The following is a 230686-nucleotide window of genomic DNA, read 5'->3' as shown; positions in this document are numbered from 1 at the left end:
CTTAAAGCGATTACCAGCACTGTTGAACTCAGTTATAACAAACTATTTTTTCCATTGAATGATGCGATTAAAAGCAAAGGGATCGACACAATTGAGTTAGTTAATGGCGTTGCGATAGCCTATGGCTTAAATGGTGATCCACGCTTATTAGATATCGCCCAACAGCAAAACAACATCTTACTTACAGGTGATGGGCTCAAGGTAGCCCAAGGCTTAGATAACCATCTGCAGCAACCCTTTCCATTTACATCGGCGTTATTTCGCGATGGTCAACATGGTGACGACGGTGCATTAGTGGTCATGCGTCAAGGCGAAGCCAACGACCAAGCCATTGTCTTTAAAGCAACTGCACAGGGTTTAGGTCACGGTCATTTTGATAAATTAACGTGGCAATTTTACGATGCGGGTAATGAAATTGTTTCAGATTACGGTGCGGCGCGTTTTCTAAATGTTGAAGCTAAATTTGGCGGACGTTATTTACCGGAAAATAAATCTTGGGCCAAACAAACCATTGCCCATAACACCTTAGTGGTTGATGAAAAAAGTCACTTTAACGGTGACGTTAAGCTCGCTAACAAACATCATCCCAAGCTAGCATTTTATGATGCTAAACAAGATTTAACTATCTCATCAGCATCAATTGACACGGCTTATGATGATATAGCCTTTAAACGCACACTTGCTTTAGTCAACATTAAGCAACGTGATGCGGTTATTGGTATTGATATTATGCGAGTCACTGCTGACAAACCGCATCAATATGACCTTCCGGTACATTATCAAGGACAATTGATCGACACTAACTTTGACAGACAGGCCTCGTTGGCACAGTTATCGACGCTAGGTAACAAAAATGGTTATCAACACTTATGGTCGTTAGCAACCGCTAACTTAACCAAAGAGAAAGCCGCTAACGAGTTAGCTAAAGTGACTTGGTTAAATGACAATGGCCATTTCTATACCCTTAGCACGTTAGTCAATACTAACTTCAACAACGCCACTGACGAGCAAATATTGTTCACTCAATTGGGCGCCAACGATCCCAATATGAACTTACGCCAACAGCAGTCGTTCATTCACCGAGTGAATGCAACTAATCACACTTATCTCAGCGTGATAGAGCCTCACGGTGAGTACAACCCATCAAAAGAATACACCTTAGCAGCCACCAGCAGCGTAGCTGGGCTAATCTATCATCAACAAGATGAGCTAGAAGCGGTGCAAATACACTTTACCGATGGACAGCAATATTTGCTGGCAATAAACCAAACAGATAAAGCGGTAACTCAAGGTACCCAAAGCGTCATTAGCATTAATGGTGTGCAATATCCGTTTAGCGGACGCGCCCAATTATTAAGCATTAAATAATTCAATTAAGACAAAAATTAAAATAAAAATGGGGAGTAAGAGCATGCAACAGAGTGAACATTTTTCGTTTGGGGATAGCACCGAAATTGAAGATATCGGTGGCGGACTGAAACGCCAAATGCTGGGGTTTAATAATGAACTCATGGCCGTGAAAATTTGGTTTGATAAAGGTGCTGAAGGTTATGTGCATGCCCATCGCCATTCACAAGTATCGTATGTGGTAGAAGGCGAGTTTCATGTCAATGTGGATGGCGTCATTAAGGTGCTGAACGCTGGAGACAGCTTCTTTGTGCCCCCTCATGTTGATCATGGTGCGGTTTGCCCAACTGGCGGCATTTTAATTGATACTTTTAGCCCTGCGCGCGAAGACTTTGTTGAGGGGTTAACATGAAAAACAGTCCATTCAAACTAAAACACTTACGTTGGCTAGTGGTTACTTTAGTGGCACTTGCTACCGTCATTAATTACATTGACCGCTCCGCCCTTGCCATTATGTGGCCAGGCATAGCCGAAGACTTAGGCTTAGATAAAAGCGATTATGCCAACATTATTACCGTGTTCATGATCTCATACGCTATTGGTCAGTCTTTATTTGGTAAAATATTTGATGCTATCGGTACTCGCTTAGGTTTTTTATTGTCAATTGTTGTGTGGTCGGTTTCAATCGCCTTGCACGCGGTTGCAGCAAGCGTAACCTCATTTGCTATTTTCAGAGCCATGCTCGGGTTAGGTGAAGCGGGTAACTGGCCTGGTGCAACCAAAGCTAATGCCGAATGGTTTCCGATTAAAGAGCGTGCATTAGCACAAGGTATTTTTAACTCTGGAGCGTCTTTAGGTTCAATTATTGCCCCACCACTTATCGCCTTTTTATATGCGTTTTTAGGTTGGCAAGCGACTTTTATTGTTGTTGGTTCGTTAGGTCTTATCTGGATTGTTCCATGGATGATTATCTATAAATCTGCACCAGATGCACATCCATGGATCACCGAAGAAGAACGCCAACATATTTTAACAGGCCAACAATGTTCAACAGAACAACATGAAGCCAAAGAATATGTACCCACCATGGGACAATTACTGCGTCACCGTCAAGCATGGGGCGTTATAGCCGCGCGCTTTTTCATCGACCCAATCTGGTGGTTATTTGTTGCTTGGCTACCACTATATTTAAATGAAAAATTTGGTTTTGATGTTAAACAAATTGGCGCATTTGCTTGGTTACCTTATGTCGGTGCTGCAATTGGTGCGTTATTTGGTGGCTGGTTTAGTGGTCATTTAATGCATCGCGGTTGGTCTGTAAATAAAGCTCGCCGTGGTGTCATAGTATTAGGCTGTATGGTGATGTTGCCATCATTACTATTAACGTCACTAGCTGCTACACCTTGGATGGCAATGGGGCTTATCGCACTTATCTTATTTGGTTTTCAAACTGCCATTGGTAACGTACAAACCTTACCGAGTGATTACTTTTCGGGTAAAACAGTGGGTACGCTAGCTGGTATTAGCGGAACCTCAGCGGTATTAAGTGTGATTATCACCATTCAATTGGTACCCATGATGACCAAAGGCGGTGACTATGGGCCATTCTTTATTTTAGGTGCTGCACTGGTCCCATTAGCGTTAATTTCACTGTGGTTAGGCGGTAAAATTCAACAAGTAAAAAGGAAATCATAACTGTGAAAAGTGTGTTTTTATTTGGTGAGTGCATGGTCGAATTGCAGCGGGTCACGGCCACCAGCTTGCGGCAATCATTTGCAGGTGATGTGTATAACACTGGGGTTTATTTGAAACGAACCTTTAGTGATATTAATACCCACCTAGTCACGGCTATTGGCCAAGACAGCTTTAGCCAGGCGATGCTACAGAGCTTTGCTGATGAGGCCATTAATACCGACATGGTATTTAAGAGCCCTGACAAAATTGCTGGGCTGTATGCTATTCAAACCGATAGTCGAGGTGAGCGTAGTTTCACATACTGGCGCAGCGATTCTGCAGCAAGACAAGTGATGCAATTTATTGACGATGCTGCCATCAGTAAGATAACTCAAGCAGATATGGTATTTTTCTCGGGCATTTCGTTAGCGGTAATCAAGCCAGAAGATAGAGATACCTTTTGGCAGTTGATCAAACAATGCAAACAAGCGGGTGTCAGTATTGTGTTTGATCCTAATTACCGCGCGAGAATGTGGCAAAATCCACAACAAGCCAAAGTCCAGTTTGATATAGCCTTTGGCTTGGCCGATGTGGCGTTACCTGGCGTTGATGACTTTGATCAGCTTTATGGCATCAACACAGTTGACGAGATTATTGCGTTTTGCCAGCCTTACGCCATTAATGAGCTCGTCATCAAGAATGGTGAAAACGGCATTAACTACGTGATTAATGATCAGCAACAACATTTTTCAATCACACCCGTGACTAACGTAGTTGACACGACATCAGCAGGTGACTCGTTTAACGGGGTATATTTAGGGGCTCGATTATCTGGTTTAGATATCAACACAGCGATTAAATTAGCCTCACATGCGGCTGGATTTGTTATTCAACATAAAGGGGCTATTGCACCAAAAATTGAATTTAATCAGTTTATTGAACGTCAAAAATCAATGATAAAATAGCGGCTAAATCGTCATACTTCATCGCTTTAAAAAAGGCTTGATAACGTTTTGTTATCAAGCCTTTTTTATTTTTGTCTTCATGGCGAGCTTGATGAGATGTTGGTATTTTAACGTCCAGCCAAGTAATATAATTAAGTCATTAACCATACCAAAACAATAAGAAAACATTGCAAATGGACTATTTAGCCATCAATAAACACGCATGGAATGAGCGAACCAAAATCCATCTCGATTCAACATTTTACGACTTAGACCCATTTATCCAAGGTCAGTCATCGTTAAACCCTATTGAACTTGAACAAGTCGGCGATGTGCACAATAAAAGCCTACTCCATTTACAATGTCACTTTGGGCAAGACAGCTTATCGTGGGCAAGGCTTGGCGCCAACGTCACGGGAGTCGACTTATCAAGCGAGTCGATTGCAACGGCAAAAAATCTGGCGGCTCAATTACATTTACCTGCCACATTCATTAATAACGACATTTATCAATTTTGTGACGACAACACCAAGCAATATGACATCGTATTCACCTCTTATGGGGTATTAGCTTGGTTACCAGACTTAAGTCGCTGGGCACAAACCATTGCAGGTGCATTACGTCCTGGCGGTGAATTTCATTTGGTTGAGTTCCACCCTTTTAATGATGTGTTGTGTGGTTATGGCTACTTCCCACAGTCACAACCCGATATAGAGGCAGAAGTCACCTACACCGAAAACCACAACGACCAAATCGAAACGGTAGTCACTTGGCCGCATCCGATAAGCGAAGTAATTAGCGCACTCATTAACGCAGGACTTAACATCGAAGCTTTTAACGAGCACCCTTACAGTCCCTATAATTGTATCGAGGGTTTGGAGTTTATAGCGGGCAAAGGTTTCCAGCTAAAATATCAAGACCACCTCATCCCACTTGTTTACTCTATTAAAGCAAGAAAATCGCGATAAATATCAGCGGTGGTCGGTTTAAGTTTGCTTAAGCATCCGTTTTAGTGGATGACTGCTGATGCGTTGAAGGTGGTACAAATAAGATCCGCAATCGCTGCCAAAGTGATAATTGTGATTTGCTCACATCACGCCACATGTCGCGCCACTCGCTAAATGTCACCACTAACGGGTTAAAACTGTTTACAGGCTTAGTAATACCGTATACCACGGTTTCATTTTCAGGCTCAAACGTACCAAACATTTTGTCCCATATAATCAACACGCCAGCATAGTTTTTGTCGATATATTGCGGATTGCGACCATGATGAACACGATGATGAGATGGAGTGTTAAAAATCCATTCCAGTGGACCTAACGACTTAATAGCTTGAGTATGTACAAAAAACTGCAACCCAAGGTTAAGTAATACGGCAAACACCACCCAATTAGGGTCAAAGCCAATTACCACCAAAGGTAACCAAAACAGCCACATTCCAGCCAGTGGATACATTAAGCTTTGTCTGAAGGCTGTGCTGAAATTCATGTTTTCAGAGCTGTGATGCACTACATGTGCCGCCCACATCCAACGAATACGATGGCTAGCGCGATGAAACCAGTAATAACAAAAGTCTTGAGCAATGAGCAATAAACCAAAAGTGAATAATGTCATTTCGATATCAAATAAACGCCAGCCAAAAAAGTGTAAATAGATCTTCGCAATAAATAAACCCGCGATAATATCCGCAACTTGATGCATGCCAGCCAATACAAAATTGCACAACACTTCAGCGGGACGATATTGCGCATTGCAGGGCAAGCGCTGAGCGCGAACACCAAACCACCATTCCAATAAAATGCAGCCGAAAAATATCGGCGCTAACACCAGTAATAACCACTCAGGATGAGCAATCAATAAATCCATGTCCATATTGTTATCCATTTCTATTTATTATTATTTTCAGCTACGGGTTTGACTCAGTGAATGCCATATCCCCTAATAAAGCCTACGTTTAACAGAACATATTTTTAATATTTATTACCACTTAGCAAAATGGTCCTCAGTTAACCCTAATTGGTTTGTTAAGCGATATTGATTGCCATTGTTATCACAAATCACCCCGCTGAAATGGCCAATATATTGTCTAAAATTGTTTTTTAACCAGATTAAATTGAGCTTTTCGCTGCGTTGATTTAACGGTCTAAAATGCAAATCAACTTGACCATCATTGGTAGTGATATGCCATACATCCTGCTGTGAGCATCGATTAAAATCAAATTGCGCAGCGCCCAATAAGTGGCGCCCACCATTTATCCACATTACATTTTCAGTTTGACCCGTTTCGTTAACGCCGGCGGCTAAATTCAGCCCAATAACACCATCGTCGGTTTGGGCATTAATTGAAGCCCAACGCCAACTGGTTTCGCGACGCATAAACCCGGCCGAAAAGTCATAACCTGCCAGCGCATGATTTAAGGGCTGTGGTTCATGACGAATGGTTAGTTGCCCTGTTACGGCTAAACCATTGTGCTTTTGAGTATAAGTCCAACCGTTATAACCTGTGGGCGTACACAAACTTATAGGTAAACTCAGCGGTGCAGGTTGAATGCGTAAATTGGCTTGTATATCGGCAAGGTTGATATCGACCTGCCATTGTCCATCGACAATATCGATAACAATACCTTTGTGTTTACGGCCGATTTCAGCGCGCCCATGCTTAGGAGAGTCGCTTAACTTACAACCAAGCCCTAATGGGGTTAACCATTGTGTCTGGGTCAGCTTATTGGCTTTGATGTCATAAAGATAACAAAAGCCATTAGCGACATAACGAATATCGGCAATCGCGACTGCCACAATATAATGAGGGGTAATAATGCTAACAAACTGGAACTGTTTAAAATTAAAATACTTAGCCAGTTTCGATGCGGGTTTATCCATTACCGTAGAATAAGCAAATTGATCCACATTGAGTGAATCAATAATCCCATCAAATAGGCCAAACACTGGTTGGCCATTGGCATTGATCAATTTATCTGGAGCCAGTTGTGGCTGTTTATGTTGCATGACATTACCTACATCACATTGTTTATTTGACTTAAGTTGTATCGCACTAACCTGAATTGATCCGACATTAATGTCAATAACCAACACACATTGTTGCTATATTGCTCAATTGAGAGCAGTACCTTTAATGAGATATTAATGATTTTGCCACCCTTCGCCATTGAGAGGCGCATAACTCAAGTTATGTTTTAGCAACATAACTTTAGGGATGCTGGAAACCCAGACAAATTCTGTTATTATTTATCCACCTATTGCTCGTTATTGTTGTCTCATGAAGTTATTGATCCCTATTTTACTGTCTACATTATTGCTTACGGCTTGTGCGAGTTATGAGCCGACTCATATTGGTCTCAACCCTGCACTGGGCCCTGTTCAGTTACAAACTGAAACCAATTTCCCTGTAATGGTCGAGACCATTGATACCCGCGAAGCAAGCTTTGTAGTGCGTTTTAATGAAGAAGGCAAAGCGCCTAAACTAGTCAGTGCCAGCGAACCTATTCGTCAACAACTGGACACACTGTTCCGTAATGGGATGAGCAAAGCGGGTTATGTAATAGACCCTGCTGCACCTAATTCAGTACAGTTTCAGTTACATTATTTGTTGGCCGACGTAACAGATTCGACATTCAGTTTTGAATCAAAAACACGTTTAGTTATCAATGTATTGGCTAAAAACTCACAGCAAGAGTTTACTAAAACATATAATGCTAACGGCTATTTAAAAGGCCCATTAAGCCCAGATTTTGCCACGCTTGAATTAGATATCACCAAGTTGGTTGATAAACTCACCACCGAAATTATTAACGATGAAGAGTTACACCAATTTATTCAGCGTTAAGCCCAACTGACGTTATTAGGTATTGGCATCAAACGATGCCAATAAAGAAGGACTGCATATTATGTTGAAAAGGTTCGCCACCTGCCTATTGTTATTGACCAGCTTGGGCACCAATGCCGCGGTCGATATTCAAGAAGACACCTTGTATCCACAAGTAGAGTTTGACACCTCAATGGGGAAAATTGTGGTTGAGTTAGATCGCACTCGTGCACCCCTTACCGTAGATAACTTTTTAACTTATGTGGTTAAAGGTGAATATGACAACACCATTTTCCATCGTGTGATTGCCGAGTTTGTGGTCCAAGGTGGTGGGTTAACCTCTAAACTAGAAGAGCGCCCGTCACTTGCTCCCATAGTGAATGAATCCGGAAATGGTTTATCTAACTCTCTGGGAACAATTGCAATGGCTCGAGATAATGCTCCCCATTCAGCAACACGTCAGTTTTTCTTTAATGTTGGTGACAATAAGAAATTAGATCCTTCTAAACGACGTTGGGGCTATGCCGTTTTTGGTGAAGTCACTCAAGGTATGGAGGTATTAGAAGCAATTTCATTGGTACCGACTGAACATAACGAAACCTTAAACTGGCCCGATTTTCCGGTTAATACCGTCATGCTGAAAAAAGCCACTTTATTGCCTCGCTAATCTCACATTATTTGTCTATGACTACCGATGACCATCACATCGGTAGTCATGCCATCAGTCTTCATTTCTGATCAATGTCCATCAGCAGAGATCGTCTTCCTTATCGTTAACCGATACGTTTTTTTCAATCATTAACAACAGCAATTAATTGTTACCCTATACATACTTACTAGCTAACAAATCAACTAAGTAGTACTTTAGGTTGACAAAATAACTGTTTTTTTTCACGCTTACCGCTTCAAGTGTGTAATTAACGTCTATACTCTATTTTACATACCCACTTAGTTAGCTGCGCAATTCTTGGCAACCACATTTCAAATACTCAGGACGCACTTATGATCTCGGCTAATGATTTTATTGAAACTAAAGCCCCACAACTTGCCTATTTCGGTAAAGCTTTTTTAGAAAATCAATTAGATTACAAAGAAATACAGCTGTATATGTGGGATGTATTAGAAGAATGGCAATTTATATCAAACAACCCTAATCAACTAACAGAACAACTTAGCGATACAGAAAAAGTGTTTTGGCACTTATTGTACTGTTTTGATCATTGGTCTGGTTGGACAATTAAAGGCAATCAATACTTACGTCAACAAGTTCATGATTGCTGCGATTACATTAATATTGGCGGTAATGTGCCACAAAGCTGTATAGGTATCAGACCTTAAAACTATCAGCTGAATTTAGGTCTAATTGCTATTTAACCTCAAACTGACTGAATAATCTTTTAGAATGGCTTGAACCAAAACCCCTTGCAACATAAGCTAGAGCCATTCTCCATTATCCAGTTGTCTTATGTCGGTTTTTTTATCTCGAACCCGTGAAGCCTTATCGGTTTACTACCATAAACGAGTATTCATTCTACTCTTACTAGGCTTTTCTGCCGGTTTACCATTAATGCTGGTTTTTTCTACCCTCAGCTTTTGGTTGCGTGAAGCCGGTGTCGACCGAGCCGCTATTGGTTATTTTAGCTGGATAGCACTGACTTATGCTTTTAAATGGGCATGGTCTCCCCTCGTCGACCGTATGTCACTCCCTTTGTTCACCCGTTTTTTAGGCCGACGACGCGGCTGGATGCTGTTTGCACAACTATGCTTAGTCGGCGCAATACTCGGTATGTCAGTAAGTGATCCTGTGGTTAATCTTGAGCGTTTAGCAGTATGCGCATTATTGTTAGCCTTTGCATCTGCCACTCAAGATATTGTTATTGATGCTTTCAGGATTGAATCCGCCCCAGAAAAAATGCAAGCAGCCCTTGCCGCTGCTTACCAAGTCGGTTATCGCAGTGCGATGATCATTGCCACTGCGGGTGCGTTAACCATCGCAGCTTGGGTATCTCCAGGTGATGATGCTTACAATTTAGAAGCTTGGCAGACCGCCTACTTTGCTATGGCCATGCTAATGGGTGTCGGTATTATTACCACGTTATGCAGTAAAGAACCCCAAGTAGATACCAAATATGCTGACGATAAAGAACGCCTATTAAGAGCCGAGTTTGCAGCCAAATACCCAGTTAAAGTCGCGGGGGCATTAGCCTGGTTATACAGCGCTAGTGTATTACCTTTTATTGACTTTTTTAGGCGCCATGGCAAAAGTGCGATTCTCATTTTGTTGTTAATATCGTGCTATCGTATCTCTGATATTGTCATGGGCATTATGGCGAATGTGTTTTACGTCGACATCGGTTTTAGTAAAGAGGAAATCGCTTTTATCAGTAAAGTCTATGGTTTGATCATGACCTTAGTCGGTGCCGCTTTTGGTGGGGTATTAATCATGCGCTATGGCACCATGAAGATTCTGTTCTTGGGAGCATTGTTAGTTGCAGTCACTAACTTGCTGTTCGCTTGGCAAGCGTATATTGGTTATAACGTGCCGTTTTTAACCTTAGCTATATCAGTGGACAATTTTAGTGCAGGCATTGCGACTGCGGCGTTTATTGCTTATTTGTCCAGCTTAACCAGTAGTGGTTACAGCGCCACACAATATGCGTTATTGTCGTCGATTATGTTGTTGTTCCCTAAGTTTATTGCTGGATTTTCAGGCTTGTACGTAGATGCTTTTGGTTATATCAACTTCTTTATTGCTGCCAGTTTGATTGGCTTTCCGGTGTTGTTATTAGTGGTGCTGGTGAATCGATCTCAAAATCAAGTGATTGCTGCCGATGCGGCTTCAACAGAGCGATCGATTGATGTGTCGACTGATGTAGGTAAACCACCGCTTTAGTTGTTTATGTTCCAAACTCCGTTTGGATTTCACCGACACCAACATGTTATCTTCGTTTTTCTATAGTGATAACAGTAGTAATATTGACAATATCAAAGGTACATTACCGATTAAAAGTGGCCAGAGGAATAACAGTAGCATAGCCATAAACGGCTGCAAAACTAATGTCAGAAGGTTAAATACTTCTATATTTTTCTTGTCGCGATCCATGACGTGTTTGCCTTTTAACACCCGTAATAATCACCTGCTATCGATATTAATTGCTTTACTGCGCATTAGATGATTTTCGGTTGAAAGCTAACATTAAAATAAATTGAATAACATTAAGTAGAATTATTCCATGAGCCCAGAACGTTTTGCCCGTATAAATCAGATGCTTGATAACCGCCAAGTCGACTTAACGGTTTGCCTTGATAAAGTGCATATGACCAATAATATTGCAGCGGTTATTCGCTCGGCAGATTGCGTGGGCATTCATGAAATTCATGCAGTGTGGCCCGATATCGATATGAGGGTATCTGGTAATACGGCGTCAGGGAGCCAGCAATGGGTTAATACTGTTAAGCACTACACGTTTGAAGAAGCTCACCAAGCCTTTAAAAAACAAAAAATGCAGATATTAACCACAACCTTTTCAGACTCTGCGGTCGATTTTCGCGAGATTGATTACACTCAACCCACCGCCATAGTAATGGGCAATGAACGTGACGGAGTTAGCGCAGAAGCAATAGCGGCTGCTGATCAACATATCATCATCCCTATGCGAGGTATGGTGCAATCACTCAATGTATCCGTAGCGGCTGCGTTAGTCATGTATGAGGCTCAACGCCAACGCGAAATGGCCAATATGTACGGAACGCGTAAACTTGATAGCGCCTACTGCCAAACAATGCTATTTGAACATGGGCACCCCATATACGCCAAAGCTTGCCGCCGCAAACAAATCCCTTACCCTGCAATAGATGATCAAGGGCAAATAGTTGCCGACAAGCAATGGTGGGATCGAATGCGAGCACCAGATCCACAAACGTCAATGGCCTAGCATCTCAACCACAAACCGAATAAAGTGTTCCGTAGTGCATTAAAGTAACTGATAAACAACACCTTGTAATCAATACTTATGTTAACAACTATTATGCCAGTCGATATCTACCCCATGGACAATTTTTGGGAGTACCTACGGGTATTTAAAGCACTATGAAACATTTATCTTTTTGCCAAATCCCTTTGTCATAAAGCGTGCACTGCTTTTAACCATCAGTTTGCCTTGCACATACAGCTCCCCCGAAACCTTATATAAAGGGGGGCGAGCAGATGTTATCTCACCTTTAATTAAAATCTCACTATTTACCGGTACTTCATGCAAATAGCGAATACTCATATCCGCAGTAACCGCTTCAATTTTTTGTTGAAACAGCGCCTGACACATTCCGCTATCCAGTAACGCAGATAAAAATCCACCGTGCAAAATACCTTGATAACCTTGATGGTGAATAGTGCCTTTGGCTCTGGCCCACACGAGTTGATCGGTACCGCTATAAAAATGCAAATGCAACCCCAATAAGGGTTGTGTACCACATAACATACAATGTTGATGACTTGATTGCTTCTCAACCGCTTGCAAAGAGTCGAGGGTTATATTGGGGTAAAAAAACGTTAAGTCTTCAAATAGTAATGTTTTTTCAGGTTTATCTTGGTGATTCATATTTATTCTCAACGATATAAAACGCAAACACTTATTGGCATATGCTAATAAGTGTTTTAGAGTATCACATCAATATCGATTTGAGTATTTAATGAGTCTAAAAATAAATCATCTTATTTATACTCACTAGGTCTGCAACCATTCAAGATGAACTGTGCCAGTTGAGCGTTGCGACTTTTGATCAATATGCGGGGGTTTATCTCAACAAGGTACTGCTAAAAAGTTAGACGTCTATAACAGTATGATTTTTCAGCGATAGCAATTTAACGCTAAAGAAACCTCACATGCTTATCAAAGTAAACACCGAAACATCAAGGGTATCAAAAGGGGAAAATAATGACTTTTATTATCACATTTTTAATATTTATCGTGTTTTTTGCCGCGATGGCAATTGGGTTGTTTTTGGGTAGAAAGCCCATTCAAGGCAGTTGTGCCGGATTGGCGAATATAGGAATAGAGAAAAGCTGTGATTGTGAAGTCACCTGTGAAGAGCATAGAATAATATATCAAATACAAGAACCAGCTAAAAAATGAATCCATCTCAGTTGTCATTCATTAAGCCTCACGCCATAAGCCCATAAAATGATAAACGATTCCTGATACATTAGGTGTTTATACACTATCGAATATAATGACTATTTACAGTTGACGACGATAACGAGTTAGAAACGATAATGGGTCATTACTTACCAAATCCTTTAACGATTTATTGAGTAAGAAATGACCCAACGCGATGCTTTTAAAGTGAAACTAAGGTTGGTAAATAACCTTTCGTTGATCTGTTACTTCTGCTGAATCAACATAACCGATAACAGCAGTATTTGCTGTTATTTCAGCGATAACAGCAGCTGCAGAGCCAACTTCTTTAGGTGGATTGCCTTTTCCTCGAAAAACTAATTGAGACCAGTAAGCTTGTAGTTGAGAGCTGGTTTTTCCGGTAACTTTACTGTGAAACGCATCTCGAATAGCTGAACCATCTGGATATTCAACCACAATCGGTTTAGTACCATTTGATAACTTTTTTAGTTTACCTAAAAATAATTTCTTAGTATCAGTTGTCGACACCCAATAAACATCTGTTCTTCCCCTAAATCTATCAGCCAACTTGTTTTATCACCAACAAAAAAGCCGATAAGGAAACTTATCGGTTTTGTTATATCTGCAGGACTTATTCAGTGCAATATTCGTTACTTCAGGATTAGTCTCTGAAGTTGTTGAACTGGAATGGTTGACCAAGTTCTGACTCTTTGGCTAAACGCATGACTGCTTGTAGGTCATCGCGTTTTTTACCCGTAATACGTACTGAGTCACCTTGAATTGCAGCTTGTACTTTAAGCTTGCTGTCTTTGATGGCCTTGACTAGCTTTTTGGCAATCAGTGATTCAATGCCTTGCTTGAAGTTAACTTTTAAACTAAAAGTTTTACCGCTGTGAACCGCTTTGTCATCTACTTCCATTGATGATGGATCAACGTTACGCTTACTCAGCTGTATTCGCAAAATATCGACCAGCTGCTTACAAATGAAATCATCTTCAGATTTTAAGGTGACGACATTGTCTTTCAAATCAATCTCGATCTCTTTGCCACGAAAATCAAAACGTCCAGCAACTTCACGACGAGAGTTTTCTACCGCGTTACGTAATTCTTCTTCATCAACTTCTGACACTATATCCATAGAAGGCATGTTGCTTTCCTCTTTGATTCATCGCACATTTATATCAGGCTATTTTACACTAGCAACCATTATCGGGATAGTGGAGTACAACTTAGGTTTCTGCGGTAATTGTTTTTTATAACAAATATCGTATTTATTAACAAAAAATCATTAATGAGCTATTTTTAATCATTTTAGCGCTAAAAAGCTCATTTATATTGAGTTTAATGGTTAAGAATTTCTCATTAATAACAGTAAAAATAGCCTTTGTTAGACAATAATGACTTTCAATAGCGGTTTATTAGTGACAATTTTGAACAGGTTTCTTATTATTAGCACTATTCCCGTTTCAAAAGGCTAATGTAACGCTCGTGATCACTTATAAAAATATTTTTAAACTTGCGTTGGTTGTTGCCGTCATTGTGACTAGCTATTTGGTTTTTTCTAAACCAAGTTATCCACAAACTTTCGCTAACATGGATAAAGTTGGCCATTTAGGCAGTTTTTTTGCCCTTTCATTTCTGGCACATTATGCCTTTAAACCACGTTGGTATTTTTTATGTACCTCTTTAGCGGCCTACGCAGTATTAATTGAATTGATTCAATCTCGTTTACCTTACCGTAGCGCATCAGTTGCCGATGTAGCTGCCGACTTTGCGGGGATTGCACTGTTTTATTTACTGCATTTTTCAATTCAAAAATACCGTAAATTAAAAGCAAGCAGCTAATAAACAACTTTCAATAAGGCCTGCACCGATGGCAATGACATCAATAGTCCAATCGTTAAAGCAAACCAATATCGCACCTATTGCAATATTAGGCGCGGGTGCCATTGGCCAGTTGATGTATCACAAACTCAGTATTAACACCCAAGAGCCTCACACAAACGATGTGGTATTTATTGGTCGAGACAAGCAAACCGCTCTACAACAGTTGTCTTTTATTGACCTTAAGCAGCAACCCCATGAAACACTCGCAACTATATTGGGTACTGATGATAAACGCTTAGCACAAGTTGAGCTGTTGTTAGTGTGTGTTAAAGCCTATCAAGTCGAGCAAGCACTTATCCCTTTATTAGCAAAACTATCTCCTCAATGTCATATCGTATTACTCCATAACGGTTTAGGGCCGCACTTGCCTGTTGCTGCTGCATTAGCAAAATACCCCGAAAAAGGATTAAGCTTAGGCACTACTTCACAAGCAGCGTTGAAGCTAAATCAGTGGCAAGTAAAACACAGCGGGGTTGGCGTGACTCAACTAGGGCATTTCTGTGGTTCTATTATGTCGAAAGAATTAACTGCACGCCTAACTGCGCTTCAAAGTGACAATCAAACCATTGAGTGGCATCAACCAGTACTACCAGTGCTATGGCAAAAGCTGGCCATTAATGCAGTGGTAAACCCGTTAACCGCGTTAAATCAATGTGCCAATGGCCAATTAGCAGCAACAGAATATCAATCACAGATCAGTGCCATTATCGATGAACTTGTACAAGTGGCCAAATGTGATGGCATAACATTAGATAAGGCTGTAATCAGCGCGAGGGTTTATCAGGTTATTGAATTAACATCGGCAAACTTTTCATCTATGTATCAAGATGTGGCCCAAAACAGACTGACTGAAATTAATGAGATAAATGGCTATATTTGCCAGCAAGCCAAAGCACATCACCTTAAAGTGCCCAATAATCAGGAGCTCGTCGACAAGGTTCTACAACTGAGTCAATCTTAAATGCGATGCTGCCATTTGCATCAATTCGACTTATCTCTACTATCGTGAATTAGCTCCACATCACTAAAACAGCTGCTATGGCAATTAACACTAAGCCGGCTACATCATTAATTTTCACTTTATCTTTAAGCCAAAATACTGCAATCATTAGTGTGAAAAATATTTCGATCTGGCCTAATGTTTTGACATAAGGCACAGCTTGCAACGACATAGCACTGAACCAACCGATTGAACCGATACAACTGGTGACACTGATCGCCAATGTTAATTTAGGTCGTTGCCACAAGGCTGTTAACGTCGATTTATCTTTAGCCAATAGGTAGCCAATTAGCACTATCGTTTGTAATCCTATCACCCAAAGCAATACCCATGCTGCACGATGTGTAAATGGCCCTTGCAGGGTTAAACTGGCTTCGCGCACCCATAGCGATGTCAACGCAAAGGAACTGCCACATGCAAGGCCTAACAATACCGTTTTAAGGGACAAATGTTTAAAGCCTTGTTTACTGCTGAGCAACATCACTGCTATACCACCCACAGTAACGCCAATCCAACCAAGTACGGATAATTGAGTGCCGAAAAATAACACGCCAAGAATGGCAGCGACTAACGCTTCGCTTTTGGCAAGCCCTGCACCTATGGCGTAGTTTTGCATTTTAAACAGTTTAACCATTAAACCTGTTGCCAGAATTTGCATTGATGCAGCGCCAATAACAAATCCCAAAAAAGCGCCGCTAAAATTTGGCAATGCAGTGGGTTGAAACTGATGAAGTCCATATAGATAACAAGCAGCAATTGGTCCCGCCCAAATAAATCGAGCTAAGGTAACGCCTGCAACACTAACTTCTTTACTGAGTTTGCTTTGAAATGCATTGCGCCACGCCTGCATAAATGCGGCGAGAAAGGTAAATAGAATCCACATCGTTTAATCCCAACTACTAAAAAGCCCTGAAACTTTGTAAAAAGTCAGGGCTTATACAAGGACAATTAGCTTATATTGTCAGCTAGATGAAAGACACAAATAATGGCTAAATTGATTAGAACTCACTGTGCACTAATTGGTACTAATAAGCACTAAGTGCACTCCAGCTAATTACTTGCTGGTATCGATAAACTCAAATGACTTAACCAAATCATCAACTGCTTTCATCTGCGTTAGGTATTTCTCTAATAAATGCAGCGGTAGTGCGCATGGACCGTCACATTTTGCATTGTCAGGATCTGGATGAGCTTCAATAAACAAGCCCGCTAACCCTAATGCCATACCACTTCTTGCTAGTTCAGTTGCCTGCGCACGACGTCCGCCAGCAGAATCTGCACGTCCACCAGGGCGTTGCAGTGCATGAGTCGCATCAAAGATCACTGGATAACCTGTTTGCTTCATTTCATCCATGCCTAACATGTCAACAACTAGGTTGTTATAACCAAAGCTACTGCCGCGTTCACATAAAATAATGTTGTCATTACCGGCTTCGTTAAACTTGGTAATAATGTGGCGCATTTCGTGCGGCGCTAAAAACTGTGGTTTTTTCACGTTAATAACTGCGCCAGTTTTTGCCATAGCGACAACAAGATCAGTTTGACGAGCTAAGAATGCAGGTAATTGAATAATATCGACTACTTCAGCAACAGGTGCACACTGTTCGATCTCGTGTACATCGGTAATCATAGGCACATTAAAGGTTGATTTTATTTCTTCAAAAATACGTAAACCTTCTTCCATACCTGGACCTCGGTATGAATTAATCGATGAACGATTGGCTTTATCAAAAGAGGCTTTGAATACATAGGGGATACCCAATTTTTGGGTCACTTCTACATAATGTTCTGCAATTGACATAGCCAAATCACGCGACTCAAGTACGTTCATACCACCAAATAACACAAACGGTTTATCGTTGCCTACTTGAACATTATTAGATAACTGAATAATTTTTTGATCCATTTGATCCTCTTAGCGCATTACGCTGCGACAACTTGTAATAACTGACCACATAGCCAAGCCATGTAAGTACCTAATGCATAACCGAATACTGCTAATAACACCCCGACAGGTGCTAATGCGGGGTGGAATGCTGCGGCCACAACAGGGGCCGATGCGGCTCCGCCAACGTTTGCCTGACTGCCAACTGCCATATAAAACAATGGCGCTTTAATGAGTTTAGCAACCAATAGCATTAATCCTGCGTGAATTAACATCCACACAATGCCTATTAGGAAATAAATGGGTGTATCCATTATTTTAGACACGTCCATATGTAAGCCAATGGTCGCGACTAAAATATATAAAAATGCTGAAGCAACTTTAGAAGCGCCTGCCGCTTCTAAATGGCGAACAGGGCTAAACGATAGGCCTAAACCAACGGTAGTAACAATCACCACTAACCAAAAGAACTTTGAGGTTAAACTGTAATCTTCAGTCCATGGATAATTAGCTTCAAAGAAAGGGCCCAAGAAATCTGCGGCAAAATGCGCAAAACCTGTCACCCCAAAACCAATGGCCACAATCATCATGATGTCGCGAAGTGAAGGAATACGTGAATTTTCAGCGTGATATTTTTCCACTTTCTTTTTTAACGCTTCAATCGCGGTCGTGTCAGCGCCAGTTCTCGCATCAATCTCTTTGGCTTTCGAGGCCATAAATAGCAGTACCGCCATCCAGATATTGGCCACGATAACGTCAACAGTCACCATCACCGAGAATATTTCGCCGCCGACAGAATAAATCTCTTTCATTGCGGCTTGGTTGGCACCACCACCAATCCAACTACCTGCTAAGGTTGTCATTCCGCGCCAAACAGCATCGGGACCATTACCGCCTAGTAGTGATGGATCAATTATCGACACGGCCAATAATGCAATCGGTCCACCAATGACAATCCCTAAGGTACCCGTTAAAAACATAATGACGGCCTTAGGGCCTAAGGCAAGGATCGCTTTTAAATCAACACTAAGGATCAGTAAAACTAAACACGCTGGCAGTAAATAACGCGATGCGACAAAATACAATTTGGATGTATTACCATCAACTATGCCAAAGGTATTTAATAATGAAGGTAGAAAATAACAGAGTAATAATGCTGGAATATATTTATAGAATTTTTGCCAAAAAGGATGAGCCGATGAATTAGTGTAAAAAACGAAACCTAGAATAACGGCGAGTATACCCAGTGCGGTAGCATCATTGGTCACCATTGCTGATGTTGTCATGCAGTGTTCTCCCTTACAGTTACATTATATTTTTAGTTATTATTGTTAATGCGAAAATCAAGTATTGCTCAATTCGCATAGTGCTGCAGTTAAATGCTGTCAAAATGAGCTGACTAATGCCCTATTTGCGAATAAAGCTGCTTTGAATTATCAAAGCAGCCTAAGCCACTGACTCATCAAAAGATTAATGATAAACCTGCGTATGTTGACTGAGTTCCTTTAATTGAATCTTAACCAGCTCAATCACCGGATCATGCGGACTCAAATCGATGAAGTGTTGCAAATCAGACATGGCCACCTTAATACAACCTAATTGTTGAGCAATAAATGCCCGTTCACGATTAAGATGCACGTCGTCAGGATGCCATTGTAATAATAAATTACAGCATTCCATTGCTTGTTCAAATTTATGACTGACAATACAACCTGCTTTTAGCTCATGTATCATGCGACTAATTAAACGCTTTAGCGTAGCCGTTTTAAGATGGCTGGGTTTTAATTTTGCAGCGTTACCCAACTCACCGCGTACTAATGCATGCAGTTGATGGCGGTTAAGCTCTTGACCAGTTAATGGATCATGGTATTTAACCACATCACTTATTTGGCTTTTAAGAACCGTGTTGCCGGGTAATAAAACCGCCTCAAGCGATAAATCGAGTTGCTTTGCCAGTAGAATCAATAATATTGATAAGGTGGTGCTATTACCTTGACGCTTTAACACGCAATAGCTTAGATCTGCCGCCTCAACACTAAAATAGTCATCTCGAGCACAAAAGCCTAAATCTTTATAAAACCAGTTAAACAGACCCTCAAGCCTTGCTTGCTGGTCAACTACGTAGTGACTCAATACTGAACCGGCCATTTCATACCACGCCCACATAGCAGGTTTGGATACTGAAAAGCCTAGGTGTTCAGTGAGTTCGAATGCAGTTTCTGGAATAGAAACTGCATCATTAAGAAGATATTTTGCCATTAAAACCAATTAACCCATCAATACGACTTGTTTAAAATAAGCCAGTTTGGCCGCTAACACTACCCAACCAATTGCGCCGATAAAAGCAAAAAACTTAAATAATTTATTACGGTTAGATTTAAGCGCCATAATGCCTAAAGCAATATATGCCACCACACAGATGATTTTTTCGGTCAACCATGGGTCCACAAAAGGAAACTGCTGGATCATAAAACAAAGGGTAAATCCTGACAGTAATAAAAAAGTATCCACAACATGCGGCGCCACTTTAAGAAACTTTTTTTCCATAACCGGAGACTGACGCAAATGCAAAACAAAACGGGTGATAAAAAATATCACACTCAATAAAACTAACGTCATATGAGTATGTTTTACCGCAGGATATAAACTGTAAAATGTTTCCATTAATTAAGTCTCATTTAAAAAAGGTAAAATAAAAGGCGGCTAGTTTACTCTATCAACCAGCCGTATACCAATATCGTGATTATTGCTAATTAGTTACTATTTATTTAGAAGGGTTAATGTGTCTGGTGATTGCAGGATTATTCATTTATCCATTCACCCAAGGTACAGCGATCGTTACTACCAAAATCGCGTACCGTAGCGACATTTTGATAGCCGAGCTCAATGAGTTTTTCACGTACTTTTATGGCTTGTTCGTAACCATGTTCAAGCAGTAAATAGCCACCAGGAAGTAAACGCTCTCGCGCTTGTTCGGCAATATAATACAGATCAGCATAACCTTCATTGCTTGCGGTCAATGCACTTTGCGGTTCAAAGCGCACATCGCCTAAGTGAAGATGCTCATCGGCTTCATCAATGTAAGGAGGATTAGACACAATTAAGTCAAAGTCGCGATGCTCAACAGCTGAAAACCAATCGGACTGAATAATTTCAACTTGGGTTAAGTGTAAATTTTCACGATTAGCTTTGGCGAGTTCAACAGCGCCAATAACATTATCAATAGCAGTGATACGCCATTTAGGTCGCTCCGATGCTAAAGCCAATGCAATGGCCCCAGTTCCTGTGCCTAAATCCAATACTCTTGCATTGTGACGCACAGATAAGTTCAGTGCCGTCTCAACTAAAATCTCGGTATCAGGTCTTGGAATAAGGGTTGATTCATTAACAATAAAAGGTAATGACCAAAACTCGCGTTCACCCAAAATATGTGCAACCGGAGTACCATTCTGACGTTTAGCAATCATCTGGCTATAGGCCTTAAATTGCTCACTAGTAAGTTGTCGCTCAGGCCAAGTATATAAAAAACTGCGATTTTTATTCAGGCAATGTAATAGCAATGCCTCTGCATCTATATGTGCTGAGTCAGAGGTTGCCGCTAATTGTGAATAAGCCCATTGAAGGGCTTCAGCAATTGTTGAATACGAAGATTGAGGCAAGAGCACTCCTTAATCGTCAGCTAACGCTGCAAGCATATCTGCTTGATGTTCTTGCATGATAGGATCAAGTAAGGCATCTAAGTCGCCTTCCATGACTTCATTCAAGCGATAAAGCGTTAAGTTAATGCGATGATCACTTACTCGCCCTTGTGGGTAATTATACGTTCTAATGCGTTCTGAACGATCACCACTGGCCACTAAGCTACGACGCGTTGTTTCTTCAGCACTACGTCTTTTTTCATCTTCAACAGCTTGAATACGCGCAGCCAATACACTCATAGCTTGGGCACGATTTTTATGCTGTGAACGTTGATCTTGGCACTCAACAATAATACCCGATGGGATATGCGTAATACGAATAGCAGAATCGGTTTTGTTAACATGCTGACCACCAGCACCTGACGCGCGGAAAGTATCCACTTTTAAATCTGCAGCATTAATTGAAATCGCTTCAGCTTCAGGTACTTCATGCAATACCACTACGGTACAAGCAGAAGTATGCACACGGCCTTGAGATTCGGTTTCGGGCACGCGTTGTACGCGATGTCCGCCAGACTCAAACTTTAACTTACCGTAGGCACCGTCACCACTGACTTTAACAATAATTTCTTTAAAGCCGCCATGCTCGCCTTCGTTAACGTTCATGACTTCCATTTGCCAGCGGTTGGCTTCACAGTAACGTGAATACATACGGTATAAATCGCCAGCAAAAATAGCCGCTTCATCACCACCAGCACCGGCACGAATTTCAAGAAACGCGTTGGTGTCATCATTAGGATCAGTGGGTAAGAGTAAAACTTGTAATTCATCTTCAAGTTTTTCTAATACTTGCTTTGATTGTTTATACTCATCTTGCGCCATTTCGCGCATTTCAGCATCGTCTTCTTCTTCAAGCATCTCTTTGGCGTAATCAAAATCTTTTTGAGCTTGTTGAAACGCCTTAAAACTACTTACAACATCTTCAAGTTGAGAATATTCTTTTGATAATCCACGAAAACGGTCTTGATCCGCAATCACGGTCGCATCACTCAGTAATGCTAATACTTCTTCATTTCGCTCGAGCAAGCCTTCAAGCTTGCGGATAACGGATTCTTTCATTTAGCTCGCTAACCTTAGTTTTTATCTAAACCAAGCGCAGATCTTAATTGGCCTAACGTATTCAAATCGCCTTGACGGCTTGCTGAAGTAAGCGCTTGTGTCGGTGAGTGTATCAAACGATTGGTTAACCTATTAGCTAACTCAAGTATCACTTGCTCACTATTACTGCCATGAGACAATTTGCTCAAGGCACGCTCAACTAATTCATCTTTAATCGCCAAGCTCTGGCTACGATATTCGCGAATACTGTCGACTGACTCTAAAGAACGAATCCACTCCATAAATAGGTGAGATTGCTCTTCAGTAATTATTTCTGCTTGCTCGGCGGCTTCTTTACGTGAAGCCATGTTCTGTTCAATTATGCTATGCAGATCGTCTACAGTATAAAGGAATGCGTCGTCTAACTCACCGACTTCTGCTTCAATATCTCTAGGAACGGCAATATCCACCAATAACATAGGTTGATGACGGCGCTGTTTTAGCGCTTTTTCGACCATACCTTTACCCAAAATAGGTAACGGGCTGGCGGTAGAGGATATCACGATATCGGCTTTAGCGAGAAAGTCTGGTATTTGCTCCAAGGTTATCGCTGTCGCATTAAACTCTGCACACATGGCTTGAGCACGTTCGATAGTGCGATTGGCCACCACCATAGAAGCAACGCCATTGTCTTTAAGATGCTTGGCGACTAACTCAATGGTTTCTCCGGCACCAATAAGTAGCACCTTAGTTGTACTTAATGATGAGAAAATGTGTTTCGCCATACTAACAGCGGCAAAGGCGACAGAAACGGCGGCGGCACCGATTTCAGTTTCTGTGCGGACTTTTTTAGCCACTGAGAAGGTATTTTGAAATAAGCGATCAATCGTTAATGCGATAGTACCCGCTTCTTTAGCTTTGACAAAGGCTTGTTTGACTTGCCCTAAAATTTGCGGCTCACCCAATACCAGTGAATCTAAACCCGATGCGACTCGCATTAAATGCTGGACGGCAACTTGTTCTTCATAAGCATAAATACACGGCATTAAATCGCTGCGTTCTAGGTCATGATAATCCTGCAACCATTCAATAATGTCTTCTTTTTCGGCATTATTGCAATATAGCTCAGTACGGTTACAGGTAGACACAATAACGGCCTCACCCGTTCGGGTGCGACTAGCCAAGCTTTTCATGGCGTCATGAATGCGGTCTGGAGAGAAAGCGACTTTTTCACGCAAATCTACCGTGGCGGTTTTATGGTTTATCCCGATTATTACTAGGCTCATTTGATAATATCAAGTTCTTTTCGGTGACGTTAATTAGGCTATTCTACTGAATTGAACCAACGAAAAACACAATTGGCTTAACAAAACCGAATAAATGTTTAAATATTTATGGATTGTTCAGATAAGTATTATATAAACCATAACATTAATGTCGCATTAATTTTGGCAAAAGCATTTTTACATAACGCCTTAACCCCAGTATCATAAGAACATCTTAAGCAACTGCTAGGCAAATCCATTGCGCTTATCTACATCTTTATTTTATATCACCTTTATTTCCGTGGCGCTTTTATTAGCAGGTTGTAGTGTAACCCCATCTGAAGATTTTACGCCTATCAATGTCACGAATGCGAATCAAGCTAAAGCATGGGAGCTTCAAGGTAAAATTGCTGTTAAGACATCTCAGGACAAATTCAGCACTAATTTGTATTGGTTACATCAACCAGCGGCCAATGATTTACGCTTAACAACCGTATTAGGCACAACGGTATTAACTCTTAAGACAGATCAAGGCATGGCAACACTTGATGTTGACGGCAAAACATATCGAGACAGTAACGCTCAGGATTTACTGACAGGCATCAGTGGATGGTCAATCCCCTTAGAAAGCCTGCCATTATGGATCACGGGCCAAGTCGGCAGTAATGATAACATCATCAGCTATAATCCTGACGGCACCATTAAACAATTAATTAGCCATGACCCCGAAGCAAATTGGTTGGTCAGCTTTCTCAGTTGGCAACAACAAAACGGTGCTATTGTGCCTAAATTATTGAAAATTGAACGCGAAGATGTGCAAATAAAAATTCAAACTAATCAATGGACAGCCGTCGCAGCCAAAACAAAATAGCGTAAAATATTAAGTGCTGGCGAATCAATAAGGTAGTTAAACGAACATGACCTCAACTAACTCACATAACTTCTATAACTCAGCTAACTCAGATATATCCAAACATTGGCCTGCGCCAGCAAAACTGAATTTATTTTTACATGTTACGGGTCAGCGCGCCGATGGTTATCATGAATTACAAACACTATTTCAATTTATTGATCATTGTGATTACCTTGATTTTCAAATCACCGACTCGCCAGAGCTCATTCTCCACTCTACCATTTCAGATTCTGTTGCTGACAGCGATAACTTAATTCTTAAAGCCGCAAAGTCACTCAAAAAACACACCCAATATAATGGTGGTGCGCATATTTGGTTAGACAAATTATTGCCTATGGGTGGCGGTTTAGGTGGTGGTTCGTCTGATGCAGCAACCACATTAGTGGCACTAAATGCACTATGGAAAACTAACGTTTCGCCACAAAAACTAGCCGAAATAGGCCTTGTTCTTGGTGCTGATGTCCCTGTTTTTATTAATGGTTTTTCAGCTTTTGCAGAAGGCGTTGGCGAGCGATTGATTAGCGTCGAACCTGCCGAGCTATGGTACTTAGTTGTTGTTCCAGATGTGCATGTGTCAACACAAGACATATTTCAAGATCCAAGCTTACCTCGCGACACCCCAAAACTTGAAATTGTCAGCTTAATGGGACAGCAGTGGACAAATGATTGTCAGAAATTGGTCACAACTAGGCACCCTCAAGTTGCCAATGCCTTAAGCTGGCTGGTAGAATATGCGCCGTCGAGAATGACCGGAACAGGTGCATGCGTGTTCGGGGAATTTACACATTCGCAACAAGCCCTTGATGCTTTAGCCGAACTACCAGCTGATATGCAAGGTTTTGTCGCAAAAGGGATGAACAAGTCGCCATTACAAATACGACTTGAGCAACTCTAACAACATAATTTCTTCTGGGTCAGTTTTGAGTGACAACACATAAAATTGATCTAGCCTTTAATCGTAAAGCAAACACCTGAGGTTCATAAAGTGCCCGACATCAAGCTCTTTGCTGGTAACGCTACCCCAAATCTAGCCGCTAAGATTGCCGACCGTTTATTTTGCAAACTTGGCGATGCAGTTGTAGGCCGTTTCAGCGACGGTGAAATCAGTGTTCAAATAAACGAGAATGTACGTGGTGCGGATGTATTTATCATCCAATCTACTTGCGCACCAACTAACGATAATCTCATGGAGCTTATTGTAATGGTTGACGCGTTACGCCGTGCATCAGCGGGTCGTATTACTGCCGTTATTCCGTACTTTGGTTATGCTCGTCAAGACCGCCGTGTACGTAGTGCACGTGTACCTATTACAGCGAAAGTAGTTGCAGATTTCTTGTCTAGCGTGGGTGTTGACCGCGTATTGACTTGTGACCTACACGCTGAGCAAATTCAAGGTTTCTTTGATGTTCCTGTTGATAACGTATTCGGTAGCCCAGTGTTACTTGAAGACATGCTCGCCAGAAAATTAGATAACCCTGTTGTTGTGTCTCCTGATATTGGCGGTGTAGTTCGCGCTCGCGCAGTAGCCAAGCTATTAGATGATACCGATCTTGCTATTATCGATAAGCGTCGTCCAATGGCAAACGTTGCTCAGGTGATGCATATCATCGGTGATGTTCAAGGCCGCGATTGTATTATTGTCGATGACATGATCGACACTGGTGGCACCTTATGTAAAGCAGCTGAAGCATTAAAAGAACATGGCGCTAATCGCGTGTTTGCTTATGCTACTCACCCGGTATTTTCAGGTAATGCTGCTGAAAATATTGCTAACTCTGTCATTGATGAAGTTATCGTAACTGACACAGTACCCTTGAGCGCTGAAATGCTGAAAGTGACTAAGGTTACCCAACTGACTATGTCAGCAGTATTAGCAGAAGCAATCCGTCGTGTAAGTAACGAAGAGTCAATCTCTGCGATGTTCCGTCACTAATTATTATTCAGTGAATGAAATAACAAAGCGCACTCATATGAGTGCGTTTTTTGTTTGCTATGCCAAAACTTAGCAATGGCGTGGCTTTGACGACAAACTCATTACCAGTCCATCAGCAACCTAATCATATTGCACAGTTCAAGCGGTACCTTCTAGGGATATTGATAATGGTATGTAAATATTAAGGATAGTAGTTTTAATCCGTAGCAAGTCTCATATCGCCCCTTAAAACCAATAAAACTCTATTAAGCGCTCAATGCGTGGCTAACAGCAAATGATGGCTGCTTATCTATCTTATGTAATGTATCAGTTGCATAAAATGCTTGCTGGGTCTGCAAAAAAGTATTTCCAGCAGCAATACCCGTACGATAGTCATGACGTAAATCCACATCAGAACTGCCTAATAGTTTGCTTTCAAGATTGTTACCAGCAAAAATTTGAATGATTTCGACATCTTCAGGAGGATTAGCCAAAAAAGCGAGCTCTTGCTCATAAGCTTGTTCATGCTGGACTAAGTAATCGATAGTTTTTGGGCAGTATCCTGACACACAAATCCATGATGTTAACTTATGTACCCAAGCTGATTGCGCCTGAAAGTCCGCATTAACAGTGCGAATAACCACAATTTTTTTAGCGCCACGACGATACGCTTCACGCACAGGTAATGGTGCGGCTAAACCACCGTCTAGGTAGAAATCTTCCAAAGGGGAATCGTTACTGTCATGGGCTTGATTAGCAGCATCAGTTGTTAACCAGGGTGTAAGTTTAACACCTTGTTTATATAAGAAAGGTAATGCACTTGATGCTTTGAGTAATTCGTTCCATTGATGACTATCACCATTTGGACGTAAAAAGTAACCTTGACGATCGCGAGAGTTAGTTGCGGTTATCAGTAACTCACGTTCACCTAATGATTTCATGGCAGTAGTAAAGTCTAAAGTAAAATAACCTTGAGTCGTTTTATCAAAATACCAATCTAAATCGACGACATCCCCCCCGATTAAGCCTCGGCCTAACTGGTAAAAACGCTTATGACGTGACAGCCCGCGAATTAGCCGTTTGGCATAGCCTTTTTGACGAGACAAAAAACTAGTCAAATTTTGAGAACCAGCAGACGTGCCTATAAATAAATCAAAGGGATCAAAATTATTCTCTAACCACGCATCTAGCACACCAGCAGTGAATATTCCCCGCTGACCACCACCCTCTGCAATAAGCGCCATTTTAGGGCTAGATGCTTCATTAGGATTTCTTGGTGATGTCGATGCTGAAGTTTTCATGGTGAGCCTTTGTCACTATATTTACTGAATAAGGTAAGTTTAAACAACAGCCAGTAAAATAGATAACGGATAGAATCAATCATGTTAATAGAGAAATACTATTGATAATCAGCTTGCACAACAATAATGGGGATAACAGTAAAGTTTGTTCTTGTTTTGAACTAACCCTCATAGCAAAAGACTTCAAAAAATACACAGCAAAAAGCCCGTCTTAATAGACGGGCTTTTTAAATATGGCTGGGGTACCAGGATTCGAACCTGGGGATGCTGAGATCAAAACCCAGTGCCTTACCGCTTGGCGATACCCCAATTGTAACTATTTATTGTAAAGCAGATAAACCATTCACATGGTTAAAATTTGATGGTACGGAAAGAGAGACTTGAACTCTCACACCTCGCGGCACCAGAACCTAAATCTGGCGTGTCTACCAATTCCACCATTCCCGCATCAAATTTTAACTTACAGTATACTCTTTTTATTTCAGAGTAAACTTTGGCTTTATTAGCTAGTGTAAGCAACTCTCACTCTACCTAATAAATATGGTAGCAATAGCGGGACTTGAACCTGCGACCCCAGCATTATGAGTGCTGTGCTCTAACCAGCTGAGCTATATTGCCAAAGATGGCTGGGATACAAGGATTCGAACCTTGGAATGCTGAGATCAAAACCCAGTGCCTTACCGCTTGGCGATATCCCAATAATCTTGTCTAACGTTTAAAATGGCTGGGATACAAGGATTCGAACCTTGGAATGCTGAGATCAAAACCCAGTGCCTTACCGCTTGGCGATATCCCAATAAAGCTTTTTGAAACATTCGCCGAAGCAAACATCTCGAATAAATGGTACGGAAGGAGAGACTTGAACTCTCACACCTTGCGGCACCAGAACCTAAATCTGGCGTGTCTACCAATTCCACCACTCCCGCACAACACTCTAGTTTTACATCTTGAGCAGATGGGTAAGAAATAGATGGTAGCAATAGCGGGACTTGAACCTGCGACCCCAGCATTATGAGTGCTGTGCTCTAACCAGCTGAGCTATATTGCCACTATTTCTTGCTATCCCTCTTGCGAGGAACGGGGCGTATTATGCTTATTCAGGTTATCGAGGTCAACTGGTTTTTTTCGCTATTTTCATCAATTCGGCTTGTTCGGCTATAACTTCACCAAACTGAATGCCTAATCGACAAAATAAACACCATTAACTTACGAAAAATCCCCTTACGCCCCATTTTAATTTCTAAATAACGTAAATAGCACTTATACGTTAAATAAGAAATGCATTACATCGCCATCTTTAACGACATAAGTTTTACCTTCAACACGTAATTTACCAGCATCTTTGGCGCCAGCTTCACCTTTGTAGGTAATAAAATCTTGATACGCCATTACCTGTGCACGAATAAAACCACGCTCGAAGTCGGTATGGATAACACCCGCAGCTTGCGGAGCAGATGCACCGACAGGAACCGTCCATGCACGCACTTCTTTTACACCCGCAGTAAAGTAAGTTTGCAGATTCAATAGTTCGTAACCGGCACGAATAACCCGATCTAAACCTGATTCTTCTATACCAAGATCGGTCATAAACTCTGCACGGTCATCGGCTTCCATTTCTGCTAATTCAGATTCAATAGCAGCACACACAGGCACAACTATGGCATTTTCTGTTGCTGCAATAGCACGAACAACATCTAAATGAGGGTTGTTTTCAAAGCCATCGTCAGCAACGTTAGCAATGTACATCGTAGGTTTAATCGTTAAGAAATTAAGGTAAGCAACGGCTGCCAACTCTTCTTTAGTTAATTCCAACGAACGTAACATTTGGCCTTCATTTAACAGTGGACGCATTTTTTCAAGTACAGCGACTTCAAATTTCGCATCACCGTCACCACCTTTAGCACGCTTGGCTTGACGAAAAATAGCACGCTCACATGCATCTAAATCGGCTAGCGCTAATTCGGTATTGATCACTTCAATATCGCCAGCAGGATCGATTTTGTTCGCCACGTGAACAATATTCGGATCTTCAAAACAACGTACAACGTGACCAATTGCATCGGTTTCACGAATGTTAGCTAAAAACTTATTACCTAAACCTTCACCTTTAGAAGCGCCAGCCACTAAACCAGCAATGTCCACAAACTCCATTGTAGTCGGTAATATGCGTTGTGGTTTTACAATTTCCGCTAACGCGTCAAGGCGTGCATCTGGTACAGGTACTACCCCAGTATTTGGCTCAATAGTACAAAACGGAAAGTTTGCCGCTTCAATACCCGCTTGTGTTAACGCATTAAACAACGTTGACTTACCTACGTTTGGAAGACCAACAATGCCGCATTTAAAACCCATATGCTTACCTTTATATATGTAGAATTATCCCATCGGATAATGATGTCGAAAAGGGTGTTAAAACAAAATTCGCATGGCTTATTCTGCTTTGAACGAATGTAATCTGTGCATAGCTTTCGCCATGTCTTGGTTAAATAATATCTCGGTGGAACGAACCGCTTCATCAATCGCAGCACTTATTCGTTCTTGTTCTACTGCTGGTGCTCTACCCAGTACATAGCCACTGACTTTATTTTTATCACCAGGATGACCAATACCAATGCGCAAGCGATAAAAGTTTTTGTCATTACCTAAACAGGCAATAATGTCTTTTAAACCGTTATGACCACCATGACCGCCACCTAATTTAAATTTGGCGACACCGGGCTCCATGTCGAGCTCATCATGGGCGACCAAGATTTCTTCGGGCAGTATCCGGAAAAAGTTGGCTAACGCTGCAACCGACTTTCCGCTTAAGTTCATGTACGTTGTTGGGATCAACAAACGCACATCTCTTCCGTGCAAAGTAGCACGAGCAGTAACCCCAAAATATTTGCTGTCTGGTGTTAATTGAACATTGCAAATACGCGCTAATTCTTGCACGTACCATGCACCAGCATTATGGCGAGTTTGTGCGTATTCAGCACCTGGGTTTGCCAACCCGACAATCAGTTTAATGTTACTCATCACGACCTAGTCAGTTTATTAGCACAAGTTATTATCTGCGTAAGTTATTCGCAATAAGTGCAGCTAAACGCCTTTCATGGGGTACATCAAAATACACATGATGCAAAACGCGGCATTTTAGCACTCAAATGGCTTGTCAACAAACCACAAGTTAACCCGCTTATTAGGTTTAACTAAGTCCAAGTGCATACTTCAAGACTTTTCGCTTAATTGGAGAATCAATATTGGCGAGTTTTAACGCACCATTTCGCAGTAATTTTAATGGCAAAATATTATTACTAAAGCCCGCATAAAATACATCCATTGCGGTCATCATTAATTGATTATCAAGGTAACGTGATTGTTGATAGCGTTTTAATACTGGCGTTTGCCACCATGTTTCACCGCAGCCAAGGGCATTAGCCACTTGAGCCACCAGCAAATCAACATCTTTAAAACCAATATTAACCCCCTGCCCAGCTAATGGATTAATGGTATGGGCTGCGTCACCAATGATCACCACATTATTTTGGTAATAGCCTTGTGCATGTCGACGCGTTAACGGGAAGCTCCCGCGACTTTCTACAGTAAAACGAGGATCTAACCGTGACGGGAAATGTAGTCGTATTTGTTCAGCAAGTTGAAGATTATTGAGTTGTGATAATTGTTTAATACGATTGGCATCGTCATACCATACTAATGAAGCGTGATGACCAGGCAAAGGTAACAAACTACGGGGACCGGCTGGCGTAAACTGCTGCCAAGTGACCGTTTGTTGTGGTGTTTCAGTATTGATATTAATTAACATCGCCGATTGGGCATAATCCCAGCCTGTCACACCAATCCCAGCCCATTGACGCACTTGCGAATTAGCACCATCGGCACCAATGAGCAACTTAGTCGTCAGTGTATCGCCATTATCAAGCTTTATACTCACTTGCTGACGGTCTGCTAAACGTTCAAATTGGGCCACACGATGGGGACACAATAAGGTGATATTGTCCATTTGTTCAATTTGCTGCCATAGATTCAATTGAATCAACCGATTTTCAAAAAAATAGCCTAAGTGTGCCTGACCGACTTGCTCGGCACTAAATGCAGTGACACAACCGTCGAGTTCCCACGTTTCTAAACCGTTATAAGGTGCGTGACGCATCGCAAGCAAACTATCCATCACACCTAAACGAGTTAACAGCTGCTCAGATGCCACACTAATAGCCGACACCCTTACATCTAGCGGTTGCTCAGGTTCATAAGATTGTGGTTGGCGTGATTCGATCACCGCAACGCTTAGCCCTAACTGGCCTAACCCAATTGCTGCTGCAGCGCCAACCATTCCGCCGCCGACAACGACAACATCATAATCAATGGTATTGGAGTAATGAGTTGCAGTAAGAGAAGCATCTTGCATGGTGTTTACATCCATAATAGTGAGATGACGTGATGTTTAATATGACCGTCGATGAAACGAGGTAAAGCCTGCCTAAAAACAGTATAACCCCATGGTGCTATAACGTCTTTATCTACATTATTGCAATGAATAACCAACGCGACAAGCGTTAGTATTATTGAAATGATGACAGCCACATATCGTAATGGATTTAATTATGCCCTATAACAACATGCCACGGAAATGTTGCAATCCAATAATGTTGGCTTAAGCCATCAATGTTCAGCGCCAGAATCATAATATGGCTGTAAAATTCATTTTTTCAGTCCCTCAATCACACTAATTTTACTCAAACAATAAGCCATTACAGTTTATAAGGGTACTCACCAGTTTATATTCAAATGAGCGAAACGTGCACTAATGCTAGCCAGAGCGTCCGACAACAGGTAAAATGTCGCGCTATTTTTACTGTGGATTTACTGGCGAGCACTGATGAGTAAAAAACTTCATATTAAGACCTGGGGCTGTCAAATGAATGAGTATGACTCATCAAAGATGGCTGATTTATTAGACGACTATCAAGGATATACCTTGACCGAAGATGCGAGCGAAGCAGACGTACTGCTGCTTAATACTTGCTCTATTCGTGAAAAAGCACAGGAGAAAGTTTTCCATCAGCTAGGGCGTTGGAAATCTTTAAAAGATAAAAATCCTAATTTAATTATTGGTGTCGGCGGCTGCGTTGCCTCACAAGAAGGTAAAGCGATTAAAGATCGCGCTCAATGCGTTGATATTATCTTTGGCCCACAAACACTGCATCGCTTACCTGAGATGATTGAACAAATTCAACGCGGCGAAAAAGCTGTAATTGATATCAGCTTCCCAGAAATTGAAAAATTCGATCGCCTTCCTGAGCCTCGCGCTGATGGCCCAACGGCATTTGTGTCTATTATGGAAGGTTGCAGTAAATACTGTTCTTTCTGCGTAGTGCCTTACACTCGCGGCGAAGAAGTCAGCCGTCCATTAGATGACGTCATTCTTGAAGTAGCTCAATTGGCTGCTCAAGGTGTGCGTGAAGTGAATTTATTAGGTCAAAACGTTAACGCATACCGTGGCGCAACGCACGACGATGAAATTTGTACCTTTGCAGAATTGCTACGCTTAATTGCATCAATCGACGGTATCGATCGTTTACGCTTTACTACCAGCCACCCAATTGAGTTTACTCAAGACATTATCGATGTGTACGAAGACACGCCTGAATTGGTGAGTTTCCTGCATTTACCGGTGCAATCGGGTTCTGATCGTATTTTAACCCAAATGAAACGCGGTCACATGGCGATTGAATACAAGTCGATTATTCGTCGTCTGCGTAAAGCTCGTCCTGATATTCAAATCAGCTCAGACTTTATTATTGGTTTTCCAGGTGAATCTAAAGAAGATTTCGCTGATACCATGAAACTGATTGAAGATGTCGCGTTTGATCACAGCTTTAGTTTTATCTATAGCGCTCGCCCAGGTACACCTGCGGCAGACTTGCCTGACAATGTCAGCGATGAGGAAAAGAAACAGCGTTTAGCTATTTTACAAGAACGTATTACTCAACAAGCAATGCGTTATAGCCGTCAAATGTTGGGCACTGTTCAACGCATTTTAGTTGAAGGTCCTTCGGTAAAGAATCCAATGGAACTTCGCGGTCGTACTGAAAACAGTCGTGTGGTTAACTTTGAAGCTGCCCACACCCATATCGGCAGTTTCGTTGATGTGAAAATTGTTGATGTTTATACCAACTCATTACGCGGTGAATTTGTTCGAGGTGAAGATGAAATGGATTTACGTCGCAGCTTACATCCGTCAGATATTATGGCTAAACACAAGCAAGATGATGCTTTAGGTGTAACCCACTTTAAGCCGTAATTGATGTTTGTAGTTTAAAAATAATTAAAGGCGGCTTGTCCGCCTTTAATTTTGCTTAAAATTAGTCATATCATGGTAATTCTATCCGGAGACTCGTAAACTGTTATCATGAAGAAATAGCATTATATCGCTATTGTTTTGTTGTCCAATACCAAAACCTGGAGCCTTATTTGAGTACTAAAGTTACCACCATGAATTTGTATCTAGAACCTTCAGATACTCGTCGCCTCGCCTCCTTATGTGGCCCATTTGATGACAACATCAAACAACTTGAACGCCGCTTAGGTGTTGAGATTATCCATAAAAATAATCATTTCACTATTGTCGGTTTGCCACGTAACGCACTCAATGCCAATAACTTGTTACGTCAGTTATACATTGAAACTCAAACCGTAAAAGGCAGTACGCCAGACTTAGAACCCGAAATGGTTCATTTAGCCATTCAAGAAGCGATTAACCTTGAAGCGCAACAAGATAATGACGACAGCGACATTCATATAAAAACCAAGCGTGGCGTCATTAAACCTCGTACACCCAATCAAAGTGTGTACATGCATAATATTACTCGTCATGACATTAGCTTTGGTATTGGCCCTGCTGGTACGGGTAAAACGTACCTTGCTGTTGCGGCGGCGGTTGATGCCTATGAACGTCAAGAAGTACGTCGTATTCTATTAACTCGTCCAGCAGTTGAGGCGGGTGAAAAACTCGGGTTCTTACCCGGCGATTTAAGCCAAAAAGTAGACCCTTACCTACGCCCACTCTATGATGCATTGTTTGAAATGATGGGTTTTGAGAAAGTTGAAAAACTGATTGAACGCGGTGTAATTGAAGTCGCCCCACTCGCTTATATGCGCGGTCGAACACTCAATGATGCTTTTATTATTTTAGATGAAGCCCAAAATACCACCGTTGAACAAATGAAAATGTTTTTAACCCGTATTGGCTTTAATTCGCGAGCAGTGATCACGGGTGACATTACCCAGATCGATTTACCTCGTAGCCAAAAGTCTGGTTTGCGTCACGCCATAGAAGTATTGAGTGAGGTGCCAGAAATCAGTTTTAATTTCTTTATTGCACAAGACGTGGTTCGTCATCCTGTTGTGGCTAGAATTGTTGAAGCTTATGAAGCGTTTGAGCAACAAGAGCAAATTGAAAAAGCCATCAAAGAAAAAGCATATCAAGAGCGTGAGCAAAAACGTCAACAACAAAAAGAGGGCCTAGTTTAATGAGTCAACGAGGGATAAAACTAGATCTTGACCTGCAAATTGCAGTTGATGATAAGCTCAACTTACCTTCTAAAACTGAATTTGAAACTTGGGTACGTACTGCTATTGGTCAGACAATGCCTGAAGTTGAGTTAACCATTCGTCTTGTTGATATTACAGAAAGCCAGCAGCTTAACAGTACTTATCGCGGTAAAGACAAACCCACCAATGTATTGTCTTTCCCGTTTGAAGCGCCACCAGAAGTTGAACTACCATTATTGGGCGATTTAGTTATTTGCGTTGAGGTTGTCGAACAAGAAGCCATTGAGCAAAATAAACCCCTAAATGCGCATTGGGCGCACATGGTCATACACGGCTGCTTGCATTTGCTAGGTTATGACCATATTATCGACCAAGAAGCCGATGAGATGGAGTCATTAGAGACCCAACTTGTTGAAGGCTTAGGCTTTACCGACCCCTATAAGGAAGCATAAATAAACTATTTATATCAAATAGATATACTTGTTTAAGTAAATATTATGAGTGACGATATCCCCCCGAGTACAAACGCCCACAAGAAGAGCTGGTTCGATAAGATTAACCAATTATTTCAGGGCGAACCTCAAAATCGCGAAGATTTAGTCGACGTAATCGCAGGTGCAGAAATGCGCGACCTCATTACAGAAGACACTCGCGAAATGATTAAAGGTGTATTAGAGGTTTCGGACCTTCGAGTGCGCGACATCATGATCCCAAGAGCGCAAATTGTTACCATTCAAATAGACTCGACTGTTGATGAATTTTTAGAAATCGTCATGGATTCAGGTCACTCTCGCTTCCCTGTTGTTAATGAAGATAAAGATCATATTGAAGGCATTTTACTGGCCAAAGATTTGATTAAATTCGGTTTTAAACAGTCAGATGAACCATTAACGCTTGCCCAAGTCATTCGACCTGCTGTTGTTGTACCAGAAAGCAAACGCGTCGATGTGCTACTTAAAGAATTTCGCTCGCAACGTTATCATATGGCGATTGTTGTCGATGAATATGGCGGCGTATCAGGCTTAGTGACCATCGAAGATATTCTCGAAGAAATTGTCGGTGAGATTGAAGATGAATTTGACCATAATTCTGTTGAAGACACTGAAATAAAAAAACTCAGTAACACTGTATTTATGGTGAAAGCACTCACTGAAATCGACGATTTCAATGAAGCTTGTGGTACCAACTTTAGTGATGAAGAATTCGATACTGTGGGTGGCATGGTGTCGCATGCATTTGGTCATCTACCTGAACGGAATGAAATTATTGTCATTAACAATATCGAGTTCAAAGTCATTAATGCAGATAACCGCCGATTAGTACAACTTCGTGTTAAACTTCCCGACCCTAATACCAGTGAAGAATTCGACGACTAAATCGTGCTAAAAACTCAATCTATATACTCACCTTTGAGTATTGCTCGTCTGGTGACAGCATTTATTGCTGGCGCCAGTACCGCATTATCATTTGCGCCTTATGAAATTTGGGCGATATTTCCTTTAGCATTGGGCTTTGCTTTATGGCAAAGCCAAGCATTAACCGCCAAACAAAATTTGTATTACTGGTTCAGTTTTGGCTTTGGTTGTTTTGCTATCGGCATTAGTTGGGTTCATGTCAGTATTGACACCTTTGGTGGTATGCCCATTGCGGTATCAATAAGCCTAATGGCACTGCTGGCACTCTATCTGGCTATTTACCCTGCTATTTGTGGGTATTTAGTCAGTAAACTATCACGTACATCTAAACACACCTTAAATCCTTACTTAACCTATCTGGGGATATTCCCTGCATTATGGGTACTCACCGAATGGTTACGAGGCTGGGTGCTAACTGGTTTCCCTTGGATTTGGGCAGGCTATAGCCAAACATTGGGCCCACTTAGTGAGTTAGCCAGCTTTATTGGCGCCTTGGGTTTGAGCTTCGTGGTGGCATTAGTTGCAGGCTCATTAATGCTGTTAACCCAAAAACGCCTATTACCTGTATTAATTATATTGCCCGTCTTAACACTAAGTGCTTGGATTGCACCACAACTCAATCCAATTACTGCCTCAGGTAAATCGGTCAAGGTTGCATTAGTACAAGGTAATATTGCCCAAAGCATGAAATGGGAACCCGATGCACTGTGGCCAACCATGCTCAAGTACATGGATCTAACCCGCGAACAATTCGATGAAGCCTCTAGCGTCGATATTGTTATTTGGCCTGAAGCCGCGATCCCAGCACCGGAAGCCATGGTTGAAGACTTCCTAATGAATGCTAATCAAGTTGCCAATATCAACAATATGGCGATTATCAGCGGTATTATTAGCCACCAGCAAAATGATTTTTATAATTCACTCATCGTGTTAGGTAATTACCAACAGAAGCACCAGACGAGTGCTGATTATGTTGGTGATGGCAGTAATCAATTTAAAAAGCATCATTTATTGCCCATTGGTGAGTTTGTCCCGTTAGGCGATTTACTTCGCCCTATTGCACCATTTTTTAATTTGCCAATGTCATCATTCCAACAGGGTGACTACACACAGCCTAATTTAACTGCCTTGGGTTACCATATTGCCCCCGCTATTTGTTACGAGATAGCCTTTCCTGAACAAGTCAGGGCAAGTGTCACAAACGAAACAGATTTACTTCTCACAGTTTCTAACGACGCTTGGTTTGGTGCCTCAAATGGGCCATTGCAGCATATGGAAATAGCCCAAATGCGTGCGATTGAAATGGGAAAACCATTACTCAGAGGAACCAATAACGGCATCACAGCAGTAGTTGACCCTCATGGGCGCATAACTGATGCGATCCCTCAATTTGAAACAGGAGTGCTTGTAACCAATATTCCGCTTTACCAAGGACAAACTTGGTTTAGGAAATTTGGCCAATCCCCCTTACTGATACTCTGTGGTTTACTCACACTTTTAGGCGTTAGAAACTACTTTCGTCGCTAAAGGAATTGTAATATGACGCAATCAACTCTACTTACTAGGCATTCACTTTCGCAAGGATTTACGTTAATTGAGTTGGTTGTGGTGATCATCATTTTAGCTATTCTAGCAGTTGTTGCTGCACCTAAGTTTATAGGCCTCAGTACTGAAGCAAGAGAAAGCACGCTATCTGGCGTGATGGCCAGTGTAAAAACAGCCAATAACCTAGTGTATGCCCGTTCACAAATGACCAGTTTTCAAGTGCAGCCTGTAACTAACCGAGACGATTTAATCGATGTTGATCTCGACAATGATGGTGTCTATGAAACGCGGTTAAAATGGGGCTATTTAGATAACACTGACATCGAAGAATGGATAAATCTTGATGATGTTTTTACCATTCAGTATCAAGGGATTGCGTTTACGTACATTGGCTATGATAAAGACGGTAATGGCCAAGTGGCTAACGATAATTGCTATTTTTTATACACTCAAGCCGCAAACGCTACTACCCCCCCCAAATATCAAACAGTGTTGAGTGGCTGTTAATCGAAAAGTACTTTAGCGGATTTTAACTGAGTATTTAAAAATCAATTCTACTAATTTTTCTGTAAAATTAACGCTCCCCCCTGTAGAAAGTGGCATATAACAAAATAATCGGTAACAGAAGCGTTAGCTGCTATTACCGAAAATATGATTGTTACCCTAAATATATTTACCAAGTAACATGTTAATGAATTATGGTGTTAATGGCTCCCGTGTAAATTCATTAAAATCACACTTAGGACAATTTGGTATCACTCCAGGAAAATTAATTTCCATTTGATGACCACATTTATTACACGTCAACTTACCTTGGTTAATAATTTCTCCCGATTTATAGACGCCATTATTTTTGAAATCTTGTAATATCTCGTGCCACTCCACTTGGCTACGATCCGTTATCTCGCTCAACCACTGCCATAATGTGTTTTCAATCCCAATGACCATAGGGCTATAACTCAAATCATCGGCATGTTCATCATTTAAGTAGGCTTCAATGTCACGCTTTAAAAATTCTTCTACTAATGCGAGCTCTTCATCATCGGCATGCGATTTAAGTTTTATGAACTCCTTCCCTTTAGTCACCGCTTTAAATAAATCCTTAGCAGTTAATGAGTTATCTTCTTCAAACATGGCCTTAACCTGTTCGAATAGTGACTTATATAAGGCTAATAGTGCTGAACTTTTTCCACTCATAGGTAATACTCCTTAATACGCACCTTTTTAATACATCACTTCTAGTTTATTCTATGCAGTTATAAATCTCGCTGTTGAGCGTTAGATCAAACAATAGGCGGCATAGCCGGAAATAGATTGATGCAAGAACAATATAATCCATCAGAAATTGAAGCCTTAGTGCAAAAGCACTGGCATGAACATAAAACCTTTGAAGTCACTGAAGATGAAAGCAAAGAGAAATTCTATTGTCTTTCAATGTTTCCGTATCCTTCAGGTCGTCTCCACATGGGCCACGTTCGTAACTACACAATAGGCGATGTAGTGGCACGATATCAACGTTTGCAAGGTAAAAATGTTTTGCAACCGATTGGTTGGGACTCATTTGGCCTGCCAGCAGAAAATGCGGCAATCAATAACAAGACGTCTCCAGCACCTTGGACATACGAAAACATCGATTACATGAAGAACCAACTTAAGTTATTAGGATTTGGTTATGACTGGAGTCGTGAAATCGCTACCTGCACCCCTGAGTACTACCGTTGGGAACAATGGTTCTTTACTCAGTTGTATGCCAAAGGTTTAGTGTACAAAAAAACTTCATCTGTAAACTGGTGTCCAAACGATGAAACTGTACTCGCAAACGAGCAAGTACAAGATGGTTGTTGCTGGCGCTGTGATACTCCAGTTATTCAAAAAGAAATTCCTCAGTGGTTTATTAAAATCACCGATTACGCTGAAGAATTACTTAACGACATCGACACGTTAGATGGCTGGCCTGAACAGGTTAAAGCCATGCAACGTAACTGGATTGGACGCAGTGAAGGCATTGAAATGACCTTTACTGTTGCAGACAGTGATGCCTCGTTTGATATCTACACCACTCGTCCGGATACCTTAATGGGTGTTACTTATGTTGCTATTGCAGCTGGTCACCCATTAGCTGAACAGTCTGCGCTGAACAATCCTGAATTAGCAGCATTTTTAGAAGAATGTAAAAATGCTGACACCACTGAAGCCGCCATGGCTTCTATGGAGAAAAAAGGCGTCGCAACTGGCTTACAGGCTATTCATCCTATTTCGGGCAAACTGGTACCTATTTGGGTCGCTAACTTTGTATTGATGAATTACGGCACTGGCGCGGTAATGTCAGTTCCAGCTCATGACCAACGTGATTATGAATTTGCGACTAAGTACAACCTTGCCATTGAAGCTGTCATTAAGCCGCTAGATAGCGAAGTAGATGTCAGCAAAGAAGCCTACACCGAAAAAGGTGTGGTGTTTAATTCGGGCGAAGCATTCCCAGAGTTAGATGGTTTAGATTTTCAAGCAGCTTTTGAAGCTATTGATGCTAGATTAACCGCAGAAGGTAAAGGCAAACGCCAAGTCAATTATCGTTTACGCGACTGGGGTGTGTCTCGTCAGCGTTATTGGGGCGCACCAATTCCAATGGTTACCCTTGCTGATGGTACTGTTGTACCTACGCCAGAAGATCAGCTGCCAGTTATTTTGCCAGAAGATGTGGTAATGGACGGTATCCAAAGCCCAATTAAAGCCGATAAGGCTTGGGCCGAAACCACAGTCAATGGCCAGCCAGCAACTCGCGAAACAGATACCTTTGATACCTTTATGGAATCGTCTTGGTACTATGCGCGTTACTGTAGCCCTCATGCAGACGAAATGTTAGATCCAGCTAAAGCGAACTACTGGTTACCAGTAGATCAGTACATTGGCGGTATCGAACATGCTTGTATGCATTTGTTGTATTTCCGCTTCTTCCATAAGTTGCTGCGTGATGCTGGCTTGGTCAACAGTGATGAGCCTGCAAAGCAATTGCTGACTCAAGGCATGGTATTAGCAGACGCTTACTACTACACCAACGAAAAAGGCGCCCGTGTTTGGGTATCTCCTTTAGAAGTGACTGTGGTAGAAAAAGACGACAAAGGTCGTGTGATTAAAGCAGAAGATAATCAAGGTCATGAACTGGTTTATACCGGCATGAGCAAGATGTCTAAATCGAAAAATAACGGTATAGACCCGCAAGTCATGGTTGAAAAATACGGTGCTGACACCGTACGTTTATTCATGATGTTTGCCTCGCCACCAGAATTAACCTTGGAATGGCAAGAGTCTGGCGTTGAAGGAGCACATCGCTTCATTAAGCGCTTCTGGAAATTGGCTAGCGATCATGTTGCTGCAGGTAAAACTGAAGCATTGGATATCAGCAAACTAAACGCCAATCAAAAAGCTTTACGCCGTGAATTACATAAGACAATCGCAAAAGTCAGTGATGATATTGCGCGACGTCAAATGTTTAACACCGCAGTTGCTTCAGTAATGGAACTCATGAACCATTTGCTAAAAGCACCACAAGAAACCGCTCAAGACCGTGCATTACTTGACGAAGCTTTGTCTGCCGTGACACGTTTGCTTTACCCTATTGTTCCACACATGACATTTACGTTATGGCATGAATTGGGTAACGAAGGCAATATCGAAGACAGTCGTTGGCCAGAGGTTGATGAATCTGCTTTAGTTGAAGACAGCAAACTGATTGTGGTTCAAGTTAACGGTAAAGTACGTGCAAAAATCACTGTTGCTGCCGATGCATCAAAAGAAGATGTGGAAGCATTAGGCATGAGTGATGAACATGTACAAAAACACACTGAAGGGTTAACGATTCGTAAAGTAATTTACGTACCCGGTAAACTCCTCAGTATTGTGGCCAACTAAGTCAAACTTAAGTGCGATATAAAACAAGTTAGCTTTATATCGCATTAAGCCTTAACATTTAGCAATGACATAACTTACCGCGGATGACAAACTCTTCGGTAAGTTATTTATTTTTATCGATGCGAACCAACAAGGATGCCTACCCTCACTATGCTAGCCAAAAAGATTTGCTTGGCAATAATGACATTGGTAATACTCACCAGTGCTGGTTGCGGCTTTAAACTTCAACGTAGTTACTCCATTCCCGCTGAGTTAAATGAGTTACATCTAAGCAGCAACGATGAATACAGCGAATTAACTCGCCTAGTGCGTGACAGACTGCGCATCAACCGTATTAGCCTTGTCGATGCCACGGATAAAACACCAACTTTACGATTAATCAATGACTCGCTTGAGCGCGCTACGCTGTCATTGTATCCAACTGGAAATGTCGCAGAATATGAACTTATCTACTTAGTGCATTATTCAGTTACATTACCTGAAGAAGAACCGCAAGAATTTGATACTGAAATTCGCCGCGACTATCAAGACGATCCACGTACCGCATTAGCAAAAAGTCGTGAAATGGAATTGTTACTTAAAGAAATGCGCATTCAAGCAGCCGATTACATTATCCAAACTCTGGCGTCAATCGGGGCAGAGTAATGCGGGTTTATCCGGATCAGCTCAAACAGCATCTTAAACAGCTCCCTCAATGTGTTCTATTGTTTGGCGATGACCCTTGGTTAATCGAAAACAGCAAACAGCTCATTCTCAATGCTGCTAAAAAACAAGGGTTTGAAGAACGGGTACAATTAAATCAAGAAACAGGATTTAATTGGGGCGATTTGATCCAAGAATGGCAAGCGATGAGCTTATTTTCCAGTCGACGCATTATTGAATTAACCCTGCCACAAGCTAAACCAGCAATGGAAGGAGCCTCAGCATTTCAAACTCTGTTGCAACATCCTAATCCAGATATGCTATTGATTGTTCAAGGACCAAAAGTCAGTGCAGAACAAACCAATAGCAAATGGTTTAAATCTCTTGATGCCAAAGGCATATATTTACCTTGTACCACCCCAGAAGGCAGCCAGTTTGAACGCTGGTTAAACAGCCGAATAACACATTATGAGCTCACGGTTCATCATGATGCTAAAGCCATGTTATTTACGTTATTTGAAGGTAATTTACTGGCAGCCGAACAAGCGATGCAATTATTACAATTACTCAGTCCTAAACAACATATTACGACTGAACAACTGAGTGAATATTTCGAAGACCAATCTCGGTTCAGCGTTTTTCAACTCTGTGATGCCATTTTAAGTAATCACCAAAAGCAAGCACAACACATGCTAGCGCAATTACAGGCCGAAGGCACCGCAATGCCAATTGTCATGTGGGCATTATTCAAAGAGATTAACTTACTACTCAGCCTAAAACTGGCTGTTCACAATGGTGAGCAACTCAGTAAATTATGGAGCCAACATCGAATTTGGGATAAACGTAAACCACTCTATCAGGCGGCAATAACACGATTGGATTTAGAACATATCGAACATATGCTCGCGTTTGCCTCTACGTTAGAATTAAATCTCAAACAAAAAGGGATTGATGATTGGGTTGGCATGAGCCATTTGTGCATTTTGTTTGATCCTCGAGCCCATAGCCGTTTAGCCCATATTGAATTATCTGACTAACGACCAAAATAAGGACAGCAAATGCGTATTGGTATTTTAGGCGGTACTTTCGATCCGATCCATTTAGGCCATATCAATCCCGCATTAGATGTAAAACAACAACTTAATTTAGACCAAGTTTGGTTAATGCCTAATCACATTCCACCTCATAAGAATACCACTGTGGTAAGTAGTCATCATCGGCTTGAAATGGTGAAATTAGTTTGCCAGCAATACCCACAATTTAAACTGTGCGATATTGAAATCAATCGCAATACCCCGTCTTACAGCGTTACAACACTCACTTTATTGGCACAACAGTATCCAAATGATGAATTCTTTTTCATTATGGGAATGGACTCATTTATTCAATTACCACTCTGGCATCAATGGCAATCCTTGTTTGCTCTGTGTCATATAGCTTTGTGTCAACGTCCAGGTTGGAGTATGGATACTCATTCAGAAATGACCAAACAGCTATTATTAAGACAGGCTACGCCCGACTACCTTAACTCACCGACGCATACGAAATATGGAAAAATATTTTGCATCAACAGTAAGTTAACAGATATATCATCTAGTGAAATACGCGAAATGTTAGCACAAGGTCTCGACACTAGTTCAGTATTAACGCCAGCCACCATAAATTATATTCACCAACATAAGCTCTACTGTTAATACTCAAATAAATCCAATCGTTAATCCAACCATTCATATTTTTGCTTAAGTCAGCACCAATGCCAAAATTAATTCTACTTTTGTTTAGCAGAGCTTAATTGCGCATCAACAGTGAATTTGAGTATAATACTCCGTTAATTTTTACTTATGGGGTACTTCGAGTGCAAGGCACCGAACTAAAAGATTTTGTTATCGACAAAATCGAAGATTTAAAAGCAAAAAACATTACTGTTTTAGATGTATCTAAGCAGTCAACCATCACCGATACTATGATCATTTGTACTGGTACATCAAAAACACACGTTCGTTCTATTGGTGAACACGTCATCGTGTCTGCAAAAGACGCCGGAGTACAACCTCTTGGGGTTGAAGGCCGTGACAGCAGTGAATGGGTATTAGTTGATTTAGGTTCAGTTATTTTGCATGTAATGCAAGAACAAACTCGTGAGTACTACGAGCTTGAAAAACTGTGGTCTGAACACAGCGCATAATGAAGCTACAGCTCATTGCCGTTGGCACCAAAATGCCCGATTGGGTAACCCGAGGCTTCGAAGAATACCAACGCCGTTTCCCTAGAGATATGGCTTTGGAACTCATCGAAATCCCAGCAGGGAAGCGCGGAAAAAATGCCGATATCGCCCGAATTTTACATAAGGAAGGCGAGTTAATGCTAGCGGCAGTAGCCAAAGGTAACCACATTGTCAGCTTAGACTTACCCGGCAAAAACTGGATAACTCCAGAACTTGCTGAGCAAATGACAAAGTGGCAACTCGATGGTAGAGATGTCAGCTTACTGATTGGTGGCCCAGAAGGACTTTCACCTGCTTGTAAAGAGGCTGCCAACCAAAGCTGGTGTTTATCAGCTCTCACCTTACCCCATCCTTTGGTTAGGGTTATTGTGGCAGAAAGTCTATACCGAGCTTGGAGTATCAACAATAACCATCCATATCACAGAGAATAAACTCAGTCGCATGAATAGCTAAACTTACCGATAATGATTATCATGCAACTCTTTTTTTCATATTCATCAGCTGATACAGTGACTTTTTATAATCCAACCTTTAATTGGGCAACGACGGGGATAGCATAAGTGCCGCCAAGAAAGCGCATTACCATGCATGATCACGCCGCAGAGGCAGCGTTATTTAAACGCCGTGCATTGTTCACTTTTGTCTGCGTATTCTTACTACTGTGTATATTATTTTCGAATCTTTATCACCTGCAAATTGTCTCTTATAAAGACTATGAAACTCGTTCGAATGACAACCGTATTCGTGTCGTCCCTACTGCGCCCAGCCGTGGCTTGATTTATGACCGCAATGGGGTGTTATTAGCCGAAAATCAGCCTTATTATTCTTTAGAACTTATTCCCGAAAGAGTCAGTGATATTACCGCTACCCTCGATGAGCTTAATACCCTCATTGAACTCTCTGAAGATGAGCGTGAAAGTATCACTGAAACCTTAAAGTTTCATCGTCGGTTTAAGCCATTAACCATTAAAAGTAAATTAACCGAAGAACAAGTGGCTATTTTTAGTGTTAATCAATATAAATTCCCAGGGATTTATGTTGAAGCGGGTCTTAAACGTCGCTATCCCTATAATGATTTAATGACCCATGTGTTGGGATATGTCGGTAAAATTAATAGCCGAGATAAAGGCTTGCTTGAAAAAAGCGGCAACTGGAAAAACTATGCTGCAACCAAAGACATTGGCAAGCTCGGGATCGAAAAGTTTTATGAAAGCCTGCTCCACGGTATGCCTGGTCATCTCGAAGAAGAGGTCAATAACCGTGGCAGAGTGATCCGTACCCTCAAAGTTACCCTACCGACACCGGGACAAGATATATATCTCACACTGGATCTGAAATTACAGCAAAAAGCCATGGAACTACTTGATGGTCGGCGCGGATCTGTTGTAGCTATCGACCCTAGAGATGGTGGCGTATTAGCGATGGTGTCAAGTCCAACATATGACCCAAATCCGTTTGTCCACGGCATTAGCTCAAAAGCTTATAATGAACTATTAAATGATAAATCACGGCCATTAATCAATCGTGCAACCCAAGGGCAATACTCCCCAGCATCCACTATCAAGCCTCACGTAGCGTTACTTGGTTTAGAAGAAAAAATCATTGACGAACGCACCCGAATTTGGGACCCGGGTTATTGGCAAATGCCAGGAGTAGATCGCAAATGGGGCGATTGGAAAAAATGGGGCCATGGTTGGGTTGATATTTATCATGCCATTGTCGATTCCTGTGACATTTTCTTTTATGACCTCGTCTATAAAGTTGGCATTGATAGAATGGCAATCTTTATGGACCGTTTTGGTTTTGGCAAAAGTACTGGTATTGATATTTTTGAAGAATCAGATGGCGTTATGCCATCTCGAGACTGGAAAAGAATGCGTTACAACCAACCTTGGTATAACGGTGATACTATTTCGGTAGGTATTGGCCAAGGTTACTGGACAACTACACCATTACAACTTACTAACGCGGTTACGATTATGGCAAACAAGGGCAAACGCTTTACGCCTCATCTATTAAAATCATTCAAAAATAATACCGTCAAAATTGATGTACCCATTGATGAGCAGCCACCAATAGAGCTCAAAGACCCTCACAACTGGGACATCATTAATGAAGCGATGCGTCAAACAGCTGATAAATCGCGCTTTACCGATGCCACTTATACCGCTGCAATGAAAACCGGTACGGCACAAGTATTTAGCGTCGGCAAAGATGAAAAGTATAATGCCAATACCATTGCAGAACACTTACGAGACAATGCACTCGTTGTTGCTTACGCACCTTATGAAAACCCTCGTATTGTATTAGCTGTTGTATTAGAAAATGCAGGCTGGGGTGGTAAAAATGCAGGTCCGCTAGCAAGAGCATTGCTCGATGAATATATTTTACGAGACGAATGGGCGGTAAAACCGTGAATCATCATCCATATCAAAAATCGTTTTGGCAAAAATTACACATAGACTTGCCATTACTGACGGGCATCTTATTGCTAATGGGATTTGGTCTTTTTGTGATCTATTCTGCCAGTGGTGAAGACCCCGCGATGATGGAACGCCAACTCGTGCGTATGACACTGTCACTGGGTGTCATGTTTTGTTTTGCCCAAATCAACCCCGAAATACTCAGACGCTGGGCATTTCCAATCTACCTAGCCGGAATTGCGTTACTCGTAGGTGTCGAACTATTTGGCACCATTAATAAAGGCGCACAACGTTGGCTAAATATCGGCTTTATGGAGTTTCAACCATCGGAACTCATTAAACTGGCTTTCCCTATCACCATGGCATGGTATATCAGTAAATTCCCACTGCCTCCCAAAAAGCGTTATCTAGCGGGTGGGGTCATTATCCTACTGATCCCAACATTACTGATAGCTAAGCAACCCGACCTAGGTACCTCTATTTTAGTGGCAGCGTCTGGTGTATTCGTGCTATTTCTCTCTGGCATGAGTTGGCTCATTGTGGGCGGCTTTGTTACTGCCATTTTAATCTTTCTACCCGTATTATGGTTTTTCTTGATGCACGATTATCAGCGCACTCGGGTATTAACACTGTTCAATCCTGAACAAGATCCTTTAGGCGCGGGTTATCATATTATCCAATCTAAAATTGCCATTGGCTCTGGTGGGTTATGGGGGAAAGGGTGGCTTGACGGCACTCAATCACAACTAGAGTTTTTACCAGAGCGCCATACCGACTTTATTTTTGCGGTAATCGGTGAAGAATTTGGTTTAATAGGTAGTTTAGTGTTACTGGCAATGTACTTATTTGTGATTGGCAGAGGGTTGATTATTGCATCTCGAGCACAAACCAGTTTTGCACGCTTATTAGCCGGTAGTATTACCCTAACATTTTTCGTCTATATTTTTGTCAATATTGGCATGGTATCAGGCATTTTGCCCGTAGTAGGTGTACCTTTGCCACTGATAAGTTATGGTGGAACCTCGATGCTGACCTTAATGACAGGCTTTGGTATCTTAATGAGCATTCACACCCACAGACGCTTTGTCGACAGATAGGACTAAGAATAACAATGACTAAAATAACCATTAAAATTCTCAGTTTTGCATTATTCATCAGTGCCTTTTTTGACGCCAATGCAATGACCGAAATAGACACTCAGGCCGCGAAAAAAGCATTTGTGGCTGCGCAAGTAAAACAAGGATTTAATCAACAACAAGTTGAACAATTCTTAGCATCATCTAATTTCGACCAAACGATTATTGACGCAATATCAAAACCTTGGGAAGCGAAACCTTGGTATCAATACTATCCGATTTTTTTAACCAATAAACGTCTGCAAAAAGGACTCGAGTTCTGGCAGGAAAATGAGCAGGCAATTACTGACGCGGCTGAAAAGTTTAATGTTGACCCGCAAATTATTGTGGCCATTATTGGTATTGAAACATTTTATGGTAGCTATCTAGGTAATTATCGCGTTAAAGATGCCTTGTACACCTTGGGCTTTTATTACCCACCGCGATCAACCTTCTTTCGCAGTGAATATGCCAACTTAATGTCTTTAATTACAGAAGAGAAACTCGATGCAAACACCTTAAAAGGTTCATATGCCGGCGCAATGGGTTACGGCCAATTTATTCCATCAAGTTACCGCCATTATGCGGTCGATTTTGATGGCGACGGTCGACGAGATTTGTTAACCAGTAAAGTCGATGCTATTGGCAGTGTCGCCAATTACTTTCATCAACATGGTTGGCAAAAAGGTCAGCCTGTCGCATTATTGCTTAATCACACATCAACCCAGGCGCCCAAAGCAAAAGTGTGGACTAAAGAAAAATTGCATTACAAGGTTTCTGACATTTTGAGTCCAAGCTTAAGCTTGGCCAATAACCAAGATATTGATGCATCACAAGCAGCTATGTTAATTAAACTCGACCAAGCAGAAAATGCTGAATATTGGCTAGGACTTAAAAACTTTTATGTGATCACTCGCTATAATCGTAGTCCATTGTACGCAATGGCGGTTTATCAGTTCAGTCAACAACTTAACGCTCATCATAAATCGGTAAATCAATATGGCCATTAATTACCGTTTCATCTTGTTAATCATTTTCAGCAGCATATTCCTTATAAGCTGTTCGTCTAATGACGCAAAGACATCTCCTTCTGGGAAAAAAAGTCGCTATCAAATGGCTAATGACCGCTATCCTGATGATGCGCCAGATGTCAGTTTGGTTAAAAATGCTCAACCCAAATATGAGCCTTATAGCAGACAAGGTAATCGTGATTACACGGTATTAGGTAAAAGCTATAAAGTGCTAGACAGTGGCAAGGGATTCAAAGAGCAAGGTAATGCATCATGGTATGGATCAAAGTTTCATGGTCATTTAACATCAAGTGGCGAAACTTACGACATGTACACTATGTCTGCGGCACATAAAAACTTACCGATACCAAGCTATGTCAAAGTCACCAATTTAGACAATAATAAGCAAATTATTGTCCGGGTAAATGACCGTGGACCGTTTCATCATGGCCGAGTGATAGACCTCTCTTATGCAGCGGCTTATCATTTAGGCATGCTCGCAAAAGGAACCGCAAAAGTAGCACTTGAGACCATTTATATTCCCTCTGCAGAAGCGCGAGCGATAAGCGACTTAACAGATAATGAGAATCACTTTATTCAAGTTGCTGCATCTCAAAACATATTAAGTATCAATATGCTGGCAAAGCAACTAGAAACTCAATATGCGGTGACCTCTCGCGTCACCTCGATAAATGGTATGCACAGATTGCAATTGGGTCCTATTCGACAAATCCATCTAACTAATGAATTGCTAGATCGTATTCAATCAAATGGCTATCCGCAGAGTTTTATCGTACCGTAAACAATAATATTACCCCTAAAGGGTTTCATTAAGGTTCATTTACATTGTATGAATGAACCTTAATGCGAAATGACTGCCTACTAATGTATAATCAAAAGATTGTATAATCGATAAAATTATACCGCTTAATTTTTGTCTTTTCTTCGACTAACAAGAGACGTGCTAACTTCATGATGACTTCCAAAACCGCTCAATTAACAACAATGCTGATAGCATCAGTTGTCTGTTTTTCTTCACTCGCAGCAACGCCACAACCAGATATACGTCCAACGCCAAATCGCGCCCCTATGGTGACACCAGATGCACCAAGTGTTGCAGCCAAAGCATACGTGCTCATGGATTATAATTCTGGCAGAATCATTGCCGAAGAAAATGCTTATGAGAGTTTAAACCCTGCAAGTCTAACCAAAATGATGACCAGTTATGTGATTGGTCATGAACTCCGTGTCGGTAATATTACGTTAGATGACGATGTCACCATTAGTAAAAATGCTTGGGCAAAAAATTTCCCTGATTCATCAAAAATGTTCATCGAAGTGGGTAAAACAGTCAAAGTTCACGATTTAAACCGCGGTATTATCATTCAATCAGGTAATGATGCTTGTGTAGCTATGGCTGAACATATTGCTGGAACAGAAGGTGCATTCGTTGATTTAATGAATTCATGGGCCAAGCAATTGGGCATGGAAGACAGCTACTTTGAAAACTCTCATGGTTTAGACTCAGAAAATCATAAAACCACCGCTTATGATATGGCGATACTCGCGGCAGCATTAATCCGAGATGTGCCTAACGAATACAAAGTTTATTCCGAAAAGTCATTTACTTATAACGGCATTAAGCAATATAACCGTAATGGATTATTATGGGATAAAAGCCTCAATGTTGATGGTATTAAAACTGGCCATACATCTGGCGCAGGTTACAACTTAGTCTCATCTGGTACTAGCGATGGCATGCGTCTTATTACAGTCGTCATGGGCACAGCAAGTGAATCAGCACGTAAGGCAGAAAGTAAAAAATTACTCAATTATGGTTTCCGTTTCTTTGAAACCATCACACCATACAAAGCTGGCGATACCTTTGTCACTCAAAAAATTTGGTATGGCGATAGAGAAACCGTTGATCTTGGTGTCATGACCGATACTCCTATTACCCTTAGTCGTGGTAAAGCAAAAGATTTACAAGCCAATTTTGAATTAACTAAACCATTAGCTGCTCCGCTAGCGAAAGGCGAAACTGTAGGCCGAGTATTTTTCCAACTTGATGGAAAAGACATCGCTCAGTTTCCACTCGTCACCTTGAATGAAGTTCAAGAAGGCGGTTGGTTCAGTAAGTTAATGGATTATTTCAAACAAATGTTCGCAAGTTGGTTTGAATAATTAAATAGATTTACTTGATTCACTAATTAATTTATTAGTGAATCAACTAATTAAAGCCGCCTAATCTGCGGCTTTAATTTTTTAAGATCTGTCAGACTTGAATCCGTTATAATAGCCACCATATTAGTAATATCAAACACAGAATCGAGTAAGCTAATGTTAAATACAACGTTTGACCAAGTAATGGAATTCCCTAGTGCATGCCTTTTTAAAGTGATTGGCGAAGCAGATGATACCTTAGCAGATCGTGTTGTTGCTGTTGCACAACAAATTACCCCGGGTGATTATGCTCCAACAGTTAAAGCATCGAGTAAAGGTCATTACAATTCAATCACAATCCGTATTACTGTGACCAGTAAAGAGCATATTGAAAAAGCGTATATAGATCTTGCCGCCATCGAAGGTGTAAAACGCGTACTGTAAGCGCCAAAAAGGGTCATCATTACTCATAAACTTGAGTATAATGCTCAACAATTAATTTATTAAGTGGATACACACCATTCATCTGGTGGGAGGCGTTGCCCTTGCAAGCACAAACACTGCACATTCGCCACCTTGGTATGCAGGACTATGAATCAACATGGCATGCAATGCAGCAATATACCGATACTCGCGATAGCGACAGCCAAGATGAACTTTGGATAGTTGAGCACCCACCAGTATTTACCCAAGGCCAGGCTGGCAAAAGCGAGCATATACTCAATCCAGGTGATATTCCGGTTATTCAAGTCGACCGAGGTGGTCAAGTTACCTATCACGGACCGGGACAATTAGTGGTTTATCCACTTATTGACATCAAACGTAATAAAATAGGTGTTCGTCAATTAGTGAACAATATTGAGCAAAGTATTGTTGATATGCTCGCCTATTTCGATATCAATGCGTATGCAAAAGCTGATGCTCCAGGTGTTTATGTTACAGAGCGAAAAATTGCTTCTTTAGGATTACGTATCCGCAAAGGTTGCTCTTTTCATGGCTTAGCATTAAATGTCGACATGGATTTAGCCCCGTTTCAACGTATCAATCCTTGCGGATATGCGGGTTTAGAAATGGTGCAATGTAAAGCATTAGGTGGACCCAAAACCGTGCTTGAAGCTGGCGATAAATTAATCCAAACCTTTAGCCAAATTATGGGCTATCAACAACTTGTACATCATCAAGGATTAGCAGAATAATGAATAGGCCTGAAAGATTACAACCAGGTGTCAAATTACGTGATGCCGAGAAAGTCGCCCGAATTCCTATAAAAGTCGTGCCATCAGAGCGCGCAACTATGCTGCGTAAACCAGATTGGTTGCGAGTTAAATTGCCTGCATCAAACCAACGCATTCTCGATATAAAAGCAGCATTACGTAAAAATGGATTACATTCGGTTTGTGAAGAGGCATCTTGCCCAAACTTAGCAGAATGTTTTAACCACGGCACGGCGACCTTTATGATCCTTGGAGCAATTTGCACCCGTCGCTGCCCATTCTGCGATGTAGCCCATGGCCGTCCACTAAAACCTGATGCTCAAGAGCCACAAAAGCTCGCACAAACCATTAGAGACATGAAACTAAAGTATGTTGTTATTACTTCAGTCGACCGTGATGATTTACGTGATGGTGGCGCACAACATTTTGCTGATTGTATTCGCGAAATACGTTTATTAAACCCAGAAATTAAGATTGAAACTCTGGTTCCTGATTTCCGTGGCCGTATCGATGCCGCTTTAGATATTTTAGCCACCGAGCCTCCTGATGTGTTTAACCACAACTTAGAGACAGCGCCAGCTCATTATCGTAAAGCACGTCCAGGCGCAAACTATCAATGGTCATTAGATTTGCTTAAACGCTTTAAAGAGCGTCACCCAACTATCCCGACTAAGTCTGGTTTAATGATGGGCTTAGGTGAAACTAACGAAGAGATCGCCGACGTACTACGAGATCTTCGCGCCCACAACGTAGAAATGCTAACACTGGGTCAATACTTACAACCGTCTAAATTCCACCTACCTGTTGAACGTTATGTTCCACCAGCTGAATTTGATGAATTGAAAGCATTAGCCGATGAACTTGGCTTTACCCATGCTGCCTGTGGTCCATTGGTTCGTTCAAGCTATCATGCAGATTTACAAGCACAGGGCAAAGAAGTTAAATAACTATCTTTACCTGCATAAAAAAACAGCGCAAATATAGCGCTGTTTTTTTATGCCTATAAATCTATCTTCTGCTAAATCAAACCAAAGACAAATCCATTAAAATGGCATCTTCATTACCACCTTCAGTAGCATAATAATTTTTACGTCGACCAGACTCAATAAAACCAACTTTCTCATACAATCCTTTCGCCACAATATTTGACTGTCGCACTTCTAACATCACCACCACGGCATCGGCTTGTTTAGCATCATCAAAAACCTGTCTTATAAGCAACAAACCAAGCCCTAACCCTTGGTGTGCAGGATCAATGCAGATATCAAGTAATGTCGCTTCATCGATAATTTGCTGCACCACTGCAAAACCCAATAACTGACTTTGTTGCTTCAAACCAATAATCCGATACAAGGGGCCAAAACAATCAGCTAAGCCCGCTTTAGACCAAGGGTGAGTGTGTGCCTTAGCTTCTATATTCGCCATATCAGGAACATCATCAAGCGTAAGATTGCCAATAGTGTACGATTCAGTGTTGTGCACGGGCACCCTCCGCATCGACATCAGATTTATTGATATGCAGTATTATCTGTTGCCACAGTTGACGTTTCTCATCCGGATGAGAGGATAAGTCACTGATAGGCGCACTAACAATCCAAGCGACACGAGGGCGAGTTTTAACTTTACGCATATCCCAAACAACCTGTGGACCTTTGATCATTTCACATTCAAACTCGCACTGATCAATGTCAATGTTCAATAAGCCCAGTACATCATTTAACAATGTTTGATCCGATAAATCAGCATCAAGATCATGCAGCACTAAATAAGGCTTTAACGGTTTATCGGCACAACGCCAGCGAGTAATATTCATCGCATCTAAAAAAACAGATTTATCCATCGCACTCTCAAAACAAGGACTCAGAGTAAGCATAACAGTTAAGTAAATAAGGTTGTGCTGTTATTTATCATGACGTAGTACAAAAATTAGATAATAAATGCATAGTAAAGACAATATTGTTAGGAATACATGGAGAGGAGTCTCTTAAAAATTGAATTACTGTCCATTCCAAATGATTTTTCCGCTTTCACCAAATTGATAACCTGTTAGCATATTGGCCAATTGTGCTGTTTGAGGTTGTTTTAACAACTCTAATAATGCTTGTAACTGACGCCTAAAAAAAATACTTTGCGACATAACAAAGTCAAATGACTCGGTGAGTTTGGGAATAAAATGCAAACCACTTTCAACAGCAACAGCTTGACAACCGAAGCCAATATCAGCATTTTTACGTGCTATATAACCCGCTAATTCGCGTTCTGACTGAGCCGTTGCACTAAACAATAACTCATCGGGATTAACATCTTGTTGCATCAACCAATGTTCTAAATGCCGCTGACTCCCGGCCCCTTTTTGGCGAGAAACCCAACGTAATGGTTGTTGCGATAGTTTGGCTTCGTCATCAAAAAATGATGCCATTTCTTGACGAACCATTAAGCCTTGTTGACGTTCAAAGCCGCTCACTAAAACCCACTGAGGGTGATTAGGAAAACTTTTAAGCAAAGAATACAAACTGTCTCTGTTACCTTGTTGATTTTCCCAGTGGATACTACAAACATCGGCATACCCCCGAGAGAGCAACTCCAAACCTAACGTCGATCCAGTGGCACTATAACTAATAATTTCTTGATGATTTCCTTTAGACATTAGCTGTGCAACCAACATAGAAATGAGTGGGTCATCACTACCAGTAATATGCATTCTGTCAGAAAGCATCCCACTATGGCATGAGTCCATCAACCATCTATCGATTAATACTTTAGGAAATAACCATTTACCCGTTACCTTAGTTGCAGGCAAAATTCGATGGTTTGCCATTGCATAAACTTTTTTCTCGTTTAAATCTAAATATTCAGCAACTTGTTTAGTGCTCATATAAACGATATTTGAATCAATTGGCATAGTATCCCTACAAGTAATTAGACCCAAAGTAATTCTGTTATTCTAAATTTTTTCGCTCTCTGCTACAAATAACCAATAAAATAATTTTACAGTTCTGTGGTCAATGTTCGATTTATGGAGCTTGTATTTAAAATCAGCTTTAGACATCATACTCATGTTCAATTTATGATTAAATATCAACAAAATATTAACGAATGAAGCAAATGGTAAATATCAATGAACAATAACAAATCACCTAGCTGTATTGCTGATGCTGCGGTATTAGTTATTGAACCCGACCTCAATGCTTGGCAAAAACTTGAACCCATTTTAAGGCTATACTTTGGTTTTGTTCAGCATACCAGCACAGCTGAACTGGCCAAGGTGAGCTTTCGACGATTTAATTTCAATTTAATCATTATCGACTCGACATTATTAAAAGATTTTCGGCAGGCTTTAGCAGATATCAAACAAATAAATACTCCCCATACCGTGCATAAAAATACTAGAGATGAGATTGCTGAATTGTGTTTTCCACTTAGCTTTATACTCACAAGTCGATCTAACGAACCAGAGTTAATTATTAAGGCTATGCGTATGGGGGCATGCGACTTTATAGCTAAACCATTGTTTAACAGTGATGTTGAGCGAGCCATTAGGCAATGGCAATTTCGTCTATCCCATCAAAAATTTCCAAATATTACTAACAATAAACAACATTCATTATTTATAGGAGAAAGCGGAATAATCCAAAACATAAGAAAAAACTTATATGAGATTAGCCTTAATAACCTTCCTTTACTTATTGAAGGAGAAGCTGGAACGGGGAAAAAACTCGCAATTAAACAGTTACAACTCTTTTCGACATCCAAAAGTCAGATGATTAATATTGATTGTCGTGATGCATCCCAGGTAGATTGGCATATACTTACAAGCCGCTGCACACAAGCCAAACTACACACCTTTTTAGTCATAACACATATTAATTTGCTTTCAATTACGGAGCAAATTCAATTATTACACCTTTTAAATAGTCCTGTATTGAAAAATAACTCTCTTATACGCCTTATTAGCTTAAGCCAATCATTATTATTAAATCAGGTAAAAAATCAGACATTTTTAGGTGATCTTTATTATCGAATTGCAGTGGTTAATATTAGTTTACCCCCGCTGTCTCAACACCCAGAAGATATTGTTACATTAGTAAAATTTTTCACTAATAAATTACTGATGGCTATGGGAGAAAACTATGGTCAAATTCTGTCTCGATTTCAAACTTGGCAAGCATCAGACTTTTTAAGCCTTACTGAACATAACTGGCTAAATAACACGCAAGAACTTAAAAATACTATAGAAAAATGTCTGCTACAGAACATAACCCCCCAACATTATTTTATGCAAACTCAGCTAAAAGAACTTGAACGAAAGCATAATGAACATGACTTCCCTATTGAATGGAGCCTCAAAGAAATTGAAAAAGCCCATATCCTTCGAGTCATGAATATTTACCAAGGTAATAGAATATTAACCGCAGAACACTTAGGCGTAGCTCGTAAAACCATCGATAGGAAAATAAAAGAATGGGGTCAGGATTAACCTTATAAATACCTATATATGCCAACTCGACTATCTTAATTTCATTTTTAACAATTTCATTTCCCCAAAGGACAATTTGTCCTTTTTTTTATTTTTCTTTTCCATTTACTGATATTTTGTTGCGTTGATTGTAATTCTTATTTGTCCATATTGAGTTCTGCTTGGCTCGTAGTAACAATGCACACATTTATATAGGTCTTAATCAAGACGTTGCTTATATCACTAGTAAGTTGCTTATATCACTAGTAAAGGGTTATTTACATCCTTTCTTCCTAAGTTAAAAACCATATAAAAATACCACGGATGGTGAGAATAGAATATGGAAGTCATAAATTTACGGGCTGATGTTAATCAATATTGAAGAGATGGAATCTATGATGACTAAAGTAAAAAAAACCAAAATTGCTATCGCAGTTTGCAGCTTGTTGACATGCCAAATAGCAATCGCCAGTGATGAAAGTGATGTATTTTCCTTAGGTGAAATTGTTGTATCCGGACAGACTGGTGTTAAAGATATTGCAATTAATAACACAATGACAGAAGACCAAATTGAATTGGTTGGTGCAAAAACGGTAGCTGATGCACTAGATTATATTCCTGGCGTTCATACGGCTCAGTCTAGTAAGGGCGAAAAATTTATAACAATTCAAGGGTTTGAGCAAGACAAAATATTAATCCTTCTGGATGGTGTGCCATATTATGAAACCAATTACGGTCAGTTAGATTTAAACCAAATCCCAGCAAGCATTATCGCAAAAATTGAAGTTACTAAAGGCGCGTCATCAGTACTGTATGGTCCAAATGGTATGGGTGGCGTAGTTAATATTATTACTAAAAAAGGTCAAGATGGAATAAGTGGCGACCTTGAAGCCTCACTAGGCCAAATGGGCCAAAATAATGAATCAGCATCAATTAGTCTGGGTAAAAATGGTTTTAGTTTATTTGCAACGGTAAACCACCGTGGCCGTGACTCCATGAGAATGTCTAATGACTATGAACCTGTACTTTCTGATGTAAAAGATAAGTATGGCGACTTACCGAAACAGATGATTGTAGAAGATGGCGATAAACGCGAAAACTCATCTTATGACTCCACTAACTTCTGGGTTCGTGGAGGATTCGCTAATGAAAATAGTGAGATTTTTGCCAGTGTGTTTAATCTTGATACCGAACGAGATCTTCCTTATAACACCCGCAACAACAAAGTTTTCAGCGACTTCAGTAGTTTTGCAAAAATTTCTGAATATAAAGACACTGGGGTTGATTTAAGTGGTCTGCACCGTATTAATGATTCACTCACTCTACGAGCATTAGCTTATTATCATATCCACGATGATAGTTATGATTCTTACGATACTCCTGAGCAATACGTAAAATTGGCTGTGAGTAGCTATAGTGATTATACCGGTGGTGGAGCTATTTTTGCCGATATGGACTTTACCGATTGGAATCGTTTAAGTGTATCTGTTAACTATAAAAATGATGTCCATAAGAAAAAAAATGTCGCTTATGTTGATCCTGATGAATCTCACGATTACGAACGTTCTCAATTAGATACGATTAGTTTTGCAGCTGAAGATACCATGACATTTGGCGCGCTCAATGTTGTTGCAGGCCTGGCCTGGCATAAACAAACTGTTGGTGAAGACCGCGGCATTGATGCAGACACAGATGAAGAAGATTCAGATACGTTTGACCCTAGCTTAGGTATGAGTTACACCTTTGATAATGCTGGGCTTGTTTATGGTTCAATTGCACAAAAAACTCGTTTTGCTACTTTTTCGGAAATGTTTGATGATACCGGTGCTCGTCATGACCTTAAACCTGAACGCAATACCAGTTATACATTAGGTTGGAAAAATGATCTTACCTATACTTGGTTAAACAATATTGATATTGGTCTATTTTATCATGATATTAGCGATAAAATTGTGGCTGTTTACCTCCCAGACCCAACAGATCCAGACTGGGATCTTGAGGTTAATCAAAATGTGGGAACATCTAAATTTTACGGTATAGAATTCAGCACGCTAAGCCAGTTATCAGAAAATATCAATTTATCACTCGATTACAGTTACACCCACGCACGCAATGAAAGTGAAGATCGTGAATCTGACTACTTCCGTGATATCCCTAAAAACTCATTGACTGCGATGTTAAATTGGCATCAACCCACGTTAGACATTGATAGTAATTTACGTGTTCGTTACCGTACGGATATTTTAATTGATGTTGATTCAGACGAATGGGAAAGCGATACATTAACTATTGATATGGGTGTTAAGAAAGCCTTTACACCGCAATTTTCTGCCTATGTAAATCTAAACAACATACTAGACGAATCGCACTACGAAGGATATGGCCAACCTAATGAAGGTCGCTCTTACGAAGTCGGCGTTAAATATCGTTTTTAAGGATAATGAATGCCTAACATGCTATTAAGTATTGTAGCCATTCTACTTTGTGGTCTTTCAAGTGTATCGGCAGCGCCGATACACTTGATTGATCAACAAGGCCGTGAAGTGGTATTACAAAAGCCTGCTGAGCGAATAGTCTCAACCTTTACCCCAGCTAATTTATTTTCCTTAAGCTTAGGACTTGCAGATAAATTAGTAGGAATTGGTGGCATGACTAAAAACTCACCGTTTATCAATAAGCAAGTAGGCAATCGTGAACCTTCGGTTGTTGGTAGTCGTTCAGCTGGCACCAGTTTAGAAACCATCATTGCGTTAAATCCAGACTTAGTTTTAGTCTTTGGCAAAAAAGACGGTTATCGATTAGCAGACCGATTAACCTCATTAGGTGTCGCTAGCTTAATCATTCAACCTGAAACATTTTCAGAGGCTCAACAAGTACTTGATTTGCTAGCTAAAGCGACTGGCACACAAGATAAAGCTGCAAGAATTGCGGCAGAAAACCAAAGGTTAAAAAACATTATAAACACAGGATTAGCAGAATTAACGCCATCACAGCGCCTACGTGCTTATTATGTTAATAGCTCAGATTTATATCGCACCGCAAGTGAAAAAATGTTTCAACACCAATTAATGACTATAGCTGGTGTAGATAATGTCGCTAAAAATATTCCAGGGTTTTACCCTAAAGTGAATGTAGAACAGTTATTACTTTGGCAGCCCCAAATATTAATTAGAGAAGCTAGTGATTCAACCAAGGTCGATGACCAACTGGCGCAATCACTGGTAACACCACTCATTAAATTACCACAAATCATGCTACCTAATGGCAGCTTTTGGAATATGCCATCGCCAATGGCAATGGCTGGTGCGCTTTACATTGCCGTAAACGCATATCCAGAACAATTTAAAAATGTAGATGTCGACACCGAGATAGCCCGTTTTTATCACGTTGCTTTTGGTGATGAATGCTTATCACCTTTACAAAGTCAGCCTAAATGTCAGTAACCCAAAAACATAAATTATTACCCATTCAATGGGTAATAATTTCAATCATAATCCTATTGATTGGGTTATATGCAGGCCGTTTTGCCATTAATCCTAGTGATTTACTGGGAGCCATGCAAAAGCTGCCATCTATATTGAGTGATTTAATCATGACAGGGCAAATTTCTGAAGAGTTAACCCAACAAGAACGCATCATTTTACTTATTCGCTTCCCACGATTACTCACCGCATTAATTGTAGGTGCCGGCCTTGCTGTTTCTGGAGCAGTCTACCAAGGAGTATTTCGTAATCCGTTAGTTTCGCCTGATATTCTAGGAGTCGCTTCTGGCTGTATGTTCGGTGCGGCAATGGGCCTTATTATGCCTGGCAGTAGTTGGATTACAGTTCAAGTACTCGCTTTTGTATGTGGGTTATCAGCCGCTTGTGTTGCTATGTTTATGGCCAAAAAGTTTGGCAGTAATAGCATATTATTGATGTTAATGACCGGCATTATTATAGGTTCGATATTCGGTTCTGGTTTAACCATGCTAAAAGCACTGGCCGACCCCTACGGGGAATTACCGGCTATTGTCTTTTGGTTAATGGGATCCTTGTCTGCAAGTAGCTGGAGTACAGTCGCTCAACTGGCTATTCCTGTCGTGCTTGGCTATGGCCTAATTCACTCTTTACGTTATCGTTTGAATGTACTGTGTTTAGGTGATCAACAAAGCCGAAGTTTAGGCATTGAACCTGAAAAACTACGTTTGGTATTGATTGTTATTAGTTCTTTCATCGTGGCATCTTGCGTTGCAACCGTTGGCCAAGTTGCATGGATTGGGTTAGTTGTTCCGCACATGGTTCGCACTTTTACTGGTGCTAATAATATGCGCGTAATCCCTCTGTCCACCGCTATTGGCGCTATTTTTCTACTGTTAGCCGACAGTGTAGCAAGATCAAGTTTCACCATGGAGATCCCCATTGGGATTGTAACCTCCTTAGTCGGCGCCCCTTTATTTGCTTTCTTACTATTCCGTTTTCGCCAAGGAGGGACTTACTAATGCTAAAAGCATCAGGTATTAGTTTCGCTATTGGAGATAAGCTTTTATTAGACAATGTCAGTTTTGAGCTCAAACCCGGTGAGTTTTTAGCCATTTTGGGCGCTAACGGTGCAGGTAAAACCACATTAATGAATTGTTTATGCGGGTTAACTCATCCAAGTAATGGCTGCATATCGTTAAATCAACGTCCATTAAGTGAAATGTCTCGTGCAGACATAGCCATGCAAATGGCACTGGTTCCTCAACAACAAGAAACTGCTTTTGCGTTTACCGCATTAGAAATGGTGGTGATGGGGCGAACACCATTTATTTCTACTTTTGAGTCGCCATCAGATCAAGATGTTATTGATGCAAAAAACATCATGCAATTATTAGATGTAGAAGGATTGGCTAAAAGTGATTACAACCGCCTGTCTGGTGGTGAGCGCCAGTTGGTTTTATTAGCAAGAGCATTATTCCAAAGTAATCGTTTATTGTTGCTTGACGAACCGACAAACCACCTTGATTTCCGCCATCGTTACCAAATTTTGACTCAAGTTAAGCGCAGTTGTATTGAATTTAACACTGCTGTTATTGCCATTTTACACGACCCAAATCTTGCCCAACTTTATGCAGATAAAGTGCTGCTGCTAGAAGATGGCAAGGTACTCAATTATGGCGAACGAGATATTGTCATGACGAGTCAAAATATTAGCCGCCTTTATGGCGTTGCCGCGACTAGCTATCAAGTTGCGGATAAAGAGTTTTTTATTCCACAAAATGTATTGGGTCAACATCCCAGCAAGGTTTTGATTATTACCGGTGAAAGTGGCAGTGGCAAAACAACGGCACTAACCGAATTGATTCAACAATGTCATATAAACCACATCCCTCTAGCAGGAATACTCTGCCCAGGAGTGATGAAAGAAGGACAAAGATTCAGCAGCGATATTATTGATATTGCAACCAATGAACGTTGCTTGTTCGGTCACCGTACAGGTGTGCTTGATAATAAAACCAACACTCGATTTTCTTTTACCGAGCAAGGGATGGCATTAGGGATAAAAGCATTAACACCAAAAAGTATCCACAAAAAATCGATCTGTATCATAGATGAGATTGGTCCAATGGAACTAAATGGACAAGGATTCGGCCACCAAATAGCCCCATTATTAGCCATGAATCAAAGTCGACACATTTGGGTGGTTCGGCCTAATTTAGTCGATCAGGTTTGCCGACATTGGTCCTTAAATAAGCCTCAAATCGTCAATATTAAAGATACTGATGTACTGAACAAATTAATGCGATTTGTGAATAATAATGAGCACTATACCAAGGCCTAATGACGACCGTTAACAAGAGAATGAATAATATGAGTGAAACAAGTCTAAGGTCTATTGGTACCGCTAGCAAAATGAGATTATCGGTACGATTAGCTAATGTGGCTTTACTTGGTTTAGCTGTATTTATATTAATCTTAATTAATAACAACAGCTTACTATTCCCCGCTAGCAGTGAAATTATTTATTTGGTCGCAACAGCCTTGATATGTATGTTGTCGGTTGTTTTTTTGAATCTACAAACTCGCGCCCAAATAAATTATGTTTTTTTCTTATGTGCGACGGCACTTGCAATGTTGTTATACAGCCAAATGCTTATCCCGCCTAAAGAGAGTAGCGCCATGCTGACCTCGGTTTGGGCTCAGTTATTTTTTTTATCACGACCATTAGCGCTAGGCTTAGCCATCGCAGGATGTTTGGGCTACCTAATACAAGCTTTACGCAGTGATGCCAATTTAGAAAGCCATAGTCACTTGTTAGGTTTATTTGCTGGAACAGCCTATTTAGGCGGTGAAATCGCCGGCAGTTATTGGGCATTTATCGGTTGGGGACGCAGTTGGAGTTGGAGCGGTCACTTTTTCTTATCGGCATTAACTTACCTGCTATTTATATTGGTATTTCATATACCTAAAGCGTGGTTTTCAAATGCTAGCGCACTCTGCATGGGAAAGGCCGTTGTATTGGGCTTTATTAGCCTGTTGATGTTGGGATACCGATTATTATGAAGATGAATTGGTTATATTCAATGCGCTTAGCATTTGTCTTATTAGTCCTTGTCTCTTTGTGGTTTGCTGCAGGCATGGCTGTTAGTGAACAAGAGTCATCGAGGCAAGTGTTTAAATTATTGAATGATTTACCCATGTCTCAATGGTTACAACCGTTAACAACAGCCCCAATTGTAGCCGTATGGCTCATTGGCTTAGTCGCATTAATGGTTATGTTGGGTGTTAACACAGCTTTGTGTTCTTGGCGCGATTTATGGCCGACTTGGCGCCGTAAACGTTGGCATAGCCCACGCATTATGATGCTGCCCATACATGTACTTACTCTATTGGTATTTTTATTTCATGGTATCGATTTGGTGTTCATTCATGGGCACGATAGCGCGGTGTTACATCAAGGCCAACGTTTCTCCAGTGGCAATTATCAAATACAACTCACAAATGTAGACTATCAAGATGATGTTTCACTCATTAAAGAAGATGAAACAGGTAAAAGCCCTGCAGGTAGAATTACTCGCCGCAGCGTAGAGCAATTTGATCCTCGTAAAAATAGTGCACATTTTATTGTTGATGATGGGCACAAAAAAGTCAGTGGTGATGCCGGATTTATGCGCCAATTCAGAGTGGATGATTTATACCTCACAGTAACTGATTTTAGCATTCCTTATCAAAAGGATAATCTTGGGGTGCAGGTCACAGTTGTTGCCGTGCATAACCCATTAGTAAACTACTTTTTTGCTTGTTATGGATTATTGTTATTAAGCCTATTCATTCAAGGATTTGTATTTTGGCGTCGCTCGTATAAAAAAGGAACTCGATGATGACAAGTCGAATCAAATTAAATGGTTTATTAACCTGTTGTTTGTTGTTGACTAGCAACATAGTAACGGCGAACGACAATAAACAGGTTAACGAAAAACCTGTCGTTGATAATTTAGCCGAACAATGGACTGATAAAATAAAACAACCCATTCAGCAATCAGTTCAATTAGGGCAAGAAGCAGCTGATTGGCAACAACAGAAAATGCATTCTTTATCTCAACAGCAGCAAAGTTTAGGCGAATTATATTGGACAGAATACCAATTACAGAAAAAACAAAAAAATTTACAGTCACTACAAATGGAAATAAATCAGTTACAACAAGACATTGGTACGATTAATGTTCTAAAGCAACAACTTGAACCCCAACTTGAGGTTTGGTATGCCATGTTAGAACAACAAGTGTTCTCTGATTTACCGTTTGACTTTGATGAGCGTAAACGACGTTTAGCGTTTTTACGTAGTGCGATGGATAAAAGTGAATTGCCATTGGCTGAACGTTTTAGACGTTTATTGGATGTGGTAAGCATTGAAGTTGCCTACGGATATGGTCAGCAAGTAAACCAAGATGTGATCGTAATCGATGAAAAACCAATGCAAGTTAATTTACTACGTTTAGGTCGCCTAGCTTGGTTTTACATGACACCAGATGAACAACAATTTGGTTGGTTTGATCGTCAAACTCGCCAATGGAATACCATACCACTCAATGAACAAGGCGATTTAAGGTTGGCAATGGCGATTACAATGAATAAGAAAATTGCCGAAATCGTCAATATACCATTAGGAGTGCAAAGATAATGAAAGCAATATTTATCATTTTATTCCTATGTGCATCAACGTTAATGAATATGCAAAATGCTATTGCTTTGGAAAAAGATAAAGTCACACAACAGAGTGACAAGTACAAAATAATTGATCAAGCAGTAAACACCCATGCAAACAATCTCAACCAACAAAACCTACAGTGGCGCGCTCGCCTGAAACAAGAAATATCTGAAGTAAAAAATAATCAACAAAACTTAGATAAGCGCTTGGATGATAAAAAACAAAAGCTTGCTGTTATTAATCAAAAACTAGCAACGTTAAGCAAACAAAAAAATACATTAACCGATGATTATCAAAGCATTGTTGATGATATGAAACTAGTCCAAGGTGCATACCAAAAAACAATACGCAGCTTATCGCAACAATGGCAACTAAGTCCGACCCAGCTAATTGAGCCGCAAAGACGTCAATCACTGGAAAAAGCGCAATCTCATCCTGGCTTTCCTGACATGGCCCGCTTAAATGCGTTAATAACCTATGCTGTTGACGATATGAAGATGACCGCTAAAGTATCAAAATCTCATACAGCTATTAGCTTTGAAGACGGCCACGTAAGTGAAGAAAACCTTAGCATTATTGGTGGATTAATGGCAGTTAGTGAAAGCAAGAAGCCACAATTAATTATGTTTACCGATAAATTACCAACGGCAATTACCCCCAATAATTCGACAATCAGTAACAACATCAACCAGTGGTTAACTAATCAAACTCAATTACTGCCGCTTGATTTAAGCCAAGGGCGGATGCTGCCAAGTTTGGCTGATAAACAAACCTTTATTGATTGGGTAAAAAAAGGAGGAGAAGTGCTCTGGCCTATCCTTATTTTAGCCTTGATCGGTGTAATCATTGCCCTATGGCGAGCAATTGTGTTGTTTAGCTGGCGACCGTTAGCCCATTTAATCGACGAAGATAACCTAGCAAGTACTGACTTAACTTTGATTAAACAGCAATTGTTAAAGGCTTCCCGTATACCTGCTGCATTGGTATTAGCAAACTCAATGGTAATCAATTCAAGTGTTGAATCTATGGACCTCAGACTTAAACAACTTATGCTAAAGCAAATGTCCAAGTTTGAACGAGGTTTAGGTTTTATAGCATTACTGGCTGCGATGGCGCCTATGTTAGGCCTGCTAGGTACGGTATCGGGGATGATTGAAACCTTCCAGTCGCTCACCGAATTTGGTAACAGCGATCCTAAATTATTATCACAAGGTATCAGTAAAGCATTAATAACCACTCAAGCAGGCTTACTGGTTGCACTACCGTTACTATTACTTCATTACCCATTGAAACGCCGTGCACAAGCTCTTAGCTTGAATATGGAACAACAAGCGGCTTTGTTGCTAGCACTGTATATTGAATCGGGTGATAAACATGACAATCAATAACATTATTTATTCCATTAGTCAGTTTGAGCATTCCGTCCTCGCGTTTATAGACGTGGGCGGAATAGTCATGTGGCCACTTTTTGCTTGTTGTTTATGGATGTTATGGTTGGCAAGCCAGATCATATTTAAATCATATGATTTATCTTATATCCGCACGACAACGCAAACTTGTCCAGACTGGCTTAATCATCGGCTTGATTCAATTGCATTAAGAAAAGCTTATCAACAACAATACTTTGATCTTCAAGGCGTAAAACTTTTATCCATGGTTGCACCGCTCTTAGGGTTACTCGGAACCGTTAGCGGAATGATCGCCATGTTTACTGCTGGTGCAGACTACGGTTTTCATGACCCAGCGGTGATCTCTGCGGGAATATCCATGGCAATGGTCACCACTCAAACAGGACTTTTTATTGGGTTAAGTGGAGCGTTATTAGCATTTTTCTGGCAAAGAAAATTGAATAAAATCCAAAGAATTGATCTTGTAAGAGGCTACCATGCTGAGTGATCGTTTTAGGCAAGATAAAGATCCAGAAATCAACATGACTCCCATGCTTGATGTGGTATTCATTCTACTTATTTTCTTTATTGTATCGACCAATTTTGTTCAACAATCTGCAGTTGAAATACACCGTCCATACGCCAGCACCGCGACTCGAGTTGACGGTAGCCCTATCATAGTGACATTAGATACCACCGGAAGGGTTTACTTTGAATCTAAAGAAATTGATATCTATTATTTGCCCGGTAAGTTACAGCAAATCGTCACCCAAACACCCAAAATAAAATTATTGATTGTTGCTGATACCAACTGTCCAACTGGGGTGACCATAAAAGTACTCGATATAGCAAAAAAAGCGGGTATCAGCTTTAGTTCTGTTGCATCTGAGAGTGACTAATGAAACAACAGTCGCATTATAAAATAGCAATTATGAGTATCCGATTATTATTATCAATTGGATTAACTATTTTGCTTTGTTTTTATCTGCCCAACTATTTAAACAATAAGCCGCCTCAACGATTGATAAATAACAAGCCTGCCACTTTGGAAATGGCTTTACCTGAGATCGAAAAACAAAAATTATCGAAAATAGAAACCGTTGAAGTAAAACATACTGCAGCAAAAGTCGCTCCACCACTCACCATGAACTTACCAATTATGGCGGGAGTTGCAGATACGCCGGTACATCAACCTATTTTTGTCGCACCATCAATTGATAGCACTCCCCTACCCAGTCTAGGCCCAATGACGATGGGGATTAAAGATGTCGACCAACCGCCTGAATTACTTAAATATATTCAACCCCAAATGCCTATTGCAGGACGAAAATACAAAGACGGTGGCAAAGTACTATTACGATTGATAGTTGAGGCGAATGGATTGGTAAGCCAAGTAAACATATTAGAATCTAATCCTGAAAAAGTATTTGATGATTCAGCAACCCAAGCCGCGCGAAAATGGCGCTTTAAACCCGCAATATTGTCTGGCGAGGCCGTTAAGGTTTTTGTTGATGTACCCATTAACTTTAAGGTCAATTAATTTAGATGAATTATCTTACTGCTTCTATATTGATATTCTTTTTATTGGTTGGTGTTAACGCTCAATCTCGCGAGCTCAGTCATTTTGAGTCGAACCAACTTTATAAAATGAATCAATTACTTGAAAACAAAAATTATGATGCCGCATCAAACATAATTAAGCCGCTATTTGAACAAGAAAAACCTCATGCAACCGTATTTAAGTATGGATGCAAACTCTTAACTGACACCGGAAAGTTAACTGAAGCATTAAACTGCTGGACTAAAGGATACAAGCTTTACCCTAATGACATTAATTTAGCCATAAACTTAGCAGATTCGCTTTTAAAATCTAATCAATATCAAATGGTTATTAATCTATTAAAACCATTACTGGCATCAAGTAGCGATCAAGCTCTACTTGTGCAAACTCGTTATATAATGGGTTATTCTTATTATCAATTGACACAATATCAAGCGGTTATCGACATACTATTAATATCGCCAGTAAAGCAACATTGGTGGCCTTTGATTAGTTATAGTCAATTAGCTTTAGAAGATTGGCAAGGGGCTAAAAATAGTGCGCAGCAGTGGCTAAAGAGCTCACCAGATAATCTAAGCGCTTGGCAAATTTTAGCTAGAAGTGAAATGGGATTATATAATCCCATAGCGGCAGCTGTCGCGACGGATGTTTCTAGTGTAATTGATGGTAAAAAAACAAACGTAAACGTTAATCTATTAGGTAACCTAAAAGCATATAACTTTGCCGTTGAATGTATATCGCAGCAGCAAGGCCAAGTGTTTACCTCGCAACATTTTACTTGTGCGCAGTATGCTTGGCTTTCTGGCCAATATCAGCAGGCGTTAGATTTTATGCAATCATTTGTCATTAATTCCAAACTTAATACAGCCTTATACGACGACTATTATTTACTTCAAGGGCAATTATTTGCCGTATTAAAACAAAATGACCATGCAATAAACTCATGGAAAAAGGTAGGACAACAACCACTCACACTTGGCACGGCTAAAGAAATTAAATATGCCCGACAAAAGCGCAATCAGCAACAAGGACAGGCATTATTACTAATGGGGCAAAATTATTGGTTAGCCCAACAATGGCCAGAAGCCAAAGCATGCTATCGCAAGCTAGCACAAACACCAGGATTTGAATCCATCGCGAAAGCTTTCGAGCAAAACTTAGCAGGATTTGAACTATTTACCCCCTGATTACAATTCTAATGAACCGATAATAATCAGTTGCAGTCACTAACTATCCAACATGTTTCATTCTACGTCTTCAAATCTTACTTGTCCTACTATACGAAGAACACACTTTATTAGGAGTTAACATAATTAATCTCACGTAATTTATTCCTTTATTTTTGTGTAACGTGAAACATTACATAAGAATAAAAAGTCAAAAGCCACTACAGGATGAGTGACTTTTGATTAATCTCGATACGCCATTGATGAATAGCATTGTAACGTAAAGGCGACAATATAATAGGTGAAGACTAATCGTTCAACGCCATACTCTATTCTCGCACTTACTCACCAATGTCGCTAAACAACATACTATTTTAATGGCATACCATAAAGCTTTGCGGCATACATTGCGGCTCCAACAGCAGGGCAGTGTAAAGGTGCATGTAATCGGTACTTCGAAGTATAGTTACCCAAGGCATTACTAAAAGGCTTCATGATGAGTTCACCCGCCCTAAATACGCCACCAGAATAGGATACATCTACGCATTCATTTTCGGTATAGCCTAGCGAATGCCTCACACTCTCAACCATGCAAGCTAGCTCTTCAGCTGCTTCATTAAAGATATCTTGTGCATATTGGTCACCAACAGAAGCGGCTTCGCAGACAAGTTCTGAAACAGTTGCTATTTTGCTGCGCTCAGCTTGCCATTCGCTTAATACAATAGCGGTAATATCTAAATCATGTTCCAGTTCAAAATATGATTTTAACAGCTGATAAAGTGGCCCTTTTTCATAACGACCATCACTCATTTTAGTGAATAATTGTAGCCCCTTGCATCCAATCCAATACGCAGAGCCTTCATCGCTAAAAATCTCTCCCCAGCCACCACAACGCATGGTTATCTTATCTCTTGCCCCAAAAGCAATCGAACCTGTACCAGCGACAATATTAATACCGTCATTACCACCAAATGCAGCTGCCCAACCGTTAACCATATCATTGTCGCAATAATATTTCTCGGGGGCCATAAACCCTGAAGGTAAGGCCTTCATCTCACTTAATAGCTTGCTGTCTTCACCAAAAGCGGGTAACCCGAAGAAGGCAAAGGTAATGTCCTCTACCGATGAATTTACTTTTTTAAGTAATGCTCTGACCCCGCTTTCGAGTATGGCTTTGGCACCGTCCATACCCACTTCGATATAATAACAAGTACCGGTTTCATGGGTCGCAAGCACATTAAGCTGCAGATCAAGCAGTACAAATGCGGTTTTAGTTCCGCCGCCATCAACACCTAAATAATACAAAATATATATCCCCTGTTGTGCAACGTGCCTACAACGCGTGTATGTTAACACCCTGTACTACACGGTTTATCGTACCTGATGAGCTGGGATTATCTGGCGTATTGCCTATGGCTAATGCATGCTCAAAACCGTAAATTTGCGCACACGCTATATATGGGAAAAGTAAAAATACATCATCAACAGTTTCAATTCCCTGTAACGCCAAACAATCTGACGCAGGTAAATCATCACCAACCTGAGCGTTAATGACCACGATTTCACCCACTTCAGAATCCGCTTTAAGTTCATTAAGTAACTCAATATCATACTTTCTCGTTAAGGGATGATTTGAGATAAACAACATCACTAAGGTCTTGTCATTCACAATCGCTTTAGGACCATGACGAAAGCCTAACGGCGAATCAAAACTTGATACAGCCACACCGTCGGTAAGTTCAAGCAGCTTTAATGCACCTTCTCGAGCTAAACCTTTAAAAATCCCGCTGCCTAGGTAAATAACCCGTTCAAACTTTTTATTGGCGATATTTTTTAATGCTTGGTGATGAGTTGATATCAATGATTCAGTGGCAACAATACTCTTTTGAAACTGTTCTTTAAAATCAGCTACTGGATAAAACAGATATAACGCACTGAGCATCATTGAACTAAAACTTGATGTCATCGCAAAACTCATGTCATTAGTTTCTGGAGGCATCAACAAAGCCAGTTTATTTTTACCTGTGCAGCGCTTAAATAACTCACCTTCTGCATTACAGGTAATGGCAAGTTGATAGCACTCTTTAATTGATGCATCAGCATAATCAACAGAAGCAACACTTTCCGGGCTATTACCAGAACGAGCAAAAGAGACCAATAATGTTGGTACATCTACTTGAAAGTAATCATGTGGATTTGAAACTAAGTCGGTTGTAGCAATAGCTTCAACGCGTTTACCTAATTTTGCCGATATTGCAGGTGCAATACTTTCACCAACAAAAGCAGATGTACCAGCCCCTGTGAAAATGATGCGTAGATTAGGTTTGGCTAAAATGGGATCTAAAAAACGATCAATTTCTGTTTTCTTTTCAACTAAGCTCGCTAAAGCGCATCTCCAAGACATAGGCTGTTGCTGGATCTCTTTTGCTGTCCAGTAGCCATCTTTTTCTTTTAAGACGTCCGAGGAATAGTTCAAGTATGTCATGGTTTATATATCCTTATTTACAGCTTCAACTGTCTTATTACACGCAATAGAATATTGCTCTAATACTTGCGAGATTTTGTGAAAAATTAACTCACGCACATTCATACTCAATGTATTATCCATAACAGCTTGATACTGTGCAGGCATATACTGGCTGAGTAAAGTCAAAGGTGGTGGAGTACAATTCAAATTATCAATTAGGATGTTCAACGCAGTGTCTACTGCGGGTACAGGCCAGTAATAACGAATTCTATCGCTCAGGCTGTATTGGCAATCTAAAGCTTGTTGTTTTGGCTCGGTTGAATAGTACTTTTTCCAATAAACAGGATTATCATTCATCGCCTGCAACAGAATAGCTTTAACATTTGATCGCTGCTCTGCTGTAATCCATTCTTGCTCTATTGCATCTAACGCCCAAATGGCTTCGCGTAAAGCAAAGGTCAACCACGGCCCTACTTTCAAAATAGCAAAATGCCCATCGACCAAAGCACTTAAATGCGCAGTAGATTGGTAATCAGTAGAGTGTGCTTCAAAAACCATATGTGTGTTTGATTCAATATACTGACTTAAGGCTTGAGCCTTAGCTGGTTGAAATGGAATAATTTTATGATGATCAAACTCGACCCCAGGTTGCACAACCAAACCAATAATACGCTGCCAAGCATTTTTTAAGCCTTTCCCCATAAAGGCGTCATAATGCACCTGAATAGTTTCACTTGCAGCCTCAACGGATGTCACCTCAAGGCTATCTAACCCTTCTTGGGCACCACCAGGTACAGGGACTTCAGTTCCAATCACGTAAACAGGTGGCTCACCACCCACTTCACTCCAAGTATTCTCGGCAATCGCGCATAACCGCGCTGCTCGTTCAGCGACGATGGCATCCCCTAATGGAACAGGATCATCCGCACACGACATAGAGCAATCTAAATGAATTTTTCTAAAGCCAGCTCTTACATAGCAGGCAATAAGTTCATCCGACTTGACCATTGCCTCTTCAGCGGGCAAATCTTGCCAACAATTGGGACCTAAGTGATCACCGCCCAAAATAACTTTATCCAATGGTAAGCCAACCTCACCCGCAAGCATATGAATCATAGCGTAAAAGTCAGCAGGAGTTTTTCCTGTATAACCGCCTTCCTGATTAACCTGATTTGATGTGGCCTCAATAATGACATGCTCACCTTTGCTAAGCGCATGCTTCATGGCAGCTTCTAACACTAAAGGATGAGACGAACACACTGAATAAAGACCGTTTTGAGCCCCCATCTTATGCTGCTGAATTAAACCTAGTAGTACTTTCAATTGACCTCCTAATGAAGCGTTAAAACAAACGGGCTTGTTAACAAACTAATTTGGATTATGAAACAAACGAAACCACAAGTAAACACATTAGGTTTCATTTTGTTTTTATTGCTTCTTTAAAACACATTAATTGAATTAAAAACTAGCTACAATGTTAAATATTAGTAATTATGTTTCATTTTATATTGACATATGTTTCGATGTTATACAGTATGAATTCGCTAGACAGTGAGAATGGCACAAAAAATCAATTCAATATTTATTACATATAAAAATTCAAATAGGTGAAAATATGAACACGAGGATTAGCTTTAAAAAAACACTATTGGCGCTAGCAATAGTTACCGCATGTCAGCAGCAAGCTATAGCTGAAGATGTAGAAGGTGACTCAAATATAGAAGTCATAAGTGTTACAGGTGTCAGGGGGAGTTTAGCTAAATCATCCGACATAAAACAAGAAGCCCACTCACTAGTCGACTCAATTGCATCAGAAGAGCTTGGACGCTTTCCAGATGATAACGTTGCTGATTCACTTTCGCATATTGCTGGTATAACCGTCAGTAGAACGCGAGGTGGTGAAGCACAATATGTAAACATACGTGGTCTAGGTCCCGAGTTTAGTGTTGTAACACTTAATAACCGTATTTTAGCCACTGATGATGGCGGCCGTAATTTTGCTTTTGATGTATTACCTTCGGAAATGATTAGCGGTGCAAATGTTTGGAAATCTGTTCAAGCAAAAAATATTGAAGGCAGTATTGGTGGTGCCGTTGACTTAAAGTCTGCACGAGCCTTTGATAACCCAGGACAACATGGTTTCTTATCTGCGACTGCAGATTACAATGATCTTTCTGAAGATACAGGAAAGAAGTTTAATGGTATTTATAGCAATACCTTTGCTGATGATACTGTGGGTTTCATCATTGGTGTTACACATGCTGAAGGCACAAAACGTACAGATGAAATGTACGACAACTATACTTTCGGTGTGAATGACGGTTTATCTTATGATGTGAATAAAGATGGTGAGATTACAGATGATGAAACCAATTTAGTCATTCCTGGATCATATGCATTAGGCGTGTATTCAACAGAATTCAAACGTACTGGTATAACATCCTCATTCGAATGGAAACTATCTGACCGTTTTGAACTCGTTGCAGATGTAATGTTAACCAAACTAGAAGCTGATGCTACCGGTTATTCCCAGTCTTTTTATATGGTCGATGAAAGCTCCGCTCAAGACCGTTTATCAAATATCGTCCTTGACGGAAATGTTGTTACAGCCATGGATATCGCAGATGTATCAATGGAGCTCGTGACACTGGATGAACATAGAACGGTAGATACCAGCTTATTTGGACTTAACGGTACATATTTCGCAACCGACAACCTAACACTTAAAGGCGATATTTATAAATCTCGCTCTGAACGTGATTCAGGTGGCAAAAACACCTATGTTGTGGCCGGTTCACCTGGTACACACACAGGACATTATGAATTAAACTCTGGTGGTCTACCTGATTACGTTGCAAATTGGACTGAAGGCCGATCGTCGGATGACTTTGGTAATGATGACTTTTCTCCACACTGGGCAGCGCGGGACGGTAGTGATATTGAAGATACTGTCACCGGTTATAGTTTCGATGGTGAGTTATTACTCGATTATGAATATATGTCCAAAATTGAATTTGGTGCAGCATATACTCAACGTGATAAAACCAATAAAGCTTATGACAATTATGAGCTAGGTGCTTGTAACTATTGTGGTTATCCTTTCACTTTTGGTGAAGTTGGCGCAGATGTCACAAGAGCTTTCCCTTATGATAACTTTTTCGATGGCGACTCAGCAAATATCCCCCGCTCGTTCCCAATATTTAGTATTCCAGATTATGCAGCAGGTTTAGCCGCATCAGACGGACAAACATTGACTGATTATCTCGGTAACGTTAGAACGTTTGGTGCAAATGAATCTAGTTTATGGAACCCAATATATAATCCAGTTAACTCATACGACATAACTGAAAATACTACTGCTATATATGTTCAAGCAGATTTCGCGGGTGATGAATGGTTTGCCAATGTTGGTTTACGTTGGATCGACACGCAGGTCACCTCAAAATATGCATACAATTCAATAGAATCAATCGATATAGTAAACCCCGATGCGGCAAATCCATCTTGGGACGTTACCTATTCCGACAGTGCAAGTCAGGAAGCTAGCGGCAGTTATCGAAAACTGTTACCTGCTGTGAACGTTGGATATTACCTCTCTGATGATTTGTTATTAAGAGGCGCTGTAGCCCAATCACTGTCAAGACCGACACTTGATCAATTAGCACCATTGACAACCGATAATGCTCAGTCAGGATTATTTACCATGGATATTAGTGGTAACCCAGCTATTGAGCCTGTTTACTCAGACCAAGCAGATATGTCTTTGGAATGGTACTTTGAACCAGGTGGTGTATTGGCAGGTGCTATTTTTTGGAAAAGTCTAGACGGATTTATCACCTCTAATACCACCCAAGTTTCTATTGCTGGCGAAACGTTCCTAGTAACTCAACCAATAAACGGAGATACAGCCGAAGTACTTGGAGCGGAAATAAGTTTACAGAAATTCTTTGAAAATGGATTTGGTGTAACGGCAAGCTATGCATATACAGATACCAGTACCAAGGTTGATGGTGTCGATGCTGGTCCACTTGTTGGCGTTTCTGATAATTCTTATTCTTTATCATTAATTTATGAAAAAGATAAAATCAGCTCTCAAATTGCGTTAGATTACTCAGGCGATTATGTAACGGATTCTTACAGCCCTTTAGGTGATGATTACCAAACCTCAATGGATGAACAGTACTTCGTAACAGCCTCTGTTAACTATGACATAACAGAAAACTTTACAGTCTTTCTAGAGGGACAAAACTTACTGAATGAGTCAAATATGACCTTCCAAGGAAGAGATGACATGCCAGGCAACATACAATTGTATGGCAGAACATTTAATTTCGGGATGCGGGCTACATTCTAAGTTAATCAATAACCCATAAAGGCCTATGCGAGAGCATAAGCCTTTTTATCTTATCCAATAAAATATTAACGCCAACATAAAAAGAGATATAACAATGAAAAAACCTTGGCTATTTTACGCAATTGCAGTCACCTTAATGTGGGGGCTTTGGGGCGCCTTAACGGCAATGTTGTCTAACGGCGATATCCCATCAACCATCATTTATGCTATTTGGGCATTCACTATGATAATTCCATGCATAGTGGCCTTAAAGTTAATAAATTGGAAACTAGAAACTGACAAACGCTCAATAATACTCGGCTGCACCATAGGTTTATTAGGTTCTGGTGGGCAAATGTTATTGTTTTATGCAGTAGATACTGGCCCTGCATACCTCATATTCCCTATTGTATCGTTATCACCACTTATCACTATTGTACTGTCCTTTTTGTTACTCAAAGAACGCACCGGAAAGTTAGGCACCGCAGGCATTATTCTTGCGCTAATAACCCTACCCTTATTTGAATATTCAGAAGGCAATAGCTCAAACGTTCACGGCTTAATGTGGTTCATACTTGCCTTATCAGTTATGGCCGCGTGGGGATTACAAGCTTATTTCATGAAGTTTTCAAACAATCACATGAGCGCCGAAAGCATCTTTTTTTACATGACTGCCACGGCGTTACTGTTAATTCCAGTCGCATACTTTATGACTGATGCTCAATCACTTAGTCAGTTTGATTTTAGCTCTATACCGTCAATTGCTGGCGTTCAAATACTTAACTCCATCGGTGCCTTGTGTCTGGTTTATGCTTTTCGCTATGGCAAAGCAATGGTGGTATCGCCACTAACCAACGCTGGTGCGCCACTTATTTCATCGGTATTAAGCATTATTTTATTGGGTATCGTTCCTGGCGACTTTAAAATTTTAGGCATAGCACTCGCCGTCATCGCCGCAATTTTATTGGCGATAGAACCAGAAGAAAATAAACAGAGCAGCTAAATTAGCACCCATTAAATCGAACAAAGTGAGGGTCATTTGAAAACACAATTATTCGCTATTTCAGTACTTACCTTAGCATTGGCTGCGTGCTCAGATGTTTACAGCGCAACGTCAAGTTCACATTACACAATGGACGATTATTATACGGTTCAAAAAATTGATGCTCACGTCCACGCAAACAGTGCATCGACCGCATTTATTGAGCAAGCACAGCAAGATAATATAAAACTATTGTCTGTTAATGTTGACTACCCTGATTTTCCAAACATTGATAAACAAGCCACTATTGCTCAAAAATTTACTAAAACCTATCCAGAGGTATTTTACTTTGCCACCACTTTCTCCATGCAAGGTTCTGACACACCTCAATGGCAAGGTGACGTCATTGAACGTATTGACGAAGCCGTCAAAGAAGGTGCTATAGCGGTAAAAGTATGGAAAAATATTGGCATGGACTATCGCGACCAAACTGAAAACTTGGTAATGATTGACAGCCCTATTTTGGATCCTATCTTCAACCATATACAGCAAATTGATATCCCATTAATAGGTCACCAAGGTGAGCCTAAAAACTGTTGGTTGCCAGTCAGTAAAATGACCGTCAATAATGATAAGCAATACTTTGCTGCTCACCCTCAATACCACATGTATCTGCACCCAGAAATGCCAAGCTATGAAAAACAAATGCAGGTGCGTAATAACATGCTCGACAAACATCCAGATATGCATTTTATGGGTGCGCATTTGGCCAGTTTAGAATGGAGCGTGGATCAAATAGCTGCCTTTTTAGATGCTTACCCAAAAGCAGTGGTTGATATGGCAGCCAGAATGGGGCAAATCCAATATCAATCTAACCTTGATCGTGAAAAGGTGCGCAATTTCTTTATTCGCTATCAAGACCGTATTTTATACGCCACTGATTTAACTCACTCACCAGAAGCCAGTGATGCCCAATTGAAACAAGAAGTTCATAAAAAGTGGCTCGAAGATTGGAAATATTTAAATACTGAGCTATCGATGGAAGTACCAGAGGTTGACGGCAAAATAATCGGTTTAGCATTACCTAAAGAGGTAATTAACAACTTGTATTTTGCCAATACTAAGCACTTTTTCAACATAGATCCGGTTAAATAACCCTAATATGCATACTAATTCAAGAGCTTATAAAATGAACAAAAATCACTTATACAAAGTATTTATGGGTATTGTGAGTGCGGGCTTCTTAGCCAGTTGTGCACAACAATCCAATCCATCATCTGATGAAGATAACATTGTTTACAGCGTAGAATCACCAGCGATTACGATCGAATTCAACAAACAATTATACAGCCGTATTTCAGCAAACATACATGGCGGCCAGACTAAGCTCGACGAGTTTCAACCCAGTGAATATGTCGTCACTCACGATGGCAAACGTATTACAGAATTTACCTTTACAGATAAAAAAACGAGCGACATTAATAACGAACTAGGCCAAGGCACCCAAGTCGCAATAAGTGGCATATCCGCTGAAGGACTAACAAAAACAACCGTCGTAAGCACCTACCAACGCTATCCTACCATGGCCTTTTTTGAGGTTAGCTACACCAATACAGGTGCAGATAATATCAAAGTCACCAAGTGGGTTAACAACCATTATGCGCTGATACCAGAAGATTCAACCTCAGACAGTCAACCAGCATATTGGTCATATCAAGGTGCATCCTACGAAGATCGTAGAGACTGGGTAACACCAATTACCAAAGGATACAGCCAACAAAACTACATGGGAATGAATGCATCTGACTATGGCGGAGGTACAGCCATTGTTGACCTATGGCGCAAAGATATCGGGCTTGCAGTCGGACATGTTGAGACATCCCCTAAATTAGTGTCATTGCCGCTCAATTACCCCCAAGATCAAGCCGCTGCAACGATACAAATTGAGCTTGAAAAAAATACCGAACTTAAAACTGGTGACAGCCTCAAGACAGTGCAAACGTTCGTCAATGTTCATCACAAAGATTATTACGCGACCTTAAAAAATTACCGTAATGTTATGGCTGATAAAGGCTTGAAAATGGCCGATATACCAGACTCAGCGTACGATCCTATTTGGTGTGCATGGGGCTACGATCGCAACTTCGATGTTGATGAAGTACTCGGAACCTTAGAAAAAGCCAAAGAGATGGGCTTAGAATGGGCAGTATTAGACGACGGATGGCAAACAGCAGAAGGTGATTGGTATCTTGATCGCAAAAAGTTTCCTAATGGCGACAAAGACATGCAAGCATTTGTGTCTAAAATCAACCAGTCAGGCTTAAAGGCTAAGCTTTGGTGGGCACCACTGGCTGTCGACCCAGGAACAGACTTGCTGCATGATCACAGCGATATGCTATTGCTCGATGAAAATGGCGCAGTGCAAGATGTCACATGGTGGAATAGCTTTTATTTATGCCCAGCATATGAAGGAACCATTGAATACAGCAAAGCATTAGTCAGAAAAATGATCGGTGAATGGGGCTACGAAGGCTTAAAGATTGATGGCCAGCATTTAAATGGTGTTGCTCCCTGTTACAACCCTGCACATAACCATGCATACCCAGAAGAGTCAGTAGAAAAGTTAGCCGAGTTTTGGGAAGAAATCATTAAAACTGCCCAAGAAATCAATCCAGAAGCAGTAGTCGAGATTTGCCCTTGTGGTACCTCTTACGCGTTTCATAACTTACCTTACATGAACCAAACAGTGAGCTCAGATCCCTTATCTTCATGGCAAGTTCGCCATAAAGGCAAAACCCTAAAAGGTTTAATGGGTGACTCATCACCTTATTACGGTGACCATGTAGAGTTAAGTGATAACGCCAACGACTTCGCATCATCAGTCGGTATTGGGGGAATAGTAGGAACCAAATTCACTATGCCTTCATCAACGGGCGCGGCTGCAGAATTTGCCTTAAATGAAGACAAAGAAAAAATATGGGCCAAGTGGATTGATATATACAAAACCAAAATGTTACCTAAAGGGATATATTTAGGCGAACTATATGATATCGGTTTTGATTTACCAGAAACCCACGCCATCCAAAAAGACGATCGCATGTATTACGCATTTTACGCCAAAGACTGGAATGGTGAGGTTGAATTACGAGGTCTACAAAAGGGTAAATATCAAATTAAAGACTATGTTAATAACCTAGTACTCGGTACTGCAGTTGGCCCTGTAGCAAAGCTAGAGACTAATTTTAAAGGTTACTTATTGCTAGAACTCATACCGATTACGGATGAATAACGCAATGAGACTAGTGATATTGCTTTTATTATCGGCTTGGTGCTTTTGTAGTACCGCCGCCCCTTTGGCGGTCAATGACACTGCACCAGAGTTTTCGTTGTCAGCACTTGATGGCATAAATAAAGTCGTGCTCGATGATTATAAAGGCAAAGTCGTCTACCTAGACTTTTGGGCGTCATGGTGTATTCCATGTCGCCGTTCTTTCCCTTTTTTGAATAAGCTAAAAGCACAATATTCCGATAAAAAGTTTGAAATCATATCGATTAATCTCGATCAAGATGCAAGCGATGCGAAGCAATTTTTAACCCAATATCCTGTTCTATACCCTGTAGCTCAAGGGTATAACAGTGATATTCAAAGCTTGTATAATGTCTTAGTGATGCCAACGGCATACATCATTGGCAAAGATGGCACTGTTCGTATAAAACATTTAGGTTTTAAGGAGTCTCAACAAGCTTATATTGAAGCCATAGTCGACAAACTTGTTTCAGAGTTTTAGGTCGCAAACTAGGAAATAAATTTCAATAGGCCTCTGCTTTATCCAACAAAAGCGAAACTTTTTAGTGGCCAAATGTTTCGTTTTATATAATATATGTTTCATTGTTTGATATAAAAACGTAAATGAAGGTAAAAATGCGCGATACAAGCCACAGGCGAGAACAGATAATCCGAATGTTAAAAGAGTTAGGAAGTGTACAAGTTTCACATTTGACATCAAAGTACCAAGTATCTCCTGTCACTATCCGCAAAGATTTACGTTTTTTGGAGCAACAAGGCATTGCGACTCGCTCATACGGTGGCGCACTGTTGAAAAAAAATATCCTAATCGACACCGAAATCACCATAGATCATAAGCAGACACTCTACTCAGAAGAAAAAATGAGTATTGGTAAAATGGCTGCCAGTATGATTAATGAAGGCGAATCAATTATTCTCGATTCAGGCTCAACAACTGTTCAAGTTGCAGCCCATTTACAAAATAAACAAAACCTCACTATTGTCACCAATGGCTTAAATGTTGCCAATGAATTGTCATCAAACGAAGAGGTCAATGTCATTTTATTAGGCGGGACATTAAGACGAAAAAATATGTCATTTTTCGGCAGCTGTGCTGAAAACACCTTAAAAGACCTTCACGTAGATAAAGTTTTTTTAGGTGTTGATGGCTTTCATATGGAACGAGGCATTACGACTCATTTCGAATCAGAAGCCATCCTTAATAGAATTATGTGCCAAGTTGCCACTGAGGTCATTGTAGTAACCGACTCATCTAAATTTGACTTAATTTGTCTTCACAAAATTTTAGAACCGTCTGCCGTGACCAAAGTGATAACCGATCAAAACATACCCAACATCTATCTTGAAGGCCTTAGACGCCTAGGTATTGAAGTGGTGTTAGTAGACGTTTAATGATGAATAAAACTCGCGGATTAGCGTCTTCATTTATGGTTACCTATCCGATGCTCAACGCTGCGTTAATTGATAATATTCATCAGGCTGAGTCCGCATAAATTCAATGATTGAATAATACCAATAAACTATTTAGGATCAGCACATCTGATCGCAAACAAGAATCAACGTCATGACCACTGAGCTTTATTTTATCTACGACTCACATTGCCCTTGGAGCTATGCAGCCACACCTTTGGTGAATGCACTGCAACAAGCCTATCCAGAGATGAATGTACACTTATTACATAGCGCGCATTACATCGGCAAAGACAGTGCAGGCGAAGAACAAATGCAAGCCGCTGCAAAAATCAGTGGGCTTAAGTTTGGTCGCGACCATATTCGCTACGCAAACAGTCCTAAAAGCTCAATAAAAGTCGCAAACTTAATGGCATGGTTGCAAACCAAGCATGCCGATAAGCAATTGCCAGTGCTTAATGCGCTACAAAGAGCCCACTTTATTGAAGGCAACCCGCTGACCAACAAGCACGATTTCAATGCCATTGTAGAAAAATTTAAGCTGTCAGCATCGAATAAAATATTTAAAGATGAACTCAGTATGGATGCCGAATACGTACTCGAAGGCATTGAGGAAATTCAACAAGTTATTGGCACGGCTGGATTCCCTGCTATCGTGATCACTGTTGATGACAACGCCATCTTTGTTGATCACTCGCAATACTTGAGCAATCCCCAAGCGGTAGTTGAAGCCGTTGAAAAAGAGATGGATGCTATCAAGCAAGCAAAGCATTAATGTAATATCATATTGAATATTTGTGGTTTGTGGTTTGTGGTTTGTGGTTTGTGTAAGAATATTGAAATGTAAAAATAAAAAACCACGGTTTATCACCGTGGTTTTTTTATTAATTAAAATCTTATTCCGACTTACTTAGCTAATACTTTGTACCTGCGACGCCAGTAACCAAATCGCTAAAGCAAAAAATATTACCCCCATAAACTTGTTTTGGTAAGTGCGAAACTTTTCATTTTTCAGTAAGGGTTTGCCTAAACTGCCCACTAACGCTACTAATAACAAATTAAATGCTAATCCCATCACATTAAGCAGCAGCCCTAATGCCAGCATTTGTTCACCAGAACTGGCACTCAGTTGAGTTGAAACAAACTGCGGCAAAAACAATACAAAAAATATTAGCGCTTTAGGATTAAGTAGATTACTCATTACCGCTCGGCGATAAAGTAATTTAGCTAAATTACCCTGCTGAGTAATTTCGGGCGCATCGCTAGCACTGCTGCGCATGCAATCCCAACCCATTTTAAGTAAGTAAGCACCGCCTAACACTCGTAATAACTCTAACGCCATTGGATTCATTGCCACTAATGCGGAAACGCCCATTGCAGCAAGTAAGGTTAAAATAAGTCCCGAGGTCGCATTACCAAAACTGGCATACACACCCACTTTGCGGCCATAACTCAAGCTAGAACTGGCAATCAACAGCATGTCAGGCCCAGGAATTAATAGTAAGGCAACCACTGTGGTTAAATAAACGGGAAGTAAAGCCAGATCAATTATCATAAATACACAAATTCTAAACGAATGCTAAAACAAGGCGCGGATTCTACCGCTATCCAACATGAATGAAAATCATGTTAAGCGGCTACAGGCGTTTAAAGCAGAGACACAGTTGGCAGGGTTTGTTTACGCTTAGGTATGCTAAGTGGTTATAAACCAAAGAAGTATAAAGAATAAAGGCCAGCCGTAACGGCTAGCCTTTGTTTTTGACGCTAAAAGTTAGTTTACTCAGTTCTACTTATAGAAGGCTTCAACTTTACCTTTGACTGTCATCGTAAGCGGTTGACCACGACGATCTAATGCTTTGTGCGACGCAACTTTTACCCAGCCTTCACTGATGCAATATTCTTCGACATCAGCACGTTCTTTGCCATTAAATAAAATACCAATTTCGTGTTCAAAAATGGCTTCCACATGATGTGGGCTACGTGGGTTAACGCTAAGGCGATCAGGTAAAGCAGGTTTAGCTGTAGTGTCGGTCATTGTCTGGTCTGTAGTGAATAAAACATGCGCTATTGTAGGCAATACCAGCGTGATGCTCAATAGCGGTGGTGATAAATGTGAGTCGCCCCTAATAGATGCCATATTTCAGGAAAGAAGCACTTATCATAAACGCCAAACTTAATGCCTGTGTTTAAAATCCTGTATGATATTTTCTATGGGTTTTTAAGTACATATGATTTTTAATTGCATATAGGCAGCGTTAGTTTACATTTAGCTTAGCGAGCGAAAGCGTATCGACGGCCACGAGTTTAATAAAAGGAATAGCAGACAAGGGATGATGACTCAAAAGCGTTCAACCATATGGCAGTGGTTTATAGACGGAAAAATAGAGCCTGTTAATGTTAAAGCCGCAATGTTGCTGGCTTACCCTCACCCATCAGCGAATAAGTGGCAGCAATTAATCGCCAATATATTACTCTATCTCGGGGTTTTATTACTGGGTGCTGGGGTGATATTTTTCATGGCGTTCAATTGGGATGCATTGTCGCACCTCAATAAATTTGCCATAGTCGAAACCCTATTTACTCTGTTTATTGGCGGATTCTACTTAGCTAATCGCGCGCGCAAAAAATCATCTTTACAACCCAACTTGCAACATGAGCCGCATGAAGCACATAACCCGCATGATCAACACAACCAACATATTCAACAAACTTATGGCTGGAGCTTAGCCAATGCAATGTTACTTGGAGCCAGTATTATGCTCGGGGCATTGCTGGCATTAGTGGGACAAACATATCAAACCGGCGCCGACCCTTGGCAACTGTTCGCCATTTGGGCGCTGTTAATTTTACCCTTTGCTTATATCGCAGGTTTTGATCTGTTGTGGTTATTGGTGGTGGTATTACTCAACGTCAGTCTAGGGTTATATCTGCAATCCTTTGCTTCTGTGTTTAGTTTTCTACTTGAAGACATTCAACAAATCGCTATTTTCGGCTTAGTTAACTTAGTCATTCACCTAACATTTGCCATAGCTAAACGCTGTAAATGGCGCGGACAATTGCATTTTAATTGCCCCATGGTAGAGGCAAGCAGTTTACTTGCTAGCGTTAGTGGATTCACCTGGCTAATAATTTGGGTCATTTTTGACTTCAATTACCACTACGACTCCAACGAATATGTTGCCTATTATGCGCTAGTGTACCTCGTCACTATGGCCAGCTTATTTGTTTGGTACCGTTATCGTTCCCCTGCCTTATATCCACTCACATTGGTATTAACCAGCATGAGTGCCGCTATAATATCGCTACTATCAAGAGAGTTATTCGAAACTAGCGATACCATTGCAGCGTTTTTTATCATGGCCATAGTGGTAGTAGGCCTAACCAGTGGCTGTTTATATTGGCTAAAAAAATGGCACCAACAGTTTGATGAAATGACGATGCTTACGGATAAAAAAGCGAGCAATAGTGATGTTAAACAAGAGGAGGACCGCTCATGAGTAACCTCAGTTCGAGTAACACATTATGGCAATCGCTGTTTAATAAAGGGCTGGTAAACACAGATACGGCACCTCAAGCCATGCTAAGCAGTCCTTGGTATATTATTGCCGCGCAAATTATTGGAGGCTGGATTGCAGCGCTGTTTTTATTGGCGTTTGTATTGCTGAGTGCATCTTCGGTAAGCGATATTACCGAATCATCCTTTATCGGTTTTGGTCTTGTGCTAAGCCTAGGCTGTTTGGCATATTATCGACTTGGCGAAAATCGCCAAGAGTTTATCCTGCAAATGGTGTTCGCATTTAGTCTATGCGGACAAATAATGTTACTTTTTGGCACCTTCGAAAGCCTAGAAGATAGCAACGAGACCTTCATTGCGGTGGTTTATGCCATCACTTTTGCCATACACTGGATAGTCATTCCCCATAAAGCAAACCAATTTGTTGCTGCATTTGGTATGGTCCCCAGCCTATTAGCAATTTTAGCCATGAACCACTCATCGCTACTTATATTGCCATTGTTAGTGCTAAGTTCAGTTGTTATCTGGTCACAAATTTACCGGTGGCCACAACATTATCAACGTATAAGAATGTTAGGTTACGCAGTTGCCATCAGTTTTCTACTGGTTAATGTCATGCTGTTTGAATTGGATGACATAATGGATCAGCCTAGTTTTCTGATGACATTTAACGCCAGCATTAATGACTATATCGCTATCGCCATCAGCTTGTTATCGGCGCTATGGCTCATTAATCATATCTTTAACCAACTCGCGTCTAACATCAAGACCAATCAAGCTAAGGCTTCTCATACTCGCAGCAAGCGAATGGTGATCCTCACGGCAATATTAATCAGTTTACTTTCAATTGTTATGAGCGGATTAAGCGCCGCACTATTGATGTTATTGCTGGGTTATTTCTATAACGAACGCAAATTAGTAATCCTTTCAGTGTGCGCCCTACTCGCCTTTATCAGCCTGTATTACTACTCACTCCATATAAACTTATTTGATAAATCATTGTGGTTAATGGTCAGTGGCATAGTGCTATTACTGCTTAGATTGGCCATGAGCACTAAAACCAAAGATTGCGACCTAAATAGTGTCGAAAATACGGCTGCAAATGGTACAGAAAATACTGATGAAGTGAGATTAATGGCTCAAGCAGCGGATAAAGAAGACGTTAGCGCGGTGATTGAAACGGCTCCAGTAACAAGAGTACAAAATAAGGAGCAAGCATAATGACTTCGAATAACAACACCTTGCTTAATTCACGCCAGCTAAGTAAGCGGTCACTATGGGCAATTATTGCGGCATTAGTAATACTCGCACTCATTAACTACAAGATATTTAAACAAGAACAACTATTAGCCAATGGCGAAATCATACTGTTTGAACTGGCCCCTGTCGATCCACGATCGTTAATGCAAGGCGATTACATGGCCCTAAATTATGACATCGCGAGAGTGGTTAGCCAGTCAGTCAATCAACACTCAAGTACGCAAAATAACCATGATGGTTTGTTTATTGTGACACTCGACCAGCATCGCGTCGCCCAGTTCGATGGCCTCTATAATGGTGACGCCTTAACCCCAACCCAGCAATTGATCCAATATCGCGTGCGTGACGGCAGGATCAAACTAGCCAGTAATGCTTTTTTCTTTCAAGAAGGTCGAGCCGAAGATTTTGAACAATCAAAATATGGCGAGTTTAGAGTTAATCAAGCAGGACAATTGCTACTCAGTAATATGATAGATAAAGACTTTAAGCGCATATAGGTAGTGACGAGTTAGATCAAATAACCGGTAAAATTGGAGTAAATGGGATCAGAGTAAACTTTAAATTGTCAGCTATACTCTTTAACTCAAGTCACTTTACAAATGGATCATGGTGTTAGATATGGGCTAACGTTTAAGAGTCATACGGCCAAAGACACTAGAATCAATAAAGCCTCTATTTTTATCACCGTTAACAGGTTGTATCTCATGGGAACCCATAAAATGCTCCCTTACAGGGCTGCCATCATTATCGCAATAGGCGAGCATAAAACCGATCAATTTATTTGGTGTTAGCAGTAATGGCTTATCTTCTTGGCCTTGTTTAAAATCATTAGGATACAGCTTAATCGCCACCTCCCAAATCACATTATAAGGCGCCTCACTACTGCGCTGCCAACGGCTCTTTAAGTGCGACGTATACAGGTGAGCTTGTTTGTCTGGGCCATAATCAGCCGCCTGATTGTCTAGGCCAATATGGTAGGCAAATGCACTGTGGTTAAATTGATGATCGCCACCAGAGGCATCGCTATCAATAAACACCTCCAGGGTGTCATCATCCCAATAATTCACCGTTGGGGCGGCATGGGTATCTAGCAATACATCGTCGGTAATTTCAGCTTGCAGATACAAATAATGCTCATCCCACAGTAATTTATATTTACCGCTAAAATCACTCGCAGAATCGGGCAACACCCCGTCCATTAAATGCGGCATCGTATGCCACTTCGCTTTCTGCCAGGCAGGATCAGCAACCCCATCAATCTCGATAAGTGTTGCAGTATATTCAACATCCATAGCAAACAGTGTCGGGCTACTAAACAGTAATCCCAAAGCAAGTAACGAATATTTCATCAGGCTCATTTCTAGTCAGTTTTATATAGACTCGCTTAATCTGGCTTTGAACACAATCATAAATGAGACCCACGCTTAAAAGCTCTGCATCAAGCTACGTCTGAAATAAATCGGCCAAACAATCTGGTAAGGCTATTGCTTTAAACGTTTACTCTGACACCTCTTTCTGACACCACTGATAAAGTGACCACAAAAAAAGCCCTAATCTTTGCAAGATCAAGGCTTATTTATTGCGTGACGACATAGGCTTAAAGCCAGTATTAACGGTACTGATTAACCTGCTAGAGCTTTTGCTTTAGCTTGAATTCGATAAGCATGTAGCAAAGGTTCTGTGTAACCAGAAGGCTGAGATTTGCCTTTAAAAATCAGATCACATGCCGCTTTAAAGGCGATGCCGTCAAAGTTAGGCGCCATATTAGTGTACAGCGGATCACCTGCATTTTGAGTATCGACCACAGCGGCCATTTTTTTCAACGCCGCCATCACTTGCGCTTCACTGCATAGGTCATGCTCAAGCCAATTAGCTAAGTATTGCGATGAAATTCGCAAGGTTGCTCTGTCTTCCATCAAGCCGACATTATTAATATCAGGCACTTTTGAACAACCCACACCTTGATCAATCCAGCGCACCACATACCCTAAAATACCCTGGGCATTATTTTCTAGTTCAAAAGTAATTTGCTCATTGGTGAGTGTTACCCCTTCAGCAAGTAAAGGAATGGTTAACAAACTATCAATGCTAGCACGTGGGCGTTGTTTAATTTGTTGCTGAACATCTGCCACATTAATTTGATGATAATGAGTAGAATGCAGCACGGCACCATTTGGCGACGGCACCCATGCGGTGTTTGCGCCCGCTTTAGGATGAGCCACTTTTTGTTCAAGCATCGCTGCCATTTCATCTGGCATTGGCCACATGCCTTTACCGATTTGAGCGCGACCTTGTAAGCCACATTCAAGCCCAATATCAACATTCCAATCTTCGTAAGCACTAATCCATTTTTGCTGTTTCATAACCGATTTAGGCACAAACGGACCTGCTAACATTGAGGTATGCAGCTCATCACCCGTGCGGTCAAGAAAGCCGGTATTAATAAACACCACGCGCTCTTTCGCAGCCCTAATACACTCTTTTAAATTCAGTGTCGTTCTGCGCTCCTCATCCATAATGCCGACCTTAATAGTATTACGCGGCAGCTTGAGCGCATCTTCTATCTTGGTAAATAGGTCACAGGTAAATTGCACTTCTTCAGGGCCATGCATTTTAGGTTTTACAATATTCACCGAACCTTTGCGGCTATTGCTACGACCATTATTGTTACCTTTGAGGTCGTGCATTGCAGCAAGCACAGTGATCATGCCATCAAGTATCCCTTCAGGTACTTCGTTACCATTTTTATCCAGCACAGCATCAATGGTCATCAAGTGACCCACATTACGCATAAATAGCAAACTTCTGCCGGGTAAAGTGACTGTTTTTACCTCTGTACTCTGGTCGGCATTAGCAGTGGTATATACGCGATCGTCATTAAGTTCTCTAACGATCTCTTTACCATTTTTAGTCAGCGAGGCAGATAAATTACCTTGCATCAAACCTAACCAATTGCGATAAACTTCAACCTTGTCTTCAGCATCCACTGCGGCGACAGAGTCTTCACAGTCCATAATGGTGGTAACCGCGGCTTCAACCAGTAAGTCTTTAACGCCAGCGCGATCGCTGCCACCAATAACACTGCTTGGGTCTATTTGAATTTCGATATGCAGACCATTATTAACTAACAAAATAGCACTTGGTGCATCAGCACTACCTTGGTAACCCACACATCTATCTGGTTGGGTTAAGGTTGTAGTCGAGCCGTCAGTTAATTGCATCCGTAACACACCTGCGTCGAGGTAATAACGGGTCACATCGGCATGGCTGCCTTTTGCTAAGGGCGAAGCGGTATCTAAGTGCTGTTTGGCAAAAGCGATAACTTTGCTGCCGCGTACCGGGTTGTATTGTTTCGTTAGCTCCGCGCCACCTTCTTCAGATATCGCGTCAGTACCATATAGTGCATCATACAGGCTGCCCCAACGAGCATTGGCAGCGTTAAGCGCAAAGCGCGCATTTTTAACCGGCACTACAAGCTGTGGTCCCGCTTGCGCGGCAATTTCATGGTCGACATTTTCAGTGCGAATTTGAAAAGCCTCACCCTCAGGAACCAAGTAACCTATTTCAAATAGAAAAGCTTTATATTTTGCAGGGTCAAAATCTTTGGTGGGATGGTCAATATGCCATTGATCAATTTGCTGTTGTAGTTGTTGTCTTTTTTCTAACAGCTTCACATTAACGGGAGAAAATTCGCTAATAATGTCCTCAAATTTTGCCCAAAAGGTTGCTGAATCAATGCCAGTACCTGGGCAAATGTCACCGTCGACCAATTGCCACAATTCTTGCGCTATTTGTAATCCACCTACTTGAATACGTGCTGTCATGTTTAATCCCTACCTTAATTTCTGTGCGTTGACCGTAAACTAAGCCCTAAATCAAATGCATTAAATCATTGGCCATAAATCATTAGCCCCAAATCCTTAGCCATAAATCATTAGCCCCAAATCCTTAGTGCAAACTTATTCCACTGTTAATAGCTTACTGTTCATACGCAGTAATACTTTACTCTATATCAAAGTTATCTTATTTATCCAATTTATACCTGTTATCACCACTATTCACCAAAGATATGGCAAAATGACGATTTTTGGTTGCTTTACAACATATAGGTAACTAAATGTCACAATGACAATAACATTAAACGTCGCCTCTATTTATCTCTTCTGCGGTTTTAGTGATAAGTTGACGCATCCACTGATGCGCTGGATTATTCTGAAGCAAAGGGCTCCAGGCCATAGTTAATGCAATGGGTTGGATAATAAAAGGCGGCGGCACAATGCTCACCCGATCATTATTATTGTGATGACGCGCCATCTTACTTGGTATGGTTGCGATCAAATCTTGTTGCTCAGCCAACATACACGCGGCTTGATAATGGCGTGTAAAAACGGTGATCTGGCGTTTTACACCCATTCGCGTTAATGCTTCATCTACCCACCCCAAACGCTGAACATCATCTGGGTTCATCCCTACCCCAACGCCCATACCTGTTTTACTCACCCACACATGCTTAGCTTTTAAATAACTGTCTAAAGAAAACTTCTTTAAAACAGGATTACCCTTACTAATCAAACAGCTAAAGTCATCACTCCACAATACTTTTTGATGAAATGATTGCGGAATACTGTCGAAACGATTGATCACCATATCGACTCTTCCTTGTTCTACATCAGGGAAACTGACATCACTTGGAGTCATGATATCTAAAATAACGTTGGGCGCTTGAGTACGAAGCTTGGCAATAAGCGGTGGAATTAACGTCGCTTCAGCATAATCACTTGCCATAACACGGAAGACTTTATCACTGTCGAGTGGATCAAAATTGGCACGCGGTTGTACGGCCTTTTCCAGCCCAATAATCAACTCACTAATAATGGGTTGTAATTCATTTGCGCGTTCGGTCGGCGTCATACCCTGACTCGTGCGAATAAGTAAGGGATCATCAAACAAGTTTCGTAAGCGTTTTAGGCCGTTACTCATTGCAGGCTGGGTGATCCCAAGCTGGTCTGCCGCTTTAGTAACATTTCTTTCACGTAGTAAAACATCTAAATAAACAAGGAGGTTCAAGTCGATACGAGATACATTCATATGGTGAATACCGAAAATAGTAAGTATAAATTAGGCTTATTTAACCAAATATAGCTATTATTTTCAACGTAATCAATTGCCGCTAATCTATTTGTTAAGGAATAAACACATGACTCACTACAAAAATATTATCGATGACGCTGCCACCTTGATTAATTCGGAAGGTAGTGCATGGAATGCCATCAACCCAGAGTCAGTCGCTCGTATGCGTCTACAAAATCGCTTTAAAACTGGGTTAGACATCGCAAAGTACACTGCCAAGATCATGCGTGAAGACATGGACAACTACGACAAGGACTCATCGCAGTACACTCAGTCTTTAGGTTGCTGGCATGGTTTTATCGGCCAACAAAAAATGATCGCGATTAAAAAACATCTTTTAACCACCAAGCGTCGTTACTTATATCTTTCCGGTTGGATGGTAGCTGCACTGCGTAGTGAGTTTGGTCCATTACCTGACCAATCTATGCATGAAAAAACCTCTGTTGCTGCGTTGATTAGAGAGCTATACACCTTCCTACGTCAAGCTGATGCCCGTGAACTCGGTGGTCTTTTCCGCGAATTAGATAATGCTAAAGAGTCAGATAAAGCCGCGATTCAACAAAAAATTGAAAACTTCGAAACCCATGTTGTACCTATTATTGCCGACATTGATGCCGGTTTTGGTAACGAAGAAGCCACTTATTTAATGGCAAAACAAATGATTGAAGCCGGTGCTTGTTGTATTCAATTAGAAAACCAAGTGTCAGACGTAAAACAGTGTGGCCACCAAGACGGTAAAGTCACCGTGCCACATGTTGAATTTTTAGCAAAAATTAATGCGGTTCGTTATGCATTTTTAGAGCTAGGTATCGATGACGGTGTCATTGTTGCGCGTACCGATTCATTAGGTGCAGGCTTAACGCAAAAAATTGCTGTCACTAAAGAAGCAGGCGATCTAGGCGATTTATACAATAGCTTCCTTGAAGTTGAAGCCGTTGATGCAGCAAAACTTGATAACGGTGATGTGGTATTCAAGCAAGGTGGCAAACTGGTTAAACCGGCTCGTCTACCAAATGGCTTATTTAAGTTCCGTGCCGGTACCGGTGAAGAGCGTTGTGTACTTGACTGTATTACTTCATTGCAAAATGGCGCTGATTTATTGTGGATTGAAACTGAAAAGCCTCATGTATCTCAAATCGGTGGCATGGTTAACGAAATCCGTAAAGTTGTTCCTAATGCCAAGCTTGTTTATAACAACTCACCATCGTTTAACTGGACGCTTAACTTCCGTCAGCAAATATTTGATGCAATGCAAGAAGCAGGACAAGACGTATCAGCTTACGACCGCCCTCAATTAATGAGTGTTGATTACGATGGCACTGAGCTTGCTATCCAAGCTGATGAAAAAATTCGTACTTTCCAAGCTGACTCGGCACGTGAAGCAGGTATTTTCCATCACCTTATTACACTACCGACTTACCATACTGCAGCATTATCTACCGATAACTTGGCTAAAGAGTACTTCGGTGACCAAGGTATGTTGGGTTATGTTGCCAATGTTCAACGTAAGGAAATCCGTGAAGGTATCGCCTGTGTTAAACATCAAAACATGGCTGGTTCAGACATGGGTGATGCACATAAAGAGTACTTCTCTGGTGACCAAGCGCTTAAAGCGTCTGGTAAAGACAACACAATGAACCAGTTCTAAAACTGATTTTGTAAACTGCTTGTGTAGAAAATGACTTACCCAAATAGTGACTAGCTTAAGTGATGTTTTTGAAGTGAACATGACTAACAGCGAAAACTAAACCCAAAAGGCCTGCTTAAAATAAGCAGGCCTTTTTATGTTTCAAATTAGGGTAAACGTTAGGGAAATTGGTCACTGTGACGATAACTAACTAACGAAGCTGACTAACACAACGAATCCGGCACTTTCTTTACCGCAACCCATTAAGAACCCTCTGATACAAGTCATTCTTATGCAATGACATTTTTGATTACTGTAACAGTCCATTTAACTCAATTGCGACGCTTAACGATTGATGAAAATTTCCACTTACAATATTGCCAAACTCGGAGTATATTAATCCAGCAGATTCATGGATTTAGAATTGCGACCAACTACTTAGGTCACATTACGTGCAAGGACGACAATGACAAGTTTATCCTCCAGTTTATTATCAGTAGCCATTGTTCTTTCGAGCATGTTCGTCACCCTTGGGGTGATGTTTGTATTGCTGAAACATCGCGACAGCACGGTAAAACTACCTGTCGACCGAGACCAACTTCAACGTATTCCCGCATTTGGCTTACAGCAAGAGATACAAGACCTCCAAATCGATTTAATCGCCAGTATGCTAATGGGCGTATTGGTGGTGTGTCTGCCATTTGCCGTTAACAGTATTCAAGCACACATTACCGTCGGCAAATTCCCTTGGATGTTTGCGATAACCTCAATGATCGGATTATCTTATTGTGGTTATAAAACATGGAAAAACTTTTCCAAACTTACCAAATTACGCCTAGGCCACACCGCAGAAATTGCCACTGCTAATGAGCTAATCGGCTTACAAGCTTTGGGCTATCAAGTGTTTCACGACATACAAGCCGACGGCTTTAACATCGACCATTTAGCAATAGGTAAAAATGGCGTATTCGCCATCGAAACCAAAGGCCGCCACAAGCGTAAGCGCGACAGTAAAGCAACTAGTGCCACTAAAGGCAAAGACTACCAACTATATTATAAAGACGGCCGTTTATGCTTCCCATCGTGGACTGAAACCAAACCAATAGAACAAGCAACTCGACAAGCAACGTGGGTCAGCCAATGGTTAACCAAAGCCGCTGGCCAACAGGTGTTCTCCAGCCCAGTACTCGTATTCCCCGGCTGGTATGTTACAAGCCAAACAAAGCCACCGTTCCCCATCTTAAATCACAAACAGCTGGTCAAAACAATACCAGCCGTCCGAACCCAAGCACTCACCCAACAGCAGGTCGATGCGATTGTGTACCAAGTGGCGCAGCGGTGTTTGAGTAAAAGTGAGGTGGGGAAATGATAAATATGAAAACGTTTACTCTGACCCTGTTTTTAAGCTGTCGTATTAAGCTGTTGCGACACAGATTTGATTGGGTATTGAATGTATGGAGTACAGATTCACTATACGCTTCACTCTGTAATGGCCTAATGATCCACAGTTCCAATTTATTTAAGAATAAACAAAGAGATTTTGTGTAGTTACTGTAATTACAATTGTGAGGAAGTATGACTAGAAAAAAAGAGTCTTTAGCTATAGATAAAATTTATAAAGAAATTAGTGATTTCATTGTTATTGGATTAACAGGGCGAACAGGTTCAGGGTGCTCTACTTCTGCTGGAATACTATCGGCTGATAGTTTAGATCTTCCAGATCCTGGTCAATCACATTTTTCCGGAAATGAACAGAGGAAGTATCGGATAGTAAAAAAATATATAGAAAAGAATAGAACGCCATTCAAATGGCTTCAAGTAAGAACTATTATCACTAGCTATATTTTGAAACTTAATTATCCAGAATTTTGTTCTTTAATAAGTGAGGTTTTAGGTGTTGATTTATCGGTTGTATCTGAAAATTTAATGGACTTCAAAAAAAATTATTCAAATGCACATAAAAGAGTTAGTTCTTACTTCGAAATAAATGAAGATACAGTTGAAACTTTAAATGATAAAAAGAATGAAGGTTATGATATATTCTTCAGGTGGTTACCAGTTTTTTCTAATGAAATAAAAGATAGGATTATTAAAATTCACTCGGGAGGATATACAAAGTTATATCAAGTAGTTGGAGATAATATTAGATCATCAGGGAAAGCTAATAGTAGAGAGTTCAACCAGGAAAATATATTTTCTTTTCCTGCTTTAATGAATACAGTTATAAAGTCAGCAAGGTATGCGTGTGCTGTTGAAAAAACTCCATGTCACATAGTAATTGATGCTATACGTAATCCCTATGAAGCGGTATATCTAAGAGATAGATATTCAGGTTTTTATCTAATGTCAGTAAATACAGATAATGACAATCGCTTAAAGCACCTTATGGATAGCCATAAATTTACATCAACTCAAATTAAAGAGCTCGATAAAAAAGAATATCCTGAAAAGTTAAGTGGCCACAATAAATATATATCACAAAATATACAAAAATGTATTGAACTTGCAGATATCCACATAAATAATCCCCGTGAAAATCAATTTGGGCATAGTGAATTAAGAGCGCAATTAGCATGGTATGTTGCTTTGATGCTTCACCCTGGTTTAGTTATGCCAACTTCTACAGAAAGCTGTATGCAGCTAGCTTATAGTGTCAAACAAAATTCTGGATGTATTTCTAGACAAGTAGGTGCAGTTGTTACAGATGAAAGATATTCAGTTAAATCAGTAGGATGGAATAACACCGCCGAAGGGCAAGTACCATGTTTATTAAGGAGTGCAGAGGATTTACTTAATGGGTTTGATGAAGATGCGTATAGTAAATATGAGAAAAACGATAGCGCTTTCAGAGAGGTACTTAAAGGAAAGTTCAACTTAGTGCGCAGATTTCAGCATTTAGATGGCCGAAATTTATCCTTTTGTTTTAAAGATCTCCAAAATCAAGTAGAGCAAAAAAAGAATCAAGTTCATACTCGTTCTTTGCATGCTGAAGAAAACGCATTTTTACAGATTTCAAAAAATGGTGGACAGGGAGTTAAGGGGGGGATTTTGTTTACCACTGCCAGCCCGTGCGAACTTTGCGCTAAAAAAGCTTACCAGTTGGGGATGTCTAAGATTATATATATAGATCCATATCCAGGTATCTCGACTCCTCACATTCTTTCAAGTGGGGCACACCCACCAAAACTTGAATTATTTAGAGGAGCACTGGGAAGGGCATTTTATCAATTATATCAACCAATTATGCCATTTAAGGACGAGTTGGAAGTTTTGCTTGATGTAAAAGGAGGTGTAGATAAAAAAGATCTAATGATCCGTAGGTTAAAGAGTGAATCAGAAGTGCTGAGAGTTGAATATGAAGCCTTAAAACAAGAAATGGAAAGACTGAAAAATGAAGATCCCGGGCTGAATAAACTGTAATTGTAATGTCATGATTTATTTTCTTTTAGGCAGTTGAAAAATAGCGTGAAGCTCACATGGATTTGAACTCTAATAAATGGGGTCAGAGTCTGAAAAATCCATACAAAAGAATGAATAAAAATAATGAGATAGGTTAAAAATTGAGGAACATTCATGGCATTTGGTGATCAAATTTATCGCCAAACAAAAATTACCACGAGTAAATGCCATGAATGCAAAACAAGTTTTATCAAAATGCCTCTCACTTGTCACCCGCCCTGTTAACGAAAAAATGAGTAAGTGGGGTCTCTGTGTTATTTGTGATGTTATTTGTGCCTACGTACAAAACGTAATAGGTTTAAAATAACCAGGCTTATCTTCACCAAGCTCTAACACGTTTAGGTCTTCCATAAATGTAAAAAAATCATCATTGTCATTAAGTTTTAAATACACATTTAATTCATTACTATTATTGGAGAACTGACTGTTTTTACATGCAGACTCGACGCTAAGATTAAAACTACCAGCACCATCGCTATTGTTAATTCTATATTTCTTTACAATGTCCTGCCCATGTCGCATTTTTAACGCATCATCTTTTGTCAATTTTAAAATAAAAAACTTACTGTCATTATTGCTTTTTTGCCTCAACTCATCAGGTAATACATATTGATCATTCACTTCTACAAAAAATTCATGCTCAAAACTATAGTTAGGGTCATTAGTTTTAAAGTTAAATGTAATCACTACATCGTTATTATTAACAACTATTCCATTTGGGGCTTGAACAGCGACAACAATCTCACCTGGTTCAAGTTCTAATGGATTGACACTCATCATTTTATACATTGTTGTTAGCGGTATACTACTGCACCCAGAAACAGCCCAAAAAATCATTAAAAATACAAATATATGCTTCATAATTCTTAATTACCTTGTTAAAAATAAACTAATTTGAAATCTATTTAAATTTCTTTAGAAAAAATTTAAAACATACACTCTTATAATTTAAAGCTGTCACTTTATTGTACTTATCATTGACATCACATAAGTGCATAAGTTCATAAGCGTGGGCAGAGCCTGACACCCAAAAAAGAATGAATAAAATAATGAGATAGGTTAAAAACTAAGGAGCGTTCATGGCATTTGATGATCAAATTTATCGCCCCTCTGAAACGCAAAAGATGCACAAAATTCACCGACAAAGTCTGTTCTCTGCAATTGAAAGTGTCCAGTTTAGCTTGACCAGTACAGTGGCCGCAGACCTAGAGACATAAAACCAAAGAATAAAGGAATATGATTGTAACGAATAAAGTTTATCTTTTCCGAAAACGATAAAATAGCTCGTAACACATTGATAACATTGCGTTACTATATGAAAAAATTACAATCCAATCAGAAATAAATACCGTTTTTACGTAACACGACCTCTTTAAGCAGGTAAAAAATAAGCAGTATCATTGAGAATATATAATCTTCCCCCACCGTTACTCACAAAAAATCAAACGTAACCAATTGATATTAAAATAAATTTCACAGCAAAACAAATAGCTCTCTGTTACTTTTATAATGTTGGCATCCGTTTTGTAACTAGCTAGATGTAATTAGATGTATTTACGTAATTAACTAGGAGTACCTTATGAAAAATACGATTATTACTTTAGCTGGACTTATTTCGTTAGCCTCTTTTAGTACTTTTTCTCACGCTGATGATTTCAAGAAAGACGGAGCAGAAAATGGCGTTTATGTCGGCGCTAATTATGGTTACCTAAAAGTCGATGGCGAAGATGACTTTGACGACGACAATGATGTTCTCCAGGGCCTAGTTGGTTATCGCTTCAACAACTACCTGGCGCTGGAAGGTAGCTATATTGATTTTGGTCGTTACGGCAACAACTTATCTAGCGCTAAAACAGATGGTTATACCGCTGGCCTAAAAGTGACATTGCCAATTGCTGATCGAGTAGAGTTGTATGCTAAAGGTGGTCAGTTATGGTATTCAACAGATTATGACGTAGTCGGATTTTCTGGCAATAAAGATGATGAAGGTGTATTTGCTGGAGCAGGTGTTGCGTTTAAGGTAACAGAGCGTTTTTTAATTAATGCCGAATACAATTGGTATGATGCAGAAATTAATTTGGATAATGTATCTAACGGTTCCGACACAGAAACAGACTTTAAACAGGCGAGTATCGGTGTTGAATATCGTTTCTAGTGATAAGAAGAATGCTTAAATTAACGGCTTAAAAGTAAGATCAAAGGGTGTGATACAAATTGTGTTACACCCTTATTTTTAAATAAATGGGGTCAAATTAAGCAGAGTCTGACCCACTTATCAAGGTTTTATCAAGGATCCACAAGCATACAATTAAATTAGTGGGGATCCTTAAAACTCAGCCCTCAACTTCCCTTTATACGTCTGTAGTAAGAGCGCCTTTCAATTGAGTATCGAATGTGCCACCTAATGCTTTACAGTCGATATCATTTGGTGAATCCCATGTCACAGCGGTGCCACGTACAACAGGTCTGATAAATTGCCATGGCCAAAAACCGAAACGTTGGCCTCCGTTGTAGTCAATGATTGCATCAGCACCTAGGGATTGTGCTTGTTTCACTATTATTGGCAGGACGCTATTAATATTTCCATATCCATTTTTTGCATACTTTAACTGAGTAATCACTGTGTATTTTATATCTGATGAGGGCACCCCTGATATCAGGCAGATAGGATTGTTGTGGGATGTAGATTGATTGGCAACGATATTTTTATTTGAAGCACATGATGTAAGTAACACCAGGCAGACTAAAAGTATTAACTTATGCATTAATTGAAATCCTTTCATTTAGTTTAATGTGAAGCGCGCTAGTCTATCGGTTTTTTGTATGAATGACATCAGACAGAGGTCAATAAAATAAGTGGGGCAGAGTCTGAGAGATCCCTACTTCTCTAAAGCATAAAAAAGCTGGATTCCGGCTCAAAAGCATTATCGGAATGACGGAAACAAAAAAGCGACCTTTCAGTCGATTTGTTACATTAGTGAAGCCAGAAACTGAGTGAAAGGTACAATATTCTGTTTGACGCTGGCTTCTTCCAATGCCTGCATATATTCAGTGCGTCGTTCGACCGGCACAACCGTCCAGGGGTAGCTACCCGAGGCCATCATCAAGTTCATAACAAACCTCCCCATTCTGCCGTTACCATCAAAATATGGATGAATATACACAAAGATAAAGTGCCCCAGCACAACCCTTACTGCAGCATTATCTTCTGCAGCCAATAATTCAAACAATGTCGGCATCATATCCCTAACGGCATCTCGGCTAGGAGGCGTATGCATAGACTGACGAATATAAACTGGCCCCGTTCTATAACCCGCTAGGTCCGATTGCTTAACAATACCTGCTGCAACGCTTGGGCTGAATAAAGCCAAATACCAATCACTGTGTGCATGCTCTAACACATCACCTGAATTATTGCCCTCTAACACCACCCGAACGGCTTTTTTCACTTCTTGAAATGCATCCCAGTAACCTTTAGCGGCCATTGCATCTAGGTGTTTTTTACTATCGACAGAGTCTTCAGTCTGCCAATGGCCAAACCGAACAAGTTCTATAAGCTCATGAGTGACACGATAGCCTTCGATGGATAATGAGTGATAGGCGTCTGTGACATATTTATCTTCCACTTCGGCCATGTAATTGTCGATAGTCATTGTCTGATGACTTGGCTGAGGGAAATGGGCTATAACGTCATCGCGCATCTGTGCCCACATCAGTCGTATTCGATTAACATAAGGCGAGACATCACGGCGTCCGAAGCTTATCTGTACTTTTTCTTTAAAGGGGTCTTCTTCTTGCACGACTAAATCAGAGGCCTGCATACCTTTCAGTATGTTGCTTGCAATGAGATCGCGGCCAATGTTTCTAAAAGCCCCCACTAACCTGCCTGCAATAACACTGTGATTACCCGCCAGCAAAATGTATAACACATCAGATGCATCAGTCACCATTGATAAGGCCGTGCGCATTTGAACTGGTGCATTAACAAACTGGCTCGCAGAACAATATACTAACGCTGCGGGTAAACTATACACATTAAGCCCATCAAGACTTTCAATATGTTTTACATCAGGCAAATTTAGTCTGACATCAAAAATAGAAGTGTTATGCAAGAAAGCGGTAGGCTTATTATTTCCCTTTGGAGAACGCACAAGTAGCTGCTGACAAACCGTTTTGTCACCAATATGTAGATTTATCGACTGCTCAGGTGATAAGCACCAAGATTGATCGAATCGCACTGACAAATAGGCTCCGCAGAAGTCCCAAAAAGATGTATACCAAAACGTACTGTCACCTGGTTTTTCGTCAGGCATTGCAGGAATATACCAACCTCGGATGACTTCCCGAATAAAGCCATACTTAATTAAACGCTCACGATGCACCCGGCTTAGTTGATTCGATTGTATCGCAACGAAACCAGACTCTTGGAGCGTCTTTAATTGCGCGAGAGAATCCGCTAATTTTTGTGACACATCATTCATTTGAGTTCCTCATAACTACACAAGATGTTTATTAAACCAAGGTTTTGTCGTCATGCCTTTTATAGGTTTTACTGTTTTACCATTTATAGGTTTTAATGTCACACCATTTATAGGTTTTAGCGTTTACTCGGGTTTAGGAATAAATGGGGTCAGAGTCTGACGAATCCCCACAAAATAATGAGATAGGTTAAAAACAGAGGAACATTCATGGCATTTGGTGATTAAATTTATCGCCAAACAAAAATTACCACGAATCAATGCCATGAATGAAAAACACCTTTTATCAAAATGCCTCTCACTTGTCACCCGCCCTGTTAACGCAAAAGATGCACAATACTCGCCGACAAAGCCTGTTCTCTGCAATTGAAAGCTCAATGAATGGTGGAGCATTATCAATCACAGGGCTTGGCCCAGCTTTAGGGATGTGAAAAGGGGTTTAAAAATGAATGATAGTGGCTCAAGGATTATGCATATGCTCAGCGTATTGCTACTCATCGCCTGCTTATCTCAATTTATATTATACCTGTTAGGGTTGGCAGTTAAAGCAGCGGATAAACATAGACAATACCAAGCGAATTTAATCAAGCACAGTAATGTTTTATCAAATCAATTTATAGGATTAAGAGCCTACAGAGATAAGAATTTGAGGTTGTTGAAGTCACACTGGCTAGCAGGAATAAAGACATTACAAAGTTTAATCAAGAACCCACAAGCATGCTATTAAATTCGTGGGGATCACTCAGGAGCTGACCACTTATCCCTTATTTTGACATTAACGCTTTAATGATGACCTCTTGTACACTTGATCGTAAAGAGCGTACGAATGCTTTTTCTGAACTTACTTGAGGACGGTCTTTATTGATCATCGTGTATTCGTCCAAGTATGTAATCAATAACTTAACTATATCAACATAACTTTCTGGTATTCTAACTGAGATCTTTTTTTCACGCTTAGTTTTGAGCACTCTTAGATTAAGAGCATCATGTATGCTTTTATCTTCAATCTTAGATTTAGGCATTTCTACTTCTTATCCTCAACTGTTTTGAGCAAAATCCAAAGTATCTTCACTTACTGTACCCCTGAAAGATATTGGTTAATATTGACTTATCAAATACAATTATTTAGCTTTTTATGACATAAGTATTTACATGTGAATGTCTTAACAACAATGGAATAGCATAGCTAAAAGACAATATAGCTATGCTAAGTTTCATAGAAAAGTCAATCTGGTAATGGTAAACAAAGGAGCCAATATGATTGCCCCCTTATAACGTCTATCCTTTTTTCTTTCTAACTTTTACTATTTCTGAATCATTTGAGTCTTTTTTCAACTTACGTTTTTCTTTTAATGACAACAAAGGTTTTTTCATTTCATGCTTAGACATACAATCACCTAATAATAATTAAAATATCAATAATGCTTATTTAATAAAGTAAACTAAATGTGTAAAATAAAAAACCATCGCCCTCCTTAATGATTAGCAAGCAAGAATAAATAGTTATAATGAATTTTAAAGTACCCGTTATAAAACTAAACCGACTCAGAGTATCAATATGAAATTGATACATCGCGATTTAACAACTCTATTTAAAAAGTTAAAAAATATACAAACTATAAACTTCAAGTAATGGTTTGATAGTGAATAAATAAATTTAGTTTACAAAAAACAGGTGGACGCAGAAATACGTCCGCTTACGCGGGGAATTTTAGGGCGAAGCTCCCTAAAAAAATAATTGAATAAGATGTAAGATTAATTTTTCTCATAACGCCAATATAGCACCTTAAAAAATAAATTCAAGCAGATTTTAAAACATAAAAACCGCAACCAATAATAAGTATAAATAAAAAATTCATTAAATAAAAAGTTCATCAAATAAAAACGAAGTTTCACCTTTATAATGCGCCTTCATTCAACAAGCATAACAATATTAGTAAAGCGTAAATATTATAAGCTAAACTCTCCAGCCCTTTCAGGTTGATAGAAAATGTCTTTAATTGTAATTTTTATTAACCCTCCACCGGGTTTAGGCCATTCGATTTCATCACCCTGACAAAGTCCAAGTAACGCACTTCCGACAGGAGCAAGAATTGATATTTTATCACCTTTTAAATCAACATCTTTTGGATAAACAAGTGTCATTAAAAACTCATCACGAGATGACTCTACAGTAAATTTAACGGTTGAGTTCATTGTCACTATCATAGGCGGAACCTCAATCGGCTCAACAATATTTGCACGGGCAAGCTCTTCCTCCAGTTCACTGATTCCGACCATTTTTTTTGTCGGTAATGACTCAATTAATTTAAATAATCTTTTCGCGTCCAATGATGAAATCGTTATCTCAGGTCTGCTACTCATTTTTACCTCAAACAGTTAGTAATTCATACTTTAAAGATTTAATCTCAATAAGATGTTAAATAAAACACAAAAACAAATGAGGAGGAAGGTGTTTTTAACGTTGTTGTTTTATTTAAATATATTTTATGCATCAACACTGACAATACATCTAGTTTATTAAAAATACCTTAATAAACTCAAAGGATTTAATTTACTTTGACAAACCTGACGCTACAGTTAAAAACTGTGAAGTAAAACACAAAAATAAACAAACAATTAGTAAACTCACGAATTAATAATTGATCTTAATTTTTTACTTTGGCAATATTCGAAAAGATAGGACTAGAGATTTAAATTTAACTAATGAAAAATCATTTTGAAACGATATAAATGAGTTTTGTTCAAACCAAAAATAATTTACCGACTCAGGCACATTATAAATAAAAAAGCGAACCAATTGGTTCGCTTTAAATATTTTATGAGTAGTTAACCAACTTCATTAACGATCATTATCATTTATTCGTAGTCAGAAATTGGAACACACGAGCACATCAAATTGCGATCCCCAAAAACATCATCAATACGATTAACCGTTGGCCAAAACTTATTCGCCTTAACCGCTGCTGTTGGGAACACGGCCACTTCACGACTGTACGGACGTGAATCAAACTCTGGGTCCATAATATCCGCTAGGGTGTGAGGTGCATTATGCAGTGGGTTATTGTCTGCTGGCCACTCGCCTGCTGCTACTTTGTCGGCTTCTGCACGAATACACACCATGGCTTCAATGAATCGGTCTAATTCAACCTTAGACTCAGATTCTGTAGGCTCAATCATTAAGGTTCCCGCTACTGGGAAACTCATGGTTGGTGAGTGGAAACCATAATCGTTAAGACGCTTAGCGATATCCATTTCGGTTACGCCTGAGGTTTCTTTCAATGGGCGTAAATCGATAATACATTCGTGTGCCACGCGATCATTACGGCCAGTAAACAATACAGGATAATGTGCTGACAGCTTTTTCATGATGTAGTTAGCGTTTAATAGCGCTGTTTGGGTTGATTGCTTAACACCCTTAGTGCCTAACAACTTAATGTACATCCAGCTGATTGGCAAAATGCTGGCACTACCATATGGCGCAGCAGAAACAGCACCGTTATTGTCGCTTTCGCGGCCTGGCTTAACCACAACATGGCCTGCAACAAACGGGGCAAGATGCGATTTAATGCCGATAGGGCCCATACCAGGTCCCCCGCCGCCGTGCGGAATAGCAAAGGTTTTGTGAAGGTTTAAATGCGATACGTCTGCGCCGATAAAGCCTGGTGATGTTACGCCAACTTGCGCGTTCATGTTAGCGCCGTCTAAGTACACTTGGCCGCCATGTTGATGAACGATTTCACATATTTCGCGAATTGATTCTTCGTACACACCGTGAGTCGACGGATAAGTAACCATGATGCACGATAAGCTGTCGGCAAGCTCGGCCGCTTTAGTGCGTAGGTCTTCTAAATCAACGTTGCCTTGTTTGTCACACGCGGTAACCACCACCTTCATACCAGCAAGTTGTGCCGATGCAGGGTTGGTGCCGTGAGCCGATTGTGGAATTAAGCAAATATTACGGTGCGCGTCGCCGCGTGACTCGTGGTATTTCTTAATGGCTAACAAGCCAGCGTACTCGCCTTGGGCACCTGAGTTTGGTTGAATACACACAGCGTCGTAGCCAGTGATTTTAACTAAAAACTCAGATAACTCGTCGATTAACTGGGTGTAACCTTGTGCCTGGTCTAGTGGGCAGAATGGGTGCATGTTAGCAAATTCTGGCCAGCTGACAGGGAGCATTTCCACTGCTGCGTTAAGCTTCATGGTGCATGAGCCCAACGAAATCATTGAGTGGTTTAAGGCTAAATCTTTGTTTTCGAGACGCTTGATATAACGCATCATCTCGGTTTCGCTTTGGTAGCGATTAAACGTTGGATGGGTTAATACTGCGTCTTGACGTACTAGGGCTTCTGGAATTGACTGGCTGCCATTAGCAAGAATATCGGCATCTAATGCGGCAACATCTAAGCCATGGCCTGCACCTAAAATAACGTCAAATAAGACTGCAATGTCTTCACGGGTAGTGGTTTCATCTAAGCTGATACCAAACACGCCATCAGTGTCGATGCGGAAGTTAACCTCTGCAGCAATGGCGCGGGCATTAATGGCAGCAACATCGGCATCTTTCACGCTAATGGTGTCGAACCAGGTGTTGTTAGCTAAGGTTAAGCCTTTTGCTGTTAAGCCTGCCGCTAAAATGTCGGCTAAACGGTTAATGCGTGACGCAATGGTTTTTAAGCCTTGTGGGCCGTGGAATACCGCATAAAACGACGCCATGTTGGCTAATAAAATTTGTGCAGTACAAATGTTCGAGTTGGCTTTTTCGCGGCGAATATGTTGCTCGCGTGTTTGCATTGCCATGCGCAATGCGCTGTTGCCGCGGGTGTCTTTAGACACACCAATAATACGGCCTGGCATTGAACGTTTATGCTCGTCACGCGCTACAAAGAAAGCTGCGTGTGGTCCGCCGTATCCCATTGGTACGCCAAAACGCTGGGTGCTACCAAATACAACATCTGCGCCCATAGAGCCCGGAGATTTAAGCAACAGTAATGACATAATATCGGCGGCAACGGTAACAACCACTTTGTTGTCACGTAGTGTGGCAAATAACTCTGTGTAATCGGTAATTTGGCCAATTCGGTTGGTGTACTGGAACAAGGCACCAAACAATTCGTAATTTACCGCATCCTTTGCAGGGCCTACGACCACTTCAAAACCAAAACATTCAGCGCGGGTGTTGATTACATCTAATGTTTGTGGGAATACGTCATCGGCAACAAAGAAGATATTAGCCTTTTTGGCTTTAGATACACGTTTGGCAAGTGCCATGGCTTCCGCTGCTGCGGTGGCTTCGTCAAGCAATGATGCTGATGCAAGGTCAAGACCGGTAAGGTCCATTGACACTTGTTGGAAGTTTAATGTGGCTTCTAAACGACCTTGGGCGATTTCTGGCTGGTATGGCGTGTAAGCTGTGTACCAACCTGGGTTTTCAAACACATTTCGCAAAATGACATTGGGCACTTGCACGCCGTAATAACCCATACCGATATAGCTTTTAAAGACTTTGTTTTTGTCTGCTATGTTGCGGATATAGGCGATACCTTCAGCTTCGCCACATGAGTCACCGATGGTGAGATCTTGCGGTAACAAAATTTTGCCTGGGACCGTTTGGGCGGTCAGGTCGTCTAACGACTCTGCACCAATGAAGTTCAACATTTGTTGCTGTTGTTCTGCACTTGGGCCGATGTGACGAGTGAGGAAAAGTTCGTGCTGTTCTAGTTGTGTCAGGGTTTGCTTGGTCATGTTAAACCTTGTTCCAAATCGACCAGTTCGGGCGGTAGGGCACAGAACTGGATTAGGTGAAAACGTGTAATACGTAAATAACCCATTACGGGTTTATTTGCCGTGCCCTCGCCCTTGGCTTTATGGGTGCCATAGGTTCGAGTGAGTCTGCACAGCTTTTTTTACTTTGCATAAACAAAGAAGCTCCCTAAGGAGCTTTTTGGGTTATTGACGATTATTCTTGGTCAATAACTTCTTGATAGCCGTCGGCATCAAGTAATATATCTATTTCTGCTTCGTCAGAAGGCATAACGCGGAAGAACCAACCGTCACCAAATGCGTCGCTGTTTACCAATTCTGGAGAATCTTCTAATGCTTCGTTTACTGCAATCACTTCACCAGAAATAGGTGCGTAAATGTCTGACGCGGCTTTAACTGACTCTGCTACGGCGCAATCTTCGCCAGCAGTCACAGTGTCGCCCACTTCTGGTAATTCTACGAATACCATGTCACCTAATAGCTCTTGAGCATGCTCAGTGATACCAACTGTGTAGCTACCGTCTTCTTCTTTACGGATCCATTCGTGTGAAGAGGCGTATTTCAAGTCTGCTAAGATAGTGCTCATTGTTACTGTTCCTTAATCAAATGTTCTAAGTACTTAATCAATAAATTCTTTTGGGCTAAAACGACTCTATTAAAGAGTGGATTTACCATTGCGCACAAAGCTTGGGGCAACCACTTTTACGTTGACGCGTTTTTTACGCATTTCTACTTCTGCGGTGGCACCAATACCATTAGGTACGCGGGCCATGGCGATAGAATAACCTAAGGTTGGTGAGAATGAGCCGCTGGTGATCACACCTTGATGCTCAACACCCGCTGCATCGGTAAAAAACACAGCCATATCATGACGTAAAACGCCTTTTTGTTCCATGACTAAACCGACTAGCTTGTCAGTTCCGGCAGCTTTTATGGCGGTTAATGCTTCGCGGCCAATAAAGTCACGGTCGCTAGGTTCCCATGCGATAGTCCAGCCCATGTTAGCGGCTAATGGATTAATGGACTCGTCCATGTCTTGACCGTATAGGTTCATGCCAGCTTCTAAGCGTAAGGTATCACGTGCGCCAAGACCACAAGGCTTAACGCCGGTATCTAATAGTGCTTGCCATAAGGCTTCTGCTTCGGCTTCTGGGACAATAATTTCGTAGCCTGCTTCGCCGGTGTAACCAGTAGTGGCAATAAATAAGCTACCAGACTGCACACCAAAGAATGGCTTCATGCCTTCTACTGCAGCATTTTGCGCGGCGCTGAATACTTGAGCTGCTTTGGCTTTAGCGTTAGGGCCTTGTACTGCAATCATGGCGAGTTCTGGACGTTCGGTAATCACAACATCAAACGCGGCGGCTTGTTTGTTGATCCACGCGAGGTCTTTGTCGCGAGTCGCTGAGTTAACCACCACACGGTAATGGGTGTCGGTTAAATAGTAGGTAATAAGGTCGTCGATGATACCAGCGGTTTCGTCTAGCATTCCGCCGTAAAGGGCTTTACCAGGGACAGTAAGCTTGGCAACATCGTTAGCAAGTAACTTACGTAAGAAGGCACAAGCATCGCTGCCGGTGACGTCAACGACTGTCATGTGCGATACATCGAACATGCCCGCGTCTTGACGTACTGCGTGGTGTTCTTCGATTTGAGAGCCGTAATTGATCGGCATTTCCCAACCGTGAAAATCAACCATTTTGGCGTTTGATTGTAAATGCTTGTTAAAAAGTACAGTTTTGCTAGCCATTATTATCCCTTTTTTTGAGGCCTTTCTTATGTAGGTTTTTGATAAAATGCGACCAAAATTATACTCCGCAGACCTAAATTGTATACAAAAAAATTTTCTAATCCGAGTGCGGTCGCATTAGTTTAGCTAATCCATTGTTGTAATTTTTTTACATAATTTTTTACAATAAAATTGCGGGTTTAACTGTATCTACTGATATTAAACAAGTTTCTATATTAGCTATTACGAAATTGGCTCACGACAAAGTTTAGGTAATGTCATTTTGTTACCCATAGCCTGTTTGATGAACACTGTTTTCAGCCCAGCGACATTATCAACTAGGGTTAATCCAATGTCTCGCATAGCTTTTTTAAGTGGATTGCTGCCTGCAAAGAGTCTTTTAAAGCCTTCCATGGTGGCAATCATCTCCATGGCATCGGCTTTACGCCAACGTTCAAGGGCGCGTAAATGGCTATATTCGCCTAAATCTTTGCCTTGGTCATGCAGCTCGGTAAAGGTGTCGATAATACTGGCGGCATCTAAAAAGCCTAAGTTGACCCCTTGGCCAGCAAGTGGATGAATAGTATGAGCCGCGTCACCGGCTAGCACTAATCGATGGCGGGCAAAATGGCGCGCGTAACGCATACGTAGCGGAAACGACTGTCGTTCACTTATCACTTGGCATACACCTAAGCGGCCGTCTAATGCAGCGGTTAATGCTTTTGAAAACTCAACATCGTCTAAGGCTTGTAACTGCTCGGCTTGCTGTGGCGATACCGACCACACAATTGAACATAAATCATCTTCATACAGTGGCAACATGGCTAATGGTCCGCCGGGTAAAAAGGCTTGTCTGGCGGTGGCGTCGTGAGCAAGCTCGGTGCGCACTGTGGCAACAATGGCATGGTGACCATAGTCCCAGAACGTCAGCGGAATACTGCATTGTTGACGCACCCAAGAGTTGGCACCGTCGGCAGCAACTACCACGGCAGCGCTAATGTTGTCGCCACTGTCTAAGGTGAGCCAAGCTTCGCGTTCGCCAAAGGCGATCCGTTCAAGGCGTTGACCTTCTATATGAGTCAAATTAGCGATTTCGCTAGCGCGCTTGGCAAGGGAAAAGCTAATGGCATCGTTTTCGATAATAGAGCCTAAAAAGGCTTCGCCGATACTGTTGGCATCAAATTCAATTTTGCCTAGACCGTCTTTGTCCCACACGGCCATTTTTTGATAAGGACTGATACGGCTGTCGTCGAGATATTGCCACGCGCCTAGATTTTCCAACAGTTGTTGGCTGGCTTTATTAATGGCACTAACACGTAATTTAGGTTCACCACTGACGGCTTGAGTTGCACCGGCATCGATTACCACCACGTTAAGGTCGGCATTGGCTAAACCGATTGCGGTTGCTAGCCCGACCATACCACCGCCGACGATGGCAACATCATATGTTTGAGTTGAATACATGGTGGATCCTTACCTTGAAGAGTTAACGCCAGCCCATTGCAGTATGAGCAACGGGTTGTTTAAGTGGAGGAAACCAAGACAATAAACGCAATCCGATATTACGCCCTGCCACTAATGGCCAATATTGATTGGAAAAACCACGGACTAAAAATTCGATATTGCGCAGCGTGGTGTCGCGGTCATCTTGTCGCGCGGCTAAATATTGGTGCACGATGGCGCTGCTGCCGATATCGACTTCAGATCCGTCATTGGCTTGGGTTAATGCATTTTCGATTACGCCTAATAAGCCCACTACATCACGTAAACCTAAGTTAAAACCTTGCCCGGCAATGGGGTGTAAGGTTTGTGCAGCATTACCGACAAACACACAACGGTGGAAAATGGGTCTTGGCATAGACGATAAGGTTAATGGATAACTGGCCCGCTGGCCGACATCAATAAAGCGACCAACACGATGACCAAAGGCTTGTTGTAGTGCCGCTAAAAACTCGGTTTTGTCGGCGTTTTTTAATTCATCTGCTTTAGCAGGCGCTAAAGCCCACACTAATGAATACCGAGCCTGTTGGTTTGCTGATTGATTATTTACTGATGCCATTGGAAGCAGCGCTATAGGACCTGTTTGAGTAAAGCGCTCATATGCCCAATGCTGATGTGCTTGATTGGTGATGACATTAGCCACTATTGCGGTTTGATTAAAATCGATGGTTTCTGTGGGCTGTTGCAACTGTTGACGTACCACTGAATGCGCCCCATCTGCCGCTACCAATAATTGACAATGTAATTGCGTACCGTCATCTAAGCTTAATAGGTGGCCGTCTTGTTGAGCCTGTAAATCAGTGACTTTAGCAGGACAAAAGACCTTAACCGATGACTTAGTCAGCTCATCAAATAACACCTTACCCACTTTAGCTAACTCGACCACCTGCCCTAATGCATCTAACCCAAGTGGCTTAGCGTTTAGCTCGGTCATACCAAAGTGGCCGCGATCTGACACATGGATATTCTCTATCGCTGTGCCAAGATGTTGCAATTTAGACCAAATACCTAAACGGGTGAGTTCGAATATAGAACCTTGGGCGATAGCAATGGAGCGGGCGTCAAAACCTGGATGATTGTTGTTAGCAACATGGGCTTCAATTAAGGCGATGCGCAACGGACGCGACTGCGAGGCAGATAACTTAGCTAAGCCTAAGGCTAGCGTGGCACCCGCCATGGCGCCACCCACTATGGCAATATCAACGGTAAGTGGTGTTGTATTTGTTTGTGCTGTGGTCATACGCTGCGTTGCTGCCTATACCAAAAATGTTAGTGAATATTTGAATGCTCGTCGGTGTCATTTAAAGGCATGTCTAAGCCAAACTCTGAATAACATAAAATAGCCGACATTCTGACAAACTCTTGCAGTTCTTCATAAGCAACTTCTGATTCTTCGTCATCACCGACATCAAATTCTACTTGGGCAATGTCTGCAAGGTCTTTAATCACTTCGCGTACATCGGGTGTTGCTTTGGCAAGTTTTGGTTGAATAATAGCAATGCCAGTTAAAAAGCTTTGGGTCCATAATGCTAACGCTTCAACGCGTTCACTCAATGGCACTTCTTCTTCTGGTAATAACAAGGTAAAGCCGAACTCAAAATCGGCTAAACGTGTGACAGTGTCTTGATACAATTCGATGATCAGCTGTTGCAATTTTGGCTCTAACGGCTGGCCGTCGTTCATTAACTCTACTAGCGGTTTTAACCAGGTAAGTTTTTCTTGTTTTACGCCACCACAAATGAGTCCAACAAGCATGCCGTGTACTTCTACGGGATGATGGCCGACTTCAGCGAAATCTAAGGCTTTTTTTAGTTTATCGATACATAACGAAGGTGGGATTGCCATGGTTTATTCCTATTAACGCAATTTACTGCTTCAATGCTAGCAGAGTTACTATGATGCTCCAAATGCAACTGCCTATTGTGGCTAAAATATGCATTGACTGTAGCGGATTTGTTCACACAAACAGCAAATAGTTAAAAAGGGATGTTGTTGCCTTGCTCTTTTAAATTCAGCGCTATATAGTTCGCCCATATGCTGAATATGGTTAACCACAGCTGGAATTAATAAACGGTTATTAAACGATCTTTTGTTCCACGATCTGCGTTACAATTGATTTTGCAGTCAACTTGCTATTGTCGCAGCTATTAATTTCCAAAAGAAATACTAGCAGGCGTTTTGTTAGCAAAACAAATGATAAGTTTGATATAAAATATACCAAGCTTTCTGATTTTCACTTGTTTACCCCACCTCTTAATCGGGTTGAGGTTAATTAAGGAACCGTGGCAACATTATGAGTAACAGTGCTGTTGATATTACCCTATTAGGGCGCACCTACTCTATCGCATGTCCAAAAGGACGCGAAGATGCTTTGCGCACGGTAGCCAGAGAAGTAGAAAACCAACTAACAACGCTAAAGTCTCGTACCAATAACTTAAGCCGTGAAGAGCTTGCTATAATGGCAGCGCTTAACATTGGTAATGAATTGTACGAAGAAAAGCAAAAAAACAAACAATACATGGCGCAAATGGATGAGCGCATTTCGTTATTACAGTCAACGTTGGAAACATCGTTGGTTGAACGAAGTCGCTAGGAAGGCTAAACTAAGATTTCAGAATTAAGAATAACTTGATTCTACCCTGTTTTGCTCCCTGGGATATTTGCTCGTTGGTTAAGTCCCTGTGCCGATAATTACAAACCCAGGGTGAATGCTTTCGTTGACATTGTGCATGCTCGGATTATACCGAGAAGCCTTAGGAAATGAACATTTACCCGCCTTGAACCTACGGTTCAAGGGCTGCGCCAGCAGCGGTATTTTGGGGAGCATCCTAATTAGGTCTGTGTTACTGCCTCTTTTAGCTAATACCTGTCGTCACCCAACCCATGTTTCGTTTTGTCTCAAGCCGTTTTATGTCTAGGCGCTATTATCCCGCGCATTATTATTTCGAGCGCTATTCCTTACTCACTATTATTTCATCTATTACTCCCATGTTCACTAGATCCATGTGCACTATTAGGTCATTGATCATTTTCAAGCATTGAATCGATCTACAACATAAACTTTGGTATAAGTCCTTCTGCTCAAATTGTTATAATTTGTGACCGTTTTTTATGCAAAACAGTCCCGCTTTCACACTTTCAGGTTGTTACATTTGTTTACTTTATTGATAAGATTGTTTTACAAAGCATATTAATGTATAAAGTCTTCAATATTAACAACTTGCAATCATGACTTATGACAAGCAGCTCTATTCATCTTAAGGTTTACTGCACCATTTTAATTGTATTCATTTTCAGCTTATCTGGTTGTAAATCCACACCCGAGCCTGTTAAACCTAGTTATGTCATTCCTGCTGCGTTATCTCATTTGCCTGCCGATGCGGCAAACCAAGGTTTAGATATCATTGATGTTCAATTGAGCCTAGGCGATCGTAATTTATATCTTGCCAACAATGGCAATATCAAAATGATCTCTACTGCACAATGTCAGTTAGAAATATCGGCGCACCGTGGAGATTTTCGTCAACCAGAAAGTAGCGCCAATGCTATTTCTTCAGCCTTGAACGATAACTTTAACAGTGTCGAAATTGATGTAATGCTGCTTAAAGATGGCACTTGGGTGGATCATCATGATAGCCAAACTGGCCGTGCTACCGTGTATTACACTGGTGAACGCTTCAAACTAAATCGCATGAGTTTTCAGGAGTTTTCTAACCTGAAACTGCGGGATAAACACAGTAACAATTTACTCGACCAACGCCCAATAACGGCTGCAGAAGCGTTTAAAGTATTCGGCGCATATCGCGATCAAAATCAACGACTCAATGTAGAAATAAAATCTGATACCAACGGCCAAAAGCTTGTAGAGCTTGATAATATGCTCAGAAAGTATATTGGCTTAGGTGGCTTTTATTATTCAGCGGCAGAACTCGATGTCCTCTATAAACTACGCGGCATTAATCCATCTGTTTATTTAGGCTTTATTCAAGGTGGACACCCTACCAGCGTTGAAAAGTTAGCCGCCGATTTACGTAAAGGCGTTAAAAATGATGCCTATTACTTAGATAATCAACAAAATATTGAGCTTGCTGGTCGCTACGGAACTAAACGTTACCGCTCGCGCTATAAAGACTACACGGCAAAATCATCGTTAACCCAATTGCAAAAAAAGCTGGGTAGCAACTCTGGTTTACATTTAGACATTCGCAGTTTTATGCAGCATCCCAGCGTGAGGTATAGTGCTCACCAACTCGGAATGAAGGTTTATACCTATTCGCTTAATGGCAGTGATTATCATCAAACACAATTACTTAAGTTAACAATAGATCAGCTACCTGATGGCGCAATTGTAGATGCCACGCCTTACAAAATTTGCCAGCGTTTATTCAATGGAGCCAAACCTAAAAAACGTTATCAAGCATCGAGTAATGTGGGTCGTTATATTACCTCTTTACCCCAAGATGCTGACTTTGACCGCTTTGACGAAATGCTAGGTTATCAAACAGAAGGTTATTATCTGTCATTAGCTTCTGGCCTTAAAGCCATCCATAGCACTCCGGTTAACAAGGTACCTAACAACATACCTACGCCTTTGTTGGAACATGGTTTCCCCACTATTACCGATGAAATAATAGATACAGACACGGGTGACACCATAATTTTAAGATTACCAAGTCGACAGGCTGACTAAATAAACAATTTTAATAAAATTTGATGGCTAATAAATATTACTATGACTGAGAAAAACAAAAGTCCATTTGCAACAAATTTGCTTAACACTGCCCCAACACACAAAAAAATGGAATCCGCAGAGAAAGAGCTAAAGAAAACACAGAAACATCAACAATCAACGGCTGCCAAAGCTAAAAAACAACAAGCAGTAGAAGCCCAAATTATTAACACGGGTAAACCTTTCTGGTGGATGTTGTTGATGTTCATTTGTTCGCTAGTGTATTTGTTCCCTGAGGCTGTGTTTAATGCTGCGTTAACCGATGTTGCTGGCGGTCGTAACTCCAGTGCGGAAGACTTACGCGCAGTGGAATTATTTGGCCGCACTATTAGTGGTATTGGCGTTACGCTGCTTTTAGCTGACTTATTATTAAAAGGTAAACAAGTGGCTAAAGCCACTCGCGCGTTGGGTTATTTTACGTTAATTGCTGTGATAGTTTGGCCAACCGTTTTTTTTGGTCAGAAGTGGTTGGTGGATCATTTTATTATTGATGCTTCAACCCCAGAAGAACGTCAACAAGCGTACTTATCTCAAGTGCTTCGTAGCGCGTTGATTGAAAATTCAATCGCATTTGAAGGCATTGATTACGATCCAGATAAAAAACACAGCGCGGCCGAAAAAACGTTCTTATCCGTATTTGGCGGGCTGGTATACGCTGACGATAAATTAGTGGACGATTTAAAACAGAAAAAACGCCTGATCATGGAAAAATTTGTTCGTGACCGTGCTATGTCTCAATTTGATCAACACTACGCCAACTATGATAATTTCCGCCAAACGCTTCGCGATAAATACACTGAATATGCTGCTGGTTCTAATCAATATAATCAGGCTTTAGCTAGCGTACAAACACGCTCTGACGCTTACTGGCTCGATACCCAAAATCAGGTTAAACAGGGCTGGGAGCAATACCAAAAAGGCACCAAGGCTTATGAAGCTAGGGTCGAATCACGTGCGCAAAAAATAGCCCCTAAATTATACGATTATTTTGAACGCCGTAATAAATGTGCAGAGAAGAAAAGTGGCAGTAATAAAGACCGTTGTTTCGAGCGACTGCAAACTGGTTATGACAAAGAAATAGCCAAATACAGCATGCCTTATATTCCACCTAATGATTGGTTGGTTCGTGAGGAAATTTCGACGTCTGAAAACGTTGGTAATTCCATTATTTCAGGGATTTTGACATTTGGCCTTTACACTGCAATGCAAGCCGCTGATGCCGTAACGGGTGGCGACGCTGGATTTAAAGATCATCGAATGGTGTATACCAACGATGTGAATCATTATAAAAACGTGTTGATGGTAAAAATGGAACCTGATTTTGTTAAAGAATCGGGTGGCTATCCATTGGGAATTAACTCAATCCATGAATTTAGAGTCAATGAACTTACCAGCATAAAAGTGAATAAAAAGCTGAAACAAAAAGGCTTAACCTTATCTCCTTCTTGGTCTCTGACCGATCGTAATAGCTTTGACATTGCAGTCGCTAAAAAAGTGCGTCAACAAGCAGATGCTGAGTGGCGATCGAAAATGAAAGCCAAGAACAGCGATATGCCACCAAACTTGAGCTGGCAAACCTTTCAACAACAAGGCGTTATTCAACAACGTATTCAACGAGAAATGAAAGAGCTTTACGTAAACCCTACGCTGGCTGATTGGAATAACCGTGAGTTTAAACAGAAAATCATTGAACCCAATATTCGACGGAAAACCACCGAGTATCTAAATGTACTCGAAGCCCAACAAGTTGAGTTTGCCGATGGCGGTTCATTTGAATCAACAGGTAAATCGGCATTAAGATCAACGATTATTCCGCCAATTTCGATGTCGATAAGTTTGGTTCTGGTGCTATTAACCGTATTAAAGTTACCGATGAAAGCCGTGGAACTGATACAGGCAAAGGGGATGGACTCAGCGTCAAAGTCAAAGCCTAATCGTTTTATAAAACCGACGATATCAACATTATTATTAGCGTCTATATTTGTCGTGCCGCTATCCATGGGCAGTAATCAATACACAGCTAAAGGCTCTGCAGTACATTATTTTTTTGAACAAATGGAGAAGAATGACTCCGCCACGATTTCATTTACCCTTAAATGGTTATTAGTGACGCTGCCGATGGTGCAACCTATTGGTTCATCCATAGACGAGAGCTTATTTATTACGAAAGGATTTAATGCAATCAGTGAGCCGATTAACCGCTTTGACTTAGCGGTAATGCCTGTACATGATTCAACTAAAGTGGTTAAAAACGCGTCTAACAAAGCGACATTATTACCCCTTAGCATCACAAGTAATATCGCCAATGCCAAAGTGTCAGTAATGAATATTAAACCCAAATATAAAGCTGGCATGATGTTACCTGCTGGCAGTTATGACATTAAAATCACCGCGCCTGGATATACACCTATTAGAAAATGGGTGTACTTAAAAGCCGATGAAACTGATTTTAATATCAATTTGTCATTAGCCGATTCGACCAAGCAGTCATAAAAAAGTAAACCATTCATCACGCATTGATTTATAGGAAGTATTACGTGAGTAAATTAGAACAATTCCAAGATTTTATTCGCCGTAACGGTAAAGAGCTCACGGGTGTCGATGTACCAATAAAATTAAGCAATGAACAAGAAAAGCTTCCTCAACTTAAGTTTACATTTGGGTGGACTATCGAAGTTGGGGTGAGTACACACGAACATGGAGGCTATTGTCCGTCAGGGATTAAATCTGGCACGGCATCGAATGCTCGGGATTGTGCCCATGAAAAAGCTAAAGAGTACGCTAGCGGACAGAACACGTTATTTAACGATCGCTTTTTAAAGATTCTTGGTCCTGATATATCTAGCAATTTCTTAATAAGGAATAAAGACCTAAAATCTGCACCAGAAACCTATGTAGGCAGTAAATTGTGTTACAACTGCAGTGGTTCTGGCACACAAAGCTGTTCTAGTTGTTATGGTTCTGGCAGTAATTCTTGTAATCGTTGTAGTGGCAGTGGCCGCGTTAGTGTGTCGCGTTACGATAGTTACAATAATCGCACGGTTTATACTACAGAATCATGTTCGTCCTGTTGGGGACGAGGTAAAACAACGTGTCATACTTGCGGTGGCTCAGGCTCGGTAACGTGTAATACTTGTAATGGTGGTGGTTATCTCTATTACAGTTACACCATTGACGGTGATGCAAAACGTAGCACTAAATGGGCTTATAACAGCAACGATTACCACGAATGGACCTCTGAGTTTGTTAAAAATAACGGTTTAAACTTGGTCTATCATTTAACTGAGATAACTGAAGTTGATGTTGAAGGCACCTTGGATGGCTGTACCTTTATCTTCGCTTTTACCGCTAAACTGCCAACGCTACAATTTACCGCTACGATTGATAAAGTCGATACCAAGATGTGCTTTGCAGGTAAAAAAGATACTACCCATAATGCTGGTGGAGTTTATGACCCAGCGGTATGGAGTGTGGCACAGAAAATGGCTGGCGGCAGTCAATCGGCAGACAAAATGGCATTAGCAACGCCTGCTGTTAAAAACATTATTGAAGCCAATGTAACCAACAGCCAAATTGCACTATTAGATGAAAACTGGGTGTCTACTGAAATTAAAGACGCTGTAATATCTAATTACCAAAACTTAGTGACACAATTAAAAAAACACAGTGTTAAAGGTATTGCACCAAACATGTTCTTGAGCTTGATTAAATACACTTATTTATTCTTTACTTTAGGGATGTTAATCGCGCTGCTATACCCTTCATTTGCAGTTGATTCAGGTAATCGCATGAGTGTGACTCAAATACCTGAATGGATGATGGCGTTATTGACGATGAAATTTGGCCTTTTCGGGCTACCCGCTTTTGTTAATTACGCTTTTGTACTTGGGTTACTGTGGTTAAGCTACCAAAGTATTAAAACCTGGTATTGGAAAAGTATTAGTAAAGCTAAAATATGGGTTTTAGCTATCAGCATTACACTGTTGTTACCACATTTCGCTTTTACTCTTTATTACAACATAGTTGACCTGCTTAACCGTTCACCCACAATAGCGAGCACACTTGTTAGTGGCTCATTACTGGTTGGACTTTACTTACTGGTGATTGGTGTAAAATGGCCAGAAAAGTGGTACAGCAAACTGTTTGGCTTGATTGCTGGCATTGGTATTTATTGTGCCCTTCAATATGGTTTTTTCTTCATTAACCCGACTTATGGTTTTATTGCAAACCATGCTAATTACGTTAGCGAAGTGGCTGTGTTATTATCATCTGGTTTAGATTTTATGGCGCATAATTTAATTGAGTGGGGCTTGTTATCAATCAGCTTTACTTACTTTTTAACACGTAGAAAATTTTGGTTAAAAGCAAAGACCATGGTGGCGGATTACGATAGTCCAGTGCTACTAAAATCAATGAATATGGATAAATAACACGCCAGTTTCCTTTGATTAAAACAATGCAGCATAATGTAATAAAATTATGCTGCATTTTGATTTGTTGGTTTAGTTTGATGCAAAATGATTCTACGTTAACCGACTATCAACCAGTGCTTTCATATCTTTTCAGAACGCGATAACCTACTTTGAGTTGTTTGTTGATTATCGTTTTTAATTTCATTTATAAGTGATGGAGTCCTCCCTACACATGAGTATCTCGCGTTTTATGACTAACAAGGATCACCGTCCTGTTACGTCAACCTCTTCGGCACGCATTAGCTACTTTGCCAAACCAACAGAACTTGAAGATCCATTATTTGATAGTACAGGCATGAGCCGTGATAATATCCGTCGTCATATCAGACAAGAACGTAATAGCCTCAGCTCTGAAGAACAAAATCAATTAGCGTTAATCGCCAGCCGTCATATGCTCGCCGAAATTCAGGCGCAGTCAGCTCAGCACGTTGCATTGTATTTTACCCAAGATGGTGAACTCGCCACCCAAAAACTCATTGAAGCATTATGGGAACTAGACATTAACCTCTATTTGCCATGCATTCATCCGTTTAGTAAAGGGCATTTACTGTTTGTGCGTTATGACCGAGACTCTGTGATGGTTAATAACAAATATGGTATTAGCGAGCCGCAACAGAATGTGCAACACATTATCCCTGTAGACAAGCTCGATATGATTATCACTCCTGTGGTGGCATTTGATGAACATGGTAATCGCATGGGCATGGGCAGTGGTTATTACGATCGCACCTTGGCACAAGTGACCAACAACAAACCATTAGCCGTCGGGTTTGCCCATGATTGCCAGCAAGTGAGCCAGGTTCCAACTGATTTTTGGGATATTCCTTTACCAGTGATTATTACCCCAACGAGAAGATTAGCTATTTAAAATAGCTACCGTTTCGTAATAAAAAGCCCCATCAATACACGCTATTGATGGGGCTTTTTAGTTAACTGATTAGACTAAAAATGGGCTTACACAATTGCTTTCTCTAATGCTTGGCTGACATCGGCAATGATGTCATCTATGTGCTCAATACCCACAGAAATACGCACTAAATCTTCTGATACACCGGCTTTAGCTAATTCAGCCCCGCTAAGTTGGCGGTGAGTGGTACTGGCAGGATGACAAGCCAGCGATTTAGCGTCGCCAATATTCACCAAACGTAGCACCATTTGCAGTGCATCAATAAACTTACCACCAGCCACTTTACCCGCTTCTGCGTTATCAGCTTTAATACCAAAACTAATAATACCAGAGGCTTTACCACCAGTGATTTTTTGACAAGTTGCATGATGAGGGCTGTCTGGCAGTGCTGCGTAATTAACCCAGCTAATACTAGGATGCTGTTGTAAATATCCAGCTAGCGTGAGCGCATTACTGCAATGACGTTCCATGCGTAAACTGAGGGTTTCTAAACCTTGAAGTAACAAGAATGAACTGTGCGGTGACAAAGCTGCGCCAGTATTACGCAGTGGCACAACACGGCAACGGCCAATGTAGGCAGCAGGCCCAAAGGCGTCTGTATACACCACGCCGTGATAAGACGGATCTGGCTCATTAAGTATCGCAAAGCGTTTTTTGTTGGCAACCCAGTCAAATTTACCCGAGTCAATAATCACCCCACCAATGGTTGTACCGTGACCGCCAATGTATTTAGTGAGCGAATGGATAACAATGTCGGCACCATGATCAAATGCACGGCACAACACAGGCGTAGCCACAGTGTTATCGACAATTAATGGCACCCCGTGTTTGTGAGCAATATCGGCTAAACGTTGTAAGTCGACAATATTACCGGCCGGGTTACCAATTGATTCGCAAAACAGGGCTTTGGTGTTGTCATCAATTAGCGCATCGAGGCCATCAAAGTCATCAAACGCAGCCATACGGACTTCAACGCCTTGGCGTGGCAGTGTATGGGCAAATAAGTTATACGTGCCGCCATACAACTGGCTGGTACTGACAATGTTGTCGCCCACTTGGGTTAATGCTTGGATAGCGTAAGTAATGGCGGCCATGCCAGACGCCACTGCAAGCGCACCGATACCGCCTTCAATTGCGGCTAAACGTTGCTCAAGTACGCTGGTGGTTGGATTCATTATGCGAGTATAAATATTGCCAGCCACTTTTAAGTCGAACAGGTCGGCACCGTGCTGGGTATCATCGAAGGTATATGAGGTGGTTTGATAAATCGGCACGGCTGCAGCTTTGGTTGTTGCTTCAGACTCGTAACCATAATGTAACGCCAATGATTCCAGCTTCATGTTTTCTGCAGACATAGTGACTTCCTTTCGATAATAGCGAGTGTGGATATTGATTAATATCTACACTAGCAACTAGCCGTCTAGAAGTCCATTATAAAATTGCGTCAACTTTGCAGCACACATTAGGGTCTGTTGATCTTTGCAGGTTAAATTTTGTTCGAGATAAAAACGTTTTAATCGGGGCGAGCGGATTGCTGCCTAGCAATCTAAGCTAAATTCGCTCAACAAAGAGTAAAACGTTTTTAGCCGAACCCTTCGGGCAGCGTTTGTTGGTCATTTTTACTGCGTTATCGACTTTTTATGTAGAATAACTACACCACAAAGTCTCTGCCTTGTACAAATGACCAACAATTCGCTGCAAAAACAGCCTTGAAAGATCAACAGGCCCTACTGCTTGTCGTTTTATGAATTATTTTAAATGTCTGCCACCATCAACAGCATAACTTCGACCCGTTACATAATGGCTGCCCAGTAGGTAGTCGACCAAAGAAATGATTTCGGCATTACCGGCTTCTTTGGGCAATATGGCTTTAGCCAATGCTTTGGCTTTGTATGCCTCGCCGTCATCTTCATTAAATAAAATCATCGCTGGGGCAATGGAGTTCACTTTGACATGCGGTGCTAACAAGCTAGCAAATGAGAGTGTCATGTTATGAAGTGCAGCTTTACTGGCAGCGTAGGCGATATGCTTTTTACTGCCCCTTTCGGCAACAAAGTCGGTAATGTGAATAATGTTGCTGGCACCAATACTGTCGTCATGGGTTTTAGCTGCATTAATCAATAATGGTGCTAAAGCAAGATTGATTTGATACGGCGCTGAAACATGAATTTGCATCATTCTCGCCATGGTATCGGCGGGGCTTAAACCGCTGTTGTCGGGTAACCAGTCAGACGCATTATGAATAATGGTATCGAGGCTATCGTGATGTTGATTGATATGATTGACGAGTGCATCAATGGCAGTGGGATCGGTTAAGTCACATGAGTGCAAGCTTGCACCCAACTTACCAAGCTGTTCAATGCTGTCATAATGGGTGCGATAGGTGCCAATGACCTGATGACCTTGGGCCAAATAATATTTAGCCAGTGCATAGCCTATACGTTTACCTACACCAGTGATCAGTATTGTACGTTCCATAATGCTCTCTTTATTGTTAGCTCAATACATTGAGCCTTTATCATAATTAAATTAGATGGTTATCTCAAAGCAAACCATTCGAATCTGACTAAAAGCCATCCTACCGTCTAATAATGACAATCGATAGTGTGTTCATAAAAAATGACTTCAGTAAGTGAAGTCATTTTTAAAAGCTGTGGTGCGAGCCATTTCGAGTTCAGGCTAGTTATGTCTGAACGTTACGGTAAAAGTTATGTCTAAACGTTATGCTAGACCTTATGCTAGAAATTCGGCTCGGCTAGCGGGATTGGCCTTAAAGCAGCCACCAAGTGCAGTGGTTTGTGTGCTTGATGAGGTGTCCATAATGCCGCGTGATTTTACGCAATAATGAGTCGCGTTAATACTCACGGCTACATCATTAGTCGCCAGTAACGTTTGCAGGGCCACTAAAATCTGCTGAGTTAACCGCTCTTGCACTTGTGGACGCTGAGCAAAAAATCGCACGATACGGTTAATTTTCGATAAACCAATAATATTATCTTTGGGTATATAAGCCACTTTGGCGAAGCCGTCGATGGTAATAAAGTGATGCTCACAGGTACTGACAACACTGATGTTGCTAATTTTTACCATCTCTTCAACACCCATCTTATTATCAATTTGGGTTATTTTAGGAAAATTAGCATAATCGAGGCCCGAGAAAATCTCGTTAACGTACATTTTTGCAATGCGGTGTGGAGTTTCGGCTAAGCTGTCATCGGTTAAATCTAGCCCTAATGTGGATACCACTTCGGTCATTAAGCCTTTAATACGCTGATACTTTTGCTCACTGGTCATATCGTTTGGAATCAGTGGTGTTTCAAGTCCGTGGGCGACTAATGCTTGCTGTACTTTCAATGCTTCTGCAGACAACTCTGCGCGAGTTATGTCATTAATGGTAGTCATAATAACATCCTTAAATAATGATTAGGCTTGGTACTCTAAAGATAACGACACTGAATCGGCGAAACGCAGTGCATGGGGCTTATCGATGGTCACTCTTGCCAGGGTTACACTGGGGTGTTCACGACAAATATCTAATACGTCAGCAACCAGCTTTTCTAATAACAAGAAACGACCTTCTTCGACATGTTGGATCACTTTTTTGGTGATCACTTTGTAGTTTAGTGCGTCGGCAACGTCGTCGGTTTGAAACGATCGATCGGCTGGATAATGGATCTCGATATTGATCACCACATCTTGTTGCTTGTCGCGTTCGTCTTGGTTAAAACCAATAAAGGTCCGCAAACGTAAATTAGTCACGTTAATGATTGCTTGGCTTAATGGCATGATTCAGCCCTTGTGATTTGTTTTTAAACTATACGCCTAGCTGAAATAAAAAGATCATAAACCGAAACGATTTGACTAAAATTTTGAACATACCAACTAAAGTAAACTGGCTTGGCGTTTGGGGCGTACAATAGTTACGATCTGTGTTCAATAAGTGTGTTCAACAAGCATTAGACATAAATGAGGTAAATGATGGAACTAACTATTTTTTACGATGGCACTTGCCCGCTGTGTCTTAATGAAATGAAGCAATTAAAGCGTCATGACAATTTAAACCGCATCGGCCTTGAAGACATTAACGCCGCTGATATTAATCAGCGTTTCCCTGACTTAGATGTCGTAAAAGCTAATACGATGCTACATGGATTACAAGCTGACGGTAGTTGGTTGTATGGCTTAGATGTAACAGCCAAAGCATGGGGTTTAACGGGTAAGCATGGTTGGATAAAATTATTACGTTTGCCGCTCATCAAACCTGTTGCTGACCTCGCGTATTTAGCCTTTGCCCGTAATCGTTACCGTATATCTTATTTGCTTACAGGTAAGAAACGCTGTGATAACGGCAGCTGTAACATCAAATAAGGACAAACAGTATGAGCGATTCAACGACAGAAACAATTATTGTGGTTGGCGCGTCATCATTCATCGCCCAAGCTTTTATTAATCAAACCATATCAGAAAAAGAACACGATTTACCCTTAACCATTATCTCCGTGAGTCGTCAATCTTCACTGATACCGCCTACAATGACACGGCCTACACTTGCAGACAATATGACCCAAAATGTCACTCACCACCATGTTAGCTGTGATTATCAGCAAGCCTCTATCTCAACTTGTATTGCTGAGATGTCATCGATGGTCGGCACCATTACAAAAATCATCATATGTAACGGCATTTTGCATTCTAAAACGACTAATGAACCCACCGATAACGAAAACACAGGCACAACTCATTTGATGCCTGAAAAACGCATTGAAGACATTAATAGTGATGCCCTACAGCAACTATTTTACGCTAACAGTATTGTGCCCATGTTATGGCTAAGCGCCTTAACTGAGTTACTGCTACAGCAACCTAATAAGATCGACAACCCCAAGTGTGTAATCAGTATTTTGAGTGCCCGAGTTGGCAGCATTTCAGACAACCGACTCGGCGGCTGGTATGGCTATCGCGCCTCAAAAGCGGCATTAAATATGCTAATCAAAACCACTGCGGTGGAATATGCCAGACGCCTTAAACGAGTAAAACTCATCGCGTTTCATCCTGGCACTACTGACACACCATTATCAAAACCCTTTCAGGCCAATGTGCCAGCAGGCAAGCTTTTTACCCCAGAATTTGTTGCCAGCCAGCTGTATAACATCATGGTTAATATTGAGCCCAACAGCGAAGCCAGTTACTTAGATTGGCAAGGCAAAGAGATAAGTTGGTAATGGAACATCGATTTGGTCAACACATTCAAATCTGCTAAGTTAATGACACTTTAAATCAACAGTCTAAACGAACAAATTTACGCATTAGAAGATAAACAACAACTTAGTGCTACAGAAACTAAGCAACTGCAACAACTTAAAGAGAAAAAGCTTGAGTCATTGACTAAACGACCAGGTGTACCAAGCAAAGAGATAGCAGCAATAACATTAGAGTTAGAGTCTTTACGTAGTAAAAATTAATGGATTTTTTTAGCGAGTTATAACTGATAAACCAAAAAAAACGCGAAGCCTTGGCTTCGCGTTTTTTAGACCATCGATTTGTTAATTACTTAACAAATTCAACGCCTAATTTGATATCAGCTTTAAGGGTGTCTAACATTGCATCGCGAGCGTTAGCTTCGAATGCGCTGATTTCACCGTAAGGTAATACTTTTTCTACGCCGTTTTTGCCAAGAAGTACTGGCTGGGCGAAGAATGTAGCGTGCTCACTGCCGCCGTCAACATAGGCACATTCGACTACGTTAGCTTCGCCTTGAAGACCACGTACCAATGATAAACCAAAGCGACATGCAGCTTGGCCCATTGATAATGTTGCGCTACCGCCACCGGCTTTAGCTTCAACAACTTCAGTACCTGCGTTTTGAATACGAGTTGTCATTGCTGCCACTTCTTCGTCAGTGAAAGTAACACCTTCAACTTGAGAAAGTAGTGGAAGAATAGTCACACCGCTGTGTCCGCCGATTACGTTAACTTTAACGTCAGCAACTTTTAAGCCTTTAAGCTCAGCGATGAACGTTTCGCTACGAATAACGTCAAGTGTTGTGATACCGAACAAACGGTTTTTATCATATACACCAGCATTTTTTAATACTTCAGCAGCAATCGCAACAGTCGTGTTAACTGGGTTAGTAATAATACCCACTAATGCTTTAGGGCAAGTTACAGCCACTTTTTCCATTAGGTTACGCACGATACCAGCGTTGATGTTGAATAGATCTGAGCGATCCATACCAGGCTTACGCGCAACGCCAGCAGACATTAACACTACGTCAGCACCAACCAATGCATCGGTAGGATCTTGACCGGCAAAACCTTTTACTTCTACGTCTGTTGGGATGTGACTTAAGTCAACCGCAACACCAGGAGTAACAGGAGCGATGTCATAAAGAGACAACTTTGAGCCCGCAGGCAGTTGAGTTTTTAACAGTAAAGCTAGAGCCTGGCCGATACCACCAGCAGCACCCAATACAGCAACTTTCATAATTATCTCCATCAATTTATGCAGTTTGTGACATAGATCTAAATTGTCGTGGCGTCACATTACTGCAAAGTCACAAAAATTTCAATTATACGTTAGTGGAGAGGTATAAATAAGTGAGCGCTAATTCACAGCTTGATGGCAACAAGATGAAACCTATAAGCATTTGTTACAACAGAAATAATCTAAAATGCTTCATAAATCGATGTGTTGGTTATTTTGTAAGCGGTTTAAGGCATACCCTAGAAATTTACGATATTGAATTAAATTCATTTAGGTTTTTTATTCCTCCCTCAAAATAACAATACCAAGTTGATTGAGTCACATTAAGGTGTTTATTCTACCGTGATTGAATTCTGTTACGATATGCCATAATCATGCTTGGCCATGCTTGCTACTACTAAGCAATAAATAGAGTAAAAACGTACACATTTACTGCCGCCGTAAACCAATACATTTTACACATGTCGCGGTATGATATTAACAAAACACCCTATAAAAACGAGAAATTCATGACAATTAGAATAGGCCAACATGCCGACCTAAACGCCCTAGTTCAGTTTAACCAAGCAATGGCAATGGAAACTGAAAATCTATCATTAGACACCGAGCAATTGACTCGCGGTGTTGAAGGACTGCTTACCCATCCTGAACGAGGGGTATATTTAGTGGCAGAAGTTGATGGTGAAATAGCTGGCTCGTTAATGGTCACTTATGAGTGGAGCGACTGGCGCGCAAGTAATTATTATTGGATCCAAAGTGTGTACATACGTCCGCAAAATCGTCGTCAGGGTATTTATGGCAAGCTTTATCAAGCGGTAAAAGACTTAGCGGCAGATAATGGCGGCACGGCAAGTTTTCGTTTGTATGTTGAACATGACAATAAAATTGCCCAAAAAACCTATGAATCTCTGGGTATGGATCAAAGCCATTACTTAATGTATGAAGAAAACACTAAGTAAACGTAAGTTATTATAAGTAATCGTAAATTAAACATAAAAAAGCCGGAACAATCCGGCTTTTTTGTGGTTGTTTTTCAAGGAATCTAAGGCGTTTAATGTAGAATTAGATCAATAACTAGCCTGTTCGCAACGCAAGAATTTTGTTGATATCCAATGGTGCAGTAAATTGGCTAAATGCTTTGTGCTGCTGATCAATCGCATGAATCGACATTCTGTCTGCCAGTTCATTACCTTCAATACCTATGTGTGCTGCAACATGTTGAAGCACGATATCGTCTTTCATTGCATCATATAGCTCATGAGCTTGTTTGATGATCTCCAGATTGGCGATTTCACCGGTTTTTCGAGTCCAGTTTTTGGCTTTCCAACCATATGCCCACTCACAAACACATTTAATCGAATACTGTGAGTCACTCATAATTTGCACGGTTTCACCGGCATCAAGCACTTTTTTTGCCTTAATGAGTGCCTGATGTAGCGCATTGAGTTCGGCGGTATTATTGGTGCCATTAGGGTTATACAAACCAAACCATAACTCGGCTAACTCGCCTTTGCGGTATATCGCCATTCCAGAACCTGCTTTGCCAGGATTAGGTTCGCAACCACCGTCGGTGTATATCACCACATCAAATTGGCTTAGTACCGTTTGATTAGCCGCAAGGGTTTTGGTTGATACTCCAACCCCAGCAGATTTAACGGCTGATGAACCGCTGGCCGTTTTTGCGGGTGCACTTTTGTCTATACTGCTTGCTGGCGATTTAGCAAATGCGGCTTTAGCTTCCGCTTCTGTGGCAAAAGATTTGTATTTAGCTTGCGGGTACTTGTCAACGGAACGCTTGGTGACATCCCAACTGGTAAAAATGCCCGTTTCTCGACCGGCCCATACTACGTAAAACTTCTTTGCCATGATGCGACTCTAATTTCAATAATGCTAACTTCACTGATAACGTGGTTGCATGATGCCATGATTAAACTCGGCTTTGAAACAAAAATGCATGTTGTATGAGACAGTTGCAGTTAACTTGAACATCATAAGCCAATAACTGTAATTTGACTGGCTTTGCTGGGGATCAGTTTAGGCTCATTGGTCCATCGATATTTTGGTAATCGACACGACCAGAACCCGAATTAACAATGGTCAAACCTTTAGTGTTAGCCACATCAATGCCACCAGAACCATCATTTATTTTAACTAATCCGGAGACTTGCTCAACCTTGATTGAACCCGAACCATCGTCAATACTCACATCACCAATAACATTGTTAATACCAATAGACCCTGAGCCATCTTGTAATATGATGCCGCCATTAACGTCAGTAATATTGATAGAACCAGAACCGTCAACAAGTGACAATTTACCCGTTTGATTCAACACGACACTGCCCGAACCATCGGTTAATACCAAGTTACCAATATTATTGATTACAATACTGCCCGACCCATCGATTAGCTCAATATCAGCACTGACATCATCAATTTTAATAGAACCTGAACCGTCTTTAATATTGAGAGCTAACGTTGACGGTACTTTAACCAATAAATCGATAAAAGGTGACTCACCAAAAAATTGGTCACTGTGTATTTCTGATAGCAAATAGCCTTTGTCACCTTTGCGAGTCAAACTGAGTTTAATTTCTATATCATCTTGATCTAATGACGGGGTATAGATGTCGGCATGTACTTCGACTTCTTTTAGACCTTCAACACCGACGACAGTTAACTTACCAGCCCCTGTTTTGGCGACTAATTCGGTTAATGAATCCGTATCAAGCTTCAATTGCTGTTGTACTAAGTTAAGATCTGGATGAGCTTGATCAGACTGTTGCGATAATGAAAATACTGACTCTGCTTCACTATGCGAAGCACCAAATATTGTCGCACCTAAAATAAGCCCTACCGTGACACTAATGGTTGCGATACGAATAGACATTAGATTAATTCCCTTTATGAGGATAAAAATAAGCTTAGCTCACTAAACAATTTTTATTAACAAGGTTAACTGATGTTTGTATGAGTTAGCGGTAATTAACCATCAAGTAGCATTTTTCATACCAACTAAACAAATTAATACTTTACAACAGCTTAGAGTTATCACTAATAAAAGTAACTCAGCCATTAAACCAAAAAGGATTAAAATCCCATACAATGTGGTTAACTTCACCACTGTTATTATTACCGTGATCATTACAGTTAACTAAAACAACAAAGAAAATAGCCCTATGTCGACGTCTCCAGCAATACCAAACACTTTAGTTATCATTGTGGGTTCAACCAACCCAGTAAAAATAAGTGCAGCACAACACGCCATTGAACAATACTTCCCAGATGTTCAAATACGTTGTAGTGGCATGCATGCCCCCTCATTAGTGGCAGACCAACCCATGACCGAAGCAGAAACAAAACTGGGGGCTATCAACCGTGCTCAATTTTGCCAAGCTAATGCAACAAGCCTAAATCAACATGCTGATTTTTATGTGGCAATGGAAGGCGGTGTTGACCAGTTTGATAACGGACCAGCCACCTTTGCTTATATGGCCATTATCCATAACAACACATTATCAGTCGGCCGCAGTGCTAATTTACCTTTGCCACAGAAAGTGTTTAACGCCTTGCAAGCTGGCGAAGAACTTGGCCACGTGATGGATCGTTTGTTTAACACCCATAATATAAAACAAAAAGGCGGCGCTATCGGTTTGTTAACCCGAGGTTTAGCCACCCGAGAAAGTATTTATACCCAAGCGTTAGTGCTGGCAATGGCGCCTTTTATCAATATGGAGTTTTTTAATGACTGATAATCATCCAGTAAATGCCACTAACGCTAACATGCATCCAAGCGTGATCCGCGAGCTACTAGCCCAAGACAATGCCGCATTAGCAGCCGTTATTCGTGAAGTGTCAGCAGAATACGGCTTAACCCCAGACAAAGGCTTTAGCGTAGCAGACACAACCCTCGACTGTTTAAGCGAGGTATATCAAGCTGAAGGCTCACAATACTGGGTGATTGAATACCAAGGTAAAGTGGTTGGCGGCGCAGGTATTGCGCCATTAGCAGAAAATGATGGCGTGTGTGAACTACAGAAAATGTATTTTGCCCGCACTATTCGGGGCAAAGGTATGGCCAAGGCTATAACACGACAATGTATTGAGTTTGCCCAACAGCAAGGCTATCAATCGATGTATTTAGAAACCACCGCCATATTGGTTGAAGCCCTGGGATTATATGAAAAATTGGGCTTTATCCACTGTGAGCATTTAGGCGAAACTGGTCACGATGCCTGCGAAATCGCGATGATAAAAACCTTGTAGAATCACCGCTAGAATAATGGGGAGAGCTTAGTTCCCCCCATTAATCAGTGTCATTTTGGTTGACTATATCCCACATATACTCAAAGGTAACGCGTTGTCATCAATAACTTTGAGTTGTGAGTAGGCACTAATAATTTGTTGATAAACATCGGGGTATTTTAACTTTATCAAACCCATTCGACGTAAATGAAACTCATCGATTTTAGGTTGATAGCGCATTAACAAATCCACTTTTTCAACGGCATCTTCTGGCTTAAATTGCCAAGGTTCAATACTTAATGCCACATGTAAGGGATCGAGCCCTTTACTCAATAGTGGTTCAGTACTGCGGCCTTTAAAGGGAAGTTTCTGATCAACAATATAGGTAATATTAATCAAATTACCGTTGATAACTGCATAATAAAGTAAGGTTTTACCGCGATTATCCTGTTCATATAAATCATAGCCTGAGTCATCCAATCCACTTAAAAACTTAGGACTAAACATATGAGAATTAAAGTCGTAGTACTGGATGGGATCCACATATAACTCGCTATTCAATAACTCATCATAAAAATAGCTATCGAATTCTAATGCTTGGGTAAAAAGCAAATTCTTATTCGCATCTGTTAATGGCAAGGTTAATACCGCATCAATGAAACCATTGATATTACCATCGTCAAGTAATCTAAATTGTTGATTTAAGTTCGGAATATACCTTTGTGGACGTTGATAAGGTGTCACTCGAGTGATTAGACAATCGACTAAGCTCGGATCGATTTTAGCGAGTTGGTTGATGGTTTGTTGGGGATCTAGTAAGTAATCTTTTTCGGCTTGATCAAGCAAAGAGGCTGAACTTTTGGGTTGCCACTGCTGATTAATATGATTCACTGTAGTACGACATTGAGATAATACATTACCTAAGTCTGTAACGTTTAACTCTTGTTCGGAAAAAGCCAACTGTTGTGCTTGCAAAGCTTGTAATAGCGGATGGTCTTCAGCGATACGAGGAAGCGTTTTCCCCTCAATACTTAGTAAGTCGAGCCCGTATAGTTGCAGTAAGGACTCAATTTTTTCCGCTTCAAATTGATAATAATTTTTTGGAAAAAAACCCTCAACTAATGTTCGGTCTTGTTGGTTAAAACGCGCATTCACTTGGCGAGCTTGTAGCATTTTTATCATTTCGATCGCTGCTGTCTGATGGTTTGGTTTATAAGTTAATCCACTTAATGCCCATTCCATTGATGATGCCAAATAACTATCTTGTGTTGGTTCCACACCACGCTCTAGTAGATATTTCACGACATCGATTCGAGAACCATATATGGCATAGTCGAGAATTGAAACAGTATCGAGTTCTTCAAATCCAACAATCGCATTTAGGCCATTGATATGATCAAGTATGATAATCATCATTTGATCTGAAACGTGTTTATCTAACATCAACGCGGCAGCATCATCTATAGTAGGTGTTACGTTGTCAAAAAGGGCTTTTTGTTGCTCTAGTGATAGGTTCGAAATATTTTCAAATTCTGGTAATGGTACTTTTCTTGTCACTGTTGCTTCACGAAAAAACTCATCATTTAAATCTACGCCTTGATTGACAAGATCTTGATGCAATAGTTGAGTATACTTTTGGTTGAATTGCACTAATTCGGAATTTTTCCGTAGTTGTGTCACTTTAAAATTTACTGCAGCGTACTCGCTTGATAGTTTTTCGACGACTAGCGTGACTTCGTCGAGACTGTATTCATTGAGATATTTGTCCCAGCCAAGGTAATTATCACTAGCCCAATCACCACTTTGTTTATCATTATTTTGTAGTAGTGTTTTGCAAACAGCATAATTGTTAGTCGGAATAACTTTAACATCGGTTTCGAGAGAGGGCCCTGGAAGATTTTGAATTTGATTACCTAGTGTTTTACTGGGCTGAGATGGTGAAGATGCAATCGGATCGGTTAACTGTTGGTTGAAATAAAACCAACCAGTCAAAGCCACAAATAAAATGACTACTAGTACTATCCACACTCGAAACTTCATAACAATCCTTTGATAACAACTCCATTGGCGAAAACATATCATAATTAAAGAAGATAACCTCATTAACATGTGATTCTGAATATTTTTTAAGCAGTCTTACTTCGACGCAGCTATAGCGCTTTGCAATAACCCAAAAGCTTGGTAGCCTCAAATTAAGCACATTCCATAGGAGGATCATAATGGAATATCAACGTATCGCGCATTCTAGCCTTGAGGTGAGTAAAATCTGCCTCGGCACCATGACTTGGGGTGAACAAAATACTCAAGCCGAAGCTTTTGCTCAACTCGATTATGCTATTGGTCAAGGCGTTAACTTTATTGATACTGCTGAAATGTACCCTGTTCCACCTAAAGCAGAAACCCAAGGTGAAACCGAACGCATTATTGGTAACTACCTCAAAGCACAAGGTAATCGCGACAATTTAGTGATTGCCACTAAAGTGGCTGCCCCTGGTGGTAAAGGTGATTACATCCGTAAAGATATGGCTCTCGATTGGCGCAACATCCATCAAGCAGTTGATGACTCATTAGCGCGCTTACAAATCGATACTATCGATTTGTATCAAATACATTGGCCGGATAGAAAAACCAATTTCTTCGGCGAAATGATGTATGAACATGACGAAGCTGAACATTACACTCCTATTTTAGACACTCTTGAAGCCTTAGCAGAAATCATTAAGCAAGGTAAAGTACGTTATATCGGCATTTCTAATGAAACCCCTTGGGGCTTTATGAAATATCTAAAATTAGCCGAAAAGCACGATTTGCCGCGTATTATCAGTGTGCAAAATCCTTACAACTTGCTGAATCGCAGCTACGAAATCGCCATGTCTGAAATCAGTTATCGTGAAGATGTGCCGTTATTAGCTTATTCGCCGTTAGCCTTTGGTGCTTTAACCGGTAAATACGAAAATAATCAGTGGCCTGAAGGCGCGCGTTTAACGGTATTTAAACGTTTTGCCCGCTACAATAGTACCCCAATGGCACTGGAAGCGACGCAAGCTTATATCGATTTGGCCCGTGAGTTTGGTTTATCTCCCACCGAAATGGCCCTAGCGTTTGTAAATAGCCGCAAATTTGTCGCCGCTAACATTATTGGTGCCACCGATTTACGTCAGTTAAAGCAAAACATCGACAGTCATAAAGTCAGCTTATCTGCTGAGTTGATGGGCAGAATTAACGAGTTATCGGCGTTATATCGTTTCCCTTGTCCGTAAGCTCACGTCATTAGGCTTATTGCCACAAAGCCTTGCATTAGGCATCAAGATCACTGAAGATCTTGATGCCTTTTCTTTTTAATACAGAAACCCTTATTTATGAAGCCTGCATCGTCATTATCGTCTGCTGTTTTATTTGATCATCAAGCATTGCGCGATCAATTCCCGGCGCTTAAACAGACCATTGGCGATCATCCTCTGTGTTACTTAGACACCGCAGCCACTAGCCAAAAACCGCAAGCGGTGATTGATGCGATGACCGAGTACTACCAACTCAACAACGCCAATGTGCACCGTGCGGCGCATCAATTATCAGCAAGGGCAACTCAGCAATATGAAGCGGTTAGGCAACAAGTGGCTGAATTTATCCACGCCCAGCGTCAAGACGAAATCATTTTTACCCACGGCACCACAGAATCGATCAACATGGTGGCCTACGGACTGACTTCACAGATAAAGCCAAATGATGTGATATTAATTGATACTGCAGCCCACCACGCCAATATTGTTCCTTGGCAGGAACTGGCAAAGCGTACCGGTGCGGTGATCAAACCGATCCCGTTAACGTCAGATGCACAGCTAGATATCGCCGCTTTTGAGCAGCTATTAACCCTTAAACCTAAAGTGGTCGCCCTATGCCATGTGTCAAATGCATTAGGCACATTAAACCCAGTCAATGAGCTAATCGCAAAAGCCAAAGCCGTCGGCGCGCTAACCTTGGTTGATGGCGCTCAGGCCATTGCCCATTTACCTGTTGATGCGCAACAAATTGATTGTGACTTTTATGTGTTTTCAGGCCATAAAATGTATGGGCCAACAGGGGTGGGAATTTTATATGGTCGATATACAGAGCTCGATAAATTAACCCCAATGCTCACTGGCGGCGAGATGATCAAAACCGTGAGTTTTGAGCAGACTGAGTTTGGTGCGTTACCTAATCGCCTTGAAGCTGGCACACCCGCTATAGCTGAAGTTATTGGCCTAGGGGCAGCAATTCATTTTTTACAACAATTGCCCCGCGAACAACTGCTCGCCCATGAACAACAATTGATCCACTACTTACAACAGCAACTGCAACAACTTGGCGCTATTGAGTTGTATGGTATTGCCAAGGATAATCACGGCGAACAGAAGCTCTTAACTGAGAATCACAGCCATAATGTTGGCGCAGTCGCGTTCAATCTACAAGGTGAACATCACCAAGATGTAGGAATTTTACTCGACCAACAAGCTGTGGCCGTTCGTTGTGGTCATCATTGCGCTATGCCGCTGATGACCAGTCTTAATTTAAGCGGCTGTTGCCGTGCGTCTATTGGCATCTATACTAATAAGCAAGATGTTGATCAATTTATTCATGCACTTAATACTGTAAAAGAGTTATTGTTATAGTGTTAAGGTACAACACGCGGCTCCTGATGTATCTTTTCTCTACAACCGAGGTTAATTGAATTACCATGTTAAACCCAAGCACTACACCTTCACCGCAGTTATTTTCGCCTTTATCGGATGAATTAGTTGAAGCCGTTAACCTCATTGAGCAAGCTAATAACTGGCAAGATAAATACCGCCAGATAATGTTATTAGGAAAGCTATTACCGCCACTCGAAGCAGAATTTAAACAGACAGATGCACAAGTTAAAGGCTGTGAAAGCCAAGCATGGTTGTACCATTACACACTAAATGGCCAACACTTTTATCTGGCTGATAGCGATGCCCGTATTGTAAAAGGCTTAATTGGATTGTTACTGGTCGCCTGCCAAGGTAAAACCACCGAGCAAATACAGCAATTTGATGTAACACAGCATTTTGATCGTCTCGGATTAAGTGGCCAATTAAGTCCATCTCGTACCAATGGTTTAACTGCGTTAGCGCAAGCCATCGTTACCTATACACAAAATGTTGGTACCTGAAACACCTGCCAACACTAAGGAATAATAATGACTCAAAAAGTCTGTAACCAAGCTCGCCGTCATATATTAAAAGGCCTTGGAGCAGCCACATTATTAAGCCCTTTAAGCTCATTTCCTACTTGGGCCGCTAAGCCACGTCGACTATACATCGATGGGTTATCGTTTTTACCAACCGACATCAATGATGTTAAAACCTCAAAGCTCGACGCCTTTATCGCCGATATCTCAGCAATAGAAACCATTGAACAAGCCGATGGCACTAAAAACTATAAACGCACTTATCAAGCCTGCATCAACAGCATCACCCAAGCGGCTAATTCAGTAAAAGCCAATCCAGACGTGTATCTACAAGGGCTTACGGGCACAGATATTAGTAAGGCGAGAGCTCAACAACAAACCGCGGTGTTTTTTCAAATTCAAGGCGCTGATTGTGTAGAAAATGACGGTTTAAGCAACCAGTGGCAGCAGTTAGATAATCTACATCAACAAGGTTTACGTGTTTTGCAGCTAACACACCATTATGGTAATCGTTATGCCGGTGGTGCATTAGATAATAATGGCTTAAATAGTTTGAATACTCCATTAACCGCCGCTGGGCGCGAGCTCATAACAGAGCTTAATCGGAAAAACATTCTTATTGATGTTAGTCACTCAAGCCCCCAAACAGCCCTTGATGCAGTTAAAACCAGCCAGTCTCCTGTAGTGCAAAGCCATGGTGCTGCGCGCGCAATTGTAAACAATGCCCGTTGCTCACCCGATGAAGTCATCCGTGCCATTGGCGATAACGGCGGAGTATTTGGGGTGTTTATGATGAGCTTTTGGCTCACCAACAAGCCAATTCCAACGATAGAAGACTACATCAACCAACTCGCTTATATTGCTAAAGTGGGCGGCGTTGATTGCGTAGCAATCGCCAATGACTTCCCACTTCGTGGTCAAGAAAACCTATTAGCGTTAGATAACAATAATAGCGAAGGGATAAAAGAATATCTCGAATGGTGGCACAGCTTAGAAGACAAAAATGTATTAGGTTTTGACGTTGAACCAAAACATGTGGTGATCCCTGAACTCAACAATATCGACCGCATGAGCCGCATCGACGATGCCTTGAAAAAAGCTCGTTTCAAAGCCACAGATCGCGATCGTTTTATGGGTGAAAACTGGCAGCGCGTATTGAAGCATGTATTACTGTAAAGCTTATCTAAACTAAACCGTTCTGGTTTATTTAGCCCCATAGCAAATCATTTTAGGCTTTGCCATAGTTAGCTTTTAATTAAACATACAGTTAATAGAAGCGCTATGACAAGCAAAAAACCACTATATTGAGCAACGACACAAGATATTGTCAGTGCCATTATATGGAGAACATTTACGCTAGTGTTAAGGTACTTAAGTACTAAGCCAATGATATTCATCCCTTTGTAATACCAATACTCAGGCTTTCAATAATATTTACCCTCTACCGACTTCTCAACCTTCAGATAGTATGATGACGTTGGAACTGTGGTATATGAGTTCCAGCAGTTACTCATGGCTTTACGCTAATTCAATTAACCTGAAAATAGTTTTATGCAGCGATTAATAAATAGTTTTCATCAATTAACTATAGATTTTTATGTTTAATAGGTGATAGGTATCAAATTTTAGCAATAAGAAGACTCAGATTTTATACATATTTGTATTTTCATGCCACAGGCAACAGTTTCTTTGTTATCGCTCATTTACGCTATGATTTATAAACTAATTTAGTGCGTAAGCCAATCATGATGACTCACTTAAAGACTCATGCCATTGACTGTATTTTTAAGATTAAGGGCAACTCATGAAAAAATTTCTTTCTACCTCAAGGTTAAACCTTGCCACAAACAGCCTTGACTGGGTGATGGGTCAAACCATAAGACAATCATTAAGCTTAAAAGATGCTGTCGCACTTGATGAATTAGAGCAACTTAGTGTGCCAGAAAAGCCTATTGAAACGCTTTATATTCATATTCCTTTTTGCCATACATTGTGCCGCTTTTGCTCATTTCATAAAATTAAATTTAATGAAGGTGTCGCCAAAGAATATTTCAAAGCATTAAGGCAAGAAATTCGTCAAGTCATAGCCCAAGGTTTTCGATTTAATCGGGTGTATATCGGTGGCGGAACCACCACGATCTTAGAAGATGAATTAATCAAAACTATTGAAATGATTAAGTCATTAACATCAATACGTGAAGTGTCATGTGAAAGCGATCCGATTTATTTTAAAGAAGGTAACCCTCATTTACTCAAAGGCTTGGTCGACCGCATGTCGATTGGAATACAAAGCTTTGATGATAGGATTTTAAAAGCCAGCGGTCGTTTTGAAAAATTTGGTAGCGGCTTGCAACAAGCTGAATACGTTAGCCACGCAATTGATATTATACCTACGGTTAATTTAGACATGATGTATGGCTTTAAAATCCAAACACCTGAAACCGTTGCCAGCGACTTAGCCCAAACTATTCGTTTAAATCCAGATCAAATTACCACTTATCCATTAACGATAGGTATTGGTAAAAATCGAAAAAAAGCGGGTGGACTGGCAGGCCGTCCAGAAGACTTATGGCCACAATTTTTAGCGGTAAAAGAAGCCATGAAAGAGCGTTATATTATGGAGTTCCCATGGACCTTCAGCCGCAATTTCGGTCAACCTGTTGAAAATAAATATGTACTTGATGGCGAAGACTGCTTTGGCGTAGGTTCTGGCGCATTCGGCCGCTTTGGTGAGCAATTTAGAATATCCAGTTTTGATATTCCAGATTATATCAACCGTATCAATACTGGGCACTCTGGTACTTGTTATACCAAACCATTACAAAATAAATCACTTTCACAGCATCATTTAATGATGATGATGGGTCACGGCTTATTGGATAACCAACAGTTTAAAGCCCATACAGGCAAGTCTTTGTGGCAAGCATTCCCATTAGAAATGAGCTACTTAATTTCTGCAGGAGCCCTCAATAAACAAGGTAATAATTATACCACTACCGTTGCTGGTCAGTTTATTGCCTTAAAAATGTTCTCAGGCTTTTTGGCTGGAATGGATTATCTACGCGAACAGGCTAGAGACTTGCCGTTAAACACAATAGACACGTCAGCAAGCGCATAGAGAAATGAAAATGTATTGCTTCGTTAATTATTATATCGCTTTCAGTTGTTACCTAGCGCTAACATGTTGGGTAAAATTGATTTAATTCGACGGCATTATGACAGCGTTTAATTCTCAATAAATTTGATCAAAAAGGGCTGATATTTCAGCCCTTTTTTATGGTGTCAATTTAAATTCCTGCACCAGCAATTTGTCTTGGTGGATTGAGCACTTCAATGGCTTTTAAATACGCCAACAATCCATTCACTTGAGTGGCTAAATCACCTTTACTGGTATCAATGGTTAACTCAGCAGATTCAGGCACTTCGTAAGGCGATGAAATGCCCGTAAAGTTGGTGATTTCACCATTACGCGCTTTAACATACAGACCTTTTGGGTCTCTCGATTCACACACGCTCAACGGTGTAGAGACATGCACTTCAACAAATTGCCCTTGTGGGAATAATGCCCGGACACGATCACGTTCTTCACGGGTTGGTGAGATAAATGCTGACAGCACCACTAAGCCAGAATCAACCATCAACTTAGCCACTTCACCGACTCGACGTAAATTCTCATCGCGATCTTCAAGGCTAAAGCCCAAGTCTTTACACAAACCATGACGAACATTATCACCATCGAGCAAATAGGTATGAAAACCATACTCGAATAACGCCCGTTCTAATGCGCCAGCAAGGGTTGATTTACCCGAACCAGATAACCCTGTAAACCACAACAACACTGGGTTTTGGCCTTTTTGGGCTCCACGGGCAGCTTGGTCAATGGCATGTTGATGCCAAACAATATTACTCATCACTACTCCTATCTAGTGGCGGTTACGCCATACTCAAATTCATTTTTAAAACGGGAAGAAATACGGAATTGAAAAAATAACCACGAATGAATACACGATGGATAACGGTAAACCTAAACGCACAAAATCGCTTAATTTATAATTACCGGCATTAAATACCATTAGATTAGTTTGATAACCGTAAGGTGAAATAAAGCTCGCGCTGGCACCAAATACTACCGCCATAATAAACGGACGAGGATCAACGCCAAAACTCGTGGCTACAGCATAAGCAACCGGGAATGCCAGTGCTGCAGCAGCGTTGTTGGTTATCAACTCGGTAACAACCAAAGTAATTAGGTAAATGCCAACAAAAGCGGCAAACACACCGTAACCACTAAACACACTTAATAAGGTTTGCGCCATTATGTCTGCGAGGCCTGTTGTGACCATTAAGTTAGCTAAGCCTAAAGCACTGCCCACAATCACCACCAATTCCAGCGGAAAACGACGTTTAAGCTCACTTAAGGTTATTGCGCCAATTGCCACATAGCTGAGTAACAATAAAACTAATCCCTTAGCTAACGGTAATACATCAAAAATACTCGCCACAATGGTTAATGCAAACCCAACAAGGACCCAAATACCGCGCTTTTCATCTAAGCGGACACTTAACTCTAAACCGCTGACGGCTGCAAAGTCGCTGGTTAAATTAGGGCACTTAGAAAAACGATCGCCAGGCGTGAGCAGTAACACATCACCAGGTTGTAAGATCACATCCCCCAATCCGCCTTTTAATCGCAGATTACCTCGACGAATTGCCATCACGGCAGCATCAAACATTTCACGAAAACGTGAATCTTTTAAGGTTGTTCCCACTAAGCTCGATGATGGCGCTAACACGGCTTCGACCAAGTTTTGCCCTTTAGCATGTTGCTTTCCAAACCATTCTAAACCATCAAACTGATGCAATAACTCAACCGACTCAACTGAACCGCTGAAACGTAATACGTCATCAGCTTGCAGCACCATTTGCGGTGGCACAGGACAAATACGAATGCCACTACGCTCCAACTCAACTAAATAGAGTTTTTTAAGTGCACGCAAACGGTTATCTATTACGCTTTTGCCAGCTAAGGCCGACGTTTTGGATATATGAGCTTCCAGTAAGTAAGGTAAAGTCTCATCTTCGGACTCTTCACGCCTATCGGGTAAAAAGTTGGCCATAATGGTTAACACCAATAAACCACTTATTACCACTAATAAACCAACTTGTGAAAACTCAAAAAAACCCAAAGGTTCAAGGCCTGCATTTTCAACAAATGAGTTAACAATTAAACTGGTAGAGGTACCAATTAAGGTTAATGTACCACCTAGAATTGCGGCATAGTTTAATGGCAGCAATAACTTAGAAGGCGCATGTGCTTGATTGCGACGTACCACACCAATTAACGAGGCCACTACCGCTGTGTTATTGGTAAACGATGATAATAACGCCGTCGATACACCTAATTTAGCCAAGGTTGAAAATAACGATCCTTTACCTATCACTTGGCTTAATTTTCCCAATAATGAGGTTTTCTCGAGTGCCGTGGCGGCCAGCACCAACAGCACTAAGGTAATTAAACCGTTATTGGTAAAGCTACTCAGGCTAGCACTTAAATCCACTAACCCGAGCATGTAACATAATAATGAAGCGAAAAAAAACATGGCAGCCGGTGTTGCAAGCCCAGCAAGAAGCCCACCGACCAGTGCTAACAAAATAATCGCTAACAACCATATTTCGCTCATTATTTATTTTCCAAGTACACTGATATCGCGCGCGTTCCAATGTGGATAATGCTTACGTACTAACGCATTAAACTCAACTTCAAATGGACTAAACTCAATATTACTTTGCTTGTCACCTTGATGACCACTGACAACCATGGCCGCTGCAACAGTGGCATTAGATAATCGATCAATTAAAATAATGCCGCCAGTATCACGTACCAAGCTATAAGCATCTAACACTATCGATTCGGTTAAATCTAACTTAACTCGCGCAATGGTGTTTAAGCTTAATGTGCTTGCTGCGCTGCGATCAAGGGTGTTCACGTCAGTAATATATTCAATTTCGCTCACGACAGCTTGAGTTTTCTTACCTGCAACTTTCACATCATATAATTGACCGATCTGTAATGGCTTTTCATCCATCCACACCATATCTGCAACAATATGATTAGCGATTTCTGGTGCGGTTGCTGGTTGGGCTAATAAATCACCACGCGAGATATCAATCTCATCTTCAAGGGTAATGGTAATAGCTTGGCCTGCTACCGCTTCTGGTAAATCACCGTCAAATGTCACAATACGTTCAATTTTACTGCGCTTGCCCGATGGTAATGCTACTAACTCGTCACCCACTTTAATGATGCCTGACGCTAACGTGCCAGAGAAACCACGAAAATCTAAGTTAGGACGTAATACGTATTGCACAGGGAAACGCACCGGTAGTTCGCTCAGTTCACGCTGGGTATCAATAGTTTCAAGTAGCTCAAGTAAAGTGCCTCCTTGATACCAATCACACTGCGTACTGCGGTTAACCACGTTGTCACCATTTAAAGCAGATAACGGCACAAAGTGAATATCTAAATCACCAAAGTCTTTAACAAATTCAGTAAAGTCAGCTTGAATTTTGTCAAATACAGTTTGATCAAAACCGACCAAATCCATTTTGTTTACTGCCACAACAAAATGACGTAATCCTAACAATGACGCGATAAAGGCATGACGTTTAGTTTGAGTTTGCACACCATAACGCGCATCAACCAAAATAACCGCTAAGTCGCAAGTTGATGCTCCCGTTGCCATGTTGCGGGTATATTGTTCATGACCAGGAGTATCAGCAATAATAAATTTACGTTTTTCACTGGAGAAATAACGATAAGCGACATCAATCGTAATGCCTTGCTCACGCTCAGCTTGTAAACCATCAACCAATAACGCAAGGTCAATAGCTTCACCAGTAGTGCCCATTTTAGCGCTGTCACTTTTTAGGCTCGCAAGCTGATCTTCATAAATCTGCGCACTGTCATGCAGTAAACGACCAATTAAGGTACTTTTGCCGTCATCGACACTGCCACAAGTTAAAAAACGCAGTAAGCCTTTATTCTGTTGTAACGCTAAATATTCTTTCACACCGTGCAACTGAATCTCTGCGGCCATACGGTCGGTATTGGTTTTTGCTTGGTCCATAATCTTTCTCACTCAAATTCGTTCGCATGCTGGGTTGTTTAAACAACCATGTTCAATTACTTAGAAATAGCCTTGACGCTTTTTCTGCTCCATTGACGCACTTTGGTCTGAATCAATTAAGCGACCTTCACGTTCACTTGAACGGGTTAACAGCATTTCTTCAATAATTTTTTCTAAGGTATCAGCTTCTGACGGCATCGCCGCAGTTAACGGGTAACAACCTAAGGTTCTGAAGCGAACCCGTTCAACCGATTCAACATCACCTTCTTCTAAAGGCATACGGTCATCATCTTTCATGATGAGCTGACCACCTTTGTTTACTACGGTGCGTTGTGCAGCAAAATATAATGGTACGATTTCAATATTTTCTTGATAGATATACTGCCAAATATCGAGCTCAGTCCAGTTAGATAAAGGGAATACTCGAATACTCTCGCCTTTGTTGACCGCGCCATTATAGGTGCGCCATAACTCTGGACGTTGGTTTTTAGGGTCCCAGCGATGGTGTTTATCACGAAACGAATATACCCGTTCTTTGGCACGAGACTTTTCTTCGTCACGTCGTGCGCCGCCAAACGCAGCATCAAAACCATATTTATTCAATGCTTGTTTTAACCCTTGGGTTTTCATAATGTCAGTGTGCTTGGCACTGCCATGAGTGAATGGACCAACACCTTGTTCAACACCTTCCTGATTGGTATGAGTCAGTAACTCAAAACCAAACGCTTTGGCTTGCGCATCACGAAAGGCTATCATCTCTTTGAATTTCCAACCCGTATCGACATGCAATAAGGGAAATGGAATTTTACCCGGGTAAAAAGCTTTGCGCGCAAGATGCAGCATTACCGATGAATCTTTGCCTATCGAATACATCATGACAGGATTACCAAACTCAGCTGCTACTTCACGGATGATCTGGATGCTTTCTGCTTCCAGTTGTTGTAAATGGCTTAACGAACGGCCTGCCATGATGATTCTCCATTACCTAAATTGCTGCTGAGCAGCGGATTAAATTATTCGACTACAGCGCTTTTGCCACTGTGTCTAAATCTGTTTTTTGTTGCGCAGTGACGGGATCAAACCAATGTAGGCTGTCCGCTAACTCAACAACTTCACCAATAATCATCAGCGCAGGCATCTGCAAAGCGGGGTCTGCCGCTAATTGAGCCAGCTCACCTAACTTACCAATAAAACGCTGTTGTGACGATGTGGTCGCGTTGGACACGATAGCCACTGGTGTATCGGCATTTCTACCCGCGCCAATTAATCCATCACTAATTATGTTGGCATTTAAAATCCCCATATAAACCACTAAGGTATTATTGGGGTTAGCATAGCCTTGCCAATCCATAGGGCGGCTGGCTAATTGGCAATGACCTGTAATAAACGTTACCCCTTGGGCGTAATCTCGATGTGTTAACGGAATACCAGCATAAGCAGAGGTGCCGCTTGCTGCAGTAATACCAGGGACAACTTCAAATGCGATACCGGCACCAACTAACGTTTGTAACTCTTCACCACCACGACCAAAAATAAACGGATCGCCACCTTTTAAGCGCACCACATTTTTGCGGGTAAACGCTTTAGTCACTAGCAATTGATTAATTTCATCTTGTGGCGCACTATGCTTGCCAGCACGTTTACCTACTGCAATTTTTTCTACCTGTGGCGGAATAAGATCTAAAATATCTTGGCTAACTAATGCGTCATACAACACAACATCAGCTTGTTTAAGAATGCGATAGGCTTTTAGGGTCAGTAGCTCTACGTCGCCAGGACCCGCACCAACTAACCATACTTTTCCTTTGGCTTGTTGCCCCGGCATCGATACTAATTCCATCACATTAACCTCAAGATATTTGACTATGATCAAATATAGCGCTTTCTATATTCCATATATAATAGTTAATAGTTAGTTTTTATAACCAAATAGAATATAAAGTTATTTGAAAGCCATTTAATCTATCGGACATGCCGATATGGATTGAAGAAGATGATAAATTGACAACAATTGATAACTTAATTCGACAAATCTCTATCAATTGATAACAATGAACCTCGAAAAGACTAATCACTACACCAAACCAAACCAATAATTATGCTGATGGATGATGCAATGATAAAAAGTACTCAATTTCTTGGACTCTCGTTGCTGTTACTACTAGGTAATAGTTCACTTGCTCTTGCCGAAGACTCATTGGTCGAAGCCCGAGTTAAAGATGAGCTGGCTACATCTGAAAAACGTTTTGTACTCACCCCACACAAGGTAAATTATCTGTTACCTGTGACATACCAAACTCGCCCTAACTCATCACCCTTTGACATTAAATACCCAGATGAAGATTTTACCGTTGATAACTTAGAAGCTAAATTTCAAATCAGTTTTAAGTTTCCAGTTTGGTATAATGTTTTTGGTGATAATGGCCATTTGTATTTTGCTTATACAAATCAATCTTATTGGCAAGTTTATAACTCGAATGCATCATCACCATTTCGTGAAACTAACCACGAACCTGAGGTGTTTATGTTGTTTAATAATGACTGGAAAATTGGCGGCTTTACTAACTCGTTTTTAGGTGTCGGTGCTGTGCATCAATCTAATGGCCAAGCTAATCAACTATCGCGTAGCTGGAACCGAATATACGGCAGCGTGGTATTTGACCGTGGTCCGTTCGCACTCGGGCTTAAAGTATGGTGGCGTATCCCAGAAGATGACAAAGAAGATATTAATTCCGCTAAAGGTGATGATAATCCAGACATCAACCATTATATGGGTAACTTTGAATTAACAGGAGTTTACGGCTTAGATGAGCATCGCTTTACGATGTTATTGCGTAACAACTTACGTGCGACTAACCGCGGCGCGATTCAAATGACTTGGAGCTACCCGATTGTGGGTAATTTACGTATTTATACTCAATACTTTAATGGTTACGGTGAAAGCTTAATTGATTATAACCATCACAATCAGCGTATTGGTATTGGTGTTGCGCTAAACGACCTTCTATAGCTTTTGCTATAATCAGATAAAAATTACGTTGAAATGTGCTAATACAAAAAAAGGTGACCGTACTGGTCACCTTTTTTATTACAGATATTATGATCAATAAGCGTTAGGGTTATTTTGCATTCGCTTTACTGTTTACGGTAGAGCCAATTACTATGCCTTTATCGGTGAAATCTACCGACATGTTTAGACGCATATTGTAGTCTTTTAACATCAACAGTTCTTCTGGCATAGGTTCACCACTCATTTCCACCATATCAATTAATGGGGTAAGCATTTTTTGATAATCTACCGAAAAGTTGAAAAAACCTGTAGGTTCGAGTAATTGTGTAGCAATAAAATCTGCGAGTTCAGTACCTCTGTCGCCAGTATAAGCCACTAATTGATTACCTTTTATGGCTAATTTTGCACTAACACCCAATTCTGGCGGTAACATTAACAGTGATGTGATGTCGACCGGATCACCATTGTCTTTTAAATCCACATCTACAAGTGGTGGATAAAAGGGCTTCATCATATCAACTAACATCATTGGTTTTTCAGCCGACACTGTAATAAGCGCATCTAACTTTTCAAAACTCGGCTCACCATTTTTTTCAGTTAATTTGTAATCACCTAACGTAATACTCACGCCTTTAACACCGTTTACCATACCTGTCATCATGCCAAGCATCGACGGATTTAAATCACTTAGCTCAGATTGCATTTCTGCTAGCGGAGCACATTGATATTCTGGTGTTTGTAGGTCGGTCCATATTTCACTCAATGCTGGTGCTAATTTGTTAGCATCAATACCCAGCGCAACCGATAAGATATTTTCATGAGAGTCACCCATAAATGACGGTACAAAACCCCGTATTTTATTCAATGCAGATAAAATGACTTGGTTGTTACTTTCCACCACGACGGCTGCATCAATGGTGCTTTCGTCTCGAGTAATAGAGTATGAGTTAAGCCCCATGACAGTACGCGGCCAGTTGGCGGCAATGGCATTTAATTCAGTTTGACACACAGGTGTTTTCATTTCAGCAAATGGATCTTCACCTTCCATTGCAACCATTTTGGTCATTTGCTTGGCAAGCATGTTACCGTCGCTAGATGTTAATCCTTTGGCCAATTCAACATGATTAATAAAGCTTATGCTGTCTTGCATAAAACCATGTTTCTTAGCGATATCTTGCAACATAGTGGTTTCACTAATAGGGTGTTCAACTTTCTTTTCACCCAATGCCGTTTCAAGTAATTCAGCTTGGTTAAATGACGTATTCAATGTCACCGTTAACCAACCATCTTTTTCGGCAAATATGAGTTCAATCTTTTCTTTCTCGCCCGCATCAGTTAATGCGTAGCCGCGATAATCAACATCGCCAGACTTACCCATGGAATGAGTCAAGCCGCTTTCTTGCTCGGCACGATCGAGTTCGGCCCAAAAAGCAGTTGGATTACTCAGCTGAATTTTCATCACGGGTAACGCGCCGAGTGTATAAAAATAGCTCTTAAGTGAATCAGGTAATCCGTATGTTGATAGTAGGGTCTCAGGATCAGCCAATACAGTCATGTATTGCTTATATAAACTGATAAAAAAACGCTCTTGAGGAGATGAACTATCATCCAAAGACAGCATATTATCCGCATCGGAAGCTTGATAATTACCCTGGATGCTATACAGATAACTTTTTAACGGAAATGGCACTAACTGCCCAGAAAATGCCAACGTATCGGCAGGGATATAATCCAACATTGGGTCGTTTTTAACTACTGATGTTCCCTGCTGTGACAGAAAGTATCCGCCAGCACCTACAGCCAATACCACTGCAGCAATTGCCATTTTATTCATCTATAAACTCCAATTGATATGATTGTTAACTCTTCCATGACATGAGTTAGCATTAAAAATGTATTATTTCACGAGTAAGCATTGTTGATTACACCGATAAACTATGGATTAATTTAACATTAAATGTTATCAAACGCATTAGGATATGCCTCGTTGGATGTTATTTATTCCAGAAACCACACACCTAAAAAATCAATAAATGCGGATACAAGCAGCTTGGTATTAATGGGGTTAATAGGGTATGCATATTGTGTGAGTAAAACAGAAGGGAAAATAGTGTGGGGATTGTGCGGGTAATTATACAACAACAGATTTCCCGATAACTCTATAGTGCAGAGTTATCGGGAATAACCAAATCGATTGCTTATACGCTAACAAGTCAATCAATGTGCTCGAGGTGCGAGCAAAGCTTTTGAAGGTACGTAGATTGCAAAAACAATCTCAAAACGTCGACAAAAACCGTCTACGGGAATGTCTAAATCTAGACTACTATCGGCACAGTTGCATAAAAATTTAAATAAAATTTAATTTTTTCTATCAAACTAACCAATTAATGACCCATAAACCAATGAATCGAGCTAACTCTCCCACCATCTTGCATCAATCAAGCATACCGATAACAAACTCACGGTGAAGAGATTAAATATCGAAGTGCAAACCACATTCTCGTTTTAAACCGTTAAAACGAGTTTCTTCTTCAGTCATCCCCAACTCAAGTGGTTTGCTTGAGTGAGTATCACCGACTGAAACATAGCCTTGCTCCCATAATGGGTGATATGGCAAGTCGTGTTCAGTTAGGTACATGTGCACGTCTTTATTACTCCACTCAATGATGGGTAACAACTTAAAACGTTTGCCACTAATGGCTAAAATAGGCAATGCTTCACGAGTACTCGACTGGCTACGGCGCAAGCCTGCAAACCAAGTACTGACGTTTAATTCAGCTAATGCACGCTGCATAGGCTCAACTTTATTGATGCGGTTATACTTTTCTAGGCCGTCAATCCCCTGCTCCCACAGCTTACCAAAACGGGCTTCTTGCCACGCTTGGGTTTGACCCGCTTGATAGACTTTAAGATTGAGGTTTAAGCGCTCAGTTAACTGATCTATAAATTGATAAGTCTCAGTAAACAAATAACCAGTGTCGGTTAAAATCACCGGAATATCGCTTTGCGCTTGAGTCATCATGTGCAACATCACCGCGCCTTGAATTCCAAAGCTAGACGATAACGCATGCTCGCCCGGTAAATACGCTAGACCCCAAGCAACACGTTGCTGCGCCGTTAAGCCAGCTAAAAACTGGTTAATGTTTTCAAGCGCTGCGATTTGCTCTGCTTTCGGCGCTAATAATAACGCCTGCAGTTGAGCCGGAGTGACAGAATGATCGACGGCCGCGTCTGTTGACGCAGTCGTTACCACTTGATTAAGCATGAAAATCCTTAGCGGCGTCTATAACCGCCTTCACAACGCCAATGCGCACAGTGAAGTTACCAAAGGTTTCACCGGCATCGCGCTCTGTAGCGTAGCGGCCAAACAAGGTATCCAGTTCAGCTAAAATTTCAGCTTCTTGGATGTTTTCTTTATGCATTTTATTTAAACGAGTGCCTTCAAAGCTGGCGCCTAAATACAAATTATAACGCCCAGGTGCTTTACCCACTAAACCAATTTCAGCTGCAAATGGACGAGCACAACCGTTTGGACAACCTGTCATGCGCACCACAATTGATTGCTCGCTAATGCCGTGTTTTGCCTGTAGTGCATCAATATGATCGATAAACTCAGGGAAGTAACGTTCCGCTTCGGCCATCGCTAATGGGCACGTCGGTAATGCCACACAGGCGATTGAATGCCCACGAGTACCACTTAATACTTTGCCCAATAAACCATGCTTACGCGCTAAGCCTTCAATATCGGCTTTGTCTTGTGCAGCAACACCCGCAATAATCATATTCTGATTTGAGGTCATGCGGAAATCACCTTTATGGATTTTGGCAATTTCACGTAACCCAGTCTGCAGGGTTTGACCGGGTAAATCTTTAATGCGGCCACTTTCAATAAATAGTGTTAAATGAAATTTATTGTCGATGCCTTCAACCCAACCATAACGATCGCCGCGATCACCAATGATCACATCACGCTTAGGCTCAAATTTAACGCCTGCACGTTTTTCGACTTCGGCTTTAAATGCCTCAAGACCATGATCAACAATGGTGTACTTTAAACGGGCACGTTTACGCACAACACGATTACCCCAGTCTCGTTGAACTGTCATCACCGCTTCGGCAAACTTAGTGACATCTGCTGTTTTAATAAAGCCCAAGTCATCGGCTAAACGGGGGAACGTTTCAACTTCACCGTGGGTAGAACCCATACCGCCACCAGCAACCAAGTTAAAGCCAATTAACTCTCCGGCTTCTGCTACCGCAATAAAACCAAGGTCGTTGGTATATACGTCGACATCGTTATGTGGCGGAACTGCGACAGCCATTTTAAATTTACGTGGCAAATAGGTTTTACCGTAAACAGGCTCAACCGTTTCGGTGCCTAATAACTTTTCTTCATCTAACCAAATCTCTGCATAAGCACGAGTGTGTGGTAACAGATGATCAGATAAATGCTTAGCAACGGCATACGCTTGCGCATGTAACTTAGATTCAACTGGGTTTGGGTTACACATCACGTTACGGTTTACATCACCACAAGCAGCAATAGAATCTAATGCGGCGCGATCAAGATCTTGGATCAAAGTTTTTAAATTACGCTTAGGAATGCCGTGGTACTGAAACGTTTGACGCGTAGTTAAACGAATGCTGTTTGAGGTGGTTAGCGTTGATGAAATTTTATCTACTTCTAACCACTGCTCTGGGGTACAAATACCACCAGGTACACGGGCTCGTAACATGAAGCTGTGTAAGGGTTCTAACTTTTGCTCTTTACGCTCGTTACGTAAATCACGATCGTCTTGCTGATAAAAACCGTGGAATTTGATCAACTGCTGATCGCCATCGCTAAACGATCCTGTCACTTGGGTATCTAAACCCTCTTGGATATCGCCGCGTAAATAATCACTGTCGATTTTTAAGTATTCGTTTACTGCTAACTTTTGCTCACTCATGGCCTTGGCCTCTCTTAATTCTGTTCAATTCATTAGTGCGATTGGGTATTGAAAACTGACCTAGACCGAGTTTAATACACGTCTTTTTGGTAACGTTTTTCGCTACGCAGTGTTTCAAAGTACGCTTCGGCGTCATCAGCGCTTAAGCCACCTTGTTCAACCGCAATATTCACTAATGCTTGATGTACGTCTTTGGCCATGCGCTCTGCATCACCACAAATATACACATGGGCGCCGTCTTGCAGCCACTGCCATAATGCTTGAGCTTGCTCGGCTATGCGGTGCTGCACATACACTTTATGAGCTTGATCGCGCGAGAATGCCACATCTAAACGCGATAAATCGCCATTTTTAAGATACTGCTGCCACTCAACTTGGTATAAAAAGTCTTGTTCAAAGTGTGGGTTACCAAAGAATAACCAGCTATTACCCGACACACCGTCTGCGGCGCGCTGCTGCATAAAGGCACGGAATGGCGCAACGCCAGTACCAGGACCCACCATAATTACAGGTGTTTCTGGGTTTTCTGGTAAACGGAAATGGTTATTAGGTTCAACGTACACATTAACTTGCTGGCCTTCTTCTGCAGAGGCTAAAAAGTGCGATGCGCCGCCAAAGCGAGCGTGGCCTTGGCGTTCATCTTCAACTAGCGCGACAGTTAAGTGCACTTCAGCTTCAACTTCTGCTTGGCTAGAGGCAATTGAATATAAGCGTGGAGTCAATGGACGTAACATATCAACCAATTGTTCGGCACTAACCTTGGCTGGGTATATTGCAACTAAATCGGCTAACTGGTGCTTAAGAATAAACTGTCTGGTTTGCTCTTTGTCTTCACAAATTGCTGCAAGTTCTGAATTACGGCTCAACTCAGCCCAAGATTTAACAAGACCTGGGTATAACTGAGTTAATTCTTTCTTGTCGGTTAACACTGTTTTTAATGAAAGTGACTCTTTCGACACAGTGACATTGTCATCTGCAGCTAAACCAAGTGCGGCGATCACTTCGTCGACTAATGCTGGATTATTACTAAACCACACGCCCAAAGCATCACCAACTTGATAAGTTAGCCCTGACTCGCCTAAATCAATTTCGACATGGCGTACGTCTCGGTCTGAATTACGGCCGGTAATTTTTTGGCTCACAAGCACTTCTGCAGTGTAAGGATTTTGCTTAGTGTACTCACTTTCGCCTGCTATCGATGTTGTACTAATTGATACGACATTGGCACTGGATGCTTGAATATAAGGTTTAACGGCTTCAACAACGCTGTCCTGCCATTGAGATGAAATATCTTCATAATCAACATCACATTCAACTAATGGTAATAATGACTTTGCCCCTAAGGCACTCAAACGCGCATCAAAGTCCTTGCCTGTTTGGCAGAAGAACTCATAGCTGGAGTCGCCTAGCGCTAATACAGCGTAATGTAAGTTATCAAGTTTAGGTGCACGTTTTGAGGCTAAAAACTTATGCAGTTCCATCGCATCATCAGGTGCTTCACCTTCACCATGGGTACTAACCACTAAAAACAAGATGGTTTCTTGCTTAAGTTGGCGTACATTATATTCACCCATAGAGATAATATTAACGGCATAACCTTGCGACTGAGCTTTTGCAGCTAACGCTTTTGCTACGCCACGGCCATTACCCGTTTGGCTGCCGTATAAAATGGTCACTGTTTGCGCGGCAGATGTTTCTGCTGCAGCTATACCTGCGGTTTGGTCTTGGCTCGCACTTGCTGCCAAGTAGCCACTGACCCAGGCAAGCTGAACAGAAGTTAATTCTGAGGTAAATTGTTTTAGCTTGTCGACTTGTGCTTGTGACAGTGGCGAAGCTAAAGCTGAAAGTTCTTTTAACAACATAAGACGGCCTTATAACAGTGTAATGTTGACTAGCTTACTCCTACCAATAAAAACCAAAAAAGAATAAAAGATGATTTTTTATTCCATTTAGGAATATGCAAAGAGAATTTTTTAAGCTACAAAAGTGTGGCACAGTTAAAAGTTTTTAAATTACCTTGATTTAAAACTAACTAATTAGCCTAAAGGCACTTGTACCGAACATGCTTGATGTCGCAAGCTAGGAGGTCCAGTTAACTGAAGAATAATTCTCAAGTTGATTGTTCTCTGAGTAAAACGACGTGCAAATATAATATAACTATGTCAGCGTGATGCCATTGATTAAATAGTTTATCCAACTTCAATGGCCACATGTTGCAATTTTGCTATCGTAAAAGTGCCCATGTGAGACAGTAATACTCTAACGGAATGGTCTATTGATGGGGAACAACAATAGACAGTCTTTTTATTAACCATCAGGAAACAGTCATGCAGATTGGAATACCGAGAGAAAGTATCGAGGGTGAAACTCGAGTCGCGGCGACTCCAGCCACTGTGGTACAGCTAATAAAACTCGGCTTTAGTGTGGCAATTGAAGCACAGGCGGGTGTTAAGTCTAGCTTTGATAATGCTGCGTTTGAAGCCGCTGGGGCGGATGTTGTTGACAGCGTGTACCAAGCTGACTTTATTTTTAAAGTGAATGCACCGTCCGATGACGAAATCGCCAAAATGAAACCAGGCACTAAGCTAGTGAGTTTTATTTGGCCAGCACAAAACCCTGACCTTGTTGAAAAATTGGCAAGTCACAATATTACCGTAATGGCAATGGACATGGTGCCACGTATTTCACGTGCACAGTCACTCGATGCCCTATCATCGATGGCCAACATTGGTGGTTATCGTGCAGTGATTGAAGCTGCACACGAATTTGGTCGTTTCTTTACCGGGCAAATTACCGCAGCAGGTAAAGTGCCACCAGCCAAAGTACTGGTTATTGGTGCTGGTGTAGCCGGTCTTGCTGCTATTGGTACAGCGGGCTCGCTAGGCGCCATAGTGCGCGCATTTGATACTCGCCTTGAAGTGGCTGAGCAAATTGAGTCAATGGGCGGTAGCTTCTTAAAGCTTGAATTTGAAAATAATGAAGGCGGCTCGTCTGACGGCTACGCTAAAACCATGTCAGAAGAGTTTATTGCTGCTGAAATGGCACTATTCGCCGAGCAAGCCAAAGACGTCGACATTATTATTACCACCGCGCTAATTCCTGGTCGCCCTGCGCCAAAACTGATCACCAAAGACATGGTAGACACCATGAAACCTGGGTCTGTGATTGTCGATTTAGCAGCCGCTACTGGCGGTAACTGTGAATATACTGTCACTGGTGAACGCTTTATTACCGAAAATGGCGTGAAGGTATTGGGTTATACAGACTTACCAGGCCGCTTACCTGCGCAATCGTCACAGCTTTATGGCACCAACTTAGTCAACTTGATGAAGTTAATGTGTAAAGCCAAAGACGGTAATGCAGAGCTCGATTTTGATGATGTTGTCATGCGTAACATGACAGTGACTCGTGGTGGCGAAATTACTTTCCCACCACCAGCAATCTCAGTATCTGCTGCACCGCAAAAACCAGCAGCGAGTATCGAGCCTAAAGCCGCCGAAGTTGACAAGGCGCCGTCAAAACTTAAATACATTTTAGGTGCATTAGGCCTTGCTGGTTTTGCCGCTGTCGCTTCAGTCGCACCAGCTGAGTTTTTGTCGCACTTTACCGTATTCATCCTATCTTGTGTGGTGGGTTATTACGTGGTGTGGAATGTGTCGCACTCTTTGCATACACCACTAATGTCGGTCACCAATGCGATTTCAGGCATTATTGTTGTGGGTGCGTTATTGCAAATAGGTCAAGGTTCTGCACTCGTCACGGCGCTTGCGTTTGTCGCGGTGCTTATCGCCAGTATCAACATCTTTGGCGGGTTTACCGTCACTCAGCGCATGCTGAAGATGTTCCGTAAAGATTAAGGGGTAATATCGTGTCTCAAGGACTGGTTACAGCATCTTATATCATTGCCGCGGTGTTTTTTATCCTCAGCTTAGCTGGGTTATCAAAACAAGAATCCGCTAAAAATGGTAATTTATTTGGCATTATTGGTATGGCTATTGCGCTTACAGCCACCATACTCAATCCTGCCACAAGCGGCGTAGAATGGATTATTCTCGCCATGATCATTGGTGGATCAATAGGTATTCGCTTAGCATTGAAAGTCGAAATGACTGAAATGCCTGAGCTAGTCGCTATTTTGCACAGCTTTGTGGGTCTAGCAGCTGTATTAGTGGGCTTTAATAGCTTTATTGATATTCAGCCACATGAAGTATCTGAAATCGTTGTGGTATTGGGACAAGATCTCAACACCACACTTGCAACCGCTAAAGCCGCTTTTGTTGAAGCAAATGCAGCCCAACAAGCAGAGCACTTAACCGGAGCCATGCTTAACATTCACTTAGTGGAAGTGTTTTTAGGCATCTTTATCGGTGCAGTCACCTTCACAGGCTCTATTGTTGCGTTTGCTAAGCTACGTGGGCTTATTTCATCTAAAGCATTAATGTTACCTCATCGCCACAAATTAAATTTACTGGCGGTAGTGGTGTCATTTATTCTTATGGTGATGTTCGTGCAAGCTGGCGGTGCTGTCACTCCAATTATTCTGATGACATTAATCGCGTTCGCATTCGGCTGGCATTTAGTGGCTTCCATTGGCGGCGCAGACATGCCTGTTGTTGTTTCAATGCTGAACTCATATTCGGGTTGGGCAGCGGCAGCCGCTGGTTTCATGTTATCTAATGACTTACTGATTGTTGTGGGTGCATTAGTTGGTTCGTCAGGTGCGATTCTGTCTTACATTATGTGTAAAGCAATGAACCGCTCGTTTATTTCTGTTATTGCCGGTGGGTTTGGTAACGATAGCGTTGCTGCTTCAGGCGATGAAACCGTTGGCGAATATCGTGAAACAACCGCTGAAGATGTCGCTGATATGCTAAAAGCATCAGACTCAGTCATCATCACCCCAGGTTATGGTATGGCTGTGGCTCAAGCACAATATCCGGTTGCAGAAATCACCAGAAAGCTACGTGAAATGGGCATTAAAGTTCGCTTTGGTATTCACCCTGTAGCAGGACGTTTACCTGGCCACATGAATGTACTTTTGGCTGAAGCTAAAGTGCCATATGATATCGTGCTAGAAATGGACGAAATCAATGACGACTTTGCTGATACCGACACGGTATTAGTCATTGGCGCTAACGATACGGTTAACCCTGCTGCGATGGAAGATCCAAGCAGTCCTATTGCTGGTATGCCAGTATTAGAAGTGTGGAAAGCCCGAAATGTGATTGGCTTTAAACGTTCAATGAACACGGGTTATGCCGGTGTACAAAATCCATTGTTTTTTAAAGACAATACCCAAATGCTATTTGGCGACGCCAAAGATAGTGTTGAAGCGATTCTTAAAGCTTTATAAATCAGCTTTATGAACAAAAAATACCAGCAATTATTGCTGGTATTTTTTTTGTTCATAATTAGCTAAACTGGATCCATTGGACTTTACAGGATTATTGATTATCCATGGCACAGCAGGATAACAGTACGCAATTTCAGCTTGAACTTGAGCTCGAACGATATAAGCAAAGAATTAAGCAATTAGAGCATGAAAATAGCCGCCTTACCTTAATCAATAATCGGGTAAACGAGCTACTCAATGCTACGCTTGATGGTACGGGCTTATGTCTATGGGAGCAGCATATTCCTAGCGGAAACTTGACGATATTTAATCAGCAATGGGGACAACTTCTCGGCTTTACTCGCGAAGAATTACCTGCGCATATCAACAGCTGGAAAAACAATCTCCACCCAGAAGATAAAGACTGGGTTATTGAAGCCTTTGAAAGTCATGTAGCAGGTAAAGCTGAAACCTATCAAGCCATACACCGAATGATCCACAAAGATGGCAGTGTAGCTTGGGTATCTGACCGCGGTCGCATTATTGAATATGGCGCTAACGGTGAACCACTTCGAATTATGGGCACTCATATTGATGTCACCAAAGAGAAACGCTACGAAGAAGATTTAGCCAAACTAGCCCACCGCGATCCATTAACCAATTTACTCAATCGCACCGCACTGGTTACGGCTTTCAAACGCGAAAAACAAACGCAATCAGCTCATCATTCAGGCGCATTATTTTTTATCGACCTTGATGGCTTTAAAATTATTAATGATCATTTAGGGCATCGCTATGGTGATAGCCTGCTTGTTCTTATTGCCCAAGACCTCAATCGCATATGCCAACAACTACTTTCCCCTGCAGACACCGCGGCAAAACAGTATGGTTTTCATATCGCGCGTTTTGGCGGAGATGAATTTGTTATTTTAACTCAATGTGACAACACCAATGTACTAACTCAAATAGCTGAAAGTTTACTTGCGTTATATCGACACCCCATAAAACTTGAAGGCGAAACCATTAACATTGGCCTAAGCATTGGGATAAGTTTGTTTGATGAACTCGATGATTTTACTAATGTATGCGAACAAGCAGACAAAGCCATGTACAGCGTCAAAAAACATGGTAAAAATAACTTTTTATTTTGGTAAAAACGATTCATTGAGCGACATAATCAAACGGCATGACAATTCACTAAACAGCACCAACTTGAAAGCTGGAAAATTTGGCCGCTAAAACTCTAATTAAATAAGCCAATCTTCTGCGACTAGGATATGCTACAGACTTAAAATATAAGTAAACAATAAAAAGTCTAGCTAAAAAAACAATAAGGAATTGATATATATGGAAATACATCATTGTCTCTCTCAGAAAATATCCCAAACAAATACGATCTCGAGTCAAATGTAGCGATCAACATAGTCATCGGGTGAGTGTAATCGACGTTTTACAGTAAACTCTCGTTCAATGACTCATTTTATTAATGACTTTGCTTCCCTAGCACTCTGCTTGTAACTGCAATATGCAGTAACAAATTTCATAGTGCGACAGCAAATAACTGACCAATAAGAATTACTTTTTATGTTTTTATCACCTTATTTTACCAAGCAAGATCAAAGCGTGTTCATCTCTGCCCAGCAAGCTAGTGACTTTGCAAAGAAAGTTGCAGGCGATTTCAACCCTATCCATGATGTGGGCGCTAAACGTTTTTGTGTTCCAGGCGATTTATTATTTGCGCTTGTACTAACCGAGTACGGCCTTAGCCAAAATATGCAATTTAAGTTTGCTGGTATGGTAGGTGATAATGTTGAGCTTCACGTAGATAAAAGTGTCGGCGATAAATTCAGTATTTGTGACACCAAAGGTAAGGAATACCTGCACATTGAACGACAAGGTGAAGTGTGCAAATGCGATGTACAAACAGCGGCATTTATTAATAGTTATGTGGCTTTTTCTGGCTTAAACTTTATCCATGTACTCGTGCCTATGATGAAGCAATACAAGGTAATGATTAACCCTGATCGTCCATTAGTTATTTACGAAAGTATGTCTTTTCATCTTGATAGCTATGACTTTGAGGACATCAGCCTGCATTTAATCGACCAGCAGCTGTTGATTAATGGCAAACGCGGTGATGTCACCTTAAGCTTCGAATTACGTCATAACGAACGAGCTATAGGGACAGGAAAGAAAACTTTAGTTCTCAGTGGACTACGAGAATATGATGAAGATAAAGCACAGCAAATGTGTCAAAATTACGAATCTAGAAAAGTGATGTTATAACCCACCTCAGTTACTTCAAATATCGCTTATTCCATTAAGAATAAGCGATATGTATAATCTACCTAAGGCCTATTTATCTTTCGTGGTTAACATTATTGGATAAACAGGCCCTGATTTTAACAAACCCTACATCGAATGAAATTCATACAACTTTGGATTAAAGTGAACTTTCAAACAACAAAACCGCGCTATAACCAATTAGCTGATTAATAAATTTCTCACCGTTTTCACCCAACTCAGTTGTCGCCATTTCTTTAGCAGTATTTACTGCACTAAAATAAGCGACACTATTGTCATTTGTGCCACAAAGACTAAAAAACAATTTTAAAACCGCTTTATGCTCTTTATGTTGTAATGCTTTTCTCCACGATAATTCTAGTGATGCAACAGAACTAAAATCGAGTGCTTCAACAAAAAACTCTCCGATCCGTTGATCTAAACGCACTAAAAATTCTGTTTTACGTGGAAAATGATGACTAATACCTGTTCGACTAACTCCAATGGCTGTAGATAATGTCGTATACGACATCGTATCAAAACCAATTGTGAGTATTTGCTTAAAGGCTTCATCTAAAATTTGGTTAACAGTTAACTCAGTTTCAACTCGAGAACGTTTGGCCATAAATAGTCTCTCTAATTTTTTTTTAGTGCAAGAGCTTACCAGACCCCACTAGAAAATTCTGCTAAGAATTGGCACATTTACAACATATTTAACCGTACAATATCTAGGTAAACAGAACATTATCGCGATAACGATTTATTAACCCTTTAAAATCAAAGGTTATCAATAACTACAACCAAGAATTTGTATATGCTAAAAATAATAATTAATAAACATTTACATATCACTTTGCTGTTGAGAATTGCTTTTTAAGCCATTGCTGTGATTTAGTTTTACCCATCAACTGTTTTAACGTCGGTCTCAGTACTTGAATTAACTCAGGTTGACGCCAAAACATATACTCAGGCAAAGATTGAACAGAGCTAAAAGTGCGCTGGACTAAACTCGAAAACTCCCTCATATCACGCGGTGACCACGCAGGCATTAACGGATAAACAGCCGTTAAAAAATCTTCATATCGAGAAAAATGCTGTAATTGTTGGACATCGTAATGACTCAGCACAATTTGAAGCTGAGGCGCACTCCAATGTGACAAATTACCGCTGTCATTAATCAGTGCAAGATTACGCCGATGGAACTGTTGCCATACTAAATCGAGTTGTTGGTATTGCTGTGCAACACACCATAACAAATACAAGTCTGCTAGCCATTCATGCTGATATTCTGTTAGAGAGTAAGGTAAAACGCTGCCTTGTAATGAAATATTGTATAAATGTCCTATTTCATGCCACAAAGTTAGTTTTGTTTGATTGGTTAACGGCAACTGATAAGTTGTTAAGCCAATAGCACCACTTTGCTCAAGCATGTCTTTAGCTGGATTAATGATAATAACGCCCGCAATGCTGTCACTTTCAGCAACGAGCACCATCGCACTTTTACTCCCAATAGCGCGGCGAATATTGGCAACAGAAAAAGGCGTTTGGTGTTGTAATGACAAAGGGAGTAACGCAACACACTTTTCCAGTGCAGAGAAAGAACATATCAGCGCTTGTTTCGTTGTTATAGGGGTAAAATAAGCTTGGCGAATAGCATCATTCGCCAAATCATCTTCAACCATAACAGCTGTTTTTTGAGCTTGATTGATGGTCTTAGTTTGCGTCGAAATAAACTGACCAGCATTAACAAAGTAACAAACAAATAACGGTACGCAAGCAACGCTACAGCTTAATAACTTGAGTAATGGCCTTTGCCAGTATCTAAGCATCAACTATTTTTGTGACATAATATTTTGAATAATCGCGGTAGTAGATACACCGTCCTCAAATCCAAGTACTTCAACCTTGCCACCAGCAGCAATCACTTCAGCACCACCAGCAATATCTTCCACTTTGTAATCGCCGCCTTTCACTAAAGAGTCAGGCAATAAACGTGCAATGATACGTTGTGGCGTGTCTTCAGCGAAAGGAACAACCCAATCTACTGATGCGAGTCCAGCTAAAACTGCCATACGGCGATCTACTGGATTAACAGGACGTCCAGGACCTTTTAAACGGGTAACTGAGTCATCATTATTTACCGCAACAATAAGACGATGCCCTAACGCTTTGGCTTGTTGCAAATAGCTCACATGGCCAGCATGTAAAATATCAAAACAACCATTAGTCATCACAATACGTTCACCTCGTAAACGTGCTTGCTCCATCGCATAAGCCAATTGATCCTCTGTCATCACCCCAAAACCAGACTCGCCATGATTCAAGGCTAATGCTTGTATTAGTTCAATGCGGCTTACTGTTGATGTGCCTAACTTGCCCACAACCACACCCGCAGCAGTATTGGCAATCGCACAGGCTTGCGCCAATGTAGCACCGGCAGCAATCGAGGTCGCTAAGGCAGAAATCACGGTATCGCCGGCGCCAGTCACATCGTGAACCTCACGGGCAACTGTTGGAATATGCAATTCAAGTTGGTCTTGCGACACTAACGTCATGCCTTTTTCTGAGCGAGTCACTAAGATGGCATCAAAGTTATGCAACTTAATCAGCTTTTGGGCTTTTTCAATTAAATCAGCTTCGCTAGTAACGGTACCGACAACCGCTTCAAACTCACTCATATTTGGGGTGATTAATGACGCACCATGATAACGGGCAAAATCATGACCTTTAGGATCAACTAAAACCTTTACTCCTTTGGCTCGAGCTTTAGCAATAAAATCCTTTGGCTCATCAATGGCGCCCTTGGCATAATCAGACAATACCAATACATCGACATTATCTAAAATCGCTTCACTTTGAGCAAATAACGCTTGGCTAGTTGCCTTATCAAAAGGCTCTTCAAAATCTAAGCGGATCAATTGTTGATTACGTGACAATACCCGTAATTTAGTAATCGTTGGCTTGTCTGCTACGGTGAGCCATTGCGGTTCAACACCAAACACTTTAACCCCTTGGGTAAGTGCTTGCGCAGTTTCATCTTGGCCAACAATACCCGCTAACTGGACTTGACCACCTAACGTAGCAATGTTTAATGCCACGTTAGCAGCGCCGCCGGGTCTATCTTCAATTTGGTTAATTTTAACAACAGGGACTGGGGCTTCAGGTGAAATGCGTCCCGTAGGGCCAACCCAATAGCGATCTAACATTACATCGCCAATCACTAAAACGCGCGCATTTTCAAAAGCTGGAAGAGAAACCTTCATAGTGTATTCGCTGTCTAATAAAAAATTAACCGTGATTGTACCTAATTTTCAGCAAAATATGAGTTAGAATAACAAATAATTTTTACGAACTAGACGAGTTATCTGTGGTCGAGAAAGCCGAATTTTCTTCTGATTTATATCATCCTAAACATTGGCCTATGTGGTTAGGCGTCGGTTTAATGCGTTTAACCCTGCTATTACCCTTATCTTGGCAAATGAAAATTGGTAGCAGTATTGGTCGATTAGTGATGAAAGTAGCTGGTGGCCGAACTCATACAGCAAAACGTAATATCGAGTTATGCTTTCCAAATATGAGTGATACAGACAAACAGCAACTGCTTGAGCGTACTTTTGAAGAAACCGGTAAAGCATTATTTGACACCATTAATGCATGGTGGTGGTCTAACGAGCGCGTGCAGCAACACATGACCATTAAAGGCACTGAGCATGTTAGTCAAAGCCTAGACAATGGAAAAGGGGTGATTTTATTTGCCGTACATTGTTTACCACTTGAAATGGGCGCGCGAATTTTTGGCCAGTTTGCCCCGGGAATTGGAGTATATCGTCCCCACAACAATCCGGTGATGGAATACTTACAAGTCAAAGGTCGCTTACGTTCAAACAAAGGCTTAGTACCTAAGCGCGACGTGCGCCAAATGATCCGCAGTTTGCGCAGCCCAGACGTTATTTGGTATACCGCCGATCAAGATTTTGGTCGTTCAAGCGCAGTATTTATCCCATTTTTTGGCGTACCCGATGCTGCAACCATTACTGGTGCTACTGCACTAGCGAGACTAGGTAAAGCCAATGTGGTGCCTTTTTTTGTTGAACGTAATAGCGATGATAAAGGCTACACCCTTGAAATAATGCCGCCCATAGAGAACTTCCCTGGCGATAATGAAACAGACGACGCCATTCGTGGTAACCAGATTGTTGAACAACTGATTAACCGCAACAAAGAGCAATATATGTGGCTACATCGTCGCTTTAAAACCCGCCCCACTGAAGACACACCATCCTTATATGACTGATTTTATTTAATCGACAACTCGAATGTGGTTAATAAAAGAAAGCGCCATTAGGCGCTTTTTGGTTAATGTTAATCTGCTAATACTTTGGGTATACCGACGCTCAATCACTGTTAGAATCGATAATGTAATCGAGTGACAATACTGACTAGCTGAACCACTAATTCATTAAACAGTCTCTGTTATAAACATCACATAAAATCACAAATTTCATTCAATGTTTTTTTGTCGATCGCATGTTGTGGAATAGTCGCATCATCAGCCGGATACCCAGCAATAATAAGCATATAGGGACGTTCATTATCATTGTCACGGCCACACACTTTACTTAAAAAGCTCATCGGTTTTGGTGTGTGAGTTAATGTACCAAGACCAGCATGATGCAATGCTTGGATTAAAAATCCAGTCGCAATTCCCACAGACTCGTGTACATAATAATTACTTTTCTGCTCTCCTGCGGCTTCGGTGCGCTTTTTACTGAACACCGCAATCAGCCAAGGTGCATGTTCTAAGTAGGGTTTATCGGCATTGGTGCCTAACGGTTTTAATGCATCTAGCCATTCTTCACCTGCACGACCAGCATAAAATGCTTGTTCTAACGCTTCTGCTTGCTGACGAATTTGCGCTTTTATCTGTGGGCTATTAATTGCCACAAAATGCCACGGCTGGTGATTAGCGCCATTAGGTGCCGTGCCCGCAGCTAAAATACATTGTTCAATAATGGCTTGCGGCACTGCGCGATCAGAAAATGCTCTTATAGAATGACGCCGCTTAATCTCCTGGTAATGATCTTGTGCTCGTTTAAGCATTTCATCAGTTGAGTACTCAATAAAATCTGTTAGTGGTAAATGCGCTTGGGTCATCGTTCATCCTTATTGTTGTTCTTTTGATTGTGCTTATAATGACTGTTCTTATGATGGTTATGTTTATTCGGCACTCATTTATTGTCATAACCCTAACGCTAACAAACACACTAAAAAATGCTATTAAAATATTCTTATTGAAACCATTAGAGCGACAGATTAGAGTCTATGCGAGTCAGTTTAGCTTTCTAAGGATTATATGATTGCAATAATAATGGGTGCAACAGGATTAGTGGGCAACGCCTTACTGACTCGCATCATTGAAAGTGAGCAATATAGTAAGGTATTGGTTGTTGGCCGCTCAATACCTAAATTGGTTGAACATCAATTCGGTGCTGAAAAAGTGCAATTTATTCCCTGCCAACTTAATGAGTTACATGAAGTCATATTGGCAGACAAAGTTGATCATGCATTTTGCTGTTTAGGCACCACCATCAAACAAGCTGGCAGTGAAGAAGCCTTTATTCAAGTCGATAAATTAGCGGTGCTAGCCTTTGCAAAACTGTGTCAAACACAAGCAAATCCGGCGCTTAAATTTATGGTAGTTACGGCATTGGGTGCAGATGCTAAATCAAAGGTATTTTATAATCGGATTAAAGGTGAAGTTGAACAAGGACTTAAGGCACTACCACTGCCAGTACTTAATGTTTTTCAGCCGAGCTTATTATTAGGACCAAGGGATCATAGCCGTTTTATGGAAGATATTGGTCAAACTATTTTGGGTGGATTAGCATTTTTATTTATCGGGCCACTGCGTCAATACCAGCCAATTGATGCACAAATAGTTGCAGAATCTATGTATCAAGTTGCCTTGAAACCTCAAGTAGCTCCTACCTGCCAAATAATCACCAATGGCATGATGCACAGCTGTCATTATTAATAATACTACTCTCGACAATAGCGCAGCTTTATGACAAGTTAATACACCACAGTTGTTCAATACTAACGACATAAGACGAGTCAAAGTAACCATAACGCAAGGAGAATAGGAATGAGTGATAATAACGATTTAACTTTTAATGAAGTCTGTGAAATACTCGACAAAAGCCCTACGACGATTAAGCGTTATGCTCGCGAAAATTTGCTGTTCACGGAACAAAACGGTGAAGTGCTTAGCTTTAACAAAGCCGAAGTGATGCGTTATTTAGCATGTTCTGATCGTTAATATATAGTTGAACTTATCGGCTAAAAAAATCCCCAAATAGTCAATGACGGTATGGGGATTTTTTTGTCCACTTAATTTATCTTCTTTAGCAACCTATAGTTCTGCAAAGGACGAATGTGCAAAGGATTAGTCACCAAAGTCATCTAATAAGATGTTTTCAGACTCCACCCCTAACCCTTCCAACATCGCGATAACTGACGCATTCATAATTGGAGGTCCACACATATAAAACTCACAATCTTCTGGTGCTTTATGCTGTTTTAAGTAGTTTTCATACAACACGTTATGAATAAAACCAGTATAACCTGTCCAGTTATCTTCAGGTAAAGGATCAGACAAAGCGACATGCCAAACAAAGTTGTCATTGTCAGCGGCTAGTTGATCAAAGTCTTGTTGATAAAAGACTTCCCGAGTTGAACGAGCACCATACCAAAAGCTCATTTTACGTTTGGTTTTGACACTTTTTAGCTGGTTAAATATATGCGATCGCATCGGTGCCATACCTGCACCACCACCAACAAACACCATTTCAGCATCGGTTTCTTTGACAAAAAACTCACCAAATGGCCCTGAAATAGTTACCTGATCACCCGCTTTTAAATTAAAAATATATGACGACATTTTTCCTGGTGGTAAACCTGCTTTAGGCGGCGTCGCAATACGCACGTTTAGCATAATAGTACCCTTTTCATCAGGGTAGTTTGCCATTGAATAAGCTCGTAATACGTCTTCATCAACGGTAGACACTAAATCAAATAAGCCATATCGAACCCAGTCACCACGATACTCTTCAGGAATATCAAAATCGGCATAACGCACTTCATGAGCTGGTGCTTCAATTTGAATATAACCACCGGCTTTAAACAATACGTCTTCGCCATCAGGGAGCTTTAACAGTAACTCCTTAATAAAGGTCGCCTGGTTATTGTTTGAAATGACTTCACATTGCCATTTTTTAACCCCAAAGATTTCTTCGTCAATCTCAAGTTCCATGTTGTTTCGCACGGTAACTTGGCATGCCAAACGACAACCTTCTTTAGCTTCTTTTTTCGTAATATGATCCAGTTCAGTCGGCAAAATATCACCACCGCCAGCCTTCACTTTCACTCGACATTGACCACAAGTGCCACCGCCGCCACACGCAGACGGAATAAAAATATGTTGCCCAGACAAAGCACCTAATAACTTATCACCGGCAGGGGTTTGCACTGTTTTACTGGCATCATCATTAATGCTAATTGTGACATCATCTGTGTTCACTAACTTTCGTTTGGCGACTAAAATCACCATCACTAGCAAACTTACCACTATGGTAAACATGCCAATACCTATTGCCATTTCCATTAAATAACCCTTTTCTTTAATGCGTTATAACGTAATGCCCGCAAATGACATAAAGCCCAGAGCCATTAAGCCGGTGGTAATAAATGTGATCCCAATGCCCTGCAATCCGTCTGGAATAGCATGAAACTTCATTCGTTCACGAAGTCCTGCAAGTAACACTATGGCCATCGCCCAACCCACAGCAGAGCCCGACGCAAATACCACTGACTCAGTAAAGTTATAGTCACGGTTGGCCATAAAAATAACCCCAGCAAAAATAGCGCAGTTTACCGTTAATAATGGTAAAAAGATCCCTAATGACTGGTATAAGGCCGGAATATAACGATCTAAAAACATCTCCAAGATTTGCACTAACGCAGCAATCACCCCAATAAAAGTAATCAGCTGTAAGTAACTTAAATTAAGTTCAGCAAAACCCGCCCAAGCCAATGCGCCTGGGGCTAAAATATTGACGTAGATAACTTGATTTAATGGCACTGCCAGCACCATCACAACAATCACGGCAACACCTAAACCAAATGCTGTAGAGACCTTTTTCGACACGGCCAAAAAAGTGCACATACCTAAGAAAAATGACAGCGCCATATTGTCGATAAACGCCGCTTGGATAAATAAATTAATATAATGTTCCATGCTGTTTCCTTATCCGCGCTTGCGTTGAATGATTTTAATAACCCAAATCATCACACCAATTAAAAAGAACGCACTGGGTGGCAAAGTGAACATCTCATTCGCCAAATACCAGCCGCCATTTTCAACGGTGGTCAATATGTCATGGCCAAACAAACTGCCACGACCCAGTAGTTCACGAATAAACGCTACACCCATTAGAATTAAGCCATACCCCATAGCGTTGCCTAAGGCATCAACCACGGCCAAGTGCGGAGGATTCTTCATCGCAAAAGCTTCTGCTCGGCCCATAATGATGCAGTTAGTGATGATCAAACTGACAAATACAGATAACTGTTTCGACAGTTCATACGCCACATCTTGCAACACCATATCGACAATAATCACCAACGAGGCGATCACCGTCATCTGCGCAATAATCCGTACACTATTAGGGATAAAGTTACGAATACTTGAAATGATTAAATTAGAGAAAACCAATACAAATGTCACCGCAAGTGTCATCACCAATGCGGTTTGCATGGAGTTACTGACCGCTAATGCCGAACACACACCTAATACCTGTATTGCCACAGGGTTATTAGCCATAATTGGCGATGTTAGGATCTCACGAGTTGAAATAGCACGACTCATTTACTTACCCTCCGCAGCTAACGTGTGTAGATAGGTTTGGTATCCTTCCACGCCAAACCAAAACTCGACTAAGCGCTGAATACCAACACCCGAACGAGTCGCGCCACTCACACCATCAACACCGTGAATGTCGCCGTCTTTGGCGCCGCCTTTAATCACTTTAATGGCGATTTTACCTTGGTCATCAAATAATTTTTTACCTTGCCACTTCGCTAACCATTGTGGATCAGTAATAAAGTCTGCAATACCTGGCGTTTCACCATGTTCATAAAACACAATATTTTCGATTGTATTTAAGTCAGGTTTGATTGCCATATAACCATAAATAATCGACCACAAGCCTTTGCCATATATAGGCATCACAATGCTGGCAAGTTGACCATTAGTGTCATACACCTCAAATATGCGAATGTCGGTCGCCATGGTTTTAATTTTGGCGATGTCCTTTTTCGGTTTAGTAGAGGTTTCAGGGTTAATCGATGCCATGCGCTCATCAAAATCAAGTAAATTGGCTTTTTCGGTCACCTTGCCTGTCGCTAAGTTAACCATCTTAGGTTTCACTCGTTGGGCAAATAACTCGCTAAAGTCACCTTGACTGATGTCGATGTCCGCAGCCTTCAATACAAACTGTTGTACTTCTTCGCGCTTTTTAGCCAGCTTACGTTCTTTTAAAATCTCCACGGTACCGGTGATCATAAACGAACAAACCAAGCTCAAAACAATAATAAACACCATTGTTCCGGCGACTGAATCTTTCTTAAAGGCCATGACGTTTTAGTCTCCGTTTGATATTAGCTTGAGCGACTAGGTAGTCGAACAACGGTGCCCATAGATTAGTAAACAAAATGGCTAGCATAATGCCCTCTGGCATTTTGGCATTCAGTAAACGAATAATAATGGTCATAAACCCAATCATAAATCCGAATGCGAACTTAGCCTTATGGGTGTACGATGCGGTAACCGGATCAGTAGCCATAAACATCATTCCCAGCGCAAAACCACCGGTGACTAAGTGCCATGTCCACGGCATCGCCGACATTGGATTTCTGCTTGAACCGAAGTAATTAAATAGCAGCACGGTAATGATCATCCCCAGCATCACACCTGCAACCACACGCCAATCTGCAACACGGGTAAGCAGTAAAATACCGCCACCAATAAGAATGGCTAAAGTACTGGTTTCCCCTACTGCACCGGGGGTAAAGCCTAGAAAGGCATTCCACCAGCTTGTATCTGTAAATACACTAAACCAACTCGTATCGACGAAGCTTAATTTTTTGGCTACGGTAAGCGTTAGCGTGGTCGCGCCAGAAAAGCCATCTACAGCAACAAATTGGCCTAATGACACCACCTCGGTTGGATAAGCAAAATAAATAAATGCATAACCAGCCAGTGCAGGGTTTAAAAAGTTATACCCCATGCCGCCAAACATCTCTTTTGCCACTACCACTCCAAAACTGATGCCTAATGCCACAATCCATAAAGGTGTCGAAATTGGTAAAATTAACGAAAACAGTAATGCAGTAATAAAGAAGCCTTCATGCAACTCTTGGCGACGCACTTTAGCGAATACCACTTCCCACACTAAACTCACCACTAATGCGGTTAAGTAAAATGGCACATAAAAACTGGCACCATAGGCAAATAAACTCATCAAGCCAGCACTTTCAGTGAGGGGCCCAAACAGTAAGTTATATATTGCTAATTGCCACGTTTCAGGCTGTGTCGCCCCTGCCATAATGGCAATTTGAGCCTGAAGCCCTATGTTATACATACCAAATAACATTGCAGGGAATAAGCACATACCCACAATGTGCATGGTACGTTTTACATCAATCGCATCGCGAATATGCACATGGCCTTTAGTGCTACGGCCGTTGGCAATCCACAAAGACCGAAGATAACTTCGCATTGAATTACCATGGGCGTAGTAACTGTCTTCAGTGCTTGGTTTTTTATGTTGCAGACTCATTAACCTTCCCTCTCGATAATATCTAAGCAAGCACGTAACTCTTTACCAAAGTCATATTTTCCAGGACAAACAAACGTACATAAGGCTAAATCTTCTTCATCCAGCTCTAATGCCCCAAGTAGTTGCGCTTCATCGGTATCACGTACCACTAAATCACGCACTAATAAAATCGGCAAAATATCCAATGGCATCACCCGAGTAAGTTGGCCGAATGCCATCATGGCGCGCGACGAGCCACCAGCATGAGTGGTAAAATCAAATAATTTTTTGGTGCGACTAAAGCCTGACATCATAATGCCAGTTAACGAGAATTTACTGCTGTCGTGGCGAACCCAAGGCAATAATTCATGGCGATCATTTTCGGTCAGTACGCTGATTTGATTATGGAACCGGCCTAAATAGTCATAAACGCCTGTGGCTGTATGACCAGATAATAATGAACCCGAAACAATACGAGATTGTTGCTGATTAATTTCATCGCTAACCCATTCACTAAGCTTTGCGCCTAATTGAGTGCGCACGAGTCGTGGCTTTAACACATTAGGGCCAGCTAATGAAACGAAGCGGTCTGTATACAGCTCACCGCTTAAAAACAGTTTGCCAAAAGCTATGACGTCCTGATAACCCACATGCCATACCTGACGTTCAATACTCACGGGCAATAAAAAGTGAATATGGGTGCCAACGAGTCCGGCAGGATGAACGCCATTAAAGCGCTGAACGCTCACTTGCGATAAGTCATATTCGCTATCGGTATCAGCGACTAACGATGTACCGTCGTCTTGGCATAAAAACACCTTTCCGTCGGTTAAAAAAGTTAATGCTAATAGTCCAGCCTCAAAAGCTTGTGGCTGAGTGGCAATAATGATGCGTGGATCGGGTGCAAGTGGATTAGTATCAATGGCAGTCACGAATATGCCAGCGGGACTGGCATCTAACTGGGGCACTCGTGAAAAAGGACGCGTACGCAACGCGGTCCATAAACCACTGCGTACCAAACTGTCTTTAACAATTTGAGTTGATAGCCCATGAATATCCGCAGGCTCAAACAGTATCTCTGGTTCTTGCTTGGTATCACAATCAATCACTACCGACTGTAATACCCGACGATCACCGCGATTAATTGCAGCAACAATTCCACTTGCTGGTGCGGTAAATAACACACCAGGTGTTTTCTTGTCTTCAAATAGCACTTGGCCTTTAGCGACACGATCACCAACCTCTACCATCATAGTGGGTTTTAGACCTACATACTCTTCGCCAATTAGCGCCACTTGAGTCGTTTTTGGCGCGCCATCTATTTGCTGCAGAGGCTTCCCCGCAATCGGGATATCAAGTCCACGCTTTATGGTTATCACTGGATTTGAAACACCAACCATCACATTCACCATCTAAAAAAATTCGATGACTAATGTTATATGTTTGCAACTACTAATATAGTAATAACGATCACAATATTTGAGAGAAATGTAACTTTTCAACAATTTCGAATACTAAATATGTGAATTGGGTCAATTTATTGCGATTTAAGCGCGGGCCTGATGTAATTAAGTATCCAAAAGGCCGTTACATTGCGACGTTATTACCATTATTTATCGATAAACATCAAAACAGTTACCATCATTTGTATTAACAATTCATTTACGTACGACCATTGCGCCATCGCTAATATATTAATAGCTTATATTAGGGCCTGTTGATCTTTCAAGGTTGTTTTTGCAGCGAATTGTTGGTCATTTGTACAAGGCAGAGACTTTGTGGTGTAGTTATTCTACATAAAAAGTCGATAACGCAGTAAAAATGACCAACAAACGCTGTCCGAAGGGTTCGGCTAAAAACGTTTTACTCTTTGTTGAGCGAATTTAGCTTAGATTGCTAGGCAGCAATCCGCTCGCCTCGATTAAAACGTTTTTATCTCGAACAAAATTTAACCTGCAAAGATCAACAGACCCTAGTAGCTTATATTTATATCGTAAGCTAAACGTATTAATTAGCACGTAGTGTTAACTGTCCTTGTTGAAATAAGTAAACGGAATCCATTTGCTCTAATGCAGTCAAACGATGACTGATCATTAACAAGGTTTTGTGTTGGGAGAAATCGAGTAATACGTTGAGGATTTCTCGCTCGGTACGTTTGTCTAGTCCTTCTGTTGGTTCATCCAATAGTAATAAAGGCGCATCACGTAATAATGCCCGAGCGACACCGATTCTGCGCTGCTCACCACCAGATAATTGCCTACCGCCTTCACCAATCCAACTGTCTAATGGTTTATCGCCTTGCAGTAAGGTTTGCAGACCTACTTTTTGTAACACCTCGATAAAGCGTTGATCATGGGTTTTCTTAGCTTCACCTTGAAGATAAGGTAACGCCAAGGCTAAATTGTCACGTAACGTACCGGAAAACAAATAAATACGTTGACTAACCACTGTCATCGCGGCGCGGAGATTTGCATCGCTATAGTCACTTATCGGCTGACCATCAAGCATAATCGTTCCCTGCTGTGCCACCCAATCACGGGTAATCAGCCCCAATAAACTTGATTTACCACAACCTGTAGGCCCCAATATAGCCACCTTTTCACCCGCGTTAATCGTAAGGTCGAGGCCTTGCAATACTTGAGAATGACTTTGATAACCAAAGTGAACGCCACTTATTTGGAGCGCTCCGTGGTTGGCTTGCAAGTGGCTATGAGGATTAAATACTACACTTGGTGTTTGCTCGGTGATTTCAGTCACCCGCCGCGCAGCAAGAACGGTACTCGATAAGTGCTGAAATGCTCCCGCTATTGGCATCATCATTTCAAGACTGGCCATAGTAGCAAATACCATTAACGCCATTAACGGCCCTGGAGGAGTCGCATCACCTACACCTTGGCCAGCTAAATACAACATAAACACTACCGCACTACCATTGACAACTATCAACAAGGCTTGGCTTAAGCCGGTAATATTGGCCATGGTAGTTTGCTGACTAAATAAACTCTGCTGTGCTTGTTCAAGTTTATCCAAATAGCGCTTATTAGCACCAAATAAACTCAGCTCTGCTTGTCCTTGAATAATATCAAGCAGCTCTACTCGATATTGCCTTTGCGCCTGCATTAACGCTTGCCCGGGGGCCTTTCCTAAGTAATAAAATACCAGCGGAAGGATAAGCCAAGCAGCTAATAACAAGCCACATAAACTCAATGCTAGATGGTCATCAAACCAACCAAGAAACACCAGTAACACCCCTATCATCATTAAAGATGCTGCCATGGGGGTAAGTAAGCGTAAGTAAAGATGATCTAAGGTATCAATATCGGCCACTAAACGATTGAGCAAATCGCCTCTGCGCAAACCTTGTAAATTAGCCGCGCTAAGGGGTAACAACTTATTCCATGCCCAAATACGTAATTGGGTCAATAATTTAAAGGTTGCTTCATGAGTGGCTAACCGTTCGCCGTAGCGGCTTACGGTACGAACAATGGAGAAAAATCGAACCCCTCCGGCAGGAGTGAAATAGTTAAACGCTTGCGAGGTAATCACAGCTAAACCGGCGACCGCACTGGCAGATAAAAACCAACCCGATAATGACAGCAAACCAATACCTGTTAGTAAAGTGGTAAAGGTTAACAATAAACCCACTAACATCATCAACCATTGGCGACGAAACAAAGACACAAATGGACGTAAAACCTGTAACGAATTAGGAGTGTGTGATGAAGTATCAACTGGAAGTGACATTAGTATACCTCCTGTTGTTGGTTCTGTTGTTGATTAAGCAGTTGCGCTAATAATCCATCAGCTTGTTGTAAATCATTCACATGGCCTTGTTGTACTATCATCCCTTTGTCCATAACCAACACACCATTCATATTGTGTAAATCATCTAATTTATGGGTAATCGTTAATCCGCTTGTGGACTGCATTGCGCGGTGCAATGTAGCCAATACAGACTGTTCACTTTTTTCATCTAAGCTGGCTGTAGGCTCATCTAATAAAAATAATTTAGCAGGTTGTGCTAACGCCCGAGCCAGCGCAAAACGCTGAGCTTGACCAACTGACACTCCTGTACTTTGATCGCTAATGATCAAGTCGAGTCCCTGTGGATGCAGCAATACAAAATCGCTAATGTTGGCCTGTTCAAGCAATGCCATAATGTACTCATCGGTTAATTGGGGGTTGGCCAATGCGACATTTTCTCTCACCGTGCCATGAAACAATTGCGGGTCCTGGCCTAACCAAGCCAAATGTTGACGCCACTGTGCAACATCAACATGGGATAATTCATGGCCATTGACCAATAATGAACCCTGATAAGGCAAAAAACCCAACAGGGCATTAAGCAAACTGGTTTTCCCTGCACCACTTGGACCAACTATGGCCCAATGTTCACCCGCAGGTAAGGTAAATGAAATGGGTCCGACTAAGCGTTGGCCGTCTAAACTAAATACTTCCAGCCCGATGGCTTGAATCATTATATTGTCAGCGGAAAATTCAACATTCTTCGCTACAGGCTGGATATTGGCTGGTGTGTTGACTTGATAGTCAAGCAGTTCAACCAAAGACTCTGCAGCACCTATAGCTTGTGCCTTAGCATGATAATGGGTGCCTAAATCACGCAAAGGCTGATAAAACTCTGGCGATAAAATCAACACAAACATGCCGGTAAATAAACTTATTTTGACCCCATAATGACCAAAATCGAGATGACCTAAATAACTAAAGCCAAAGTACACTGCGACTACCGCTATCGATACAGCAGCAAAGAACTCTAATACCGCAGAACTCAAAAAGGCTAAACGCAATACCGACATGGTTCGCTCGCGAAAGTCTTCCGAAGCCAGTCCAATATTAACCAACTCAGCTTCGCCACGATTAAACAGTTTTAAGGTTTGTAGTCCTTTAATTCGATCCATAAAGTGGCCGCTTAAGCGCGACAAAGCTTGCATGTTTTTACGGTTGGCATCTGCAGCACCCATGCCCACTAAAATCATAAATAAGGGAATTAATGGTGCTGTCATCAACAAAATTAACCCCGCGGCCCAATTGATTGGAAACACACATACCAATATAAGCAGTGGAATAAAACCGGCTAGCATCATCTGCGGAAGGTATTTTGCATAAAAGTCATGTAAATCTTCAACCTGCTCAAATACCAAGGTTGCCCATGCACCAGCCGGTTTACCTTTAATAAATACCGGCCCGAGTGCGACTAATCTATTGAGTACAGCTTGACGAATGTCTTCACGTAAGCGTTTACCGGCCTCAAAACTTATCCGTTCACGCACTTGCGCTAATAAAGCTCGAATGATTAACAAACCAATAAGTGCATAAAACTCAATGCTTAATATTGCTGGTGCAAGATTGTCAATAATGACGCCCTGTAAAATCTGAGCAATAAAATAGGCCTGTCCCACAATGGCAATCCCATTGAGTACACCACATAAAACAGATAATTTGAGAAAAATACCACAAGAAGATTGTTGGCTTTTAAGCCATTTGGCTAATGACTTTTCTAACGACTTGTCCATGAAGCTCCAGCAGAGTTATCGATGACCACTTTAATGGGCTAGTATCGCAGTAGTGGCAGCGAGTTAACACCTAAAACAGTGTAAATGTTAACTGATTCACATTTTACTAATTAAGCCTTATTTAAAGAGTCAATTGAGTAAAAATATGTTTGTTGGTATTCAATGCCACTGTGATGATTTAACGGCCCGATGAAATTGATTATTTAAGCCGAGATTAAATACTAAGACACTAACCACCAAAAAAATCAGACACAGTAAAAGAAAAACACTATTGTCAGTTAATCTTTATGGGGCGGTACTCTCGCCGTATTTAACCAATACGTGCCAGAGTAATTTTAGATCTTGCAGCTTTTTCGCGTGGTTACCACGTTCGCTCCACGAGGCAGGTTGTTGTTGTAAATGATACGCCGCGCGGCCGATAATTTCAGCATTGATAAATTCATTTTCAGCAATACTTTGTGCCAAAGTCGGCATCGTTGGCCCACGAAAATCATCTGGCACTTGTGAAACATTAATTTGACGTCCCTGATGCCAATGCAACTCAATGCTATATTCGTCACACAAGGCGATGAATGAATCGCCAATGGCATTACCTTTAAATGATGGATCCGCAACTAACATAGCAACATCTTGATCGAGCGACACATCACCATGTATTTGCGCTTCAATGTAATGATCTAAATTACCACTTGGCGCCGTGTCAAAACGGCTACTGATATCATCGGTTAAATGTTGGCTAAAATGTTCAATTAACTTATTCGGTTTAAGCCCTGGAATACCCAACGCATATTGACGCTCAAAACTTTCACTTAATAATGCCGCTAAAATGGCATCAAAACATTTAATCGTGCCCTTTTCTTTGGGCTGTCGATATGAATCCATATAGCTGAAAGTACAGCGAGACAATATTTGAGGGTGAGTGATAAAGTAACAACTGCCAAATCTTGGTGCAGGCCCTAACGAACACAAACCAAAATCCAGTGCACCATATTTAGGACGATGTTTAATCCCCGAATACGTATTACCAAACAGCTTATTTTCGAAATGATCACGCGAGCCACCTAACTCTGGCGACAAGTGCCCATTCGACACATGGGTTTCAAACTGACTTTTATATACACCATCGCGCAATAGACCATTAACCACGGTTAAACCACGACTATCAATTCTATCTGGATGAAAATGCAGAGCAACTCGACTGTGTTGCGCAAGCTCTCGCATAGCGAGTTGGAGTGACAAAGTAGAAATATTCGACATTAACAACACATTTTTGATCACGGCATGAGCATGATCTCGCAGCTCATACGCCATTTTCTCTATGTGTGTTTGTGCCGTTATTTTCATCAGTAAGTGACACCTTTTGTTAAATATACACAGCTAAGTAGCTGAATATTTAGATAGAAAACGGATTGTCATTTTATTGTATGTAATAAGTAGACTTTTAGCACTGATTCAAGTCTCAAGATTAACACGATTTCATTCAAATCCATCATTCAGGGTTAACCCTTTAGCTTTTTACACCACAAAACGTCGCGTTATTAATAACAAGCTCAACGGAAATATCGTTGCTCCCACAGGGATTTGATAGCACTTATAGCGGTTTTCAGGTAAGCTTCACGCCCGCCGTTATCTGGCTACCTTTTATTCAAAGCAACAATGCGTTGCCCAAAGAGATTTTTCTATGAGTTTTTCCTCACTTGGTCTGAATGCTGCTATTTTAAAAGCGGTTGAAAAACAAGGTTACGACACCCCATCTCCAATTCAAGCACAAGCAATTCCAGCGGTTTTAGCCGGTCAAGATGTCATGGCTGCTGCACAAACGGGAACTGGGAAGACAGCCGGTTTTACCCTACCAATTTTAGAATTATTATCTAAAGGCGAGCGCGCCCAACGTGGTCAAGTCCGTGCATTAGTGTTAACGCCTACACGAGAACTTGCCGCACAGGTACAACAAAGCGTTGCCACTTACGGTATCAACTTACCGTTAAAATCAGCAGTGGTATTTGGTGGTGTTTCTATCGTGCCGCAACTCGCAGCGTTGAGAAACGGAGTCGACATTTTGGTCGCCACTCCAGGTCGTTTACTCGACTTATGCCAGCAAAAAGCACTTAGCTTCAATAAATTAGAAATATTAGTATTAGACGAAGCAGACCGTATGCTCGACATGGGTTTTATTCGCGACATTAAAAAAGTATTAGCAATGTTACCTGCTAAGCGCCAAAACTTAATGTTTTCAGCAACTTTTTCAAATGAAATTCGTGAACTTGCTAAAGGGTTAGTTAATAATCCGGTAGAAATTTCAGTCACACCACGTAACGCAACAGCAAACACTGTGACCCAATGTGTGTATCCTTTGGATAAAACACGTAAATCAATGGCACTAATCGAACTGATTAAAACCAATGATTGGAAACAAGTCTTAGTGTTTTCTCGTACCAAACATGGTGCAAACCGTTTAGCGAAAAGCTTAGAAGCCGCTGGTATCAAAGCCGCAGCCATTCATGGTAATAAAAGCCAAACAGCACGAACCAAAGCATTGGCCGATTTTAAAGCGGGTGCAGTACAAGTCATGGTCGCAACGGATATTGCCGCACGCGGTATCGACATCGATCAACTACCTTATGTTGTTAACTTTGACTTGCCTAACGTACCTGAAGATTATGTGCATCGTATTGGCCGTACTGGCCGTGCAGGTTCAACAGGCCAAGCGGTATCTCTCGTTGGTCTAGAAGAAGTTAAGTTGTTACATGATATCGAGCGTTTAATTAACCGAACCATTGAGCGTAAACAACTAGCGGGGTTTGAAGCTCCGTTTACTATCCCTGAAGCGAGTAGCAGATCTGGCGGCAATGGTGCTAAAAAACCAAATCCGAACCGCAGTAAACATGCTCAACAGAATGCTAACGATGGTGCTCAAGGTGATAAGCCGGCACGTAAATATGACTCTCGTCAGCAATCTCGTGGAAGTGATAAGCCAGCAGATCCTAAGGCAGAAGCGCGTGCAAATGGTAATAAACCACCACAACGTAATCGTCCACCACGTCGAAGTGGCACTGCGCCAGTTACGTCAGCAAATAGCAATAATCCTTATGCTAACGCTAAAGTTAAAAGCTAATTATTCATAACACTAGCTCGCGATAAAGCATAAAAAAACCGGTGAACATTGTTCACCGGTTTTTTCTTACTATTTAAAAAGTTACATAAACCAAGCGCGGTAATTACGACCTTTTAGCTTACCTTTACTGATGATATTCATCGCTTGTTTAGATACATTGCTTTTTACTGCAACGTAAGCGCGAAAATCAGTCACTTTTATTTTACCAATATCGTTAAAATCTAAACCATTACCCCCCGTTAATGCACCGACAATATCACCAGGACGGATTTTTTGCTTTTTACCACCCTCTATTTGAATCGTGGTCATTTCAGCGGCCAGCGGTTGTTTATTCAGTGCACTCATTGGTGGTAAAGGTTCGCTCACCACATCTTTGTTCATGGCTTCTTCAATCATCGCCATTTTGTAACCGTCTTCTTCACCAAAGAAAGTGTAAGCGGCGCCAGAACTGCCGGCACGACCAGTACGGCCAATACGGTGAATATGGACTTCAGTGTCATGGGCAATATGATAATTAAAAACCGCATCTAACTCATCAATATCTAAACCACGCGCGGCGACATCGGTTGCGACTAAAATACGCGCACTACGGTTTGCAAACTGCAATAACATTTGATCGCGATCGCGTTGTTCTAAATCACCGTGTAATGCTAATACACTAAAGCCAAACTCATGTAATGAGTCTGCCACTTGTTGGGTTTCACGCTTGGTATTACAAAACACTACCGAACTTTCTGGCTGCTTATCCAATAACAATAAACGTAATGCTTCAAGACGGCCCTGGTTATCTTCAATACGGTAAAAATGTTGATCGATAGTTAGGTTATCGTGCTTAGCTTCAACTTTAACCATTACCGGTTGATACAGAATTTGATCGGCAATCGCTTGAATTTGATCTGGAAACGTAGCACTAAACAATAGCGTTTGACGCTCACGAGGTGCAGCGGCAATAATTTGGTCAATGTGCTGTTGAAAGCCCATTTCTAACATGCGGTCTGCTTCATCTAAAATCAGCATATTCATGTTACTTAAATCTAAACGATTACGATCTAAATGATCAACAATACGACCCGGCGTACCAACAATGATATGAGCGCCGTGTTCTAATGAGCCAACTTGCGGTCCCATAGGTACACCGCCACAAAGAGTTAGTACTTTAACGTTATGAATACCACGGGCCAAGGTACGAATGTCTTTCGCTACTTGATCAGCCAATTCACGTGTTGGGCATAACACCATGGTTTGAATGCGAAAACGTTTTACATCCAGCTTATTCAGCAGCCCTAAACCAAAAGCAGCGGTTTTACCTGAACCAGTCATGGCTTGACCAATAACATCTTCACCAGCCAAAATTGGCGGTAAGCTTTCGGCTTGGATCTGAGTCATCGATTCAAAACCCATGGTTTGGAGGTTTTCAAGCAATTCAGGTTTTAAATTTAGTGATGCGAAAGCCGTGTTAACGGCCTGTTCAGTTGACTGACTCAAGGCGAATATCCTCTGATATCGAAAGCTAAAAAAGCAGACTAGTGCTGCACAAACAAATTAGCCAAGGTTATTAATATCTACGTATCAAATATCAACGTATCAATATTACCCTTGGCCATATGTGGAGTATTGTAGCAATTTTATTCATTGTACGCTGACAAATCTTTCTTTCAAATAATGGTTATTTTAATTCCAAAATTACCCTATTTTATCAAAGCGAACTTGCTGATAATCATCAACGGCTTGTTCAATCTCCGCTTGGGTATTCATCACAAACGGCCCTTTACGCACAATTTTTTCATTAATCGGTGTACCTACAAGCAACAATAATCCTGCCCCTGTCGATTCTGTTTGAAAGTGGCTCACGTCATTTGGATCTAAAATCAAAAGTTGCCCAGCACCCGCTGTTTCTCGTAAACCTAGAGCATCAATATAATGCAGTTCTCCACGATAAATATAAACACACACTGTTTGGTGCTCTGCTAAATTAAGCGTGCCGTGACCATACTTAGCTAACGTTAAATCAGCAATAGCCCCATGGCCAGCTAAACCTTGAATACTTGAGGTTATCTTGTGGGGTTGTAGATTGAACCCCCAACTCCCCGCCAAGGCAACAAGTGTTGCACCGTGTTCATTATCTATACTCGGATTAACCTGTTTGCTCGCATCTTGATAAATAGCTGGGCGCATTTTATCTTTAGCGGGCATATTGAGCCAAATTTGGAACCCATGTAGTCCTTTTTTAGCATTCGTTAATGGCATTTCAGAATGTTCTATACCGCTACCCGAACTCATCCATTGCACATCACCAGCATGAATGGCTTTTACATTACCTAATTGATCCCTATGCTCAAAGCTACCTTCAGAAATATAAGTAAATGTTTCTAACCCCCTATGAGGATGAGGTGCAAAACCAGCAATGAAATCCTGTTGGTGATCCAATTTAATTTCATCAATCATTAAATAAGGGTCAAAACGGAGCTGGTCAAAATCGGCAATACGATTGATATTCACACCATCGTGGTTCATCGCGGCTAACGCACTAAAACGCTGTAGTACTTTCATGAAAACCTCGACGATGAAAACAATAATCTTTGAATAATAGCAGCCAGTTAACGAAATAAATATTGCATAATAGTATGATTTTCTTTCGATAAAATCGATTATGCCTTTTGAAATATAGGCTTAGTAGATAGTCATACTGCGTATATAAACTGACGATAACTGTCTTGAAAAACACCAATAATAATGCGTCATATTTCGAGTAAAAAGAACCCCTTACACAATGAAAATCCTCAACTTAATTCCTGAAAAATCAATTGTTCAAGCATAAAACTGAACTTTACTTTCTATTAACAATCCAAAAAGAGACTGTTGATGATTATGTGATAATACAGTGCTGAAGTGCAGTAACAAAATGGGATAAGTCATTGGAAATAATAACAACATTCAGGGATGTCCAGCACACTCGTATCTTAACGAGTAATCCTGATGGTGCTCATTTTATTAAGCCTATTATGATCGCATTCATCATCCATGCAGTGCTCATTTTAGCGATAGCATGGTTTTGGTATCAAGACACGTCTCAAAGAAAAGCCAATTTTATTAGCTCACCTAAATCAGAGATGATTAAAAGTTACCTAATCACAGCGAAACAATACCAATCGATACGAGATAAATATGAGAAATTAAACAATCCTTCCTCTATAGCTAACCACGACTCATCAGTGTTAGTTGTGCCAAAAATACCATCACAAGTAGTCACCTCGCAAACGACAATAAAAACCGTTAACAAATCAATTATCTCTAACAAAAATCAGCTTAAGCCTGTAAAAAATGTAAACAAAGATAAACCGCATCAACTTAACAACGCTGAATTAAGTACTAAACTAAATGCCAAACCTAACATTAAAAAGTCGATTTCCACGTCACTATCAATTCAACAAGCATCAACAAAATTTATTCAACAACACAATAGCGATCAATTAGCCGTGCTCATCGGTTCACAAAAAGCGTTGCAAAATAAACCAGCTGGAACCATGAGTGAGATGGACCCTCAATTAGATTTTATTGTGTTATCACCAAAAGTTGATATCAGCCAACCTCATACGTTTAACCATAAATTAGACCCTAACCGGATAGTGAAACAAGGTGATTACTGCTATCGAGTGGTAGAGCTACCAACACAAATAAACCCGCATGGATATGGATTAGGTTATGCAAAATTTTGTGGCGAAGATAAACAACAAAAGCTTTTAACAGAGTTAATTAATAATAGAATTAATAACATAAAATAATGACATTCATTCAGTGATAATAATTAGGGCCGGTTGATCTTTCAAGGTCGTTTTTGCAGCAAATTGTTGTTCCTGACTTAAACATCAGCTACAAGGCAGAGGCTTTGTAGTGTAATTATTCTACATTAGCAGCCGATAACGCAGTAGAAATGAACAACAAACGCTGCCCGTAGGGATCTGCTAAAAACAAGTGCAAACCGCTAACAGGTTAAGAATGTAACATTAGGTACTATGAGGTCAGTAAATACTCAAGTTATTAATAGTTAAGATCTTAATCGTCAGTTGGCGAGTGCGACAAAAGGCTTTAGCTTTTCATCGACCGATAGTGATGTTCTAATTAATTCAGGGTAATAGATACATTGCACTGACTTGTTGGTTATGGAACAGCCATAAGCTGATGTAAGGGCTCTAAATTTATGAGTTCAAAAATATCGGGCTTTTATATAGGTAGAGATAAAAAGCAGTTACATAAAATCATTAACGAAATTGAGTGAATTTGAATAGGTATTTTTTATTATCCAAACTCAGAATTAGTACAAAATCAGGAGTACCATTAACGAACAAAAAAATTAATATATAGTGAGAGTCTGACCTTAATAATCCAATGTCTTAATGTAACCCTATATTTTTCAGACAATTTTCTATAACACAAGTAAGATCAGTTGAAGGGGTATTGATTCTAGACATGCAAGCCGTCCCTTTTAGGGTTGTAAAAATACACATTGAACACTCATTAGCCCGTTTATTAAGACCTAATGCAATTGATTCTGGATCCGTTAAAAACAGATCTACCCACATATTTAGAATGTCATTATCTGAATCAATCAACTTCTGTGTTGCTTCTGCAGGCATATTGTCACTATCCAGATCAGATTGGCATAATGTGACAAAGCAACCTTTGTGTTCAATAGAATCACATTGGCGAACGAGAATTGACATCATACAATTCCTCATCCTTTCACTTAAAGAAATATTTTCCTGATAAAGTAGACTGAAATTATTAGCATATCTATTGTTGAGGTATAAATCCGTAGCTTTAATGAATAGTTGTTCTTTACTAATAAAAGCATTGTATAAGCTTTGTTTTTTGATCCCCATGCTTTCAGTTAGGTCACTCATAGAGGTTCCTACATAACCTTTTTGCCAAAATACTTTCATGGCAGAATCTAAAACAGCAGCCTCATCAAACTCTTTTTTTCGTCCCGCGGCCATAGAACCTCGTAAATTTAAGAATATTGTTAATTTAAAGAAAACTCTCCCGAGTAAACGTATCATTCAGGGGATGAGTTAACTGTGTGCTAAGTCAAATTAATCAGCTGACTTAAAAGTCTAATATCTAATATTATTATAAACCAATCACTTTATTAGCAACAACTTAACCAACTTAAACTCTTACACACATCTTCTTGTTTGAACGCTCATTCCAATAGATAAAATTGACACCTATTACTAATTAGGTATTCCACTTTACAATTTTGGAGCAATCGGTCAAGAATTGAGTTAACATTTCGTTAAATTAATTTTAGGTAATAAACAATATAAAACAAACCCATTTAATACATGCGTCACTTAATTGAATTACCAAATACAAATTTATTAACTAGGAGAGTCTATGCTTATAAAAAGTCTAATAAAATAAACTTAAAAGATATATAACCATAGCTAAAATAAATATAAACATTTAAAAGAAATCATTCGGTATTGATAACACCTTAAATATAAATTCTTATTTATAGGCGGGTTTACGTTAAGTAAATAATATCAAAGGATAAACTTTAGGATGAACAATGATGAATAAACGATTTAAACCTATATTATTAACTACCACAATATGCCTCATATTATCAGCATGTGGTTCTGATAGTGACAGCGATACAGTTGCTATCGAACCAACCACGCCAACTACTCCTACGGAAAATCAAAGTCCTCAAGCATTCCCAGATTTAGCCACTGTCACTCAGGGCGAAACAATTACCGTAGATGTACTCGATAATGACACCGATCCTGAAAACGATACATTATCAATTATCTCTGCTGAAGGTTTAGTTATTAGCGGTGACATTATCAGTTATACCGCCCCAATGGATGAAGTAGGTGATAAAACATTTAACTACACTATCAGCGATGGTTCATTGGAAGCATCATCAACTATCACGATTACCATTTTAGATAAAGCCGATGAAAATGCGGTAATTAGTCGCGGTGAATACGCTGGAGCAGAAACCTGTGCGACATGTCACCAAGATAAATATAATGATTGGAAAGGTTCTCGCCATGCCACAATGCTTAGAAAGCTATATATGGATGGCAATACTATAACTGCACCTTGGGGAACAGAAACTGAACCATTAACATTTACAGATAGCGGAAAACACCAATACACCTCGTTCATGAAGGACGAAAAATATTGGGTGACTATTCATGATGCTGTGGACAGTAGCAACGATCTTAGTTTTCAAATTGATGCTGTTGGATATAAAGCGACACAAATGTTTTTAAGCTGGGATGAAGCCAATCAAAACTATATTACTATGCCATTCATTTATTGGGATTGGGAAGCTAGTAATCCTAAAGAACCCTCTCCAGATAACCAATGGACCCCTTTAACCAGCGGTATTTTCTTCTTCAATTCCGATGGCAGTTTATTTACTGGCGACAAACTTGAGCTAAGTAAACGTGCATTTGGTTTTACTAACTTGTGTATAGAGTGTCATACCACAGGTTATGAAGTCACAAGCTGGGAAATTAAAGATACCGTATTTGGCAATCGTGTCATTCCAATTGATAATACGAGTAAAACGGTAGAGTTTGGTATTGCTTGTGAAAAATGTCATGGCCCAGGAGCAGAACATGCTCGTACTATGAGCCCTGATGACATTATTCAACCAACAAAAGATCTTACTGGTGACCAAGCAGGAGATGAATGTAATGTATGCCATATAGCACCAATATCTCTAAATAGTCCTGCGGCAATCCAAAAAGGTTATGGTTACAAGTTTAATGCTGACAATCCATTAGGCCACGGTATGTTCCCTAATCCTGGTGACAATATTGATGAATTCCAAGGTTCATCTTCTGATAATGTGAGTTATTGGCCTGGAACCACAATCAGACGTCATATTAGAACTCATGGTTTAGAGCTTGCAGAGTCAAAACATGGCAAATATGGAATGTCTTGTGTGACTTGTCATGATCCTCACTCACAAGAAATCAAGTTTGGTGGAGAAGATGATACAGATCTACTGTGTATAAGCTGTCATGCTGAAAAAGACAGTAGTGCACACAAACTAACATCACATACTTTAGCAGATGTGAAATGTGCAGATTGCCATATGCCATGGAATAAACATGCTGGTGGCCGTGGACATCGTTATGATGGTAGATCACATTCTTGGGATTTATTAACACCAACTGACTCATTAAAAGGATTTGACGAACTACGTCCTTATACTGAAGCTGGTGCAGATCCTGATGCACAATTAACGAAAGATTGGGAAAGTATTCAGGCGATTAAAGAGTTATGCTACGACAACTTCAATTACCCAATTAATGTTGTTGGCTGTGTTAAATTCGATATTATGCCAAATGCATGTTCTAGCTGTCATACAGACGACTTCCCAACTCCTGGTGTATTCACAGATGAAGAACGTGAAAAATTAGTGGCTGGTGAAAAACGTCTTGAAGCGTTTAAATTACTGAGTGATATTAATAGCGACAGTGATAGTGATAGCGCCAGTGATGGTGACAAAAAAGATTAATTCCATCAAATAGAAAAAAGTTAATATAAACCTAATACCACTCGCTTAAAAGCGAGTGGTATTTTTTACTTTACGGTAGGCACCAGCTTGCTAGATACTTTTTAGGTTCTCAAATATCACTTCTCGAACTTGATCCGTTATTACCACTATGATGCCATACTTGACTATATAAACGATCTTTATACTTGTACTCTCATCTCTTCTTCCGAATTCAAATGAGTTAAATATTTCTGAGCGTGTTTCATTTCTGGTTTTATAAACTTTTCGCTTAACCCAGCCTTTTTCAGAAGTAAAAAGAAACTCACCGCTACAGCATTATCATAACCGTTTATTTTTCGGCTTATACTGGCCCAAGCTTGTACTCTTTTCGCAAGCTACACTAATTTGAACAGACATAGGAACCACTACGTTAGGTTCCAAGTATTTTGCATAAGATTTTCACTAAATACTGCTTAAGACTAAACTTTATGAACGTGTACTTCGCTTGACTCGCTTGCAAAGTAAACGACGGCCATCTTCAGAGTAATACGCTCTTCGTTGACACGCCGAAGCTTCACCTTGAGTTTACGTATTTGGTCTTATTGATTATCAATGGTGATGTGTTGCTTTTCTGGCTTATCAAACTTGTTAATCCAGTTGTGCAAACTGTTGGAGGTGCCACCTTATCTATCGGTAACATTTACGATTTTATAACTATGCTCAGAGACCAGTTTAACGGTTTCAATGTTGAACGCATCCAGATATCATTTTCTGCGTGTGTGACACCTCATATCTCAGAATCTATTATAACGCGATGAAGTATCTACAATTAAAGAGGGGTATAACATAATAATGTATTATCCATAGCCAACGAAACTGACTATGGATGGGATAGCAAGAATTCAGACTCGAGGAGTCGCCAATCAATATCAAGGGTTAACATTAATCGTCTAATTAAACTGCGATACCAATTCAGTTTGACGAATACCTTGGGCGCTAATCTCTTGGCCATGTATTGAAGCCTTGTGGCAATTTTTTTCAAATTGATTAATACCATCTTGTAGTACCATAGCATTGTCATGAATTTGATTAACAACAGCGGCTTGCTCTTCAGCAGCAACAGAAATTTGTTGCCCATTACTTTCGATAATCATCATCACTTCACTAACAGAATTGAGGCTTTGTTCGAGCATTTTACTGGAATCAAAACTCTTACTTGTTAACGAATGACTTTGTTCCATTTGTACAACAGCCTCTGCTGTCGTACGGCTAAGTGTATTTATAATAGCGTGTATTTCATGAGCAGAGGCGGCTGAGCGACTGGCCAAATTACGCACTTCATCGGCAACTACAGCAAATCCCCTGCCAGTCTCTCCAGCACGAGCGGCTTCAATGGCTGCATTGAGCGCTAGCAAGTTTGTTTGATCAGCAATACTTTCGATAACATCAACGACTTTATTCACATTTTGACATTGTTGATTTAAAGCAGAAATAGCAACACGAGATTCTTCTAATAATTTATTAATTTCGGTGGTGGCAGTTTGGCTGTTAACTAATGCCACTTTAGTAGCTTGCATTTGTTCAACTAGTTGATGGATTTCCGTCGTTGAATTAGTGGTATTTCGGGCTATTTCAGTAACAGATGTACTCATTTGCCCGATTGCGCTAACAACTTGTTCAAGGTTCTGCGATTGCTCTACCAATTGAGTTTGATTAGCTTGGTTTTGTTGTTGATGTTCTTCTAGACCTTGTTGAAGCTCCTCGCCACTGTCTTTAATACGTCCAACAACAGCAAGTGTCTCAGCCTTTTGCATCCGCAGGCTTAACTCTAAGTGAGAAAGCTCATCGACATAACCAGTGTAAACAAATTGATTTAATGGATTATCATGTACTTTCTTACTTAACTTAAGCATATTATCAAAGCGCTGCTTAAGCACATAAAGCGGGCGACAAAAACATATGATGGCGACAATAAATGTCAGGATCGTAAGGAAAGCACTAGAGTAAGGTAATGACAATAATAACCCCACAGACAGCAGCCAGGCCAAAAATAGCTTCGTAATAATGCTAGCGCCAAACTTTGGTTTGGCAGCTTTACCTGCATTGACGGCATCGTAACAAGCTTGAGCACGGTCAGTGAGTTCAACTTCAGGCTGGGTTCTAACTGACTGATATTCGACAATTTTACCGTTGCGCTTAATGGGGGTAACATAGGCATTTACCCAATAATATTTGCCACTTTTACAACGGTTCTTTACTAACCCCATCCAGCTTTGCCCTTGCTTAATGGTATCCCACAAATTAGCAAATGCGGCTTTTGGCATATCAGGATGACGAATAACATTATGGGGTTTATTGATGAGTTCTTCTTTTTCATAACCGCAAACAGTAATGAAGTCATCATTAACATGGGTAATGATACTGTCTAAATCTGTTGTAGAAATAATTTTATAATCCGATGGATAGATTACTTCTTCATTGATAATGTTTTTTGCGGTCATAAGGATAGATTAAATTCAGTCGAGAAAATGAATAATATGATTATTAATCAATCAGTATAAATTTTATGTGATGACGACGACTTTAATTAAGTAAACCATTAACATCTTTTAAATATACGAAGTAAATCACACTGATAATGTTCAAAGTCGGTTTAGTATCAAATATTAGATTGAAATTTTAGTGAATCAAAATCGTTTTACAATTGGGTAGCTAAAGGTAATATTTTGCTAAAAAACCTACATAAAAAATCCACAAAGCTTATTCCATATTATTAGTGAAAGGATGGTTATCATTACACATTGGCTGTTGCTCTTTATTTTTTGAACGGTAATATAACTTAACATAATTAAAGCTTAGCGAAGCAAGAGGATAAAGAGATTTAATAGTTTTCCTATATTTAACAAAAATAAGTGAGGCTAAGGTCACTCCAATAGTGACGCCAAAAGGATGCTTTTGTGTTTGCTTTTTTAGAGAGTAGAGCAATAAATTGAGAGACAACTCGCACTGTCTGACAGAATCATTTCCCTGCATACGTTTTAATTTAATCGAATGATTGAGATGCTTTAGAGAGGACATCAATTCCCTCCTTTAATTGAGAGATAGTGTCTTTGAAGCCGAAAAAACGTAGCAAATATTTCTGCCAATAAACTAAACCGGCTAAAACTGAACTCATTACGAGTAAAAAAATACCTACTCCGCTAAGTAGACTCTGAGTAAGACTGTACGTAATGATACCCACACTGACACATAAACTGAAAATAAAAAGAACTAATAGAGGAATAAACAAAAGCTGGCAAACAAAGAACTGTTTTGCTGCTGCAACATTCCGTAATACCTCAATAAAGAAAAGTTGAACTGTAGACTCAGACCATTCACCAACATTTTGAGTTACTTTTGATAGCTTACTAAGAATATCGGTGATGTCGTCAATGTTGACTGTTTCCTCTTCAGAGTTATCGGGGTCTAATAAAGGATCTGTTTGCGGACCGTCAGAGATCTTATCTTTACTCGACACTTTTTTAGTGTTTTCCATAATAACATCTCTCCGGTCACTTTATTATTTAATAAGCTTAGAAATAGCCCAACCCGCTAAAAATGCACAACCAACACTTAATAATGGGTGCTCTTTAATAATACTTTCAGTTTGATTGGCAACAGATTTAATTTTTTCAGAACCTTCATTCAGTGACTCTTTAGTTTTATCTTTTAAAGAATTAACCGCCTCAGATGTAGCTTCTTCAGCCAAATGACAAGCGTCTTCTATTTTTTGTTTTGGATCTTGAGTTTTTGCCTTTGTTGTAGCCATTTTTAATCTCCTTAAATATTGAATTTGTAGTGTGATCTAACGCTAAAAACAACTAGGGATAATACTACTGATAAACGCGTTACAACTTTAGATACTATGCAGTATTACTTTACATAAACATACCTAAATATCGGTTATTCTATTTAAATAAAGCTAAAGCTATGCCATGTTTAAAGCAAAAGCAACGATAACACTTAAGCTTATGATAATATTGTTAATTTTACTTTCAAACATTAAATTAACAACATTGTAAAATGGTTATATTTGTAACTTTTACAGATAAATATATCTGACGCTGTAAAAGTTACTTGTTCTTCCTACAATTAAAATAACAATTTTTCGAGTAAGTTTAGATTTTTCATCTTGTTATAGACAAACTTATCAATCTAATTAAATTTAAAAAACGCTATGTAGATAGCAACCAAAAATGGTTAATCCGGAGAATCGAGACAAATAATGTAGTGATGAAGGAACTCTGTTAGTGGACTATATGAATAGCATAAATGATGTGTGCTAGGTAACGTTAAAATAATCAAATCACAGTATAATCATAGTTAATTAACCATTGATGGAAGATAACATGCTGACAAAAATTTTAATCACAATATTAGTGATCATAGGTGCTATCGTGTATTTACGCCGTGGTCGAGGCAGTAATGTGAATCGCAACACTGTGATGGCAGACATGCAAAGCTCACCCTTTTTTAGTCGTGTAATTATTTACACTATGATTGCAGTGTCGATGCTAGCCTCAGCAAGCTATTGGAGCTGGAGTTGGTATGACGATAACACCGTAGTTGACGTGACAATTTCATCGCCTATTGAAGCGATGTCAGCGAGTTACAAAGTACGCAAAAAAGATATTGAAGATCAACGTATAACTACCGTTGACGGGATTCAAATCCGTTTATCTAATCAAGAACGCTTAACGGTTAAAGCGGTAGAAACACAGTAATATCTCGAGCTTTACATCATTCAAGTAGTCAATAACATTATTCGATTAGGGCTTAGGTACAGATTTCGCTCATAGTTATAATCGCGAGTTTAAAAAAGCGCAGACCTATCCACCCACTGTGATATTCAAAACGCTAACCAATGCTAAAACTCACACCATTTAAAAGCTTTACGAACCATTCAAGATAATAAAGCTAATAGAGCATGTCATTTAAGCGGACTATTGTTTAGTCTCGTTGCTGTTCAATACCTTAGGGTTTGTTAATCTTTACTGGTTAAGTTTCGTTCGAGAAAAAATGCTTTTAGCCCCGCACTCATTTCATGATGTTGTTAACATTAACCCCAACATACCAAGTGCAAACCCAAACACAGCCCCCATTGGTGGCGCCCAACGCTTTTCTAGTTTTACCTGAGGGGCTAAATCTTGAAATATTGAATAGAGAATACCACCGGAAGCGAAAAGCATTACTGCAGCAATAATTTTTGGCGACTCAGATAGCCATAAATAACCAGACACTGCCGCAATTGGACCCAGCACAGCCATTAAAGCAAACATGATGATAATGTTAAATGGTCTGTAAGTAGCTGTTGCACTTAATTCACGATAGGCGCTAAACCCTTCCGGTACGTTTTGCAACGCGATTAAAGCAGCAAGTAAAAATGCATAGCTATTCCCAGTGGCAAACGCCGCACCAAGTGCAATTGATTCCGGAATAAAATCAGAAAGCATGGCAATAAATTGACTGGCTGGGGTATTTATTTTTTTAAGATAAATATCAACAGCCATAAAGCTAAGCCCTCCCACCACTAACCATATACAAGCTGGTAATGGCTTAAGATTTGCGATTCCCTCTGGCACCAAAACTAGCGCAACAGCAGACAATAGTGCTCCGCCGCCAAAAGCCATTACACTATGCCTAAATTCTTGCTCAAGCCATTCACTGCCCACTTTTTCAAAACAAGCAATAACAGCACCTAACGGCATAGCCAAACCCGCTAGCAGTGTTGATACAATAACGGTTAACAACAGAGACATGACTAACTCCTTTGGAGGATATGACCTAGCGTAAAATGGCTCGACTTTCTGTAACGTAAAATCCTATAAATATTCACTAACGCTGAATCGAATTTCTAAAAAAAGCAATATTCAAAATACTCATCCAAACCATTACACTAACCAACAACATAATCTCTTTACGCAGTTATTACGATAGCCTTCCACCACGATTCAAATCCTAGATATAAAAGAATTTAATCCACATACTCGGCTCTAATAAGCACCTAAGAGTAATCCTCGGGTAATACAGCTATTTAAATTGACAAATGAAGTTTGCTATAAATTATGCCAAAGAGGCGCTATGTCACTGAAGATAGAAAGGATGGGAACAACACTAATTCACCCAAAACGTTGTCAACAATTTCGGATGTAAATGTTATTACTAGCGATGTGATAACTCGATATATTAATGACTTTAAATCTAAACTATTTGCCTTTTAAATCTAGCCTTCTTGGGCTAAAAATTCAATAATTTGTTTCATATCCAAATCAAAGTCATCGGCATGTACACCTTTGACTATCTTTTCAGGAGATTCAGCAGATAAATCTATACGTTCGCTTGATTCAAAGTGTTTCGGGCTAACATGATAGAAAGGTCTAACATTTGGACGTATAGGATCCTTTGGATTATGGCTTTCAACTATTGCAAGTCGATTTGAGGCTAATTGCACCAAAGAACCCACGGGGTAAACCCCCATACAACGAATAAAGTTATCCACCAGAGCCTTGTCCAACTCTCCATTAGCAGCCAAAGCTCTAAGTATACCAAAGGCTTTGACTTGAGGCCGGCCAGCTTTATAGCAACGGGTAGAGGTTAAGGCATCAAAGATGTCACAGATGCTTATCATACGCCCATATTGAGATATTTTTTCAGCCTTAAGCCCAAGTGGATATCCTTTACCATTAAGCTTTTCATGGTGTTGGCTGACAACCTCTAAAGTAATCTGGCTGATCCCCGATGTATTCCTCATAATATTAATAGAATGACTGGCATGGGATTTCATAAGGTAAAATTCATCATCGGTCAGCTTATCTGATTTATGGAGAATATTATCAGGTACCATAATTTTACCAACATCGTGTAAAAAGGCCCCAATAGCCAATTGGTTAATAATATCTTTATCAATTTTTAAATACACGGCAAACATGGTCATTAATATAGACACAGCCACTGAGTGTTCTAATAGGTATTCATCTTTATTACGAATATTGAGCACACAAGCCAAAGCATTAGGATTATTAAAAATAATTTCCGTGGATTCTGTGGCAATTTTTTCAACGGGGGCAAGATCTAAAGGAATACCTTTTTGGGCATTCATAAACAGCCTATGCTGTATTCGTTTGGCATCGTTGAAAACTGACTTTGCCTTAGCGGCTTCTTGATTAAAAGCTTGTTTGAACACTTTTGCAGTAGGTACTGAGGGGGCAATTTCAGTGTACTTGCTTTTAACTCGACTTTTACTGAGATCGATTATAAGTTTTTCTACTGATTTTCGTTTCAGCGCTTCAATAACAAGTTCGTTTTCTAACATTCCTGGCTTAGCCAAGCGATACTTGTTTTTAGACACTGTGATTTCAACAATATACATACCAACACAAATATCAGCTATATCATGTTCAACCAGCATAAATCGTCTTCCTTGGTCTTAATAGCCACTTTAGTAATGCTATGAATATCAGTTTTATTATATTTTTAGCTGTATATAAAGTGGTAAGCAATACAGCATCATACTGATGTTTGAAAATTGATTATGGCGAATTGTCATGGACGAAACAATTTTTTTATGAAAAAAATGGTCATTCACATAAAAAACTAAGCCTACATAGGCTTTGCCGTATTCAGTTTATTGAGTATAAATAGACTAACTATTATTCCACTCATCTATCTAACAACTAATAAAATACCTTTTAGCATTCATTCCGGTAGCCTTTAATGACTATTAAAACGTAAGTAATATGCTTGATTTAGCTTAGAAAACAAAATTTGATACACATAAAACTGAATGTCATGTGTAAATACATATAATTGAAAAATGATCTTATAAATAATTATTGATGTCACCGTAATGAGCTTTAACCTTTGTGAATGTACTTGGAGATGATATTTTCAAATAATCAATACTTATTCCATGCATAAAAAAGACATATTGTCAGGGTATTCATAAACACTAACTTGGTCATTGACCTCTAGAAAGACATAATGATTTACACCAGAAAGAGGAATAATCCAATGATATTGATTATTCATTAGCTCAATAGCCGGATAAGTTATACTTTTCTTGATAAAAGGATGTTTTAGCGTAAAAATGCCTTTTATCTGAGGCAATAATTGATTAAGCGTTTTCAACCTTATCTCGCCAAGCTGTTGTTTTAAAATAATAATATCAAATTCACACGAAATTTCCCGCGTTGTGGACACCAGATACGCATCACCAATCGACTCATCGATAAACAGTACAGTTTTAGACTTTTGACATCCAAATAGCATGAGACCTACGACCAGATATATCCAGAATATGGGAGAGTATAAAGTCATCTTCATCTTAAACACTCTCCTATAATAAAGACTAAAAGTGAGTGATACCACTAAGATATCACTCTTACTTATTATTCGATGATAATATCATCAATCAAAATCGCTGAATCATAAATGCTATCACCGACATCAGATGCAGATATGTTAAGGGATACTTTTTTCCCAGCTAATGATGAGATATCTACAACTTGATTTAACCATCCTGTACGGTGAACATCCCCTTCATCGAATGAGATGTCCGCCGCTGTTAATTGCCCTATTTCACAGAGTTCATTAACACTGGTTTCAAAGCCTACACAGTTATCAGGATCATTAACATCGCACAATGCAACAGAAAATGAGTCATCGAACTGACTACCACAATACTCTAAAAATTCTTCTGAGAAAAAATTCCAATTGAAGCTAAGCGTTGTCACACTATCAACTAAGCAAGCTTCTTGGACTATGGAACCTGATGAAGTGGTATATCCAAGACCGGTTGAAATAATTCCGGTGAATGAGCCACCTGTAGGTAATGTACTACCCAGTTGACTTAATATACGGCCGTCACCTTCTTTTTTCCAAGCGCCTAAAGTTCCTTGTTCAAAATCTAGATTTGTGAATTGTCCATCTGGCAGTTTTAAATCCTTAGCCCCTGCCGTTAACAAGAAAGCATTATTAGTACCACCATCACTATTGCCATAAGTCGTTTTAGCAACGTCAACGGCTTCACCAAAAGTTGCATCATTGTCCATCATTTCGGTCAAAATAGTGTTTGTAGTATTTTGAGCATAATTTGTTAACACATAATCATCATAACCCATTACTGCACCAGCTCCTTTGGCGAGGAAAACGTTGGCCAAAGAATTGTTATACATTGAGCGACATGCAGATAAACTCACAAGGCTGTTAGGCAGTGATGTTAAATAATGCTCAAAGAAAGCTGGTAATATTACAATAGAGCCACCGTAACCCAATGCTAAACGTTTTGTTTGAAGATCGTTCTCATATCCATCAATAATGTAATCACCATTACTATCGGTAGGCAAAATAATGCCTGTATATAGGGCAACTAAAGATAACGAACCTTGTAAAAAGTCATTAGGCCCCCAAGCGTCTTGCCACAAGCTTAATAAGCCTTGATAATAATTATCACCATGAGTAGAGAAATGAATATAACCAAACTCACTAAAATTCTTAAAACTATCCAAGGTAATATCGACTTGACCATCATTGATGAAAGCAGTGTCTGCATCTATTTTACAACTGTTAGCATTTTCAATTGACTTCCACACTGAAAAATAATCATCCGACAAACCAAAATTAGAATTTGTATTAGGGTTGTTAATGTATGGACTAACAATTACCGCACGTGAACTTTGAATGCGATTTTCTGTGATTGTGCTTACATTATTAAGCACTTGATTAGCTACTGCCTGTAACTTATTGTTATTTGCATTAGAAACAGGAACAATATGAGAGTTAACCTGGTTATATTTGTTACTCTGATAATAACGAGGTGCAGTCGAGGCTTTTTGAGTAGGGACTGAAGCGACACTGTGACGAACTAATGTACCAGCAGACTTCGAACCAGCTATATTCGGATGATGCATACCCAAGATACCAGTGTTATCTACCCACCATAGGCCGCCATTCGGTGTAATACTTGCTTCAGCAACATTATCTAGCGCTTTAATGGCTGCCAGAGCAGATTCTGCAGCAGCACTGACATCATCACTGTTGATGAGATATTCATCAACAGTTGCTTTGGCTAAATCAGCGACACTAACAGAAGCATTAACTTGCTCTTCTGTATACGCATTAGCTCCCCAGATACAGGCTAATTCGGAAGCATATTCGACCTCGGTAGTTGTCGCTTTTACACGATAACATAACTCACCTTGGGCTAAAGCCGCGATATCAAACTTACCCGTAAAAATACCATCACCTTCAATCTCATCAGGTAGAGTACCGTTATCAAGAAGCATTGTTACATCTTCATCTGCATCATTGAGTAATGTTAAGGTAGGTGAGTTAACGCTGCCAGACCCTATACTAACCACGACTTCAGTACTGTCATCACCGACATATAATACAGAAGTGTCAAATTGTAATGCTGTGGTAAAATCGATTGATGGGTAATAAGTCACTACTGTAGATATGTTAATACTGGTGTTATCGGCAGAAACCGCTGTAATATTTAATGTATTATCCCCCTCCAATAACGACACATCAGCAGTCCAACCATCATCAATAATCGCTGCCGTTGTAATATTTGTTTTCTGGTTTGTTACTAAGATAGATTGCAAGGGGTGATCTGCACTATATACCCCCGCTAAACTGACTAAACTTTGACTGGTCACTTTCATGCTGTGGCCAAAACCTTGGATAGATAATGCCAAAGAATGCTCAGCAGGCACTGCTGCTACCGAAATATTATCAGTTGATACAGCGCCTTCATTATCTGTTACTTCAATTTGAAAGTTTAACGAGGTGTCTTGATAAATGTCCGGAACAGTAAAAGTCGCATTACCGGTCTCATCAACTTGTAAAGCTACTGAAATTTCATCTGTTGAAGCCTGTAACCATGCAATAGACTCTACAGAGCCATCTACATCTGCATATTCAGGGGTTAATACAACGGTTTTATTCCCGTAAGTAGACTGGTCAAGTCCTGCATTTACTGTTGGTGCAGTATTGCTAGGTAATTCTGGCACGATGGGTTCTGGGGTATTATCACTTCCGCAAGAGATAACAAGCAAGGTAGACGCTATTAAAGCGCCTGCTGACATCCTTTTCATATTTTTAAATCCTTTTAGTTTACTGGCAGTTCATCGTTTGCTGTATTTTTGATGTGAATATTGTTGAAAATCACAAACATACTAGCAAAAAATGTTGTACTGTAAAAGTATTTAAACAGATAATAATCTAAAAATCAGCAAACCATTTTTATCATTTAAATTTGCTAACCCATTGAATATTAGAATAGCTGGTCAACATAATTGTGCCCGGTCATTTATTTGAGTCAAATTGATGACTTTGTTAGGCAATGATGGATTTGAGTTGATATCACAAACAAACTCAGAGCCTGTAACAATTCCTAGCGTCCCTGTGCATTGATATTTTCCGCGAAGGGACACACAATTGCATTAATTTCCAGTTGTATTGCGGGAACGCCGTAAGATGATGAAAGTTTGGTAACGGTTTGTTGTTTGGAAACAACAAAATGATTTAATGAAATATTCGTTTTCTGTAATTTGATAATGCCATAAACGTTGAATCATAATTCAAAATAATGTGAGGCCCCAAAATCAATTAGCCATTTCAAGCAGCGCTTCTTATTAGAAAACGATAGCTAATTTTAGCGTAATCCTGCAGTTTTTATTACAATAGGCATAAGCACTTAACAAACCGTAAAGTAAACTAACCAGATGGCAAAACCGAATAAGAAAGACCCTTCTCGCACCGTCGACATCTTCTGTGCTAAGTGTAAAACTCAATTATTTAAGTATCGCAAAGGGGGCAAAGGGGCCTTAATCAAATGCTTCAAGGAACGTATTGTTGAAGACTACACCAAAGCCCTGGGCACATGTCCAGAATGTAGCCAGGTATTTGCCCGAGATACGTTAGTCAGAGGCGCCCCAGCATTAAAAATGGTGGGTGGAAAAGTTACGTTTAAATAATCTCATAGCATCATAAGCAACAGAAATAATTGCATTATTCTATTGTACTGTTATGCGTAACCTATCGCTTGCGATGATCGCCTTTGGCAACCAAGACTCTGATATTACACACCTAATAGATCTTGGCTATATCATCCAAGTACAGGATAAAAGACCGTGAAATTTTTTTGCAGAAGGCCCCAAATAAACGGTAGAGATAAAGTGTCGTACGTAAACTGACTATCGTTTCTCTATACCCTGTCCACTAACGATAAGTAAATAAAGGCAACTAAGAATGGGAAAAAGCCACATATAGCCATTTGCTTTGTGAGCCTAGCGAGGATTAATCTGCCTAACGACTTTCTCTAAAAAGGTAGCATCTGAATAAAATTGAGTGACTAAGTTAGCAGCATCAATCGCAGTACGCTGAATTAACGGCACCGCGCGCTCAGTGGCGGTAACATAAGCACGAACATCATTATGGCGGGCTAACAAAGGTTGAATAATATCTTTGTACATCACATCAGCAACTAAGCTTGCATAACCCTTTTTACGATGCTCAGGCATGGTAACAAAATGCACCACGCCCAAATCTTGATATAAATCCCCCTCATACAAGGTAGTTTTATCCGTTCGGGCTTCATAATTTTCAAGTAAACCATAAGCAACCAGCTCTTTATTAATATACAGCTTTACCATTTCAGCCTGCGTACCATAACGTAATTGCTCATGTTCCGTGAGCCACTGAAATAAGTACCACATTTTCATATTCACTGGCCCTAAAGCAAGCAACTCTTCAGCGCAGGTATTAGCATTACAATATTCGAAGCGTTGCATTAGCGGCCTATTAAATTTAAGGAGCCCAAAAGCTGAAACTAAAACTACGTTTTCGCCAACCAGAATCAGGAATCATGTTAACGTTAAATTAATTAGACCTTAGCTTGTCACTTATTAAGCGAAACGATCATCAGAAAGAGTCGTTTTGGGGTCAAAGCCTTGTTCATACCAGCCATCTTTGGTGTCTTTAATATTATCGAATGATTGGATATAGGGTTTGATATCAATGATCGGTGTGCCGTTAAGCAGATCAATCCCTTTAACAAAAACGCGACCTCCTTCAATACGATCAATTTCAACAATGCTCAGCCCAATAGGGTTCGGACGTTTTGGCGAGCGAGTGGCAAAAATACCGCGATGTTCAGTGTCTAAGAATGGTTTAACCTTCAAAGCTGAACCTTTAGCTTTGTGAATATGAAACAGTACATAGATATGCGAGAAACCATGGAGGTCATCCAGCCCCTCAACAAACTCTTCATGGATTATGAGTTCGGCAATATCATTTGAGATCCCAGCACTTTGTAAAGGTACATTGTCAATTTCTTCAAATGGGGTTTTAGCATAGCCAATGGGATGAAAAGTAATCATATTTTCTCGTTTTCCTGAAATGAAATCGCATATTGATACAGGCCTTCCGGTGCATGTGCACATCGGATGCTCATTAATAATCCACTTGCAATAATAACAGATGATTTTGGGATGTTATGAGATTATCAGCACTAATGGGGCTAAAAATACTCTGTCAATTCGCCACTGTAATGACTCAAAAACAAAGCTCAACGAGCCTCATAACTAACCCTGACATTCATTTTTATAATCATCGATAACTGTTATATATGGGCAAGTTTATTTCGAAAAATTTATTAATGAAACGATTAATAGACAGAATAATAAAACGCGGAAAAGCCAAATGCTAACTCAATCAATAAATGAAATGTTAACGCAGGCCATAAGCTGCGAGTTTTAATCGTTAGATAAGACAATAAAGGCGAGGCGAAAATCATACCTACAGCTTCATAGATAGGTTTTTTAATGTGGAATAATACTTCAAAGATACACACAATAACGGTCATGATAATAGCGGCCGCCACAGGATTTATTTTGTAATGCTTGGTTAAACAATATTGACCACCACCCAATAAAAACCCGCGATGAAGGACTTCCCAGCCTATTATGGTCGAAGCGGTAAAAATCAGAAAACGCTGAAACTTACCTGCTTCTCTTAGCGCGTCTAAAGAGCGACCATGGCGATAGTGAGATAAATAATCTGCTGCAAAAAATTGTAGGTAAACAAATAAACAAAGCAGAAGACCAAAAAAGAAAGCCATCAGCAGCAGGCTTTCACGATTAATTGTAGGTTTAGAGAAATACAGTTGTTTTAACGGTATCGCCAGTAGAAAAACGAGAACAAATGGAAAGATTAACCGACTTATAATCCAATAACCTTTAACCCCTCCCGAAGCTAAAAAGCTATTGCTGACATACACACCAACCACCTGCAGTAGTAGTATTACTATTAATAATATGCAGAATGGAGCCGCCATTTTGACACTAATGCTCTGGTCTTGGTGAGGCATGCTTGTTATTTCCTATTATGCATTTGTATCGCATTTTGGGGGCGTGATATTGACGCCACAGTTTCTTATGTGGGAGTCCTTATTGTCAACAACATAAACTCATTAAGGAGACGCACTGCTTACTTATGTACCAACCATATTAAGTGACAAACTCCGGCTCTACGATGTTTTACTGCTAAATATTCCATATTGTGTAAACGAAAGACATAGACTCACTATCGTCACTGAGAACACCGTTAAATCACGATCACAGGCTCCCTCATAATATCCACTGTAACCATTAATGATGATAAGTAACGCCACAATTTTATTGGATAAAACCATCAAGCACTGTGGGTAAACCTAAACTTGCAAAACTTAAATAATCCGAAGCTAAATACGCCAGCGCCTACCAAGTTCCAGGATATTTTGTTTTATTAGCATTTACTATTATTTGCGAACTGGATCGACTTTTATAAAACTAAACTGCATGGCTTTCTTTTATTGTGCTAAATTTAGAACTCACCGTTCTTATTTTTACGTTATGAAGGCGACCATGGCTAATCGTTGGCAAATTGCAATTTCTGCAGGTTTTTTAGCGGCTGTTTGGGCTGGTCTTGCTGATGTATTTCAACTCGTGACATGGGTTGGTTTTCTCGGTTGCAGTACTTTTTTTGCTCAAACAGAAACAGGCGCCAAAGGGATGATAATGGCGATAATGACTAATCTTTCCGGTGTATTCTGGGGATGGTTAATTATTGCAGGTAGCGGAGTGCTGGGCTCGCCAATAATCAGCTATGCGTTAACAGGCATTGTTACTGCATTTATGTGTTTACAAGCCAGTCATAAAAACTTCGCTTTTATTCCCGGTACGTTTATTGGTTGTTGTATCACATTTGCCTTAAATGCCGATATAGCAGCAATTATTCCGCCGCTTATTATAGGTGCCGCACTGGGTTACAGCATGAGCCTACTCACAGGCTTATTGATAACGTTAACGGATAACACCACTGAATCGTTGAAAGATGAAACGGTAGAAGATATCTAAGCAGATTAGTTACCTACTGTTAATACAATATAAAGCTTGTTCAACATTCAATAACAACACAACTTCACTCGGCCTAACCTATTTGTTAGGCCCCTAATCTATTAGTTAGTCAATTGTTTAACTGGATTCATAATTTAATTAACCTTTGAAAGTACTATTATAATAGCAACCAGTATCCCACCACCCAATGCAACAAAACTGTATTTTTTGTGTTCTTGTTCAGCTTTAGGTAAGAGGTGTGTTGCCCCAACATAAATGAGCGCACCCGCTGACAATGACAACAAAGCCCCCAACATTGGTTTATCAATTTGATTGATGAGTGGAAATGAGACAAGCATACCTACCGGGGTGGTTAATGCGGCTGCAAAAAAAGAAAGAATCACCGCTTTTCGTTCACTAAACCCTCCTTTTACCAATAAAAGATAGGTAATGATGCCTTCAGGGAATTCATGTAAAACCATGCCCGCAGTGGCGAGAAAACCAGTAAAAATACTCACGGTAAACGCAATAGAATAGATAAACCCATCGATAAACGAGTGAAAACCAATACCCACCATTGGTACAAGTCCAATGCCATATTGCTCTTTTTCAGGGTCTTTCTGGCATACAAATGCGGTAAGAAAACGATTAAATAAATGTAAGCCAAAAAATCCAACTAATAGATAAGGTGCTGCATTAGGGTTCATTGACAATGATTTAGGAATAATGTGAAGAAACGACGCCGATATTAATACACCCGCAGCAAAACACATAAAATAGGTAATATTGCGTTGCCCCCAATCTACATACTTACGTACTGTATATATACCGACTGTAGTAACAACAGCGGCAAGAGAACTCGTGGCAAGGGCCGTCCAAAATGTATTTTCCATGTTAACAACCTACTTACAGCATTGTCCGCGTCGATTTTGCTGTCCTCGACCGCCTCTCTCCACGCAACGCTGAAAAGCGGGAAGATGATTTTCTTTTGATGCTCTTTGTAATTGCTTTAGCACTGCTTGAATATCAGGATAATCTACTGTTAACTCAAGTAGCCTGTCATACATTTGTGCATTTTCAATTTCGTCTTCAACGCCCAATTGACATGCTTCAAGAATAGTTGCGGGTGTTTTTATGCGTGAATCCCAATCATCAATAGGAATAGTAATGTTGTATTTAGCAAACAAAGGTAATAAGGCATCAATATGACGACCTTCGGCTGCGACTATGTTAATGAATGGCCGTATTTCACCAAATTTATTAATGACTGCTCGGTATGTTGCACGTGATTTATACTCATCATTGATTGCTTCTATGAGTGCATTGTTTACATTTTCTGACATCGTTTCCCCCGAAAGAGTAGATGAGATGATGTTGGAGCCTAATGCCTAGAGCTGACAAAAGTGGGCTTAAATGGAACACCCGCTATTTTTAGTCTCTGTTGATTTTCTTATTAGTTAACGATAACGCTAATAGCTTTTGAAATCCACATTCGGCTTTATTATGTTCGGTTTTAAAAATTGAACGCCACAATAGATAAGCCAATAACTATTCATCAAGTATCCAACTTTCCAGATGGACAGTAAAGCAGCCAACTAGTCCAAACCACCCATTTTTAGAGTGCTGTTACCTGACAAACCAATTGGCTCATTAAATGCCAGAATTCCACCCTCTTGTGTGAGGTGTAGACTGTGAAGGTATACCTCCAATAATGACCTGAAACTTGCTGGCGTTATTTTTATGTCTGCTAGGCAGCATAAGACCATCCATCAATAAATATGGGGAGCATGTTATTCTAGAAAACAATGTTATTTGCTCGCTCGTTTATGCTCCTCAATTGTTAGATAAAGCTTGTAAGGAAGAGATCTTATTACTGGTCATACAGATAAAAAGGTTGCATCACTGATAAATGAATTGCGTTTGGAAGAAGAAAAGCGATGAGTGATATTGAAGAGGATAAATACAATGAATATTGATACTGGAGACGGGATAAATGTTGATATCAGTAATATTGCAGAACAAAATCACCGCTATGCCATTCACCTATCTACTTTTCAAAATGTGATTACCTACCATAACGGCACTTATAAAATTGCGAATACAGGTGAACATAGTCCTTTCGAAACGATTGATTTCTGGCGTAACATTTCGCTTGCCGCAGAGATTTTGCTCAAAGCTTGCCTGTTAAAGCATAATATCCTTTTTTTCAAAAAAAGGGCCCATAGTGAATATGGTGAAAAAGTCACCGCCTTAAGTAATCTATGGTTGGATGGAATACTAAAAAAACTAGAGATCAATTATGTCGCACAGATCAACACAGGGACAATCAGTACGGCACTAAAAAATGCTGAAAATAAGCTTTTTGAACAAATACAACTTCCTCCACAAAACACCAAACTGATCAGTCAGATGTTCTATGTCATTATCCGTACTCGGCGCAATCGCAATAGTCATTTCTTTTTCCCTAACCAAAGCCATATAAATATCACCGAAATAGAGATGTTGTTTCTGCCGCTTTTAAATCTGCTTGAAGAGGTCTATGGTTTGTCATCGTATCAAGATGAAAAATAAGGTGAGTGTCTTTGTCATTTTATATAGATATTGCCGACGTTGAAATCTGCTTGAAGAAGTCTATTTTCCACCGGATCAATAAGAAGATTACGGTGGATGCCTATGTCATATTTACTTCATAAAACTAAACCAATACTTAAATAGCCACCAACAATTGTTGCTGACTACACTTTATTTGTTATTACTGGCTCTTGGTTGATCACTTTAGTGCGAAACAACTTTATTACGTCCTAATTCTTTCGCTTTATAAAGCCGTTCGTCAGCGGCTTTATAAACCTGCGATAACTGACTGCCATCATCGGGCCAACGTGCAACGCCAATACTGATACTAATATTGAGTTTATTATCATCAACAGTTGTAATCTTATCTATCGCAATGCGCAAACGCTCTGCGATTTGTTCAGCCTGTTGCAAACTCGTATTAGGAATTAACATGCAAAATTCTTCGCCACCAAAACGAAAAGCCCAATCATTCCGACGGCGCATATCGTTGATTAATTTGGATACCTCAACCAATACCTTATCACCCACATCATGACCAAACTGATCATTAATCTTTTTAAAATAATCAAGATCAAGTAATAACATAGACACTGATTGTTGTTTATCAGGCAAACTTTGGCACAGCATCTCGAAAATAGAATCTAACAATAAACGATTATTTAATCCTGTTAACGGATCAACTGATGCCATTTGTTGCAAACGCTCTACTGCTTCCGCTCGCTTAGATTCATAACTAAAAGACAATGCCCAAATGGCCGCTAAACATAAAGCAATATTGGCAATAGTGATCGGATAAATATCAGCAATATTGAACAACAAAGCGTAAATCAAAATAGCCACACCTGTAGCCATATACACACTTGTATATATCGTGCCTAGCTTAATTCCCAATAATAGATATGACAAAACGGGGATAATAAACAACCAAGTAAAGAGTCCAGAATTAAATGACGAGCTGTAAATACCAATTAAAATAACTGTATAGAGGGAAAATAAAAATACTGAACACCACAAGGTAAGATTAGGTGTACTCTTATGAATAACCAGAATACCAATACAAAGACACACCACAACTAGTTCAACCATGGCATACACTTTGAAACCGCTAAACCAGTTATTAACCACAAAAATACTGCCAGCTACAATAATGACGATTAACACTGCCTTTAACACTGTGCGACGATATTCAAGTTCACTTGCCCATAAATTAGAAATGCTCATTAATGTTGTATTCCAGTGTTGTGATTACAGCGACTAACACTCGTAGACCATGTGTTTGTCTAAATGTTGATAAAGAGATTTGAAAGATTAGCCCAATAATTAACAATTGGCTAAAATATTAGATAGTTATAACTTAACTGCGCATCAATCAACCATTTTGTTAACAACATCAATCCATACATTTGAGACAATATCAGTATTTAAACAACTTCAGCGGGTCCGAATACGCTTATATTCTTTACTGGGCATCGAAGCATAGCGATATTATTTTTCACGATTTTATATAACCCAGAAACATGTAAATGTAGCTTTTCATTAGCACAAATTAAAATTTCAATCTCAAATAAAAATTAACCTACCACCAACCTAACCTTAACCAAACCTTAAGCCAACCTTAAATGAATATTAATTTAAAGTGATGATTCAATTGGTTTTTATAAATATCAATAAAATGAGACATACCTCCAAAGTAATAGGCGCTAATTTGATCTTAATCAATTAATTTACATTAGATTAACAGCAAAATCGGTCCCGAGCCGATATTCAATTTGAGCTCACATAATAAAATATAGAACCAGTTATGGCTAATGAACTAAGCAAAGTTTAATACCATAAAGAGTCCAATATTCTGTATTGGATCAAACGGAGAGTTATGATGAAACGTTTTAAATCTAAAAAACTAGCTTATCTAGTCGCATTAGCGCTGACTAGTTTGTTAATGGGATGTGATGGGGATGACGGTGCCGCTGGTGCTGACGGTGTTGACGGTGTTGACGGTCAACCTGGAGATTCTTGGACATTACCAGTGGTAACCAGTTCAACCGAAACTAATGTGAAAGTAATAAACTATATACTTGGCGAAGGTTCTATTAATTACGAATTTGAGGTCACTAACGAAAACGGGGAACTTGTTAACGGGCTCATAGATGCTGAAGGTAAAGTTGCGGCACTCACAGAAAAAGGTTTCATCAATAACCGTGATGAAAGTGCTATCGATGGTGTAGAAGATAATGTCAGTATTGGTGGCGCAGTCAGTATGAGTACCGAAGGAGCTGTGTTGACTCCCCTTGGTGACGGCCATTATCAATTTGACGCACCTATGTTAGGTGTAAATACCGGAACCGAAGGTATTGTATGGTTGCGAGTTGGTGGTAATAACGAATCAGGGATCGCTAGATCTAATGAACTAGTTGTTAATAAACCAGAAGGTGCTTTTTCTACTACAACTGAAGCTTGCTATGCTTGCCATGTTGATTACTCTGAGAGTCCAAATAAACATGCTAGCTATGTTGCTCAAGGCATGGACGGTGAAGTCACTTTCGTTGAAGGTTGTCTAACTTGTCACGGCTCTGTGAGTCGCGATATGGTGAATGAAGAAGGTTTTTCAACAGGTAGTTACGCAAGTAATACTCTGTCTAAAATTGGCCACATTAATCATCAAGAGTTCGAAACAGGCTTTAGTGTCATGAACTGCAGCTCTTGTCACACGGAACCAACTATAAACATCAGTGTTGCAGGTCCTGGTTGTATTGATTGTCATGACACTGGTGATATTGCAGGTGATATCGTTCCAGGTAACGGCGCTGACTTACGTACGTTGCATGAAGCCAAAAGTGCTATCACTTCTAATAAAGCGCTCACTGATACCTACAAGGTTACTGGTACCGCACCTGCATGGTTCTCAGATTCTGGTGACGCTGGCCAATGGTGTACCACGCTGTCATTATTTGAAATTGACGCAGCTACAGGAGCTGAAACCTTAGTTAATATACATGATTGGCTCGACGAGTCACAAACGACTCATAATCCAGACAAGCCTATTAACTATGTAGGATCATACTTCCACGGGGTTTATAACAATAGTGTTGTTGGCCGTATTGCAGATTCTTATGAATATAGCTATGACGCAGAAGGTCGCAAGACTATGTGTTATGCAGTATCCGTAAATAAAGTTGTTGTCGCAGGCTCAACGCCAGACCTATCAGCTTGGGCTGATGCGGGCTTGATGGCATCATTACGTGTCAGTTTTACCGCTACAGATTACATGGGTGATGAAGCTGACGTTGTTACTATACATGGATACACAGATGTTACATCACAGGCTGACGGATCAGTAACTGACTACGATCGTCGTCACAGTGTGGGCTCAGAGTCTTGTACTACTTGTCATAACAGCCTTGGTAACTTTCACAAAAACGGCAACTTTGCTGATGGTGGTTTAGGTTGTGTGGCTTGTCATAACAATGGTCAAGACCGTAAAGCAGGTTACTCATCACCAGGCTTTGGCCCAATGGTCCACAGTATGCATTGGGGCGTTGGTAGCATTAGTTTAGATGCAGATAATGAAGAAGTGTCTAACGCGGCAAGTGTTATTGCGCCACAGACCAGCTGTGTAGCGTGCCATGATAATGGTGTTGTTGACTTAAATGCGGTTCCAAATCAATTCATTAAAGCACGTGCTTATGGTGTAGATGACAAGATGGCTAGCCCAATCACAGCTAACTGCTATGCTTGTCATACTGAGTCAAGCGCACTCAATCACATGGTTCAAAATGGAGGTACTACAACTGAAGATGTACCTGCTACTGAATGGTATAAGTTAAACGCAAGTGAGGCATGTGCAACGTGTCATGCTGAAGGACGAAGCTCAGGTATCGAAAAATACCATAACTTTACACGTTAATCTTTAACAGATTGAACTAAAGTTTAATTATAAAAAAACACCCCCCGCAAAATAAAAGGAGTCTAGTGATCGACTCCTTTTTTATTATTTTTTCAAGCACTTATCAATTAACCCTGAAAGCCTTAAATTTAGCCACCCATTTTAATGATCAATTAACATCACTGCTTTTAGGTTTGATTGCGATAGCTTTCAGCACTATTTAAAATGTATAAACTAAATGGGAATCATCAACAAACTGAGCGTTATATGGAAAATGATGAGCAATACGGTAGATTTAAAGCAGCATTATCAGCTTGATTGATATCAAGCTGGATATGGGGTTAGTTATATAATTCTAGTTTTAGTTATTAAGCCTTAAACACAACCAACGTTGGCTGTTTGATGCGCCTTGTCGTCGCTTTCGTTCTTCATGCTCACATTATTTTGTTAAGTTGAATAACGTGCCAAATTCTGTGGTTATTTTTAACCAGTTTTTAATCGGAATATTCAGCCTATTAAGAATATCTTGGCTACCTGAGCTTATTGCGCCGCGTTTCTTAATCTGATCAATGTTTCACTTTATTAGCATCGACTTTAACAACATGTAAGTGATTGTTCCCTGCTTATGAATAAGAATGCATAAGCACAAATATCAATGGCAAAGATGGTAGCAAATTCAAGTATACGAGAATCACCCTATTCACAACGATGTTCAATATTCTCGCCTGTCGAGTTATCAATGCCACACAGAAAAGCTTTACGCACAACTCGTGAGCAACAATGATAATAAGGTGTGTCTTCTAAGCTAACGATAGTTTGTCTTGGTCTGGCCATCTTTAATTACCATTTTGAAAGGGTAATTAAAGCGCTATTTGTTATTTAGCCAATAATCTTGGGTGGTCATGCTTAGTGGTTTTTAATAAATTCAAGAATAATGACCATTATATTTTTCAATTAAATTCAATGATTTAGGTTTACTTTTAAAAACACTAACATTGACATGCTAAGCGTTATGGGACTACTGTATAAAATATATCGCGAAAGTGTGTGGTAAATATTTAACAGCGCAGAATTTATTCATGTGCTTTTTATGTAGCGATTAGTGCAAAAAAGCAAAACGACGTAAAAGAGCGTCATGGAAAATATTATGGAAAAAATAGTGATAAAAAACCTTTACAAGGTTTTTGGTTCAGATCCTCGTAAGGGGGTAAAATTACTTGAACAAGGGAAAAGCAAAGAAGAAATTTACGAACAGACAGGGCTTACAGTTGCAGTGCAAGGTGCCAGTTTTACAGTAAATAAAGGTGAAATTTTTGTCGTGATGGGTCTGTCTGGCTCAGGAAAATCAACTCTAGTAAGAATGCTAAACAGGCTCATTGAACCAACGTCTGGAGAGGTGTTAGTTGATGGTGAAAATATCCTCAAAATGAATAAGGATGAGCTGGTAAGGTTTCGCAGAAGTAAAACAAGTATGGTCTTTCAGTCCTTCGCTCTTATGCCTCACCAAACAGTGTTAGAAAATGCTGCATTTGGACTAGAGCTTGATGGTATGGATAAGAAACAGCGTGAAGAGCGAGCTCTAGACGCTTTAAAACAAGTCGGACTTGAAGGCTTAGAAAATGCGTATCCCAAAGAGTTAAGTGGTGGTATGCAGCAGAGAGTTGGATTGGCGCGAGGCTTAGCGGTTGATCCTGATATCTTGCTCATGGATGAGGCATTTTCGGCGCTTGATCCTCTTATTAAGACAGAGATGCAGGACGAACTGCTTAAACTACAAGATCGTCATGAGCGCACCATCATTTTTATCTCCCATGATTTAGATGAAGCATTACGTATTGGTGACCGAATTGCCATTATGCAGGGCGGCCGAGTGATTCAGGTGGGGACGCCAGAAGAGATTCTGCAAAATCCCGCTGACGATTATGTACGAGCATTTTTCCGTGGTGTGGATCCAACTGGTGTTATCTCCGCAGGGGACATTGCCCGCGATACCCATCCAACGGTTGTTTGGCATACTAAAGCTGGTAGCCCACGAGCCACATTAGAAATGTTGAGTATTAAAGATCGCGAATTTGCATATGTACTCGACTCAGAACACCGGTTTTTAGGTGTTGTCTCTTCAGATTCCCTGCGTGACGCTATTGACCAAGGAAATGGTACCAGCAAACTTGAGCATGCTTTTCTTACAGAAGCTGAATCGGTTCAGGAAACCGATAGTCTTCAAGACATTTTACCTTTGGTAGCTTCTCATTCTTGGCCTATTCCAGTTGTAAACTCAGAAAATAGATATCGCGGAGTTGTTTCTAAAAATCTGTTTCTTCGTACCTTAAACCGTGCAGAGAAAGGGACTTATTTTGAGCAGTCAGCATCTTAGAATACTAGCTTCAGGAGTTTTATATTATGTTCAGTTTTGATGAAAGAGTTATTCCTTTAGATGCATGGATCACAAGTCTTGTTGACTGGTTGGTCGAAGGGTATCGATGGTTTTTCCAGATGATAAAATGGCCCGTAGACTTCATTTTATCTAGTGTGTCAGACGGACTTCTGGCAACTTCACCTCTTCTAGTTATTGCACTGTTTGGCGTCATTGCTTGGCGGGTGTCAGGTTTCAAACTTGCTGGTTTTACGCTTGCTTCGTTGATTCTCATCGGTCTGCTTGGTTTCTGGTCAGAAACCATGATAACCCTCGCCATGGTATTTTCATCTGTTGTGTTCTGCACCGTTGTTGGAGTGCCATTTGGTATATGGGCAGGACGCAGTGATCGTGTTAATAACATTCTACGACCCATTTTGGATGCGATGCAGACAACGCCAGCCTTTGTCTATTTGGTACCTATTGTGATGCTTTTTTCTATTGGCAACACAGCGGGTGTTCTTGCAACCATTATTTTTGCCCTGCCACCGTTGGTTAGATTAACCAGTCTAGGTATCAGGCAGGTACACCCAGAGTTAGTCGAGGCTGCGCTCGCCTTTGGGGCAACAAGCTCGCAGGTTTTACTTAAAGTTCAGATACCACTTGCTCTTCCGACCATCATGGCTGGCCTTAATCAGACCATCATGATGTCGCTCTCCATGGTGGTTATCGCCGCAATGATTGGCGCAGGAGGCCTCGGGGCACCTGTCGTTCTGGGCTTAAATACACTTGATATTGGTTTGGCCACGGTTGGCGGTCTTGCGATTGTTTTATTAGCAATCATTCTAGATAGAATCACCCAATCAATGGCAACTCCAAAAAATAAGGACGTAAAATGATACTTAAAAAAGTAATACTGGGCGCAGCTTTAGCTGCAATGACCATGACGGGGTCAGCAGCTCTTGCTGATACGCTCAAGCCAGGAGAAGGCATAACCGTTAAACCAGCTCGAGCGACATGGGACACCGGTTTTTTTCAGGAAGCGCTTGTACGACGAGGTCTTGAGACTCTGGGGTATGATGTTGAAAAGCCCAAAACTCTGGTCAATCCAATTTTTTACAAAACGGTCACTCTCGGTGATATTGATTATTGGACCAATGGTTGGTTTCCAATGCATAACGATCAACTACCGAAAAATTTTGATAAAAAAGCTGAAAAGATTGGTTATGTAATGAAAGCCGGTGGACTGGGTGGCTATTTAGTGTCTAAAAAAGAGGCAGATAAATATAACATTACTTCCCTTGAAGATTTTAAACGCCCTGAGGTGAAAAAAGCCTTTGATACCAATGGTGATGGCAAGGCCGATCTGACTGCCTGCCCTCCAGGCTGGGGATGTGAAAAAATAATCACCCACCATATGGACGTATATGGTCTCAAAGATGCTATCAATCCGGTGAAAGCGGCATATGCAGCAGGAATGGCATCTGCGATGGCGGGTTATAAAAATGGTGGACCAATATTCTTCTATACCTGGGCACCAAATTGGACCATTTTTAAACTGAAGCCAGGCAAGGACGTTGTCTGGATTAACGTACCTGAAATCAATCCTACCAAAGCGCAAAGTTCAGCTGTTGAACGAATGACGATAAAGGGGCTTGAAGGCGCAGTTTCTGACCCAGTAAAACTTGGTTTTGTCGCTTCTGACATCCAGATCGTCGCCAACAAAAAATTCACCAAACAAAATCCGGCAGCAAGGAAATTTTTTGAAGTCTTTACCCTACCGCTTGCCGACGTCAACGAACAGAATACTCGGATGAACGATGGCGAAAAGAGTGAACAGGACATTCAACGCCACGTAGATGAGTGGATTGCCAAAAACCAAGATCAATGGAACGGTTGGCTGACTGAAGCACGCAATGCTGCTAAATAGTCTCAACCTGCAATAGCTTATTGGTAACCCGGAGCACACATACAGTGCTTACGGGTTATTTTTTCTCCAAAACCCCAAGTATTTCGTAAAATTTAATAACATTTAGCCACCTAATAAAATTTAGCAAAATAAAATTTCAAAATAAAATTTAGCCACCCATTTTAATGATCAATTAACATCACTGCTTTTAGGTTTGATTGCGATAGCTTTCAGCACTATTTAAAATGTATAAACTAAATGGGAATCATCAACAAACTGAGCGTTATATGGAAAATGATGAACAATACGGTAGATTTAAAGCAGCACTCGCGGCTTGATTGATATCAAGCTTGAAAGGAGGTTAATGTTTTTGTGTGGATTCTAGTTATAGAGATTAAGCTTTAAGCGCATAACCAGCGCTGGCAGTTTGATGCGCCTTGTCGTCGCTTTCGCTCTAGATGTTCGCAATATTCCGTTAATGCAGGTAAAGACCCTACTGCACCTTTGAATAATGAACCAAACTCAGTGGTGATTTTTAGCCAGTTGTCAGCAGGAATATTTAGTCTATTGAGAATATCTTGGCTAGTTGAGCTAATTGCACCGCGTTTATCTTCTCGAATAATTCGCCCGGTATCTTCCACCAGCACAATATAGTCTTTAACGCTGAACATCAGTCCATTGGGCATATCTAGCCGTTCATTACCAACAAAAGGCAATAATGCTGTTGGTTGCTCACCTTTTATCGCTGAGGTTATTCGCCGTTGAATACTGGTGTAGTCTGAGGTTTCTGGAGTTGCTGCCATCTTGGCACGAATAGGGTTTAAATCTACATAAGCCATACAACTCAGAACAGCGGCTTCGTCAAGTAACGCTTGGGATTTGAATCTTCCTTCCCAAAATCGGCCCGTACATTTATCTTCTTTATTGGCCGTTCTGGCAATGGGCTCACATAAGGAACGCATAAACCAACTAATATCAATTAACCTTTGTCGGTATTGAGTCACACAGTCATTAACCGTTTTATGCTCAAACTCGTTTAAGTCTTCGCCTTTAACAAATTTATGAGTCAGCAATGTGCCTTTAAAACCTTTATGCCATTGGATCAGAATATCTTTATCTGACCAGCCTTTTGCTTTATCTGCATCAATCGTCAAAACAACATGTAAATGGTTACTCATCACCGCATAAGCACAAATATCAATGGCAAAAATGGTCGCCAACTCAAGAATGCGCGAATCTACCCACTCTCGCCGATGTTCAAAGTTCTCACCTGTCGAGTTATCTATTCCGCAAAGAAAAGCCTTACGCACAACACGGGAGCAGCAGTGATAGTAAGGCGTATCGTCTAAGCTAACGATAGTTTGTCTTGGTCTGGCCATCTTCAATTACCATTTTGAAAGGGTAAGTAAAGCGTAGTTTATTGTTTTTTATTTAGCCAATAATCTTGGGTGGCCATGTTATTTTTAAGCGTAGTTTATTGTTTTTTATTTAGCCAATAATCTTGGGTGGCCATGTTATTTTTTTTAACAAAACCCAAAAGCAATGGAAAAAGAACAAAGGCAAATACCTGTTCAACGCCTTTAACATCGCCAACGTCTGGCGTGCACGTTTGCTGGAGTACTTGGCAAAGCTTAATCTCACACTACCAACCTCACTACCGAAAAAGTGGGTGGTAGACTGCCAACATGTGGGCAAAGGCTTGCCTGCACTGCAGTATTTATCACGCTATCTTTATCGCGGCGTACTGGCTGACAAAAACATCAAAAGTCATGTCGATGACAACGTGAGTTTCGAGTATGAAGACAGCCAAACAAAGTCGACAAAAGTACGCACCTTACCTGCCATAGAATTTCTCTGGTTAATACTGCAACACGTATTACCGAAGGGATTAAGGCGAGTGCGTGACTATGGATTACTCAGAGGTAACGCCAAAAAGCTCAGGCTACAAATACAGCTTATGCTGGCAGTTGCAGGGGCAGTGTTTCCAATCATTCCTGAGATAAAGCGCAGATTAGCAACCCGCTGTTGCCCCTGTTGCCAGCAGCCAATGCGCTTTATGGGCATAGTGAAACGACCGACAAATTTACGGCTCATAACCTAATGCTGGAAAATAATAAGGATAATGGTTTAACTGAATACCGTGGAGGATTAATTTAACGCACTGAAATTAATAGAGTTAAATAATTAGCAAATGAGCTAAGGTAGCTTGCTGACTACAGAAAAGTTGCCAGATATCCATCACATCAAACAGCGCGTTTTCTCGAGCTGTTATTTACATAATAAAGAGTCACTCCAGCTGTTCGGGCTTGTTCAACACTTGGGATAAGGACGCGGCTTCGCGCGGCCTATCCTTATTAGTTAGGTGCGATTTTATTTTACATATAAAGAAGCAAAGACATAAAAGAACAAAATAGTTATGTTTAATATTATTGGAGCTATCATAAACCACCAGATAGCCAACCATTTTTTTACTTTGAAGTTTGTAGATACAGCTTTATAACTTACTATTAATGACCATAAAACAAAAATCACAACTACAATTGACAGTATAAAATCTTCCGTATAAAAGTTTAGATAATCATTATAACAAAGAGTTACGACAAGCATTCCAATAGTAGCAGGTAAGGCGTACACCATATTAGAGATGACATAAATAGATCTACCTAAATCTTTGTCAAACTCTCTAGCGCCACACCATTTAATTCGTAAATTATAAAACCAACCACCGATCCACCATATTAACCAGGCAAACAGAAGACCAATAACCAAAGATACAGACCAAAATACAAACCAGCTGGTAACTATTGTATTTAATAGAGCTTCTTTAGATTCTGGTATATTAACCATATCGTAGCGAATTACTTTTTGCTCAATCCTTTCAAAGACACCAGTCACGCTATAAAAAGCTGTCGCTAAAAAGATAAGCCAACGTTTTTGAAGTAAGTTTGTATCTGAAAAGAATTGTGAGGGTCTAAAATATAGGCTGTACAATTTATTAAAAATAGATGTCATTTAAATTCCGTCTTTGAAAAACACAATAGGTTGAACATATGCTTTAGCACCTAACGCCCAGTTCAGCTGCGTTTTGGTTGTAGTGGATTTTTGTGACAAAATGGCCGTAGGCCATACACAAAAAGGAGCGTAGACCAAAACGTCAACTGGAACTGATTGTTAGGGCTTATTCACTTGAGTTATATCGATGAACTCCGCTACACCCGGTTTAAAACCTTTCGGTATAGCGAACATGTCATCAGGGGGAGAAGGGAGATAGTCACGGACAGCAGAAACTCGAGAAGCGTTGATCAGTTCAGCCCTCGATTTCATTTTTTTCTGTGGGCAATTTGCCAATTTTTTCATAATTCTAGAAACCTGATTATATCTTGATCAGAGATATTGCTTTTACAAAATTCTGTAACCCTACGGGCGGCTGAGCTTCCATTTTGACTATATGCTTTAGATGTTCTTTGGTCACATACACTCAGATTTTTATGCTTACCGTTGACTGTTTGCTCCCAAATGAGAGAATTCCCATTAGGTTTATACTCCCAGTGTAGTATAGAACCATCAATATCGGCAAGTGCATTAACAATTTCAATTGCAGCCCCAAATCGCTGACTTGGATTAGGCTTTAAGCATTTATTAATTGTTTTTTGAAGCTTTTTAGGTATATGTAATGGGTATTTAGTTCTATCTGGAAATTTCCCTGCAACGATATCCTTAGCAAACTGATTTCCATCAGTATAAGCTGAAAATTGCTGATTAAAAGTGTCATCACCAACACACATTCTATACATAGTTAATCCGACTTGGTAAATATCAAACCGATTATCAAATTCAGCTCTTGTATTACCAAAAACTTCCGGTGGCCATTGCTTATTGTAAAGATAAGGTTGTTGAGCCAATCCATTAACATCCATTACTTTAGTTTGCCCAAAGTCTGCTATTAATGCTTCATCTCTATCTGAAATAAGTATATTGTCTGGCTTCACATCAAAATGAATTAGTTTTTTTGAATGGATGTTATGAAGTCCATTTATCATATGCGTAGAATATCTAATAATTTCTTTAACGGTTAAATATCTACCCGACATTTTTTGTTTTAGAGAACCGTTTTTATAAAAAGGAGAAGCTACGTATATCTTATCTGCATCATCACAAGCATAGTTTACTTGCACAACATTCGGGTGAGCGCTTTTATAAAGAGTTCTAGCCTCACTAAAATATTGATCCGTTGAAAATCCCGGTGCTTTGTCAACTTCTTTTATAACCATTTCAGCATCTAGTAATTCATCATGTATTTTATACACTTTTGAATTTTTGCCGTCTTGCCCTATCTCCTCAAGCTTTTTGAAAGAGACTTGGGCTTTTTGATAAGTAAACATTATGACAATGCTCCCATTGCAACTAACCCTGCTTCTCTTGAAGAAGGGTTTCGTAGCAACTTCCAATCATCTAAAAGTTCATATGCTTTTTTCCCTTTAACTATTTCATCAAAATCATCGGTGCTAATACTCAGTCTTGATGATATTGATGTTTTTCTACCAGTAAAATAATGATCAACGTCACTGCTTGAAAAAGATTCTTGTATAACGCCTTCGATTTGTAACCTAGTAATATCCATGTTTTGTGCATTCCCTTCAGTAACTCTAATTCCTGCAATACTAACTGAATACTCCCTTAATATATCCAGAACACAGTTTCGTATATACTTTAGCTTTTCTGGAAAATCCAACGCTGCAGGGACTTTAATCACTTCATTATTCACAACTTTAAAGGCTTCTAGATTTCCTTCTATCACTACAAAAGTTGTTTTAGTTGGCTCTACTCGAATCCCTAGAATGTTCATATGTGTCCTTTAAATTGGTCCGGTGTTAGCCATTAGCCCTAACGCCCAAATAATGGGCTAATATCAGTTGGTTAAAATAAGCGACGCAGGAGCAAAAACCAACTGTTATTTGTCCTGATTAATTTGCTTGATACTTATTGAGCCCTCTCCCTAGCAAGCCGCATCAGCGGTATGCTTAAGGTGACTAAACCAACAGGAGAAAGCTCAATGAGATTTTATAATAACTCACATCCATACTACTGTGGTATTGATTTACATGCACGTTTACTTTACGTCTGCATCATTGATTCTAAAGGGGAAGTTGTTGCTCACAAAAAGATAGGTGCCAGCAAAGATGACTTATTACTCATTCTAGAACCCTATATCGGCAATGTAATTGTCGGGGTTGAGTGTATGCATTGCTGGTACTGGGTGTCAGATTGGTGTGCTGAACTGGGAATTGATTTTATCTTAGGCCATGCGCTTTATATGAAGGCGATCCACGGTGGTAAAACTAAAAATGATAAAGTCGATTCCTTTAAAATTGCCACATTACTGCGTGGTGGCAACTTCCCCATAGCGTACGATTATCCGAGTGAAATGCGCGCAGCACGCGACTTGTTACGTCGACGAATGAAGATTGTCCGTCACGGTGCGATGCTCAAAGGCCACGTGGTTAACACCAACAGTCAATACAACTTGCCTGCGACAGAGTTAAATCTTAAAAATATTTCAGCAAGACAAAAACTACGCGAGCAATATCAAGATCCTATCGTACAACGAAATATCGATTTAGACATGGCACTCCTTGATTGTTATGCAAAGGAACTCGCACAGGTTGAATGGTTCATCGAAAAACAAGCCAAAAACCATAATCCCGTCTATTTAGAATTACTGAAAACGGTACCTGGTATTGGTAAGATTTTATCGCTGACTATCCTGTATGAAATCGGCGATATTAGCAGATTTGAGTCAGTACAAAAGTTTGCGTCATACTCTCGATTAGTCAAATGTAAAGCGGAGTCAGCCGGTAAAACCTACGGTACTAACGGTAATAAAATCGGTAATGCTCATTTGAAATGGGCGTTCTCAGAAGCTGCGGTACTTTATCTGCGAGGCAATGACAAAGCACGTAACTACCTTAATCGATTACAAAAACGAATGAGTAAAGCTAAAGCATTATCTGCACTGGCACATAAGCTTGGCCGCTGTGTTTATTTCATGTTAAAGAACAAAACGGTGTTTGATGAACAACGATTCTTAAAAGGATAAGTCGCGCAATAAGGTGAGCTGAACGTCTAACTAGATACTCTTTGAAAAAAGAGAAGCGAGCATGACCGTGAATGATGTGGCTAATGAAGCAATGACTTCTCACCATCATCACTATGCCAAATGCTATTTAAGCTACATCGCCTTGATTAGACACCTTATTGGCGCGCATTAATGAATGCAATCAACAAAGTCGTTTACACCTTAAATGAGCCTGAAACTAACTGTGCATAAAGCACCTGAGACTTGAATAGTGCCATCTTAGGGTTAACCGATAAATGTCTAGTGCCCCTGATATTTCAAAGGAATGAAAAGCGTCAGGCAGCGATAAGATCGCACTAAGAGAGCCTCTATATGTGTTTGCTGTAAACGACGATTTGACAGCTAAATGACAGACGAAGTAGATGAATTTGTTGATTGATTTTAATTTGACTGCAAAAGCAGTCAAATAAGTTAGGCTCGCCTATTGACTGGCGGAAGGCTCATATGTGTTAGTTTACAATTACACCAATACTAGTGAAAAAACACTTAGCCAAATTAGCTGGAAACCATAAGAAATACGCTGATGGATGCCAGGATTACTTTGGGATTTTACGGCTTTAGCCATAGCAAAAAGATAATAAACAGCAGCCACAACAGAAACCAGTGAAAAAATACGGAAATATAATGGGATAGTCTCAGTTGTTGGACTTATAGCAATTAATATTGGTGCAACAACTAACGAAAGCAACATGATAAAACCAGCCCAAGAATGTACCTTACAATTAAAAGTTGGATTCTTAGTAAATGGATCTGCGTCCATAGGGAAATAACCTGCAACCCAAGTACCAACACCATGAGCTATAACTAACCAACCCGCAACATTCACTAAAGTTGAAACACTTGAGAGTTGTGCCAGATACCAACCGAAGAAGCAAAATAGAAAACCAAGAGGATAATTATTAATTAAAGGAGACAATTTTTCAGTTGGGCTACCAGTTGCACCTAGCTCACTACAAAATTGCTTAGAATGGCTGTAACCAGCATAAAATCTACTTGCTACATAAACACCAATGAAGATCCAGATTGTTGCAATTAACCCTGAATAGATCGCAATACTTTCAAACACTACCAAAATCCTTTTTGTAAACTAACAGCTTATTCAACGGCTCGCCCAATAAAGCCGACCGTTTAAGTTATTGATTAATATCATCCTACATTCTCTATCTCATTGATGTAAAGCCATTTAATGAAACGTAACCTCTGAGATAAAACTTCGATTGCGCGTTAAAAGTGTCGAAATTAAATGCTAAAAAAATTAATCACCTAATATCAATAGATTAGGTTTTATCTATTTATTCATATCTAGCACTTTAGATTGCTTTTTGTACACGTTTTATTGTTATTCCGTCAAAACCTATTATAACTGTATGGATGTACAGTACAGATAACATAAAGGGGGGAAGTGATGGCGGGATCGGGATATATCGAAGCGATTCGACAACAAATTCGAGTGAGGCATTACAGTTATCAAACTGAAAAATCATACCTTTATTGGAACCGTTATTTTATAAGATATTTTAAATTTACTGCTGCAAAACATATTTTACCTACACACATTGAACAGTTTTTATGTTTTTTAGCAAACGAACGGCGTGTTTCCAGCAGTACACAACAGCAAGCCCTTTGCGCCCTTGTTTTTGCGTTTAAACATGTATTAGCCATCGATACCGATAATTTGCAGTTCCCGTATGCAAAAGCACCGACTCGAATTCCGCAGGTATTGAATGATGTAGAGGCCAAACAGGTCATCGACCATTTAGACGGTAAATACCAACTGATTGGCTGTTTATTATATGGCGCGGGGTTAAGATTAACTGAAGCGTTAAGTATTCGGCTTAAGGATATCGATTTTGAAAATCGCACACTTTTTGTATTTAGAGGTAAAGGTAAAAAAGATAGAGTTTGTATTTTACCGAAAATGACCATTGACCCCATACAACAGCAGATGCACCATGTGCGAGAGACTCATGCTCACGACTTGTCTCAGGGATTAGGGATGGCTTCTTTACCTCCTAGCTTACTCAAAAAGTTTGGCACAAGCGCCAAACAATTACATTGGCAATATCTTTTTCCTTCGGTTCACTGTATGTCACATCCTGTTAATGACTACATATGCAGACATCATATTGACCCAACAACCTTTAGAAAGGCATTAAAAAAAGCAGTTCAGAAAACCGATATCACTAAACGCATTACCGCCCATACTTTTAGGCATTCTTTTGCAACAAACTTACTGAGGCGTGGTCATGATATAAGAACCGTGCAGGAATTGCTTGGCCATAATGATGTAAAAACCACTCAAATCTATACCCATGTTGCAGGTTTGCACCAAACAGGCGTACAAAGCCCAATGGATTACAGTTAGCTATAATAATTGCTGAGTCCGAGATCAAACCTATTGAGTAAATCCCTGTTAAATTTCACCCACAAAAAAAGGCCCTTGCGAGCCCTTTCTAAATTCATGTTGTGCTTGTTACTTATTAACTTCGCAACCCAATCCCGCGCGATATCAAATAATAAGCCAGTGTCCATAAGCTGACACAAAAACCGACCATGATGGCGATGGATAACGGCACGCTCAAGTCAGCAAAGCCTAAAAAACCGTAACGGAATACGTTAATCATGTAAACCACAGGATTTAAAGCCGACACGCCTTGCCAAAAAGGTGGCAATAACGATAACGAGTAAAACACGCCACCTAAATAGGTCAGCGGGGTGAGAATAAATGTTGGGATAATACTGATGTCGTCAAAGCTTTTGGCAAACACAGCATTAATTAACCCGCCCAATGCGAATAACACTGAGGTCAAAAACATAGTCAAAACAACCAAGCCGACATGATGCAAAGTGATATCAACAAACATCATTGCCACTGTGGTAACAATTAACCCCACGCATAAACCTCGGGCAACACCGCCGCCAACGTATCCGGCAATCATCACGTAATGGGGTACTGGGGCTACCATAATTTCTTCAATGTTGCGTTGAAATTTGGCGCTGTAAAACGACGATGCCACATTAGAATATGAGCTAGTGATCACCGACATCATGATTAAGCCTGGGGCGATAAACTCCATGTAACTTACACCGCCCATTTCACCAATACGGCTGCCGACTAAGTTACCAAAAATTAAAAAGTATAACGTCATGGTAATGGCTGGCGGTACTAGGGTTTGGATCCAAATGCGAGTAAAGCGGTTAATTTCTTTGGTTAAAATACTTTTAAAAGCCACAAAATATAGACTGTTCATTATTTCGACTCCTTGGCTTTTTCGACTAACTCAACAAACAATTCTTCTAAGCGGTTGGCTTTATTACGCATCGATAACACTTCGATATTGGCAGCTGTCAACTGGGCAAATAACTCATTAATATTATGCGATTTAGCTACATCGACTTCTAATGTGTGTGCATCGGTTAAGCGGCAATTCATATTGGTTAATTGCGGCGCAACGTCGAGATCTTGTCGTAAATCAAAAATAAAGGTTTCAACATCTAACTTACTTAGCAATGCCTTCATGGTGGTGCATTCCACCAGCAAACCGGTATCAATAATACCTATGGTGCGGCAGAGCATTTCGGCTTCTTCAAGGTAGTGAGTGGTTAAAATAATGGTCACGCCTTGTTTGTTAATTTGCTTTAAAAACTCCCACATTGAACGACGTAGTTCAATGTCTACTCCGGCGGTAGGTTCATCTAAAATCAACAATTTAGGTTCGTGCATTAATGCGCGGGCAATCATTAAACGGCGTTTCATACCGCCCGATAACTCACGGGCTTGGGCGTGACGCTTTTGCCATAAATCAAGTTGAGTGAGGTACTTTTCTGCACGAACTAAGGCAACGTCTTTAGGGACACCGTAATAACCAGCCTGGTTAACCACGATTTGTTGCACTGTTTCAAATTGGTTAAAGTTAAATTCTTGCGGCACTAACCCGATACATAACTTGGCTTGTTCAAGCTGTTTATCAATATCAAATCCAAATACTGACACTGTGCCTGATGTTTTTTGCACTAACGAGCTGATAATACCAATGGTGGTCGATTTACCCGCCCCATTAGGACCAAGTAATGCAAAAAAGTCACCTTGTTTTACCGTCAAGCTAATTGACTTAACGGCTTGCACGCCACCTTTGTAGGTTTTTTTAAGGTTGTCGATCACCAATGCATTGTTGGTGTTACTCATTGTCATACCTCTAATCGATAAATTGCGCATTAAACACTTTTTACTACATGTATCTAAAGACGTTATAAAAATGAAAAAGACGCAAAAAATATTCTAACACCCAAAACAAAACTCCCGCCTATTGCGGGAGTGTATCAATAAAAAGCCCCACTTAATCTAATGGCACAACTTTGGCAATGTAAGGCAAGTTGCGGTATTGCTCGGCATAGTCGATACCATAACCGACAATAAATTCATCAGGAATAGTAATACCAATAAAGTCTACCGGTACGTCTACTTCGCGACGCTCAGGTTTATCCAATAAGGTGCAAAGTGCAAGGCTTTTAGGTTCGCGCAGTAATAACATTTCACGCACTTTGTTTAAGGTGTTACCTGAGTCAATTAAGTCTTCGACAATTAACACATCTCGGCCAGCAATATCTGACTGTACGTCTTTAAGCACTTTAACGTCGCGTGAGGTTTTCATGGTATTACCGTAACTCGAAACAGACATGAAATCGATTTCGACATGGCCTTTGATCCGTCGACATAAATCGGCCATAAACACGACAGACCCTTTTAACAGGCCAACCATTAATAAGCGTTCACTGTGAGCATAGTGGGCGTTAATACGTTCAGCTAACTGATCTAGGGTTTTATTGATTTCTTGTTCAGAAATCATCATTTCAATGGTGTGCTTCATAAATCTCTCAATTGTCGATGTCGTGTGACTGAGTATGTCCGTATCCCCAGCGACTCGTTAAGTCGTGTTCAATGCCCAAATGATCAAGTATCCGGGAAACCATGAAGTTTACCAGATCTTCTACCGATTGGGGATTATGATAAAAGCCTGGTGCTGCTGGCATGATGGTCGCACCGTTGCGCGTAAGGCTTAGCATATGCTCTAAGTGTATGGCACTAAAAGGAGTTTCGCGCGGAACAAGAATCAATTGTCCGCGTTCTTTTAATACCACGTCTGCTGCTCTTTCGAGCAAATGATTACTCATACCTGTTGCCACAGCGGCTAATGTGCCCGTGGAGCAAGGACAAATCACCATTTGTTTAGGTGCAGCACTGCCAGATGCTGGCGGCGAAAACCATTCATCTTTACCTAAAACCACTAATTCACCTTTTAATGGTTGATCAGGATTTTCAAGTTGTTCAAGTAATTGTGCTTTGGCTTTGCCTGGATTAGCACTTAATTGCAAACCATGTTCTGTGGCTAACACGACTCGCGCGGCGCTGGATATCATTAAAAACACTTGATAGTCGGCAGCTAACAAACATTCAAGTAATTTAATACCATACGGCGCGCCTGACGCACCGGTCCAGGCTAGGCTAATTGCTTTGGCTTTTTTGGCGTAGGCCATGTTGTCCCCTTTATTCGCTATAGCCGTTACGCTAAAGCCTTAATCAATTTTTGGTGAATACCGTTAAAACCACCATTGCTCATAATCACCACGGTATCGCCTTGCTGTGCCGTATTGGCAACGGTAGTAATTATGTCTTCAATGTTGTGATACACGGTCACAGGGATCGGCGCATTGGCCATGCTGGCACTAATGTCCCAGCCAATATTGTCAGCCTGATATAAATAACCAACATCAGCTAACGCCATAGAATTGGCTAAGGTGTCTTTGTGCACGCCGCTTTTCATGGTATTTGAGCGCGGCTCTAATACTACAATAATCTTGCCGCTGGCATTTTTACCAAAACCCACTTTGGCCCGTAAACCTTGTAATGTAGTGGCAATAGCGGTGGGGTGATGAGCAAAATCGTCATACACAGCAATACCGTTTACGGTATCAAGCAATTCTAACCGACGCTTTGGCGGGCTAAATTGAGCGAGAGCTTCAATGGCATGATTCGGTGCTACCCCAACATGGCGCGCTGCAGCTATGGCCATAATGGCGTTTTCAATATTGTGCTGACCTATTAACGCCCAGTTGACTATCCCTTGCGACTCACCTTTAAACAGTACTTCAAACTCATGGCCGTCATCGGCAACAATACGCGATTGCCAAGCGCTTGGTTCAGCTTCATCTTTTACGATGGCGGCTTGAGTTGAATAAACTTCTTGTTCGCTCCAACATCCCATATCAATAACTTGCTGAACGGCTTTTACATCACGAGGCCAAATGACCTTGCCTTCGCCCGGTACAGTACGGATAACATGATTGAATTGACGTTGAATCGCCGCGAGATCGGCAAATATATCGGCATGATCAAATTCAAGGTTATTGATCACTAACGTGCGTGGATGGTAATGCACAAACTTAGAGCGTTTATCAAAAAAGGCACTGTCATATTCGTCGGCTTCAACCACAAAAAACGCTGAGTTACCTAAACGGGCTGACACACCAAAATTTTGCGGTACCCCACCAATTAAAAATCCTGGCTCATAGCCGCAGTATTCTAAAACCCACGCTAACATGCTAGCAGTAGAGGTTTTACCGTGAGTTCCCGACACCGCTAATACCCAGCGGTCTTGCAAAATATGTTCAGACAAAAATTGCGGCCCAGAGGTATATTTCATGCCACGGTTTAATACGGCTTCTACACAGGGGTTACCACGGCTCATGGCATTACCAATTACCACTAAGTCTGGTTGATTGTCGCCTTCTTTACCTAACTGACTAGGGTCAAAACCTTGGATAAGCTCAATACCTTGTTGCTCAAGTTGGGTGCTCATGGGCGGGTAAACATTGGTATCACTGCCGGTAACTTTATGGCCCATTGCGCGGGCAAGTAGGGCTAATCCACCCATAAAAGTGCCACAAATGCCTAAAATGTGTACGTGCATACTTAACTCTAATTAGTCCGTAATATGGCGGTTATTCTAATCTATTGCACCGCCAATTGTCAGTTAACAATTATTGAGAATCATCAATGCGACTTGGGTTAATACAAAATAAAAAACAATCCCATGCTAAGCACGGTTGTTAACAAGGTATTACGGGTGACATAAGCTAATACCGTCGCCACCAGCGCGCAGGTTAAATACGGGTTATGTATGTTAAGGGCCAACTGGCCTTCGGGCACAAATACAATTGGCGCTAATATGGCAGTTAATACCGCAGGGGCTGAATAGCTTAAAAACATTAAGGTGTTTTTACTTAAGCGAATGGGCAATTTAGGTTCTAACAATAAGTGGCGGCTAATAAACACCACTGCCGCCATTGATAAAATAATCAGCCACGTCATGCGTTATCTTCCTTCTTAACGGTAACTGAAGGTGACGCTGAATCGGCTTCGGTTGCCGTTACATTTTCTTCATTAGTCAGTTTGGCATAAATCATACCTGCAGCCATACCCGATATTGCCGCAATTAACAGCCCAGCTTGAATGGCAAATACAGCGCACACCACCGCTAACGTGAGCGACACCAATACACACACTAAAATCGACGGTCTTTTTACTGTCGGCACGACTATGGCAATAAAAGTGGCGGCAATGGCAAAGTCGAGCCCGAGTTCGCCTAAATTATCGATAGACTGGCCAGCAACAATGCCAAGCAAAGTGGCAATGTTCCATCCAATATAAAAAGTTAACCCACCGCCTAGCGCGTACCAGCGATCAAACTGATGTTGTGCAGGCGTATTGCCTTTATGGGCTTGATTGGCAATAGCAAAAAGTTCGTCGGTGAGTAAAAAGCCTAACCCTAAACGCCATTTAAGCGGTAACGGACTGATATGAGTACGCATCGCCATGGCATACAGTAAATGCCGAGAGGTGATCAATAAGGTGGTGATTAAAATACTGCCGATGCCAACACCGGCTTTTATCATCCCAAGGGCAACTAGTTGCGCACTGCCCGCAAAGATAATCGCCGACATTGCTTGGCTTTCAACAGCTGTCAGGCCAATTTCGAGTGCAAAAGAACCCGCTAAAATGCCCCAAGGGATCACCGCTATGGTCAATGGCATAACAGCAAGTGCGCCAGTTAAGAATGATCTGCTTTTGGTGATTCTAGTAGTAGTTAACTCTGGGGTGTCCACGCCATATCCTTATTTACTGATATCGTCAGTTTCCCCTTACATCGCAATAGGGTAATTCGAGGATTAGCTTAACGTGAATATACTCATAAAGCCCTTGAAAAATGATCATCAATATAATGAAGGGGCCTGTTGATAAATAATGCATTGTGTCGGGATTAGAACAATGGAATAAATAATAATGACCACTATTTATTATCCCTAACGTAACATCTAAACAAAGCGCCTAAAAAAAGCACCTAAATAGCGGTTTAGCAACCTTTGTAAGCGTTTACAATGCCAAGAAACAATACACCTCTTACTGACTCTAAATTTTATGGTCAACGACATGCACAACTACAAATCGCACAACACTTATTTAAATTTAATCAACAACTTAAATAGTTAAGACGTAAATAGATAGTGTTAATTGCTGAATAAGCTTGTTGGCAGGTAATTGATGATGAGAAATCGACTATAAATCATTGATGAATGGATATGATTTAATCCGTTATTGTGCAATAAAAGCCACCTACAACATTAGGTAAGACTAAAGTTGCATTAATGATAAAATGAGCCACGTCATATTTTTTGCTATAGTAAAGGTTAAAAAGAGTATGTAGATTTTTATATTTATCATTTACATTTATCAAATACTCTTAGACATATCGATATCATCCCCACATTTATTAAATTTCTAAATTGCAATAACGCATATATTTTATGTTTAAAATGAGTATCGACAATAATGCCCCTGACATTATTTATTAATGTCATTCATTAAAACGTCGCCAAGGATGACTTTAAAACCAGTAAATAATATGCATAAAAAAGGAATTACATAAGATGCAATTCCTATACATATTAAATATGAGTTTTTACTTTAAAAATTATCAACAAATTTAAAGGAACTGTTATGCTGAATGAAATGACTCACTAAGAATATAAACTAGGAGGTTTTACTCAATGTTGTTAAAACACTCCCTCTAATTAAAAATCTAAATACACACTGACTAGGTAAATTGAATTCGTCACACTTATACAAAGATATTCGCCTACACCAAAATAAACTAATTCTCAATACATACTAAGTATGAATGTTACAGAAAGATCATATCAAGATTGATAACAACGTATACAAGCTAACTGCTAAAGACACATTTAAAATACACTTATAACTCAAACAAAATTGTGTAGGCTTTATTTTTTAAACAAGTTCCCTGGTTAATTCGCGTATTTGCTGTTTTAGCCAAGTCGCATCCTCATTTACTGCATTGGGATGAGTCACCATTACTAAATTTAATGGTTCGACAGCGTCAAATATACGATTAACTTCGAACTCTGATAACTGGCAAGCATGTAAACCAGACTCTTCATCTATCATATCGTAAACCGCCTTATAAGGGGTTAGCGCCAATGACTGACAATCAGAAAGGTAATCAAATAAAGAAGATACATTTGTAATCGTCATTTCAGTTTCAAGTGGCAAATTTTTGAACTGACAATACTCTTGAAACGGATTGATTATTGGGGCTTGAGCTCCCATAAGCGTATTGATATAAGGATACTCGGCGATACTTTCTAAAGTAATCTCTTGTTTTAAAAGGGGGTGGTTTTTACAGCATAACAAGTACTGAGGCCCCATCGTAGCAAGTACTTCTACTTGTAGTTTTTGGTCAAAACAATGAATTTCTTCAGGATTTTTACAGCCACACACAACAATACTATTAGGGTCGTTAGAAACGCTTTCTAGAGCATGTTTATCCCAGTTATTCACATTAATATGAATATCTTTATTGTACTCTTTAATTGAATTCATTAATGTACGTGGGTAAGCATGAGCAATCATTCCAGGCATAACCAATTCAAAATATCGACTATGTAACGATTCGGCACTATTCATCCGATTGAAATTTTTAGCACAATCCACAATTTCTTTCGCTATAGGATAAATCCTCCCAGCATAGTCGTTTGGTACTAGTCCATATTTACGTCTAATAAAAAGCTCATCACCAAATAGCAATCTTGCTGAATGTAAACAACGACTTATTTTTGATGCTGGTACATCTAGTATTCTAGACACATGAGTCGCTGATTTGTTTTCGTATAGACTTACTAATATAGAGAGTGTTAATAAGTCTAATTTGTCTAAGTCAATCTTCTTCATCATACATACTCCCTTAGAGGTATTTGATACAACATGTTATCAATTTCCTAAAAAGTTCATATCTTTATTTTTAATATTTGATGATTACTTATTCTAGATCATAAAAATCGATTATCAAAAACAACTTATTTCACAAAAACACCTTGAAGCAAGGTTGGGACACCATTATTAAAATCACTTTTTATATAACAATTAAGAATATGCAAGTGTAATTTTAAAAACAAGTATTTCACTTTCTGCAAAAGTGAATTTAGCATTATAAAAAACTCACTTTACAATTATCGAATTAATATAGTCAAATATATATATAACCTAACTTAACATATAAAAACTAACAATAAGATCCGCATCATAACTACAATTAAATAAATTATAATGACTGCAATTAATTGATTACGATCAACTTTAAATATAAATATAAGAATAATATTAATCCTACGTCGACGACGTAAGGTTAAATAATAAAACAATATGTTTTTTGGAGGTTGGTATGAACACTTCAGTATTTTTAAGTTATGCGTTTATATACTCAGTTTTGTTTATCGTTGTTCCATTTATATTAGTTGTATTTGTTATGACTTGTATAAAGTTCTTCAAAACTAATACAGAGGAGCACACAGTTAAATTTAAAAAAATGCTTTTTGATACACAAAGTTTTACCTTTCTAAATTCACTAAAAGAAATGGTGGGCGGAAAATATGACGTCTGTTGTAATGTTCCAATCGATACGGTGTTTGAAATGGATGCAGAAACTGCAGCCGAAAATCATACTCGACTCGATTATGTCGTCATTGACCATAACTCGTCAGAAGTGAAATTAGTTATCTCTGACTTTAGTAATCAGGAAGATGCTAACTCAAAAAGTTTGTTCGAAAAATTCAACATCAAATTAGTTGAAATAGCTCGAGGCAAACCTTACGACATGCAAATGCTAAAACAATCCCTACCTGTATGAAGACCCTATCGGGTGACGACAAAGTGTTTTCACCCGATATTTTATCTTATTAAATTCTGATCGCGAGGATTCATTATGTCCGTGAATAAATGGCTATTGCCACTCGGCATAGGATTGCTATCACTGTTACTTAGCCAAGGCGCCATCAGCGATGAACTTACTGGCAAAATTAACAATGACTCATGCATGAAATGCCATAAACGAAATGGAGCAATGCAGGGCTATCATGGCCATGACTCATTAAATATGAGTTGTAGCTCTTGCCATGGTGAAAAAGGTAATCATCCTAGAAAGCCTAATGATTTGATGGTGTTCTCTTCGGACAATGACATCCCTGTAGATGCTAAAAATGCTGTATGTCTTAAATGTCATACCCCAACAAAGTTAGCTGAAACGGAGTGGACTCATAACGTGCACGCGCAAAAAGTGGGTTGTGCATCTTGTCATAAATTGCACCCTAAAGCAGATCCAATGTTGGGATTAAGTGCAAAAGAACGCAGTAATGAGTGCCGAAATTGTCACACGGTGCAGAGGTAAGTAATCATGGAAAATTCAAGAAGGCATTTCCTTAAAAGTACCTGCGCATTGGTTGCAGGCGTATCGGTTTATCCACTCAGTGGCAATAATGCCAATGCCGAAATGG

Annotated in this window: 205 protein-coding genes, 7 tRNA genes, 1 other RNA gene and 3 pseudogenes (2 of these 216 running past the window's edge); 107 read left to right on the top strand and 109 right to left on the bottom strand. The window is 40.5% G+C overall.

The window, feature by feature from the left end; translation table 11 throughout:
* The 5 genes from ABIS04_RS04015 to ABIS04_RS03995 form a co-directional block, all read left to right on the top strand.
* Nucleotides 1-1368, top strand: partial view of a heparinase II/III family protein gene (locus ABIS04_RS04015; protein WP_371833616.1) — the 3' portion only. It extends 933 nt beyond the left edge of the window; only the last 1368 of its 2301 coding nucleotides appear in the window; its start codon lies beyond the left edge, outside the window; the stop codon is at nucleotides 1366-1368.
* A gap of 43 nt (nucleotides 1369-1411) precedes the next feature.
* Nucleotides 1412-1759: a cupin domain-containing protein gene (locus tag ABIS04_RS04010; protein WP_137222629.1), complete on the top strand. Its 348-nt coding sequence runs from the start codon at nucleotides 1412-1414 to the stop codon at nucleotides 1757-1759.
* Complete coding sequence (locus ABIS04_RS04005; protein WP_137222631.1) at nucleotides 1756-3042, top strand: MFS transporter; 1287 nt, start codon at nucleotides 1756-1758, stop codon at nucleotides 3040-3042. Before ABIS04_RS04010 ends, ABIS04_RS04005 begins: the two co-directional genes overlap by 4 nt.
* Before the next feature lie 2 nt (nucleotides 3043-3044).
* A complete protein-coding gene (locus ABIS04_RS04000) occupies nucleotides 3045-3986 on the top strand; it encodes a sugar kinase (RefSeq protein WP_350432686.1) in 942 nt (313 codons plus the stop codon).
* A gap of 173 nt (nucleotides 3987-4159) precedes the next feature.
* Nucleotides 4160-4933 (top strand): class I SAM-dependent methyltransferase, encoded by a 774-nt coding sequence (locus ABIS04_RS03995; protein WP_350432685.1) that lies wholly within the window; start codon nucleotides 4160-4162, stop codon nucleotides 4931-4933.
* Between the two features lie 28 nt (nucleotides 4934-4961).
* Here ABIS04_RS03995 and ABIS04_RS03990 read toward each other — a convergent pair whose 3' ends face one another.
* On the bottom strand, nucleotides 4962-5840 hold the full coding sequence (locus ABIS04_RS03990; protein WP_350432684.1) for a sterol desaturase family protein: 879 nt from the start codon (nucleotides 5838-5840) through the stop codon (nucleotides 4962-4964).
* Between the two features lie 108 nt (nucleotides 5841-5948).
* Nucleotides 5949-6974 (bottom strand): DUF2804 domain-containing protein, encoded by a 1026-nt coding sequence (locus ABIS04_RS03985; RefSeq protein WP_175405827.1) that lies wholly within the window; start codon nucleotides 6972-6974, stop codon nucleotides 5949-5951.
* 271 nt (nucleotides 6975-7245) lie between these two features.
* Here ABIS04_RS03985 and ABIS04_RS03980 point away from each other — a divergent pair, with 271 nt between their 5' ends.
* From ABIS04_RS03980 to trmH, 5 genes are all read left to right on the top strand, one after another.
* The gene (locus tag ABIS04_RS03980) at nucleotides 7246-7812 is read left to right on the top strand and encodes a YajG family lipoprotein (RefSeq protein WP_137222639.1); all 567 of its coding nucleotides are present in this window, start codon (nucleotides 7246-7248) and stop codon (nucleotides 7810-7812) included.
* A gap of 61 nt (nucleotides 7813-7873) precedes the next feature.
* Nucleotides 7874-8458 (top strand): peptidylprolyl isomerase, encoded by a 585-nt coding sequence (locus ABIS04_RS03975; RefSeq protein WP_140233445.1) that lies wholly within the window; start codon nucleotides 7874-7876, stop codon nucleotides 8456-8458.
* Between the two features lie 338 nt (nucleotides 8459-8796).
* Nucleotides 8797-9129 (top strand): hypothetical protein, encoded by a 333-nt coding sequence (locus tag ABIS04_RS03970; RefSeq protein WP_137227332.1) that lies wholly within the window; start codon nucleotides 8797-8799, stop codon nucleotides 9127-9129.
* Nucleotides 9130-9256: 127 nt separating this feature from the next.
* Entirely contained in the window at nucleotides 9257-10684 is a 1428-nt protein-coding gene (locus ABIS04_RS03965) for an AmpG family muropeptide MFS transporter (RefSeq protein WP_350432683.1), read from the top strand.
* A gap of 340 nt (nucleotides 10685-11024) precedes the next feature.
* Nucleotides 11025-11726 carry a tRNA (guanosine(18)-2'-O)-methyltransferase TrmH gene (trmH, locus tag ABIS04_RS03960; protein ID WP_350432682.1) on the top strand — a complete coding sequence of 234 codons (702 nt, stop codon included), beginning with the start codon at nucleotides 11025-11027 and terminating at the stop codon, nucleotides 11724-11726.
* 153 nt (nucleotides 11727-11879) lie between these two features.
* Here the strand turns inward: trmH and ABIS04_RS03955 are convergent, their stop codons facing one another.
* On the bottom strand, nucleotides 11880-12389 hold the full coding sequence (locus ABIS04_RS03955) for a PaaI family thioesterase (protein ID WP_140233442.1): 510 nt from the start codon (nucleotides 12387-12389) through the stop codon (nucleotides 11880-11882).
* A gap of 336 nt (nucleotides 12390-12725) precedes the next feature.
* On the opposite strand from ABIS04_RS03955, the gene nqrM reads away from it, so the two are divergent.
* The gene (nqrM, locus tag ABIS04_RS03950) at nucleotides 12726-12923 is read left to right on the top strand and encodes a (Na+)-NQR maturation NqrM (protein ID WP_350432681.1); all 198 of its coding nucleotides are present in this window, start codon (nucleotides 12726-12728) and stop codon (nucleotides 12921-12923) included.
* A 216-nt stretch (nucleotides 12924-13139) separates the two neighbouring features.
* Here the strand turns inward: nqrM and ABIS04_RS03945 are convergent, their stop codons facing one another.
* Together ABIS04_RS03945 and ABIS04_RS03940 are read right to left on the bottom strand one after the other, a co-directional pair.
* Nucleotides 13140-13493 carry a phosphate ABC transporter substrate-binding protein gene (locus tag ABIS04_RS03945; protein WP_350432680.1) on the bottom strand — a complete coding sequence of 118 codons (354 nt, stop codon included), beginning with the start codon at nucleotides 13491-13493 and terminating at the stop codon, nucleotides 13140-13142.
* Between the two features lie 94 nt (nucleotides 13494-13587).
* Nucleotides 13588-14073: a YajQ family cyclic di-GMP-binding protein gene (locus ABIS04_RS03940; protein WP_140233439.1), complete on the bottom strand. Its 486-nt coding sequence runs from the start codon at nucleotides 14071-14073 to the stop codon at nucleotides 13588-13590.
* A gap of 341 nt (nucleotides 14074-14414) precedes the next feature.
* Between ABIS04_RS03940 and ABIS04_RS03935 the strand changes: the two genes are divergently transcribed.
* A complete protein-coding gene (locus ABIS04_RS03935; RefSeq protein WP_350432679.1) occupies nucleotides 14415-14771 on the top strand; it encodes a VanZ family protein in 357 nt (118 codons plus the stop codon).
* A gap of 28 nt (nucleotides 14772-14799) precedes the next feature.
* Nucleotides 14800-15774, top strand: coding sequence for a 2-dehydropantoate 2-reductase (locus ABIS04_RS03930; RefSeq protein WP_350432678.1), 975 nt, complete (start codon nucleotides 14800-14802; stop codon nucleotides 15772-15774).
* 49 nt (nucleotides 15775-15823) lie between these two features.
* Here ABIS04_RS03930 and ABIS04_RS03925 read toward each other — a convergent pair whose 3' ends face one another.
* From ABIS04_RS03925 to hemA, 8 genes are all read right to left on the bottom strand, one after another.
* Nucleotides 15824-16696, bottom strand: a complete 873-nt coding sequence (locus ABIS04_RS03925) for a DMT family transporter (protein WP_140233437.1) — start codon at nucleotides 16694-16696, stop codon at nucleotides 15824-15826.
* 171 nt (nucleotides 16697-16867) lie between these two features.
* Nucleotides 16868-17719: a 3-deoxy-8-phosphooctulonate synthase gene (kdsA, locus tag ABIS04_RS03920; protein WP_137222660.1), complete on the bottom strand. Its 852-nt coding sequence runs from the start codon at nucleotides 17717-17719 to the stop codon at nucleotides 16868-16870.
* A 17-nt stretch (nucleotides 17720-17736) separates the two neighbouring features.
* Nucleotides 17737-18984: a DUF819 domain-containing protein gene (locus tag ABIS04_RS03915; protein ID WP_137222662.1), complete on the bottom strand. Its 1248-nt coding sequence runs from the start codon at nucleotides 18982-18984 to the stop codon at nucleotides 17737-17739.
* A gap of 184 nt (nucleotides 18985-19168) precedes the next feature.
* Entirely contained in the window at nucleotides 19169-19957 is a 789-nt protein-coding gene (locus tag ABIS04_RS03910) for a tetratricopeptide repeat protein (RefSeq protein ID WP_350432677.1), read from the bottom strand.
* 9 nt (nucleotides 19958-19966) lie between these two features.
* A complete protein-coding gene (locus ABIS04_RS03905) occupies nucleotides 19967-20362 on the bottom strand; it encodes a SirB2 family protein (protein WP_137222665.1) in 396 nt (131 codons plus the stop codon).
* A gap of 137 nt (nucleotides 20363-20499) precedes the next feature.
* A complete protein-coding gene (gene prmC / locus ABIS04_RS03900) occupies nucleotides 20500-21357 on the bottom strand; it encodes a peptide chain release factor N(5)-glutamine methyltransferase (RefSeq protein ID WP_137222667.1) in 858 nt (285 codons plus the stop codon).
* 9 nt (nucleotides 21358-21366) lie between these two features.
* Nucleotides 21367-22455, bottom strand: coding sequence for a peptide chain release factor 1 (gene prfA / locus ABIS04_RS03895; RefSeq protein WP_137222669.1), 1089 nt, complete (start codon nucleotides 22453-22455; stop codon nucleotides 21367-21369).
* A gap of 14 nt (nucleotides 22456-22469) precedes the next feature.
* The gene (gene hemA, locus ABIS04_RS03890) at nucleotides 22470-23720 is read right to left on the bottom strand and encodes a glutamyl-tRNA reductase (protein ID WP_137222671.1); all 1251 of its coding nucleotides are present in this window, start codon (nucleotides 23718-23720) and stop codon (nucleotides 22470-22472) included.
* Between the two features lie 238 nt (nucleotides 23721-23958).
* Between hemA and lolB the strand changes: the two genes are divergently transcribed.
* From lolB to ABIS04_RS03875, 3 genes are all read left to right on the top strand, one after another.
* The gene (gene lolB / locus ABIS04_RS03885) at nucleotides 23959-24570 is read left to right on the top strand and encodes a lipoprotein insertase outer membrane protein LolB (protein ID WP_137222673.1); all 612 of its coding nucleotides are present in this window, start codon (nucleotides 23959-23961) and stop codon (nucleotides 24568-24570) included.
* 46 nt (nucleotides 24571-24616) lie between these two features.
* On the top strand, nucleotides 24617-25507 hold the full coding sequence (gene ispE / locus ABIS04_RS03880; RefSeq protein WP_140233433.1) for a 4-(cytidine 5'-diphospho)-2-C-methyl-D-erythritol kinase: 891 nt from the start codon (nucleotides 24617-24619) through the stop codon (nucleotides 25505-25507).
* A 90-nt stretch (nucleotides 25508-25597) separates the two neighbouring features.
* The gene (locus tag ABIS04_RS03875; protein WP_137222677.1) at nucleotides 25598-26545 is read left to right on the top strand and encodes a ribose-phosphate pyrophosphokinase; all 948 of its coding nucleotides are present in this window, start codon (nucleotides 25598-25600) and stop codon (nucleotides 26543-26545) included.
* Nucleotides 26546-26790: 245 nt separating this feature from the next.
* On the opposite strand, the gene ABIS04_RS03870 is transcribed toward ABIS04_RS03875, so the two are convergent.
* From ABIS04_RS03870 to ABIS04_RS03820, 11 genes are all read right to left on the bottom strand, one after another.
* Complete coding sequence (locus ABIS04_RS03870) at nucleotides 26791-27825, bottom strand: patatin family protein (protein ID WP_350432676.1); 1035 nt, start codon at nucleotides 27823-27825, stop codon at nucleotides 26791-26793.
* A 234-nt stretch (nucleotides 27826-28059) separates the two neighbouring features.
* A tRNA-Gln gene (locus ABIS04_RS03865) sits at nucleotides 28060-28134 on the bottom strand.
* Nucleotides 28135-28187: 53 nt separating this feature from the next.
* A tRNA-Leu gene (locus ABIS04_RS03860) sits at nucleotides 28188-28272 on the bottom strand.
* A 94-nt stretch (nucleotides 28273-28366) separates the two neighbouring features.
* Nucleotides 28367-28443: transfer RNA gene (locus tag ABIS04_RS03855), tRNA-Met, on the bottom strand.
* Between the two features lie 5 nt (nucleotides 28444-28448).
* A tRNA-Gln gene (locus tag ABIS04_RS03850) sits at nucleotides 28449-28523 on the bottom strand.
* A 23-nt stretch (nucleotides 28524-28546) separates the two neighbouring features.
* Nucleotides 28547-28621 (bottom strand) — tRNA-Gln (locus ABIS04_RS03845).
* A 45-nt stretch (nucleotides 28622-28666) separates the two neighbouring features.
* Nucleotides 28667-28751, bottom strand: a tRNA-Leu gene (locus ABIS04_RS03840).
* Between the two features lie 45 nt (nucleotides 28752-28796).
* Nucleotides 28797-28873 (bottom strand) — tRNA-Met (locus tag ABIS04_RS03835).
* A 212-nt stretch (nucleotides 28874-29085) separates the two neighbouring features.
* Nucleotides 29086-30177, bottom strand: a complete 1092-nt coding sequence (ychF, locus tag ABIS04_RS03830) for a redox-regulated ATPase YchF (RefSeq protein ID WP_137222681.1) — start codon at nucleotides 30175-30177, stop codon at nucleotides 29086-29088.
* Between the two features lie 78 nt (nucleotides 30178-30255).
* Nucleotides 30256-30843, bottom strand: coding sequence for an aminoacyl-tRNA hydrolase (gene pth, locus ABIS04_RS03825; protein WP_137222683.1), 588 nt, complete (start codon nucleotides 30841-30843; stop codon nucleotides 30256-30258).
* A 169-nt stretch (nucleotides 30844-31012) separates the two neighbouring features.
* Entirely contained in the window at nucleotides 31013-32233 is a 1221-nt protein-coding gene (locus tag ABIS04_RS03820) for an FAD-dependent monooxygenase (protein WP_350432675.1), read from the bottom strand.
* Nucleotides 32234-32704: 471 nt separating this feature from the next.
* On the opposite strand from ABIS04_RS03820, the gene miaB reads away from it, so the two are divergent.
* The 6 genes from miaB (at nucleotide 32705) to ABIS04_RS03790 (ending at nucleotide 38846) form a co-directional block, all read left to right on the top strand.
* Complete coding sequence (miaB, locus tag ABIS04_RS03815) at nucleotides 32705-34129, top strand: tRNA (N6-isopentenyl adenosine(37)-C2)-methylthiotransferase MiaB (RefSeq protein WP_137222687.1); 1425 nt, start codon at nucleotides 32705-32707, stop codon at nucleotides 34127-34129.
* A 170-nt stretch (nucleotides 34130-34299) separates the two neighbouring features.
* Complete coding sequence (locus ABIS04_RS03810; protein WP_140233429.1) at nucleotides 34300-35358, top strand: PhoH family protein; 1059 nt, start codon at nucleotides 34300-34302, stop codon at nucleotides 35356-35358.
* Complete coding sequence (gene ybeY / locus ABIS04_RS03805) at nucleotides 35358-35831, top strand: rRNA maturation RNase YbeY (RefSeq protein WP_350432674.1); 474 nt, start codon at nucleotides 35358-35360, stop codon at nucleotides 35829-35831. The genes ABIS04_RS03810 and ybeY overlap by 1 nt, the downstream gene beginning before the upstream one ends.
* A gap of 45 nt (nucleotides 35832-35876) precedes the next feature.
* Entirely contained in the window at nucleotides 35877-36755 is an 879-nt protein-coding gene (corC, locus tag ABIS04_RS03800) for a CNNM family magnesium/cobalt transport protein CorC (protein WP_137222693.1), read from the top strand.
* Nucleotides 36756-36758: 3 nt separating this feature from the next.
* Nucleotides 36759-38321 carry an apolipoprotein N-acyltransferase gene (gene lnt, locus ABIS04_RS03795; RefSeq protein WP_350432673.1) on the top strand — a complete coding sequence of 521 codons (1563 nt, stop codon included), beginning with the start codon at nucleotides 36759-36761 and terminating at the stop codon, nucleotides 38319-38321.
* 12 nt (nucleotides 38322-38333) lie between these two features.
* Entirely contained in the window at nucleotides 38334-38846 is a 513-nt protein-coding gene (locus ABIS04_RS03790) for a type II secretion system protein (protein WP_140233426.1), read from the top strand.
* 189 nt (nucleotides 38847-39035) lie between these two features.
* Here ABIS04_RS03790 and ABIS04_RS03785 read toward each other — a convergent pair whose 3' ends face one another.
* Entirely contained in the window at nucleotides 39036-39536 is a 501-nt protein-coding gene (locus ABIS04_RS03785) for a zinc ribbon-containing protein (RefSeq protein ID WP_350432672.1), read from the bottom strand.
* A 120-nt stretch (nucleotides 39537-39656) separates the two neighbouring features.
* Between ABIS04_RS03785 and leuS the strand changes: the two genes are divergently transcribed.
* From leuS to lipA, 14 genes are all read left to right on the top strand, one after another.
* Nucleotides 39657-42248, top strand: coding sequence for a leucine--tRNA ligase (gene leuS / locus ABIS04_RS03780; RefSeq protein WP_350432671.1), 2592 nt, complete (start codon nucleotides 39657-39659; stop codon nucleotides 42246-42248).
* Nucleotides 42249-42398: 150 nt separating this feature from the next.
* Entirely contained in the window at nucleotides 42399-42893 is a 495-nt protein-coding gene (gene lptE, locus ABIS04_RS03775; protein WP_140233424.1) for an LPS assembly lipoprotein LptE, read from the top strand.
* Entirely contained in the window at nucleotides 42893-43927 is a 1035-nt protein-coding gene (gene holA, locus ABIS04_RS03770) for a DNA polymerase III subunit delta (RefSeq protein WP_350432670.1), read from the top strand. The genes lptE and holA overlap by 1 nt, the downstream gene beginning before the upstream one ends.
* Before the next feature lie 21 nt (nucleotides 43928-43948).
* The gene (nadD, locus tag ABIS04_RS03765) at nucleotides 43949-44584 is read left to right on the top strand and encodes a nicotinate-nucleotide adenylyltransferase (protein WP_140233422.1); all 636 of its coding nucleotides are present in this window, start codon (nucleotides 43949-43951) and stop codon (nucleotides 44582-44584) included.
* Between the two features lie 161 nt (nucleotides 44585-44745).
* Nucleotides 44746-45075, top strand: coding sequence for a ribosome silencing factor (rsfS, locus tag ABIS04_RS03760; protein WP_140233421.1), 330 nt, complete (start codon nucleotides 44746-44748; stop codon nucleotides 45073-45075).
* Complete coding sequence (gene rlmH, locus ABIS04_RS03755; protein ID WP_137222709.1) at nucleotides 45075-45545, top strand: 23S rRNA (pseudouridine(1915)-N(3))-methyltransferase RlmH; 471 nt, start codon at nucleotides 45075-45077, stop codon at nucleotides 45543-45545. The genes rsfS and rlmH overlap by 1 nt, the downstream gene beginning before the upstream one ends.
* A 129-nt stretch (nucleotides 45546-45674) precedes the next feature.
* Nucleotides 45675-47531, top strand: coding sequence for a penicillin-binding protein 2 (gene mrdA / locus ABIS04_RS03750; protein ID WP_350432669.1), 1857 nt, complete (start codon nucleotides 45675-45677; stop codon nucleotides 47529-47531).
* Entirely contained in the window at nucleotides 47513-48634 is a 1122-nt protein-coding gene (gene rodA / locus ABIS04_RS03745; RefSeq protein ID WP_167495979.1) for a rod shape-determining protein RodA, read from the top strand. The genes mrdA and rodA overlap by 19 nt, the downstream gene beginning before the upstream one ends.
* Nucleotides 48635-48648: 14 nt before the next feature.
* The gene (gene mltB / locus ABIS04_RS03740; RefSeq protein ID WP_350432668.1) at nucleotides 48649-49662 is read left to right on the top strand and encodes a lytic murein transglycosylase B; all 1014 of its coding nucleotides are present in this window, start codon (nucleotides 48649-48651) and stop codon (nucleotides 49660-49662) included.
* Entirely contained in the window at nucleotides 49652-50464 is an 813-nt protein-coding gene (locus tag ABIS04_RS03735) for a septal ring lytic transglycosylase RlpA family protein (RefSeq protein ID WP_140233418.1), read from the top strand. Before mltB ends, ABIS04_RS03735 begins: the two co-directional genes overlap by 11 nt.
* A 170-nt stretch (nucleotides 50465-50634) precedes the next feature.
* Entirely contained in the window at nucleotides 50635-51846 is a 1212-nt protein-coding gene (locus tag ABIS04_RS03730) for a serine hydrolase (protein WP_350432667.1), read from the top strand.
* A 156-nt stretch (nucleotides 51847-52002) separates the two neighbouring features.
* Nucleotides 52003-52269, top strand: coding sequence for a DUF493 family protein YbeD (gene ybeD / locus ABIS04_RS03725; protein WP_137222718.1), 267 nt, complete (start codon nucleotides 52003-52005; stop codon nucleotides 52267-52269).
* A 101-nt stretch (nucleotides 52270-52370) separates the two neighbouring features.
* A complete protein-coding gene (lipB, locus tag ABIS04_RS03720) occupies nucleotides 52371-53021 on the top strand; it encodes a lipoyl(octanoyl) transferase LipB (RefSeq protein WP_137222720.1) in 651 nt (216 codons plus the stop codon).
* Nucleotides 53021-53986, top strand: coding sequence for a lipoyl synthase (gene lipA, locus ABIS04_RS03715; protein WP_137222722.1), 966 nt, complete (start codon nucleotides 53021-53023; stop codon nucleotides 53984-53986). Before lipB ends, lipA begins: the two co-directional genes overlap by 1 nt.
* Nucleotides 53987-54062: 76 nt before the next feature.
* On the opposite strand, the gene rimI is transcribed toward lipA, so the two are convergent.
* From rimI to ABIS04_RS03700, 3 genes are all read right to left on the bottom strand, one after another.
* Entirely contained in the window at nucleotides 54063-54536 is a 474-nt protein-coding gene (gene rimI, locus ABIS04_RS03710; protein ID WP_371833615.1) for a ribosomal protein S18-alanine N-acetyltransferase, read from the bottom strand.
* Nucleotides 54508-54879, bottom strand: a complete 372-nt coding sequence (locus tag ABIS04_RS03705) for a DNA polymerase III subunit psi (RefSeq protein ID WP_350432666.1) — start codon at nucleotides 54877-54879, stop codon at nucleotides 54508-54510. Before ABIS04_RS03705 ends, rimI begins: the two co-directional genes overlap by 29 nt.
* Before the next feature lie 156 nt (nucleotides 54880-55035).
* Nucleotides 55036-55941 (bottom strand): helix-turn-helix transcriptional regulator, encoded by a 906-nt coding sequence (locus ABIS04_RS03700; RefSeq protein WP_350432665.1) that lies wholly within the window; start codon nucleotides 55939-55941, stop codon nucleotides 55036-55038.
* Between the two features lie 216 nt (nucleotides 55942-56157).
* Here ABIS04_RS03700 and ABIS04_RS03695 point away from each other — a divergent pair, with 216 nt between their 5' ends.
* From ABIS04_RS03695 to ABIS04_RS03635, 13 genes are all read left to right on the top strand, one after another.
* Nucleotides 56158-57516, top strand: a complete 1359-nt coding sequence (locus ABIS04_RS03695; protein ID WP_350432664.1) for a sigma 54-interacting transcriptional regulator — start codon at nucleotides 56158-56160, stop codon at nucleotides 57514-57516.
* Between the two features lie 374 nt (nucleotides 57517-57890).
* The gene (locus ABIS04_RS03690; protein ID WP_350432663.1) at nucleotides 57891-59930 is read left to right on the top strand and encodes a TonB-dependent receptor; all 2040 of its coding nucleotides are present in this window, start codon (nucleotides 57891-57893) and stop codon (nucleotides 59928-59930) included.
* Nucleotides 59931-59939: 9 nt separating this feature from the next.
* Nucleotides 59940-60938: an ABC transporter substrate-binding protein gene (locus ABIS04_RS03685; protein ID WP_350432662.1), complete on the top strand. Its 999-nt coding sequence runs from the start codon at nucleotides 59940-59942 to the stop codon at nucleotides 60936-60938.
* The gene (locus ABIS04_RS03680; protein WP_350432661.1) at nucleotides 60929-61975 is read left to right on the top strand and encodes an iron ABC transporter permease; all 1047 of its coding nucleotides are present in this window, start codon (nucleotides 60929-60931) and stop codon (nucleotides 61973-61975) included. The genes ABIS04_RS03685 and ABIS04_RS03680 overlap by 10 nt, the downstream gene beginning before the upstream one ends.
* Complete coding sequence (locus ABIS04_RS03675; RefSeq protein ID WP_350432660.1) at nucleotides 61975-63297, top strand: ATP-binding cassette domain-containing protein; 1323 nt, start codon at nucleotides 61975-61977, stop codon at nucleotides 63295-63297. Before ABIS04_RS03680 ends, ABIS04_RS03675 begins: the two co-directional genes overlap by 1 nt.
* A 29-nt stretch (nucleotides 63298-63326) precedes the next feature.
* On the top strand, nucleotides 63327-64019 hold the full coding sequence (locus tag ABIS04_RS03670) for a hypothetical protein (RefSeq protein ID WP_350432659.1): 693 nt from the start codon (nucleotides 63327-63329) through the stop codon (nucleotides 64017-64019).
* The gene (locus ABIS04_RS03665) at nucleotides 64016-64837 is read left to right on the top strand and encodes a hypothetical protein (protein ID WP_350432658.1); all 822 of its coding nucleotides are present in this window, start codon (nucleotides 64016-64018) and stop codon (nucleotides 64835-64837) included. Before ABIS04_RS03670 ends, ABIS04_RS03665 begins: the two co-directional genes overlap by 4 nt.
* Nucleotides 64834-65637, top strand: a complete 804-nt coding sequence (locus ABIS04_RS03660) for a DUF3450 family protein (protein ID WP_350432657.1) — start codon at nucleotides 64834-64836, stop codon at nucleotides 65635-65637. The genes ABIS04_RS03665 and ABIS04_RS03660 overlap by 4 nt, the downstream gene beginning before the upstream one ends.
* Nucleotides 65637-67052, top strand: a complete 1416-nt coding sequence (locus tag ABIS04_RS03655) for a MotA/TolQ/ExbB proton channel family protein (protein ID WP_350432656.1) — start codon at nucleotides 65637-65639, stop codon at nucleotides 67050-67052. Before ABIS04_RS03660 ends, ABIS04_RS03655 begins: the two co-directional genes overlap by 1 nt.
* On the top strand, nucleotides 67039-67560 hold the full coding sequence (locus ABIS04_RS03650) for a MotA/TolQ/ExbB proton channel family protein (RefSeq protein WP_350432655.1): 522 nt from the start codon (nucleotides 67039-67041) through the stop codon (nucleotides 67558-67560). Before ABIS04_RS03655 ends, ABIS04_RS03650 begins: the two co-directional genes overlap by 14 nt.
* Nucleotides 67550-67951 (top strand): biopolymer transporter ExbD, encoded by a 402-nt coding sequence (locus tag ABIS04_RS03645; RefSeq protein WP_350432654.1) that lies wholly within the window; start codon nucleotides 67550-67552, stop codon nucleotides 67949-67951. The genes ABIS04_RS03650 and ABIS04_RS03645 overlap by 11 nt, the downstream gene beginning before the upstream one ends.
* Nucleotides 67951-68592 carry a TonB family protein gene (locus ABIS04_RS03640; RefSeq protein WP_350432653.1) on the top strand — a complete coding sequence of 214 codons (642 nt, stop codon included), beginning with the start codon at nucleotides 67951-67953 and terminating at the stop codon, nucleotides 68590-68592. Before ABIS04_RS03645 ends, ABIS04_RS03640 begins: the two co-directional genes overlap by 1 nt.
* A 5-nt stretch (nucleotides 68593-68597) precedes the next feature.
* Nucleotides 68598-69800, top strand: coding sequence for a tetratricopeptide repeat protein (locus ABIS04_RS03635; RefSeq protein WP_350432652.1), 1203 nt, complete (start codon nucleotides 68598-68600; stop codon nucleotides 69798-69800).
* A gap of 348 nt (nucleotides 69801-70148) precedes the next feature.
* On the opposite strand, the gene ABIS04_RS03630 is transcribed toward ABIS04_RS03635, so the two are convergent.
* From ABIS04_RS03630 to ABIS04_RS03620, 3 genes are read right to left on the bottom strand one after another with little or no spacing between them, the layout of a single operon-like run.
* Nucleotides 70149-71084 carry a BadF/BadG/BcrA/BcrD ATPase family protein gene (locus ABIS04_RS03630; protein WP_350432651.1) on the bottom strand — a complete coding sequence of 312 codons (936 nt, stop codon included), beginning with the start codon at nucleotides 71082-71084 and terminating at the stop codon, nucleotides 70149-70151.
* 28 nt (nucleotides 71085-71112) lie between these two features.
* Nucleotides 71113-72264, bottom strand: coding sequence for an SIS domain-containing protein (locus ABIS04_RS03625; protein WP_350432650.1), 1152 nt, complete (start codon nucleotides 72262-72264; stop codon nucleotides 71113-71115).
* A gap of 3 nt (nucleotides 72265-72267) precedes the next feature.
* Nucleotides 72268-73569 (bottom strand): D-tagatose-bisphosphate aldolase, class II, non-catalytic subunit, encoded by a 1302-nt coding sequence (locus ABIS04_RS03620; protein WP_350432649.1) that lies wholly within the window; start codon nucleotides 73567-73569, stop codon nucleotides 72268-72270.
* A 292-nt stretch (nucleotides 73570-73861) separates the two neighbouring features.
* Here ABIS04_RS03620 and ABIS04_RS03615 point away from each other — a divergent pair, with 292 nt between their 5' ends.
* The 7 genes from ABIS04_RS03615 (at nucleotide 73862) to ABIS04_RS03585 (ending at nucleotide 83053) form a co-directional block, all read left to right on the top strand.
* A complete protein-coding gene (locus tag ABIS04_RS03615) occupies nucleotides 73862-76600 on the top strand; it encodes a TonB-dependent receptor (protein ID WP_350432648.1) in 2739 nt (912 codons plus the stop codon).
* A 94-nt stretch (nucleotides 76601-76694) separates the two neighbouring features.
* Nucleotides 76695-77582 (top strand): DMT family transporter, encoded by an 888-nt coding sequence (locus tag ABIS04_RS03610; RefSeq protein ID WP_350432647.1) that lies wholly within the window; start codon nucleotides 76695-76697, stop codon nucleotides 77580-77582.
* Between the two features lie 36 nt (nucleotides 77583-77618).
* Nucleotides 77619-78716 (top strand): amidohydrolase family protein, encoded by a 1098-nt coding sequence (locus ABIS04_RS03605; protein WP_350432646.1) that lies wholly within the window; start codon nucleotides 77619-77621, stop codon nucleotides 78714-78716.
* A gap of 34 nt (nucleotides 78717-78750) precedes the next feature.
* Nucleotides 78751-80850 carry a glycoside hydrolase family 36 protein gene (locus ABIS04_RS03600; RefSeq protein WP_350432645.1) on the top strand — a complete coding sequence of 700 codons (2100 nt, stop codon included), beginning with the start codon at nucleotides 78751-78753 and terminating at the stop codon, nucleotides 80848-80850.
* Nucleotides 80843-81349 carry a TlpA disulfide reductase family protein gene (locus tag ABIS04_RS03595; protein WP_350432644.1) on the top strand — a complete coding sequence of 169 codons (507 nt, stop codon included), beginning with the start codon at nucleotides 80843-80845 and terminating at the stop codon, nucleotides 81347-81349. The genes ABIS04_RS03600 and ABIS04_RS03595 overlap by 8 nt, the downstream gene beginning before the upstream one ends.
* Before the next feature lie 122 nt (nucleotides 81350-81471).
* Nucleotides 81472-82260, top strand: coding sequence for a transcriptional repressor AgaR (gene agaR, locus ABIS04_RS03590; RefSeq protein ID WP_350432643.1), 789 nt, complete (start codon nucleotides 81472-81474; stop codon nucleotides 82258-82260).
* A 172-nt stretch (nucleotides 82261-82432) separates the two neighbouring features.
* On the top strand, nucleotides 82433-83053 hold the full coding sequence (locus ABIS04_RS03585; RefSeq protein WP_350432642.1) for a DsbA family protein: 621 nt from the start codon (nucleotides 82433-82435) through the stop codon (nucleotides 83051-83053).
* A 135-nt stretch (nucleotides 83054-83188) separates the two neighbouring features.
* On the opposite strand, the gene ABIS04_RS03580 is transcribed toward ABIS04_RS03585, so the two are convergent.
* A complete protein-coding gene (locus ABIS04_RS03580) occupies nucleotides 83189-83833 on the bottom strand; it encodes a LysE family translocator (RefSeq protein ID WP_137222754.1) in 645 nt (214 codons plus the stop codon).
* A 231-nt stretch (nucleotides 83834-84064) separates the two neighbouring features.
* On the bottom strand, nucleotides 84065-84313 hold the full coding sequence (locus tag ABIS04_RS03575; protein WP_350432641.1) for a DUF3297 family protein: 249 nt from the start codon (nucleotides 84311-84313) through the stop codon (nucleotides 84065-84067).
* A 295-nt stretch (nucleotides 84314-84608) separates the two neighbouring features.
* Between ABIS04_RS03575 and ABIS04_RS03570 the strand changes: the two genes are divergently transcribed.
* Genes ABIS04_RS03570 through ABIS04_RS03560 form a run of 3 tightly spaced genes read left to right on the top strand, consistent with a single transcriptional unit; the run spans nucleotide 84609 to nucleotide 87549 of the window.
* Nucleotides 84609-85775, top strand: coding sequence for a DUF2157 domain-containing protein (locus ABIS04_RS03570; RefSeq protein WP_350432640.1), 1167 nt, complete (start codon nucleotides 84609-84611; stop codon nucleotides 85773-85775).
* Entirely contained in the window at nucleotides 85772-87013 is a 1242-nt protein-coding gene (locus ABIS04_RS03565) for a DUF4401 domain-containing protein (RefSeq protein ID WP_350432639.1), read from the top strand. The genes ABIS04_RS03570 and ABIS04_RS03565 overlap by 4 nt, the downstream gene beginning before the upstream one ends.
* Nucleotides 87013-87549: a GDYXXLXY domain-containing protein gene (locus ABIS04_RS03560; RefSeq protein ID WP_350432638.1), complete on the top strand. Its 537-nt coding sequence runs from the start codon at nucleotides 87013-87015 to the stop codon at nucleotides 87547-87549. Before ABIS04_RS03565 ends, ABIS04_RS03560 begins: the two co-directional genes overlap by 1 nt.
* Nucleotides 87550-87675: 126 nt before the next feature.
* Here ABIS04_RS03560 and ABIS04_RS03555 read toward each other — a convergent pair whose 3' ends face one another.
* From ABIS04_RS03555 to ABIS04_RS03545, 3 genes are all read right to left on the bottom strand, one after another.
* Nucleotides 87676-88401 (bottom strand): CBM9 family sugar-binding protein, encoded by a 726-nt coding sequence (locus tag ABIS04_RS03555; RefSeq protein WP_350432637.1) that lies wholly within the window; start codon nucleotides 88399-88401, stop codon nucleotides 87676-87678.
* 273 nt (nucleotides 88402-88674) lie between these two features.
* On the bottom strand, nucleotides 88675-90876 hold the full coding sequence (locus tag ABIS04_RS03550; RefSeq protein WP_350432636.1) for a malate synthase G: 2202 nt from the start codon (nucleotides 90874-90876) through the stop codon (nucleotides 88675-88677).
* Nucleotides 90877-91189: 313 nt separating this feature from the next.
* Nucleotides 91190-92140 (bottom strand): LysR family transcriptional regulator, encoded by a 951-nt coding sequence (locus ABIS04_RS03545; protein WP_350432635.1) that lies wholly within the window; start codon nucleotides 92138-92140, stop codon nucleotides 91190-91192.
* A gap of 109 nt (nucleotides 92141-92249) precedes the next feature.
* Here ABIS04_RS03545 and ABIS04_RS03540 point away from each other — a divergent pair, with 109 nt between their 5' ends.
* From ABIS04_RS03540 to ABIS04_RS03530, 3 genes are all read left to right on the top strand, one after another.
* The gene (locus ABIS04_RS03540; RefSeq protein ID WP_350432634.1) at nucleotides 92250-93830 is read left to right on the top strand and encodes an isocitrate lyase; all 1581 of its coding nucleotides are present in this window, start codon (nucleotides 92250-92252) and stop codon (nucleotides 93828-93830) included.
* Nucleotides 93831-94275: 445 nt separating this feature from the next.
* A complete protein-coding gene (locus tag ABIS04_RS03535; protein ID WP_350432633.1) occupies nucleotides 94276-95178 on the top strand; it encodes a nuclease-related domain-containing protein in 903 nt (300 codons plus the stop codon).
* A 206-nt stretch (nucleotides 95179-95384) separates the two neighbouring features.
* Nucleotides 95385-97229 (top strand): hypothetical protein, encoded by a 1845-nt coding sequence (locus ABIS04_RS03530; RefSeq protein WP_350432632.1) that lies wholly within the window; start codon nucleotides 95385-95387, stop codon nucleotides 97227-97229.
* 315 nt (nucleotides 97230-97544) lie between these two features.
* On the opposite strand, the gene ABIS04_RS03525 is transcribed toward ABIS04_RS03530, so the two are convergent.
* Nucleotides 97545-98129: a hypothetical protein gene (locus ABIS04_RS03525; protein ID WP_350432631.1), complete on the bottom strand. Its 585-nt coding sequence runs from the start codon at nucleotides 98127-98129 to the stop codon at nucleotides 97545-97547.
* A 218-nt stretch (nucleotides 98130-98347) separates the two neighbouring features.
* On the opposite strand from ABIS04_RS03525, the gene ABIS04_RS03520 reads away from it, so the two are divergent.
* Together ABIS04_RS03520 and ABIS04_RS03515 are read left to right on the top strand one after the other, a co-directional pair.
* Nucleotides 98348-98485, top strand: a complete 138-nt coding sequence (locus ABIS04_RS03520; protein WP_350432630.1) for a hypothetical protein — start codon at nucleotides 98348-98350, stop codon at nucleotides 98483-98485.
* 362 nt (nucleotides 98486-98847) lie between these two features.
* Nucleotides 98848-99423, top strand: coding sequence for a porin family protein (locus tag ABIS04_RS03515; RefSeq protein WP_350432629.1), 576 nt, complete (start codon nucleotides 98848-98850; stop codon nucleotides 99421-99423).
* Between the two features lie 196 nt (nucleotides 99424-99619).
* Here the strand turns inward: ABIS04_RS03515 and ABIS04_RS03510 are convergent, their stop codons facing one another.
* On the bottom strand, nucleotides 99620-100033 hold the full coding sequence (locus tag ABIS04_RS03510) for a hypothetical protein (RefSeq protein WP_350432628.1): 414 nt from the start codon (nucleotides 100031-100033) through the stop codon (nucleotides 99620-99622).
* A 204-nt stretch (nucleotides 100034-100237) separates the two neighbouring features.
* Nucleotides 100238-101749, bottom strand: coding sequence for a Fic family protein (locus ABIS04_RS03505; RefSeq protein WP_350432627.1), 1512 nt, complete (start codon nucleotides 101747-101749; stop codon nucleotides 100238-100240).
* A 266-nt stretch (nucleotides 101750-102015) separates the two neighbouring features.
* Between ABIS04_RS03505 and ABIS04_RS03500 the strand changes: the two genes are divergently transcribed.
* Both ABIS04_RS03500 and ABIS04_RS03495 read left to right on the top strand, forming a co-directional pair.
* Nucleotides 102016-102177: a hypothetical protein gene (locus tag ABIS04_RS03500; protein ID WP_350432626.1), complete on the top strand. Its 162-nt coding sequence runs from the start codon at nucleotides 102016-102018 to the stop codon at nucleotides 102175-102177.
* Nucleotides 102162-102473, top strand: a pseudogene (locus tag ABIS04_RS03495) (IS4 family transposase); the annotation flags it as partial. The gene ABIS04_RS03500 and the pseudogene ABIS04_RS03495, both read left to right, overlap by 16 nt.
* A gap of 37 nt (nucleotides 102474-102510) precedes the next feature.
* On the opposite strand, the gene ABIS04_RS03490 reads toward ABIS04_RS03495, so the two are convergent.
* The 8 genes from ABIS04_RS03490 to ABIS04_RS03455 form a co-directional block, all read right to left on the bottom strand.
* Entirely contained in the window at nucleotides 102511-102768 is a 258-nt protein-coding gene (locus ABIS04_RS03490) for a hypothetical protein (RefSeq protein WP_350432625.1), read from the bottom strand.
* Between the two features lie 928 nt (nucleotides 102769-103696).
* Nucleotides 103697-104110, bottom strand: coding sequence for a nucleoside diphosphate kinase regulator (gene rnk, locus ABIS04_RS03485; RefSeq protein ID WP_350432624.1), 414 nt, complete (start codon nucleotides 104108-104110; stop codon nucleotides 103697-103699).
* A 495-nt stretch (nucleotides 104111-104605) separates the two neighbouring features.
* Complete coding sequence (gene gcvP / locus ABIS04_RS03480; protein WP_350432623.1) at nucleotides 104606-107494, bottom strand: aminomethyl-transferring glycine dehydrogenase; 2889 nt, start codon at nucleotides 107492-107494, stop codon at nucleotides 104606-104608.
* Nucleotides 107495-107708: 214 nt separating this feature from the next.
* Nucleotides 107709-108098 carry a glycine cleavage system protein GcvH gene (gene gcvH / locus ABIS04_RS03475; RefSeq protein WP_350432622.1) on the bottom strand — a complete coding sequence of 130 codons (390 nt, stop codon included), beginning with the start codon at nucleotides 108096-108098 and terminating at the stop codon, nucleotides 107709-107711.
* A 69-nt stretch (nucleotides 108099-108167) separates the two neighbouring features.
* Entirely contained in the window at nucleotides 108168-109262 is a 1095-nt protein-coding gene (gene gcvT / locus ABIS04_RS03470) for a glycine cleavage system aminomethyltransferase GcvT (RefSeq protein ID WP_350432621.1), read from the bottom strand.
* Nucleotides 109263-109484: 222 nt separating this feature from the next.
* Entirely contained in the window at nucleotides 109485-110705 is a 1221-nt protein-coding gene (locus ABIS04_RS03465; protein ID WP_350432620.1) for an FAD-dependent oxidoreductase, read from the bottom strand.
* Between the two features lie 22 nt (nucleotides 110706-110727).
* Nucleotides 110728-111981 (bottom strand): 2-octaprenyl-6-methoxyphenyl hydroxylase, encoded by a 1254-nt coding sequence (gene ubiH, locus ABIS04_RS03460; protein ID WP_350432619.1) that lies wholly within the window; start codon nucleotides 111979-111981, stop codon nucleotides 110728-110730.
* A gap of 29 nt (nucleotides 111982-112010) precedes the next feature.
* Nucleotides 112011-112586: a UPF0149 family protein gene (locus ABIS04_RS03455; RefSeq protein ID WP_137222827.1), complete on the bottom strand. Its 576-nt coding sequence runs from the start codon at nucleotides 112584-112586 to the stop codon at nucleotides 112011-112013.
* 448 nt (nucleotides 112587-113034) lie between these two features.
* On the opposite strand from ABIS04_RS03455, the gene ABIS04_RS03450 reads away from it, so the two are divergent.
* From ABIS04_RS03450 to ABIS04_RS03425, 6 genes are all read left to right on the top strand, one after another.
* Entirely contained in the window at nucleotides 113035-113334 is a 300-nt protein-coding gene (locus ABIS04_RS03450; RefSeq protein WP_101086040.1) for a cell division protein ZapA, read from the top strand.
* A gap of 52 nt (nucleotides 113335-113386) precedes the next feature.
* A non-coding RNA gene (ssrS, locus tag ABIS04_RS03445) (6S RNA) lies at nucleotides 113387-113568 on the top strand.
* Nucleotides 113569-113976: 408 nt separating this feature from the next.
* Nucleotides 113977-115431 (top strand): glycerophosphodiester phosphodiesterase family protein, encoded by a 1455-nt coding sequence (locus ABIS04_RS03440; protein ID WP_350432618.1) that lies wholly within the window; start codon nucleotides 113977-113979, stop codon nucleotides 115429-115431.
* Between the two features lie 42 nt (nucleotides 115432-115473).
* Nucleotides 115474-117963, top strand: coding sequence for a PEGA domain-containing protein (locus tag ABIS04_RS03435; RefSeq protein WP_350432617.1), 2490 nt, complete (start codon nucleotides 115474-115476; stop codon nucleotides 117961-117963).
* 44 nt (nucleotides 117964-118007) lie between these two features.
* The gene (locus ABIS04_RS03430) at nucleotides 118008-119900 is read left to right on the top strand and encodes a hypothetical protein (protein WP_350432616.1); all 1893 of its coding nucleotides are present in this window, start codon (nucleotides 118008-118010) and stop codon (nucleotides 119898-119900) included.
* Nucleotides 119901-120114: 214 nt separating this feature from the next.
* Nucleotides 120115-120810 carry a 5-formyltetrahydrofolate cyclo-ligase gene (locus tag ABIS04_RS03425; protein WP_350432615.1) on the top strand — a complete coding sequence of 232 codons (696 nt, stop codon included), beginning with the start codon at nucleotides 120115-120117 and terminating at the stop codon, nucleotides 120808-120810.
* Nucleotides 120811-120896: 86 nt separating this feature from the next.
* On the opposite strand, the gene ABIS04_RS03420 is transcribed toward ABIS04_RS03425, so the two are convergent.
* The 4 genes from ABIS04_RS03420 to folX form a co-directional block, all read right to left on the bottom strand.
* Nucleotides 120897-122189 (bottom strand): aminotransferase class I/II-fold pyridoxal phosphate-dependent enzyme, encoded by a 1293-nt coding sequence (locus ABIS04_RS03420; RefSeq protein ID WP_350433378.1) that lies wholly within the window; start codon nucleotides 122187-122189, stop codon nucleotides 120897-120899.
* A 409-nt stretch (nucleotides 122190-122598) separates the two neighbouring features.
* Complete coding sequence (gene folM, locus ABIS04_RS03415) at nucleotides 122599-123327, bottom strand: dihydromonapterin reductase (RefSeq protein WP_350432614.1); 729 nt, start codon at nucleotides 123325-123327, stop codon at nucleotides 122599-122601.
* A gap of 255 nt (nucleotides 123328-123582) precedes the next feature.
* Complete coding sequence (gene folE / locus ABIS04_RS03410; protein WP_140233381.1) at nucleotides 123583-124251, bottom strand: GTP cyclohydrolase I FolE; 669 nt, start codon at nucleotides 124249-124251, stop codon at nucleotides 123583-123585.
* 21 nt (nucleotides 124252-124272) lie between these two features.
* On the bottom strand, nucleotides 124273-124635 hold the full coding sequence (folX, locus tag ABIS04_RS03405; RefSeq protein ID WP_350432613.1) for a dihydroneopterin triphosphate 2'-epimerase: 363 nt from the start codon (nucleotides 124633-124635) through the stop codon (nucleotides 124273-124275).
* 192 nt (nucleotides 124636-124827) lie between these two features.
* On the opposite strand from folX, the gene ABIS04_RS03400 reads away from it, so the two are divergent.
* Together ABIS04_RS03400 and ABIS04_RS03395 are read left to right on the top strand one after the other, a co-directional pair.
* Entirely contained in the window at nucleotides 124828-125217 is a 390-nt protein-coding gene (locus tag ABIS04_RS03400; protein WP_350433377.1) for a DUF393 domain-containing protein, read from the top strand.
* An 11-nt stretch (nucleotides 125218-125228) separates the two neighbouring features.
* Complete coding sequence (locus ABIS04_RS03395; RefSeq protein WP_350432612.1) at nucleotides 125229-126071, top strand: SDR family NAD(P)-dependent oxidoreductase; 843 nt, start codon at nucleotides 125229-125231, stop codon at nucleotides 126069-126071.
* Between the two features lie 325 nt (nucleotides 126072-126396).
* Here the strand turns inward: ABIS04_RS03395 and mdh are convergent, their stop codons facing one another.
* Complete coding sequence (gene mdh, locus ABIS04_RS03390) at nucleotides 126397-127332, bottom strand: malate dehydrogenase (RefSeq protein WP_137222856.1); 936 nt, start codon at nucleotides 127330-127332, stop codon at nucleotides 126397-126399.
* A gap of 509 nt (nucleotides 127333-127841) precedes the next feature.
* Between mdh and ABIS04_RS03385 the strand changes: the two genes are divergently transcribed.
* Nucleotides 127842-128291: a GNAT family N-acetyltransferase gene (locus ABIS04_RS03385; RefSeq protein ID WP_350432611.1), complete on the top strand. Its 450-nt coding sequence runs from the start codon at nucleotides 127842-127844 to the stop codon at nucleotides 128289-128291.
* A 115-nt stretch (nucleotides 128292-128406) separates the two neighbouring features.
* On the opposite strand, the gene ABIS04_RS03380 is transcribed toward ABIS04_RS03385, so the two are convergent.
* A complete protein-coding gene (locus ABIS04_RS03380) occupies nucleotides 128407-129198 on the bottom strand; it encodes a ribonuclease H family protein (protein ID WP_350432610.1) in 792 nt (263 codons plus the stop codon).
* A 163-nt stretch (nucleotides 129199-129361) separates the two neighbouring features.
* Entirely contained in the window at nucleotides 129362-130222 is an 861-nt protein-coding gene (locus ABIS04_RS03375) for a hypothetical protein (RefSeq protein WP_350432609.1), read from the bottom strand.
* Nucleotides 130223-130511: 289 nt separating this feature from the next.
* Between ABIS04_RS03375 and yjjX the strand changes: the two genes are divergently transcribed.
* Both yjjX and ABIS04_RS03365 read left to right on the top strand, forming a co-directional pair.
* The gene (gene yjjX, locus ABIS04_RS03370; RefSeq protein WP_350432608.1) at nucleotides 130512-131084 is read left to right on the top strand and encodes an inosine/xanthosine triphosphatase; all 573 of its coding nucleotides are present in this window, start codon (nucleotides 130512-130514) and stop codon (nucleotides 131082-131084) included.
* Complete coding sequence (locus ABIS04_RS03365) at nucleotides 131077-131598, top strand: GNAT family N-acetyltransferase (protein WP_140233375.1); 522 nt, start codon at nucleotides 131077-131079, stop codon at nucleotides 131596-131598. Before yjjX ends, ABIS04_RS03365 begins: the two co-directional genes overlap by 8 nt.
* 63 nt (nucleotides 131599-131661) lie before the next feature.
* Here ABIS04_RS03365 and ABIS04_RS03360 read toward each other — a convergent pair whose 3' ends face one another.
* Nucleotides 131662-133617 (bottom strand): hypothetical protein, encoded by a 1956-nt coding sequence (locus tag ABIS04_RS03360; RefSeq protein ID WP_350432607.1) that lies wholly within the window; start codon nucleotides 133615-133617, stop codon nucleotides 131662-131664.
* Between the two features lie 179 nt (nucleotides 133618-133796).
* On the opposite strand from ABIS04_RS03360, the gene ABIS04_RS03355 reads away from it, so the two are divergent.
* The 5 genes from ABIS04_RS03355 (at nucleotide 133797) to ABIS04_RS03335 (ending at nucleotide 139883) form a co-directional block, all read left to right on the top strand.
* On the top strand, nucleotides 133797-134837 hold the full coding sequence (locus tag ABIS04_RS03355; RefSeq protein ID WP_350432606.1) for an NADP(H)-dependent aldo-keto reductase: 1041 nt from the start codon (nucleotides 133797-133799) through the stop codon (nucleotides 134835-134837).
* Nucleotides 134838-134936: 99 nt separating this feature from the next.
* The gene (locus ABIS04_RS03350; RefSeq protein ID WP_350432605.1) at nucleotides 134937-136226 is read left to right on the top strand and encodes a cysteine desulfurase; all 1290 of its coding nucleotides are present in this window, start codon (nucleotides 134937-134939) and stop codon (nucleotides 136224-136226) included.
* A gap of 65 nt (nucleotides 136227-136291) precedes the next feature.
* Nucleotides 136292-136747, top strand: a complete 456-nt coding sequence (locus ABIS04_RS03345) for a SufE family protein (RefSeq protein ID WP_350432604.1) — start codon at nucleotides 136292-136294, stop codon at nucleotides 136745-136747.
* 27 nt (nucleotides 136748-136774) lie between these two features.
* Complete coding sequence (locus ABIS04_RS03340) at nucleotides 136775-137941, top strand: membrane dipeptidase (RefSeq protein ID WP_350432603.1); 1167 nt, start codon at nucleotides 136775-136777, stop codon at nucleotides 137939-137941.
* 628 nt (nucleotides 137942-138569) lie between these two features.
* A complete protein-coding gene (locus ABIS04_RS03335) occupies nucleotides 138570-139883 on the top strand; it encodes a coproporphyrinogen III oxidase family protein (protein WP_137222883.1) in 1314 nt (437 codons plus the stop codon).
* Between the two features lie 169 nt (nucleotides 139884-140052).
* On the opposite strand, the gene cysC is transcribed toward ABIS04_RS03335, so the two are convergent.
* The 5 genes from cysC to cobA are packed head-to-tail and all read right to left on the bottom strand — an operon-like array spanning nucleotide 140053 to nucleotide 145732.
* A complete protein-coding gene (gene cysC / locus ABIS04_RS03330; protein WP_350432602.1) occupies nucleotides 140053-140676 on the bottom strand; it encodes an adenylyl-sulfate kinase in 624 nt (207 codons plus the stop codon).
* Nucleotides 140677-140721: 45 nt separating this feature from the next.
* Nucleotides 140722-142446 carry an SLC13 family permease gene (locus tag ABIS04_RS03325; protein ID WP_350432601.1) on the bottom strand — a complete coding sequence of 575 codons (1725 nt, stop codon included), beginning with the start codon at nucleotides 142444-142446 and terminating at the stop codon, nucleotides 140722-140724.
* A 3-nt stretch (nucleotides 142447-142449) separates the two neighbouring features.
* Entirely contained in the window at nucleotides 142450-143892 is a 1443-nt protein-coding gene (gene cysN / locus ABIS04_RS03320) for a sulfate adenylyltransferase subunit CysN (RefSeq protein ID WP_350432600.1), read from the bottom strand.
* 60 nt (nucleotides 143893-143952) lie between these two features.
* Entirely contained in the window at nucleotides 143953-144861 is a 909-nt protein-coding gene (cysD, locus tag ABIS04_RS03315) for a sulfate adenylyltransferase subunit CysD (RefSeq protein WP_140233362.1), read from the bottom strand.
* Nucleotides 144862-144913: 52 nt separating this feature from the next.
* Nucleotides 144914-145732: a uroporphyrinogen-III C-methyltransferase gene (gene cobA, locus ABIS04_RS03310; RefSeq protein ID WP_350432599.1), complete on the bottom strand. Its 819-nt coding sequence runs from the start codon at nucleotides 145730-145732 to the stop codon at nucleotides 144914-144916.
* Between the two features lie 276 nt (nucleotides 145733-146008).
* On the opposite strand from cobA, the gene ABIS04_RS03305 reads away from it, so the two are divergent.
* On the top strand, nucleotides 146009-146902 hold the full coding sequence (locus ABIS04_RS03305) for a phospholipase A (protein ID WP_240778431.1): 894 nt from the start codon (nucleotides 146009-146011) through the stop codon (nucleotides 146900-146902).
* 109 nt (nucleotides 146903-147011) lie between these two features.
* Here the strand turns inward: ABIS04_RS03305 and ABIS04_RS03300 are convergent, their stop codons facing one another.
* From ABIS04_RS03300 to ABIS04_RS03285, 4 genes are all read right to left on the bottom strand, one after another.
* Entirely contained in the window at nucleotides 147012-148736 is a 1725-nt protein-coding gene (locus tag ABIS04_RS03300) for a hypothetical protein (RefSeq protein ID WP_350432598.1), read from the bottom strand.
* A 639-nt stretch (nucleotides 148737-149375) separates the two neighbouring features.
* Complete coding sequence (locus ABIS04_RS03295) at nucleotides 149376-150167, bottom strand: phosphoadenylyl-sulfate reductase (protein WP_350432597.1); 792 nt, start codon at nucleotides 150165-150167, stop codon at nucleotides 149376-149378.
* Nucleotides 150160-151851 carry an assimilatory sulfite reductase (NADPH) hemoprotein subunit gene (gene cysI, locus ABIS04_RS03290; RefSeq protein WP_350432596.1) on the bottom strand — a complete coding sequence of 564 codons (1692 nt, stop codon included), beginning with the start codon at nucleotides 151849-151851 and terminating at the stop codon, nucleotides 150160-150162. The genes ABIS04_RS03295 and cysI overlap by 8 nt, the downstream gene beginning before the upstream one ends.
* Nucleotides 151852-151922: 71 nt before the next feature.
* A complete protein-coding gene (locus ABIS04_RS03285; RefSeq protein ID WP_350432595.1) occupies nucleotides 151923-153713 on the bottom strand; it encodes an assimilatory sulfite reductase (NADPH) flavoprotein subunit in 1791 nt (596 codons plus the stop codon).
* Between the two features lie 465 nt (nucleotides 153714-154178).
* On the opposite strand from ABIS04_RS03285, the gene ABIS04_RS03280 reads away from it, so the two are divergent.
* From ABIS04_RS03280 to ABIS04_RS03265, 4 genes are all read left to right on the top strand, one after another.
* Complete coding sequence (locus tag ABIS04_RS03280; protein WP_350432594.1) at nucleotides 154179-155708, top strand: Re/Si-specific NAD(P)(+) transhydrogenase subunit alpha; 1530 nt, start codon at nucleotides 154179-154181, stop codon at nucleotides 155706-155708.
* 11 nt (nucleotides 155709-155719) lie between these two features.
* Entirely contained in the window at nucleotides 155720-157204 is a 1485-nt protein-coding gene (gene pntB / locus ABIS04_RS03275) for a Re/Si-specific NAD(P)(+) transhydrogenase subunit beta (RefSeq protein ID WP_350432593.1), read from the top strand.
* Nucleotides 157205-157308: 104 nt separating this feature from the next.
* Nucleotides 157309-158337: a sensor domain-containing diguanylate cyclase gene (locus tag ABIS04_RS03270; RefSeq protein WP_350432592.1), complete on the top strand. Its 1029-nt coding sequence runs from the start codon at nucleotides 157309-157311 to the stop codon at nucleotides 158335-158337.
* Nucleotides 158338-158767: 430 nt separating this feature from the next.
* On the top strand, nucleotides 158768-159469 hold the full coding sequence (locus ABIS04_RS03265; protein WP_350432591.1) for a DUF3581 domain-containing protein: 702 nt from the start codon (nucleotides 158768-158770) through the stop codon (nucleotides 159467-159469).
* 157 nt (nucleotides 159470-159626) lie between these two features.
* On the opposite strand, the gene ABIS04_RS03260 is transcribed toward ABIS04_RS03265, so the two are convergent.
* The 3 genes from ABIS04_RS03260 to hldE form a co-directional block, all read right to left on the bottom strand.
* Nucleotides 159627-160091: a TetR/AcrR family transcriptional regulator gene (locus ABIS04_RS03260; protein ID WP_350432590.1), complete on the bottom strand. Its 465-nt coding sequence runs from the start codon at nucleotides 160089-160091 to the stop codon at nucleotides 159627-159629.
* A gap of 223 nt (nucleotides 160092-160314) precedes the next feature.
* Complete coding sequence (locus tag ABIS04_RS03255; protein WP_350432589.1) at nucleotides 160315-161295, bottom strand: hypothetical protein; 981 nt, start codon at nucleotides 161293-161295, stop codon at nucleotides 160315-160317.
* A 3-nt stretch (nucleotides 161296-161298) separates the two neighbouring features.
* Nucleotides 161299-162729, bottom strand: a complete 1431-nt coding sequence (gene hldE, locus ABIS04_RS03250) for a bifunctional D-glycero-beta-D-manno-heptose-7-phosphate kinase/D-glycero-beta-D-manno-heptose 1-phosphate adenylyltransferase HldE (protein ID WP_350432588.1) — start codon at nucleotides 162727-162729, stop codon at nucleotides 161299-161301.
* Nucleotides 162730-162833: 104 nt separating this feature from the next.
* Between hldE and ABIS04_RS03245 the strand changes: the two genes are divergently transcribed.
* A complete protein-coding gene (locus ABIS04_RS03245; RefSeq protein WP_350432587.1) occupies nucleotides 162834-163760 on the top strand; it encodes an LpxL/LpxP family Kdo(2)-lipid IV(A) lauroyl/palmitoleoyl acyltransferase in 927 nt (308 codons plus the stop codon).
* 188 nt (nucleotides 163761-163948) lie between these two features.
* Here the strand turns inward: ABIS04_RS03245 and ABIS04_RS03240 are convergent, their stop codons facing one another.
* Nucleotides 163949-164620 (bottom strand): nitroreductase family protein, encoded by a 672-nt coding sequence (locus tag ABIS04_RS03240; RefSeq protein ID WP_140233341.1) that lies wholly within the window; start codon nucleotides 164618-164620, stop codon nucleotides 163949-163951.
* A gap of 199 nt (nucleotides 164621-164819) precedes the next feature.
* Here ABIS04_RS03240 and ABIS04_RS03235 point away from each other — a divergent pair, with 199 nt between their 5' ends.
* Both ABIS04_RS03235 and ABIS04_RS03230 read left to right on the top strand, forming a co-directional pair.
* Nucleotides 164820-165500 (top strand): nucleoside-diphosphate sugar epimerase, encoded by a 681-nt coding sequence (locus ABIS04_RS03235; protein ID WP_137222925.1) that lies wholly within the window; start codon nucleotides 164820-164822, stop codon nucleotides 165498-165500.
* 111 nt (nucleotides 165501-165611) lie between these two features.
* Nucleotides 165612-165785 carry a helix-turn-helix domain-containing protein gene (locus ABIS04_RS03230; RefSeq protein ID WP_140233340.1) on the top strand — a complete coding sequence of 58 codons (174 nt, stop codon included), beginning with the start codon at nucleotides 165612-165614 and terminating at the stop codon, nucleotides 165783-165785.
* Between the two features lie 126 nt (nucleotides 165786-165911).
* Here the strand turns inward: ABIS04_RS03230 and nqrF are convergent, their stop codons facing one another.
* The 9 genes from nqrF to ABIS04_RS03185 form a co-directional block, all read right to left on the bottom strand.
* Nucleotides 165912-167129, bottom strand: coding sequence for an NADH:ubiquinone reductase (Na(+)-transporting) subunit F (gene nqrF / locus ABIS04_RS03225; protein ID WP_137222929.1), 1218 nt, complete (start codon nucleotides 167127-167129; stop codon nucleotides 165912-165914).
* 24 nt (nucleotides 167130-167153) lie between these two features.
* Entirely contained in the window at nucleotides 167154-167762 is a 609-nt protein-coding gene (gene nqrE, locus ABIS04_RS03220) for an NADH:ubiquinone reductase (Na(+)-transporting) subunit E (protein WP_137222931.1), read from the bottom strand.
* 9 nt (nucleotides 167763-167771) lie between these two features.
* Nucleotides 167772-168392 carry an NADH:ubiquinone reductase (Na(+)-transporting) subunit D gene (locus tag ABIS04_RS03215; RefSeq protein ID WP_137222933.1) on the bottom strand — a complete coding sequence of 207 codons (621 nt, stop codon included), beginning with the start codon at nucleotides 168390-168392 and terminating at the stop codon, nucleotides 167772-167774.
* Nucleotides 168393-169160 (bottom strand): Na(+)-translocating NADH-quinone reductase subunit C, encoded by a 768-nt coding sequence (locus tag ABIS04_RS03210; RefSeq protein ID WP_137222935.1) that lies wholly within the window; start codon nucleotides 169158-169160, stop codon nucleotides 168393-168395.
* Nucleotides 169150-170364, bottom strand: a complete 1215-nt coding sequence (locus tag ABIS04_RS03205) for an NADH:ubiquinone reductase (Na(+)-transporting) subunit B (protein WP_140233338.1) — start codon at nucleotides 170362-170364, stop codon at nucleotides 169150-169152. The genes ABIS04_RS03210 and ABIS04_RS03205 overlap by 11 nt, the downstream gene beginning before the upstream one ends.
* On the bottom strand, nucleotides 170364-171743 hold the full coding sequence (locus tag ABIS04_RS03200) for a Na(+)-translocating NADH-quinone reductase subunit A (protein ID WP_350432586.1): 1380 nt from the start codon (nucleotides 171741-171743) through the stop codon (nucleotides 170364-170366). Before ABIS04_RS03200 ends, ABIS04_RS03205 begins: the two co-directional genes overlap by 1 nt.
* A gap of 607 nt (nucleotides 171744-172350) precedes the next feature.
* Nucleotides 172351-174087, bottom strand: a complete 1737-nt coding sequence (gene cydC, locus ABIS04_RS03195; RefSeq protein ID WP_350432585.1) for a cysteine/glutathione ABC transporter ATP-binding protein/permease CydC — start codon at nucleotides 174085-174087, stop codon at nucleotides 172351-172353.
* Nucleotides 174087-175877, bottom strand: coding sequence for a cysteine/glutathione ABC transporter permease/ATP-binding protein CydD (gene cydD / locus ABIS04_RS03190; protein ID WP_350432584.1), 1791 nt, complete (start codon nucleotides 175875-175877; stop codon nucleotides 174087-174089). The genes cydC and cydD overlap by 1 nt, the downstream gene beginning before the upstream one ends.
* Before the next feature lie 285 nt (nucleotides 175878-176162).
* Nucleotides 176163-177215, bottom strand: coding sequence for a DUF3626 domain-containing protein (locus ABIS04_RS03185; RefSeq protein ID WP_350433376.1), 1053 nt, complete (start codon nucleotides 177213-177215; stop codon nucleotides 176163-176165).
* Nucleotides 177216-177558: 343 nt separating this feature from the next.
* Here ABIS04_RS03185 and ABIS04_RS03180 point away from each other — a divergent pair, with 343 nt between their 5' ends.
* Nucleotides 177559-178992, top strand: coding sequence for a DEAD/DEAH box helicase (locus ABIS04_RS03180; protein ID WP_350432583.1), 1434 nt, complete (start codon nucleotides 177559-177561; stop codon nucleotides 178990-178992).
* 81 nt (nucleotides 178993-179073) lie between these two features.
* Here the strand turns inward: ABIS04_RS03180 and dbpA are convergent, their stop codons facing one another.
* A complete protein-coding gene (gene dbpA, locus ABIS04_RS03175) occupies nucleotides 179074-180477 on the bottom strand; it encodes an ATP-dependent RNA helicase DbpA (protein WP_350432582.1) in 1404 nt (467 codons plus the stop codon).
* A 198-nt stretch (nucleotides 180478-180675) separates the two neighbouring features.
* Nucleotides 180676-181542, bottom strand: coding sequence for a pirin family protein (locus ABIS04_RS03170; protein WP_350432581.1), 867 nt, complete (start codon nucleotides 181540-181542; stop codon nucleotides 180676-180678).
* A gap of 365 nt (nucleotides 181543-181907) precedes the next feature.
* On the opposite strand from ABIS04_RS03170, the gene ABIS04_RS03165 reads away from it, so the two are divergent.
* Nucleotides 181908-182774, top strand: coding sequence for a hypothetical protein (locus ABIS04_RS03165; RefSeq protein WP_350432580.1), 867 nt, complete (start codon nucleotides 181908-181910; stop codon nucleotides 182772-182774).
* Nucleotides 182775-183383: 609 nt separating this feature from the next.
* On the opposite strand, the gene ABIS04_RS03160 is transcribed toward ABIS04_RS03165, so the two are convergent.
* Nucleotides 183384-183986, bottom strand: coding sequence for a helix-turn-helix domain-containing protein (locus ABIS04_RS03160; protein ID WP_350432579.1), 603 nt, complete (start codon nucleotides 183984-183986; stop codon nucleotides 183384-183386).
* A gap of 575 nt (nucleotides 183987-184561) precedes the next feature.
* Here ABIS04_RS03160 and ABIS04_RS03155 point away from each other — a divergent pair.
* Nucleotides 184562-186532, top strand: coding sequence for an Ig-like domain-containing protein (locus ABIS04_RS03155; RefSeq protein ID WP_350432578.1), 1971 nt, complete (start codon nucleotides 184562-184564; stop codon nucleotides 186530-186532).
* 415 nt (nucleotides 186533-186947) lie between these two features.
* On the opposite strand, the pseudogene ABIS04_RS03150 reads toward ABIS04_RS03155, so the two are convergent.
* The 5 genes and pseudogenes from ABIS04_RS03150 to ABIS04_RS03130 form a co-directional block, all read right to left on the bottom strand.
* Nucleotides 186948-187272 (bottom strand): annotated as a pseudogene (locus ABIS04_RS03150) (IS3 family transposase); the annotation flags it as partial.
* A 189-nt stretch (nucleotides 187273-187461) separates the two neighbouring features.
* Complete coding sequence (locus ABIS04_RS03145) at nucleotides 187462-189012, bottom strand: PAS domain-containing methyl-accepting chemotaxis protein (RefSeq protein ID WP_350432577.1); 1551 nt, start codon at nucleotides 189010-189012, stop codon at nucleotides 187462-187464.
* A 259-nt stretch (nucleotides 189013-189271) separates the two neighbouring features.
* The gene (locus ABIS04_RS03140) at nucleotides 189272-189589 is read right to left on the bottom strand and encodes a hypothetical protein (RefSeq protein ID WP_350432576.1); all 318 of its coding nucleotides are present in this window, start codon (nucleotides 189587-189589) and stop codon (nucleotides 189272-189274) included.
* Nucleotides 189555-190046: a hypothetical protein gene (locus ABIS04_RS03135; RefSeq protein ID WP_140233324.1), complete on the bottom strand. Its 492-nt coding sequence runs from the start codon at nucleotides 190044-190046 to the stop codon at nucleotides 189555-189557. Before ABIS04_RS03135 ends, ABIS04_RS03140 begins: the two co-directional genes overlap by 35 nt.
* A 24-nt stretch (nucleotides 190047-190070) precedes the next feature.
* Nucleotides 190071-190319 carry a hypothetical protein gene (locus ABIS04_RS03130; protein WP_350432575.1) on the bottom strand — a complete coding sequence of 83 codons (249 nt, stop codon included), beginning with the start codon at nucleotides 190317-190319 and terminating at the stop codon, nucleotides 190071-190073.
* A 580-nt stretch (nucleotides 190320-190899) separates the two neighbouring features.
* Between ABIS04_RS03130 and ABIS04_RS03125 the strand changes: the two genes are divergently transcribed.
* Nucleotides 190900-191274 (top strand): hypothetical protein, encoded by a 375-nt coding sequence (locus ABIS04_RS03125; protein ID WP_140233321.1) that lies wholly within the window; start codon nucleotides 190900-190902, stop codon nucleotides 191272-191274.
* Nucleotides 191275-191592: 318 nt separating this feature from the next.
* Here the strand turns inward: ABIS04_RS03125 and ABIS04_RS03120 are convergent, their stop codons facing one another.
* The 4 genes from ABIS04_RS03120 to ABIS04_RS03105 all read right to left on the bottom strand — a co-directional run bounded on the left by ABIS04_RS03120 (nucleotide 191593) and on the right by ABIS04_RS03105 (nucleotide 197646).
* The gene (locus tag ABIS04_RS03120; protein ID WP_137222963.1) at nucleotides 191593-192309 is read right to left on the bottom strand and encodes a ZIP family metal transporter; all 717 of its coding nucleotides are present in this window, start codon (nucleotides 192307-192309) and stop codon (nucleotides 191593-191595) included.
* A 464-nt stretch (nucleotides 192310-192773) separates the two neighbouring features.
* The gene (locus ABIS04_RS03115; protein WP_350432574.1) at nucleotides 192774-193958 is read right to left on the bottom strand and encodes an HD-GYP domain-containing protein; all 1185 of its coding nucleotides are present in this window, start codon (nucleotides 193956-193958) and stop codon (nucleotides 192774-192776) included.
* A 494-nt stretch (nucleotides 193959-194452) separates the two neighbouring features.
* A complete protein-coding gene (locus tag ABIS04_RS03110) occupies nucleotides 194453-194872 on the bottom strand; it encodes a hypothetical protein (protein WP_350432573.1) in 420 nt (139 codons plus the stop codon).
* A gap of 65 nt (nucleotides 194873-194937) precedes the next feature.
* Nucleotides 194938-197646, bottom strand: coding sequence for a hypothetical protein (locus ABIS04_RS03105; protein ID WP_350432572.1), 2709 nt, complete (start codon nucleotides 197644-197646; stop codon nucleotides 194938-194940).
* A gap of 630 nt (nucleotides 197647-198276) precedes the next feature.
* Between ABIS04_RS03105 and ABIS04_RS03100 the strand changes: the two genes are divergently transcribed.
* Complete coding sequence (locus tag ABIS04_RS03100; protein ID WP_350432571.1) at nucleotides 198277-198528, top strand: hypothetical protein; 252 nt, start codon at nucleotides 198277-198279, stop codon at nucleotides 198526-198528.
* A 312-nt stretch (nucleotides 198529-198840) separates the two neighbouring features.
* On the opposite strand, the gene ABIS04_RS03095 is transcribed toward ABIS04_RS03100, so the two are convergent.
* From ABIS04_RS03095 to ABIS04_RS03085, 3 genes are all read right to left on the bottom strand, one after another.
* Complete coding sequence (locus ABIS04_RS03095; protein WP_350432570.1) at nucleotides 198841-199344, bottom strand: GNAT family N-acetyltransferase; 504 nt, start codon at nucleotides 199342-199344, stop codon at nucleotides 198841-198843.
* Nucleotides 199345-199458: 114 nt separating this feature from the next.
* Nucleotides 199459-199932: a tRNA (N6-threonylcarbamoyladenosine(37)-N6)-methyltransferase TrmO gene (gene tsaA, locus ABIS04_RS03090; protein ID WP_137222971.1), complete on the bottom strand. Its 474-nt coding sequence runs from the start codon at nucleotides 199930-199932 to the stop codon at nucleotides 199459-199461.
* 287 nt (nucleotides 199933-200219) lie between these two features.
* Nucleotides 200220-200921 (bottom strand): type II CAAX prenyl endopeptidase Rce1 family protein, encoded by a 702-nt coding sequence (locus ABIS04_RS03085; protein ID WP_350432569.1) that lies wholly within the window; start codon nucleotides 200919-200921, stop codon nucleotides 200220-200222.
* A 535-nt stretch (nucleotides 200922-201456) separates the two neighbouring features.
* On the opposite strand from ABIS04_RS03085, the gene ABIS04_RS03080 reads away from it, so the two are divergent.
* Entirely contained in the window at nucleotides 201457-201948 is a 492-nt protein-coding gene (locus ABIS04_RS03080; RefSeq protein ID WP_350432568.1) for a DUF1097 domain-containing protein, read from the top strand.
* A 134-nt stretch (nucleotides 201949-202082) separates the two neighbouring features.
* Here the strand turns inward: ABIS04_RS03080 and ABIS04_RS03075 are convergent, their stop codons facing one another.
* Both ABIS04_RS03075 and ABIS04_RS03070 read right to left on the bottom strand, forming a co-directional pair.
* Nucleotides 202083-202820 carry a ZIP family metal transporter gene (locus tag ABIS04_RS03075; protein ID WP_350432567.1) on the bottom strand — a complete coding sequence of 246 codons (738 nt, stop codon included), beginning with the start codon at nucleotides 202818-202820 and terminating at the stop codon, nucleotides 202083-202085.
* Nucleotides 202821-202829: 9 nt separating this feature from the next.
* Entirely contained in the window at nucleotides 202830-203270 is a 441-nt protein-coding gene (locus ABIS04_RS03070) for a hypothetical protein (protein WP_350432566.1), read from the bottom strand.
* Between the two features lie 622 nt (nucleotides 203271-203892).
* Here ABIS04_RS03070 and ABIS04_RS03065 point away from each other — a divergent pair.
* Entirely contained in the window at nucleotides 203893-204498 is a 606-nt protein-coding gene (locus ABIS04_RS03065; protein ID WP_350432565.1) for a hypothetical protein, read from the top strand.
* A gap of 204 nt (nucleotides 204499-204702) precedes the next feature.
* Here the strand turns inward: ABIS04_RS03065 and ABIS04_RS03060 are convergent, their stop codons facing one another.
* Entirely contained in the window at nucleotides 204703-205722 is a 1020-nt protein-coding gene (locus ABIS04_RS03060) for a GGDEF domain-containing protein (protein ID WP_350432564.1), read from the bottom strand.
* A 655-nt stretch (nucleotides 205723-206377) separates the two neighbouring features.
* Here ABIS04_RS03060 and ABIS04_RS03055 point away from each other — a divergent pair.
* Nucleotides 206378-208405, top strand: a complete 2028-nt coding sequence (locus ABIS04_RS03055; RefSeq protein ID WP_350433375.1) for a cytochrome C — start codon at nucleotides 206378-206380, stop codon at nucleotides 208403-208405.
* Nucleotides 208406-209080: 675 nt separating this feature from the next.
* On the opposite strand, the gene ABIS04_RS19650 is transcribed toward ABIS04_RS03055, so the two are convergent.
* Nucleotides 209081-209218 carry a hypothetical protein gene (locus ABIS04_RS19650; RefSeq protein WP_254693728.1) on the bottom strand — a complete coding sequence of 46 codons (138 nt, stop codon included), beginning with the start codon at nucleotides 209216-209218 and terminating at the stop codon, nucleotides 209081-209083.
* 313 nt (nucleotides 209219-209531) lie between these two features.
* On the opposite strand from ABIS04_RS19650, the gene proV reads away from it, so the two are divergent.
* From proV to proX, 3 genes are read left to right on the top strand one after another with little or no spacing between them, the layout of a single operon-like run.
* Nucleotides 209532-210758, top strand: a complete 1227-nt coding sequence (proV, locus tag ABIS04_RS03045) for a glycine betaine/L-proline ABC transporter ATP-binding protein ProV (protein WP_175405929.1) — start codon at nucleotides 209532-209534, stop codon at nucleotides 210756-210758.
* Nucleotides 210759-210784: 26 nt separating this feature from the next.
* Nucleotides 210785-211636 (top strand): proline/glycine betaine ABC transporter permease, encoded by an 852-nt coding sequence (locus tag ABIS04_RS03040; protein WP_137222991.1) that lies wholly within the window; start codon nucleotides 210785-210787, stop codon nucleotides 211634-211636.
* Nucleotides 211633-212667, top strand: coding sequence for a glycine betaine/L-proline ABC transporter substrate-binding protein ProX (gene proX, locus ABIS04_RS03035; RefSeq protein ID WP_350432563.1), 1035 nt, complete (start codon nucleotides 211633-211635; stop codon nucleotides 212665-212667). Before ABIS04_RS03040 ends, proX begins: the two co-directional genes overlap by 4 nt.
* A 380-nt stretch (nucleotides 212668-213047) precedes the next feature.
* On the opposite strand, the gene ABIS04_RS03030 is transcribed toward proX, so the two are convergent.
* Nucleotides 213048-214025 carry a transposase gene (locus ABIS04_RS03030; RefSeq protein WP_350432562.1) on the bottom strand — a complete coding sequence of 326 codons (978 nt, stop codon included), beginning with the start codon at nucleotides 214023-214025 and terminating at the stop codon, nucleotides 213048-213050.
* A 143-nt stretch (nucleotides 214026-214168) separates the two neighbouring features.
* Between ABIS04_RS03030 and ABIS04_RS03025 the strand changes: the two are divergent.
* Nucleotides 214169-214747, top strand: a pseudogene (locus ABIS04_RS03025) (transposase); the annotation flags it as partial.
* Between the two features lie 269 nt (nucleotides 214748-215016).
* Here ABIS04_RS03025 and ABIS04_RS03020 read toward each other — a convergent pair.
* The 3 genes from ABIS04_RS03020 to ABIS04_RS03010 form a co-directional block, all read right to left on the bottom strand.
* Nucleotides 215017-215658, bottom strand: a complete 642-nt coding sequence (locus ABIS04_RS03020; RefSeq protein ID WP_350432561.1) for a YIP1 family protein — start codon at nucleotides 215656-215658, stop codon at nucleotides 215017-215019.
* Nucleotides 215659-215999: 341 nt separating this feature from the next.
* Complete coding sequence (locus ABIS04_RS03015) at nucleotides 216000-217028, bottom strand: serine/threonine-protein kinase (RefSeq protein WP_350432560.1); 1029 nt, start codon at nucleotides 217026-217028, stop codon at nucleotides 216000-216002.
* On the bottom strand, nucleotides 217028-217492 hold the full coding sequence (locus tag ABIS04_RS03010) for a hypothetical protein (RefSeq protein ID WP_350432559.1): 465 nt from the start codon (nucleotides 217490-217492) through the stop codon (nucleotides 217028-217030). Before ABIS04_RS03010 ends, ABIS04_RS03015 begins: the two co-directional genes overlap by 1 nt.
* Before the next feature lie 207 nt (nucleotides 217493-217699).
* Between ABIS04_RS03010 and ABIS04_RS03005 the strand changes: the two genes are divergently transcribed.
* Nucleotides 217700-218743: an IS110-like element ISShfr7 family transposase gene (locus ABIS04_RS03005; RefSeq protein ID WP_123884363.1), complete on the top strand. Its 1044-nt coding sequence runs from the start codon at nucleotides 217700-217702 to the stop codon at nucleotides 218741-218743.
* A 499-nt stretch (nucleotides 218744-219242) separates the two neighbouring features.
* Here the strand turns inward: ABIS04_RS03005 and ABIS04_RS03000 are convergent, their stop codons facing one another.
* A complete protein-coding gene (locus ABIS04_RS03000; RefSeq protein WP_350432558.1) occupies nucleotides 219243-219848 on the bottom strand; it encodes a DUF998 domain-containing protein in 606 nt (201 codons plus the stop codon).
* Between the two features lie 339 nt (nucleotides 219849-220187).
* Between ABIS04_RS03000 and ABIS04_RS02995 the strand changes: the two genes are divergently transcribed.
* Nucleotides 220188-221147, top strand: a complete 960-nt coding sequence (locus tag ABIS04_RS02995; protein WP_350432557.1) for an integron integrase — start codon at nucleotides 220188-220190, stop codon at nucleotides 221145-221147.
* Nucleotides 221148-221262: 115 nt separating this feature from the next.
* Here ABIS04_RS02995 and ABIS04_RS02990 read toward each other — a convergent pair whose 3' ends face one another.
* The 8 genes from ABIS04_RS02990 to ABIS04_RS02955 form a co-directional block, all read right to left on the bottom strand.
* On the bottom strand, nucleotides 221263-222033 hold the full coding sequence (locus ABIS04_RS02990; protein ID WP_350432556.1) for an ABC transporter permease: 771 nt from the start codon (nucleotides 222031-222033) through the stop codon (nucleotides 221263-221265).
* Nucleotides 222033-222968 carry an ABC transporter ATP-binding protein gene (locus tag ABIS04_RS02985; RefSeq protein WP_350432555.1) on the bottom strand — a complete coding sequence of 312 codons (936 nt, stop codon included), beginning with the start codon at nucleotides 222966-222968 and terminating at the stop codon, nucleotides 222033-222035. The genes ABIS04_RS02990 and ABIS04_RS02985 overlap by 1 nt, the downstream gene beginning before the upstream one ends.
* Nucleotides 222969-223119: 151 nt before the next feature.
* A complete protein-coding gene (gene hpt, locus ABIS04_RS02980) occupies nucleotides 223120-223650 on the bottom strand; it encodes a hypoxanthine phosphoribosyltransferase (protein ID WP_350432554.1) in 531 nt (176 codons plus the stop codon).
* Nucleotides 223651-223657: 7 nt separating this feature from the next.
* Nucleotides 223658-224317 (bottom strand): flavin prenyltransferase UbiX, encoded by a 660-nt coding sequence (locus ABIS04_RS02975; protein ID WP_350432553.1) that lies wholly within the window; start codon nucleotides 224315-224317, stop codon nucleotides 223658-223660.
* Between the two features lie 26 nt (nucleotides 224318-224343).
* The gene (gene mpl, locus ABIS04_RS02970; RefSeq protein ID WP_350432552.1) at nucleotides 224344-225750 is read right to left on the bottom strand and encodes a UDP-N-acetylmuramate:L-alanyl-gamma-D-glutamyl-meso-diaminopimelate ligase; all 1407 of its coding nucleotides are present in this window, start codon (nucleotides 225748-225750) and stop codon (nucleotides 224344-224346) included.
* 98 nt (nucleotides 225751-225848) lie between these two features.
* Complete coding sequence (locus ABIS04_RS02965) at nucleotides 225849-226151, bottom strand: AzlD domain-containing protein (protein ID WP_350432551.1); 303 nt, start codon at nucleotides 226149-226151, stop codon at nucleotides 225849-225851.
* Nucleotides 226148-226945, bottom strand: coding sequence for an AzlC family ABC transporter permease (locus tag ABIS04_RS02960; protein WP_350432550.1), 798 nt, complete (start codon nucleotides 226943-226945; stop codon nucleotides 226148-226150). Before ABIS04_RS02960 ends, ABIS04_RS02965 begins: the two co-directional genes overlap by 4 nt.
* 1183 nt (nucleotides 226946-228128) lie before the next feature.
* Complete coding sequence (locus ABIS04_RS02955) at nucleotides 228129-229091, bottom strand: LysR family transcriptional regulator (RefSeq protein WP_350432549.1); 963 nt, start codon at nucleotides 229089-229091, stop codon at nucleotides 228129-228131.
* A gap of 487 nt (nucleotides 229092-229578) precedes the next feature.
* Here ABIS04_RS02955 and ABIS04_RS02950 point away from each other — a divergent pair, with 487 nt between their 5' ends.
* The 3 genes from ABIS04_RS02950 to ABIS04_RS02940 form a co-directional block, all read left to right on the top strand.
* Nucleotides 229579-230043, top strand: coding sequence for a hypothetical protein (locus ABIS04_RS02950; RefSeq protein ID WP_350432548.1), 465 nt, complete (start codon nucleotides 229579-229581; stop codon nucleotides 230041-230043).
* A gap of 75 nt (nucleotides 230044-230118) precedes the next feature.
* A complete protein-coding gene (locus ABIS04_RS02945) occupies nucleotides 230119-230580 on the top strand; it encodes a cytochrome c3 family protein (protein ID WP_350432547.1) in 462 nt (153 codons plus the stop codon).
* Nucleotides 230581-230586: 6 nt separating this feature from the next.
* Nucleotides 230587-230686, top strand: partial view of a 4Fe-4S dicluster domain-containing protein gene (locus ABIS04_RS02940; RefSeq protein ID WP_350432546.1) — the beginning only. Its footprint extends 587 nt past the window's final position; the window shows 100 of its 687 coding nt (coding positions 1-100); its start codon is at nucleotides 230587-230589; its stop codon lies beyond the right edge, outside the window.

The sequence above is a fragment of the Shewanella sp. H8 genome, assembly GCF_040285065.1.
Classification (GTDB): Bacteria; Pseudomonadota; Gammaproteobacteria; order Enterobacterales; family Shewanellaceae; genus Shewanella; species Shewanella polaris.
The sequence above is the reverse complement of the archived record's forward strand: the minus strand, read 5'-3'. Positions and strand labels throughout refer to the sequence as shown.

Excerpts from the sequence above, each read along its gene's own strand:
- ABIS04_RS04010 (WP_137222629.1), top strand. The coding sequence starts at position 1,412 with ATGCAACAGAGTGAACATTTTTCGTTTGGGGATAGCACCGAAATTGAA.
- ABIS04_RS04005 (WP_137222631.1), top strand. The coding sequence starts at position 1,756 with ATGAAAAACAGTCCATTCAAACTAAAACACTTACGTTGGCTAGTGGTT.
- ABIS04_RS03995 (WP_350432685.1), top strand. The coding sequence starts at position 4,160 with ATGGACTATTTAGCCATCAATAAACACGCATGGAATGAGCGAACCAAA.
- ABIS04_RS03990 (WP_350432684.1), bottom strand. The coding sequence starts at position 5,840 with ATGGACATGGATTTATTGATTGCTCATCCTGAGTGGTTATTACTGGTG.
- ABIS04_RS03985 (WP_175405827.1), bottom strand. The coding sequence starts at position 6,974 with ATGCAACATAAACAGCCACAACTGGCTCCAGATAAATTGATCAATGCC.
- ABIS04_RS03980 (WP_137222639.1), top strand. The coding sequence starts at position 7,246 with ATGAAGTTATTGATCCCTATTTTACTGTCTACATTATTGCTTACGGCT.
- ABIS04_RS03975 (WP_140233445.1), top strand. The coding sequence starts at position 7,874 with ATGTTGAAAAGGTTCGCCACCTGCCTATTGTTATTGACCAGCTTGGGC.
- ABIS04_RS03965 (WP_350432683.1), top strand. The coding sequence starts at position 9,257 with ATGTCGGTTTTTTTATCTCGAACCCGTGAAGCCTTATCGGTTTACTAC.
- trmH (WP_350432682.1), top strand. The coding sequence starts at position 11,025 with ATGAGCCCAGAACGTTTTGCCCGTATAAATCAGATGCTTGATAACCGC.
- ABIS04_RS03955 (WP_140233442.1), bottom strand. The coding sequence starts at position 12,389 with ATGAATCACCAAGATAAACCTGAAAAAACATTACTATTTGAAGACTTA.
- nqrM (WP_350432681.1), top strand. The coding sequence starts at position 12,726 with ATGACTTTTATTATCACATTTTTAATATTTATCGTGTTTTTTGCCGCG.
- ABIS04_RS03940 (WP_140233439.1), bottom strand. The coding sequence starts at position 14,073 with ATGCCTTCTATGGATATAGTGTCAGAAGTTGATGAAGAAGAATTACGT.
- ABIS04_RS03930 (WP_350432678.1), top strand. The coding sequence starts at position 14,800 with ATGGCAATGACATCAATAGTCCAATCGTTAAAGCAAACCAATATCGCA.
- ABIS04_RS03925 (WP_140233437.1), bottom strand. The coding sequence starts at position 16,696 with ATGTGGATTCTATTTACCTTTCTCGCCGCATTTATGCAGGCGTGGCGC.
- kdsA (WP_137222660.1), bottom strand. The coding sequence starts at position 17,719 with ATGGATCAAAAAATTATTCAGTTATCTAATAATGTTCAAGTAGGCAAC.
- ABIS04_RS03915 (WP_137222662.1), bottom strand. The coding sequence starts at position 18,984 with ATGACAACATCAGCAATGGTGACCAATGATGCTACCGCACTGGGTATA.
- ABIS04_RS03910 (WP_350432677.1), bottom strand. The coding sequence starts at position 19,957 with ATGGCAAAATATCTTCTTAATGATGCAGTTTCTATTCCAGAAACTGCA.
- ABIS04_RS03905 (WP_137222665.1), bottom strand. The coding sequence starts at position 20,362 with ATGGAAACATTTTACAGTTTATATCCTGCGGTAAAACATACTCATATG.
- prfA (WP_137222669.1), bottom strand. The coding sequence starts at position 22,455 with ATGAAAGAATCCGTTATCCGCAAGCTTGAAGGCTTGCTCGAGCGAAAT.
- hemA (WP_137222671.1), bottom strand. The coding sequence starts at position 23,720 with ATGAGCCTAGTAATAATCGGGATAAACCATAAAACCGCCACGGTAGAT.
- ispE (WP_140233433.1), top strand. The coding sequence starts at position 24,617 with ATGACCTCAACTAACTCACATAACTTCTATAACTCAGCTAACTCAGAT.
- ABIS04_RS03870 (WP_350432676.1), bottom strand. The coding sequence starts at position 27,825 with ATGAAAACTTCAGCATCGACATCACCAAGAAATCCTAATGAAGCATCT.
- ychF (WP_137222681.1), bottom strand. The coding sequence starts at position 30,177 with ATGGGTTTTAAATGCGGCATTGTTGGTCTTCCAAACGTAGGTAAGTCA.
- pth (WP_137222683.1), bottom strand. The coding sequence starts at position 30,843 with ATGAGTAACATTAAACTGATTGTCGGGTTGGCAAACCCAGGTGCTGAA.
- ABIS04_RS03820 (WP_350432675.1), bottom strand. The coding sequence starts at position 32,233 with ATGCAAGATGCTTCTCTTACTGCAACTCATTACTCCAATACCATTGAT.
- miaB (WP_137222687.1), top strand. The coding sequence starts at position 32,705 with ATGAGTAAAAAACTTCATATTAAGACCTGGGGCTGTCAAATGAATGAG.
- ybeY (WP_350432674.1), top strand. The coding sequence starts at position 35,358 with ATGAGTCAACGAGGGATAAAACTAGATCTTGACCTGCAAATTGCAGTT.
- corC (WP_137222693.1), top strand. The coding sequence starts at position 35,877 with ATGAGTGACGATATCCCCCCGAGTACAAACGCCCACAAGAAGAGCTGG.
- ABIS04_RS03790 (WP_140233426.1), top strand. The coding sequence starts at position 38,334 with ATGACGCAATCAACTCTACTTACTAGGCATTCACTTTCGCAAGGATTT.
- ABIS04_RS03785 (WP_350432672.1), bottom strand. The coding sequence starts at position 39,536 with ATGAGTGGAAAAAGTTCAGCACTATTAGCCTTATATAAGTCACTATTC.
- leuS (WP_350432671.1), top strand. The coding sequence starts at position 39,657 with ATGCAAGAACAATATAATCCATCAGAAATTGAAGCCTTAGTGCAAAAG.
- lptE (WP_140233424.1), top strand. The coding sequence starts at position 42,399 with ATGCTAGCCAAAAAGATTTGCTTGGCAATAATGACATTGGTAATACTC.
- holA (WP_350432670.1), top strand. The coding sequence starts at position 42,893 with ATGCGGGTTTATCCGGATCAGCTCAAACAGCATCTTAAACAGCTCCCT.
- nadD (WP_140233422.1), top strand. The coding sequence starts at position 43,949 with ATGCGTATTGGTATTTTAGGCGGTACTTTCGATCCGATCCATTTAGGC.
- rlmH (WP_137222709.1), top strand. The coding sequence starts at position 45,075 with ATGAAGCTACAGCTCATTGCCGTTGGCACCAAAATGCCCGATTGGGTA.
- rodA (WP_167495979.1), top strand. The coding sequence starts at position 47,513 with ATGGGCGGTAAAACCGTGAATCATCATCCATATCAAAAATCGTTTTGG.
- mltB (WP_350432668.1), top strand. The coding sequence starts at position 48,649 with ATGACTAAAATAACCATTAAAATTCTCAGTTTTGCATTATTCATCAGT.
- ABIS04_RS03735 (WP_140233418.1), top strand. The coding sequence starts at position 49,652 with ATGGCCATTAATTACCGTTTCATCTTGTTAATCATTTTCAGCAGCATA.
- ABIS04_RS03730 (WP_350432667.1), top strand. The coding sequence starts at position 50,635 with ATGATGACTTCCAAAACCGCTCAATTAACAACAATGCTGATAGCATCA.
- ybeD (WP_137222718.1), top strand. The coding sequence starts at position 52,003 with ATGTTAAATACAACGTTTGACCAAGTAATGGAATTCCCTAGTGCATGC.
- lipA (WP_137222722.1), top strand. The coding sequence starts at position 53,021 with ATGAATAGGCCTGAAAGATTACAACCAGGTGTCAAATTACGTGATGCC.
- rimI (WP_371833615.1), bottom strand. The coding sequence starts at position 54,536 with ATGCGGAGGGTGCCCGTGCACAACACTGAATCGTACACTATTGGCAAT.
- ABIS04_RS03705 (WP_350432666.1), bottom strand. The coding sequence starts at position 54,879 with ATGGATAAATCTGTTTTTTTAGATGCGATGAATATTACTCGCTGGCGT.
- ABIS04_RS03700 (WP_350432665.1), bottom strand. The coding sequence starts at position 55,941 with ATGCCAATTGATTCAAATATCGTTTATATGAGCACTAAACAAGTTGCT.
- ABIS04_RS03695 (WP_350432664.1), top strand. The coding sequence starts at position 56,158 with ATGAACAATAACAAATCACCTAGCTGTATTGCTGATGCTGCGGTATTA.
- ABIS04_RS03690 (WP_350432663.1), top strand. The coding sequence starts at position 57,891 with ATGATGACTAAAGTAAAAAAAACCAAAATTGCTATCGCAGTTTGCAGC.
- ABIS04_RS03685 (WP_350432662.1), top strand. The coding sequence starts at position 59,940 with ATGCCTAACATGCTATTAAGTATTGTAGCCATTCTACTTTGTGGTCTT.
- ABIS04_RS03680 (WP_350432661.1), top strand. The coding sequence starts at position 60,929 with ATGTCAGTAACCCAAAAACATAAATTATTACCCATTCAATGGGTAATA.
- ABIS04_RS03675 (WP_350432660.1), top strand. The coding sequence starts at position 61,975 with ATGCTAAAAGCATCAGGTATTAGTTTCGCTATTGGAGATAAGCTTTTA.
- ABIS04_RS03670 (WP_350432659.1), top strand. The coding sequence starts at position 63,327 with ATGAGTGAAACAAGTCTAAGGTCTATTGGTACCGCTAGCAAAATGAGA.
- ABIS04_RS03665 (WP_350432658.1), top strand. The coding sequence starts at position 64,016 with ATGAAGATGAATTGGTTATATTCAATGCGCTTAGCATTTGTCTTATTA.
- ABIS04_RS03660 (WP_350432657.1), top strand. The coding sequence starts at position 64,834 with ATGATGACAAGTCGAATCAAATTAAATGGTTTATTAACCTGTTGTTTG.
- ABIS04_RS03655 (WP_350432656.1), top strand. The coding sequence starts at position 65,637 with ATGAAAGCAATATTTATCATTTTATTCCTATGTGCATCAACGTTAATG.
- ABIS04_RS03650 (WP_350432655.1), top strand. The coding sequence starts at position 67,039 with ATGACAATCAATAACATTATTTATTCCATTAGTCAGTTTGAGCATTCC.
- ABIS04_RS03645 (WP_350432654.1), top strand. The coding sequence starts at position 67,550 with ATGCTGAGTGATCGTTTTAGGCAAGATAAAGATCCAGAAATCAACATG.
- ABIS04_RS03640 (WP_350432653.1), top strand. The coding sequence starts at position 67,951 with ATGAAACAACAGTCGCATTATAAAATAGCAATTATGAGTATCCGATTA.
- ABIS04_RS03635 (WP_350432652.1), top strand. The coding sequence starts at position 68,598 with ATGAATTATCTTACTGCTTCTATATTGATATTCTTTTTATTGGTTGGT.
- ABIS04_RS03625 (WP_350432650.1), bottom strand. The coding sequence starts at position 72,264 with ATGACATACTTGAACTATTCCTCGGACGTCTTAAAAGAAAAAGATGGC.
- ABIS04_RS03615 (WP_350432648.1), top strand. The coding sequence starts at position 73,862 with ATGAACACGAGGATTAGCTTTAAAAAAACACTATTGGCGCTAGCAATA.
- ABIS04_RS03610 (WP_350432647.1), top strand. The coding sequence starts at position 76,695 with ATGAAAAAACCTTGGCTATTTTACGCAATTGCAGTCACCTTAATGTGG.
- ABIS04_RS03600 (WP_350432645.1), top strand. The coding sequence starts at position 78,751 with ATGAACAAAAATCACTTATACAAAGTATTTATGGGTATTGTGAGTGCG.
- ABIS04_RS03595 (WP_350432644.1), top strand. The coding sequence starts at position 80,843 with ATGAATAACGCAATGAGACTAGTGATATTGCTTTTATTATCGGCTTGG.
- agaR (WP_350432643.1), top strand. The coding sequence starts at position 81,472 with ATGAAGGTAAAAATGCGCGATACAAGCCACAGGCGAGAACAGATAATC.
- ABIS04_RS03585 (WP_350432642.1), top strand. The coding sequence starts at position 82,433 with ATGACCACTGAGCTTTATTTTATCTACGACTCACATTGCCCTTGGAGC.
- ABIS04_RS03580 (WP_137222754.1), bottom strand. The coding sequence starts at position 83,833 with ATGATAATTGATCTGGCTTTACTTCCCGTTTATTTAACCACAGTGGTT.
- ABIS04_RS03575 (WP_350432641.1), bottom strand. The coding sequence starts at position 84,313 with ATGACCGACACTACAGCTAAACCTGCTTTACCTGATCGCCTTAGCGTT.
- ABIS04_RS03570 (WP_350432640.1), top strand. The coding sequence starts at position 84,609 with ATGATGACTCAAAAGCGTTCAACCATATGGCAGTGGTTTATAGACGGA.
- ABIS04_RS03565 (WP_350432639.1), top strand. The coding sequence starts at position 85,772 with ATGAGTAACCTCAGTTCGAGTAACACATTATGGCAATCGCTGTTTAAT.
- ABIS04_RS03560 (WP_350432638.1), top strand. The coding sequence starts at position 87,013 with ATGACTTCGAATAACAACACCTTGCTTAATTCACGCCAGCTAAGTAAG.
- ABIS04_RS03555 (WP_350432637.1), bottom strand. The coding sequence starts at position 88,401 with ATGAAATATTCGTTACTTGCTTTGGGATTACTGTTTAGTAGCCCGACA.
- ABIS04_RS03550 (WP_350432636.1), bottom strand. The coding sequence starts at position 90,876 with ATGACAGCACGTATTCAAGTAGGTGGATTACAAATAGCGCAAGAATTG.
- ABIS04_RS03545 (WP_350432635.1), bottom strand. The coding sequence starts at position 92,140 with ATGAATGTATCTCGTATCGACTTGAACCTCCTTGTTTATTTAGATGTT.
- ABIS04_RS03540 (WP_350432634.1), top strand. The coding sequence starts at position 92,250 with ATGACTCACTACAAAAATATTATCGATGACGCTGCCACCTTGATTAAT.
- ABIS04_RS03535 (WP_350432633.1), top strand. The coding sequence starts at position 94,276 with ATGACAAGTTTATCCTCCAGTTTATTATCAGTAGCCATTGTTCTTTCG.
- ABIS04_RS03530 (WP_350432632.1), top strand. The coding sequence starts at position 95,385 with ATGACTAGAAAAAAAGAGTCTTTAGCTATAGATAAAATTTATAAAGAA.
- ABIS04_RS03525 (WP_350432631.1), bottom strand. The coding sequence starts at position 98,129 with ATGAAGCATATATTTGTATTTTTAATGATTTTTTGGGCTGTTTCTGGG.
- ABIS04_RS03520 (WP_350432630.1), top strand. The coding sequence starts at position 98,348 with ATGGCATTTGATGATCAAATTTATCGCCCCTCTGAAACGCAAAAGATG.
- ABIS04_RS03515 (WP_350432629.1), top strand. The coding sequence starts at position 98,848 with ATGAAAAATACGATTATTACTTTAGCTGGACTTATTTCGTTAGCCTCT.
- ABIS04_RS03510 (WP_350432628.1), bottom strand. The coding sequence starts at position 100,033 with ATGCATAAGTTAATACTTTTAGTCTGCCTGGTGTTACTTACATCATGT.
- ABIS04_RS03505 (WP_350432627.1), bottom strand. The coding sequence starts at position 101,749 with ATGAATGATGTGTCACAAAAATTAGCGGATTCTCTCGCGCAATTAAAG.
- ABIS04_RS03500 (WP_350432626.1), top strand. The coding sequence starts at position 102,016 with ATGAAAAACACCTTTTATCAAAATGCCTCTCACTTGTCACCCGCCCTG.
- ABIS04_RS03490 (WP_350432625.1), bottom strand. The coding sequence starts at position 102,768 with ATGCCTAAATCTAAGATTGAAGATAAAAGCATACATGATGCTCTTAAT.
- rnk (WP_350432624.1), bottom strand. The coding sequence starts at position 104,110 with ATGAGTAGCAGACCTGAGATAACGATTTCATCATTGGACGCGAAAAGA.
- gcvP (WP_350432623.1), bottom strand. The coding sequence starts at position 107,494 with ATGACCAAGCAAACCCTGACACAACTAGAACAGCACGAACTTTTCCTC.
- gcvH (WP_350432622.1), bottom strand. The coding sequence starts at position 108,098 with ATGAGCACTATCTTAGCAGACTTGAAATACGCCTCTTCACACGAATGG.
- gcvT (WP_350432621.1), bottom strand. The coding sequence starts at position 109,262 with ATGGCTAGCAAAACTGTACTTTTTAACAAGCATTTACAATCAAACGCC.
- ABIS04_RS03465 (WP_350432620.1), bottom strand. The coding sequence starts at position 110,705 with ATGTATTCAACTCAAACATATGATGTTGCCATCGTCGGCGGTGGTATG.
- ubiH (WP_350432619.1), bottom strand. The coding sequence starts at position 111,981 with ATGACCACAGCACAAACAAATACAACACCACTTACCGTTGATATTGCC.
- ABIS04_RS03455 (WP_137222827.1), bottom strand. The coding sequence starts at position 112,586 with ATGGCAATCCCACCTTCGTTATGTATCGATAAACTAAAAAAAGCCTTA.
- ABIS04_RS03450 (WP_101086040.1), top strand. The coding sequence starts at position 113,035 with ATGAGTAACAGTGCTGTTGATATTACCCTATTAGGGCGCACCTACTCT.
- ABIS04_RS03440 (WP_350432618.1), top strand. The coding sequence starts at position 113,977 with ATGACAAGCAGCTCTATTCATCTTAAGGTTTACTGCACCATTTTAATT.
- ABIS04_RS03435 (WP_350432617.1), top strand. The coding sequence starts at position 115,474 with ATGACTGAGAAAAACAAAAGTCCATTTGCAACAAATTTGCTTAACACT.
- ABIS04_RS03425 (WP_350432615.1), top strand. The coding sequence starts at position 120,115 with ATGAGTATCTCGCGTTTTATGACTAACAAGGATCACCGTCCTGTTACG.
- ABIS04_RS03420 (WP_350433378.1), bottom strand. The coding sequence starts at position 122,189 with ATGAAGCTGGAATCATTGGCGTTACATTATGGTTACGAGTCTGAAGCA.
- folM (WP_350432614.1), bottom strand. The coding sequence starts at position 123,327 with ATGGAACGTACAATACTGATCACTGGTGTAGGTAAACGTATAGGCTAT.
- folE (WP_140233381.1), bottom strand. The coding sequence starts at position 124,251 with ATGACTACCATTAATGACATAACTCGCGCAGAGTTGTCTGCAGAAGCA.
- folX (WP_350432613.1), bottom strand. The coding sequence starts at position 124,635 with ATGCCATTAAGCCAAGCAATCATTAACGTGACTAATTTACGTTTGCGG.
- ABIS04_RS03400 (WP_350433377.1), top strand. The coding sequence starts at position 124,828 with ATGGAACTAACTATTTTTTACGATGGCACTTGCCCGCTGTGTCTTAAT.
- ABIS04_RS03395 (WP_350432612.1), top strand. The coding sequence starts at position 125,229 with ATGAGCGATTCAACGACAGAAACAATTATTGTGGTTGGCGCGTCATCA.
- mdh (WP_137222856.1), bottom strand. The coding sequence starts at position 127,332 with ATGAAAGTTGCTGTATTGGGTGCTGCTGGTGGTATCGGCCAGGCTCTA.
- ABIS04_RS03385 (WP_350432611.1), top strand. The coding sequence starts at position 127,842 with ATGACAATTAGAATAGGCCAACATGCCGACCTAAACGCCCTAGTTCAG.
- ABIS04_RS03380 (WP_350432610.1), bottom strand. The coding sequence starts at position 129,198 with ATGGCAAAGAAGTTTTACGTAGTATGGGCCGGTCGAGAAACGGGCATT.
- ABIS04_RS03375 (WP_350432609.1), bottom strand. The coding sequence starts at position 130,222 with ATGTCTATTCGTATCGCAACCATTAGTGTCACGGTAGGGCTTATTTTA.
- yjjX (WP_350432608.1), top strand. The coding sequence starts at position 130,512 with ATGTCGACGTCTCCAGCAATACCAAACACTTTAGTTATCATTGTGGGT.
- ABIS04_RS03365 (WP_140233375.1), top strand. The coding sequence starts at position 131,077 with ATGACTGATAATCATCCAGTAAATGCCACTAACGCTAACATGCATCCA.
- ABIS04_RS03360 (WP_350432607.1), bottom strand. The coding sequence starts at position 133,617 with ATGAAGTTTCGAGTGTGGATAGTACTAGTAGTCATTTTATTTGTGGCT.
- ABIS04_RS03355 (WP_350432606.1), top strand. The coding sequence starts at position 133,797 with ATGGAATATCAACGTATCGCGCATTCTAGCCTTGAGGTGAGTAAAATC.
- ABIS04_RS03350 (WP_350432605.1), top strand. The coding sequence starts at position 134,937 with ATGAAGCCTGCATCGTCATTATCGTCTGCTGTTTTATTTGATCATCAA.
- ABIS04_RS03345 (WP_350432604.1), top strand. The coding sequence starts at position 136,292 with ATGTTAAACCCAAGCACTACACCTTCACCGCAGTTATTTTCGCCTTTA.
- ABIS04_RS03340 (WP_350432603.1), top strand. The coding sequence starts at position 136,775 with ATGACTCAAAAAGTCTGTAACCAAGCTCGCCGTCATATATTAAAAGGC.
- ABIS04_RS03335 (WP_137222883.1), top strand. The coding sequence starts at position 138,570 with ATGAAAAAATTTCTTTCTACCTCAAGGTTAAACCTTGCCACAAACAGC.
- cysC (WP_350432602.1), bottom strand. The coding sequence starts at position 140,676 with ATGAGTAATATTGTTTGGCATCAACATGCCATTGACCAAGCTGCCCGT.
- ABIS04_RS03325 (WP_350432601.1), bottom strand. The coding sequence starts at position 142,446 with ATGAGCGAAATATGGTTGTTAGCGATTATTTTGTTAGCACTGGTCGGT.
- cysN (WP_350432600.1), bottom strand. The coding sequence starts at position 143,892 with ATGGACCAAGCAAAAACCAATACCGACCGTATGGCCGCAGAGATTCAG.
- cysD (WP_140233362.1), bottom strand. The coding sequence starts at position 144,861 with ATGGCAGGCCGTTCGTTAAGCCATTTACAACAACTGGAAGCAGAAAGC.
- cobA (WP_350432599.1), bottom strand. The coding sequence starts at position 145,732 with ATGGAATTAGTATCGATGCCGGGGCAACAAGCCAAAGGAAAAGTATGG.
- ABIS04_RS03305 (WP_240778431.1), top strand. The coding sequence starts at position 146,009 with ATGATAAAAAGTACTCAATTTCTTGGACTCTCGTTGCTGTTACTACTA.
- ABIS04_RS03300 (WP_350432598.1), bottom strand. The coding sequence starts at position 148,736 with ATGAATAAAATGGCAATTGCTGCAGTGGTATTGGCTGTAGGTGCTGGC.
- ABIS04_RS03295 (WP_350432597.1), bottom strand. The coding sequence starts at position 150,167 with ATGCTTAATCAAGTGGTAACGACTGCGTCAACAGACGCGGCCGTCGAT.
- cysI (WP_350432596.1), bottom strand. The coding sequence starts at position 151,851 with ATGAGTGAGCAAAAGTTAGCAGTAAACGAATACTTAAAAATCGACAGT.
- ABIS04_RS03285 (WP_350432595.1), bottom strand. The coding sequence starts at position 153,713 with ATGTTGTTAAAAGAACTTTCAGCTTTAGCTTCGCCACTGTCACAAGCA.
- ABIS04_RS03280 (WP_350432594.1), top strand. The coding sequence starts at position 154,179 with ATGCAGATTGGAATACCGAGAGAAAGTATCGAGGGTGAAACTCGAGTC.
- ABIS04_RS03270 (WP_350432592.1), top strand. The coding sequence starts at position 157,309 with ATGGCACAGCAGGATAACAGTACGCAATTTCAGCTTGAACTTGAGCTC.
- ABIS04_RS03265 (WP_350432591.1), top strand. The coding sequence starts at position 158,768 with ATGTTTTTATCACCTTATTTTACCAAGCAAGATCAAAGCGTGTTCATC.
- ABIS04_RS03260 (WP_350432590.1), bottom strand. The coding sequence starts at position 160,091 with ATGGCCAAACGTTCTCGAGTTGAAACTGAGTTAACTGTTAACCAAATT.
- ABIS04_RS03255 (WP_350432589.1), bottom strand. The coding sequence starts at position 161,295 with ATGCTTAGATACTGGCAAAGGCCATTACTCAAGTTATTAAGCTGTAGC.
- hldE (WP_350432588.1), bottom strand. The coding sequence starts at position 162,729 with ATGAAGGTTTCTCTTCCAGCTTTTGAAAATGCGCGCGTTTTAGTGATT.
- ABIS04_RS03240 (WP_140233341.1), bottom strand. The coding sequence starts at position 164,620 with ATGACCCAAGCGCATTTACCACTAACAGATTTTATTGAGTACTCAACT.
- ABIS04_RS03235 (WP_137222925.1), top strand. The coding sequence starts at position 164,820 with ATGATTGCAATAATAATGGGTGCAACAGGATTAGTGGGCAACGCCTTA.
- ABIS04_RS03230 (WP_140233340.1), top strand. The coding sequence starts at position 165,612 with ATGAGTGATAATAACGATTTAACTTTTAATGAAGTCTGTGAAATACTC.
- nqrF (WP_137222929.1), bottom strand. The coding sequence starts at position 167,129 with ATGGAAATGGCAATAGGTATTGGCATGTTTACCATAGTGGTAAGTTTG.
- nqrE (WP_137222931.1), bottom strand. The coding sequence starts at position 167,762 with ATGGAACATTATATTAATTTATTTATCCAAGCGGCGTTTATCGACAAT.
- ABIS04_RS03215 (WP_137222933.1), bottom strand. The coding sequence starts at position 168,392 with ATGAGTCGTGCTATTTCAACTCGTGAGATCCTAACATCGCCAATTATG.
- ABIS04_RS03210 (WP_137222935.1), bottom strand. The coding sequence starts at position 169,160 with ATGGCCTTTAAGAAAGATTCAGTCGCCGGAACAATGGTGTTTATTATT.
- ABIS04_RS03205 (WP_140233338.1), bottom strand. The coding sequence starts at position 170,364 with ATGAGTCTGCAACATAAAAAACCAAGCACTGAAGACAGTTACTACGCC.
- ABIS04_RS03200 (WP_350432586.1), bottom strand. The coding sequence starts at position 171,743 with ATGGTTGGTGTTTCAAATCCAGTGATAACCATAAAGCGTGGACTTGAT.
- cydC (WP_350432585.1), bottom strand. The coding sequence starts at position 174,087 with ATGTCACTTCCAGTTGATACTTCATCACACACTCCTAATTCGTTACAG.
- cydD (WP_350432584.1), bottom strand. The coding sequence starts at position 175,877 with ATGGACAAGTCGTTAGAAAAGTCATTAGCCAAATGGCTTAAAAGCCAA.
- ABIS04_RS03180 (WP_350432583.1), top strand. The coding sequence starts at position 177,559 with ATGAGTTTTTCCTCACTTGGTCTGAATGCTGCTATTTTAAAAGCGGTT.
- ABIS04_RS03170 (WP_350432581.1), bottom strand. The coding sequence starts at position 181,542 with ATGAAAGTACTACAGCGTTTTAGTGCGTTAGCCGCGATGAACCACGAT.
- ABIS04_RS03160 (WP_350432579.1), bottom strand. The coding sequence starts at position 183,986 with ATGGCCGCGGGACGAAAAAAAGAGTTTGATGAGGCTGCTGTTTTAGAT.
- ABIS04_RS03155 (WP_350432578.1), top strand. The coding sequence starts at position 184,562 with ATGATGAATAAACGATTTAAACCTATATTATTAACTACCACAATATGC.
- ABIS04_RS03145 (WP_350432577.1), bottom strand. The coding sequence starts at position 189,012 with ATGACCGCAAAAAACATTATCAATGAAGAAGTAATCTATCCATCGGAT.
- ABIS04_RS03140 (WP_350432576.1), bottom strand. The coding sequence starts at position 189,589 with ATGTCCTCTCTAAAGCATCTCAATCATTCGATTAAATTAAAACGTATG.
- ABIS04_RS03135 (WP_140233324.1), bottom strand. The coding sequence starts at position 190,046 with ATGGAAAACACTAAAAAAGTGTCGAGTAAAGATAAGATCTCTGACGGT.
- ABIS04_RS03130 (WP_350432575.1), bottom strand. The coding sequence starts at position 190,319 with ATGGCTACAACAAAGGCAAAAACTCAAGATCCAAAACAAAAAATAGAA.
- ABIS04_RS03125 (WP_140233321.1), top strand. The coding sequence starts at position 190,900 with ATGCTGACAAAAATTTTAATCACAATATTAGTGATCATAGGTGCTATC.
- ABIS04_RS03120 (WP_137222963.1), bottom strand. The coding sequence starts at position 192,309 with ATGTCTCTGTTGTTAACCGTTATTGTATCAACACTGCTAGCGGGTTTG.
- ABIS04_RS03115 (WP_350432574.1), bottom strand. The coding sequence starts at position 193,958 with ATGCTGGTTGAACATGATATAGCTGATATTTGTGTTGGTATGTATATT.
- ABIS04_RS03110 (WP_350432573.1), bottom strand. The coding sequence starts at position 194,872 with ATGAAGATGACTTTATACTCTCCCATATTCTGGATATATCTGGTCGTA.
- ABIS04_RS03105 (WP_350432572.1), bottom strand. The coding sequence starts at position 197,646 with ATGAAAAGGATGTCAGCAGGCGCTTTAATAGCGTCTACCTTGCTTGTT.
- ABIS04_RS03100 (WP_350432571.1), top strand. The coding sequence starts at position 198,277 with ATGGCAAAACCGAATAAGAAAGACCCTTCTCGCACCGTCGACATCTTC.
- ABIS04_RS03095 (WP_350432570.1), bottom strand. The coding sequence starts at position 199,344 with ATGCAACGCTTCGAATATTGTAATGCTAATACCTGCGCTGAAGAGTTG.
- tsaA (WP_137222971.1), bottom strand. The coding sequence starts at position 199,932 with ATGATTACTTTTCATCCCATTGGCTATGCTAAAACCCCATTTGAAGAA.
- ABIS04_RS03085 (WP_350432569.1), bottom strand. The coding sequence starts at position 200,921 with ATGCCTCACCAAGACCAGAGCATTAGTGTCAAAATGGCGGCTCCATTC.
- ABIS04_RS03080 (WP_350432568.1), top strand. The coding sequence starts at position 201,457 with ATGGCTAATCGTTGGCAAATTGCAATTTCTGCAGGTTTTTTAGCGGCT.
- ABIS04_RS03075 (WP_350432567.1), bottom strand. The coding sequence starts at position 202,820 with ATGGAAAATACATTTTGGACGGCCCTTGCCACGAGTTCTCTTGCCGCT.
- ABIS04_RS03070 (WP_350432566.1), bottom strand. The coding sequence starts at position 203,270 with ATGTCAGAAAATGTAAACAATGCACTCATAGAAGCAATCAATGATGAG.
- ABIS04_RS03065 (WP_350432565.1), top strand. The coding sequence starts at position 203,893 with ATGAATATTGATACTGGAGACGGGATAAATGTTGATATCAGTAATATT.
- ABIS04_RS03060 (WP_350432564.1), bottom strand. The coding sequence starts at position 205,722 with ATGAGCATTTCTAATTTATGGGCAAGTGAACTTGAATATCGTCGCACA.
- ABIS04_RS03055 (WP_350433375.1), top strand. The coding sequence starts at position 206,378 with ATGAAACGTTTTAAATCTAAAAAACTAGCTTATCTAGTCGCATTAGCG.
- ABIS04_RS19650 (WP_254693728.1), bottom strand. The coding sequence starts at position 209,218 with ATGGCCAGACCAAGACAAACTATCGTTAGCTTAGAAGACACACCTTAT.
- proV (WP_175405929.1), top strand. The coding sequence starts at position 209,532 with ATGGAAAAAATAGTGATAAAAAACCTTTACAAGGTTTTTGGTTCAGAT.
- ABIS04_RS03040 (WP_137222991.1), top strand. The coding sequence starts at position 210,785 with ATGTTCAGTTTTGATGAAAGAGTTATTCCTTTAGATGCATGGATCACA.
- proX (WP_350432563.1), top strand. The coding sequence starts at position 211,633 with ATGATACTTAAAAAAGTAATACTGGGCGCAGCTTTAGCTGCAATGACC.
- ABIS04_RS03030 (WP_350432562.1), bottom strand. The coding sequence starts at position 214,025 with ATGGCCAGACCAAGACAAACTATCGTTAGCTTAGACGATACGCCTTAC.
- ABIS04_RS03020 (WP_350432561.1), bottom strand. The coding sequence starts at position 215,658 with ATGACATCTATTTTTAATAAATTGTACAGCCTATATTTTAGACCCTCA.
- ABIS04_RS03015 (WP_350432560.1), bottom strand. The coding sequence starts at position 217,028 with ATGTTTACTTATCAAAAAGCCCAAGTCTCTTTCAAAAAGCTTGAGGAG.
- ABIS04_RS03010 (WP_350432559.1), bottom strand. The coding sequence starts at position 217,492 with ATGAACATTCTAGGGATTCGAGTAGAGCCAACTAAAACAACTTTTGTA.
- ABIS04_RS03005 (WP_123884363.1), top strand. The coding sequence starts at position 217,700 with ATGAGATTTTATAATAACTCACATCCATACTACTGTGGTATTGATTTA.
- ABIS04_RS02995 (WP_350432557.1), top strand. The coding sequence starts at position 220,188 with ATGGCGGGATCGGGATATATCGAAGCGATTCGACAACAAATTCGAGTG.
- ABIS04_RS02990 (WP_350432556.1), bottom strand. The coding sequence starts at position 222,033 with ATGAACAGTCTATATTTTGTGGCTTTTAAAAGTATTTTAACCAAAGAA.
- ABIS04_RS02985 (WP_350432555.1), bottom strand. The coding sequence starts at position 222,968 with ATGAGTAACACCAACAATGCATTGGTGATCGACAACCTTAAAAAAACC.
- hpt (WP_350432554.1), bottom strand. The coding sequence starts at position 223,650 with ATGAAGCACACCATTGAAATGATGATTTCTGAACAAGAAATCAATAAA.
- ABIS04_RS02975 (WP_350432553.1), bottom strand. The coding sequence starts at position 224,317 with ATGGCCTACGCCAAAAAAGCCAAAGCAATTAGCCTAGCCTGGACCGGT.
- mpl (WP_350432552.1), bottom strand. The coding sequence starts at position 225,750 with ATGCACGTACACATTTTAGGCATTTGTGGCACTTTTATGGGTGGATTA.
- ABIS04_RS02965 (WP_350432551.1), bottom strand. The coding sequence starts at position 226,151 with ATGACGTGGCTGATTATTTTATCAATGGCGGCAGTGGTGTTTATTAGC.
- ABIS04_RS02955 (WP_350432549.1), bottom strand. The coding sequence starts at position 229,091 with ATGATGAAGAAGATTGACTTAGACAAATTAGACTTATTAACACTCTCT.
- ABIS04_RS02950 (WP_350432548.1), top strand. The coding sequence starts at position 229,579 with ATGAACACTTCAGTATTTTTAAGTTATGCGTTTATATACTCAGTTTTG.
- ABIS04_RS02945 (WP_350432547.1), top strand. The coding sequence starts at position 230,119 with ATGTCCGTGAATAAATGGCTATTGCCACTCGGCATAGGATTGCTATCA.